This is a genomic window from Pseudomonas prosekii, assembly GCF_900105155.1.
GTDB lineage: Bacteria > Pseudomonadota > Gammaproteobacteria > Pseudomonadales > Pseudomonadaceae > Aquipseudomonas > Aquipseudomonas prosekii.
The window spans coordinates 4,712,844-4,943,055 of record NZ_LT629762.1 but is presented as its reverse complement, the minus strand read 5'-3'; the positions used below and the strand labels follow the sequence as shown (position 1 = coordinate 4,943,055).

209 protein-coding genes (2 of these 209 only partly in view) are annotated in these 230,212 nt (G+C 58.8%); 77 read left to right on the top strand and 132 right to left on the bottom strand.

The features are described from left to right. Together BLU01_RS22530 and BLU01_RS22525 are read right to left on the bottom strand one after the other, a co-directional pair. Positions 1–386, bottom strand: partial view of a substrate-binding periplasmic protein gene (locus BLU01_RS22530; protein WP_178076524.1) — the beginning only. The gene continues 409 nt to the left of window position 1, outside the view; 386 of the gene's 795 nt are visible here — the first part of the coding sequence; it begins with the start codon at positions 384–386; the stop codon falls past the left edge of the window. A gap of 115 nt (positions 387–501) precedes the next feature. Continuing rightward, on the bottom strand, positions 502–1,128 hold the full coding sequence (locus BLU01_RS22525; RefSeq protein WP_092279634.1) for a TetR/AcrR family transcriptional regulator: 627 nt from the start codon (positions 1,126–1,128) through the stop codon (positions 502–504). A 202-nt stretch (positions 1,129–1,330) separates the two neighbouring features. Here BLU01_RS22525 and BLU01_RS22520 point away from each other — a divergent pair, with 202 nt between their 5' ends. The 8 genes from BLU01_RS22520 (at position 1,331) to ppnP (ending at position 10,670) form a co-directional block, all read left to right on the top strand. Beyond that, positions 1,331–3,121, top strand: coding sequence for an acyclic terpene utilization AtuA family protein (locus BLU01_RS22520; RefSeq protein ID WP_167370443.1), 1,791 nt, complete (start codon positions 1,331–1,333; stop codon positions 3,119–3,121). A 12-nt stretch (positions 3,122–3,133) separates the two neighbouring features. Then, entirely contained in the window at positions 3,134–4,033 is a 900-nt protein-coding gene (locus BLU01_RS22515; protein ID WP_092279632.1) for an SDR family oxidoreductase, read from the top strand. 3 nt (positions 4,034–4,036) lie between these two features. Then, on the top strand, positions 4,037–5,653 hold the full coding sequence (gene atuC / locus BLU01_RS22510) for a geranyl-CoA carboxylase subunit beta (protein WP_092279630.1): 1,617 nt from the start codon (positions 4,037–4,039) through the stop codon (positions 5,651–5,653). A gap of 24 nt (positions 5,654–5,677) precedes the next feature. Further along, positions 5,678–6,835, top strand: a complete 1,158-nt coding sequence (gene atuD / locus BLU01_RS22505) for a citronellyl-CoA dehydrogenase (RefSeq protein ID WP_092279628.1) — start codon at positions 5,678–5,680, stop codon at positions 6,833–6,835. Then, positions 6,832–7,629 carry an enoyl-CoA hydratase/isomerase family protein gene (locus BLU01_RS22500; RefSeq protein WP_092279626.1) on the top strand — a complete coding sequence of 266 codons (798 nt, stop codon included), beginning with the start codon at positions 6,832–6,834 and terminating at the stop codon, positions 7,627–7,629. The genes atuD and BLU01_RS22500 overlap by 4 nt, the downstream gene beginning before the upstream one ends. A gap of 110 nt (positions 7,630–7,739) precedes the next feature. Then, on the top strand, positions 7,740–9,701 hold the full coding sequence (locus BLU01_RS22495) for an acetyl/propionyl/methylcrotonyl-CoA carboxylase subunit alpha (RefSeq protein WP_092279624.1): 1,962 nt from the start codon (positions 7,740–7,742) through the stop codon (positions 9,699–9,701). A gap of 71 nt (positions 9,702–9,772) precedes the next feature. Then, entirely contained in the window at positions 9,773–10,324 is a 552-nt protein-coding gene (locus tag BLU01_RS22490) for an exonuclease domain-containing protein (RefSeq protein ID WP_092279622.1), read from the top strand. A gap of 61 nt (positions 10,325–10,385) precedes the next feature. Next, entirely contained in the window at positions 10,386–10,670 is a 285-nt protein-coding gene (gene ppnP / locus BLU01_RS22485; protein WP_092279620.1) for a pyrimidine/purine nucleoside phosphorylase, read from the top strand. 78 nt (positions 10,671–10,748) lie between these two features. Here ppnP and BLU01_RS22480 read toward each other — a convergent pair whose 3' ends face one another. Beyond that, positions 10,749–11,555 (bottom strand): MOSC domain-containing protein, encoded by an 807-nt coding sequence (locus BLU01_RS22480; protein WP_092279618.1) that lies wholly within the window; start codon positions 11,553–11,555, stop codon positions 10,749–10,751. 189 nt (positions 11,556–11,744) lie between these two features. Next, positions 11,745–12,680 (bottom strand): chemotaxis protein CheV, encoded by a 936-nt coding sequence (locus BLU01_RS22475; protein ID WP_092279616.1) that lies wholly within the window; start codon positions 12,678–12,680, stop codon positions 11,745–11,747. Positions 12,681–13,123: 443 nt separating this feature from the next. Between BLU01_RS22475 and BLU01_RS22470 the strand changes: the two genes are divergently transcribed. The 3 genes from BLU01_RS22470 to BLU01_RS22460 all read left to right on the top strand — a co-directional run bounded on the left by BLU01_RS22470 (position 13,124) and on the right by BLU01_RS22460 (position 15,617). Next, on the top strand, positions 13,124–13,594 hold the full coding sequence (locus tag BLU01_RS22470) for a hypothetical protein (RefSeq protein WP_092279614.1): 471 nt from the start codon (positions 13,124–13,126) through the stop codon (positions 13,592–13,594). A gap of 473 nt (positions 13,595–14,067) precedes the next feature. Then, positions 14,068–14,961, top strand: a complete 894-nt coding sequence (locus BLU01_RS22465) for a sensor histidine kinase (RefSeq protein WP_092279612.1) — start codon at positions 14,068–14,070, stop codon at positions 14,959–14,961. Next, positions 14,958–15,617 (top strand): response regulator, encoded by a 660-nt coding sequence (locus tag BLU01_RS22460; protein ID WP_092279610.1) that lies wholly within the window; start codon positions 14,958–14,960, stop codon positions 15,615–15,617. The genes BLU01_RS22465 and BLU01_RS22460 overlap by 4 nt, the downstream gene beginning before the upstream one ends. Here the strand turns inward: BLU01_RS22460 and yegS are convergent. Continuing rightward, positions 15,601–16,518, bottom strand: coding sequence for a lipid kinase YegS (yegS, locus tag BLU01_RS22455; protein WP_092279608.1), 918 nt, complete (start codon positions 16,516–16,518; stop codon positions 15,601–15,603). The two genes, BLU01_RS22460 and yegS, sit on opposite strands and share 17 nt — an antisense overlap. 233 nt (positions 16,519–16,751) lie before the next feature. Here yegS and BLU01_RS22450 point away from each other — a divergent pair, with 233 nt between their 5' ends. Then, positions 16,752–17,021, top strand: coding sequence for a hypothetical protein (locus tag BLU01_RS22450; protein WP_231987100.1), 270 nt, complete (start codon positions 16,752–16,754; stop codon positions 17,019–17,021). 67 nt (positions 17,022–17,088) lie between these two features. On the opposite strand, the gene BLU01_RS22445 is transcribed toward BLU01_RS22450, so the two are convergent. Then, positions 17,089–18,315: a molybdopterin molybdotransferase MoeA gene (locus BLU01_RS22445; RefSeq protein WP_092279604.1), complete on the bottom strand. Its 1,227-nt coding sequence runs from the start codon at positions 18,313–18,315 to the stop codon at positions 17,089–17,091. Further along, a complete protein-coding gene (gene moaB / locus BLU01_RS22440) occupies positions 18,299–18,838 on the bottom strand; it encodes a molybdenum cofactor biosynthesis protein B (protein WP_092279602.1) in 540 nt (179 codons plus the stop codon). The genes BLU01_RS22445 and moaB overlap by 17 nt, the downstream gene beginning before the upstream one ends. 81 nt (positions 18,839–18,919) lie before the next feature. Between moaB and mobA the strand changes: the two genes are divergently transcribed. Continuing rightward, positions 18,920–19,522 (top strand): molybdenum cofactor guanylyltransferase MobA, encoded by a 603-nt coding sequence (gene mobA / locus BLU01_RS22435; protein ID WP_092279600.1) that lies wholly within the window; start codon positions 18,920–18,922, stop codon positions 19,520–19,522. A 77-nt stretch (positions 19,523–19,599) separates the two neighbouring features. Then, on the top strand, positions 19,600–19,821 hold the full coding sequence (locus BLU01_RS22430; RefSeq protein ID WP_092279598.1) for a YgdI/YgdR family lipoprotein: 222 nt from the start codon (positions 19,600–19,602) through the stop codon (positions 19,819–19,821). 79 nt (positions 19,822–19,900) lie between these two features. Here the strand turns inward: BLU01_RS22430 and BLU01_RS22425 are convergent, their stop codons facing one another. The 3 genes from BLU01_RS22425 to BLU01_RS22415 all read right to left on the bottom strand — a co-directional run bounded on the left by BLU01_RS22425 (position 19,901) and on the right by BLU01_RS22415 (position 21,571). Further along, positions 19,901–20,791, bottom strand: a complete 891-nt coding sequence (locus BLU01_RS22425; RefSeq protein ID WP_092279596.1) for a pseudouridine synthase — start codon at positions 20,789–20,791, stop codon at positions 19,901–19,903. A gap of 71 nt (positions 20,792–20,862) precedes the next feature. Then, entirely contained in the window at positions 20,863–21,183 is a 321-nt protein-coding gene (locus tag BLU01_RS22420; RefSeq protein WP_092279594.1) for a transcriptional regulator, read from the bottom strand. Between the two features lie 151 nt (positions 21,184–21,334). Then, the gene (locus BLU01_RS22415) at positions 21,335–21,571 is read right to left on the bottom strand and encodes a glutaredoxin family protein (RefSeq protein ID WP_092279592.1); all 237 of its coding nucleotides are present in this window, start codon (positions 21,569–21,571) and stop codon (positions 21,335–21,337) included. A 212-nt stretch (positions 21,572–21,783) separates the two neighbouring features. On the opposite strand from BLU01_RS22415, the gene BLU01_RS22410 reads away from it, so the two are divergent. Beyond that, positions 21,784–23,496: a cation:proton antiporter gene (locus BLU01_RS22410; RefSeq protein ID WP_092279590.1), complete on the top strand. Its 1,713-nt coding sequence runs from the start codon at positions 21,784–21,786 to the stop codon at positions 23,494–23,496. On the opposite strand, the gene BLU01_RS22405 is transcribed toward BLU01_RS22410, so the two are convergent. Next, on the bottom strand, positions 23,493–24,701 hold the full coding sequence (locus BLU01_RS22405; RefSeq protein ID WP_092279589.1) for an ammonium transporter: 1,209 nt from the start codon (positions 24,699–24,701) through the stop codon (positions 23,493–23,495). The two genes, BLU01_RS22410 and BLU01_RS22405, sit on opposite strands and share 4 nt — an antisense overlap. Before the next feature lie 305 nt (positions 24,702–25,006). Between BLU01_RS22405 and BLU01_RS22400 the strand changes: the two genes are divergently transcribed. The 8 genes from BLU01_RS22400 to BLU01_RS22365 all read left to right on the top strand — a co-directional run bounded on the left by BLU01_RS22400 (position 25,007) and on the right by BLU01_RS22365 (position 36,572). Then, on the top strand, positions 25,007–25,321 hold the full coding sequence (locus BLU01_RS22400; protein WP_092279588.1) for a DUF883 family protein: 315 nt from the start codon (positions 25,007–25,009) through the stop codon (positions 25,319–25,321). A 2-nt stretch (positions 25,322–25,323) separates the two neighbouring features. After that, positions 25,324–25,713, top strand: coding sequence for a phage holin family protein (locus tag BLU01_RS22395; RefSeq protein ID WP_092279587.1), 390 nt, complete (start codon positions 25,324–25,326; stop codon positions 25,711–25,713). Next, positions 25,710–26,051: a hypothetical protein gene (locus BLU01_RS22390; RefSeq protein ID WP_092279584.1), complete on the top strand. Its 342-nt coding sequence runs from the start codon at positions 25,710–25,712 to the stop codon at positions 26,049–26,051. The genes BLU01_RS22395 and BLU01_RS22390 overlap by 4 nt, the downstream gene beginning before the upstream one ends. Before the next feature lie 124 nt (positions 26,052–26,175). Further along, a complete protein-coding gene (locus tag BLU01_RS22385) occupies positions 26,176–27,339 on the top strand; it encodes an EAL domain-containing protein (protein ID WP_092279582.1) in 1,164 nt (387 codons plus the stop codon). A gap of 68 nt (positions 27,340–27,407) precedes the next feature. Next, on the top strand, positions 27,408–28,739 hold the full coding sequence (locus tag BLU01_RS22380) for a deoxyguanosinetriphosphate triphosphohydrolase (protein ID WP_092279580.1): 1,332 nt from the start codon (positions 27,408–27,410) through the stop codon (positions 28,737–28,739). Between the two features lie 544 nt (positions 28,740–29,283). Further along, positions 29,284–29,910 (top strand): response regulator transcription factor, encoded by a 627-nt coding sequence (locus BLU01_RS22375; protein ID WP_092279578.1) that lies wholly within the window; start codon positions 29,284–29,286, stop codon positions 29,908–29,910. Between the two features lie 8 nt (positions 29,911–29,918). Next, positions 29,919–33,587: a transporter substrate-binding domain-containing protein gene (locus BLU01_RS22370; protein WP_092279576.1), complete on the top strand. Its 3,669-nt coding sequence runs from the start codon at positions 29,919–29,921 to the stop codon at positions 33,585–33,587. A gap of 48 nt (positions 33,588–33,635) precedes the next feature. Next, positions 33,636–36,572, top strand: a complete 2,937-nt coding sequence (locus BLU01_RS22365) for an HD domain-containing phosphohydrolase (protein WP_092279574.1) — start codon at positions 33,636–33,638, stop codon at positions 36,570–36,572. A 534-nt stretch (positions 36,573–37,106) separates the two neighbouring features. Here the strand turns inward: BLU01_RS22365 and BLU01_RS22360 are convergent. Both BLU01_RS22360 and BLU01_RS22355 read right to left on the bottom strand, forming a co-directional pair. Then, positions 37,107–37,589, bottom strand: a complete 483-nt coding sequence (locus BLU01_RS22360) for a GAF domain-containing protein (protein WP_092279572.1) — start codon at positions 37,587–37,589, stop codon at positions 37,107–37,109. Further along, entirely contained in the window at positions 37,586–38,476 is an 891-nt protein-coding gene (locus tag BLU01_RS22355; protein ID WP_092281704.1) for an ATP-binding protein, read from the bottom strand. Before BLU01_RS22355 ends, BLU01_RS22360 begins: the two co-directional genes overlap by 4 nt. Positions 38,477–38,642: 166 nt before the next feature. Here BLU01_RS22355 and BLU01_RS22350 point away from each other — a divergent pair, with 166 nt between their 5' ends. After that, entirely contained in the window at positions 38,643–40,964 is a 2,322-nt protein-coding gene (locus BLU01_RS22350) for a hybrid sensor histidine kinase/response regulator (RefSeq protein WP_092279569.1), read from the top strand. Here the strand turns inward: BLU01_RS22350 and BLU01_RS22345 are convergent. From BLU01_RS22345 to msrB, 3 genes are all read right to left on the bottom strand, one after another. Then, positions 40,948–41,409, bottom strand: coding sequence for a MarR family winged helix-turn-helix transcriptional regulator (locus BLU01_RS22345; protein ID WP_092279567.1), 462 nt, complete (start codon positions 41,407–41,409; stop codon positions 40,948–40,950). The genes BLU01_RS22350 and BLU01_RS22345 overlap by 17 nt on opposite strands. Beyond that, positions 41,406–41,891 carry a glutathione peroxidase gene (locus BLU01_RS22340; protein WP_092279565.1) on the bottom strand — a complete coding sequence of 162 codons (486 nt, stop codon included), beginning with the start codon at positions 41,889–41,891 and terminating at the stop codon, positions 41,406–41,408. The genes BLU01_RS22345 and BLU01_RS22340 overlap by 4 nt, the downstream gene beginning before the upstream one ends. Positions 41,892–42,078: 187 nt before the next feature. Beyond that, positions 42,079–42,474: a peptide-methionine (R)-S-oxide reductase MsrB gene (gene msrB, locus BLU01_RS22335; RefSeq protein ID WP_092281702.1), complete on the bottom strand. Its 396-nt coding sequence runs from the start codon at positions 42,472–42,474 to the stop codon at positions 42,079–42,081. 226 nt (positions 42,475–42,700) lie between these two features. Between msrB and BLU01_RS22330 the strand changes: the two genes are divergently transcribed. Beyond that, the gene (locus BLU01_RS22330) at positions 42,701–43,912 is read left to right on the top strand and encodes a pyridoxal phosphate-dependent aminotransferase (protein WP_092281700.1); all 1,212 of its coding nucleotides are present in this window, start codon (positions 42,701–42,703) and stop codon (positions 43,910–43,912) included. A gap of 316 nt (positions 43,913–44,228) precedes the next feature. Next, positions 44,229–45,116 carry a protease HtpX gene (htpX, locus tag BLU01_RS22325; RefSeq protein WP_092279562.1) on the top strand — a complete coding sequence of 296 codons (888 nt, stop codon included), beginning with the start codon at positions 44,229–44,231 and terminating at the stop codon, positions 45,114–45,116. Positions 45,117–45,314: 198 nt separating this feature from the next. On the opposite strand, the gene BLU01_RS22320 is transcribed toward htpX, so the two are convergent. Further along, positions 45,315–45,971: a thiopurine S-methyltransferase gene (locus tag BLU01_RS22320; protein WP_092279560.1), complete on the bottom strand. Its 657-nt coding sequence runs from the start codon at positions 45,969–45,971 to the stop codon at positions 45,315–45,317. A 103-nt stretch (positions 45,972–46,074) separates the two neighbouring features. Between BLU01_RS22320 and BLU01_RS22315 the strand changes: the two genes are divergently transcribed. Beyond that, complete coding sequence (locus tag BLU01_RS22315) at positions 46,075–46,842, top strand: DODA-type extradiol aromatic ring-opening family dioxygenase (RefSeq protein WP_092279558.1); 768 nt, start codon at positions 46,075–46,077, stop codon at positions 46,840–46,842. A 186-nt stretch (positions 46,843–47,028) separates the two neighbouring features. Here the strand turns inward: BLU01_RS22315 and BLU01_RS22310 are convergent, their stop codons facing one another. Further along, positions 47,029–48,702 carry a DEAD/DEAH box helicase gene (locus tag BLU01_RS22310; protein WP_092279556.1) on the bottom strand — a complete coding sequence of 558 codons (1,674 nt, stop codon included), beginning with the start codon at positions 48,700–48,702 and terminating at the stop codon, positions 47,029–47,031. A 433-nt stretch (positions 48,703–49,135) separates the two neighbouring features. Between BLU01_RS22310 and BLU01_RS22300 the strand changes: the two genes are divergently transcribed. Next, entirely contained in the window at positions 49,136–49,927 is a 792-nt protein-coding gene (locus BLU01_RS22300; protein ID WP_092279554.1) for a crotonase/enoyl-CoA hydratase family protein, read from the top strand. A gap of 111 nt (positions 49,928–50,038) precedes the next feature. On the opposite strand, the gene BLU01_RS22295 is transcribed toward BLU01_RS22300, so the two are convergent. Next, entirely contained in the window at positions 50,039–50,794 is a 756-nt protein-coding gene (locus BLU01_RS22295) for a spermidine synthase (protein WP_092279552.1), read from the bottom strand. A 161-nt stretch (positions 50,795–50,955) separates the two neighbouring features. Between BLU01_RS22295 and BLU01_RS22290 the strand changes: the two genes are divergently transcribed. Then, the gene (locus BLU01_RS22290) at positions 50,956–52,302 is read left to right on the top strand and encodes a class II 3-deoxy-7-phosphoheptulonate synthase (protein ID WP_092279550.1); all 1,347 of its coding nucleotides are present in this window, start codon (positions 50,956–50,958) and stop codon (positions 52,300–52,302) included. 89 nt (positions 52,303–52,391) lie between these two features. On the opposite strand, the gene BLU01_RS22285 is transcribed toward BLU01_RS22290, so the two are convergent. Then, positions 52,392–53,636, bottom strand: a complete 1,245-nt coding sequence (locus BLU01_RS22285; protein ID WP_092279548.1) for a winged helix-turn-helix domain-containing protein — start codon at positions 53,634–53,636, stop codon at positions 52,392–52,394. 79 nt (positions 53,637–53,715) lie between these two features. Next, positions 53,716–53,931 (bottom strand): DUF1127 domain-containing protein, encoded by a 216-nt coding sequence (locus BLU01_RS22280; protein ID WP_092281698.1) that lies wholly within the window; start codon positions 53,929–53,931, stop codon positions 53,716–53,718. Positions 53,932–54,027: 96 nt separating this feature from the next. Between BLU01_RS22280 and BLU01_RS22275 the strand changes: the two genes are divergently transcribed. After that, positions 54,028–54,882, top strand: a complete 855-nt coding sequence (locus tag BLU01_RS22275) for a LysR substrate-binding domain-containing protein (protein ID WP_092279546.1) — start codon at positions 54,028–54,030, stop codon at positions 54,880–54,882. Here BLU01_RS22275 and BLU01_RS22270 read toward each other — a convergent pair. After that, positions 54,872–55,621 carry a sulfite exporter TauE/SafE family protein gene (locus BLU01_RS22270; protein WP_092279544.1) on the bottom strand — a complete coding sequence of 250 codons (750 nt, stop codon included), beginning with the start codon at positions 55,619–55,621 and terminating at the stop codon, positions 54,872–54,874. The two genes, BLU01_RS22275 and BLU01_RS22270, sit on opposite strands and share 11 nt — an antisense overlap. A gap of 106 nt (positions 55,622–55,727) precedes the next feature. Between BLU01_RS22270 and BLU01_RS22265 the strand changes: the two genes are divergently transcribed. From BLU01_RS22265 to BLU01_RS22255, 3 genes are all read left to right on the top strand, one after another. After that, positions 55,728–56,684 (top strand): LysR family transcriptional regulator, encoded by a 957-nt coding sequence (locus BLU01_RS22265; protein ID WP_092279541.1) that lies wholly within the window; start codon positions 55,728–55,730, stop codon positions 56,682–56,684. A gap of 69 nt (positions 56,685–56,753) precedes the next feature. Continuing rightward, entirely contained in the window at positions 56,754–57,215 is a 462-nt protein-coding gene (locus BLU01_RS22260) for a MarR family winged helix-turn-helix transcriptional regulator (RefSeq protein ID WP_092281696.1), read from the top strand. A gap of 338 nt (positions 57,216–57,553) precedes the next feature. After that, positions 57,554–57,973 carry an organic hydroperoxide resistance protein gene (locus BLU01_RS22255; RefSeq protein WP_092279539.1) on the top strand — a complete coding sequence of 140 codons (420 nt, stop codon included), beginning with the start codon at positions 57,554–57,556 and terminating at the stop codon, positions 57,971–57,973. 111 nt (positions 57,974–58,084) lie between these two features. On the opposite strand, the gene BLU01_RS22250 is transcribed toward BLU01_RS22255, so the two are convergent. Both BLU01_RS22250 and earP read right to left on the bottom strand, forming a co-directional pair. After that, positions 58,085–58,654 (bottom strand): elongation factor P, encoded by a 570-nt coding sequence (locus BLU01_RS22250; RefSeq protein ID WP_032626910.1) that lies wholly within the window; start codon positions 58,652–58,654, stop codon positions 58,085–58,087. A 48-nt stretch (positions 58,655–58,702) separates the two neighbouring features. Then, on the bottom strand, positions 58,703–59,860 hold the full coding sequence (earP, locus tag BLU01_RS22245; protein WP_092279537.1) for an elongation factor P maturation arginine rhamnosyltransferase EarP: 1,158 nt from the start codon (positions 59,858–59,860) through the stop codon (positions 58,703–58,705). 123 nt (positions 59,861–59,983) lie between these two features. On the opposite strand from earP, the gene BLU01_RS22240 reads away from it, so the two are divergent. Both BLU01_RS22240 and BLU01_RS22235 read left to right on the top strand, forming a co-directional pair. Further along, entirely contained in the window at positions 59,984–60,382 is a 399-nt protein-coding gene (locus BLU01_RS22240) for a hypothetical protein (RefSeq protein ID WP_092279535.1), read from the top strand. A gap of 2 nt (positions 60,383–60,384) precedes the next feature. Further along, positions 60,385–60,867: a GreA/GreB family elongation factor gene (locus BLU01_RS22235; RefSeq protein ID WP_092279533.1), complete on the top strand. Its 483-nt coding sequence runs from the start codon at positions 60,385–60,387 to the stop codon at positions 60,865–60,867. Positions 60,868–60,905: 38 nt separating this feature from the next. On the opposite strand, the gene cysB is transcribed toward BLU01_RS22235, so the two are convergent. From cysB to BLU01_RS22210, 5 genes are all read right to left on the bottom strand, one after another. Beyond that, positions 60,906–61,880 carry an HTH-type transcriptional regulator CysB gene (gene cysB, locus BLU01_RS22230; RefSeq protein WP_092279531.1) on the bottom strand — a complete coding sequence of 325 codons (975 nt, stop codon included), beginning with the start codon at positions 61,878–61,880 and terminating at the stop codon, positions 60,906–60,908. A 113-nt stretch (positions 61,881–61,993) separates the two neighbouring features. Next, on the bottom strand, positions 61,994–62,497 hold the full coding sequence (locus tag BLU01_RS22225; RefSeq protein ID WP_092279528.1) for a universal stress protein: 504 nt from the start codon (positions 62,495–62,497) through the stop codon (positions 61,994–61,996). A gap of 94 nt (positions 62,498–62,591) precedes the next feature. After that, positions 62,592–63,497, bottom strand: a complete 906-nt coding sequence (locus BLU01_RS22220; protein WP_092279526.1) for a 5'-nucleotidase — start codon at positions 63,495–63,497, stop codon at positions 62,592–62,594. A 41-nt stretch (positions 63,498–63,538) separates the two neighbouring features. Next, positions 63,539–64,492, bottom strand: a complete 954-nt coding sequence (locus tag BLU01_RS22215) for a putative 2-dehydropantoate 2-reductase (protein ID WP_092279524.1) — start codon at positions 64,490–64,492, stop codon at positions 63,539–63,541. Then, positions 64,489–64,875 (bottom strand): thioredoxin family protein, encoded by a 387-nt coding sequence (locus BLU01_RS22210; RefSeq protein ID WP_092279522.1) that lies wholly within the window; start codon positions 64,873–64,875, stop codon positions 64,489–64,491. Before BLU01_RS22210 ends, BLU01_RS22215 begins: the two co-directional genes overlap by 4 nt. Here BLU01_RS22210 and BLU01_RS22205 point away from each other — a divergent pair. Both BLU01_RS22205 and BLU01_RS22200 read left to right on the top strand, forming a co-directional pair. Then, entirely contained in the window at positions 64,874–65,317 is a 444-nt protein-coding gene (locus BLU01_RS22205; protein WP_092279520.1) for a PilZ domain-containing protein, read from the top strand. The genes BLU01_RS22210 and BLU01_RS22205 overlap by 2 nt on opposite strands. 128 nt (positions 65,318–65,445) lie before the next feature. Then, positions 65,446–66,522 (top strand): 3-deoxy-7-phosphoheptulonate synthase, encoded by a 1,077-nt coding sequence (locus tag BLU01_RS22200; protein ID WP_092279518.1) that lies wholly within the window; start codon positions 65,446–65,448, stop codon positions 66,520–66,522. Positions 66,523–66,600: 78 nt separating this feature from the next. Here the strand turns inward: BLU01_RS22200 and BLU01_RS22195 are convergent, their stop codons facing one another. Continuing rightward, on the bottom strand, positions 66,601–66,888 hold the full coding sequence (locus BLU01_RS22195) for a GNAT family N-acetyltransferase (protein WP_020800382.1): 288 nt from the start codon (positions 66,886–66,888) through the stop codon (positions 66,601–66,603). A 637-nt stretch (positions 66,889–67,525) separates the two neighbouring features. Between BLU01_RS22195 and oprI the strand changes: the two genes are divergently transcribed. Further along, positions 67,526–67,777: an outer membrane lipoprotei OprI gene (oprI, locus tag BLU01_RS22190; protein ID WP_002553018.1), complete on the top strand. Its 252-nt coding sequence runs from the start codon at positions 67,526–67,528 to the stop codon at positions 67,775–67,777. 136 nt (positions 67,778–67,913) lie between these two features. Here the strand turns inward: oprI and BLU01_RS22185 are convergent, their stop codons facing one another. The 3 genes from BLU01_RS22185 to BLU01_RS22175 all read right to left on the bottom strand — a co-directional run bounded on the left by BLU01_RS22185 (position 67,914) and on the right by BLU01_RS22175 (position 70,183). Further along, on the bottom strand, positions 67,914–68,882 hold the full coding sequence (locus BLU01_RS22185; protein ID WP_092279516.1) for a L,D-transpeptidase family protein: 969 nt from the start codon (positions 68,880–68,882) through the stop codon (positions 67,914–67,916). A gap of 345 nt (positions 68,883–69,227) precedes the next feature. After that, positions 69,228–69,521 carry a hypothetical protein gene (locus BLU01_RS22180; protein ID WP_003226812.1) on the bottom strand — a complete coding sequence of 98 codons (294 nt, stop codon included), beginning with the start codon at positions 69,519–69,521 and terminating at the stop codon, positions 69,228–69,230. Between the two features lie 56 nt (positions 69,522–69,577). Continuing rightward, entirely contained in the window at positions 69,578–70,183 is a 606-nt protein-coding gene (locus BLU01_RS22175) for an arylesterase (protein ID WP_092279514.1), read from the bottom strand. A 10-nt stretch (positions 70,184–70,193) separates the two neighbouring features. Here BLU01_RS22175 and BLU01_RS22170 point away from each other — a divergent pair, with 10 nt between their 5' ends. Both BLU01_RS22170 and BLU01_RS22165 read left to right on the top strand, forming a co-directional pair. After that, positions 70,194–70,877: an ABC transporter ATP-binding protein gene (locus BLU01_RS22170; protein ID WP_092279511.1), complete on the top strand. Its 684-nt coding sequence runs from the start codon at positions 70,194–70,196 to the stop codon at positions 70,875–70,877. Beyond that, positions 70,877–73,381, top strand: coding sequence for an ABC transporter permease (locus tag BLU01_RS22165; protein WP_092279509.1), 2,505 nt, complete (start codon positions 70,877–70,879; stop codon positions 73,379–73,381). The genes BLU01_RS22170 and BLU01_RS22165 overlap by 1 nt, the downstream gene beginning before the upstream one ends. Before the next feature lie 97 nt (positions 73,382–73,478). On the opposite strand, the gene greB is transcribed toward BLU01_RS22165, so the two are convergent. Further along, positions 73,479–73,952 (bottom strand): transcription elongation factor GreB, encoded by a 474-nt coding sequence (greB, locus tag BLU01_RS22160; RefSeq protein WP_092279507.1) that lies wholly within the window; start codon positions 73,950–73,952, stop codon positions 73,479–73,481. Between the two features lie 438 nt (positions 73,953–74,390). Between greB and BLU01_RS22155 the strand changes: the two genes are divergently transcribed. The 5 genes from BLU01_RS22155 to BLU01_RS22135 all read left to right on the top strand — a co-directional run bounded on the left by BLU01_RS22155 (position 74,391) and on the right by BLU01_RS22135 (position 78,120). After that, positions 74,391–74,735, top strand: a complete 345-nt coding sequence (locus BLU01_RS22155; RefSeq protein ID WP_181381742.1) for a metalloregulator ArsR/SmtB family transcription factor — start codon at positions 74,391–74,393, stop codon at positions 74,733–74,735. An 89-nt stretch (positions 74,736–74,824) separates the two neighbouring features. Further along, the gene (locus BLU01_RS22150) at positions 74,825–75,295 is read left to right on the top strand and encodes an arsenate reductase ArsC (protein ID WP_092279503.1); all 471 of its coding nucleotides are present in this window, start codon (positions 74,825–74,827) and stop codon (positions 75,293–75,295) included. Between the two features lie 48 nt (positions 75,296–75,343). Continuing rightward, entirely contained in the window at positions 75,344–76,057 is a 714-nt protein-coding gene (arsH, locus tag BLU01_RS22145) for an arsenical resistance protein ArsH (RefSeq protein ID WP_092279501.1), read from the top strand. Between the two features lie 237 nt (positions 76,058–76,294). Further along, on the top strand, positions 76,295–77,734 hold the full coding sequence (locus BLU01_RS22140) for an ATPase domain-containing protein (protein ID WP_092279499.1): 1,440 nt from the start codon (positions 76,295–76,297) through the stop codon (positions 77,732–77,734). A 23-nt stretch (positions 77,735–77,757) separates the two neighbouring features. Next, the gene (locus tag BLU01_RS22135; protein ID WP_092279497.1) at positions 77,758–78,120 is read left to right on the top strand and encodes a response regulator; all 363 of its coding nucleotides are present in this window, start codon (positions 77,758–77,760) and stop codon (positions 78,118–78,120) included. Between the two features lie 3 nt (positions 78,121–78,123). Here the strand turns inward: BLU01_RS22135 and BLU01_RS22130 are convergent, their stop codons facing one another. From BLU01_RS22130 to BLU01_RS22120, 3 genes are all read right to left on the bottom strand, one after another. After that, complete coding sequence (locus BLU01_RS22130; protein ID WP_092279495.1) at positions 78,124–78,432, bottom strand: aldo-keto reductase family protein; 309 nt, start codon at positions 78,430–78,432, stop codon at positions 78,124–78,126. Positions 78,433–78,680: 248 nt separating this feature from the next. Next, positions 78,681–79,115: a DoxX family protein gene (locus BLU01_RS22125; protein ID WP_092279493.1), complete on the bottom strand. Its 435-nt coding sequence runs from the start codon at positions 79,113–79,115 to the stop codon at positions 78,681–78,683. 103 nt (positions 79,116–79,218) lie between these two features. Then, positions 79,219–80,640 carry an MltF family protein gene (locus tag BLU01_RS22120; protein ID WP_092279491.1) on the bottom strand — a complete coding sequence of 474 codons (1,422 nt, stop codon included), beginning with the start codon at positions 80,638–80,640 and terminating at the stop codon, positions 79,219–79,221. A gap of 234 nt (positions 80,641–80,874) precedes the next feature. Here BLU01_RS22120 and BLU01_RS22115 point away from each other — a divergent pair, with 234 nt between their 5' ends. The 3 genes from BLU01_RS22115 to BLU01_RS22105 all read left to right on the top strand — a co-directional run bounded on the left by BLU01_RS22115 (position 80,875) and on the right by BLU01_RS22105 (position 83,984). Further along, positions 80,875–81,684, top strand: a complete 810-nt coding sequence (locus BLU01_RS22115; protein ID WP_092279489.1) for a TatD family hydrolase — start codon at positions 80,875–80,877, stop codon at positions 81,682–81,684. Positions 81,685–81,891: 207 nt separating this feature from the next. Then, entirely contained in the window at positions 81,892–83,376 is a 1,485-nt protein-coding gene (locus BLU01_RS22110; protein ID WP_092279487.1) for a methyl-accepting chemotaxis protein, read from the top strand. A gap of 245 nt (positions 83,377–83,621) precedes the next feature. Beyond that, positions 83,622–83,984 carry a terminase gene (locus tag BLU01_RS22105; RefSeq protein ID WP_092279485.1) on the top strand — a complete coding sequence of 121 codons (363 nt, stop codon included), beginning with the start codon at positions 83,622–83,624 and terminating at the stop codon, positions 83,982–83,984. Position 83,985: 1 nt separating this feature from the next. Here the strand turns inward: BLU01_RS22105 and BLU01_RS22100 are convergent, their stop codons facing one another. The 3 genes from BLU01_RS22100 to BLU01_RS22090 all read right to left on the bottom strand — a co-directional run bounded on the left by BLU01_RS22100 (position 83,986) and on the right by BLU01_RS22090 (position 86,188). Continuing rightward, complete coding sequence (locus BLU01_RS22100; protein WP_092279483.1) at positions 83,986–84,783, bottom strand: acyl-CoA thioesterase; 798 nt, start codon at positions 84,781–84,783, stop codon at positions 83,986–83,988. A gap of 304 nt (positions 84,784–85,087) precedes the next feature. Next, complete coding sequence (locus BLU01_RS22095; protein WP_092279481.1) at positions 85,088–85,855, bottom strand: CHAD domain-containing protein; 768 nt, start codon at positions 85,853–85,855, stop codon at positions 85,088–85,090. A gap of 54 nt (positions 85,856–85,909) precedes the next feature. After that, on the bottom strand, positions 85,910–86,188 hold the full coding sequence (locus tag BLU01_RS22090) for a hypothetical protein (RefSeq protein WP_027925691.1): 279 nt from the start codon (positions 86,186–86,188) through the stop codon (positions 85,910–85,912). A gap of 237 nt (positions 86,189–86,425) precedes the next feature. Between BLU01_RS22090 and BLU01_RS22085 the strand changes: the two genes are divergently transcribed. After that, positions 86,426–87,472, top strand: coding sequence for a patatin-like phospholipase family protein (locus BLU01_RS22085; protein WP_092279479.1), 1,047 nt, complete (start codon positions 86,426–86,428; stop codon positions 87,470–87,472). Between the two features lie 117 nt (positions 87,473–87,589). Here the strand turns inward: BLU01_RS22085 and BLU01_RS22080 are convergent, their stop codons facing one another. The 6 genes from BLU01_RS22080 to kdpF all read right to left on the bottom strand — a co-directional run bounded on the left by BLU01_RS22080 (position 87,590) and on the right by kdpF (position 95,843). Then, positions 87,590–88,288, bottom strand: a complete 699-nt coding sequence (locus BLU01_RS22080; protein WP_092279477.1) for a response regulator — start codon at positions 88,286–88,288, stop codon at positions 87,590–87,592. A gap of 60 nt (positions 88,289–88,348) precedes the next feature. Beyond that, positions 88,349–91,000, bottom strand: a complete 2,652-nt coding sequence (locus tag BLU01_RS22075) for a sensor histidine kinase (protein ID WP_092279475.1) — start codon at positions 90,998–91,000, stop codon at positions 88,349–88,351. A 141-nt stretch (positions 91,001–91,141) separates the two neighbouring features. Next, the gene (gene kdpC / locus BLU01_RS22070; protein WP_092279473.1) at positions 91,142–91,687 is read right to left on the bottom strand and encodes a potassium-transporting ATPase subunit KdpC; all 546 of its coding nucleotides are present in this window, start codon (positions 91,685–91,687) and stop codon (positions 91,142–91,144) included. A gap of 280 nt (positions 91,688–91,967) precedes the next feature. Then, positions 91,968–94,025, bottom strand: a complete 2,058-nt coding sequence (gene kdpB, locus BLU01_RS22065; protein WP_092279471.1) for a potassium-transporting ATPase subunit KdpB — start codon at positions 94,023–94,025, stop codon at positions 91,968–91,970. A 25-nt stretch (positions 94,026–94,050) separates the two neighbouring features. Next, positions 94,051–95,745 carry a potassium-transporting ATPase subunit KdpA gene (gene kdpA / locus BLU01_RS22060; RefSeq protein WP_092279469.1) on the bottom strand — a complete coding sequence of 565 codons (1,695 nt, stop codon included), beginning with the start codon at positions 95,743–95,745 and terminating at the stop codon, positions 94,051–94,053. A gap of 8 nt (positions 95,746–95,753) precedes the next feature. After that, positions 95,754–95,843, bottom strand: a complete 90-nt coding sequence (gene kdpF / locus BLU01_RS22055; RefSeq protein ID WP_007899818.1) for a K(+)-transporting ATPase subunit F — start codon at positions 95,841–95,843, stop codon at positions 95,754–95,756. Between the two features lie 403 nt (positions 95,844–96,246). Between kdpF and eat the strand changes: the two genes are divergently transcribed. The 3 genes from eat to BLU01_RS22040 all read left to right on the top strand — a co-directional run bounded on the left by eat (position 96,247) and on the right by BLU01_RS22040 (position 98,678). Further along, the gene (gene eat / locus BLU01_RS22050; protein ID WP_092279467.1) at positions 96,247–97,611 is read left to right on the top strand and encodes an ethanolamine permease; all 1,365 of its coding nucleotides are present in this window, start codon (positions 96,247–96,249) and stop codon (positions 97,609–97,611) included. Between the two features lie 136 nt (positions 97,612–97,747). Beyond that, the gene (locus BLU01_RS22045) at positions 97,748–97,915 is read left to right on the top strand and encodes a DUF2897 family protein (RefSeq protein WP_092279465.1); all 168 of its coding nucleotides are present in this window, start codon (positions 97,748–97,750) and stop codon (positions 97,913–97,915) included. Positions 97,916–98,093: 178 nt separating this feature from the next. Then, positions 98,094–98,678 carry a TetR/AcrR family transcriptional regulator gene (locus BLU01_RS22040; RefSeq protein WP_092279463.1) on the top strand — a complete coding sequence of 195 codons (585 nt, stop codon included), beginning with the start codon at positions 98,094–98,096 and terminating at the stop codon, positions 98,676–98,678. Here BLU01_RS22040 and fabF (BLU01_RS22035) read toward each other — a convergent pair. Beyond that, complete coding sequence (fabF, locus tag BLU01_RS22035; protein ID WP_092279461.1) at positions 98,675–99,949, bottom strand: beta-ketoacyl-ACP synthase II; 1,275 nt, start codon at positions 99,947–99,949, stop codon at positions 98,675–98,677. The two genes, BLU01_RS22040 and fabF (BLU01_RS22035), sit on opposite strands and share 4 nt — an antisense overlap. Before the next feature lie 32 nt (positions 99,950–99,981). Beyond that, positions 99,982–100,776, bottom strand: a complete 795-nt coding sequence (locus BLU01_RS22030; protein WP_092279459.1) for an SDR family NAD(P)-dependent oxidoreductase — start codon at positions 100,774–100,776, stop codon at positions 99,982–99,984. Positions 100,777–101,124: 348 nt separating this feature from the next. Between BLU01_RS22030 and tnpB (BLU01_RS22025) the strand changes: the two genes are divergently transcribed. From tnpB (BLU01_RS22025) to BLU01_RS22015, 3 genes are all read left to right on the top strand, one after another. Further along, positions 101,125–101,484: an IS66 family insertion sequence element accessory protein TnpB gene (gene tnpB / locus BLU01_RS22025; protein WP_231987099.1), complete on the top strand. Its 360-nt coding sequence runs from the start codon at positions 101,125–101,127 to the stop codon at positions 101,482–101,484. Between the two features lie 16 nt (positions 101,485–101,500). Beyond that, the gene (gene tnpC / locus BLU01_RS22020; RefSeq protein ID WP_092271806.1) at positions 101,501–103,045 is read left to right on the top strand and encodes an IS66 family transposase; all 1,545 of its coding nucleotides are present in this window, start codon (positions 101,501–101,503) and stop codon (positions 103,043–103,045) included. Positions 103,046–103,781: 736 nt separating this feature from the next. Next, the gene (locus tag BLU01_RS22015; RefSeq protein WP_092279457.1) at positions 103,782–105,062 is read left to right on the top strand and encodes a GNVR domain-containing protein; all 1,281 of its coding nucleotides are present in this window, start codon (positions 103,782–103,784) and stop codon (positions 105,060–105,062) included. Between the two features lie 153 nt (positions 105,063–105,215). On the opposite strand, the gene BLU01_RS22010 is transcribed toward BLU01_RS22015, so the two are convergent. From BLU01_RS22010 to BLU01_RS22000, 3 genes are read right to left on the bottom strand one after another with little or no spacing between them, the layout of a single operon-like run. Next, complete coding sequence (locus BLU01_RS22010) at positions 105,216–106,610, bottom strand: TolC family outer membrane protein (RefSeq protein WP_092279455.1); 1,395 nt, start codon at positions 106,608–106,610, stop codon at positions 105,216–105,218. Further along, on the bottom strand, positions 106,607–107,929 hold the full coding sequence (locus BLU01_RS22005; RefSeq protein WP_092279453.1) for an HlyD family type I secretion periplasmic adaptor subunit: 1,323 nt from the start codon (positions 107,927–107,929) through the stop codon (positions 106,607–106,609). Before BLU01_RS22005 ends, BLU01_RS22010 begins: the two co-directional genes overlap by 4 nt. A 13-nt stretch (positions 107,930–107,942) precedes the next feature. Next, a complete protein-coding gene (locus tag BLU01_RS22000; RefSeq protein WP_092281694.1) occupies positions 107,943–109,685 on the bottom strand; it encodes a type I secretion system permease/ATPase in 1,743 nt (580 codons plus the stop codon). Between the two features lie 285 nt (positions 109,686–109,970). Between BLU01_RS22000 and BLU01_RS21995 the strand changes: the two genes are divergently transcribed. From BLU01_RS21995 to tnpC (BLU01_RS21985), 3 genes are all read left to right on the top strand, one after another. Beyond that, the gene (locus BLU01_RS21995; protein ID WP_092279451.1) at positions 109,971–111,740 is read left to right on the top strand and encodes a calcium-binding protein; all 1,770 of its coding nucleotides are present in this window, start codon (positions 109,971–109,973) and stop codon (positions 111,738–111,740) included. A gap of 85 nt (positions 111,741–111,825) precedes the next feature. Next, positions 111,826–112,185, top strand: coding sequence for an IS66 family insertion sequence element accessory protein TnpB (gene tnpB, locus BLU01_RS21990; RefSeq protein ID WP_231987099.1), 360 nt, complete (start codon positions 111,826–111,828; stop codon positions 112,183–112,185). A 16-nt stretch (positions 112,186–112,201) separates the two neighbouring features. After that, a complete protein-coding gene (gene tnpC / locus BLU01_RS21985) occupies positions 112,202–113,746 on the top strand; it encodes an IS66 family transposase (RefSeq protein WP_092271806.1) in 1,545 nt (514 codons plus the stop codon). A 598-nt stretch (positions 113,747–114,344) separates the two neighbouring features. On the opposite strand, the gene BLU01_RS21980 is transcribed toward tnpC (BLU01_RS21985), so the two are convergent. The 26 genes from BLU01_RS21980 to mtnA form a co-directional block, all read right to left on the bottom strand. Then, positions 114,345–114,680 carry a ComEA family DNA-binding protein gene (locus BLU01_RS21980; protein WP_092279449.1) on the bottom strand — a complete coding sequence of 112 codons (336 nt, stop codon included), beginning with the start codon at positions 114,678–114,680 and terminating at the stop codon, positions 114,345–114,347. Positions 114,681–114,792: 112 nt separating this feature from the next. After that, the gene (locus BLU01_RS21975) at positions 114,793–116,787 is read right to left on the bottom strand and encodes a polysaccharide biosynthesis protein (RefSeq protein WP_092279447.1); all 1,995 of its coding nucleotides are present in this window, start codon (positions 116,785–116,787) and stop codon (positions 114,793–114,795) included. Positions 116,788–116,889: 102 nt separating this feature from the next. Continuing rightward, the gene (locus BLU01_RS21970) at positions 116,890–117,915 is read right to left on the bottom strand and encodes an MraY family glycosyltransferase (RefSeq protein WP_092279445.1); all 1,026 of its coding nucleotides are present in this window, start codon (positions 117,913–117,915) and stop codon (positions 116,890–116,892) included. 65 nt (positions 117,916–117,980) lie between these two features. After that, positions 117,981–118,943, bottom strand: coding sequence for a UDP-glucose 4-epimerase family protein (locus BLU01_RS21965; RefSeq protein ID WP_408003123.1), 963 nt, complete (start codon positions 118,941–118,943; stop codon positions 117,981–117,983). Positions 118,944–118,962: 19 nt separating this feature from the next. Further along, positions 118,963–120,090, bottom strand: a complete 1,128-nt coding sequence (wecB, locus tag BLU01_RS21960) for a non-hydrolyzing UDP-N-acetylglucosamine 2-epimerase (protein ID WP_092279441.1) — start codon at positions 120,088–120,090, stop codon at positions 118,963–118,965. Then, a complete protein-coding gene (locus BLU01_RS21955; RefSeq protein ID WP_092279439.1) occupies positions 120,083–121,093 on the bottom strand; it encodes a nucleoside-diphosphate sugar epimerase/dehydratase in 1,011 nt (336 codons plus the stop codon). The genes wecB and BLU01_RS21955 overlap by 8 nt, the downstream gene beginning before the upstream one ends. Positions 121,094–121,126: 33 nt before the next feature. Beyond that, entirely contained in the window at positions 121,127–121,984 is an 858-nt protein-coding gene (locus BLU01_RS21950; protein WP_092279437.1) for a dTDP-4-dehydrorhamnose reductase family protein, read from the bottom strand. Beyond that, complete coding sequence (locus tag BLU01_RS21945; RefSeq protein WP_092279435.1) at positions 121,981–123,225, bottom strand: glycosyltransferase family 4 protein; 1,245 nt, start codon at positions 123,223–123,225, stop codon at positions 121,981–121,983. Before BLU01_RS21945 ends, BLU01_RS21950 begins: the two co-directional genes overlap by 4 nt. Continuing rightward, on the bottom strand, positions 123,222–124,364 hold the full coding sequence (locus BLU01_RS21940; protein ID WP_092279433.1) for a glycosyltransferase family 4 protein: 1,143 nt from the start codon (positions 124,362–124,364) through the stop codon (positions 123,222–123,224). The genes BLU01_RS21945 and BLU01_RS21940 overlap by 4 nt, the downstream gene beginning before the upstream one ends. A gap of 24 nt (positions 124,365–124,388) precedes the next feature. Next, on the bottom strand, positions 124,389–126,314 hold the full coding sequence (gene asnB, locus BLU01_RS21935; RefSeq protein ID WP_092279431.1) for an asparagine synthase (glutamine-hydrolyzing): 1,926 nt from the start codon (positions 126,312–126,314) through the stop codon (positions 124,389–124,391). A gap of 34 nt (positions 126,315–126,348) precedes the next feature. After that, positions 126,349–127,560: a hypothetical protein gene (locus tag BLU01_RS21930; RefSeq protein WP_092279429.1), complete on the bottom strand. Its 1,212-nt coding sequence runs from the start codon at positions 127,558–127,560 to the stop codon at positions 126,349–126,351. Positions 127,561–127,675: 115 nt separating this feature from the next. Then, on the bottom strand, positions 127,676–128,899 hold the full coding sequence (locus tag BLU01_RS21925; RefSeq protein WP_092279427.1) for an MATE family efflux transporter: 1,224 nt from the start codon (positions 128,897–128,899) through the stop codon (positions 127,676–127,678). Positions 128,900–128,904: 5 nt separating this feature from the next. Then, complete coding sequence (locus BLU01_RS21920) at positions 128,905–129,954, bottom strand: NAD-dependent epimerase/dehydratase family protein (protein WP_092279425.1); 1,050 nt, start codon at positions 129,952–129,954, stop codon at positions 128,905–128,907. A gap of 64 nt (positions 129,955–130,018) precedes the next feature. Beyond that, complete coding sequence (tviB, locus tag BLU01_RS21915; protein WP_092279423.1) at positions 130,019–131,296, bottom strand: Vi polysaccharide biosynthesis UDP-N-acetylglucosamine C-6 dehydrogenase TviB; 1,278 nt, start codon at positions 131,294–131,296, stop codon at positions 130,019–130,021. Positions 131,297–131,674: 378 nt separating this feature from the next. Further along, positions 131,675–132,715 carry an LPS O-antigen chain length determinant protein WzzB gene (locus tag BLU01_RS21910; protein ID WP_092279421.1) on the bottom strand — a complete coding sequence of 347 codons (1,041 nt, stop codon included), beginning with the start codon at positions 132,713–132,715 and terminating at the stop codon, positions 131,675–131,677. A 183-nt stretch (positions 132,716–132,898) separates the two neighbouring features. Continuing rightward, positions 132,899–133,177 (bottom strand): lipopolysaccharide assembly protein LapA domain-containing protein, encoded by a 279-nt coding sequence (locus tag BLU01_RS21905; protein ID WP_092279419.1) that lies wholly within the window; start codon positions 133,175–133,177, stop codon positions 132,899–132,901. Further along, positions 133,152–133,454, bottom strand: coding sequence for an integration host factor subunit beta (gene ihfB, locus BLU01_RS21900; protein ID WP_092279417.1), 303 nt, complete (start codon positions 133,452–133,454; stop codon positions 133,152–133,154). Before ihfB ends, BLU01_RS21905 begins: the two co-directional genes overlap by 26 nt. Positions 133,455–133,601: 147 nt before the next feature. After that, entirely contained in the window at positions 133,602–133,880 is a 279-nt protein-coding gene (locus tag BLU01_RS28105; RefSeq protein WP_092279415.1) for a hypothetical protein, read from the bottom strand. A 190-nt stretch (positions 133,881–134,070) separates the two neighbouring features. Next, on the bottom strand, positions 134,071–135,762 hold the full coding sequence (rpsA, locus tag BLU01_RS21890; RefSeq protein ID WP_008148721.1) for a 30S ribosomal protein S1: 1,692 nt from the start codon (positions 135,760–135,762) through the stop codon (positions 134,071–134,073). A gap of 120 nt (positions 135,763–135,882) precedes the next feature. Then, positions 135,883–136,572: a (d)CMP kinase gene (gene cmk / locus BLU01_RS21885; protein WP_092279413.1), complete on the bottom strand. Its 690-nt coding sequence runs from the start codon at positions 136,570–136,572 to the stop codon at positions 135,883–135,885. Next, the gene (locus tag BLU01_RS21880; protein ID WP_231987178.1) at positions 136,569–138,776 is read right to left on the bottom strand and encodes a bifunctional prephenate dehydrogenase/3-phosphoshikimate 1-carboxyvinyltransferase; all 2,208 of its coding nucleotides are present in this window, start codon (positions 138,774–138,776) and stop codon (positions 136,569–136,571) included. Before BLU01_RS21880 ends, cmk begins: the two co-directional genes overlap by 4 nt. A 28-nt stretch (positions 138,777–138,804) precedes the next feature. Further along, positions 138,805–139,917 (bottom strand): histidinol-phosphate transaminase, encoded by a 1,113-nt coding sequence (gene hisC / locus BLU01_RS21875; RefSeq protein ID WP_092279409.1) that lies wholly within the window; start codon positions 139,915–139,917, stop codon positions 138,805–138,807. Between the two features lie 11 nt (positions 139,918–139,928). Then, positions 139,929–141,023: a prephenate dehydratase gene (pheA, locus tag BLU01_RS21870; protein WP_092279407.1), complete on the bottom strand. Its 1,095-nt coding sequence runs from the start codon at positions 141,021–141,023 to the stop codon at positions 139,929–139,931. After that, positions 141,023–142,108: a 3-phosphoserine/phosphohydroxythreonine transaminase gene (gene serC, locus BLU01_RS21865; RefSeq protein WP_092279405.1), complete on the bottom strand. Its 1,086-nt coding sequence runs from the start codon at positions 142,106–142,108 to the stop codon at positions 141,023–141,025. The genes pheA and serC overlap by 1 nt, the downstream gene beginning before the upstream one ends. 303 nt (positions 142,109–142,411) lie before the next feature. Beyond that, entirely contained in the window at positions 142,412–145,090 is a 2,679-nt protein-coding gene (gene gyrA, locus BLU01_RS21860) for a DNA gyrase subunit A (RefSeq protein ID WP_092279403.1), read from the bottom strand. A gap of 447 nt (positions 145,091–145,537) precedes the next feature. Continuing rightward, positions 145,538–146,614 carry an S-methyl-5-thioribose-1-phosphate isomerase gene (mtnA, locus tag BLU01_RS21855; protein ID WP_092279401.1) on the bottom strand — a complete coding sequence of 359 codons (1,077 nt, stop codon included), beginning with the start codon at positions 146,612–146,614 and terminating at the stop codon, positions 145,538–145,540. A gap of 108 nt (positions 146,615–146,722) precedes the next feature. Here mtnA and BLU01_RS21850 point away from each other — a divergent pair, with 108 nt between their 5' ends. The 5 genes from BLU01_RS21850 (at position 146,723) to BLU01_RS21830 (ending at position 151,591) form a co-directional block, all read left to right on the top strand. Continuing rightward, positions 146,723–148,057 (top strand): TRZ/ATZ family hydrolase, encoded by a 1,335-nt coding sequence (locus BLU01_RS21850; RefSeq protein ID WP_092279398.1) that lies wholly within the window; start codon positions 146,723–146,725, stop codon positions 148,055–148,057. Between the two features lie 59 nt (positions 148,058–148,116). Then, entirely contained in the window at positions 148,117–148,815 is a 699-nt protein-coding gene (gene ubiG, locus BLU01_RS21845) for a bifunctional 2-polyprenyl-6-hydroxyphenol methylase/3-demethylubiquinol 3-O-methyltransferase UbiG (RefSeq protein ID WP_092279395.1), read from the top strand. 4 nt (positions 148,816–148,819) lie between these two features. After that, positions 148,820–149,491, top strand: a complete 672-nt coding sequence (gene mupP, locus BLU01_RS21840; protein WP_092279393.1) for an N-acetylmuramic acid 6-phosphate phosphatase MupP — start codon at positions 148,820–148,822, stop codon at positions 149,489–149,491. 29 nt (positions 149,492–149,520) lie between these two features. After that, entirely contained in the window at positions 149,521–150,261 is a 741-nt protein-coding gene (locus tag BLU01_RS21835; protein WP_092279391.1) for a YciK family oxidoreductase, read from the top strand. Positions 150,262–150,664: 403 nt separating this feature from the next. Continuing rightward, the gene (locus BLU01_RS21830) at positions 150,665–151,591 is read left to right on the top strand and encodes a GGDEF domain-containing protein (RefSeq protein WP_092279389.1); all 927 of its coding nucleotides are present in this window, start codon (positions 150,665–150,667) and stop codon (positions 151,589–151,591) included. Positions 151,592–151,725: 134 nt separating this feature from the next. Here BLU01_RS21830 and BLU01_RS21825 read toward each other — a convergent pair whose 3' ends face one another. Beyond that, on the bottom strand, positions 151,726–152,487 hold the full coding sequence (locus tag BLU01_RS21825; protein ID WP_408003122.1) for a TenA family transcriptional regulator: 762 nt from the start codon (positions 152,485–152,487) through the stop codon (positions 151,726–151,728). A 78-nt stretch (positions 152,488–152,565) separates the two neighbouring features. Continuing rightward, entirely contained in the window at positions 152,566–155,025 is a 2,460-nt protein-coding gene (locus BLU01_RS21820) for an EAL domain-containing protein (protein WP_092279385.1), read from the bottom strand. A gap of 297 nt (positions 155,026–155,322) precedes the next feature. Here BLU01_RS21820 and BLU01_RS21815 point away from each other — a divergent pair, with 297 nt between their 5' ends. Then, a complete protein-coding gene (locus tag BLU01_RS21815; protein WP_092279383.1) occupies positions 155,323–159,963 on the top strand; it encodes a hypothetical protein in 4,641 nt (1,546 codons plus the stop codon). Between the two features lie 29 nt (positions 159,964–159,992). Here BLU01_RS21815 and BLU01_RS21810 read toward each other — a convergent pair whose 3' ends face one another. The 5 genes from BLU01_RS21810 to BLU01_RS21790 all read right to left on the bottom strand — a co-directional run bounded on the left by BLU01_RS21810 (position 159,993) and on the right by BLU01_RS21790 (position 164,420). Next, positions 159,993–161,786, bottom strand: coding sequence for an ABC transporter ATP-binding protein (locus BLU01_RS21810; RefSeq protein WP_167370481.1), 1,794 nt, complete (start codon positions 161,784–161,786; stop codon positions 159,993–159,995). A 28-nt stretch (positions 161,787–161,814) separates the two neighbouring features. Continuing rightward, a complete protein-coding gene (locus BLU01_RS21805; RefSeq protein WP_178076591.1) occupies positions 161,815–162,417 on the bottom strand; it encodes a DsbA family protein in 603 nt (200 codons plus the stop codon). Positions 162,418–162,457: 40 nt separating this feature from the next. Beyond that, positions 162,458–163,399: an oxygen-dependent tRNA uridine(34) hydroxylase TrhO gene (gene trhO, locus BLU01_RS21800; protein WP_092279379.1), complete on the bottom strand. Its 942-nt coding sequence runs from the start codon at positions 163,397–163,399 to the stop codon at positions 162,458–162,460. A 184-nt stretch (positions 163,400–163,583) separates the two neighbouring features. Then, complete coding sequence (locus tag BLU01_RS21795; RefSeq protein ID WP_092279377.1) at positions 163,584–163,883, bottom strand: BolA family protein; 300 nt, start codon at positions 163,881–163,883, stop codon at positions 163,584–163,586. 12 nt (positions 163,884–163,895) lie between these two features. Continuing rightward, positions 163,896–164,420 (bottom strand): DUF2059 domain-containing protein, encoded by a 525-nt coding sequence (locus BLU01_RS21790; protein ID WP_092279375.1) that lies wholly within the window; start codon positions 164,418–164,420, stop codon positions 163,896–163,898. Positions 164,421–164,612: 192 nt separating this feature from the next. Between BLU01_RS21790 and BLU01_RS21785 the strand changes: the two genes are divergently transcribed. Then, the gene (locus BLU01_RS21785; RefSeq protein ID WP_092279373.1) at positions 164,613–166,007 is read left to right on the top strand and encodes a class II fumarate hydratase; all 1,395 of its coding nucleotides are present in this window, start codon (positions 164,613–164,615) and stop codon (positions 166,005–166,007) included. A 125-nt stretch (positions 166,008–166,132) separates the two neighbouring features. Here the strand turns inward: BLU01_RS21785 and BLU01_RS21780 are convergent, their stop codons facing one another. Next, positions 166,133–167,092, bottom strand: coding sequence for a DMT family transporter (locus BLU01_RS21780; protein WP_092281690.1), 960 nt, complete (start codon positions 167,090–167,092; stop codon positions 166,133–166,135). A 200-nt stretch (positions 167,093–167,292) separates the two neighbouring features. Between BLU01_RS21780 and BLU01_RS21775 the strand changes: the two genes are divergently transcribed. Beyond that, the gene (locus tag BLU01_RS21775) at positions 167,293–167,487 is read left to right on the top strand and encodes a DUF6316 family protein (protein ID WP_092279370.1); all 195 of its coding nucleotides are present in this window, start codon (positions 167,293–167,295) and stop codon (positions 167,485–167,487) included. Positions 167,488–167,607: 120 nt separating this feature from the next. Here the strand turns inward: BLU01_RS21775 and BLU01_RS21770 are convergent, their stop codons facing one another. Both BLU01_RS21770 and pap read right to left on the bottom strand, forming a co-directional pair. Then, a complete protein-coding gene (locus BLU01_RS21770) occupies positions 167,608–168,792 on the bottom strand; it encodes a thiolase family protein (protein WP_092279368.1) in 1,185 nt (394 codons plus the stop codon). 112 nt (positions 168,793–168,904) lie between these two features. Continuing rightward, on the bottom strand, positions 168,905–170,419 hold the full coding sequence (gene pap, locus BLU01_RS21765; protein ID WP_092279366.1) for a polyphosphate:AMP phosphotransferase: 1,515 nt from the start codon (positions 170,417–170,419) through the stop codon (positions 168,905–168,907). Positions 170,420–170,987: 568 nt separating this feature from the next. Here pap and mnmC point away from each other — a divergent pair. Beyond that, entirely contained in the window at positions 170,988–172,967 is a 1,980-nt protein-coding gene (mnmC, locus tag BLU01_RS21760) for a bifunctional tRNA (5-methylaminomethyl-2-thiouridine)(34)-methyltransferase MnmD/FAD-dependent 5-carboxymethylaminomethyl-2-thiouridine(34) oxidoreductase MnmC (RefSeq protein ID WP_092279364.1), read from the top strand. A gap of 15 nt (positions 172,968–172,982) precedes the next feature. Here the strand turns inward: mnmC and BLU01_RS21755 are convergent, their stop codons facing one another. Then, positions 172,983–177,812: an NEL-type E3 ubiquitin ligase domain-containing protein gene (locus BLU01_RS21755; protein WP_157720180.1), complete on the bottom strand. Its 4,830-nt coding sequence runs from the start codon at positions 177,810–177,812 to the stop codon at positions 172,983–172,985. Between the two features lie 296 nt (positions 177,813–178,108). On the opposite strand from BLU01_RS21755, the gene BLU01_RS21750 reads away from it, so the two are divergent. The 4 genes from BLU01_RS21750 to BLU01_RS21735 all read left to right on the top strand — a co-directional run bounded on the left by BLU01_RS21750 (position 178,109) and on the right by BLU01_RS21735 (position 183,391). Next, entirely contained in the window at positions 178,109–179,881 is a 1,773-nt protein-coding gene (locus BLU01_RS21750; RefSeq protein WP_092279360.1) for an N-acetylglutaminylglutamine amidotransferase, read from the top strand. 3 nt (positions 179,882–179,884) lie between these two features. After that, on the top strand, positions 179,885–181,633 hold the full coding sequence (gene ngg, locus BLU01_RS21745; RefSeq protein WP_092279358.1) for an N-acetylglutaminylglutamine synthetase: 1,749 nt from the start codon (positions 179,885–179,887) through the stop codon (positions 181,631–181,633). 161 nt (positions 181,634–181,794) lie between these two features. Then, complete coding sequence (locus BLU01_RS21740; protein WP_092279356.1) at positions 181,795–182,985, top strand: osmoprotectant NAGGN system M42 family peptidase; 1,191 nt, start codon at positions 181,795–181,797, stop codon at positions 182,983–182,985. Positions 182,986–183,163: 178 nt separating this feature from the next. Further along, positions 183,164–183,391, top strand: coding sequence for a YheU family protein (locus tag BLU01_RS21735; RefSeq protein ID WP_010461751.1), 228 nt, complete (start codon positions 183,164–183,166; stop codon positions 183,389–183,391). Positions 183,392–183,396: 5 nt separating this feature from the next. On the opposite strand, the gene csrA is transcribed toward BLU01_RS21735, so the two are convergent. From csrA to BLU01_RS21720, 3 genes are all read right to left on the bottom strand, one after another. Then, entirely contained in the window at positions 183,397–183,582 is a 186-nt protein-coding gene (gene csrA, locus BLU01_RS21730) for a carbon storage regulator CsrA (protein ID WP_092279354.1), read from the bottom strand. Between the two features lie 153 nt (positions 183,583–183,735). Next, positions 183,736–184,068 (bottom strand): YnfA family protein, encoded by a 333-nt coding sequence (locus BLU01_RS21725; RefSeq protein ID WP_092279352.1) that lies wholly within the window; start codon positions 184,066–184,068, stop codon positions 183,736–183,738. Positions 184,069–184,132: 64 nt separating this feature from the next. Continuing rightward, positions 184,133–184,948 (bottom strand): SDR family oxidoreductase, encoded by an 816-nt coding sequence (locus BLU01_RS21720; protein WP_092279350.1) that lies wholly within the window; start codon positions 184,946–184,948, stop codon positions 184,133–184,135. Positions 184,949–185,272: 324 nt separating this feature from the next. On the opposite strand from BLU01_RS21720, the gene BLU01_RS21715 reads away from it, so the two are divergent. Further along, positions 185,273–185,431: a DUF3309 family protein gene (locus BLU01_RS21715; protein ID WP_178076589.1), complete on the top strand. Its 159-nt coding sequence runs from the start codon at positions 185,273–185,275 to the stop codon at positions 185,429–185,431. Between the two features lie 65 nt (positions 185,432–185,496). Here BLU01_RS21715 and BLU01_RS21710 read toward each other — a convergent pair whose 3' ends face one another. The 10 genes from BLU01_RS21710 to BLU01_RS21665 all read right to left on the bottom strand — a co-directional run bounded on the left by BLU01_RS21710 (position 185,497) and on the right by BLU01_RS21665 (position 195,072). Beyond that, positions 185,497–187,590 (bottom strand): LTA synthase family protein, encoded by a 2,094-nt coding sequence (locus BLU01_RS21710; RefSeq protein WP_092279348.1) that lies wholly within the window; start codon positions 187,588–187,590, stop codon positions 185,497–185,499. A 433-nt stretch (positions 187,591–188,023) separates the two neighbouring features. Continuing rightward, positions 188,024–188,629, bottom strand: coding sequence for an START domain-containing protein (locus BLU01_RS21705; protein WP_092279346.1), 606 nt, complete (start codon positions 188,627–188,629; stop codon positions 188,024–188,026). Between the two features lie 40 nt (positions 188,630–188,669). Then, a complete protein-coding gene (locus tag BLU01_RS21700; RefSeq protein WP_092279344.1) occupies positions 188,670–188,924 on the bottom strand; it encodes a YkgJ family cysteine cluster protein in 255 nt (84 codons plus the stop codon). Positions 188,925–189,089: 165 nt separating this feature from the next. Continuing rightward, the gene (locus BLU01_RS21695; RefSeq protein ID WP_092279342.1) at positions 189,090–189,569 is read right to left on the bottom strand and encodes a translation initiation factor 2; all 480 of its coding nucleotides are present in this window, start codon (positions 189,567–189,569) and stop codon (positions 189,090–189,092) included. A 90-nt stretch (positions 189,570–189,659) separates the two neighbouring features. Next, positions 189,660–191,099, bottom strand: a complete 1,440-nt coding sequence (locus tag BLU01_RS21690; protein WP_092279340.1) for an aminotransferase-like domain-containing protein — start codon at positions 191,097–191,099, stop codon at positions 189,660–189,662. A 192-nt stretch (positions 191,100–191,291) separates the two neighbouring features. Next, on the bottom strand, positions 191,292–192,110 hold the full coding sequence (locus BLU01_RS21685; RefSeq protein WP_092279338.1) for an OmpA family protein: 819 nt from the start codon (positions 192,108–192,110) through the stop codon (positions 191,292–191,294). Then, the gene (locus BLU01_RS21680) at positions 192,107–192,463 is read right to left on the bottom strand and encodes a DUF4398 domain-containing protein (RefSeq protein WP_092279336.1); all 357 of its coding nucleotides are present in this window, start codon (positions 192,461–192,463) and stop codon (positions 192,107–192,109) included. The genes BLU01_RS21685 and BLU01_RS21680 overlap by 4 nt, the downstream gene beginning before the upstream one ends. Positions 192,464–192,472: 9 nt before the next feature. Further along, the gene (locus BLU01_RS21675; protein WP_092279334.1) at positions 192,473–193,312 is read right to left on the bottom strand and encodes a substrate-binding periplasmic protein; all 840 of its coding nucleotides are present in this window, start codon (positions 193,310–193,312) and stop codon (positions 192,473–192,475) included. An 80-nt stretch (positions 193,313–193,392) separates the two neighbouring features. Then, a complete protein-coding gene (locus BLU01_RS21670) occupies positions 193,393–194,322 on the bottom strand; it encodes an electron transfer flavoprotein subunit alpha/FixB family protein (RefSeq protein WP_092279332.1) in 930 nt (309 codons plus the stop codon). After that, positions 194,323–195,072: an electron transfer flavoprotein subunit beta/FixA family protein gene (locus BLU01_RS21665; protein ID WP_007942046.1), complete on the bottom strand. Its 750-nt coding sequence runs from the start codon at positions 195,070–195,072 to the stop codon at positions 194,323–194,325. 545 nt (positions 195,073–195,617) lie between these two features. Between BLU01_RS21665 and BLU01_RS21660 the strand changes: the two genes are divergently transcribed. Then, positions 195,618–197,282 carry an electron transfer flavoprotein-ubiquinone oxidoreductase gene (locus BLU01_RS21660; protein WP_092279330.1) on the top strand — a complete coding sequence of 555 codons (1,665 nt, stop codon included), beginning with the start codon at positions 195,618–195,620 and terminating at the stop codon, positions 197,280–197,282. A 182-nt stretch (positions 197,283–197,464) separates the two neighbouring features. Here the strand turns inward: BLU01_RS21660 and BLU01_RS21655 are convergent, their stop codons facing one another. Then, positions 197,465–198,355: an AraC family transcriptional regulator gene (locus BLU01_RS21655; RefSeq protein WP_092279328.1), complete on the bottom strand. Its 891-nt coding sequence runs from the start codon at positions 198,353–198,355 to the stop codon at positions 197,465–197,467. Positions 198,356–198,546: 191 nt separating this feature from the next. On the opposite strand from BLU01_RS21655, the gene BLU01_RS21650 reads away from it, so the two are divergent. Then, positions 198,547–199,599 (top strand): NAD(P)-dependent alcohol dehydrogenase, encoded by a 1,053-nt coding sequence (locus BLU01_RS21650; RefSeq protein WP_092279326.1) that lies wholly within the window; start codon positions 198,547–198,549, stop codon positions 199,597–199,599. 15 nt (positions 199,600–199,614) lie between these two features. Here BLU01_RS21650 and BLU01_RS21645 read toward each other — a convergent pair whose 3' ends face one another. From BLU01_RS21645 to BLU01_RS21620, 6 genes are all read right to left on the bottom strand, one after another. Continuing rightward, positions 199,615–200,418, bottom strand: coding sequence for an IclR family transcriptional regulator (locus BLU01_RS21645; protein ID WP_092279324.1), 804 nt, complete (start codon positions 200,416–200,418; stop codon positions 199,615–199,617). A 60-nt stretch (positions 200,419–200,478) separates the two neighbouring features. Next, positions 200,479–201,789, bottom strand: a complete 1,311-nt coding sequence (locus BLU01_RS21640) for an MFS transporter (protein ID WP_092279322.1) — start codon at positions 201,787–201,789, stop codon at positions 200,479–200,481. Positions 201,790–201,963: 174 nt separating this feature from the next. Next, a complete protein-coding gene (dgoD, locus tag BLU01_RS21635; RefSeq protein ID WP_092279320.1) occupies positions 201,964–203,112 on the bottom strand; it encodes a galactonate dehydratase in 1,149 nt (382 codons plus the stop codon). A gap of 61 nt (positions 203,113–203,173) precedes the next feature. Then, positions 203,174–203,794, bottom strand: a complete 621-nt coding sequence (locus BLU01_RS21630; protein WP_092279318.1) for a 2-dehydro-3-deoxy-6-phosphogalactonate aldolase — start codon at positions 203,792–203,794, stop codon at positions 203,174–203,176. A 19-nt stretch (positions 203,795–203,813) separates the two neighbouring features. Beyond that, positions 203,814–204,806 (bottom strand): 2-dehydro-3-deoxygalactonokinase, encoded by a 993-nt coding sequence (locus BLU01_RS21625; protein WP_092279316.1) that lies wholly within the window; start codon positions 204,804–204,806, stop codon positions 203,814–203,816. Between the two features lie 216 nt (positions 204,807–205,022). Further along, positions 205,023–205,502 (bottom strand): GNAT family N-acetyltransferase, encoded by a 480-nt coding sequence (locus BLU01_RS21620; protein WP_092279314.1) that lies wholly within the window; start codon positions 205,500–205,502, stop codon positions 205,023–205,025. Positions 205,503–205,714: 212 nt separating this feature from the next. Here BLU01_RS21620 and BLU01_RS21615 point away from each other — a divergent pair, with 212 nt between their 5' ends. From BLU01_RS21615 to BLU01_RS21605, 3 genes are all read left to right on the top strand, one after another. Next, positions 205,715–206,368, top strand: coding sequence for an HD domain-containing protein (locus tag BLU01_RS21615; protein WP_092279312.1), 654 nt, complete (start codon positions 205,715–205,717; stop codon positions 206,366–206,368). 110 nt (positions 206,369–206,478) lie between these two features. After that, the gene (locus tag BLU01_RS21610; RefSeq protein WP_092279310.1) at positions 206,479–206,814 is read left to right on the top strand and encodes a hypothetical protein; all 336 of its coding nucleotides are present in this window, start codon (positions 206,479–206,481) and stop codon (positions 206,812–206,814) included. Between the two features lie 87 nt (positions 206,815–206,901). After that, complete coding sequence (locus tag BLU01_RS21605; RefSeq protein WP_092279308.1) at positions 206,902–207,156, top strand: hypothetical protein; 255 nt, start codon at positions 206,902–206,904, stop codon at positions 207,154–207,156. 191 nt (positions 207,157–207,347) lie between these two features. On the opposite strand, the gene BLU01_RS21600 is transcribed toward BLU01_RS21605, so the two are convergent. From BLU01_RS21600 to fabG, 24 genes are all read right to left on the bottom strand, one after another. Next, the gene (locus BLU01_RS21600; RefSeq protein ID WP_231987097.1) at positions 207,348–208,331 is read right to left on the bottom strand and encodes a DUF3829 domain-containing protein; all 984 of its coding nucleotides are present in this window, start codon (positions 208,329–208,331) and stop codon (positions 207,348–207,350) included. 274 nt (positions 208,332–208,605) lie between these two features. Continuing rightward, entirely contained in the window at positions 208,606–209,535 is a 930-nt protein-coding gene (locus BLU01_RS21595; RefSeq protein ID WP_092279306.1) for a PfkB family carbohydrate kinase, read from the bottom strand. Continuing rightward, entirely contained in the window at positions 209,528–210,994 is a 1,467-nt protein-coding gene (locus BLU01_RS21590) for a purine-cytosine permease family protein (RefSeq protein ID WP_092279304.1), read from the bottom strand. Before BLU01_RS21590 ends, BLU01_RS21595 begins: the two co-directional genes overlap by 8 nt. 212 nt (positions 210,995–211,206) lie before the next feature. Beyond that, positions 211,207–212,205 (bottom strand): ADP-ribosylglycohydrolase family protein, encoded by a 999-nt coding sequence (locus BLU01_RS21585; RefSeq protein ID WP_092279302.1) that lies wholly within the window; start codon positions 212,203–212,205, stop codon positions 211,207–211,209. Continuing rightward, on the bottom strand, positions 212,202–212,915 hold the full coding sequence (locus BLU01_RS21580; protein ID WP_092279300.1) for a GntR family transcriptional regulator: 714 nt from the start codon (positions 212,913–212,915) through the stop codon (positions 212,202–212,204). Before BLU01_RS21580 ends, BLU01_RS21585 begins: the two co-directional genes overlap by 4 nt. Before the next feature lie 384 nt (positions 212,916–213,299). Continuing rightward, positions 213,300–214,268 carry an L-arabinose ABC transporter permease AraH gene (araH, locus tag BLU01_RS21575; RefSeq protein ID WP_092281686.1) on the bottom strand — a complete coding sequence of 323 codons (969 nt, stop codon included), beginning with the start codon at positions 214,266–214,268 and terminating at the stop codon, positions 213,300–213,302. A gap of 12 nt (positions 214,269–214,280) precedes the next feature. Beyond that, complete coding sequence (araG, locus tag BLU01_RS21570) at positions 214,281–215,831, bottom strand: L-arabinose ABC transporter ATP-binding protein AraG (RefSeq protein WP_092279298.1); 1,551 nt, start codon at positions 215,829–215,831, stop codon at positions 214,281–214,283. A 64-nt stretch (positions 215,832–215,895) separates the two neighbouring features. Continuing rightward, positions 215,896–216,900: a substrate-binding domain-containing protein gene (locus tag BLU01_RS21565; RefSeq protein ID WP_092279296.1), complete on the bottom strand. Its 1,005-nt coding sequence runs from the start codon at positions 216,898–216,900 to the stop codon at positions 215,896–215,898. A 128-nt stretch (positions 216,901–217,028) separates the two neighbouring features. Further along, a complete protein-coding gene (locus tag BLU01_RS21560) occupies positions 217,029–217,847 on the bottom strand; it encodes an SDR family oxidoreductase (protein WP_092279294.1) in 819 nt (272 codons plus the stop codon). A gap of 239 nt (positions 217,848–218,086) precedes the next feature. After that, entirely contained in the window at positions 218,087–218,962 is an 876-nt protein-coding gene (locus BLU01_RS21555) for an SMP-30/gluconolactonase/LRE family protein (protein WP_092279292.1), read from the bottom strand. A 123-nt stretch (positions 218,963–219,085) separates the two neighbouring features. Beyond that, the gene (locus BLU01_RS21550; RefSeq protein ID WP_092279290.1) at positions 219,086–219,802 is read right to left on the bottom strand and encodes a FadR/GntR family transcriptional regulator; all 717 of its coding nucleotides are present in this window, start codon (positions 219,800–219,802) and stop codon (positions 219,086–219,088) included. A 145-nt stretch (positions 219,803–219,947) separates the two neighbouring features. Continuing rightward, complete coding sequence (locus BLU01_RS21545; RefSeq protein WP_092279288.1) at positions 219,948–220,508, bottom strand: DUF1285 domain-containing protein; 561 nt, start codon at positions 220,506–220,508, stop codon at positions 219,948–219,950. 12 nt (positions 220,509–220,520) lie between these two features. Further along, a complete protein-coding gene (locus tag BLU01_RS21540; protein ID WP_092279286.1) occupies positions 220,521–221,126 on the bottom strand; it encodes a DUF4823 domain-containing protein in 606 nt (201 codons plus the stop codon). A gap of 191 nt (positions 221,127–221,317) precedes the next feature. Next, complete coding sequence (locus tag BLU01_RS21535) at positions 221,318–222,286, bottom strand: GTP 3',8-cyclase MoaA (RefSeq protein ID WP_092279284.1); 969 nt, start codon at positions 222,284–222,286, stop codon at positions 221,318–221,320. A gap of 140 nt (positions 222,287–222,426) precedes the next feature. After that, the gene (locus BLU01_RS21530) at positions 222,427–223,065 is read right to left on the bottom strand and encodes a TetR/AcrR family transcriptional regulator (protein ID WP_008152317.1); all 639 of its coding nucleotides are present in this window, start codon (positions 223,063–223,065) and stop codon (positions 222,427–222,429) included. Positions 223,066–223,408: 343 nt separating this feature from the next. Then, positions 223,409–224,194 carry a TatD family hydrolase gene (locus BLU01_RS21525; protein ID WP_092279282.1) on the bottom strand — a complete coding sequence of 262 codons (786 nt, stop codon included), beginning with the start codon at positions 224,192–224,194 and terminating at the stop codon, positions 223,409–223,411. Between the two features lie 14 nt (positions 224,195–224,208). Further along, a complete protein-coding gene (locus BLU01_RS21520; protein WP_092279280.1) occupies positions 224,209–224,565 on the bottom strand; it encodes a PilZ domain-containing protein in 357 nt (118 codons plus the stop codon). A gap of 42 nt (positions 224,566–224,607) precedes the next feature. Then, the gene (locus BLU01_RS21515) at positions 224,608–225,594 is read right to left on the bottom strand and encodes a DNA polymerase III subunit delta' (protein ID WP_092279278.1); all 987 of its coding nucleotides are present in this window, start codon (positions 225,592–225,594) and stop codon (positions 224,608–224,610) included. After that, entirely contained in the window at positions 225,587–226,219 is a 633-nt protein-coding gene (gene tmk, locus BLU01_RS21510) for a dTMP kinase (protein ID WP_092279276.1), read from the bottom strand. The genes BLU01_RS21515 and tmk overlap by 8 nt, the downstream gene beginning before the upstream one ends. Positions 226,220–226,238: 19 nt before the next feature. Continuing rightward, positions 226,239–227,468, bottom strand: a complete 1,230-nt coding sequence (gene mltG / locus BLU01_RS21505) for an endolytic transglycosylase MltG (RefSeq protein WP_092279274.1) — start codon at positions 227,466–227,468, stop codon at positions 226,239–226,241. A gap of 3 nt (positions 227,469–227,471) precedes the next feature. Next, a complete protein-coding gene (pabC, locus tag BLU01_RS21500) occupies positions 227,472–228,287 on the bottom strand; it encodes an aminodeoxychorismate lyase (protein WP_092279272.1) in 816 nt (271 codons plus the stop codon). Further along, a complete protein-coding gene (fabF, locus tag BLU01_RS21495; protein WP_092279270.1) occupies positions 228,287–229,531 on the bottom strand; it encodes a beta-ketoacyl-ACP synthase II in 1,245 nt (414 codons plus the stop codon). The genes pabC and fabF (BLU01_RS21495) overlap by 1 nt, the downstream gene beginning before the upstream one ends. A 108-nt stretch (positions 229,532–229,639) precedes the next feature. After that, a complete protein-coding gene (acpP, locus tag BLU01_RS21490; protein ID WP_003442511.1) occupies positions 229,640–229,876 on the bottom strand; it encodes an acyl carrier protein in 237 nt (78 codons plus the stop codon). A gap of 191 nt (positions 229,877–230,067) precedes the next feature. After that, positions 230,068–230,212: the end of a 3-oxoacyl-ACP reductase FabG gene (gene fabG, locus BLU01_RS21485; RefSeq protein ID WP_092279268.1), read on the bottom strand. 599 nt of this gene lie beyond the right edge of the window; the window shows 145 of its 744 coding nt (coding positions 600–744); its start codon lies beyond the right edge, outside the window — the gene reads right to left on this strand; the stop codon is at positions 230,068–230,070.

The window sequence follows — 230,212 nt, the reverse complement described above, 5'->3', positions numbered from 1 at the left end:
CTTTCGCCACGTTGCGGCTCGCGTTGCGCGACGAAAATCTCGGCGTCTTCCAGGCCCATGTCGACGGTGGTGTGCGGGATGTCTTTCCAGCCCCAGTCCGGGTTCTCGAAAATCGCCATGTCGACCCGCGCCTGCTTGAAATCACCGAAGCGTCGCGGAATGGACGTCGGCACCAGCACAAACTGATAATCGCTTTGCAGCTGATTCAGCGCTTCGACCAATTGCGGCAGCAGACCGGTGTCGGCGCCGGACTCCGGACGCACGGTGTAGGGCGGAAAATGCGCGGCACCGACCCGCACCAGTTGCCCTGCGTGGGCCGGCAACGCCCACAACACCGCAAGTGCCGCCAGCAAAAGCCGCGGCACTGTCCACATTGGCGAAGACATCAAAACAAACCACTCCCCAAAAAAATAACGCATCAATTCATTCAAACTAGGCGGTTTCGCCTACTTAGCCAGTTCCAACCGCTTATTTAACCCGTTAACCGCCGAGACAGACGCGTCACTGCTTCTCTTCAAGCACCAGAATCAACGCCTCATCGGCCAATTGATCGAGGCTCAAACCGCCGCCGGCACGAAACCAGGTGGTGGTCCAGGACAACGCGCCCGTGAGGAAACGCCGGGTGATGAACACGTCGCCGCGAATAAACCCGGCCGCTTTCGCCTCGCCGAGTACTTGCAGCCAGATCTCTTCATAAATATCGCGCAAGGCCAGCACCTGCGCCTGACCCTCTTCGGACAACGAGCGCCATTCATACACCAGCACCGCCATCGCTTCGCCGCTGCCGCCCATGATCGACTGCAATTCGCAGCGAATCAGCGCCAGCACGCGCTCGCGGACGTTGTCGGACTCGGCCAGAGCGGCCTGCATCAACGCGGTGTTGTAGCGAATGGTTTCTTCCATCACCGCGCGGAGGATTTCGTCCTTGCTCTTGAAGTGATGAAAAATGCTCCCCGACTGAATCCCCACCGCGCCAGCCAGATCGCGCACGGTGGTGCGTTCATAACCTTTATTACGGAACAGGTGAGCCGCCACTTGCAGCAATTTGCCGCGAGCGCTGTCCGGGTCGGTCAATCGGCCGTCGTCGACCAATTCGCGCATCACCGTCAGGGCTTTTTGCTCGTCCACCCGTTCTCTCCTACAGTCGATCAATCAAATGCGCCGCTCGCCGCGAAAACAGCGGGATTGCGCGGGCAATTTAAGCTGGCGAGGACGACCAAGCAAGCGCTTGGGAAGAAGATATTTCAGACGTTTACAAACCAAGCGCTTGCTTGGTAGTCTCGAAACCGTTCTGCCGCAGCTGATGATAAAAACTGCCAGGGAGTCGACTGTGTCAAAAACAATTCGCATCGGTTGCGCCAGCGCCTTCTGGGGCGACACCTCGACCGCCGCCGCGCAACTGGTCAACGACGGGCGCCTGGACTATCTGGTGTTCGATTACCTGGCCGAAATTACCATGTCGATCATGGCCGGCGCGCGGATGAAAGACCCGGCGGCCGGTTACGCCAGCGACTTCATCGACGTGCTCACACCTTTATTGCCGCAACTCGCCGAGCAGAAAATCCGCGTGATCAGCAATGCCGGCGGGATCAACCCGCAAGCCTGCGCCGCCGCCCTGCAAGCGGCGTGCGACAAGGCTGGCGTGGCGCTGAAGATCGCCGTGTTGCTCGGCGATGACTTGCAACCGCAGTTCAAACAGCTCGGCAGCCAAGGCATTCGCGAAATGTTCAGCGGCGTGCCGTTGCCGCCGATGTGCGTCTCGACCAACGCCTACCTCGGCGCACCGGGCATCGTCGAAGCGCTGCGTCTGGACGCGGACATCGTGATCACCGGACGAGTGGTCGACAGTGCCGTGGTCAGCGCGGCGCTGGTGCATGAATTCGCCTGGTCGTGGCACGACTACGACAAACTCGCGCAAGCGGCGCTGGCCGGGCACATCATCGAATGCGGCGCGCAGTGCACCGGCGGCAATTTCACCGATTGGCGCGAGGTGCCGGATTACGAGCACATCGGTTTCCCGATCGTCGAAGTCAGCGCCGACAGCCAGTTCATCGTCAGCAAACCCGAAGGCTCGGGCGGGCTGGTCTCACCGCTGACCGTTGGCGAGCAGATGCTCTACGAAATCGGCAACCCGCAAGCGTATCTGCTGCCGGACGTGGTCTGCGATTTCAGCCAGGTCAAACTTCAGCAACAAGGCAAAAACGCGGTGCGGGTGCACGGCGCCACAGGTTTGCCGCCGAGCGATCAATACAAGGTCAGCGCCACCTACCTCGACGGTTTTCGCTGCACCGCCAGTTGCCTGATGGCCGGAATCGATGCCGTCGACAAGGCGCGCCGGGTCAGCGAAGCAATCATCAACAAGACCTCGGAGATTTTCCGCCAGCGCGGTTGGGCGCCGTACAGCGAAGTGAACATCGAACTGCTTGGCAGCGAGGCGACTTATGGCCCGCACGGCCAGCGCTTCGACAGCCGTGAAGTGGTGATCAAACTGGCGGTGCGCCACCCGAGCAAACAGGCGCTGATCGTGTTCTCCCGGGAAATTGCCCAGGCCGCCACCGGCATGGCGCCGGGGCTGACCGGCATTGTCGGCGGACGGCCAACGGTGTATCCGCTGATTCGGCTGTTCTCGTTCCTGATCGACAAAAGCACCTGCGCGCTGACGATTGACCTCGACGGTCAACGCCATCCCTGCGCCCTGCCCACTCTCGATGCGCTCGACCCGGCCGATTTGCCAGTGCCGCTGGAACCCGCGAAACCGAGCGGTCGCGCCGACGCCAGTGTGGCGCTGGTGAAACTCGCGGTGGCGCGCTCCGGCGACAAAGGCAATCACAGCAACATTGGCGTGATGGCGCGCGAGCCGGAGTTTCTGCCGTGGATCGCCGAAGCGCTGACCCCGGAAGTGTTGGTCGATTGGATGCGCCATGTGCTCGATCCGATCCACGGACGGGTTGAACGCTGGTATCTGCCGGGCAGCGACAGTTTGAATTTCCTCCTGGAAAACGCCCTCGGCGGTGGTGGCGTCGCCAGTCTGCGGATTGATCCGCAAGGCAAGGCGTTCGCCCAGCAACTGCTGGAATTCCAGATTCCGGTGCCGCAAAGCATCGCCGACCAGGTCAATTAGGGGAACGCTGCCATGGCTTACGACTCGATTTTCAAAGCCGATCTGTTCGCTGGCCAAACCATTATTGTCACCGGCGGCGGCAGCGGTATCGGCCGTTGCACCGCCCACGAACTCGCGGCCCTCGGCGCCCATGTGCTGCTGGTCGGGCGCAAGCCTGAAAAACTGCAAAAAGTCGCCGCCGAAATCAGCGAGGACGGCGGCAAGGCTGACTGGAAGGCCTGCGACATTCGCGAGGAAGAAGCGGTCAAGCGACTGGTCAGCGAGTTGATTGGCGAACACGGACCGATCCATGGCCTGGTCAACAATGCCGGCGGCCAATACCCCTCGCCGCTCGCCGCGATCAATCAGAAAGGTTTCGAAACCGTGATGCGCACCAATCTGGTCGGCGGTTTCCTGATGGCCCGCGAGGTGTTCAATCAATCGATGAGCAAACACGGCGGATGCATCGTCAACATGCTCGCCGATATGTGGGGCGGCATGCCCGGCATGGGCCATTCCGGCGCATCGCGTTCGGGCATGGACAACCTGACCAAAACCGCCGCGGTCGAATGGGGTTACGCCGGGGTGCGGGTGAATGCGGTGGCGCCGGGCTGGATCGCGTCCAGTGGCATGGACACTTATGAAGGCGCGTTCAAAGCGGTGATCCCGACCCTGCGCGAGCATGTGCCGCTCAAGCGCATCGGCACCGAATCGGAGGTCAGCGCGGCGATTGTGTTTTTGCTCAGCCCGGCGGCGGCGTTTGTCAGCGGCAGCACCTTGCGCATTGATGGCGCGGCGAGCCTGGGCGGTCGGGCGTGGCCGATTCACAAGGCGCAGAACAGCGAATCCTATAACGGCTTCCACCGCGCCTACTTACCTGACGTACTGCAGCCAGAAGTCTTGCAGCCAGACATGCTCAAGGACAAGGAGTAACCCATGCCGGTAATCCAGTCCCAGGTCGACCCGTTCAGCGCACAGTTCGAGCAAAACCGCGCGGCGATGCTGGTGGGCATCGAGCAGGTTCGTCAGCTCGAACAGAACTTGCTGAACAAGGCTGCCGAGGCTAAAGACAAATTCGACAAACGCGGGCAATTGCTGCCGCGTGAGCGCCTGAATCTGTTGCTCGATCCCGGCGCGCCGTTTCTCGAACTGGCGAGTCTGGCCGGCTATAAATTGCATGACGACAAGGACGGCAGCTCGGCCGGTGGCGGCTTGATCGCCGGGATCGGCTACGTATCCGGCGTGCGCGTGCTGGTGGTGGCAAACAACAGCGCGATCAAGGGCGGGACCATTTCCCCCAGCGGTCTGAAAAAATCCCTGCGCCTGCAACAGATCGCCATGGAAAACAAACTGCCGGTCATCACCCTCGCCGAAAGCGGCGGCGCCAACCTCAATTACGCCGCCGAGATTTTCGTCGAAGGCGCGCGCAGTTTCGCCAATCAGGCGCGGATGTCGGCCATGGGGCTGCCGCAGATTACCGTGGTGCACGGCTCGGCCACGGCGGGCGGCGCCTATCAGCCGGGTTTGTCGGATTACGTGGTGGTGGTGCGCGGCAAAGCCAAGCTGTTTCTGGCCGGCCCGCCGCTGCTGAAAGCCGCTACCGGCGAGGTCGCCACCGATGAAGAATTGGGCGGCGCCGAGATGCATGCGCAAACCGCCGGCACCGCCGAATACCTCGCCGAAAACGATGCCGATGGTGTGCGTCAAGTGCGCGAAATAGTCGGCATGTTGCCGTGGAATGAGCAACTGCAATGGTTACCCGAACGGCACTGGCAGGCACCGCTCTATCCCATCGACGAGTTGCTCGGGCTGATCCCGGATGACCCGAAAAAGCCCTACGACGTGCGCGAAATCATTGCGCGGATTGCCGACGCGTCGAACTTCCTCGAATTCAAAGGCGAGTTCGATCAGCAAACCGTCTGCGGCCATTTGCACATAGAAGGTCGCGCCTGCGGTTTTATCGGCAATAACGGCCCGATCACGCCCAAGGGTGCAAGCAAGGCTGCGCAATTTATCCAGCTGTGCGACCAGAGTCAGACGCCGCTGCTGTTTTTCCATAACACCACCGGTTTCATGGTCGGCACCGAGTCGGAACAGCAAGGTGTGATCAAACACGGCGCGAAGATGATTCAAGCGGTGGCCAATGCTCGCGTGCCCAAATTGACCATCGTCGTCGGCGGCTCGTATGGCGCCGGCAACTATGCCATGTGCGGTCGCGGCCTCGACCCGCGCTTCATTTTTGCCTGGCCCAACAGCCGCACGGCGGTCATGGGCGGCGCGCAGGCCGGCAAGGTGTTGCGAATCGTCACCGAAGCCAAGCAGCTCAAGGACGGCCTGGTGCCGGACCCGAAAATGCTCGACATGCTCGAACACGTCACCGCGCAAAAACTCGACAGCCAGTCCACCGCGCTCTACGGCAGCGCCAATTTGTGGGACGACGGTTTGATCGATCCGCGCGACACCCGGACGTTGCTCGGTTACTTGCTGGATATCTGTCACGAAGCCGAAGTGCGACCGCTGCAAACCAACAGTTTCGGCGTCGCCCGGTTCTAGGTCGGCCCAAGGAGAACAATAAAAATGATCTTCACTCAGGAACACCAGGCCCTGCGCCGCACCGTCCGCCAATTCGTCGACCACGAGATCAATCCGCACGTCGAGGAATGGGAAAAGGCCGGACGTTTTCCGATCCACGAGATTTTCCGCAAGGCTGGCGATTTAGGTTTGCTGGGTATCTCCAAACCGGAAAAATTCGGCGGCATGGGCCTCGACTACAGCTATTCAATCGTCGCCGCCGAAGAGTTCGGCACTATTCATTGCGGCGGGATTCCGATGTCGATCGGCGTGCAGACCGACATGTGCACCCCGGCACTGGCACGGTTTGGCTCGGACGAGTTACGCGAAGAGTTTCTGCGCCCGGCGATCAGCGGCGAGCAAGTGGGTTGCATCGGCGTTTCCGAAGTCGGCGCCGGTTCCGACGTCGCCGGGCTGAAAACCACCGCTCGCAAGGACGGCGACGATTACGTGATCAACGGCAGCAAAATGTGGATCACCAACTCGCCAAGCGCCGATTTCATCTGCCTGCTGGCGAACACCTCCGAGGACAAACCGCACGTCAACAAATCGCTGATCATGCTGCCGATGAACACCCCGGGCATCAGCCTCAGCGGCCATCTGGACAAGCTCGGCATGCGCAGTTCGGAAACCGCGCAGGTGTTTTTCGATGACGTGCGCGTACCGCAACGCAACCGCATCGGCCACGAAGGCGCGGGGTTCATGATGCAAATGCTGCAGTTCCAGGAAGAACGCCTGTTCGGCGCGGCGAACATGATCAAAGGCCTCGAATATTGCATCGACAGCACCATCGAATACTGCAAGGAACGCAAAACCTTCGGCAACGCGCTGATCGACAATCAGGTGATTCACTTCCGCCTCGCCGAACTGCAAACCGAAATCGAATGCCTGCGCGCGTTGGTCTATCAAGCCACCGAGCAATACATCAAAGGACAGGACGTCACGCGGCTGGCGTCGATGGCCAAACTCAAGGCCGGCCGACTCGGCCGCGAAGTCAGCGACAGTTGCCTGCAATATTGGGGCGGCATGGGTTTCATGTGGGACAACCCGGTGGCCCGCGCCTACCGCGATGTGCGGCTGGTCTCGATTGGCGGCGGCGCCGACGAAATCATGCTCGGGATCATCTGCAAACTCATGGGCATCCTGCCGGGGAAAAACAAATGAGTAACCTGCCGGATTGCCAGACGCTGCTGCTCGAACTGCACAACGGCGTGCTGCACCTGACCCTCAATCGTCCGCAAAGCCGCAACGCCATGAGCTTGCAGATGGTCGCCGAACTGCGCGCGGTGTTTGCCGCAGTGCGCGAAGACCGCAGCGTTCGCGCCTTGGTCATCGGCGGCGCGGGCGGACACTTTTGCGCCGGCGCCGACATCAAGGACATGGCCAACGCCCGCGCCGAAGGGCCGGACGCTTATCGCGATTTGAACCGCGCGTTCGGTGCGCTGCTGCAAGAGGTGCAACACGCGCCGCAAGTGGTGATTAGCGTGCTGCAAGGTGCGGTGCTCGGCGGCGGATTTGGCCTGGCGTGTGTCAGCGATGTGGCGCTGGCCGATCATCAGGCGCAATTCGGTTTGCCGGAAACCAGCCTCGGTTTGCTGCCGGCGCAGATCGCACCGTTTGTGGTCCAGCGCATCGGCCTGACGCAGGCGCGCCGGTTGGCGCTGACGGCGGCGCGGTTCGATGGCGTTCAGGCAAAACGTCTGGGGCTGGTGCATTTTGTCGAGCATGATCCGCAAGCACTGGCCGAACGTCTCGAAGAGGTGTTGGCGCACGTGTTGTGCTGCGCGCCGGAGGCCAACGCGCTGACCAAAAAACTGTTGCTGGCAAGCGCCGGCGAGCCGGCCGATGCGCTGCTCGATCAAGCGGCGCAGTGGTTCAGCGACGCGGTGAAGGGTGATGAAGGGGTCGAGGGAACCATGGCGTTTGTGCAGAAACGCAAGCCGGGGTGGGCGCCTTAAAAGCTTCGCGGGCAAGCCTCGCTCCTACAGGAAATATATTCCTCTGTAGGAGCGAGGCTTGCCCGCGAAGAAGCCCTGAAATTCACCGCATAAACCAAGGGAAATTCCCCATGCCCGGATTCAACAAAATCCTGATCGCCAACCGCGGTGAAATCGCCTGCCGCATCCAGCGCACCGCCCAGGCTCTGGGCTATCGCACCGTCGCCGTGTTCAGCGATGCCGACGCCGATGCTCTGCACGTGCAAATGGCCGACCAGGCAGTGAACATCGGCGCCGCTCCGGTGCAGCAGTCCTACTTGAATATCCCGGCGATCATCGACGCCGCGCGCCGCAGCGGTGCCGAGGCAATTCACCCCGGTTATGGCTTCCTTTCCGAAAATGCCGGGTTCGCCCTTGCCTGTCAGCAGGCCGGCCTGATTCTTATCGGCCCCAGCCCGCAAGCGATCGAATTGATGGGCAGCAAACGCCTGTCGAAACTTGCCATGCTCGACGCCGGGGTGCCCTGCATCAAAGGCTATCAGGGCGCCGAGCAGGACGACGCTACCCTCAGCCGCGAAGCCGGGCGCATCGGTTATCCGCTGATGATCAAGGCCAGTGCCGGCGGCGGCGGACGCGGCATGCGCCTGGTGCACGAGGCCAGCGAATTGCTCGAACAACTGCGCACCGCGCGCTCGGAAGCACTGAACGGTTTTGGCAGCGCTGAACTGATTCTCGAACAAGCGCTGATCGATCCGCGCCACGTTGAAGTCCAGGTCTTCGGCGACCAGCACGGCAACCTCATTTCCCTCGGTGAACGCGACTGTTCGATCCAGCGCCGCCACCAGAAGGTCATCGAGGAAGCGCCGTGCCCGGTGATGACCGCCGAACTGCGCCACGCCATGGGCGAAGCGGCGCTCAAGGCCGGACGCGCGGTGAATTACGTCGGCGCCGGCACCGTCGAATTCCTCCTCGATGCGCGGGGGCAATTCTACTTTCTGGAAATGAACACACGCCTGCAAGTGGAGCACCCGGTGACCGAACTGATCACCGGCCTCGACCTCGTGGCGTGGCAGTTGCACGTCGCCGAAGGATTGCCCTTGCCGCTGAGTCAGGAGCAGGTGCAACTCACTGGACATGCGATCGAAGTGCGTTTGTATGCCGAAGACCCGGCCCAGGGGTTCCTCCCGCAAACCGGGCACATAAATGCCTGGGAACCGGCACTGCAAAGCGGCGTGCGGATCGACCATGGTTTGCTCGAAGGTCAGCAGGTCAGCGCTTTTTATGACCCGCTGCTCGGCAAACTGATCGCCCATGGCGCGACCCGCGAAGAAGCCCGGCGCAAGTTGTTGCGCGCGGTGCAGGACAGCGTTTTGCTCGGAGTGCAAAGCAATCAGCGGCTGCTCGCCAGCCTGCTGCAACACCCGCAATTCATCAGCGGCGAATTCAGCACCGGGTTTATCCCCACGCACTTTGCCGAGCACCCTTGCCTGCATCCTCATGCTGCAAGCGCCGAAGAATTGGCCCTTGCCACGGCGCTGCTGTACCAGGCCGGCGCGCAACAGCACCCTGCCCCGCGCGCCGGTTGGCGCAACAACGCCAGCGTGCCGCTGCACTATCGCCTCGGCGCCGAAGAGCAAAATTGGACGGTGGAGTTGCACGCCGTCGCCGGCGAGCCGTATAGCTTGCAGGTCGGTGAGCGTGCAGTGGACCTGCAGATCGTTCACAGCGATGGCCGCTGGGCCACCGTCGAGATCGATGGCATGCGCCAACGTCACGCCTATCGTCTCGATGGCCGACAATTGTGGCTGTTCACCCGCCCCGGCAGTTTGCGCCTGGAAGATCGCACGCAATCAGCGGTCAGCAGTCAGGCCAGCGTCAGCTCCGGCACGCTCAAGGCACCGATGGACGGGGCGATTGTCGATGTATTGGTCAGCGAAGGCAGCACGGTCAGCAAAGGCCAGCTGCTGGTGGTGCTGGAAGCCATGAAAATGGAGCATCCGCTGAAATCCGGCATCGACGGCGTGCTCAAACGCTTGCAGGTACGGGTCGGCGATCAGGTAAAAAATCGGCAGATTTTGCTGGAGGTCGAATAACGCGCTAGGCGGATGCGTCGGGTTTGGCTACGCTCAAGCCCAATCAAGACGCGGATACCAGGAACCCTGCAATGCCTCACTGGTTGGTCATTGATCTGGAAGCCACCACCGATGAGGGCGGCTGGCCAGTCACAGAGATGGAAATCATTGAAATCGGCGCCACGCTGGTGGACCGCAAGGGTCGCGAACTGGACCAGTTCCAGCGTTTCGTGCGCCCCACGCGGCGACCGTTGCTGACAGCGTTTTGCCGGGAACTGACGCACATAACCCAAGCCAATATCGACAGCGCGCAGCCGCTGACCGAGGTCTGGGCGGCGTTCGAGCGCTGGCTCGGCCAGCATCTTCCACGCGTGGAGGGCTGGGCCAGTTGGGGTGATTACGACCGGCAACAACTGGTGCAGGAATGGCAACGCCTGCAACTCTCGAGTTTTTTGAGCCAGGTGCCGCACATGAACCTCAAGCAACGTTTCGCCAAGGCGCGGCGCCTGGACCGGCCGCTGGGGCTTAATGGCGCACTGCAACTGGCGGGCATGCAGTTCACCGGGCAGCAGCATCGGGCACTCGAAGATGCGCGTAATACCGCGCGATTATTGCCGCTGGTTCTGCCCCTTCAGGAAAGGTGACGAGTCCCGGGGCCTTGTGCATACTGGCCGGCCCTTTCAAGCCCTTTTCGAGGAATCGCCCATGTTTAAAGTCAACGAGTACTTCGACGGCACCGTCAAGTCGATCGCCTTTGGCACCGCTGAAGGTCCGGCGACCATCGGCGTCATGGCCCCGGGCGAATACGAATTCGGCACTGCCCAACGCGAAATCATGCACGTCGTCACCGGCGCCCTGAGCGTGAAACTGCCGGACAGCACCGACTGGGAAACCTTCGCCGCTGGCAGCCAGTTCAACGTGCCGGCCAACAGCAAGTTTCAATTGAAAGTCGCGATCGACACCGCTTACCTGTGCGAATACCGCGGCTGAACCCACGGGTTTCACAGCGACAAAAAAATGCCCGTGTCTTTGGACACGGGCATTTTTCTATTCCGGGCAGTGATTTGTTTATTCGAGGATGGTCACCGGCATGCCGACTTCCAGGCGACCGTTGCCGTCATTGACCAGGTTCTGCCCGAACATCGCGCCGTCGGCCTGAGCCCGGTACTTTTGCAGCGTCGCCAACGGCTCGCGATCGGTGCTGCGCTCGCCGGTCTGCGGATCAATCGTGGTCAGGATGCAGCGCGAACATGGCTTGACCACGCGGAACTCGACATCGCCGATACGAATGCGCTTCCAGCCGTCCTCGGCGAAAGCGTCGCTGCCCTCGATCACCAGGTTGGGTCGAAAACGCAACATTTCCAGCGGCCGCCCGACCTTGCTCGACAAGTCTTGCAGCGACGCCTGGCCAATCAGCAACAGCGGAAAACCATCAGCGAACGCCACTTGGTCATCGTCTCTGCCGTAACCGGACTGGGTGGTGCGCGCGCGATCCAGCGGAATCTGCACCAGCCGCGTCGGTTTGCCGATGAATTCGCTGACCCAGGCTCCGGCCTCGTCACCGGCATCCGGTACACGCAGGGTGTCTTTGAAAATGGTGATGCCGCGCAGTTCCGCGTCGGCGCTCGGCAGGCCAATGTTGATCGTTGAATGCCCCGGAGCGTTGAGGGTCAAGCCGCCATCGGCACTCCACAGCGCCGACAACTGGCTCATCTGCCCGACCGTGCGCTGGGTCAGAAACCGCCCGCTGGCCTCGTCTACCAGCATCCAGCGTCGATCACCGTCCAAACCCAGCTTATCGAGGCCGATCTGTTGCAGGGCCTCAGCCTTGGCGGATTTCAACGGATAACGGTAAAGCGCGCTCAGACGCAGCATGGCCAGCTCTCGGGTGATCAAAACGCCACCCTATACGAGCTTCATCACTGAATCAAAGACTGAAAACCGCACGCGAGAAAAAATCGTGCAGGAGTGATCTGCTCGCGATGGCGTCGGGACAGTCAACACTGATGCTGAATGTAATAACGCTATCGCGAGCAGGCTCGCTCCTGCAGGGCTGTGTTTTTGTCAGGCGGGTACTTCGTCGAGCATCAGGCGCTGGCGCACCACGTCGACGAGTTTGTCCGGCTGGAATTTGGAGAGGAAGTTGTCGCAGCCGACCTTCTTCACCATCGAGTCGTTGAAGCTGCCGGACAGCGACGTGTGCAACACCACGTAGAGACCGCGCAAACGCGGGTCGTTGCGGATTTCCGTAGTCAGGCGATAACCGTCCATCTCCGGCATTTCCGCGTCAGTGAAGATCATCAGCAACTTGTCAGTCATGACCACGCCGGTGTCGGCCCAAGCCTTGAGCATGTTCAGCGCTTTCAAACCGTCGCTGGCGATGTGCATTTTCACCCCCAACTGGCCGAGGGTGTCGCGCAGTTGCGAGAGCGCCACGTTGGAATCGTCGACCAGTAGCACTTCACGACCGCGCGCGCGTTCCAGCACCGGGTCGTCGAGTTTTTCCTTGGACACCTTGGCGTTGTACGGGACGATTTCGGCGAGGACTTTTTCGACGTCGATGATTTCCACCAACTGCTCATCGACCTTGCTGATCGCGGTCAGGTAATGCTGGCGGCCGGCGCTGGTCGGCGGCGGCAGGATCGCTTCCCAGTTCATGTTGACGATGCGGTCGACGCCGCCGACCAGAAACGCCTGCACCGAACGGTTGTACTCGGTGACGATGATAGTGCTGGTCGGACTCGGCACCAGCGGACGCATGCCGATCGCCTGCGACAGGTCAATCACCGGCAGCGTCTGTCCACGCAGGTTGACCACGCCGCAGACGAACGGGTGACGCTGCGGCATCAGGGTCAACTTCGGCAGTTGCAATACTTCCTGAACCTTGAACACGTTGATCGCGAACAATTGCCGTCCGGCCAAACGGAACATGAGAATTTCCAGGCGATTCTCACCCACCAGTTGCGTGCGTTGGTCTACCGTGTCGAGAATGCCGGCCATCAATGACTCCTGGGCTTGTTCGAATGAATTCACTAAAGAGGGTTATCGGCTGTTATTGCCGGAGCTTGACCCTCTTACAAAATGCCACGCACGGGCATTGATGTCACATTAACATCATGGTTTACTGGCGCCGCAATTTCATCTGCCTCATCCCCTCCCCGGCGCGACCACGGTTTGCACGTTGAGTTCCCCTGTGTAAGGGATTCCCCTAGAAACGATCAGGCCCAACCTGATGTTCGCAATATCCAATAGCCATTAATGTGACGCCATTCTCATTGCATGAACGGAGTCAGGCTTTTGTGTGCGATCGCAGTTCAGTGGCCCTCCACGCTTTCGAATTATCCGGAACACGCAACCGCGTGCCGAATTTCGCTTGCGCGACAGCGGGCGATCATCGCCACACACGACATTCCCTCATCTGACATGACGTGGTGGAGCTAAGCATGCCTTACGACCCTAAAGAAGGCGCTCAACGCGTTTGCGATTTTCTCGTCGAGGCTGGAATGCTGCTGGCCAAGTCCGAAGAATGTTTCAGTCATTTGCAATTGATCAGCAATGACGCGGACGCCATCGACTGCATGCTCAGCACCCTGCTGAAGCTGGCGAACAAGTCTGATGCGCTAGGGCTGCAAGCAATCTCCGAGTTTTCGCTGCACATTCATGGTTTGCTCAACCATGCCCAACAGCACACCGCCCTGCATCAACATGCCCTTGAGGCATTGAAAGACTGCTTGACGCTGCTGGCCTGGCAACTCGAACTGGTCGATCCCGTCACCGGCCAGTTGAGCCTCGATGACAGCGAGCAAAACGCGCTGATCGAAGCCTTCGCCTATCAGGTCGGACAACGGCGCTTTCAAGCTCAGGCACACGCCAAACCGCTGACTCTCGTGGGCTACTCCGGGCGCCAAGCCTGACATTCGCCGCCCAATGACCTCTCCTGTGATTGCGCGAACTTGAAGCATTTGGCGCAATTTCATTCTCGCCAACCACACAGCACACATTTTATTTGTAGGCGCTGTCCGTCAGACCTCAGGTAATACCTGATTGCCTTACATTTGAAGACAACCGTCATCTCTTCGCTTAAACAAAACCCAACTTGTCCAATATGGAACTAACGTCCAACTCAGCGGCATTTTTGACTGTTTGGACATATATACCAACCGCGACCAACGGTATGTTAAGTGGTAGTATGCCGGCGATTAGTTGATTTCAATTAATGGCACATTGACTCCTGGCAGGCGCAGTCCGCGGGTTTCCCGGACGGCATCCCGCCCGGCGTTTTTGCCCGTTGAAGTCTGCGATTTATCCTGACCGTTTTTCCCACAGGGGCCCGTCAGCCAGCGTTGACCGGTCTGCCCGCAGCGAACATTCATTGGCTCCATCCGCTATGTACGCCAGCCTCAAGTCAATCACTACGTGGCCACCCTCCCGCGAAAACGCGCGACGGTTCACGCTCTTGCTGTGTGCCGCTTCAGCATTCGGCAGCTTGCTGGTTTATGGACTTTCCGCGCACTTGCCCCTGCCTTTGTTGTTGCTCAACATCGCTGCGTTGACGTGTGTCTGGGTTGGCCATCGTATATCGCGCAAGTCGATCAAGTTCCAGCCGCAGGAATTGGCCGACAAACTGCTGCAAGTCCAGGAAAACGAGCGGCATCGACTCAGTCGCGAACTGCACGACGATATCGGCCAGTTGCTGACGGCGGCAAAACTGCAAAGTGAATGGCTTAAACGGCGCATGCCCGAAGACCTGCAAGGGCAATGTTCGCTGCTCTGCGAAACCCTTGAAGAAACCCTGAACAAGGTCCGCGACGTTTCCGCCATCCTCAATCCGCGTCAACTGGCCAGCCTCGGTCTGGAAGCCAGCCTTCGCGCGCATCTGCTCAGGACGCTGGCCAACACGTCGGTGCACTGGAGCCTGGAATGCCACCAGCGGCTGACCGGTCTTCCGGAAGAAATGGCCGTGACCGCGTTCCGAATTACTCAGGAAGCGGTGACCAATATACTGCGCCACGCCGAGGCGAAAAATTTGCTGGTGCGTGTGCAACGCTTGCCCAAGGGCCTGACGCTGCTGATCAGCGATGATGGACAAGGCTTTGCGCCAGCGGCCAACCCCGGGCGCGAGGGGCAACGTGGAATGGCCGGGATGTCGGAACGGATCGATCAGTTGGGCGGGACGTTGACCGTGACCAGCGAGCCGGGCAAAGGCACTCAAATCGAAGCACTTCTGCCCTGGGCGCCGCGCGCGCTCGAGCGGGCCAGTACGAATAAGGTTATGCGTTGACTTGTAACTTACTTCTGGTTGATGACCATTCACTGATTCGGGCCGGCGTGCGCGCCTTGGTCCTGGATATTCCCGGTTACGCCGTCGTCGGCGAGGCCAATGACGGCTCGCAACTGCTGGAGATGGTCGAACAGCTGTCGCCGGACATTATCTTGCTGGATATTTCCATGAAGGAAACCGGCGGCCTCGAAGCGTTGCAGCGGCTGAAACTGGTGCGCCCGCAAAGCAAAGTGCTGATCCTTTCGATGCACACCGATCCGAGCCTGATCATGCAGGCGCTGGAGTCGGGCGCGCACGGTTATTTGCTCAAGGACACCACCGCCACCGAGCTCGAACATGCGCTGGAAGCCTTGCGCAATGACGAGCGCTACCTGAGCCCGGCGATTGCCCACACGGTGATCAATCAGGCATTGACGCGCAATCAGAAGCAGCAGCCAGCCGTGCCAGACATGCACAATCTGACGGCACGCCAATTGGAAATCCTTCGCCTGATCGTTCGCGGCAAGTCAACGCGGGAAATCGCCAACGGGTTGGGCCTGAGCATCAAAACCGTCGAGACCCACCGCTCGCAGATCATGAAACGCTTGCAGATCTACGACGTGGCGGGCCTCGTGCTGTTCGCGGTGCGCGAGCAGATCATCAGTCTGGACGACTGATCTGAGTTGATGAGCTGAGCAAAGGCGAATTCGCCGGCAAATGCACGCGCAACGCCGACGGACGTGCCTCGAAACGCAAATTCTCGCCTTCCAGCGGTTCGCCATCGAGGTTGATGTGCAGGCCTTCCGCGACTTTGATCTCGACCCACGGCAAGCGCGCCCGCACGAACATATTGTCGATACCAAAACCATCCGCCAGCAGGTCGCGCAACGTGCCGACCACCTCTTGCGGCGCGGGCAGAATACTGATGTCCAGCAGCCCATCGTCGACTACAGCCTCAGGACACAACACGCGACCGCCGCCGGCCTGACGACCATTGCCGATGCCCAACGCCAGCAGTTCGCCACTCCAGCGGAAATCCGGCCCTTGCAGCTCGCCATAGGCGGCGTGCAACTCGCTGAAACGCGATAAGCCGGTGAACAGGTACGCGGCGCCGCCGAGGATCTTCTTCAGGTCTTCCGAGGTATTGGCCGTGACATTACTGCCAAAACCACCGGTAGCCATGTTGAGGAAAACCTGACCGTCGACGGTGCCCAGATCGATCGCACTCGGCGGGCTGTCCAAGAGCGCCAGCGCTTCGGCCGGTTCCAGGGAAATCCCGGCAGCGCGGGCAAAGTCATTGGCCGTGCCCAGCGGCAGCAGCACCAGACTGGCCTCGCTGGAATGCGCCGCCAATGCTTCGGCGATATCGCGCAACGTGCCGTCGCCACCACCGGCGATGACCTGCGTGTACCCGGCCGCCAACGCTTCGTCCACCAGGCGCGCGGCATCACCGCCCTCCCAGGTCAGCCGCACGGCCAAGTCCCAGCCTTCTTCGCGCTTGGCTACAACCGCCGCGCGCACATCCTCGTTGAGTGCCTGCTTGCCATGCAGAATCAACAGCGCCTTGCGCTCACCCATTGCCATCACTCCCATGATTGGAATCCGTATGAAATATATTGACCTCTGCGCCACGCAAAAAAGTCGGCATAACTTGAATTAATTCAGGGGCGCGGCATGGCAGGTCCTACAAGGCGGTATTTTTTCTTACAAAACCTGACGAATTGGCCTAATTGACCGACCTCGGTGATTGGTACACCTTGGGCGCCAGACGCCTCAGTCTTCACAAAACAACCCACAAGGATGTGCAGCCAATGAGTACCACTGTTTTAAGAAACCAGCAGTCTGAATTCAACAACAGCAATGCAAAACCCAATGGAGCAGCTGATATGGAACCGCGCGTCGTGGAACTGGAGACACACCTCAAGTACATCCGCAGAGATATGGAAGAAGTGCGTGGCGACGTCAAATCGATCAAACACCGACTGGCTTACTCGGCCGGCGCTATCGCAGTCATGCTCGGGCTTGTGGGATGGATCGCCAACAGCCGGTTCGATCACATCCTGACACTTCTGGCCAACTGACCGGCCGAGGTGAAGGGCTCAAGTGACGCAAGGCCCGGCGGCTAAACCGGACCAGCGTCGGCAGACATCAACCCAGCACTTCACTCAATGGAATAAAGTTGACCCAGTCACCTTCAACCAGCGTGCGGTCCTCCAGCACTTCAACCAGGCCCTCGGCCCACGCTGCGCTGCGCAGGACGCCGGAGCTCTGATTGCGATAGATGATGGCTCGTCCGTTTTCGAGGCGACCGCGCAGGTATTCCCTGCGATTGCCAGCCTTGGGCCAGACGAACCCTGCCGGCACCTGAAATTTCAGCGGCTCGACGTCTGCCACGCCCTGACGGCGCAACAGATAAGGCCGGGCCAGCAACGCAAAGGTCACGAGGGTCGATGCCGGGTTGCCCGGCAAACCAATCACTGGCACGCCACGGAAATGTCCGAACGTCAGCGGTTTGCCGGGTTTGATCGCGAGCTTCCACAAGGTCAGTTCGCCCTCCTCGCGCAAGGCAATGCCGAGGAAATCCGCTTCACCCACCGAGACACCACCGGTGGACAGAATCAGGTCGACATCCGCCAGCTCACCCAGACGCTGGCGAGTAATCTCCAGATCATCCACGAGGATGCCGGCATCAATCACTTCACAGCCCAGACGCTGCAACCAACTGCAGAGCAACACACGATTGCTGTTGTAGATTTGTCCGGGGCCCAAGGCTTGGCCGGGCTCGACCAGCTCATCGCCGGTCGACAGCACCGCAACACGGACCTTGCGCACCACCTCCAGCTCGGCGCATCCCAGGGATGCCGCCAAGCCTTGCTCGATGGGTCCCAGACGCGTGCCGGCGGACAAGACCAATTCGCCGACCGTGGTCTCCTGACCTTGCGGACGAATGTTCTGGCCGGGGGACATGGCCTCGGTGAAGCGCACGCGCTCATCTGCGAGAACCTCGGCGTTTTCCTGCATCTCGACGCAGTCGGCGCCAGCAGGCACGGGAGCACCGGTGAAGATTCGGGCGCAGGTGCCGGGTTGCAGCGGTTGCGGCGCCTGACCGGCGAAAATCCGCTGGCTGACCACCAGCGGTTCGCCGCCCCAGTCAGCCGTGCGCAAGGCATACCCGTCCATGGCGCTGTTGGGCCATGGCGGCAGGTCCAGCGTCGAGATCAGATCGTCCGCCAGCACCCGCCCTTCAACCTGCGCCAACGGCAGGCGTTCACGCTCACGAATCGGCGCTGCTTCGGCCATTTCCAGCAACCGCGCCAACGCTACCTCGACCGGCAGCAAACTGCCGGTCTTGCCCGGCTTACCCGCGGGATTCACAGGGAGCCGCCTGTTTCAGATGAGGGACAAAATTGCACGGCCGATGACGCGAATCGAGTTGCTCGGCAAGAATGCCATCCCAACCGGTACGCACAGCATTGGTCGAACCCGGCAGGCAGCAGACCAGCGTGCCATTGGCCAGACCGGCCAATGCGCGCGATTGCACGGTCGACGTGCCGATGTCGGCCACAGAGATCTGCCGGAACAATTCGCCAAAACCATCGACCTGTTTATCCAACAGGCAGCTCACCGCTTCCGGTGTGCTGTCGCGACCGGTAAATCCGGTGCCGCCAGTGATCAGCACGACTTGCACCACGTCGTCGGCAATCCAGGTCGCGACTTGCGCACGAATTTTGTACAGGTCATCTTTGAGCAACACCCGCGCCGCCAGGTTGTGTCCGGCCGCGCTCAGGCGGTCAACGAAGACCTGGCCCGAGGTGTCGGTTTCCAGGGTACGGGTGTCACTGACAGTCAGCACCGCGATGTTCAGCGGCGCGAAAGGTACATCAGCCTTGGCTTTCATAGGCTCGTCCAGTTGTAGGGGAAACAGCCCGGTGTTATATCACAGCGCCCGGTTTTTTCGCCGCCCCCAAGGAGAGCTGCCATGACTTCGAATTCACCCCTGCCGCCCTGCTCGATTCTGCTGCTGGCGGGCGGGCGCGGCCAGCGCATGGGAGGTCAGGACAAGGGGCTGATCGAATGGCATGGCGAACCGTTGATTGCGCATCTGCAACGCAAGACCCGCGGGCTGAGTGACGACCTGATCATCTCCTGTAACCGCAACCAGGAAAAATACGCGCCGTATGCCGATCAATTGGTTGGCGATGACCTGGCTGATTTCCCTGGCCCGCTGGCGGGAATTCGTGCCGGTTTGAAAGCCGCGCGCCATGCTCATTTGCTGGTACTGCCCTGCGATGTGCCGCGGATCGATGCCGTGCTACTGCACGGCATGCGTGAAAACGCCGCAGAACATCCGGACAAACCGCTGATGTTGCGCCACGGCGACCATTGGGAACCGCTGCTTTGCATTATTCCCGTGGCCCTCGCGCCGGCATTCGAAAAAGCCTGGAACGAAGGCGAACGCAGCCCCGGCAGAATCATGCGGCAACTGGGCGCCACAGCCCTGCAATGCCCGGACAACGACCCTCGCCTGGCGAACCTGAACACACCAGACCTGTTAAGTGCACACAACACTGTGTCAGACTGACAAGAGAAGGAACTTGCGTGCATCGCATACGTCTACAAGCTCAGTAATCAAAAGTATTCATTTTCGGAGACACACTCATGACTCAACGGACCCTCGCCACTTTCATGCTCGCACTGGGCCTCGCTACCCTCGCTGGTTGCGCATCGCCAACCGTGCTTACCTTGAATGATGGTCGTGAAATCCAGGCCGTCGACCAGCCGAAATACGACGAAGAGTCGGGCTTCTACGAGTTCGAACAGTTGGACGGCAAGCAAACTCGCATCAACAAGGATCAGGTTCGTACCGTTAAAGAGCTGTAATCTTTGCGGCGACAACCCGATACGAAAAAGCCCGCTGAATGCGGGCTTTTTCATGCCTGAAAGAAAGTGTCGGCAGCCATCACCACTGCAAGGTGATGGCGCTCTCGAAACTGCGTTCCTCACCGGTGACCGGATCAACGAAACGCAATCCCTGAGCCAGCAGTTTCAAAGGATTGGCATGGTCATCCTCGACATCCTTGAGCACCTGCGGATAGAACGGGTCATTGCAAATGCTCGCGCCCAGCGCGGTCATGTGCACCCGCAACTGATGCTTCTTGCCGGTCACCGGGTACAAACCGTAGCGCCAGAGCTCGCCGTTTTTTTCCCTGACCTCGACCGCCGTCTCGGTGTTGCTCACACCTGGACCTTCCTGCATGCGGAAGAACGGCTCGCCATCGACCAGCCGACTCTTGTGGATCAACGGAAACGACAATTCGGGCAATGCCGGAGCAATCGCCTCGTAGCGCTTTTCGATTTGTCTGGTAGGAAACAGTGACTGGTACGCCGAACGGGTCTGAGGATTGGCAGAAAACAACACCAGCCCTGCCGTGTGCCGATCGATGCGATGCAATGGCACCAGATGCGGGTTATCCAACCGATGGATCAAGCGCCGCAGCAAGGTCTGTTCGACGTATTCGCCCGCAGGCGTTACTGGCAGGAAATGCGGTTTATCCGCGACCACCAAGTGCTCATCGGCGTAGAGAATCGTCTCGACCACCGGAATCGGTTTTTCATCCGGCACTTCACGGAAGTAGTGAATGCGCAGGCCTTCCTTGTAGGGCAGATCCAGCGCAATCGGCAGGCCTTGGCCGTCGAGGACACGTCCGCGCGCAATGCGATCCAGCCATTGCTCGCGACCGATGGCGCGGAAGTGCTCGCACAGGCAATCGAGCACGGTCAGCCACGGGCCCGGTGGCAAATAGAGGGTGCTGGCCTGGCTGTGCGCCGCGGAAAAACTTGTAGTGGACATTCGAACGCTCTAACCCTCGATACAGAGCGGCATTATCCAACAGCCGCCAGATCGAACCTAGCGCAGATTCCTTACGCCGGGATCGATTGCGCGCGCGCCGCCGCTTCGGTGAACTCCTTGAGCCAGCGCAATACATCCACCGCTTCCCAGCGACCTGGATCGTACAGTGCGTACAACAAACCTTGATAACCCACGACGTCGAGTTGCCGGTGATAACCCGCGCGCTGGAACAAGGCTTCGATCTCGGCGAAGCAGGTGTTGAAGTGCAGCTTGTTGAAAGGGGTTTTACCCTCGGTAACCAGGCCATCCAGACGCAATTCGGCCACCGCATCGCGCACCACATCGACCGACATCCGGTTCACGCTGTTCTTTAATTGTTCGACATTGACCACGGCTCATCCCTCTGACTAGCGGGATCACCTGGCCGAATCCAAACAAGAGGGACGCAAGGCAGGCAATCCGAATAACTGTACGAACATACAGTAACCGAATAACCCGTTTTGCGCCAACGGGGGAATCCAGCGCCGCGACGGATGGAACCGCCTAGCGCAAAAACGCGACCACTTGCGCGGCATCGAACGGCCAGTCAAGTTCGGCGCCGGTATCCAGACGCCGCAGCACCGGAATACGCAAACCGTAGTCCTCGACCCAGGCCTCGTTTTCCGCGATATCGACCAGCTCCACCATCAATCCGTGCTCGACCAAGGGCATTAATTCTTCTTCGGCAACTTCGCAGAGATGGCAACCCAAGGTGCCGAACAGCTGACATTCAGGAGGCATGACAAATTACCTGGAAAATTAGGCTTTCATTCTAGGCCGCGCATTCGCGCGGAGCCAGTCGCCATAGGGCGTGGAGAGGTCCTGGCGATCAATTTCAAAAGGTTTCGGCAATTCCCTGACTCACATCATTAGCACTGATTGCGCAATCGGCGATGCTCGGCACTTTTTTACCTCTACGCTTGGGTAGCTCAACCCTGTCATCGGAGTTTCAAGTGTTTGCCAACCTGTTGATCATCCTCGCCTCCTCGCTGGTGGTGATTGCCCTGTTTCGCCGTTTGCGTTTGCCGCCGGTGCTGGGCTACCTGTGCGTGGGATTGATGGTCGGGCCGACAGCTTTCAATTGGGTGAACGAAAGTGAAGAACTGCCGGACCTCGCCGAACTCGGCGTGGTGTTCCTGCTGTTCTCGTTGGGGTTGGAGTTTTCGCTGTCGAAGATGCTCGCCCTGCGCCAAGTGGTGTTCGGCCTCGGCAGCTTGCAGGTGCTGCTTTGCGCGACGGCGCTGGGCGGCTCGTTGATCCTCTTCGGCATGGCGGTAACCCCGGCGCTGTTGCTCGGTGCAGGGCTGGCGTTATCGTCGACGGCGATTGTCAGTAAGGAACTGAGCAGCCTTGGCGAGATTTTCAGCAGCCACGGCCAGAATGCGATTGGCGTGTTGCTGTTTCAGGACGTGGTGGCGGTGTTGCTGCTGACTCTGGTTCCGGTGTTCGCCGGTCATGGCGAGCAAGTCTGGTATCTGGCGTTGCCGCTAACCCTGGGCAAAACCGTTCTACTGTTTGTCGGCCTGCTGCTGGCCAGTCGCTGGCTGCTGCCGCGCTTGTTTCAGGAAGTCGCAGCCTCGCGCTCCGCCGAGCTGTTTGTGCTGCTGGCGCTGGTCATCGTGTTGCTGACCGCGTGGCTGACGCACCTGCTCGGACTCTCCCCGGCCCTCGGCGCGTTTCTCGCCGGCATGCTGCTGGGCGAGAGCCACTATCGGCATCAGATCGAGGCCGACATCCGCCCGTTCCGCGACATATTGCTCGGGTTGTTTTTCGTCAGTATCGGCATGTTGATCGACTTGCAGCTGTTTGCCAGCGACGGCCTGCTCATCCTCGGCATGACCCTCGGTCTGCTGATGATCAAGGGTAGCGTCGTCGCGCTGCTGGTGAAATGGCGCGGCAGTGACAGCGAAACCGCTTGGCGCAGTGGTCTGGCATTGGCCCAGGGTGGCGAATTCTGTTTTGCCTTGATGGCGCAAATGCAGCAGAACCAGATGATGCCTGCGGACCTCGGTGGTTTGCTGCTGGCGGCGACGTTCTGCTCGATGCTGGTCACGCCGCTGTTATTGCGCGCCGCACCGACGATCGCCGCACGCCTGCACCGCAAACCCAACGAAGAAGCCAAACTCGATGAAATCACTGCGCTGACTGCAACGCTGCAGGGCCACGTGGTGATTTGTGGTTACGGACGCGTCGGCCAATCCATCGGCCGTTTCCTGCACAACGCGCAACAGACCTACATCGCTTTGGACAACGACCCGGTACGCGTTCAACAAGCCACCGCGGGCGATAGCAGCGTGCATTACGGCGACTCGCGCCGCGGCGAATTGCTCGTCGCTGTCGGTCTGGAGCGCGCGCGGTTGCTGGTTATCGCCGTGGACAATGCTGACATCGCCCTGCTGGTGCTCAAGGAGGCACGCCGCTGCAACCCAAGCGTGCCGATTCTGGTGCGCACCCGCGATGACAGTTATTCGGCCGATTTGAAAGCGGCCGGCGCCACCGAAGTGGTGCCCGAGTTATTGGAGTCGAGCCTGATGCTCGCCTCGCATGCGTTGATCATGCTGGGCCTGCCGGCGCATCAAGTGCAGGAGCGCGTCGATCAGGTCCGGCATGATCGTTATCGCCTGCTGCATAAGTTTTACCCCGGCGCCGAAGATGAAGAAAACTAGTCCTGGCTCACCGCGCCGATCTTGTGCACCGACAAATCCGCGCCGTAATACTCCTCTTCCTGACTCAGGCGCAAACCATGCAATGCCTTGATCGTGCCGTACACCGCAAAACCGCCGGCCAACGCCACGAATACGCCGACCGAGGTGCCGATCAACTGGCTGATCAGGCTGACGCCGCCCAATCCGCCCAACGCCGATTGACCGAAAATGCCGCAGGCAATCCCGCCCCAGACGCCGCACAAACCGTGCAACGGCCAGACGCCGAGAACATCGTCGATACGCCATTTGCCCTGAGCGGCGGTGAAGCACCAGACAAACAATGCCCCGGCGATTACGCCGGTGACCAGTGCGCCGACCGGGTGCATCAGGTCGGAACCGGCGCAGATTGCTACCAGCCCGGCCAGCGGGCCGTTGTGCAAGAAACCGGGGTCATTGCGGCCGACGATCAACGCCGCGACGGTGCCGCCGACCATGGCCATCAGCGAGTTCACCGCCACCAGGCCGCTGACGCCTTGCAGGGTTTGCGCGCTCATCACGTTGAAGCCGAACCAGCCGACAATCAGAATCCACGAGCCCAGCGCCAGGAATGGAATACTCGACGGCGCGAACGCCACCAGTCGCCCGTCGCGATAACGTCCTTGCCGTGGCCCCAGCAACAGCACGGCCGCCAGCGCCAGCCAACCGCCCATGGCGTGCACCACCACCGAGCCGGCGAAGTCATGAAAACTGGCGCCGAAGCGTTCGAGCAACCAGGCTTGCAAACCGTAGTTGCCGTTCCAGATCATGCCTTCGAAAAATGGGTAGATGAACGCAACGATCAGCGCCGTCGCGCACAATTGCGGAACGAAGCGTGCACGCTCGGCGATGCCCCCGGAAATGATCGCCGGGATCGCCGCAGCGAAGGTCAGCAGGAAAAAGAACTTCACCAGTCCATAGCCGTGATCGGCAGTGAGCACCGCCGCCGGTTGCATGAAAGTCACGCCGTAGGAAATCCAGTAGCCTATAAAGAAATAGGCCAAGGTCGAAATGGCAAAGTCGCTGAGGATCTTCGACAAGGCATTGACCTGGTTTTTCTGGCGCACCGTGCCGACTTCCAGAAACGCAAAACCGGCGTGCATGGCCAACACCATGACTGCACCGATCAGAATGAACAACGTATTGGAGCTATGGACCAGCGTGGCCACAGCGCTTTGCAGATTTTCCATGGGGTTGGCAGACCTGAAGGCTAAAAAAGCACCAAAGCAGTTCGCGCGGTCATTCAGTGCACCAAGTTGCGGCCAAGTGCGATCAACGTATTGATTGCAATGAACCGCGTTGGCGCACAAGGTCACAACCTTTGCGCGGGTTTCGATTATTTGAGTTATGGTTTTGCTCAAATCATGCCCAGCAACAGCGCAACGGCGCGGGCTGACGCACCATGGCATAGCAAATGTTGTACCAGTCATTTGTAGTGAACCTTCACGCAAGGCTCATACTCGAACGCATCAGAAGTCACTTACGGAGATTCACCATGGCCAGCATCAAGGCAAAGACTGCTCAAGAAATCCTGATGAACGATTTTCAAACCCTGGTCAGCGATACCGAACGGTTGCTGGAACACACGGCGACCCTGGCCGGCGATCAGGCCGACGAGTTGCGCGAGCAGATCCACGACAGCCTGCTGCGTGCCCGCGAAACCTTGAAAGTGACCGAAGATTCCCTGCGCCTGCGCGGTGAGGCTGCCGTCGCTGCTACCGAAGAATACGTTCAGACCAACCCATGGCAATCGGTCGGGATCGCTGCCGGCGTCGGCTTCCTGATTGGCCTTCTGGCCACGCGGCGCTGATTATGAATATCGGCGAATCCGGCTCGTCCGCGACGGGCACAAGCTCCTCACCGCGGCGCCTCGGTGCCGCTTTTCTAGGGTTGCTGCACAGTCATGTCGAGTTGTTCGGCATCGAATTGCAGGAACAGAAAGCACGCACCGTCAGCCTGCTGCTGTTTGCCGGCCTGGCGCTGGTTTTTGCCTTGCTGCTGCTGGTGGGGCTGTCGACGCTGGTGATGATCATTTTCTGGGACACCTATCGTCTGGCCGCAATCATCGGGCTGTGTGTGTTCTACACGCTGGCGGCGATTTTCTGCGCGATGCGCCTGAAAGCGGCGATCTTCGATGAGTCCTCACCCTTCCACGGCACCCTGGAAGAATTGGCCAATGATCGGGAGCGCCTGCTGCCATGAGCCTGCCTAACCAGCCCCACAACAGTTCGCGTACCGAAATGCGCAAGGCGTTGATCCGTCTGCGCATGGAAATGCACCGCCAGGAAATCCGCCAGGAATCCCGGCAACTGCTGCAACCCCTGCAGCGGGTGCGCGGGATGACGCAAAACTTTCACGAAGGTTTCGGCATCAAGCACGCTCCGCTCTGGGGCATGGCCGCTGTGACTCTGCTCGGTTTCCTGACCGGCAAAGGCGCGAAAAGCGGCGGCGTCAGCAGCGTGACGCGCCTGGTTCGTCTGGGCACCACGCTTGGACCGTTGATCAAACTGGTCATGCAGGGTTCCTCGCGCAAACACTGATTGCCATCATCTGGCTACATTCTTGCAATACCACCTGGATGAACCTCTTTATCGAGAGGTTCAATCCTGCGTGCCTACTCAGCGCCGGGTCCATCCAGACATAACCCCTTACTAAGGAGGCCTCGTGATCGACGGGCAACCGCTCGCCTGCTTTCAGCCGTTCATCGATACCGCCACCGGCCGTATCGCGGGCGTCGAGGCCTTGGGTCGACTGCGTCAGGCCGATGGCCAACTGACTTCGGTGGGGCCGCTGTTCGCCGACCCACGAACCCCGGCCATCGCCCTGCGCCGCCTCGATCGACAGATTCGTGACAACGCCCTGAGCCGTCTGCACGAAGCTCCGCAGGAATGGTTTCTCAGTCTGAACATGTCACCACGCTGGATCAGCCGCTTGCGTCCGGATCAAGCCTTGCCGAGCCTCAAACAACTGGCGCGCAACGGCGTCGATCCGCAGCGCATCGTTTTCGAAATCACCGAACTCGGCGGCAACAGTCAGCGCCTGGCTGAAGTGGTCGCGCGTTATCGCCAGGCGGGTGCGCGAATTGCCATCGACGATTTCGGCGCCGGTTATTCGCAACTTGATCGAGTGTTGGCGCTGCAACCGGACATTCTCAAACTCGACATGCGCTTGTTTCAAGCTGCCGCACTGGGCGGGCCGAGCAGCGAAGTGGTCAAGGCCCTGGCGCAGATGGCCGAGAAAACCGGTTGCTGGATCATTGCCGAAGGCGTGGAAACCGAAGCGCAACTGAATTTCGCCCTCGAGTGTGGCTCTCGTTACGTGCAAGGCTTTTTGTTTGCCCGCGCGCAAACCGATTTCTTTGCCACCGATGCGTTTGTCGAGCAATTCGCGCAACTGCGCCAACGCTACGTGCAACGCAAACTGGTTGAGCGCGGCCAGCTTATGCTTAGGCGCCGGCAGTTGGTCGAGTTGATGGCAATCCTGCAGGACTGGGCGCAGACCCGCGCGCCACTGCACGCGTTGCCGCAACTGGATGCTTTTCCGTGGCTGCTGCGCTTTTACCAGTGCGACCGCCACGGCACGCAACTGACGCCCAACCTCGAGTGGCGCAACAATTGTTGGGAAGCCGACAACCGCTATCTGGGCCATAACTGGTCGTGGCGGCCGTACTTTTATCACCTGCTCGCCGAAGGTTGGGACGAGCGTCGGCTGACGCTTTCCAACACTTATCGCGATGCCACCAGCAACCAGTATTGCCTGACGGCAGGCCAGTTTTTCGACAATGGCGAACGCTTGCTACTGATCGACATCGACGCCGCCGGCCTGTAGTTCCGCTTGCAGCCATCGGGGCGAGACAGGACACTGGGCCATCAGTCACTAGACGGAGACAAACAGCCTTGGATTGGCAAACCCTGCTTACCCGCGAACGCCTCGGAAAGACCCTGCACAGCCCGGAAGAACTCGGCCGCAGCCCCTTTCACAAAGACCACGACCGGATCATTTTCTCCGGCGCGTTCCGCCGCCTCGGCCGCAAGACCCAAGTGCATCCGGTGTCGAGCAACGACCACATCCACACGCGCCTGACCCATTCGCTGGAAGTCAGTTGCGTCGGCCGTTCGTTGGGCATGCGCGTCGGCGAAACCATTCGCGGCGCCCTGCCCGACTGGTGCGACCCGAGCGATTTGGGCATGGTCGTGCAATCGGCCTGCCTGGCGCACGACATCGGCAATCCACCGTTCGGCCACTCCGGCGAAGACGCGATCCGCCACTGGTTCCAGCAAGCCGCCGGGCGTGGCTGGCTCGATGCAATGAGCGAAGTCGAGCGCAACGACTTCCTCAACTTCGAAGGCAATGCCCAGGGCTTCCGGGTGCTCACGCAGCTGGAATATCACCAGTTCGACGGCGGTACGCGGCTGACCTACGCGACCCTCGGCACCTATCTGAAATACCCGTGGACCGCCAAACACGCCGATTCGCTGGGTTACAAAAAGCACAAATTCGGCTGTTACCAGAGCGAACTGCCGCTGCTGGAGCAGATCGCGCACAAGCTCGGCCTGCCGCAACTGGAAGACCAGCGTTGGGCGCGGCATCCGTTGGTGTACCTGATGGAAGCCGCCGATGACATCTGCTACGCGCTGATCGACCTCGAGGACGGTCTGGAGATGGACCTGCTGGAATACGCCGAAGTCGAATCGCTGCTGCTCGACCTGGTAGGCGACGACATTCCGGAAACCTATCGCCTGCTCGGCGCGCAGGATTCGCGTCGGCGCAAACTGGCAATTCTGCGCGGCAAAGCCATCGAGCACCTGACCAATGCCGCCGCCCGCGCCTTCGTCGAGCAGCAAGACGCCTTGCTCGCCGGCACATTGCCGGGTGATCTGGTCGAACACATGCACGGCCCGGCCAAGCGCTGCGTGCTGAATGCCAAGGACATGGCGCGCAAGAAAATCTTCCAGGACAAACGCAAGACGCTGCATGAAATCGGCGCCTACACCACGCTGGAAATTCTCCTGAACGCGTTCTGCGGCGCGGCGCTCGAACAGCACAACGGGCGCACGCCGTCGTTCAAAAGCCGCCGCGTCCTCGACCTGTTGGGCAATAACGCGCCCGATCCGCACGGCCCGCTGCATGCCTCATTCCTGCGGATGATTGATTTCATCGCCGGCATGACCGACAGCTACGCCAGCGAAATGGCTCAGGAAATGACGGGCCGCTCGGTCCACGGGTAAAAAACTGCGGATCAGCCGTGTCAGATATTTCTGACCGGCTGATTGCCGCTGTCAGACCTTCAACCGGTTTTCAACGTTCGTTGAATCGCCCCTCGTTATTGCGCCCGGCAAATGCACCAAATAACTGCCTGCCATCCTCAATCAATAGTGCGAACTGCCTCACATTATTTGATTGCGCCGCCCTCCGAAAACAGTCAAAAGCGCGCCGAAGGCCAACAAAGTAGCCTTATCGGCATACTACGGAAACAATCTGACGCTAGAAACATGTTGACCTTCGCAGCCACATGAGAAGCCATGTAACTTCAGACAATGATGTTGCGCGGTCAAGTACAGTATGTAACTTGCCCTACAGGGCTTATCGTTTTCCGATTACACAATCGGAACTTTTACTTCCCTCATGTAAAACCTAGTTAGCACGTAGCCCCTTTCTTTTTCAATTGTAGGAATTGTCCTATATTGCCGCTATAGACCCGTCAGTTCATGCGCCCCCTCATTTAACTGAGCTAAGGTGCGGCCTTTATTCGCGAACGTATGGGACTTGATTATGAACTCCGTTTTTATTGTCGACGATCACCCCGTCATCCGCCTCGCTGTTCGGATGCTATTGGAACATGAGGGTTATAAGGTCGTTGGTGAAACCGATAATGGAGTCGACGCCATGCAGATGGTTCGTGAATGCATGCCCGATCTGGTCATTCTCGAAATCAGCATTCCCAAACTTGACGGCCTCGAAGTTCTCGCCCGTTTCAACGCCATGAGCACCCCGCTGAAGACTCTGGTACTGACCGCGCAATGCCCGACGCTGTTCGGTATTCGCTGCATGCAATCCGGCGCTTCCGGGTATGTCTGCAAACAGGAAGACTTGAGTGAACTGGTCAGCGCGATCAAAGCTGTGCTGTCGGGTTACAACTATTTCCCCAGTCAGGCCTTGAATCCGGTACGCCCGGACGATGTGCGTTACGCCGAGCTGGAGTTATTCAAACTAGTCAATGATCGCGAGTTGATGGTCCTGCAACTTTTCGCACAAGGACGCACCAACAAGGAAATCGCCAAAGGCATGTTCCTGAGCAACAAAACGGTCAGTACTTACAAAAAACGATTGATGCAAAAACTCAAGGCGAAATCCTTGGTAGCGCTCATCGAGATGGCAAAACGTAACGCCTTAGTGTGAGAGTCAGGATGCCCAGCCGTATAAAGGATTATTTGATTAGATTGGGTGCAGGCTTGTGCCTGAGCACTTGCGCGTTCGCTGCGCATTCGAATTGGAATTCGACTGTCGAGAACTACAGCTTGTTAAGCCGCTCGGCGCACTCCCAACTGGAAGTGCAACTGGAGCCAGCACAACGGCAATGGGCCAACAAAAAGAGCCAACTGATACTGGGCACATCGGCCCCGGATTACCCACCTTTCGACATGACGGTCAGCGGCCGCGACTATGAAGGTTTCACGGCGGACTACGCCGGGATCATCAGCCACGTCATCGACCTGCCGATCAAGGTTCAGCGCTTCGCCACGCGGCATGCCGCCATCACCGCGCTGGAAAACGGTGAGATCGATCTGCTCGGCACCGCCAACGGTTTTGAAGCACACAACCAGAACATCGAGCTGTCGCTGCCCTACGCCGTGGATCAACCGGTGCTGGTGACGCGCGAAGGCGAAACCCGCTCGCTGACCGATGGCCTCGCCGGGCTGCGGCTGAGCATGGTCTACCACTATTTGCCGCTGGCGGAAGTGCAGGCGCTGTACCCGAAGGCGGTCATCAGCGATTACCCGTCTTATCAAAACGCAATCAACGCGGTGGCTTTTGATCAGGCCGACGTCTTTCTCGGCGACACCATTTCCACGCACTACATGATCAACAAGGGTTATCTGAACAACATCCGCATGGCCAACTTCGGTAAACACGAGGCCCACGGTTTCAGCTTCGCGGTAAACAAGGACAATCCGCAGTTGCTGCAAATCGTCAACACGATCCTCAAGGCGATTCCGAGCAGCGAGCGAGAAAACATCGCCAAGCGCTGGAGTGCCGGCAGCGACATCCTGCTCACCGATCAAAACTTGCAACTGACCGATCGCGAACAACGCTGGCTGGCCCAACATCCGGTGGTGCGCGTAGCGGTCAACGAAGCTTTTGCGCCGTTATCGTTTTTCGACAGCGAAGGCAACTTTCGCGGAGTCAGTGCCGACCTGCTGGAACTGATCCGCCTGCGCACTGGTTTGCGTTTCGACATCCAGCGCGGCCGTGGCGACAACGACATGATTGGCCAGGTCAAAGGTCACCACGCCGACCTGATCGCCGCACTGCTGCCCAGTCCGCAACGCGAAACCGAGCTGAATTTCAGCCGCCCCTATCTGGAAAATTCCTTTGTGCTGTTGACGCGCAAATCCGCCGCCAGCCCAAGCAATCTGCAGCAACTGCAAGACCAGCGTGTCGCAATCGCCCAAGGTAATCCGCTGGTGGATTACCTGCGCAACGAATACCCGCGCATCCAGTTGATCGAAACACCCGACACCTTTTACGCAGTGAAAATGCTCGCCGAGGGCCAGGTGCACGGCGCGGCGACTTCACTGGTGATCGCCAATTACTTTATTTCCTCGCGTGTCTTCGAACACAAGCTGCAAATCAGCACCACGATTGGCACCCAACAAGCCGCCTTCTCGCTGGCTACCGCGCGGGACGCCCCGGAGCTCAGCGCCATTCTCGACAAAGCGCTGCTGAGCATTGCCCCCGAAGAACTTGGGGTGATCAACAGTCGCTGGCGTGGCTACTCCGCAGCGTCGGAAAAAACCTGGAACAACTTTCACCGGGCGTTTTATCAAATCGTCGTCGGTGCCGGCGTGTTGCTGCTGATTTTGATGGTGTGGAATGCCTGGATGCGCCGCCAGATCCGCCAGCGCCGGGCCGCCGAGCGCGCGTTGAACGATCAATACGAATTCATGCGTTCGCTGGTCAACGGCACGCCGCACCCGATTTACGTGCGTGATCGCGAAGGGTTGCTGCAAAGCTGCAACGACAGTTATCTGGAAGTATTTCAGGCAAACCGCGAAGAGGTGATTGGCAAAAGCGTGATGCAGGGCAACATGAACAACGCCTTCGAGGCCAGGGAATATCAGGCCGATTACCAGCGAGTGGTGGCCGAAGGCACGCCGTTGATCGTCGACCGCGCGCTGCATATCGGCGGGCAGCGGCTGACGATTTATCACTGGATCATTCCTTACCGTGATTCCAGCGGCGAAGTGCAAGGGATCATCGGTGGCTGGATCGACATCAGCGAACGGCGACAACTGTTCGACAAGTTGCGCGCCGCCAAGGAACAGGCCGATGAAGCCAACCGGGCGAAAAGCACGTTCCTCGCCACCATGAGCCACGAAATCCGCACACCGATGAACGCGGTGATCGGCATGCTCGAACTGACCCTCAAACGCATGGATCGCGAGCACCCGGATCGCTCCTCGATCGACACTGCCTACAGCTCGGCGAAAGATTTGCTGGAATTGATCGGCGACATTCTCGACATCGCGCGGATCGAATCCGGCCATTTGAGCTTGAGCCCGGAGCGGGTCAATCCGGGCGAAACCGTCGCTTCGGTGGTGCGAATTTTCGACGGACTGGCGCGCCAGAAAAACTTGCGCCTGCTGCTGGTGTTCAATCCGCCGCAGCCGCCGGTCGACGTGATGCTCGACCCGCTGCGCTTCAAGCAAATCCTGTCGAATCTGGTCAGCAACGCGATCAAGTTCACCGAACGCGGTGAGGTCAGGATCAGCCTCGAATTGCTCCCCGGCGACCAACCCGACCGAACGCGCCTGCAAGTGCAAGTCCGCGACAGCGGGATCGGCATCAGCGAACAGGATCAGCAACGTCTGTTCGAGCCGTTTGCTCAGGCTGACAACACCGGGCAACTGGCCCGAGGCGGCGCTGGGCTGGGACTGGTGATCAGCCGCAGTCTGTGCGAAATGATGGGCGGCGACCTGCAGCTGAACAGTCAGCCGGGCGCGGGTACGCAGGTCAGCGTGGTGCTCGACCTGCCGACCCTGCCACCCGAGCAAGTCAATGATCGCGTTGAGCCAGTGATTGCGCTCAGCAGTACGCCGCTGAATGTGCTGGTGGTGGACGATCACCCGGCCAATCGTCTGCTCATGTGTCAGCAACTGGAGTACCTGGGACACCGCTTTACCGGTGCCGATGATGGCCAGGCCGGATTGCAATTATGGAAAAACCAGCCGTTCGATCTGGTAGTGGTGGATTGCAACATGCCGATCATGAATGGCTACGACCTGGCGTGCGCGATTCGCCAACACGAACAGCAAGAGGGGCGCCCACCCTGCACCGTGCTGGGGTTTACCGCCAACGCGCAACCGGAAGAAATCCGTCGCTGCAAACAAGCCGGGATGAACGATTGCCTGTTCAAACCGCTGAGCCTGACGGCGTTGAGCCAGTGGGTCGCGGGCATTACACCCGTGCTGCGGGCGCAGCCATTCAACCTGCAAGGACTCGACCTGTTGACCGGCGGCAATCCGCAATTGGCGCAGCGGCTGATGGCCGAATTGCTCAGCAGCAATCGCCTTGATCGTCAGGAATTGCTGGACTTGGGCAGCGTGGCGCCGGCGCGGCTGAACCGCCCGGCATTGCTCGACATGGCCCATAAAATCAAAGGCGCGGCGCGCATTGTTCAGGCCAGCCGCTTGATCGATTGCTGCGAATCCCTGGAAAAAGCCTGCCATGAAGCTGCCTCGGCCGACGAGCTGGTCCGCTGCAACACAGCCATGGACCAGGCGATGCTCGAACTGGAACAGGCATTGCTGCAACAGATAAGCCAAAACGACCCCGGCAGAACGGCTGCGCCTTAACTATGCTTGGACGCTAAGCAGTGAGTTAACCCTATGGAGAGACCTGAAATGCCCAGCCCACTGCGCCAGGATAAACGCCGATTTCCCCTGCACGTGCATATCAGCGTGATGTTCACTTTCCTGTTGCTGCTGACGGGCGTGGTGATGGGCGTTTTCAATTATCGACAGACCACACAGATCATTTTGGCGAGCAGTGAAAAGCTGTTTAATCGCATCGAACAGGATGTGCGCCTCGACCTGCAATCAACCTACGAACCGATCCAGCATTTGCTGAGTTTGCTGGCGGACATGCCGGCGCCCCAAGCGCCGGCACTTGAGCAACGCCTGGCGTTGCTCAAACCGTTCAGCCAGGCGCTGAAAGACAACCCCAACCTCGCCTCACTGCACCTCGGTTACGCCAATGGCGATTTTTTCATGGTGCGGCCGCTGCGCAATGCCGAACTCAAGACCTTGTTCAAGGCCCCGGCCACCGCGGCTTATCAGGTCTGGAGCGTCGAGCGCCGGGGCGCTCAAGTCGTCTCGCAATTTGTTTTTTACGATCAGGCGCTGAACCTCATCAGCCGCCAGGAGATACCCGGTGAAACCTACGACCCGCGCGCCCGTGCCTGGTTTACCAGCGCCCGCGCCGAGCCGGAGCAGATCACCACCGAACCCTACGTATTCTTTTCCACGCACAACGTCGGCACCACCCTGGCCCGGCGCAGCGGTGAGGGTGCGGTGCTGGGCGCCGACCTGACCCTGGCCGAGCTCTCGGCAACCCTGGCCAAACACGTGGTCACACCGAGCACCGAGATTGTGCTGTTCGATGCCCAAGGCAATGCGATCGCCTACCCGGACAGCCGCAAACTGATCATCGACGACAGCACCGCCCATCTGAGTAAAGTCGCCGACCTGAGCCCCAACCTCGGCGCGCTGCTGGCCAACCCGCCGAGCGGAAAACGCCTCAACGTCGATGGCCGGCAGTGGATCGTCGCCCGCAGCCACATTCAGCAAGGAGGTCCGCAGGGGCTGCAATTGGCGCTGTTGGTGCCCGAGGATGAATTGCTCATCGACGCCTATCGCCTTCGCTGGCAAGGTGCGCTGCTGACGTTGGCGACGTTGTTGTTGTGTCTGCCGGTGGGCTGGTTGACCTCGCGGATTCTGGTCAAACCCTTGCGCGAACTGGTGCAGGAAGCCGATGCGATCCGCAGCTTTGATTTCAGCTTTCCGGCCACTCGGCGTTCGCCGGTATTGGAAGTCGATCAGCTCGGCGTGTCGATGGCGCGGATGAAGGACACCCTCGGCAGCTTTTTCCAGATCACCGACAGTTTGTGCGCCGAAACGCGCTTCGCCCCGCTGCTGGAACGGGTGCTCCACGAAACCGTGAAAATCGCCCAGGCCCAGGCTGGCCTGATCTATTTGCGCGAAAGTGACGGTAATCGGATCGAGCCGCAAGGCCTGGTCATCGATGGCACGCCGCGGGCACTGCCAACGTTTGGTGTTGAAGGGTATGAGTTACAGAATCTGGAGAACCCGTCGTGGTTACAGCAGTTGTCGAACGCCGACAACGTGGTGGCCAATCTCGGTTTCGACGAGGCTGGCGATCTGCGCAAAGTCTTGCTGGCGATGGAGTGCCCGCGCGTGCACCTGATCGGCATTCGCCTGCGCAACCGGCATAACGAAACCGTGGGTCTGCTGATCCTGCTGCTGGCCGACAGTGGCAACCCGGGCGACCTGGAAAAACTGCGCCCGGATCGCATTGCGTTTCTGCAAGCGGTATCTGGCGCGGCGGCGGTGAGTATTGAAAGCCAGCGTCTGCAAGCCAGACAAAAGCAACTGCTCGATGCCTTTATTCAATTGCTGGCCGGCGCCATCGACGCCAAGAGCCCTTACACCGGCGGCCATTGCCAACGCGTGCCGGCGCTGACGCTGATGCTCGCCCAGGCTGCGGCGGCCAGTCAGGCCCCGGCGTTCAGCGGCTATCGGCCGACCGAGGATGAATGGGAGGCCTTGCACATCGCCGCGTGGCTGCACGATTGCGGCAAGGTGACCACGCCTGAGTACGTTGTCGACAAGGCGACCAAACTGGAAACCCTCAACGATCGAATCCACGAGATCCGCACACGTTTTGAGGTGCTTAAACGCGATGTCTGGATCAGTTATTGGCAAGCGATTGCCATGGGTGGCGATGAACAGAATCTCGCCGAATTACGCAACGCGCACCTCGCCGGGCTGGACGATGATTTCAGTTTTATCGCCCGCTGCAATCTGGGCAGCGAGGCGATGGCCGAAGCTGATTTGCAGCGGCTGAAACTCATCGCACAACGCACCTGGACGCGCACCCTCGATGATCGGCTGGGGGTTTCGTGGGAAGAGAATCGGCGTCAGGCGCGTAACCCGGCGCCGACGCTGCCGGTCAGTGAAAGGTTGCTGGCGGACAAACCCGAACATCTGCTGGAGCGCGCCGAAAGCGAGCTGATTCCGGCCGACAATCCGTGGGGCTTCAAGCTCGATGTGCCGCAGTACAAATACAATCGCGGCGAGCTGTATAACCTGAGCATTCCACGCGGCACGCTGACTCGCGAAGAGCGCTACATCATCAATCACCACATGGTGCAAACCGTGCTGATGCTCAGTCACCTGCCCTTCCCCAGCCACTTGAGTACCGTCGCCGAAATCGCCTGTGGCCATCACGAAAAAATGGACGGCACCGGTTACCCGAAACGCTTGAAACGCGATGAAATGAGCCTGCCGGCGCGGATGATGGCGATTGCCGATATTTTCGAGGCGCTGACGGCGGCCGATCGCCCGTACAAGAAAGCCAAATCACTCAGCGAAGCGCTGGGCATCATGGCGACAATGTGCCGCGACGCGCACATCGATCCCGAATTGTTCGGGTTGTTTATCAACGAACAGATTTACCAACAGTACGCCGACCAATTCCTCGACCCGACCCAGATCGATGAAGTGGACACGGCAAGCCTGCTGGCCAAGGCGGGATTGTAGGGCTGAGCTGCCTGCGGACCACCGCCCCTGTAGGAGCTGAGCTTGCTCGCGAAAGCGGTGGGTCAGCCGATATCAATGTTGAATGTCAGGCCGCTATCGCGAGCAGGCTCACTCCTACAGGTGATCTACGGTGAACACGGAATCCGCGCCAACCACCACCCCCTGTAAGAGCTGAGCTTGCTCGCGAAAGCGGTGGGTCGGCCGACATCAATGTTGAATGTCAGGCCGCTATCGCGAGCAAGCTCGCTCCCACAGGTAATCTCCGGTGAACACAGCATCCGCGCCCACCCCCAAACCCTGTAGGAGCTGAGCTTGCTCGCGATAGCGGTGGGTCAGCCGACATCAATGTTGAATGTCAGGCCGCTATCGCGAGCAGGCTCACTCCTACAGGTGATCTACGGTGAACACGGAATCTGCGCCCACCACCAACCCCTGTAGGAGCTGAGCTTGCTCGCGAAGCGGTGGGTCAGCCGACACCAATGTTGAATGTCAGGCCGCTATCGCGAGCAGGCTCACTCCTACAGAAGACGTATTTCAGCAGTCGGTCAGGCGCAGGAAGATTGCTGCCAGTTGTTCGATGCCGGTCTGGTCTTCGGCGGTGAAGCGCGCGAGTTTCGGGCTGTCGAGGTCGAGTACGCCGATCAGTCGGCCGTCCTTGACCAGTGGCACTACCAACTCGCTGTTCGACGCGCTGTCACAGGCGATGTGCCCGGGAAACGCGTGCACGTCTTCAACCAGTTGCGTTTGCAGGGTGGCGGCCGCCGCGCCGCAGACGCCGCGTCCGAACGGGATACGCACGCAGGCGATCTGCCCTTGAAACGGGCCGAGCACCAGTTCTTCGTTACGATTGAGGTAAAATCCGGCCCAGTTCAAATCATCGAGCTGGTTGTACAGAAACGCCGAAAACTGCGCTGCGTTGGCGATGAAATCACGTTCATCGGCCAGCAGCGATTCCAGTTGTGCGCAGAGCATGCCGTAGCCGTCGAGGCCCTGGCCGCTTTGTTTCAGATCGATCATGCCTTGTGCTCCAACAGCTTGAGGCCCACCCAATAGCGAGCAAATTGATAGGCGCAACGGCCATTGCGATTGCCCCGGCCAGTGGCCCAGCGGACCGCGAGAATATCCAGTTCTTCGGTGCGCTGCCACGCCAGGCCGGCCTTGTCGGCCAGTTGCCCGATCCAATGCTCGACCACATCAAGGAAGTGTTCCTGGGTAAACGGATAGAACGACAGCCACAAACCAAACCGGTCCGACAACGCGATCTTGTCTTCCACCGCTTCACTGGGGTGCAGCTCGCCATCAACGCGTTTCCAGTTTTCGTTATCGCTTTCCTTTTCCGGCACCAAGTGGCGGCGGTTGGACGTGGCGTACAGCAACACATTGTCCGGCGCCTGTTCCAGCGAACCGTCGAGCACGCTCTTGAGCACGCGGTAATCGCCCTCGCCCGACTCGAACGACAGGTCATCGCAAAACAGCACAAAGCGCTGCGGCAACTTGGCGATCTGCTCGACGATGCGCGGCAGATCGGCGAGGTGATCGCGCTCGATCTCGATCAGGCGCAAACCGGCTTCGGCATGCTCGGCGAGCAAGGCGCGCACCAGCGACGATTTGCCGGTGCCGCGCGAGCCCCAGAGCAGCGCGTGGTTGGCCGGCATGCCGTCGATGAATTGTTGGGTGTTGCGGCCCAGTTGCTCGACCTGGCGGTCAACGCCGATCAGGTCGGTCAGGCGCGTGTCGAGGCTGACCTGCAACGGCAACAGGAAACCGCTGCGACCTTCACGCTGCCAGCGCGCGGCCAGGCAATGGTGCCAGTCGATGGTTTGCCGTGGGGCCGGCAGCAACGGTTCGATACGGGCCAGAACGGCATCGGCGCGTTCAAGAAAAGCATTCAATCGGGAATCCACGTCTTCTCCTCGGGCACGTTTCACAGTAATGATGGCAAAACAGCGACTCAACACAGCATTCAACAACTCGCTCAACCCGACAGGGCTCGAGCGTGGCACCATCGGTTTCCATGCATGATCGACTATGCTTGAGCAGCGAAGGGAAACGGAAGTGGTTCAACACCCCATGGATATCAAGTTCACCCACCGGCTGTCTTACAAACAAGCCCGGCTGACCGTGCTGGTCGGTTTCATCCTGGGCACATTGCTCAGTCTGCTGCAAATAGGCATCGATTATGCCAGCGAAGACGCCTCTATCAACCGCGAAATCCTGTCGTTGCTGGAAATCAGCCATAACCCGGCATCGCGCATCGCCTACAACATCGACGCCGAACTCGCCCAGGAACTGACCATGGGCCTGCTGCGGTCGCCGGCGATCATCAGCGCGCAACTCACCGACAACACCGGAACCGTGCTCGCCAGCGTCAAACGCCAGGGCCTGCAAAGCGGCTATCGGGTGATCAGCGATTTCCTGTTTGGCGCCAATCGGCAGTTTCAGGATCGGCTCTACCTCGACCATTTGCCCGAGGAATCCCTCGGCACATTGAAGCTGGAAGTCGACACTTACTCGTTCGGCAGCCGTTTTCTGCGTCGGGCCGAAGTGACCTTGCTCAACGGTTTCGCGCGCAGCCTGCTCCTCACCGGGATCCTGCTGGCGCTGTTCTACGTGATGCTGACCAAACCATTGGTGCGGGTAATCCGCGAACTCAGCGGTCGCGATCCGCGCAGCGCCGAACCGACGTGGCTCGAATACCCGGCGGGGCATGAAAACGATGAAATCGGCGTGCTGGTGAAAGTCGCCAATCAACAGTTCGAAAACATTGCCACCGAAATCCAGCAGCGGCGCAACGCCGAAAACCGCCTGACCGACTACCTCGCGCAACTGGAAAATATCGTCTCGGCGCGTACCGCCGAGCTTAAAGCGATCAACAGCCGCCTCAGCCAATCCAATCAGGAACTGGAAGTCGCGCGCAGCACCGCGCTGGACATGGCCGAAGCGCGCTCGGCATTCCTCGCAAACATGAGCCATGAAATTCGCACGCCGCTCAACGGTTTGCTGGGGATGATCGCGTTGTCGCTCGACGGCCCACTGAATGCCGAGCAGCAGCAACAACTGTCGATCGCGCATGACTCGGGCAAAGTGCTGGTGGAACTGCTCAACGATATCCTCGACCTGTCGAAATTCGATGCCGGGCAACTGGAGCTTGAGCACATTCCGTTCGACCTCGGCTCGCTGATCGAGGACACCGCCAACCTGCTCTCGCAGAACGCCGCGCCGAGCGTCGAACTGACGTGTCTGATCGATCCGCAATTCCCCGCGCTGGTCAGCGGCGACCCGACACGAGTGCGGCAGATCGTCAGCAACCTGCTGTCCAATGCGCTGAAATTCACCCGGTTTGGCCGGGTCGATGTTCGCCTTTCGATGTTTGAGGATGGTGTGCGCATCGAAGTCTGCGACACCGGCATCGGCATCGCCCAGGACGCGCAGGTGAGAATCTTCCAGCCGTTCACCCAGGCCGGCGCCGGGATTACCCGCCAGTTTGGCGGCACCGGGCTGGGCCTGGCGCTGACCTATAACCTGTGCGAAGCGATGCAGGGGCGGCTGACCATCAGCTCCGAAGCCGGGTTCGGCAGCCAGTTTTGCGCCGACTTGCCGTTACCTTGCCACACCCGCGCGATTGCGCCGCAGCCGCTACACGGCAAAATTGTCGCGATTACGGCGGCGAGCAGCGGCCTGGCGGAATTGTTGAAAGGCTTGTTGCCGTTGTGGGGACTTGATTATCAGCAGCGCTCGATCGAAGACTCGATGCTCGGTCTGGAGCCCGATGTGCTGATCACCGACTGCCCGGAATGCCTGTTCAACCTGCGAGCGACGCTGAAAGCGCCGATTCTGCTGGTCACCGCTTATGGCAGTTTCATGCCCAGCGAAGAGGCCGCCGCGCTCGCGCCATTGCAGCAACAGGCGCGACCACTGGCGCGCAACGCCCTGTATCAAACGCTGCGCCGGGTTTTGCATCCGGACACCACGACCAGCAACGATGCGCGCCTCGAAACCCTGACGCCGCAACGGCGCGGCCGGGTGTTGCTGGTCGAGGACAACCCGGTCAATCAATTGGTCGCCAAAGGCATGCTCGGCAAACTCGGCTGCGAAGTCGTGGTGGCAGCGCATGGCGCCGAAGCGCTGGATCAACTGGAAGTGGGTGAATTCGACTTGGTGCTGATGGACTGCAACATGCCGGTGATGGATGGCTACGAAGCCAGCCGCCACATCCGCCGCAGCGGGCGCTGGCCCGAGTTGCCGATTGTCGCACTGACTGCCAACGCCATGTCCGAAGAACGCGAACGCTGCCGGGTGGCGGGCATGAGCGACTATCTGGCCAAACCGTTTCGCCGCGAAGAACTGGCCGCCCTGCTTGACTTGTGGATACCGACTACCCCAGCGCCTTGATCTGCCCGAGTAATTGGTCGAGCCCGTCGCGCAGTTCGTTCAGGCGATTCAGGTCAACGCCGCTGTCGCACAACAGCCGCGCCTTGAGCGGCCCGACCTGCTCGCGCAGGGCTTTGCCGGTTGGCGTCAGGCTCAAGTGCACTTCGCGCTCGTCCCGCGCCGAACGCTGGCGCTGCACCAGTTGCAGTTGCTCAAGGCGTTTGAGCAACGGCGTCAGCGTCCCGGAATCCAGCGCCAGGCGTTCGCCCAACGCCTTGACGGTCGGCTGCTCGGGCGCTGCTTCCTGCCATTCCCACAACACCAGCATCGCCAGGTATTGCGGATACGTCAGGCCGAGTTGATCAAGCATCGGCTTATAGCCACGAATCACCGCCCGGGAAGCGGCATACAGCTTGAAACACAGCTGGCTGTCGAGTTTCAGCGCATCGGCCGACATCTCGTTCATTTGAGCAGGGCTTCGATCTCGGCGCTCATGTCCTGCGGCTTGGTGGTCGGGGCGAAGCGCTTGACCAACTGGCCATCCTTGCCAATCAGGAACTTGGTGAAATTCCACTTGATGCCTTCGGAGCCGAGCAGGCCTGGGGCGCGTTTCTTCAATTGCACGAACAGCGGATGAGCGTCGGAACCATTGACGTCGATTTTCTTGAACAGCGGAAAGCTCACGCCGTAATTCAGTTCACAGAACTCGGAAATCGCACCTTCGTTGCCCGGTTCCTGTTTGCCGAACTGGTTGCAGGGAAACCCGAGCACCACCAGGCCTTGGTCCTTGTAAGTCTGCCAAAGCTGTTCGAGGCCTTTGTATTGCGGGGTGAAACCGCACTTGCTCGCGGTGTTGACCACCAGCACGGCTTTGCCGGCGAAGTCGGAAAGGGTTTTCTGTTCACCCTTGATGGTGGTCACCGGGATGCTCAGCAGGTTGTCGCTCATGGTTCGAAGCTCCAGACGCAAGAAGAAGCGCTGAACATAGCGAGCAATTGAATTGTGTGCAATTTAAATTATCAAAACCGATCCCCCGTAGGAGCAGAGCTTGCTCGCGAAAGCGGTTTACGATTCAACGTTGATGTTGAATGGACCGACGTCTTCGCGAGCAAGCTCTGCTCCTACAGGTTTTGCGTCAGGTGCGGGGAACCAGGTCCAGGCACACCGAGTTGATGCAATAACGCAGGCCGGTCGGCGGCGGGCCGTCCGGGAACACGTGGCCCAAATGCGCATCGCATTTTCCGCAGACCACTTCGGTGCGGATCATGCCGTGGCTGACGTCACGGATCTCGACCATCGCACTGTCGCCGATCGGCGCGTAGAAACTCGGCCAGCCACACCCGGAATCAAACTTGGTTTTCGAATCGAACAACGGCTCGTTGCAGCAGATGCAGTGGTAAACGCCGTCGATTTTGCTGTCGTTGTACTTGCCGGAAAACGGCCGTTCGGTGCCCTTGAGGCGGCAAACGTTGTACTGCTCCGGATCGAGCATCGACTTCCATTCTTCCAGGGTTTTTTCCAACTTTTCCATCATCACACCTCAGCAGCTGAAAAAGCCCGATCTGTACCTTTTCCACGGATCGGGCGGCACGTATGATTGCGCCTCGTCAAACGCCAGTCTGGCAGCCCGTCCCCGCGCATTCAAACGGATTATGAGTGTCGCCTTCGAAGGCGTCAGGCCTGTGCGCATCACGCAGGATTCCCAGTACGGTTGTACACGCGCCGCCTGGATCGTTCATTTTCGGGAACACATCGCCATGCAGGTCAGCAAATCGAACAAGCTCGCCAACGTCTGCTACGACATTCGCGGCCCAGTGCTCAAGCACGCCAAACGCCTGGAAGAGGAAGGCCATCGCATCCTCAAGCTGAACATCGGCAACCCGGCGCCTTTTGGTTTCGAAGCGCCGGATGAAATCCTCCAGGACGTCATCCGCAACCTGCCGACCGCCCAGGGCTACAGCGATTCCAAAGGCCTGTTCAGCGCACGCAAAGCGGTGATGCAGTACTACCAGCAGAAGCAGGTCGAAGGCGTCGGCATCGAGGACATTTACCTCGGCAACGGCGTTTCCGAGCTGATCGTGATGTCGATGCAGGCGCTGCTCAACAATGGCGACGAAGTGCTGGTGCCGGCGCCCGACTATCCGTTGTGGACCGCTGCCGTCAGCCTGGCGGGCGGTAATCCGGTGCATTACCTGTGCGATGAGGGCGCCGACTGGTTCCCCGACCTGGCCGACATCAAAGCCAAAATCACCCCGAACACCAAGGCCTTGGTGATCATCAACCCGAACAACCCGACCGGTGCGGTGTACTCCAGAGAAGTGTTGCTGGGCATGCTCGAACTGGCGCGCTCGCACAATCTGGTGGTGTTCTCCGACGAGATTTACGACAAGATCCTGTACGACGATGCCGTGCACATCTGCACCGCTTCGCTGGCGCCGGACCTGCTGTGCCTGACCTTCAACGGGCTGTCGAAGTCGTACCGCGTCGCTGGTTTCCGTTCTGGCTGGATCGCCATTTCCGGGCCGAAACACCACGCCCAGAGCTACATCGAAGGCATCGACATGCTGGCCAACATGCGCTTGTGTGCCAACGTCCCGAGTCAGCATGCGATTCAGACTGCGCTCGGTGGTTATCAGAGCATCAATGATCTGGTGTTGCCGCAAGGGCGATTGCTGGAACAGCGCAATCGTACGTGGGAATTGCTCAATGACATCCCCGGCGTGACTTGCGTCAAACCGATGGGCGCGCTGTATGCGTTCCCGCGGATCGACCCGAAAGTCTGCCCGATTCACAACGACGAGAAGTTCGTGCTCGACCTGCTGCTCTCCGAAAAGCTTCTGGTGGTTCAGGGCACGGCGTTCAACTGGCCATGGCCGGATCACTTCCGCGTCGTCACCCTGCCCCGCGTCGACGAGCTGGATCAGGCCATCGGCCGCATCGGCAACTTCCTCAAGACCTATCGTCAGTAAGCTGAAATCCGCCGTGCGACGCCATTTTCTGTCGCACGGTGATTGATTCAGCAACACATCTCTGCCCCCAGCCACCCTTTCTGCTTGTCACCGCTGTCATGTGACGAATTCTGCGTTCGCGCCTAATAAAGACTGGGGTTTGCAGGTCAATCGGTTGACGAACTTTTCCTGCAACTGCGCAGGAAATGTCCTGCACGATGCTGAACCATGGCTGTAGGACACAGTTTGAAATAGTCACCCGGTTGAATAGCACGGTGCAGCACCTTATATACCCCGCAGTACGCTACATCTTTAGCATGAGGAGATTTCTACAACCATGATGCGCATCCTGCTGTTTTTGGCCACTAACCTGGCGGTCGTGCTGATAGCCAGCATCACCCTGAGCCTTTTTGGCTTCAACGGGTTCATGGCGGCCAACGGGGTTGATCTCAACCTCAATCAGCTGCTGATTTTCTGTGCTGTGTTTGGTTTTGCCGGTTCGCTGTTCTCGCTGTTCATCTCCAAGTGGATGGCGAAGATGAGCACCAGCACCCAGATCATCAGCCAGCCGCGCACCCGTCACGAACAATGGCTGCTGCAGACCGTTGAACAACTGTCGCGCGAAGCCGGGATCAAGATGCCCGAGGTCGGGATTTTCCCGGCCTACGAGGCCAACGCGTTCGCCACCGGCTGGAACAAGAACGACGCGCTGGTCGCGGTCAGCCAGGGCTTGCTCGAGCGGTTCTCGCCGGATGAAGTGAAAGCCGTGCTGGCCCACGAAATCGGCCACGTTGCCAACGGTGACATGGTCACCCTGGCGCTGATTCAAGGCGTGGTGAACACCTTCGTGATGTTCTTCGCGCGGATCATCGGCAACTTTGTCGACAAGGTGATTTTCAAGAACGAAGAAGGCCAGGGCATCGCCTATTACGTGGCGACGATTTTCGCCGAACTGGTGCTGGGCATTCTCGCCAGCTCGATCGTCATGTGGTTCTCGCGCAAACGCGAATTCCGCGCCGACGAAGCCGGCGCTCGCCTGGCCGGGACCAACTCGATGATCGGCGCGTTGCAACGCCTGCGGGCCGAACAGGGCTTGCCGGTGCACATGCCGGACACCTTGAGCGCGTTCGGCATCAACGGCGGCATCAAGCAAGGGTTTGCTCGTATGTTCATGAGCCACCCGCCGCTGGAAGAGCGCATTGACGCGCTGCGTCGTCGCGGCTGAGAGGCTTCGCCATAAATGAAAAGGCCCGCATTGAATGCGGGCCTTTTTTTGTCTGGCGGTTCGTGCGGTGCCTGTTCGAACGCTATCGCGAGCAAGCTCGCTCCCATAGTTGACTGGGTGCAATCACAACTGCGTGATCGGCAACGCCCCCTGTAGGAGCGAGCTTGCTCGCGATAGGGCCAGTGAAGTCAGCAAACCTTAATGAGTGGAAACCCGATATATCCGCTCTTCCAACCGCGTAACCCCACTCTCGACAAATTTTACGCTCGCGCCCAGCACATCCTGGTCTTCGAGAATCTTCAATTGCCACGACGCGCTGAACAGTCGCTGCACTTCATCATCGAGCACCGCGAACGGCGGGCCGTCCTTCTGGATCTGGTCGTAGTCGAGGGTGATCAGCAATCCCAGCGAATCCTTCGGCAAAATCCGCGTCAGGTGCTCGGCGTATTGCTCGCGCATCTTCGGCGGCAAGGCGATCAGCGCCGCGCGGTCGTACAACGCGCTGCAATCGGCGACATCGCCGGCGGTCAGCGCGAAGAAGTCACCGCACCAGATTTCGATGGAGCCCGCGCGATAGACGGTGAACGGCCCTTGATCGCTGACGTCCGGGTCAAATTGATGCTCGTGGAAAAAGTCCTCCACGGCTTTTTCCGATAACTCGATGCCCAACACCTCGTGCCCGCATTTGGCCAGCCACAACAGGTCCAGGCTTTTCCCACACAGCGGCACCAATACCCGCGCGCCCTCTTCCAGGCCGAGTTGCGGCCAATACCGTTGCAGATATGGATTCACTTCCGGCAGGTGAAAGCCGATCTGATTCGACGTCCACCGCTTGTGCCAAAACTCCGGCTGCATAATTAATCCCGAAAATTCGATCAAAAGACCCTAAAACTTATATTAGATTTAGATCAATGATCTGACTGAAGATGACGCCATCTTACCCCTCAGGAGCTCTTTCATGTTCCCCAGCCTGTACATATCCCATGGTTCGCCGATGTTGGCACTCGAACCTGGCGCAAGCGGCCCTGCGCTGACGCGCCTCGCAGCGCAGTTGCCCAAGCCCAAAGCCATTGTGATTGTGTCGGCGCATTGGGAAAGCAACGAGTTGCTGGTCAGCGGCAATCCACAACCGGAAACCTGGCACGACTTCGGCGGCTTCCCCAAGGCCTTGTTCGAGGTGCAATACCCGGCGCCGGGCGATCCGCAACTGGCGGCCGAGGTGGTCGAATTGTTGAATGCCAATGACCTGCCGGCGCGCATCGACGCCCGACGACCATTCGATCACGGGGTCTGGGTGCCGTTGTCATTGATGTACCCGCAGGCGGATATTGCGGTGGTGCAAGTCTCACTGCCGACCCGTGGCGGCCCGGCGCTGCAAACCCGTGTCGGGCAGGCGCTGCAGAGTTTGCGCGAGCATGGCGTGCTGCTGATCGGTTCCGGCAGCATCACTCACAATTTGCGCGAGCTGGACTGGCACGCGGGCCCGGAGAGCGTCGAGCCGTGGGCCAAGGTGTTCCGCGACTGGATGATTGAAAAACTCGCGGCGAACGATGAAGCGGCGCTGCACGATTATCGCCAGCAAGCGCCGAATGCCGCGCGCAATCATCCGAGTGACGAGCATTTGCTGCCGCTGTACTTTGCGCGCGGCGCGGGAGGTGAATTCGCGATTGCCCATCAGGGGTACACTATGGGCGCGCTGGGCATGGACATTTATCGCTTTGGCTGACCGGTAGACCGAGGGGCGGCCATCGCGAGCAGGCTCACTCCTGCACTGGAATGCATTGCCCTTGCAGGGGTGAGCCTGCTCGCGATGGGGACACAGGGTCTTCAGCCAAGCACAAACAGCAGGCCAAAAAAAATCCCCGAACCAGTCGGGGATTTTTTATGTTCGATCAATCAGCTCAAGAGCCGATCAATCTTCGCGATAGCGACGCAGCTTCAACTGCTTGCCAGCAACGCGAGTGTCCTTCAGCTTGGTCAGGAGTTTTTCCAGACCATCTTCCGGCAGCTCGACGAGGCTGAAGCTATCACGCACCTGGATGCGACCGATTGCTTCGCGAGCCAGACCACCTTCGTTGAGGATGGCGCCCAGCAGGTTTTTCGCAGCGATACCATCACGCGCGCCCAGCGCGGTACGGCAACGTGCACGACCTTCGGCCAATGCAACCGGAGCACGACGCTCACGATCACCACGGTCCGGACGATCACCGGTACGCTCTGGACGATCGCCACGCGGTGCGTTGTTCGGCACCAGTGGACGTTCTTTCTCGATTGCAGCCAGGGTCAACGCCTGAGCGTTGGTGGCCTTGCGCAGCAGAGCAGCGGCCAGTGCACGCGGGGTGCAACCGATGTCGGCGGTCAGGCGATCAAGCAGATCACCGTGAGTCGATTCGGCATCGGCAACCAGTGGCGACAGGCTGTTGGTCAATTTCTTGATGCGTGCATCGAGAACAGCTTGTGCGTCCGGCAGGCGAACTTCAGCAACTTTCTGCCCGGTTACACGCTCGATCACTTGCAGCATGCGGCGCTCACGTGGAGTCACCAGCAACAATGCACGACCTTCGCGACCGGCACGGCCAGTACGGCCGATACGGTGAACGTAGGATTCCGGATCGTACGGCATATCAACGTTGAACACGTGAGTGATGCGCGGAACGTCCAGACCACGAGCAGCAACGTCGGTCGCCACAACGATGTCCAGACGGCCATCCTTGAGGGATTCGATCACGCGCTCACGCTGGTTCTGAGCAATGTCACCGTTCAGCGCAGCGGCTTTGTAGCCTTTGGCTTCCAGGGCACTGGCCAGGTCCAGGGTCGCTTGCTTGGTGCGCACGAACATGATCAGGGCGTCGAAGTCTTCGACTTCCAGCAGGCTCAATACAGCCGAGGTCTTCTGGTCAGCGTGAACCAACAGGTGAGCCTGTTCGATCGCGGTAACGGTCTGAGTCTTGGTCTGGATTTTCACGTGCTGCGGATCACGCAGGTGACGCTCGGCAATCGCGCGGATCGACTGCGGCAGGGTCGCCGAGAACAATACGGTCTGACGGGTTGCAGGCAACGACTTGAAGATGACTTCCAGGTCGTCCATGAAGCCGAGTTTGAGCATTTCGTCCGCTTCGTCGAGAACCAGGTGGTTCACGGTAGCGAGGACTTTTTCGTCACGACGCAGGTGGTCGCACAGACGGCCCGGAGTGGCGACAACGATCTGTGCGCCATTACGGATTGCTTTCAGTTGTGGGCCCATCGGGGCGCCGCCGTAAACGGCCACAACGGTAACGCCCGGCATTTGCTTAGCGTAGGTTTCGAAAGCGGTTGCTACTTGCAGCGCCAACTCACGGGTTGGCGCCAGGATCAGGGCTTGCGGCTCGCGCTTGGCAGGATCGATGCGATGCAGAATAGGCAGTGCGAACGCGGCGGTTTTACCGGTACCGGTTTGCGCTTGGCCAATCATGTCGTGGCCGGCCATGATGATCGGGATCGATTGCTGCTGAATAGCCGAAGGTTCTTCGTAGCCAGTCGCGATGACGGCTGCAAGAATATTCGGATTAAGATTAAAAGCGGCGAAGCCGCCGGTTTCCTGGGTCATGGGTCTGCCTCTAAGTGCATCCGCAAAGACCCATGCTCCAAAGCTGCGCATGCCGTGTAAGACTCAAGAGTCGCCCTGGCTGCTTTGTCGGCGGGGATTTGCGAAAACGAATGAATGAAAAAGATTCGTCAAGGGAGAGTCCGCTGTGCGGACGTGCAGCCGAAGCTGACTTCGGGGAATTGCGCTACCTAAACGCGGCCCGGTTAAAGGCCGGCGCGCACTATACCGGAATTCGCCCAAAAAGGGAGCATTATTTGTCGGAAAACTGACGGATACACGGTTGTGTCACAGACTTTGCGGATAATCGCGCAAGCGTCTATTTTTCAAAGGCCCGGCCCTGCTGACGATGGCGCTAAAACGATTCACCCGAGGTGTCCCGACCTTTGGTCTTGCCGTACTCACCCGCCCCCCTTCCCGCCCGAGGAAATGCGCCATGAATCAGTCTGTTGCCAGCCGTGTCAGCCGTGAGCGGCGCGGTCATGTCTTGTTGCTGGGCCTCGACCGGGTGGCCAAGCGCAACGCCTTCGACCTCGATCTGCTGAATGCGCTGAGCCTGGCCTACGGCGAATTCGAAGCCGACGCCGAGGCGCGGGTGGCCGTGGTGTTCGCCCACGGCGAGCACTTTACCGCCGGGCTCGACCTGATCAACGCCAGCGCCGCCCTCGCCGAAGGCTGGCAGGCGCCACCCGGCGGCTGCGATCCGTGGGGCGTGTTCGCCGGGCCGAGGGTGAGCAAACCGGTGATCGTCGCCGCGCAAGGTTATTGCCTGACGATTGGCATTGAGCTGATGCTGGCGGCCGACATCAACCTCTGCGCGAGCAATACCCGCTTTGCGCAGATGGAAGTGCAGCGCGGGATTTTCCCGTTCGGCGGCGCCACGCTGCGCCTGCATCAATTGGCGGGCTGGGGCAACGCGATGCGCTGGCTGCTGACCGGCGATGAGTTTGATGCGCATGATGCGCTGCGTTTGGGCCTGGTCCAGGAAGTCATGGCCAGCGAGGACCTGCTGCCGCGCGCCATTGAACTGGCGGAACGCATCGCGCGGCAGGCACCGCTGGGGGTTCAGGCGACATTGATGTCGGCGCGGCAGGCGCGTTATGAAGGGGAAGTCGCGGCGGCGCAAGGGTTGCCGGCGATGGTCAAGAAGTTGCTGGGCAGCGAGGATGCGCGGGAAGGTGTGCGGTCGATGATCGAGAAGCGGCCCGGGGTGTTCAAAGGGGTTTGAGAGTTGTGGCAATGCGGATAATGCTATCGCGGGCAAGCCATGCTCCCACACGTTGCCCATCCCTCTGTGGGAGCATGGCTTGCCCGCGATGACGCCAATACACACACCACACTATGTCGCCGGGCGAATCGCTTTGATCAACGACGACAACGAATACCCCAACCGCGGCGCCAGCCCTTCGGCGCGTTCGATCAGGCCGTCCATGTCCAGCTCCTGATCCAACTCCGACGGCACAATCAGAATCACGTTGCCCTCCTTCACCGGCAGTTCCCAGTAATGGCGGCTATACAATCCGCGAAACAGCGCCGCGCCCAACGGCTTGCCGTCGTCCGTCGCCCACTGATTGATCACCAGCCAGCCACCCGGATTCAGGCGTTTCTGACAGTTTTCCAAAAACCCCCAGGCCAGATGCCCGACACCCGGCCCGACGTCGGTATACAGGTCGACAAAAATCAGGTCCGCCGGCTCAGCCGTTTCCAGCAGGTCCAGCGCATCGCCGACGCGGATGTACAACCGCGGATCATCGTCGAGCCCGAGGTATTCAATGGCCAGGCGCGGCACGTCGGGGCGCAGTTCGATGGCTTCGACGTCTTCCAGTGGCAAGAACTTGAGGCAGGCCTGGGTCAGCGTGCCCGCGCCCAGACCGAGGAACAGCGCGCTGTCCGGCTGCTCGTGGCACAACGCGCCGATCAGCATCGCGCGGGTGTAATCGTATTCCAGCCAGCTCGGATCAGCGGTGAACACACAGCTTTGCTCGATGGCGTCGCCGAATTCGAGAAAACGATAATCGGCCACTTCCAGCACGCGGATCACGCCGAACTCATCCTGTACCTCGGCGAGCAAATGCTCGACGCGCTCCTCAGTCATTTCATCTCCTGATCGTTGCAGGCCCTGCATTCGGGTCAACAGCAACGCAACACGCCGCAACATGAAGCGGCAAAGGCGCGATTGTCGGCGAAGCGACGGGAACAGGTCACGCACTAATTGCTGATAACATGAGCGCCCGTGCGTAAACACTAGAGACCGTGATGAGCCAACCCTGGAGCCCTGACAGCTGGCGTGCCTTGCCGATCCAGCAACAACCCCGTTACCCCGACGCCGCGCATCTGGCGCAGGTCGAGCAAACGTTGGCCAGCTATCCGCCGCTGGTGTTTGCCGGTGAAGCCCGGGAGTTGCGCCGTCAGTTTGCCGAAGTGACTCAGGGCCGCGCGTTTCTGCTGCAGGGCGGCGACTGCGCCGAGAGCTTCGCCGAATTCTCCGCCGCGAAAATCCGCGACACCTTCAAAGTCCTCCTGCAAATGGCCATTGTCATGACGTTTGCCGCCGGTTGCCCGGTGGTCAAAGTCGGGCGCATGGCCGGCCAGTTCGCCAAACCGCGTTCGGCCAACGACGAGACCATCGACGGCGTGACCCTGCCGGCCTACCGTGGCGACATCGTCAACGGCATCGGTTTCGACGAAAAAAGCCGCGTGCCGGACCCGGAACGGCTGCTGCAGTCCTATCACCAGTCCACCGCGACCCTGAACCTGCTGCGCGCCTTTGCCCAGGGCGGTTTCGCCGACCTGCATCAAGTGCATAAATGGAACCTGGATTTCATCGCCAACTCAGCGCTCGCCGAGAAGTACAGCCACCTCGCCGATCGCATCGATGAAACCCTGGCATTCATGCGCGCCTGCGGCATGGACAGCTCGCCGCAATTGCGCGAAACCAGTTTCTTCACTGCCCACGAAGCGCTGCTGCTGAACTACGAAGAAGCGTTCGTGCGCCGCGACAGCCTGACCAACGATTACTACGATTGCTCGGCGCACATGCTGTGGATCGGCGACCGCACCCGTCAGCTCGACGGCGCCCACGTCGAATTCCTGCGCGGCGTGAACAACCCGATCGGGGTCAAAGTCGGCCCGAGCATGAACCCTGAAGACCTGATCCGCCTGATCGACGTGCTCAACCCGGACAACGATCCGGGCCGTTTGAACCTGATTGCGCGGATGGGCGCGAACAAGGTCGGCGATCACTTGCCGCAACTGATTCGCGCTGTCGAGCGTGAAGGCAAGAAAGTGCTCTGGAGCTCGGACCCGATGCACGGCAACACGATCAAGGCCAGCAGCGGCTACAAGACCCGCGACTTTGCGCAGATTCTTGGCGAGGTGAAGCAGTTCTTCCAGGTGCATGAAGCGGAAGGCACCTACGCCGGCGGTATTCACATCGAGATGACCGGGCAGAACGTCACCGAGTGCATCGGCGGCGCGCGGCCGATTACCGAGGATGGCTTGTCGGATCGCTACCACACCCATTGCGACCCACGGATGAATGCCGATCAGTCGCTGGAACTGGCGTTTTTGATTGCTGAGACGTTGAAGCAGGTTCGACGCTAAATCGCGTCGCGCCCTTCGCGGGCAAGCCTCGCTCCTACAGGATTACGCGATCCCTTGTAGGAGCAAGGCTTGCCCGCGAAGGCGTCCGCTCAATCACCGCCAATCTGTGCCAATGCCACCCTTAACCGCGCCGCACTCACTCGCTGACAATTGAGCTGCACCTGCGCCAATCCCAGCCAATCCGCCATCCGCCGCAAATTGACGGCCAACGCCAACATCCCCGCCTCGTCCAGCCCCGGCTCTTCCTCATGCACGGCATGCACCGCCAAGCGCCCCGCTGCCCGTTCTGCACGTAAATCCACGCGCGCGGCGATCCGTTCATTGTGCAAAAACGGCAAGACGTAATAGCCGTAGACCCGCTTGATTTGCGGCGTGTAAATCTCCAGCCGATAGCGAAAATCGAACAAACGCTCGGTGCGGCTGCGCTCCCAGATCAGCGAATCGAACGGCGACAGCAAGGCGCTGGCCTCGACTTTGCGCGGCACGCTCGGCTCCGGCAGGCAGTACGCCGGTTGGCGCCAGCGCTCGACTTCGCACGCCAGTAACACGCCCGCCTCCACCAGCTCTGCCAAACGCGGTCGGGCGTCGCCAGGGTTCAGCCGAAAATAATCGCGCAGGTCCTTTTCCGTGGCCACGCCCAAGGCGTTCGCCGCGTGCAGCAACAAATCTCGCTGCGCCTCGGCTTCGCTGAGTAAAGGTTGCTGCAGGATCGCCGATGGAATCACTCGTTCCGGCAAATCATAAAGTCGTTCAAAACCACGGCGCCCGGCGACCGTTACTTCGCCCGCAGCGAACAGCCATTCCAGCGCATGCTTCTCCGCCGACCAATCCCACCATGGCCCGGCGCGCTCCTGACGCGTCGACAAACTGCCCGCACCCAATGCGCCGAGCTCCTCGACCGACGCCAATACGCGGCGAATGGTGTCCTGCTGTTCCCGGCCAAAACGCGCGAGTTGCTGATAGATATCTTCGCCGCGCGTCGCCCGCGCCATGCGCCAGCGCATCAGCGGGTACATCGACAGCGGCAACAATGACGCTTCATGGCCCCAATATTCGAACAACGTGCGGCGCCGGCCCGTACTCCAGGCAGCCTGGTCGAGCAAGTCGGAAGAATAAGTGCCGAGACGGGAAAACAGAGGAAGGTAGTGCGAGCGCACTAACGCATTGACGGAATCGATCTGCAGGATGCCCAGGCGTTCGATCAGCCGGTTGAGCTGCAGCGCTTTGATCGTCGCTGGCGGCTGGCGCCCGTTGAACCCTTGGGCGGCCAGTGCCAGACGTCGAGCCTGCTTGTTGGAAAAAGACAGTTTGGAAGAGGACAGTATTGCGGGCATGAGCATCTCCTTGTCTGCTCGCAACCTACCTCAATGGAGAAGGGTTTGTGTATCAATCGCCTGATCATTGGTGCGTCGGTCACTTGTGCATCGGATCGTCCCAGAATGGCCGCACTGACTCGTGCTCGACATCCGCACGACTGACGCCAATGTCCTTGAGTGCTTCGTCGCTCAGGCTCGCCAACATCTCGCGTTCGCGGTGAAGTTCGTACCAGCGGCTAAACTTGTGCAGCAAATCGGAAACGGCGTGGATTGAGAATTTTTCGTCCGTTACATGTTCGTGTTGACCTTTCATCATGTCGCCCTCCTTTAGGGATGGCTCAAGTCTCGCGCCGCAGCTAAGATCAATCCAACGAATGTTTCTGATGCAATACATCTCGGAGATTGATGAATGTCGGCGTTCCCCAGTATCGATACCGATGTCCTGCGCACCTTCGTCGCCATCGCCGATTTGGGCGGCTTCACCCGCGCCGGCGAGATGGTCAACCGCACGCAGTCTGCGGTGAGCATGCAGATGAAACGCCTGGAAGAAGACGTGTTGCAGCGCCAGCTGTTCGAGCGCGACGGACGCCAGGTCAAGCTGACCGCCGAGGGCCAGGTGCTGCTCGGCTACGCGCGGCGCATCCTCAAATTGCACAGCGAGGTGTTCAATACCCTGCGCGAGCCGCACATGGTCGGCACGGTGCGCATCGGCACGCCGGACGATTACGTGATGCGTTTTCTGCCGGGGATTCTCTCGCGCTTCGCCAAGTTCTATCCGCTGATCCAGATCGAGGTGCATTGCGAATCGACCCGGCAGCTCTTGCAGCGCCAGGATCTGGACCTGTCGATCGTCACCCGCGAACCCGGCACCGAGATCGGCCAGTTGCTGCGCAGGGAGCGTTTTGTCTGGGCCGAGGCGCAATGTTTCAGCGCCCACGAGCAGACGCCGTTGCCGCTGGCGATGTTCAACAGTGATTGTTTCTGCCGCTTGTGGGCGTGCAATGCGCTGGACGCGATGGGCCGCGATTACCGCATTGCCTACAACAGTTCGAGCCTGTCGGCGTTGATGGCAGTGGTCAGCGCCGGTCTGGCAGTGACCGCGCAACTGGAAAGCCTGATCACCCCGGACATGCGCATCCTCGGTGCCGCCGAAGACCTGCCGCTGCTGCCCGAGGCTTGCATCATGCTCGTGCGCAACCTGCACAATCCGTCGCCGATCACCGAATGCCTGGCCGAGCACATCGTCGAAGGCTTCAAACTTTAAACGCGAGCATCACCGCACAAAGCACCAGAAAACCGCAGAACAGCCCGCGCAGCAGCCGTTCCGGCAAGGCGTGGGCAATTTTCACGCCCCAACTGATGCTCATCAGCCCGCCGATGGCCAACGGCAAACCGATCATCCAATGCACCTGATGATGCACCGCGTAAGTCACCAGCGTGACCCCGGTGCTCGGCAAGGCCAGCGCGAGCGACAAGCCTTGAGCGACCACTTGAGTAGTGCCGAACAGGCTGGTCAGCACCGGCGTCGCCACCACCGCGCCACCGACGCCGAACAATCCGCCCATGGTCCCCGACGCCGCGCCCAGCACGCCGAGCCATGGCCAGGAATATTTCATCTGCGTGGACGCCGGCGCGTTAGCGGTAAACATTCGCACAAGGTTGTAGACGGACAACGCCACCAGAAACGCGACAAATCCTGCGCGCATGGTTTGCGCGTCGATGCCCACCGCCCAGATCGAACCGAGCCAGGCAAAGCAGAATCCCATCGAGGCCAACGGCAACGCGTGACGCAATTCGATCCGGTTGCGCTGGTGATAACGCCACAGCGCCAGCATCACGTTGGGCACGACCATCACCAGCGCCGTGCCTTGGGCGATTTGTTGATCGAGCCCGCACAGCACACCGAGCAACGGAATGGCGATCAGACCACCGCCAATCCCGAACAAACCACCCAAGGTGCCCAGCGCGGCGCCAAAAATCAGATACAGCACAAACTCAATCACAGCCAATTCCTCTCGTCAGGCCTTGCATCCTACGCAGTCGACGCTAGCGGGGAAACGCACAGCAACGCACAATGGCTGTGCCGATATCGCATAAGCGTTGATAAATATGAATCCCAATCAATTGACCGACCAACTCGGGCTGTTTCTCGATGTGCTGGAAACCGGCAGTTTTTCTGCGGCGTCACGGCGTCATCCGCTGACGCCATCGGCGGTGGCGCGGCGCATCGACAGCCTCGAAAGCGCGGTCGGCAGTCAGTTGTTTCTGCGCAGCACTCACGCGGTGCGCGCGACGCCAGCCGGCCTGGCATTTGCCGAGCGCGCGCGGCGGATCGTCGCCGAATTGCGCCTGGCGCGGGCGGAAGCGGTATCGCTGAGCAGCGCGCCTGAAGGGCTGATTCGGGTGGATGCGCCCGCCGCGTTCGGGCGTCGACATCTGGCGCCGGTGATCGCCGATTTCCTGATGCTGTATCCGGGCCTCGACGTGCAATTGCATTTGATCGACAGTTTTGTCGACATGCAGGGTTTGAACCTGGGCAAAGTCGATCTGGTGCTGCGCGCCGGGCAACTGGCCGACACGCGGCTGGTGGCGACACCGCTGGCGAACATGGTGCGCATTGCCTGCGCCAGCCCTGACTATCTGAAACGTCGCGGCGTGCCGACCGATCCGGCGCAGTTGATTGAACACGATGGCCTCGACTGGGACGGCCTCGCCCCGCCCTTCGCCTGGCGTTTCGAGCAAGAAGGTCGGATGCAATTGCATCGCCCGGCGCGCATCCGCATGAGCGCCAATAACGCCGAGGCGCTAGTCTGTGGCGCGCTCGCCGGGCTTGGCATCGCGCATCTGCCGACGTGGCTGGCCAGCGAATATTTGCTGCGCGGCGAACTGCTGCCGCTGTTCTGCGAAAACGGCCTGCCGAAACCGGAGAGCGCCGGCATTTACGCGTTGCGCCTGGAGCAGCAGGCCAGTTCGCGCAGTCGGCTGTTGCTGGAATACCTGAAAACCCGCTTCAGCCCGATTGCGCCGTGGGACTTGGCGCTGCAAGGCACGCTGGCGGGTTACTGACCGAGAATTATCTGGCGCATTAAAGATTCGACCGCTAGATTCATGACGATGACAGATCAAGGCTTTGCGATGACCACCAAACGCGACACCCCGGATACCTGCGACCACCTGCTGCTGGACAATCAGGTCTGCTTCGCCCTGCATTCGACTTCACTGCTGATGACCAAGGTTTACAAGCCATTGCTGCAAGCGCTGGGCCTGACCTATCCGCAGTACCTGGCGATGCTGGTGTTGTGGGAACGGGATGGTCTGACCGTAGGAGAAATCAGCACGCGACTGCTGACCGATCCGGGCTCGTTGACCCCGCTGCTCAAGCGTCTGGAAGTCGAGGGATTACTCAGCCGGACCCGCAGTCGCGAGGATGAACGAGTGGTGATTGTCGAGCTGACCGAGCAAGGCCGGGCGTTGCGCGAGAAGGCCCGAGGGATTCCGCAGTGCATTCTTGGCGCGAGTGGGCAGACGATTCAGCAATTGCAGAAACTGCAGAATGATGTGCAGGAACTGCGCAGCAATCTTCAGGAAAGCCTCTAGCTTTCAGATCATCATACAACCCTTGTGGGAGCGGGCTTGCTCGCGATGGCGGTGCATCAGGCAGTTTTTTGCTGGATGACCTACCGTAATCGCGAGCAAGCTCGCTCCCACATTTGTTTTTGGTGGCTTCACAAAAATATTCATGCCTGAAAAATTCTGGCGCACCGCTCTAACTTGAGGCTCTCCTGCCGAGCGAGTCGTCCAGCGATCTCGATTCAGCACACTTCCTCAAAAATTTATCTTGCGCGCTAAATATTTGCGCAATACATTCACCTCGAACTTACTTAGCGCACAAACAATTAGCGCGAATCATCCAAACCCGGAACGAGGCTCACATCATGCAAACTCTCTACACCGCAATCGCAACTTCCACCGGTGGCCGTGATGGTCGTGCAGTGTCCAGCGACAATATCCTCGACGTCAAACTCGCCACCCCGAAAGAACTCGGCGGTGCTGGTGGTGCGGCGACCAACCCTGAGCAACTGTTCGCCGCCGGTTATTCCGCTTGCTTCATCGGCGCGCTGAAGTTCGTCGCCAGCCAGACCAAGCGCAGCATCCCGAACGACGCCTCGATCACCGCGCATGTCGGCATCGGTCAGATTCCTGGCGGTTTTGGTCTGGACATCGACTTGCATATCAGCCTGCCGGGCCTGGAACAAGCCGATGCGCAGAGCCTGGTCGACGCCGCTCACCAGGTTTGCCCGTACTCCAATGCAACGCGTGGCAACGTTGATGTGCGTCTGCATTTGAGCGTCTGATCAGCGCCAGCAAAAAACCTGCGAGATTGAAGGCTGATCGCGAAACAGCTTTCTTCCAGACACAAAAAAGCCCGACTCAATGGTCGGGCTTTTTCATTCCTGAAGCTGTGCTTATTTAGCACGGCCCTTGTAGGAACCGCCTTCGCGGGTGTCGATTTCGATGCGATCACCGATTTCGATGAAGTCAGCAACCTGCAGCTCAGTACCGTTGCTCAGCTTGGCTGGCTTCATGACTTTGCCGGAAGTGTCGCCGCGAGCGGAACCTTCGGTGTAGTCAACGACGCGCACGATAGTGGTCGGCAGTTCTACGGAAACCAGACGCTCTTCGAAGAAGATCGCTTCGCAAACATCAGTCATGCCTTCTTCAACGAAAGGCAGAACGGCTTCGATGTCTTCAGCGTTCAGCTCGTACATGGTGTAGTCGGTGGTGTCCATGAACGTGTAGGTGTCGCCGCTGATGAAGGACAGGGTCGCTTCTTTGCGGTCGAGGATTACGTCGTCCAGTTTGTCGTCAGCGCTGTAAACGATCTCGGTCTTGTAACCGGTCAGCAGGTTCTTCAGCTTGGTCTTCATGATCGCGCTGTTACGACCGGACTTGGTGAATTCAGCTTTCTGAACCAGCCAAGGATCGTTTTCGAGACGGATCACGGTACCGGGTTTCAGTTCTTTACCAGTTTTCATTGCGAATATCCGAATTTGGATGGGATTTACAAAAATCTAGGTCGCGTATCATATCCAATTTACATAAAACTGTACCAGCGCCGCGGCAAGATCCGCCTGCAAGGCTTGTTCCAGACACCACGCCTCGGCATGATTTTGCAGCTCTGGCCAGTGTTTGCGGGTCGTGAGCCACTGGTCGGTCATGTCCTCGCCGGCGTTCCATGCGCGCCAAAGACTGCTGATTGCCGCGCTCGCAGGCGCTGACAGGCCTTTTGTGTAGAGCGCAAGGAAGGCTTCGAGCTTGTCCAGGTGAATGTCTTCGTCCTGCCGATAGATGTGCCACAGCAGCGGCCGCCCTGCCCATTGCGCGCGAACAAACGAGTCTTCGCCGCGCACCGCGTTGAAGTCGCAGCACCACAGCAGGTGGTCGTACTGGTCCTGACGCACGAATGGCAACACTTGCACGGTCAGGCCATTACGCACATGCACCGCGCCCGCCGCCAGTTCACTGACCCCGAGCCAGCGCTGGACATCGCCGAGAATCCGCCCTTCCGGCACCAGCAAATGCGCAGGCGTGGAATCGCTTGCCAAGGCGTCGAGCCAACTGGCCAATCCGGCATTTTCGTAGGCAAACAGCGAGATCAACTGCGCGTCTGGCGCAGGATCAATGCCTAACCCGTGCAGGAATTGTCGCTGGGCTTCGGGGTCTTGCTGAAACGCCCTGCGCCATTCGAGCAAACCGTTCTCACGCAACAAGCCGCCAGTGCCTTTCTGGAATCCCGGAAAGAAGAAATACTTCTGCACACTTTTGTATTTCACCGACGGCAAACCGTGGCAACCGATGACCCAGTCTTCGGCGCTCAAATAGTCGAGGTTCATCCACAGCGGTGGTTTTTCGCGTGCGGCCATCGCGTCCATGAAGGCGCTGGGCAACTGGCAGGCAAACGCGGCGATGACCACGTCGCCGGCATCGACCGGCTGCCATTCGGTCGGCCATTGACGCACCTCGACACCCTGCTGCCATTGCTGCGCGGCGTCGACATCGATCTGCGGACACAAGCGTTCAAACGCGCGCAAGTCGTCGACCCACAACCGCACATCGACACCGTGCTCGGCGACTAACTGCCGGGCCAGACGCCAGGTCACACCGATGTCGCCGAAGTTGTCGACCACGGTGCAAAAAATATCCCAGCGCCCGCGGTTTTTCATTTGAGGCAGTTCAGGCATTACAACTCCCGTTGGCGAAAACACCGATTGTCCGCATAAATTACCCCGTGCAGAAGAGCCGCCGACGATTAATCTTCGTGCGACAATCGCCAACCATCCGCGATCACCCGCCAGGAGGCAGCCATGCCCTACCGTCCCAACCCGCGCCGTCCGTTGCCGATTCGCCTGAGTGCCGTGCAACTGAGCGGCAGCATTGCCTTGGGCATCTGGCTGGGTTTTCTGGCCATTGCGCTGACCTGTTGGCTGGCCTCGCGCTGGCTCTTTCCCGAGCAATTGGCGCCCGTGGCCCAAGCCGTGCAGCAACTGGCCAAGCCGCCAGCGGTGGTGCAACCGGAGGCTGAAACGCCGATGTTCGAGCAATATCAGCAGAACCTGCGGCAGAACGAGCTGCAGCAAAATCTTGATCAGGCGCGCAGCAATACGCGCAATCTGTCGAACCCCAAATGCCAGTTCTGGCTGCAACAGGACCGCAACGCGCCGAACGAAAAAAGCCGCGCCAACGTCCAGCAATTCTGCGATTGATCATGAACAAGCCTTTCGTCCACCAATTGATTCTCGACAAGCTGCGCATCGATCTCGACATCGCGGAACGCGCGGCGCAAACCGCGTACGAAACCGCGACCCACGAAGAAAACATCGCCGAAAACAAATACGACACGCTCGGTCTGGAGGCGTCGTACCTCGCCGCCGGGCAAGCGAAACGGGTCGAGGAAATCCGTCATTCACTCAATCTGTGTCAGAACCTGATCTTGCGTGCGTATGACGATCAGCGCGGTATCGAAGTCGGCGCCCTGCTGGGTCTCGAAGACGACAAGGGACGCGAGCAATGGCTGTTCCTCGCCCCTGACGCGGCGGGTTTGAAGGTCGATGTGGTCGGGCAACTGGTGACCGTCATCACCCCGCGCTCGCCGCTGGGCAAAAGCCTGCTGGGCAAGATTGAAGGTGATGAGGTGGAGATTCTGGTGGCGGGCGCTCGGCAACAGTTCGCTGTTACCGAGGTGATCTGAAGCTGTTCAGTGGCCTGGCAGTTTAGTGGGCTGGCCGCTTAGTGAACCGGCAGTTCGACGCCGTCGAACAGTTCTTCCAGTTCCTGTTTGTTGTGGCACTGAATGGCTTTGGCCATGACTTCGCGGGTCAGGTGCGGCGCAAACTTCTCGATGAAGTCGCACATGAAACCACGCAGGAATGTGCCGCGACGGAAGCCGATCTTGGTCACGCTGGATTCGAACAGGTCGCTGGCATCGAGCATCACCAGGTCGCTATCGAGTTTGGCGTCCACTGCCATTTTCGCGACGATGCCCACGCCCAGACCCAGGCGCACGTAAGTCTTGATCACGTCGGCGTCAGCAGCGGTGAATACCACTTTCGGCGTCAGGCCACGGTGGCTGAAGGCTTCGTCGAGTTTCGAACGGCCGGTGAAACCGAACACGTAGGTCACAATCGGGTATTCGGCGAGTGCTTCCAGCGTCAATTTCGGCAGTTTGGTCAGCGGGTGGCCCTGCGGCACGACCACGCAACGGTTCCAGCGATAGCACGGCATCATCACCAGATCACCGAACAGTTCCAGCGCTTCGGTGGCGATGGCGAAATCGACGGTGCCGTCCGCAGCCATTTCGGCGATCTGCATCGGCGAACCCTGATGCATGTGCAGGGCAACGTCGGGGTATTGTTTGATGAAATTGCTGATCACTGGCGGCAACGCGTAACGCGCCTGAGTGTGCGTGGTGGCGATCGACAGTGTGCCTTTCTTCTCGTTGGAGAATTCCTGGGCGATCTGCTTGATGCTTTCAACTTTGCGCAGGATCTCGCCGGCGGTGGTGATGATGCGCTCGCCGGCCGGGGTGACGCGGGTCAGGTGCTTGCCGCTGCGGGCGAAAACTTCGACGCCCAATTCGTCTTCCAGCAAACGGATCTGCTTACTGATGCCCGGCTGCGAGGTGTAGAGACTCTGGGCGGTAGCGGAAACGTTGAGGTCGTGGTGCGCCACTTCCCAGATGTAGCGCAATTGTTGAAGCTTCATATGAATCCCTCAAAGCAGGTAGACGCCACGGGCATCAGCGACGGTATATAACTATATTAATGGTTTGAATAATAAATCTAGAACTTTTTTATCAAAACGCCATTATTGGTGTTCTAGCGGTCGCCCTGACGACGACGTTCCACAAGCGGCACCAGATAGACCGGCACCCTCGACAGTTGCACCACCCGCGCGGCCGTGCGGCCCAACGGGGTTTCCGCGCTGGCGCGATGGCTGTGACTTCCTACGATCAGCAAATCCACCGAGAGTTTCTGCGCCTGGTCGAGAATCACCTGCGCCGGATCGCCCTGCACCACCCGTACCGCTTGAATCCGTTCAAGGTCCTGCTCGCCCTCATCCCCCAGCTCTTCACGAAAACTGTCGAGCACCCGCCGCTCGATATTGGCGATCACCGTGCTCAGACCCTGACTGTGAAATTCGTTCAGCGCCTGCTCATCCAGATAACTTTGCAGCACCGACTCGGCGAACAGCCCCATGGGTTCCACGGCGTGCACCACATACAAGTCGGCATTGAATGTTCGCGCCATCGCCAAGGCATGCTGCATCACCAAAGGTGCGTACAGGCCGAGGTCGGTGGCATACAGCATGGAACGAATCATATGACCTCCTTGCGTGCCGACATGGCGGAGATTGATTCAGCTTAGCAGTGCCTTGCCGAGTACGACGGGCCGCGTAACACCTTGACGCGAGGGCTTAAACTTTTTGCTCGTTGCTTATGCCATGTGGCACATGTCCGGTGGCGACCACTTCGCGCGCCAGCTCGCAATGACCGGCCTGATCGTCGAAAAACACGTCGGCGGCGAAGGCTTCGAGGAACGCCGCTTTGGTCAGGCCACCGAGAAACAGCGATTCATCGAGACGAATATCCCATTCGCGCAACGTGCGGATCACCCGCTCATGGGCTGGTGCCGAACGGGCGGTGACCAGCGCCGTGCGGATCGGACAAGACTCATCGGGGAATTCGCGTTGCAACAGATTCAGCGCCGCCAGAAAACCTTTGAACGGGCCGCCGCGCAATGGCTCGCGCGCCGATTCGCGTTCGCTGGCCTGGAACGCTTCCAGCCCGCCGGACTGATAAACCCGCTCCGACTCATCGGAAAACAGCACTGCGTCGCCATCAAAAGCGATGCGCAATTCGTCACTCGCGGCGCGGCTGGCACCGCCCGAGAGAATGGTCGCGGCAGCGAAACCGGCGTCCAGCGCACTGCGCACATCTTCGGCGTGCGTCGAGAGAAACAGGTCGCAACCAAACGCCTTGAGATACGGATAAGGACTGCGCCCACCGACAAACGCCGCGCGGGAAATCGCCAGGCCGTAATGATGAATCGAGTTGAAAACGCGCAAACCGGTGTCGGCGCTGTTGCGCGAGACCAGCACCACTTCGACCCGGGCCCGACCAAGACTGGCGTTCAGTTTCAGCAGTTTTTCCACCAGCGGAAAGGCATCACCCGGCGCGAGAATTTCGTCTTCGTGTTCAATCTGGTACTGCCGATACGCTTCGACACCGCTCGACAAATAGACCTTGTGGCTCTCACTCAAGTCGAACAGTGCGCGCGAAGAAATCGCCAGCACCAACTTGTCATCGATCTCTTTTGCCATGCCTGTTCCCCTGCCCTTTCCTTTAATGTCGCTGCATCGACTCAGACGTTACGTCGATCAATGAAAACCAGCGCCCGGTACAGCGCTTCGATCCGTGGCAATTCACAGCCCGCCGCTTTTGCCGCCGCGAGCGGTCGGGCGTAAATCGCTTCCAGTTCCAGCGGCCGTTTGTGCAGCAAATCGTGGTGCATGCTCGGCCAATAGTCGGGCATTTTTTCGGTCATGCTGAACAGGAAGTCGGCGTAACCGGGCGCGATGTCGTGGCCACAAGCCTTGGCGCCCTGCACCACTTCGCCCATCAGCGACTGGATCAGCGCGCGGCTGTCGGCATCTGCCATCAGCGGCGCGGTGCTGGCGCCGAGTAACACTGACAGACCGTTATAAGGAATGTTCCAGACTAGTTTCTGCCAGCGCGCCTGATGCAGATTGGGCATTGCTTGCGAGTCGATGCCGGCGCTGCGAAACAGTCGGGCGCCCTCCTCGACGATGGCCATGCGCGTTGCCTCATCGTGCGCCGGGCCGCTGTGGTAGCCGACGTTCACCGCGCCGAGGGCTTGATGGGTGATGACGCCAGGGCCTTCACGGTGAACGCAGATCAGGCACAGCCCGCCAAGCAAGTGCAGCGAATCGGGCAACACCTCGCGCAGGCTTTCCTCGACGTCCAGGCCGTTTTGCAGCAACAGGACTTTGGCGCCCGGCGCGGCCGCTTTGGCGATGACCGGCGCGAGACCGGAACTGGTGCTCTTCGCCGCCACCAGCAACCAGTCGCACGGCGGCATGTCTTCAGCGGCTGAATAGGCCTGGACCGGGTTCAGGCTCAGCGCGCCATGCACCGCGCTATTGACCTGCAAGCCTTGCGCGGCGACCGCGGAAAATTCACTGCGAAGCAAAAAGTGCACGTCGAACCCGGCGCGCGCCAGCATCAATCCATAGAAACCGCCGATGGCGCCGGTCCCGATAATGCCGATTCTTGGCTTGGCAACTGCTTGCATCATGGCAATTCCTCTGCAATTCGATTCAACGCCTGCGCCAGCGCTTCATTCAGCTCGGCGACGGTCAGGCGCGACTGTAGCGCGCCAAAAAATTCACCGTCGCGCACCACAAACAGCGCCGGCAATTGAAACACCTCATAACGCTCGACCAGCCCGCCATTGTCGGCGGCGTCGATCCAGCACAAGCGATCGATCGGCAGTTGCAACCTCGGCAATTGCTCGCGGGCATAGCGGCAACTGGCGCAGCCGACACTGGTGAAAATTACCAGCGAAACACCGCTCATCGCCAGCAGCCGTTGGTCGGCGTCGAAATCGGTCAGTTGCATTTCGACCACTATACTGGGGGAAACAATGTCAAATGGGCGACACAGGGAGTCCGTGTTCATGGGACGTTTTCTTCCTCATCCTGTCGATGTGCCCGTGGAGCTGACGCTACTCAAACATGAGTGCATTTCACGGCAACGGCTGCACACTATCAGCCTCGGCGGCATGGCTTGCAATTACCACCGCGCGTGGCGTCATGGCACCGCGCTGGAAGTGCGCATGCCGACCTTGAATCCCGACTTGCGTTATCTGGGCTATGTGGCGTGGTGCCTGCGGCGCAAACGCGGCTATCTGGTGGGCATCGCGTTTGTCGATGAGCAGATGCTGTTCAGCGCGCGAATGGGCGAGCAGGTGTGCCAGATCGAACGTTACTGCCGGCTGCATGAAGCCAACGAAGACTTGCAGGATATTCAGGCGCGCGCGCTCGAATGGGTGCAGGAGCACGCCGACGAGTTCTCCCATGACACGGTTCGCAGGGCTTTTGCTCAGTCTGTGCTGGATTAAACCGGCGTTTGCCCATTGTCTAGCCACGGTGTAACGCGCTAAGGTTCCGCTCCCCGACGCGCTTAATTTGCTGTGCTCCGCCGCGCGGGTTCGCTGGCGGATGGCACCCGTGACCTGACGAGTAAACGATGGCTGATTTACCGATCAACGACCTAAATGTCGCTTCCAACGAAACCCTGATCACTCCGGATCAGCTCAAGCGTGATATCCCTTTGAGCGACGCTGCCCTGCGCACCGTGACCAAGGGCCGCGAAGTCATTCGCAACATTCTTGATGGCACCGACCACCGTCTATTCGTGGTGATCGGGCCTTGCTCGATCCACGACATCAAGGCTGCCCACGAATACGCCGAGCGCCTGAAGACTTTGGCTGCCGAAGTCTCGGATACGCTGTATCTGGTCATGCGTGTGTATTTCGAGAAGCCACGTACCACCGTCGGCTGGAAAGGTCTGATCAACGATCCGTACCTCGACGACTCGTTCAAGATTCAGGATGGTTTGCACATCGGTCGCCAGTTGTTGCTGGACCTGGCCGAGATGGGCTTGCCTACCGCCACCGAAGCGCTGGACCCGATCTCCCCGCAATACCTGCAGGATTTGATCAGCTGGTCGGCGATCGGCGCGCGCACCACCGAATCGCAGACTCACCGTGAAATGGCTTCGGGCCTGTCCTCGGCGGTCGGCTTCAAGAACGGCACCGACGGCGGCCTGACGGTAGCGATCAACGCGCTGCAATCGGTGTCGAGCCCGCACCGTTTCCTCGGCATCAACCAGGAGGGTGGCGTGTCGATCGTCACCACCAAGGGCAATGCCTACGGTCACGTGGTCTTGCGCGGCGGCAACGGCAAGCCGAACTACGATTCGGTCAGCGTCGCGCTCTGCGAGCAAGCGCTGAACAAAGCCAAGATCAAGCCGAACATCATGGTCGATTGCAGCCACGCCAACTCTAACAAGGACCCGGCCCTGCAACCGCTGGTGATGGAGAACGTTGCCAACCAGATCCTCGAAGGCAACCAGTCGATCATCGGCCTGATGGTCGAAAGCCACTTGAACTGGGGCTGTCAGGCGATTCCGAAAGACCTCGCCGATCTGCAATACGGCGTGTCGATCACCGATGCGTGCATCGATTGGGCCGCCACCGAAAACACCTTGCGCAGCATGCATGCCAAGCTCAAGGATGTGCTGCCGAAACGTGATCGCGGCTGATCAACGTCTTCTGGCACGAGATATCGGGCACAAAAAAAACGCCGGGCTGAAAACCCGGCGTTTTTTTATGTCTCGCGTTTACTGGCTCAGTTTCGCCGCGTGCCGCTGGTGGCGTTCCATGTAGCGCTCGACGTAGGAGCACGATGGAATCACCGTGTAGCCCATTTCTTCGGCGTACTGCAGCGCCTGCTCGGTCAATGCCGCCGCAATGCCACGGCCACGCAATGCGTTGGGCACGAAGGTGCGGTAAATATCCAGGGTCTGTTTCCCCAGATCCATATAGGTCAGGTAGGCACGATGACCGTCCACATTGGTCTCGAACTGATGACCAGCCTGGTCATGGTGGATGGACAACGCCTCGCTCATCACTACTCCTCGCGGGTCTTGAATTCTGACCCCTACCTTACCGATGTTTTTCCGGCGAAGGAACATCTACGCCACCCTGTGCCTGAATGGACACCGAGAAGAGCCGCACCGATCTCGCGCAACCTGGGCACTATCAAATAGTAGGCACCATTGGCGAAAATGCTCAAGGTGCGCTCGTCTTGACGTGGGGGTGGCGGGTGCTGCTCCGGGTGATGCAGGGACGGCTCGAGCGGGGATCTTCCCGGGTTCAAGCCTGAACATTGCCGGATATTGAGACTTAAGACGTGCCACCGTTGTTAAAGTCACCTCAACATGCAGAAAGATATGTGAGGTGCTACGCAAAATCCGAACAGAAGTGTAGACGAAAGCATCTAGTCAGACTTTAACAACCAATTGAAATTAGCCTTTGCGCTCAGGGAACTTTTTGCCCGCAGCTCGCTCATCTCGGGGCTTGTAGCTGCATATTTTTTATACAGCGCAGTTAAAAGTTGCTCGAAAAAGAATCAACGCCTACAATTTTTTTGCTTCTTGCTTTACGTCAGTTTACTTACGACAAGTAATGGGTAGTATGTACGCCGGCTATTTCCTCACTCTGAGGAGACAGCTACTTAATAGAAAGTCCTTGAAGGGGAACACGATGAACAACGTTCTGAAATTCTCTGCGCTGGCTCTGGCCGCAGTTCTGGCTACCGGTTGCAGCAGCGTATCGAAAGAAACCGAAGCACGTCTGACCGCTACTGAAGACGCAGCTGCTCGCTCCCAAGCTCGTGCAGACGAAGCTTACCGTAAAGCTGATGAAGCTCTGGCTGCTGCTCAAAAAGCACAACAGACTGCTGACGAAGCTAACGAGCGTGCTCTGCGCATGCTGGACAAAGCTAGCCGCAAGTAATAATCCTTCGGGGTTGTTATCAAGCCGACCCATTTTTGGGTCGGCTTTTTTTATGCCCGGAATTTATCCCCGGCGATAAAAAACCCGCCGACGCGGCCAGCGTCGGCGGGTTGTTTGTCTTCGTGCTGCGCAGGTTTTACTGCAGTTCGACCGGCGCGCTCGACACCATCGGAGCAGCGCCATTCGGCACGGCGATCTCGACGGGCAGGCCATCTTCGGCAGCCACCACGTCACGCACCACATCCCAGTTCATGCGCAAGTTGTTGGTGATGTCTTCACGCTTGAGCATCGCGTTGATCACCGCGGTGTGCTTGTCGACCACCGACGGGTTGCCGTTGTCGTCGAGCGGGGTGTGCGCTTCGAGGTAAACCTTGCCGCCGCTGACGCCAAACTTGTACGGGTCGTTGATGATCCGCACCGACGTACCGACCGGCACCATGCCGGCCATTTCCAGTACGTTGTTGTTGAACATGCGGAAGCAGCCGTGGCTGGTGCGCATGCCGATGCCGAACTTCTTGTTCGAACCGTGAATCAGGTAGCCCGGCGTGCCGAGGTTGAACTTGAACGGGCCCAGCGGGTTGTCAGGACCGGCCGGCACCACATTCGGCAACGGGTCGCCGTCGGCCAAGTGCTCAGCCTTGATCGAGGCTGGAGGGGTCCAGGTCGGGTTCGGTGTTTTTGCAGTGATGGTGGTGTGGGCAATCGGCGAACCCCAGCCCTCACGACCGATCCCCAACGGGAAGGTGTAAACCACGTCCCGGCCTTTCGGGAAGTAGTAGAGGCGGTATTCAGCGAGGTTGATGACGATGCCTTCGCGCGGGCCCGGCGGCAGGATGAAGCGGGTCGGCAGGACGATTTCGGTGCCGGCGCCCGGCAACCAGGCATCGACGCCGGGGTTGGCCGCGACCATTTCCGAATAGCCGAGGTCGTAGGTGGTGCCAAGGTCGGCGAAGGTGTCTTCGTATTTGGCCTTGATCACCTGCACCTGACCGATGATGTCTTCACCGGGCGGTGGCAGAGGCAACTCTAATGCTGAAACCGGACCGGCCACACACAGGGCGGCAAGGGTCAGGCAGCGGGTGACAGCAGGAAAGCGCGGCAACATCCGGAAAATCCTTCGCGTGGTCGACTTGGGGTAAAAAACGGATTGTACACTGGCCTCCCGGAATTCGGGGAGCCCGGCGGCGCGGCAGGCGATGCATGACGTTTTTTCGGCATGCGCGAGTGAAGCCCGCAACCACAGAAACCCTGTGGCGAGCGAGCCACTGTGGCGAGGGGGCAACTGTGGCGAGGGGGCTTGCCCCCGTTCGACTGCGAAGCAGTCGTAATCCGAACACCACATTACTGACCAAGAGTCGCGGCAACTGTTATTGAGGGGCGCTTCGCACCCCGACGGGGGCAAGCCCCCTCGCCACAGGGGTGGGGTGAAACTTTAAGGTTGGATAGACGATTACAGCTCGAAACGCAACTCAGGCCAGATCGGCGACGTGCCGCGCTTCTGCGATTCGAGGATCGCCCGGCACAGCGAGCACAGCCGCTGATCCTGAAACACTCGGCGATCCACGCTCGACCAGCGCGGTTGCGCCGGCAGCAGGCTGCCGCACAACGTCCGATCTGCCGAACCGCCGAGTTCCAGCTGACGCGTCACCAGATGCACCCGCACTTCCTGGCAGGCGAACAGATCCAGCTGTTCGTCAGGCTCGATCAGTTGGTAGGCAAAAAGGGACCAGGCAGGACGCGGCATCGGGGGCTCCAAATCGGGGGCGCCACCTTAGCCGAAACACCGTCACTAGAAAAGCGTCAAAGCAGCGGTTTTAGCGTCGGCCAGACATTTTCCAGCAACTTGTCCTGAGCCGCCGCAGCCGGGTGCAGGCCATCGGCTTGCATCAAGTCCGGGTGACCGCCGACGCCGTCGAGGAAAAACGGTACGAGGGGGATTTTTTTCTCCTCCGCCAGCGTGCCGTAGACCTGCGCGAACTGCTCGGTGTAGCGCTTGCCATAGTTGGGCGGCAATTGCATGCCCAGCAGCAGGACTTTGGCGCCGCTGGCCCGAGAGCTGTCGATCATCGCCGCAAGGTTTTGTTGCAATTGCGTTGGAAGCATCCCGCGCAAGCCGTCGTTGCCCCCCAATTCGAGGATGACCAGCTGCGGTTTATGCTCTGCAAGCAGCGCCGGCAGGCGTGCCTGGCCTCCGGCACTGGTGTCGCCGCTGATCGAGGCATTGATCACTTTATTGTCGAAACCTTCGCGCTTGAGCCGTTGCTCAAGCAGCGATACCCACCCCAAGCGGGTATCCAGTCCGAAACCGGCGCTGATACTATCGCCAACGATCAGGACTGTACCCGCCGCTGCGTTCTGGGCCATGCACATCAAGGCCAGGCCAGCACTCAAAAACCACACTCGCATCGGATTCTCCATGGGCGCAAGCATTCTCACCGCGAAGAACCTCAGCAAAGTGGTTCCCAGCGCGGAAGGTGAACTGACTATCCTGCACGAACTCAGCCTGGAACTGAACAAGGGCGACAGTTTGGCCATCGTCGGCGCCTCCGGTTCCGGTAAATCCACCCTTCTCGGCTTGCTCGCCGGCCTCGACCTGCCGAGCAGTGGCGAAGTCACGCTGGCCGGGCAGGCGCTGAGCAATCTCGATGAAGACCAACGCGCGCGCATTCGTGCCGAACACGTCGGGTTTGTGTTTCAGTCGTTCCAGTTGCTCGACAGCCTGAATGCGCTGGAAAACGTGATGCTGCCGCTGGAGCTCGATGGCCGCAAAGACGCCCGGCAACGCGCCACGCAATTGCTCGAACGCGTCGGCCTCGGCCAGCGCCTGACTCATTCGCCACGCCAACTCTCCGGCGGCGAACAGCAACGCGTGGCGATCGCCCGGGCATTTGCCGCCGAACCCGACGTGCTGTTCGCCGACGAACCGACCGGCAACCTCGACAGCCACACCGGCGAGCGCATCAGCGATCTGTTGTTCGAATTGAACAAGGAACGCGGCACGACGCTGGTGCTGGTCACTCACGACGAACGCCTGGCACATCGTTGCCGGCGCCTGATCCGCCTTGAAGCCGGCCTGCTGGTCGCCCCTCTGGAGCCTTGATGGCACGCCTGCCGCTATTGCGCCTGTTCAGCCTCGCCATCCGCCAACTGCTGCGCGACGCCCGCGCCGGTGAGCTGCGGGTATTATTCTTTGCATTGCTGGTAGCCGTGGCGGCGAGTACCGCCATCGGTTATTTCGGCGCGCGCCTGAATGGCGCGATGCTGCTGCGCGCGACCGAATTTCTCGGCGCCGACCTGTTGCTCGAAGGCAGCTCGCCAGCGCGACCGGAGCAAATCCGCAGCGGCACCGAGCTGGGTCTTGAACATGCTCAGGTGGTGGAATTTTCCAGCGTCATCGCCACCGACAACGGCATTCAACTGTCGAGCATCAAAGCCGCTGACGACGTTTATCCCCTGCGCGGCGAACTGAAAAGCGCCCCGGCGCCCTTCGCTGCCGAAGAATCCGGCGGCGGGCCGAAATCCGGCGAAGCCTGGGTCGAGGCGCGACTGCTGACGGCGCTGGACCTGAAGATCGGCGACAGCATCGACGTCGGCATGAAAACCTTGAAACTGGCGCGTGTGCTGACTTACGAGCCCGACCGCGCCGGCAATTTCTACAGCCTGACCCCACGCGTATTGATCAACCTCAGCGACCTCACGGCGACTGGCGTGGTGCAACCCGGCAGCCGGGTCAGCTACCGCGAGCTCTGGCGCGGCAAAGCTGAGGCGCTGGAAACCTATCGGCAACTGGTCAAACCCGGCCTCGCCCCCAACCAACGCCTGCAGGATGCCCGCGACGGCAACCGACAGATCGGTGGCGCGTTGGGCAAAGCCGAACGCTATTTGAATATGGCCAGTCTGGTCGCGGTGTTGTTGTCCGGCGTCGCGGTTGCGCTGTCGGCAACGCGCTTCGCCACCCGTCGTTTCGACGCCAGCGCCCTGCTGCGATGCCTGGGTTTGTCACGCCGGGAAACCATGGTGCTGTTCAGTTTGCAGTTGACCGTGCTGGGTCTGCTCGCGAGTCTCAGCGGTGCCCTGATCGGTTGGCTGGCACAACTCGGGCTGTTCGCGTTGCTGCACGACTTGCTGCCCACCGACGTGCCACCGGGCGGCTTGCTGCCGGCGGTAGCCGGGATCGGCACCGGGCTGGTGGCACTCGCCGGTTTTGCCCTGCCGCCGCTGGCCGCTCTCGGCCGGGTGCCGCCATTGCGTGTATTGCGCCGCGACATGTTGCCGATTCCGTCCAGCACCTGGATGGTCTACGGCGCAGCACTCGGCGCACTCGGCTTGATCATGTGGCGCCTGAGTCTGGATCTGGTGCTGACTTTTGCCCTGCTCGGCGGTGGCGTAGTCGCTGCTGTGGTCCTCGGCGGTTTGCTGCTGCTGCTACTGAAAAGCCTGCGCCGGATGTTGGCCCGCGCTTCGCTGCCGTGGCGCCTGGGGCTGGGCCAATTGCTGCGCCATCCACTGGCGGCGGCTGGTCAAGCGCTGGCGTTTGGTTTGATTCTGCTGTCGATGGCGTTGATCGCCCTGCTCCGTGGCGAGCTGCTCGACACCTGGCAGAACCAGTTACCGAAAAACGCCCCGAACTACTTCGCATTGAACATCCTGCCGGCGGAGAAGCAAGCCTTTACCGATCGTCTGGTCGAATTGTCGGCGCAGTCGGCGCCGCTGTATCCGGTGGTTCCCGGTCGCTTGATCAGCATCAACGGCGAAGCGGTGCAGGACATCGTCAGCAAGGATTCGGCCGGTGACCGGGCGATCCAGCGTGACTTGAGTCTGACCTGGGCGGCGGACCTGCCGGCCGGCAACAAGCTCACTTCGGGTAGCTGGTGGAGCGACCAGACGCCGGACGAGGTTCCGGGAGTGTCGGTTGAAGGCAAAGTCGCCGAGAGCCTGAAACTCAAACTGGGCGATCACATGGTGTTCACCGTTGGCGGGGTCAATCGCGAAGCGAAAGTCACCAGCCTGCGCGACATCAACTGGGACAATTTCCAGCCGAACTTCTTCATGATCTTCCAGCCCGGCACCTTGAAGGACTTGCCCGCGACGTACCTCACCAGTTTCTATCTGGCGGCCGGTCACGATCAGCAGATTGTCGACCTGTCCCGGGCGTTCCCGGCAGTCACCATTTTGCAGGTCGAAGCTTTGCTGGAGCAGCTGCGCAGCATCCTTGCGCAAGTCACGCTGGCGGTGGAATACGTGTTGTTGTTCGTCCTGGCGGCGGGGATGGCGGTGCTGTTCTCCGGTTTGCAGGCCACCCTGGATGAGCGGATTCGCCAAGGCGCGTTGCTGCGAGCCTTGGGCGCTGAACGCAAACTGCTGGTCAAGGCGCGGCGGATCGAGTTCGGCCTGCTCGGCGCGGTCAGTGGTTTGCTCGCGGCGATCGGTTCGGAAGTGGTGAGTCTGGTGCTTTACCGCTACGCCTTCGACCTGCCGTGGCAGCCGCATCCGTGGCTGCTGGTGTTGCCGTTGATTGGCGCAGTGCTGATCGGTGGCGCCGGTGTGTTCGGCACGCGCCGCGCGCTGAACGCCAGCCCCCTGACAGTCTTGCGCGAGGGCTGACAGGTCCTGGCACGCAGCCCAAAAGTCGGCATGAACCGGCAGCGCGCTTCACCCTGAAAAGTGCAGCGCGGATGCCCGCCGAACTGTTTGCTACGAGCTATTTGACGTATGTCACCTGGTTGATCCACCAGAGAATTTCTCCGGTGGGCGTCTGCACAACCGCCTCATCACCTTCCTGTTTCTTCAACAGTGCGCGCGCCATCGGTGAATCAATCGAAATGTAATCGTTGCGACCATAGATCTCGTCATATCCAACGATTCTGAATTTCTTGATCTCGCCTGCCTCGTTTTCAACCTCCACCCAAGCGCCAAAAAACACATGCCCCTCTTGTTCCGGAGAGTAGTGAACAACCCGAACGTCTTCGAGACGCTTGCGCAGATACCTCACCCGACGGTCAATTTCTCGCAGAAGTTTTTTGTTGTATTGATAGTCGGCATTCTCGCTTCGATCGCCTAAAGACGCCGCCCACGTAACCTTTCTGGTGGTATCAGGGCGTTTTTCTCTCCACAGGTAATCCAGCTCTTGCTTCAGGGCTTCATGGCCCTCAACGGTAATGATGTTCGTACTCACAAATGCCCCGCCTCTCAATCATTCACTGGCGAGCAGCGCTCTGCCGCGTGCAACCAGCCTATGGACGTAGCAATACACGGCGCCGTCGTGTCTATCCAGATAATTATTCTTCCCTCGATAGTTTCCGTTCAAGAGGCGCCCCGCCTAGCCGCTCCGTGCACAGGTTGCCTGGATAGTCATTTCGAAACCCAATCCTTGAACATGCTCGTCCAGCGCTTTGACAACAAACGCCTACCGCAGGGTGAAGTTAATATTCGCTTTACCGAATATTCGCTAAAACGTATATTCGGTTTTTCGTATGCGTCTGGGTCAACTAAGGCTTTGCTATCAAAGCGCTTCAGCGATTGCCATCCGCCATACGCGCCAGGACATCCACAAGCGCATCAAGCTCTCCATTTGCTTTGAGACCGAACATCAGGAGGATCCGTGACAGAGCCCATGAACCCCACCACTTTGTTCAAGTGCCTGGCAGACGACACCCGCGCCAAAATTACGCTGCTCGTCGTCAGTGAAGGCGAGCTCTGCGTGTGCGAGCTGACGGCGGCACTCGACCTGAGTCAGCCCAAGATTTCTCGTCATTTGGCACTGCTGCGCTCTGCCGGTTTGCTGATGGATCGTCGCCAGGGCCAGTGGGTTTACTACCGACTGAATCCCGATATGCCAGCGTGGGTGACTGCGGTGTTGAAAGACGTCGTAGACGCCAATCAGCAATGGCTGGAAACCGAGACGAAACGCCTGTGCTGCATGAACGACCGTCCTGTCAATCAGGCGATGTGCAGCTGATTCACGTCCGAACCGGGTTAATCAAAGGCTGATTGCCAGCCTGCGCGCCTCGGCATTGCGCCTCAATTTCTGAATCAGGGAATCTGCTGATGAAAGTCTTGTTCATGTGCACCCACAACAGCTGCCGCAGCATTCTGTCGGAAGCGCTGTTCAACCACTTGGCGCCGGATGGCGTAGAAGCGGTCAGCTCGGGAAGTTTTCCCAGTGGTCGAGTCAATCAGCGCGCATTACAAACGCTGGAAGCGGCGGGCGTTTCCAGCACGGGGTTGAGCAGCAAGGCGTCGGACGCGTTTGCAGGTTCGCCTCCAGACATTGTCATTACCGTCTGTGATCGGGCTGCAGGTGAAGCATGTCCGATCTTTTTCGGGCCAGCCTTGAAGGCGCATTGGGGCTTGGCCGATCCGTCGCAAGTCACCGGTTCAGACGCCGAGATCAGCGCAGCGTTTGAAGCCACCCTCGGCAAGATTCGCGAACGCGCGAGCGCCTTTTTTGCGCTACCGCTGGAGAACATGAGCGCCGACCGGCTCAAAACTGAACTGGACCGGATCGGTTCGCTTTAAAGATCAACCGAGGCGGCGCCCTGCCCCGGCGCCGCCGCAGGAGTTTATATGCACGACACATTGCCCAACGTACACGCCGACCTGATCGACCATCCTTCGCTGGAGCAACTGGAGCCGCGCACGCCGTCACTCCATAAGCCACGCATTCTGCTGCTGTATGGCTCGACGCGAGAACGCTCTTTCAGCCGCTTGGTGATTCAGGAAGCCGCCCGCCTGCTGGAGGAGTTTGGCGCCGAAAGCAAGATCTTCGACCCCTCGGGTTTGCCGCTGCCGGACGATGCGCCGCAGACCCATCCCAAAGTTGCGGAGTTGCGCGAACTCATGCTTTGGTCTGAAGGCCAGGTGTGGTGTTCCCCTGAGCGCCATGGCGCCATGAGCGCAGTGTTCAAGGCCCAGATCGACTGGGTTCCGCTGGCGATGGGTGCTGTACGACCCACGCAAGGAAAGACCCTGGCCGTGATGCAAGTGTGCGGCGGTTCGCAGTCTTTCAACGTGGTCAACCAACTGCGGATACTGGGTCGGTGGATGCGCATGTTCACCATCCCGAACCAATCGTCGGTGGCCAAGGCGTTCACTGAATTCGATGACGCCGACCGGATGAAGCCGTCCGCCTACTACGACCGACTGGTGGACGTGATGGAAGAACTGGTGAAGTTCACACTGCTGCTGCGCGATCGTCAGGACTATCTGGTTGATCGTTACTCCGAGCGAAAAGAGTCCGCCGAAGAATTGTCCCTGCGTGTCAACCAGCGCTCGATTTAACCGCACATTTTTGGTCCTGCATTTGAATCACTGCAGGATTGGGAGGTCATCTGCAAGGAAGGCTGATTTGAGCAAACCGATAGCGGTACGAAGTCCGAGTAAAAGTCGGCCTGGGACCGGGATTAACTGCTCGATTGGCCATCAATGAGCCAGGCGTGAATGGCTCCAAAACGAAAATGGCGTTAGCATTCCGTCCATTCGGCTTAAACAGCCTGTTTTTCAGATCAGGGTCGCATTGTGGAAAAGCTAAAACGCCTCCAAAGTGGAATAGAAGGGCTCGACGCTCTGCTCAAAGGAGGGCTGGTCGCGGGCGCTTCATACATAATCCAGGGGCGCCCGGGGTCTGGCAAAACGATCCTCGCCAACCAGCTCGGGTTCCATCATGCGAACAATGGCGGCCGGGTTCTGGTCGCCACGCTGCTGGCCGAGTCACACGACCGTCTTTTTCAGTTTCTTTCGACCCTGAGCTTTTTCGACTCGTCCAAAGTTGGCGCCGAAATTCAGTTTGTCAGCGCATTCGACACGCTGGAAAACGAAGGGCTGGATGAGGTTGTGAAACTGCTTCGGCGCGAGATCAGCCGCCAGAAAGCCACAGTCATGGTGGTCGACGGTTTGCTCAATGCGCGCTCCAAAGCCGATTCGCACATCGACACCAAGAAATTCATTTCAGAGTTGCAGGGGCACGCCGCGTTCGCGGGTTGCACAGTGCTGTTTCTCACCAGCTCGCGTCTTGACGACGGCAGCCCTGAGCACACCATGGTTGATGGCGTCATCGAGATGGGCGAAGAGCTCTATGGCACGCGCTCGGTCCGTCGCATTCAATTGCGCAAGACTCGTGGCAGCGGCGCAATGACCGGTCTTCATGAGTGTGAAATTACCGATCAGGGCTTGGTCGTCTACCCTCGCCTGGAAAGTCTTTACAGCCACCCCTCCGCCCCCGACAGCTCCGACTTGACGCGTATTCCCAGTGGCATTGGCTCGCTTGACGGCATTTTGGGTGGCGGCCTGCACAGTTCCAGTGTGACGCTGGTGATCGGCCCGTCAGGGATTGGCAAAACCACGCTGGGCCTCAAATTCCTCGCCGAATCGACGGTGGAAGCTCCGGGCCTGCATTTTGGTTTTTACGAAAGTCCGCAACGGTTACGGCTCAAAGGCCTGTCCTTGGGCATCGACATCAAAGGCATGGAGGACAGCGGCGCACTGACCATCGCCTGGCAGCCGACGACTGAAGGCCTGCTCGACGGACTCGGCGCGCGGCTGCTGAGCATCGTTGAAGAAAAAGGCATCAAGCGCCTGTTCATCGACAGCCTCAGCGGTATGACGCGAGTGTCGACCAATCCGGCGCGCATTACTGATTTCTTCAGCGCGTTGATGAACGAGTTGCGATCCCGCGGTGTGACGGTATTTGCCTCCTGGGAAATGCGCGATTTGTTTGGCTCTGAGGTCACCGCACCCAACTCTGACCTGTCGAGCATCGTCGATAACCTGATGTTGATGCGCTTCTCCGAGAATCACTCTGAACTAAGCAGGACGCTGTCCATTCTTAAAGTACGAGATAGTTCTTATGACCCCTCGCGATTTGAGATTGTCATTGAAGATCACGATGTTTTCCTGAAAAAGGCTTCAAGACATGAGCCACCAGTCCCTACTGAGACATCTGCGGGTTCAAACTCTTAAGCTTTTGCGTGGGTTGAATTAACATGACCACCATCCTGGTCGTCGACGACGAGTACTTGATCGCTGATATTCTCTGCTTCGCGCTGGAGGATGAAGGGTTCATGGTGGTGACCGCCAGCAATGGCCGAAAAGGACTTGAGGTGCTGGACAGAGAAAGGCCAGCCTTGATCATTACCGACTTTATGATGCCGGTCATGGATGGCCTGGAATTCGCCACTGCCGTGCGAGCCCAGCCCTCAGTCAATCATCTGCCAATCATCTTGATGAGCGGCGCTCAGGCGCACATCGGCATGCAGCGCTCGGATTTGTTTGATGTTGTATTGGCGAAGCCCTTCAACATCGACCTGATCATTGCCGAGGTTAAAAAGCTCCTCGGCGCAGATTAGTCGTCAGCGCCGAGTAATCAGCCCCTGGCGGGCAACGCGGGTCAGTTGCTTGATCATTTCCGGCGCGTCGTCGAGGCTCGGCGAATGAATCACCGCCAAATCGAAACTGTCGCTGGCAAAGCGCGCCAGCGATTCACCGTCTTCAACAAACTGGATCAGAAACGCGGCAGGCCCGCCGCTGCGCCGTGGCCAGCCGTCGAGATAACGCAGAAGCGTCGGCTGATGTTTGCCGCCAAGCAGGATTTTTGGATTGCGCTGGGTGAGATGTGCCGTGATCGGCGCGGGGCGTACAACGGGGCTTAGTGCATTCATGGGTCGTGTCTCTGCCTCAAAAGTCTGCATGGCAGGTGAGAGGCAACACCGAACCAGCGCTTTAGCGGTATTTCGAAGCCGTGACGCAAGCTTCTATCGGCAACTGAATGAGTCACCTGGCGCCCCGCAAGTAGCTGTTTAAATCGGCGCATGAGCGGCATCGTAGAGAAACTGACCGAGCAGTGTCAAGAATGACGCCAAACAAAAAAGGCCCGCACAATGCGGGCCTTTTCGTTGAGCCAGAGCGGTCAGCCGGCGATTGCGCGGTCTGCCGAAAGCTTGCCGGCGCCTTCGATCAGCACCGCAATGCTGCCACCGAGCAGAGCCAGGGCGAACTCGTAACCGTTGTTGGCCATGAACAGGCCGTTGCTGATGTGCACGGTGAAGATCGCCACCAGCGACAGGAAGGTAAGGCCGAGTGCCGCAGGACGTACCAGCAAACCGATGATCAACGCCAGGCCAGCGAAGAACTCGGTGCCACCGGCGAGGATCGCCATCAGGTGGCCCGGCGCCAGGCCAAGGCTTTCCATGTACTGCGCGGTGCCGGCGAGGCCGTAGCCACCGAACCAGCCGAGGAGTTTCTGCGAACCGTGGGCAGCGAAGATGATGCCGACGAAGATCCGCAGAACAGTCAGGCCGTAGCCAGCGCGGGTAAACAGAACCTTGTTGATCAGAGTGCTCATGCTGTGTCATCCATTGTGAGTGTGTGTTGGTTGGCCGCCATATTAATCGGCAAATCGAATGTTAAAAGCGCAAACATTCCGCCATAACAATCAGTTTAGTCGATCATTTCCGTGAAGCGACTTTTTGCCCTTGAGGCTCCAACGATTCCCGCTCCCGATCGAACGCAAAGTAATACTTGTTCACGCTATTAACATAGCTGACGGCGCCCATTCCCACCTGCTCCATGGCAATGCGTTCGACCTGAAAGAACCATTGATTGGGGTTCAAGCCGCGCCGCCGGGCCTCGGCGCGCATGCCCTGCACGCGCTCCGGCCCCATGTTGTAAGCCGCGAGCACGAACGCCATGCGCTCGCGCTCGTTGAGTTTGGGGCTGGAAAAGAATTTGCGCCGGATCATCGCCAGGTACTTGGCCCCGGCCTGCACATTGGCGTCGAGGTTCTGAATATTGTTCACGCCGACCCGCTGCGCCGCCGACGGGGTGATCTGCATCAAACCGGTCGGGCCGCTGCCACTGCGCGCCTCGGGTTTCAGCGCCGATTCCTTGAACGCCAGCGCCGCGAGGTTGAGCCAGTCCATGCCTTGCGCATCGGCGTGTTTCTGCAGCACCGGGCGAAGTTTTTCCAGGCGCTGGCGGTCAGCCTTGGCCAATGGATAGTGGACTTGATAGAGCCGCCGATAGATCCGCAAGAATGCCACGTCCTGATCCGAGGGCTTTTTATAGGTGACCAGGAAGCGGTCGATGCTCGCGCGCAGCATCGATGCATCGCGGCGCACGAACCAGTATTCCTCGCCCGGCTCGCTGATCTGCACCTGCCGGTCGAGGCGCAGTTTCGGCAGGATCTTGCCCCAGCGCTCGGCAATCGGCTGCTCGACGATGGTCAGGTGAAAAATCCCGCCCTGAACCATTTCCAGCACGTCCTCGACTGCCAGGCTCGGGTCGACCCACTCGACTTTCACCGGCGCCAGTTTGTGCAGCGCGAGTTTCTGATTGATCTGACTGACCGCATCGCCAGCGGCGCTGCCAGTCGGCAATGCCAGGGTTTTGCCGGACAGTTGCTCCAGACGCGTATAACGGCGCTCGCCTTTGATACCGACCAGAATCAGCGGCACGTTACTGGCAATCGGCGCACTGGAACTGACCGCATGGCCCGCTTGCGCGTCGAGCAATTCGCCGGGCGCGACCAGATCGCCCTCGCCGCGCTGCAACGCGCCGAGCAGTTGATCCTTGGCTTTGGGGATGATTTTGAGGGTGATTTCCTGGCCATCGCGCGCGTGGCCATTGAGGTATTGCTCGAAAGCGCGCAGCCGATGATATTCGACGCCGATGGCCTGGCCCTGGACTTCGCCGGAGCTGTTGCGGCTCTGATTGACCAGGACTTTGAGCACGCGACTGCTGCGGATTTCCGCGAGGTCGCGGACCTTGCTCGCCGGCACGGCTTGCAGCGGGCCAGCCAAACGCGCGAGCGCCGGCATCGGCAGCAGCAACGAACAACACAGCAGTAGCAAAACCGAGGGACGTATCATCCACTCTCCGGAAAGAATACTGGTTGATTTCATGAGGTTTCATGAGATCTAACGACAGAAACAGAGCGCCTGCAGCGCTGGCCACGTACCGAAGATCGGCGCAATGATGGCATTTTCACCATCACAACCTGTCTTGCGGCATCAAGAGTCAGCCTCAACTTCTTGTAGTTCTTGGTTTTTCTTATAAATCTACAGCTCTGATATGCTTTCCGGCCTTTGGTCCGAGGTAGCACCATGCAACTCATCGATATCGGCGTCAACCTGACCAACCCCAGTTTCGACGACAAACACCAGGCTGTACTCGATCGCGCCTACGCTGCGGGGGTCTGCCAATTGGTGCTCACCGGCACCAGCGTCAACGGCAGCGAACAGGCACTGGAGCTGTGCCGTCGACTGGACGAGAGCGGCCAACAGCTGTTCGCCACCGCGGGCATTCACCCGCACAGCGCCAGTGACTGGAACGCCGACAGCGAGCAGCGCCTGCGCGGTTTGCTCAAGGAAGCGCATGTGGTCGCGGTGGGCGAATGCGGACTGGATTTCAATCGCGACTTCTCGCCGCGTCCGCAGCAGGAAAAAGTCCTCGAAGCGCATCTGGCGATGGCCGTCGACCTGCAATTGCCGGTGTTCCTGCATGAGCGCGATGCGAGCCAGCGCTTGCTGGAAATCCTCCGTGATTACCGCGACCAATTGCCGGCCGCCGTGGTGCATTGCTTCACGGGCGAGAAAAAAGCGCTGTTCAGCTACCTCGACCTCGACTTGCACATCGGCATAACCGGCTGGATTTGCGACGAGCGCCGCGGTACGCATCTGCATCCGCTGGTGAAGGAGATCAAGCGTGGGCGCTTAATGCTGGAAAGCGATGCGCCGTATCTGCTGCCGCGCAGCCTGCGGCCGAAACCGAAGAATGGGCGTAACGAGCCGGCGTATCTGACTGAAGTGCTGCGCGAAGTGGCATTGCATCGTGAAGAGAGCGAGGAAGATCTGGCGGCGCATACCACGGCGTGCGCACGAGCGTTCTTCCGGCTCCCCGCAATTCCCCAGTAACCCCAAATCCCCATGTAGGAGTGAGCCTGCTCGCGATAGCGTCCGCACATCAAACATTGATGTGACTGAGCATCCGCTTTCGCGAGCAGGCTCACTCCTACAGGGGAATGCGGCAGTCGTTGACCTGCATCAAAATTCGATTCCCTGCATAGCGGCACAATGCTGGCACCTTGCCAATGCTGTTTCCGCTATCAGAGAAAACCTCCTATGGGTGCCTGGCTTAGCAACATCTCGCTGAAATATAAATTCTGGGCGGTCAATGCGGTCGCCTTCGTGACCACGCTGTTGTTGGTGTTGTACGCCGTTCAGCTCGAACAACAGGCGCGCAGCCACGCCTCTCAAGTGTCCGCGCAAGCGCAGGCGCGACTGCTTGGTGCCTGGCCCGCCGGGCAGCCGCTGCCCAAGATTGATAACGTGCTGATCTTCAGTCGCGGCCAGGCGCCGCGTCTCAACGGGCAGCCGCTGCTGGAACTGACCGACACCGCCAACGGCTGGGCCGCCATCAATCCAATGCCATTGTTCGGCGACAACCCATTGCTGGGCGCCGAAGTGCTCAGCCGCGCCGACGGCCAGCAAGTCGCAGTCATCGCTTACGGCCCGAGCCTCAGCCAGGTGTTCGGCGAGCGCTTCGTCAATTACGCGATGGCGGTGGCGATCCTGATGCTGGCGATGCTGGGCGCCTCGCAATTGCTCATTCGCTTCCTGCTCTGCCAGCTCAACACCTTGAAAGACGTGATGCTGCACGTCGAGAAAACCGGCGACCTGGCGGCCCGTGTGCCGCTGGTCGGCAAGGATGAAGTCGGGCAGATGGCCAATGCGTTCAATGCGATGCAGGCCGGTTATCAGCGCGTGGTCAACACCGTCGCCAACACCGCGCGGCAGCTGGATGTCGGCGCGGCGCGGCTGGCGTCGAGCATGAATGAAGTGCGCCACGGCATGCTCGGCCAGCAAAGCGAAACCGATCAAGCCGCGACCGCAATCAACGAAATGACGGCCACGGTGTACCACATCGCCCAGCACGCCGGCGCCACCCGCGACCTGTCGCAAAGCGCCGATACCCTGGCCGGCAGCGGGCAGGAAGTGGTCAGTCGCGTTCAGAAATCGATTGCCGGGTTGTCCAGCGGCGTGCAGCAGACCGCCGAGATGATTCAACGTCTGGCCGAGGACAGTCAGAAGATCAACGGCGTGGTCGGGGTGATTCACAGCATCGCCGAGCAGACCAACCTGCTGGCGCTGAATGCCGCCATCGAAGCGGCGCGCGCCGGGGAAATGGGTCGCGGGTTTGCGGTAGTTGCCGATGAAGTGCGCAACCTCGCCAAACGCGTGCAGACCTCCACCGACGAGATCACGCTGATGGTGTCCGCGTTGCAGGCAGGCACCCGCGACGCCGTGGATTTCATGCAGGAAAGCTCGTTCAAGGCTGACGATTGCGTGCAGCAGGCGCAGGAGGCCGGCGCGGCGCTGGCGCAAATCACCAGCGCCGTGGCGCAGATGCGCGAGAGCAACACGCAGATCGCCGTGGCGGCCGAACAGCAAAGCCATGTCGCCGAGGAAATGAATCGTTCGGTGGTGAGCATTCGCGACGTCACCGAAAACACCGTGCAGCAGACCGTGGATTCGGCGAATACCAGTAACGAGTTGGCGACGTTGGCCGGGGAATTGAGCAAGGCGATTGGGCAGTTGAAGCTCTAAGGTCCTGAAGCTCTAAGGCCCTGAAGCTCTGAAAGCCTCATCGCGAGCAAGCTCGCCCCCACACAGGATATGTGAACGTCGCAAATCCCCTGTGGGAGCGAGCTTGCTCGCGATGGCGCCCGCTCAGCCAACATCGTTTTGAGCCATCGACCCTATCGCTGTGATAGCCAACCTCGATTCGTCTCCCACCCCTGCCCCGCCTATCCTTCAAACATGTGTCTCAACGTGTATTAAGGAATTTCATCATGGGCAAACGTCATCCCAACCTTCCGGCCTGGCAATGGAAGTCCTACCCGCACAACCATCAGCACCCGACCAATCTGGCCTTGCACCTGATTGCCGTGCCGCTGTTCATCATTGGCTTTCTGCTGATCGTCACCGGGGTGTTCAGCCTGAGCCTGTTGAATATCGTGATTGGCGTCATCGGCGTGATTGCGGCGCTGGGTTTGCAGCGCCACGGCCACAGCCTGGAGGCGCAGGCCTCCGAGCCGTTCGCGGATCACAAAGACGCGATGTCGCGTTTGCTGGTCGAGCAATTCCTGACGTTCCCGAGATTTTTCCTCAGCGGCGGCTGGTGGCGCGCATGGCGCAAACGCCACCGGCGCTGAGTCAGGCGAAAATGGTCACGGTCTGCCGGCTCATGGCGATCAACCGACCGTCCGCGCTCCACAGTTTCGCCGCGACGTGGCCGTAGCCGTCAGCGGCGTGTTCGATTTCCGCGAGGTATTTGCACCAGTCCAGCGTATTCAGCGCCAGCAGCGGCTGGACGAATTCGATGGTCCAGGTCAGCGTGCTGCCCGCCGCCGGTTTGCGCAGGTGCGGCAATAACGCCGGCGGCCAGGCGTCGACCAGCGCCAGAATGTACGCCTCGCTCAGCGCCTCTTCACGTACTTCCCCACGCAACTGCACCCAACCGCCCATCTCGCGTGATGGATTGCCGGTAAACGGACGCCCGCCGACACTCCAGCGCATCGCCAGATGCCGCATGAATTCCGGGGTTACGCCTTTGATATAGGGCAGTTCCTGACATTCGTCCCAGTGCTTCATTGCGGGCGCCGGTTGCGCTGTGACTGCCACTTCGGATTCGCGCGAGGCGCCGAAACTGCCTTGCATCAGCGTCACCACTTGGCCCTTCTGCATCGCCCGGCCCAAGACCTGGCTGACCGCTTTGCCTTCGCGCAACACATCGACTTCAAAACTGACCGGCACGTCCGGCTCGACCGGGCCGACAAAGGTGATCGCCAGCGAGCGCACCGGGCGCTCGGCCGGGACTTTCGCGCGCATGGCTTCGTACTGCAACGCGGCGATCAGGCCACCGAAACTGGCCCGGCCCTGACCCCATTCGGCAGGAATCGACAGCGCCTGCGGCTGGCTGCGGACAGCGTCGAGCAGATCGGAAAAGCGCATGGGAACCTCGGGAGTGCGGGAAAAGGATGAAGGGATGTTAACCAGCCTGCGCGGGCGATACAGCGCTTATTCCGGCCAAATTGACGGACAGATGAGCCGTGCGAGGTTTATCAGAGGTGCAGAAACCTGGCTGCAGGAAAACTGACTGTGGGAGCTGAGCTTGCTCGCGATGGCGTCGTGTCAGCAGCAAAATTACTGACTGACACGACGCCATCGCGAGCAAGCTCAGCTCCCACAGGTTTTGTGGTGGTTGTTGTTGTTGGGTCGACGTTATTGAGTAGTTGTGTCTCGGCTTCAAGGGTTTTCAGGATTTGAAGCAGGCGTCGCTGAGTTTATCCAGCACGCGGTCGGCACGCTGTTCGGCTTTGGCCATGGTGGTTTTCCATTCGGCGACGCAGCTTTGCAAATCACTTTCCTTCTCGGCCAACAGCAGCCATTGCCAGCAATCGTGCCAGTCACCCAGCGCGGCTTGCGCCGATTTCAGGCGCGGCATCGCCGCTTTCGGCAGACGGTCGAGCTCGGGATAAGCCTCGATGCCATAACGCACACGCTTGATCAGCAAGCGCAGACGATGGCGATCGTGGGCCGGGTCGTGCAGCGCTTCGTCGAGTTTTTTCCATTGCTTGGCCAGGCGCTTTTCGATGCGCTGACGCAGGCCTTTGAGCAAACCCTGACGCTGCGCGGCGCGCAGGAATCGCGGAAACGCGTCGAGGATCATCAGCAATTGCGTCACTTCAGCGCTGCTGGCGACGGCAGGATACGCCGCGTCCATCTGCGCCATGCGCCGTTGCGCCGCTTCGGGTTGCTGGTGCGCCAACAGATACGCCGCCAGCACCTCGCGATCACGCAGCGGCGTGGTCAGGTCGCCGACGCCCGAGGCGGCGGCTTCCAGTTGCTCGACGCCGGGCAACCCGCGCAACGGTCGCAACAGACTGCGCAGCCGCCGCACGGTGGTGCGCAAGTCGTGCAGCGCTTCGGGATCGGTGCGGGCAGTCAAACGCGCCTGGCACGCCAGCAAACGAATATCCAGGCTCAGCACCTGAGCCACCAATCGATTGACCAAAGCCGACATCACTTTCTCCCTGAATCGAATGTGCTTAACCGCCCGTTGAACGCACCGTGCCCGTTAACGACCGGCGCGGGATTCGCGAATGTAGAAGCGTGCCTTCTCGGCTTTGCTGGTGCAGCCTTCGTAGGCTTCAAATTGTTGCTGGGTCTTGGCGCCGGTCAACAGCGACAAAGCCTTGGAGTAACTGACGGTGCCGGCGAAACCTTCAGCCTTGGCCAGGTCGAGCTCATGCCAGGCGGCATCGATCTGGCTGCCGCAGCTTTCGCGGTACGCAGTTTTACCAGCACAACCGGCAAGCGCCAGGGCAATCAACGGCACACAGATCCAGGCTTTCATCACTCACACCTCAAGAATAGGAAAACAGTCGTGCAGGTAAGACGGTGGCGCGCGCAAAAAGTGCCTCTGCTTTGCCAAGCCTTGACCTGCCCCGCAAACGACCGCGTTCGCGAGCATACGCATGTGGCGCCATGCAGTGTCGAAAAAACGACGCCGTCACCCCGGGCAACGACCTTGGCGATTGAAGCGTTGCCCCTGATGGGTGCATTGTTGGACCTTGTCAGACGAGGGCGATTCATGAAAAAGCGTGTCGCACTGGTGCTGGGCTCAGGTGGAGCCCGGGGCTATGCCCATATCGGTGTCATTGAGGAGATCGAACGGCGTGGTTACGACATCGCGTGCATTGCCGGGTGCTCGATGGGCGCGGTGGTCGGCGGGATTTATGCCGCCGGCAAACTCAAGGATTATCGCGACTGGATCGAAAGCCTCGACTACCTCGACGTGCTGCGGCTGGTCGATGTCAGCTTCCGTCTGGGGGCGATTCGTGGCGAAAAAGTCTTCGGCCAGATCCGCAAGATCGTCGGCGAAATCAACATTGAAGATTTGCGTATTCCCTACACGGCGGTGGCCACGGACCTGACCAATCAGCAGGAAATCTGGTTTCAGGAAGGTTGCCTGCATCAAGCGATGCGCGCCTCGGCGGCGATCCCCAGTTTGTTCACGCCGGTGATGCAGGGTAATCGGATGCTGGTTGATGGCGGTCTGTTGAATCCGTTGCCGATCGTGCCGGTGGTGTCGAGCCATTGCGATTTGATCATCGCGGTCAATCTCAACTCGACCAACCAGCGGCATTACCAATTGCCGGTGATTCCGCGTCCGCCGGCGTTCAAGTCGCGTTTCAATAACCTGATCAGTTCGCTCGGTTCGAAGATGCCGTTTCGCCGCAAACAGGCTGAACAGTTGCTGTTGCTGGAACAGGAAGCGCTGAAGGCGGAAGCGGCGGATATCAACCCGTGGATCGAGTCGGCCGAACCGCAAGCGCAACAACCGGCAGCGGCTCCGCAAGCCGATGGCGCACCGAAATCCGCGACCGGCTCGTTCATCATCGACAACGTCGGGCCGGCGTCATTGCTGGATTTGATCAACCAGAGTTTCGAGGTGATGCAGACCTCGTTGGCGCAGTACAAGATCGCCGGGTATCCGCCGGACGTGCTGATCAACGTGCCGAAGCGTGTGTGCCGGTTTTTCGAGTTTTACAAAGCGCCGGAGTTGATCGCGCTGGGCCGCGAGATTGCCAGCGATACGATGGACCGTTATGAGAGTGAGCAGAAGCGTGATTCTTGAGATTCTCGGGTGAGTGTCAGGGCCTCTTCGCGGGCAAGCCTCGCTCCTACAGGGTTCGCGTTAACCGTGTGGGAGCGGGGCTTGCCCGCGAACAGGCCGGACTGCCCGCCGAAAAACCTACAGACCACCCTCCCCCAACAACCGATAACCAACCCCTGCCTCGGTCACGATAAACCGTGGTCGGGTCGGATCGTCGGCCAGTTTCTGCCGTAAATGCCCGACCACAATCCGTAAATAATGGCTGTCCTCGGTGTGCGTCGGGCCCCAGATCTCCTTGAGCAATTGCTGCTGGGTAATCACCCGCCCAGGATGCCGCGCCAGTTGCGCCAACACCGCGTATTCCTTGCGGGTGAGCGCGACTTCGGCGCCGTCGAGCAGCACCCGCCGATAGGCCAGGTCCACGGTCAACGGGCCGAACGTCAGCGCCGCTTGCTGTGCTTCGCCGCTCGGTGCCTGGCGCAATAACGCGCGCACGCGTGCGAGAAACTCCTGAATGCCGAACGGTTTGGTCACGTAGTCATTGGCGCCGCCATCCAGCGCCTCGACTTTCTGCCCTTCGCTGGCGCGCACCGACAGCACCAGCACCGGCACGCTCGACCATTCGCGAAACTCGCGCAGCACTTGCTGGCCGTCCATGTCCGGCAGGCCGAGGTCGAGCACCAGCAAGTCCGGTTTGCTTAGCGCCGCTTGCGCCAGGCCTTCATTACCGGTGCCCGCCTCCAGCACTTTGTAGCCTTGGGAAGCGAGGCTGATGCGCAGGAATTTGCGGATCTGCGGTTCGTCGTCGATGACCAAAATGGTCGCGGTCTGGCTCATGGTTTGTGATCGCAGCGTGTGGATGGGCACGGGGATGGTAATGAGAATGTGCGAAAGATATCAGGCTTCACTTTCAAAACCAGGTTGTTCCTGCAGCGGCAAGTGCAGCGTGATGCACGTGCCGCGCCCGTCGAGGCCATCGGCGACGCTGATTCGCCCGCCATGCGCGCCGACCATGCCCTGACAAATCGCCAGTCCGAGCCCGGTGCCCTGGCCGCCGCGATCACCCCGGGCGGCGGTGTAGAACATGTCGAAAATCTTTGCGCGCTCCTCCTCGGGAATTCCCGGGCCTTCATCGCTGACCGAGAAAAACAGCTCTTTTTCGTCAGCCCCGGCGCGCACTTGCAAACGTCCCTGAGGCGGAGAGAAACGTGCGGCGTTTTCGATGACGTTGACCAGCGCTTGCTCGATCAGCGCCGCGTGCACGTACAGCAACGGCAACTCGGCCGGCACTTCGGCGCTGACCTGCAACGGCGCCAGCACCGCGCGCAGGCGATTCAGCGAACTGCCGATGATGTCGGCCGGCGACACCCAATCGCGCGCCAGTTTCAGCGCGCCGTGGCCGAGGCGCGTCATGTCCAGCAGGTTCTGAATGTAACGATCAAGGCGTTCGGCTTCATCGCGGGTGCCTTCGAGCAACTCGCGGCGATCCTCCAAAGGAATCGCTTCGCCGAGCGCCAGCAGGCTGTCGATGCTGCCGCGCATGGCGGTCAGCGGCGTGCGCAGGTCGTGCGACACCGAGGCGAGCAAGGCACTGCGCAATTGTTCGGTTTCGCCATGCAGGCGCGCCGCTTCGAGGTCTTCGGCCAGTTGCGCGCGGGCCAGCGCTTGCGCCAGCGGTTGACTCAGCGCCGTCAACAAACGTCGACGCTGGCCGCTCAAGGTCTGGCCCTCTTTGGCGCACACGCCGAGCAACGCCAACGGCCCGTCCTCGACCGACAACGGCCACCACCACCAACGCCCGAACGGCAATGTGCCGGTGCCGGCGCCCGCCGGTTGATCGTGTTGCCAGGCCCAATCGGCGGCGGCGCGTTCTGCTTCGGAAAACTCCAGCGGACCACCGGTTTCGACTTTCCAGCCACCCTGACCGTCGCGATTGAGCAGGCACAATTGCAGCTCGCTCCAGCCATTGAGGTGCTGCGCGGCGGCGCTGATCACGGCTTGGCGGTCGGTAGCGGCAGTGAGTTTGCGCGACAGGTCGAGCAGCTCTGTGGTTTCTTCCTGAGTGTCGCGCAACGCCTGCAATTGCCGGCGTTGACGCGCCGCGAGGTTGCCGGTCAGCGCGGCCATCAAGAGAAAAAACAGCAAGGTCAGCACGTCTTCTTCGCGCTGAATGCTGAACGAGAAATTCGGCGGAATGAACAGGAAGTCGTAAACCAGGAATGACAGCGCCGCACACGCCAGCGCCGGGCCGAGGCTGCTGCGCACCGCCACAAGCAACACCGCCGCGAGGAACACCAGCGAGATATTCGGCAACGGCAAAACACTCGCCACGGCCCACGCCAAGGCACTGGCCAATACGGTCGCCAGCAACGCCAGAGCGTAGTCGAACCAGACCAATGAACGGATCGAACGCTGACGTGGCTGATGGGTTTCGTGATCGCTGTCGAGCACGTTGATTTCCAGCCCTCGGGCATCGCGCAACAGCCGGGAAGCAAGTCCGCCGCCAAACAACCGTCGGCGCAGACGCTGCCGGGATTGGCCGACCAACACCAGACTGGCGCGACGTTCGGCGGCGTGCTGGATCAGGGTCTTCGCTACTTCGCCGGCGCGCAGCAACACCACTTCGCCGCCCAAACGTTCGGCCAGTTGCTGGGCGCTTTGCAGACGCAGGCGCGATTGCTCGTCGCGCACGCGGCCATTGTCGACGTGCACCAGACTCCACGGCAGATGCCGGCGCTGGGCGACGCGGCTGGCGTGGCGCACCAGGCGTTCGGCCTGCGCATCGCCATCGACACCGACCAGCAACCGTCCGCGCACCGCCGGCGCAGCCTGACCGAGTTGGCGATAACCCTGGGCCAAGTCGTTATCGACCTGCGCCGCAGCGGTTTGCATGGCCATTTCGCGCAGCGCGGTGAGGTTGGTCTGGGTGAAAAAAGCATCGATGGCCGCGCGTGCCTGCTCCGGCACATAGACTTTGCCGTCGCGCAGACGCTCAAGCAATTCGCGCGGCGGCAGGTCGATCAGCAGCAGTTCGTAGGCTTCTTGCAGGACCCAATCGGGCAAGGTTTCGCGGACCTGCACGCCGGTGATTCCGCGCACTTGATCGTTAAGACTTTCCAGGTGCTGGACGTTGACCGTGGTGAACACGTCGATGCCGGCGGCGAGCAATTCCTGGATGTCTTGCCAACGCTTCGCGTGGCGGCTGCCGGGGGCGTTGCTGTGGGCGAGTTCGTCGACCAGCACCAGTTTTGGTTTGGCCGCGAGCAGACCGTCGAGGTCCATTTCTTCGAGCATCACGCCACGGTATTCCGAGCGCAGCAACGGCTGTTGCGGCAAGCCACCGAGCAGCGCTTCGGTTTCGGCGCGGCCGTGGGTTTCAACCACCCCGGCGATGACTTTGACCCCTTGGCGCAGTTGCGTATGGGCAGCTTGCAGCATGGCGTAAGTCTTGCCGACACCGGGCGCGGCGCCGAGGAACACCTTGAGCCGGCCACGGCCATCGCGGGGCAGGTCTGCTAACAGCGCATCGGCGCGGCCGGAATCGCTCATGCTTGAAGGTCTCTTCTTTCAGGTTTTGATGGGGTGAATATTAGGCCGCCATCGCGAGCAAGCTCGCTCCCACAGGGGATTTGTGAACACTGGAGATTCCCTGTGGGAGCGAGCTTGCTCGTGATTGGCGGCGCCACCGGTTTAAAGCTTTTGCAGCGCGATATTCAACGCCAACACATTCACCACCGGTGGCCCCACCAGCGGCTGCTCGATGTGTGCGTCGAGCAACTGTTGAAGGGTCGATACCGGCAGATTGCGCGCCGCCGCAACACGCGCCAGTTGATAGGCAATCGCCGCCGGTGGCAAGTGCGGATCGAGGCCGCTGCCAGAGGTGGTCAGCAGCGCCAGCGGCACCGGTCCTTGCCCGGGCACTTGCAGTTTATTGGCCTCGTCGATGACCCGCGTGGCGAGCGCCGGGTTGCTCGGCGAGAGGTTGCTGGCGCTGCTCGACACCGTGGCAAACGCCCCGGCCGACGGGCGCGGATGGAACCACGCGTCGCCGGTAAAATCCTGGGCAATCAGCGACGAACCGCGCACCTTGCCTTCGGCGTCGCGTACCAGACTGCCGTTGGCCTGATCGGGGAAAGCAATTTGCGCGACGCCGGTAACCACCAAAGGATAGGCGACGCCGGTGATCAGCGTCATGAGTACCAGTAGGCTCAGGGCCGGGCGGATCATTGTGGACATTTCAGAATCCTCGAAATTGAAGAAGTAGTGGGTGTCAGGGAAATCCACCCCTCACCCCAGCCCTCTCCCCACGGGGTAGAGGGGGAAAGGGAGCCGATCTTTATGCCTTTCAAAACCTGAGTTCGACTCGGTCTTTCAGGTCGCTAAATTTCGCAAGACATCCGTGCTGTTCAAAACCTGAGTTCGGCTCGATCTTTCAGGTCGATGCAGCTCCAAGAACACCTCGGTCAGTCCCCTCTCCCCCCGGGGAGAGGGTTAGGGTGAGGGGTCGATCCAAAGGTCAAACCAAATGCAGTGCAGTGAGCAACATGTCGATCGCCTTGATCCCCACAAACGGCACGACAATCCCGCCCAGCCCATAGATCAGCAAATTGCGCCGCAACAACGCCGCAGCACTCGCCGCTTGCACTCGCACGCCACGCAGCGCCAGCGGAATCAGCACGACGATGATCAACGCGTTGAAGGCAATCGCCGAGAGAATCGCGCTCTGCGGACTGCTCAGTTGCATGATGTTGAGCACGCCCAATTGCGGATAGATCGAGGCGAACAGCGCCGGCAGAATCGCGAAGTATTTGGCGATGTCGTTGGCGATCGAAAAAGTCGTCAACGCGCCACGCGTCACCAGCAGCTCTTTGCCGATTTGCACCACGTCGAGCAACTTGGTCGGATCGCTGTCGAGATCGACCATGTTTGCCGCCTCGCGCGCCGCTTGCGTGCCGTCATTCATCGCCATGCCGACGTCAGCCTGGGCCAGCGCCGGCGCGTCGTTGGCGCCGTCGCCGCACATTGCCACCAGACGACCGTCGTTCTGCTCGTGACGAATCCGCGCGAGTTTTTTCTCCGGCGTGGCTTCGGCCAGCACGTCATCGACGCCCGCCTCGGCAGCAATCGCCGCAGCCGTCAGCGGGTTGTCGCCGGTGACCATGACCGTGCGAATCCCCAGTTTGCGCAACTCGGCGAAACGTTCGCGGATGCCCGGCTTGACCACGTCCTTGAGATGGATCGCGCCGAGCAATTTACCGTCGACACACACCAGCAACGGCGTGCCGCCACTCTGCGCAATCTTGTCGACTTCCCGAGCCATGGCCGGGGCCAGGTCCGAACGTTTCTGGCCGATGAACGCCAGCAGCGAATCCACCGCGCCTTTGCGATACACGCGGCCCTGATAATCAACACCAGACAAACGCGTCTCGGCGCTGAACGGCACGCCGGTGAGCAATTCGGCGCCCGGCTCAGGCTGCGGATGCAGGTTGCGCAGGTACTCGACGATCGACTTGCCTTCCGCCGTGTCATCGGCCAGCGACGCAAACAACGCGCCTTCGGCCAGCTCTTTGGCAGTCACGCCGGGTGTTGCATAAACCGCGGTGCAACGGCGGTTGCCGAAGGTGATGGTGCCGGTCTTGTCCAGCAACAGCACGTGCACATCCCCCGCCGCTTCCACGGCGCGCCCGGATTTGGCGATCACGTTGAGGCGCACCAGGCGGTCCATGCCGGCGATACCGATGGCCGACAACAAGCCGCCAATGGTGGTCGGAATCAGCGTGACCAATAACGCTACAAGAAACACCAGCGGCAGGCTGCCGTTGGCGAAATGCGCGAACGGTTGCAGGGTCACGACCACCAACAGAAAGATCAGCGTCAGGCCGATCAGCAGGATATCCAGCGCCACTTCGTTGGGGGTTTTCTGGCGTTTTGCGCCTTCGACCAGAGCGATCATCCGGTCCAGGGTCGATTCGCCGGGGTTGGCGGTGATGCGCACCAGCAGCCAATCGGAGACCAGCCGCGTATTGCCGGTAACGGCCGAACGGTCGCCGCCGGATTCGCGAATCACTGGCGCCGATTCGCCGGTAATCGCCGCCTCGTTGACCGCGGCGATGCCTTCGATGACCTCGCCGTCACCGGGGATCATTTCCCCGGCTTCGACGCGCACCACATCGTCCTTGCGCAGATTGGCCGCCGGCACCACTTGAAACGTGCCATTGGCGGTCTTGCGCCGGGCGCTCAAGCCTTCGCTGCCGGCCTTGAGGCTGTCGGCGCGGGCCTTGCCGCGACCTTCGGCCAAGGCTTCGGCGAAGTTGGCAAACAGCACGGTAAACCACAGCCACAACGCGATTTGCGCAGCGACAAAGGTTGGCACGGTGCTGTCGGGAATAAAGCACAACACGGTGGTCAGCACGGCGGTCAGTTCGACCACCAACATCACCGGCGCCCGTTGCAACTGGCGCGGATCCAGCTTGACGAAGGCTTGCACCAGCGCTGGACGCCAGAGCGCCGAGATCGCGGTTTTCGGTTGTTCCGGCGCCTTGGCGGCGGCCGGTTTGGTTGCGGGCATATTCATCATCAGCTCCTCGAAAAAGCCTGGCTCAGAAGCCCATGCTCAGATGTTCGGCAATAGGACCCAGGGCCAGCGTCGGCAAGAACGTCAGGCCACCCACCAGCAAAATGGTCACGGTCAGCAGCGTCACGAACAGCGCACCATGGGTCGGGAAACTGTTCGGGCCGATTGGCGCGGTTTTCTTCATCGCCAGGCTGCCGGCCAACGCCAGCACTGGAAGGATGTAACCGAAACGACCGATCAGCATGCCCAGGCCCAGCATCAAGTTGTGGAACGCGGTGTTCGCACCGAAACCGCCAAACGCCGAACCGTTATTCGCGCTGGCCGAGGTGTAGGCGTAAAGCAACTGGCTGAAACCGTGGGCGCCGGGGTTGCTGACCGCCGCGACCGGGCCGGGCAAACTGGCGGCAATCGCGCCGAGCACCAGCACGCCGACCGGCATCACCAACAAGGTCACGACCAGTAACTGCACTTCCCGCGCCTGGAGTTTTTTGCCGAGGTATTCCGGCGTGCGGCCGATCATCAGGCCGGCGAGGAATACCGCGATCAACACGTTGAGCAGCATGCCGTAAAGCCCGGCGCCGACGCCGCCGAAGATCACTTCGCCGACCATCATGTTGACCATCGCGACCATGCCGCTCAGCGGGTTGAGGCTGTCGTGCATACCGTTGACCGAACCGTTGGACGCCGCCGTCGTGGTCACCGACCACAACACCGTCGCCGTGGTGCCGAAGCGCGCTTCCTTGCCTTCGAGTGGCGCAGTCTGCTCGACGGCAGCGTTGGCCAGCGATGGATTCGGCTGGTACTCGGCCCACAGCGAGGTGGCGCCGCCGATCAGGAACAGCGCGAGCATGCAGGCGATGATCGCGCGACTCTGACGCAGGTCCTTGACGTAATGGCCGAAGGTGAACACCAGCGCGACCGGGATCAGGATGATCGAACCGACTTCGAACAAGTTGCTCCACGCCGTCGGGTTCTCGAACGGATGCGACGAGTTGACGCCGAAGAAGCCACCGCCGTTGGTGCCCAGTTGCTTGATCGCAATCTGGCTCGCGGCCGGGCCGAGCGGGATCACCTGATCGACGCCTTGCATGGTCACGGCATTGACGTATTGCGCGAAAGTTTGCGGCACGCCCTGCCAGACCAGAAACAGCGCCAGCAACAAGCACAGCGGCAGCAGGCCGTAGAGCGTGGCGCGGGTCATGTCGACCCAGAAGTTGCCGAGGGTTTTTGTCGATTTGCGGCCGATGCCGCGACACAGTGCCACCAACACCGCCAGACCGGTGGCGGCGCTGACGAAGTTCTGCACGGTGAGGCCGGCCATCTGGCTCAGATAACTGAGCGACGCTTCGCCGCTGTAGGCCTGCCAGTTGGTGTTGGTCATGAAACTGACGGCGGTGTTGAACGCGAGCGTCCACTCCTGGCCCGGCAGGTTTTGCGGATTCAGCGGCAAGTAGTCCTGGAATAACAGGATCGCGAACAGCAGCAGGAAGCCTGCGAGGTTGAAGGCGAGCAAGGCCAATGTGTATTTCTGCCAGCTCTGTTCGACCTGCGGATCGACCCCGGCCACGCGATAACAACCGCGCTCGACCGGGCCGAGGACCGGCGACAGCCAGGTGCGCTGGCCTTCCATGACTTTGTAATAGAAGCGACCGAGAAACGGCGCGGGGATCAGCACTAACGCGAAAAACCCGAGGATCAGCCAATAGTCATAACTGTGCATAGCCGCTCCTAGTTCCGGTCCGCGCGCAACAGCGCAACCAGCAGATAAATGAACAGCCCCACTGCCAATAGCAGTGACACCCCGTCCAGAACGCTCATGGAAAATCTCCGTGTAACGGCGTATTGCCGCGTGTCCGGGCATTGTCGGCAGGGAGGCTGTAAAGGAACGAGAGCGAGGGGTGTGGCGGGGCATAAAAAAAGTGTAAAGAGTGGCTTTATGCGGGGGTTACAGGCGTTTTGGGCGGACGCCATCGCGAGCAAGCTCGCTCCCACAGGGATCAGCGTTGTGTCGGCGGATGCATTTCAATAGTGGGAGCGAGCTTGCTCGCGATGGCGGCATAACGGGCGACATTGCCCCCAACTGGCGCACAAATCACGGCCATCCAGCGCCGATCATCCCCGATACGACACCTTTCACCGCATTGCGACGCGCAAATACAAAATGGCACGCCCGCTGCACGCGCCCTCCCCCGAGCTTTCCAAACCATTCCGGGAGCAACGCATGAACACACAACTCAAACCGACACTGGGAACGCTGCATCTGTGGGGCATTGCCGTCGGGCTGGTGATTTCCGGGGAGTATTTCGGCTGGAGTTACGGCTGGGGCGTCGCCGGAACCCTGGGTTTCCTGGTGACTTCCTTTATGGTCGCGACCATGTACACCTGTTTCATCTTCAGTTTCACCGAGCTGACGACGATGATTCCCCACGCCGGCGGTCCCTTTGCCTACAGCCGCCGCGCTTTTGGCGAGAAAGGCGGATTGATCGCCGGGCTGGCAACGCTGATCGAATTCGTCTTCGCCCCCCCAGCGATCGCTCTCGCGATTGGCGCGTACTTGAATGTGCAGTTTCCGGCACTCGACCCGAAACACGCGGCGGTCGGTGCCTACATCGTGTTCATGGGCCTGAACATTCTCGGGGTGAAACTCGCGGCAACCTTCGAGTTGATCGTCTGCGTCCTGGCTGTGGCCGAATTGCTGGTGTTCATGGGCGTGGTGGCGCCGGCCTTCAGCTTCAGCAACTTTGCCCTGAATGGCTGGGCCGGTTCCGACGTGTTCGGCGCGCCGGCGATTGCCGGGATGTTCGCGGCGATCCCGTTTGCGATCTGGTTTTTCCTCGCCATCGAAGGCGCGGCCATGGCCGCCGAAGAAGCCAAGGACCCGAAACGGACGATTCCCAAGGCTTACATCAGCGGCATTCTGACGCTGGTGCTGCTGGCGATGGGCGTGATGTTCTTTGCCGGCGGCGTTGGCGACTGGCGCACCCTGTCGAACATCAACGACCCATTGCCGCAAGCGATGAAAGCCGTGGTCGGCGAAAGCTCCGGTTGGCTGCACATGCTGGTGTGGATCGGCCTGTTCGGACTGGTAGCGAGTTTCCACGGGATCATCCTCGGTTACTCGCGCCAGTTCTTCGCCCTCGCCCGCGCCGGTTACTTGCCGAAATCATTGGCCAAGCTGTCGCGCTTCCAGACGCCGCACCGGGCGATCATCGCCGGCGGGCTGATCGGCATCGCGGCTATTTATAGTGACGGTTTGATCAACCTTGGCGGCATGACGCTGACCGCGGCGATGATCACCATGGCGGTATTCGGCGCCATCGTCATGTACATCATGAGCATGCTCAGCCTGTTCAAACTGCGCAAAACCGAGCCGAACCTGGAACGGACTTTCCGCGCGCCGTGTTATCCGCTGGTGCCGATGATTGCGCTGGTGCTGGCGGTGGTGTGCCTGGTGGCAATGGCGTGGTTCAACACCTTGATCGGGCTGATCTTCGTCGGCTTCATGGCCGTCGGGTTTGTGTACTTCATGCTCACCGCGCAATTGCGCGCCGATGCGCCGGCGGATGCAATGCTGACCGGTTTGTAGCAAGGGGCTGTAACGAGGGATACGCGCGAGACATTACAGGCCTAGAATGGAACCACTGCGAAATTTGATCGCTCAAAGTGGTATGCACGCTCGGTTGGCGAAATCCGCCAATCGGCCTGCCCTCAAGGAGAGCCCTATGCCCTGGTATGCCTGGTTGATTCTGGTCGTTGCAATCGGCTCGATCGTTGGCGGTTTGATGATGTTGCGCGACACCGCCAACAAGGTCGATCTGACCGAAGAGCAACGCAAACGCATCGCTGAACGCAATGCAGTCGCGGACGCCAAGGATGCGCAGGACCGCTGATAAAAAAACCCCACCTTCGCGGTGGGGTTTGTTTTTGCGCTCGCCAGTTCTCCGGCAGACTTCTAAAAAACACGCCGCCCAGCCGAATGGCACGCATCTGCATGCTTTTTTGCGATAGAAGTACAGTCACCATCCAATATTCATTAAGTAAGATGGCGGATTGTCGCGGAGACCCAAAATGCGTTACTCGCAGGACCATAAAGCCCAGACCCACCAACGCATCATCAAGGAAGCGTCTGCACGTTTTCGCCGCGACGGCATCGGGGCGACTGGCCTGCAACCTTTGATGAAAGCGCTGGGCCTGACCCACGGCGGCTTTTATTCGCACTTCAAATCCAAAGATGAGCTGGTGGAAAAAGCCCTGCAAATGGCCCGCGATGAACTCGACGCGCATTGCGCCAAGCTCTTCGCTGAACAACGGCCGCTCGACGCGTTTATCGACAGTTATCTCTCCGAATGGCACCAGACTTCGCCGGATCAAGATTGCCCGCTGCCGACCATGTCCTCAGAACTCGGACTGCGCGGCCAGCCCAGCCCCACCACCGATCAAGTGCTCAATGCCAGACTTGAGCAAGTGCAAAGTACCCTTGAAGGCGAACAGCCGAGCGAACGCAGCATCATCATCATCATCATCATCATCATCATCATCATCATGTCGACGCTGATCGGCGCGCTGATGTTATCGCGCAGTGTCGAGAACGCCGAGCTGGCCCAGCGGATTCTCGACGTGACGCGCGATCACCTGAAACAGAACAACGATTAATCACTCCAACGCTTGAACAGCACGCTGGCATTCACGCCGCCAAAACCGAAGCCGTTCGACAGCGCGTATTCAATCGGCATCGACCGCGCCTGGCCGTGAACGATGTCCACGCCTTCGGCTGCCGGGTCCGGGTTATCGAAATTGAGCGTGGCCGGGACGATTTGATCGCGAATGGCCAACAGGGTGAAGATCGCTTCGATGCCGCCAGCGGCGCCAAGCAAATGACCGGTAGCAGACTTGGTCGACGTCACCGCAATCTTGTTATCCGCGCCGAACAATGACTTGATCGCCGCCAACTCCCCGAGATCCCCGACTGGCGTCGACGTCGCGTGAGCATTGAGGTGTTGCACCTGATCGGCGCTGACCCCGGCTTGCGCCAATGCCAACGACATTGCCCGCCGAGCACCGCTGCCATCTTCAGGCCCGGCCGTCAGGTGATAGGCATCCGCACTGGTGCCGTAGCCGACCAGCTCGGCGATCGGTTTAGCGCCCCTGGCCAATGCATGCTCCAGCGATTCGATCACCAGCAGACCGGCGCCCTCGCCCATCACAAAACCATCGCGATCCTTGTCGAATGGCCGCGAGGCGCGCTCCGGGGTTTCGTTGTAAGCGCTGGACAAGGCCCGCGCGGCAGCAAACCCGGCCAGACTGACACGATCAATCGACGCTTCGGCGCCGCCGCACACGGCAATATCCGCCTCGCCACTGCGGATCAGCCGCGCGGCATCGCCGATCGCCTGAACACCGGCGGCGCAGGCGGTTACCGGCGCGCCGAGCGGACCTTTGAAACCATGCAAGATCGACACGTGGCCCGCCGCCAGATTGACCAGAAACGAGGGAATGGTGAACGGCGACAACCGCCGCGGCCCGCGCGTATCGGTGGTGCGCACCGCATCGGCGATAGCGCCAAAACCACCGACGCCCGAGCCGATAATCGTCGCGGTGCGTTCCTGAGCATTGGCGTCCTGCGCCTGCCAACCCGCCTGTTCCAGCGCCTGACGCGCAGCCTCTATGGCGAACATGATGAAGCGATCCATCTTCTTCTGTTCTTTGGGCGCGATGGCCCGGTCCGGGTCGAAGCCGGCTTCGGCATCATCAGCAATGCTCGGCACTGCGCCGCCGACCTTGGCCGGCAGATCGGCAACCACTGCGTCGGGCAATGCGCGCAGTCCAGAGCGCCCGGCCAACAGGCGCGCCCACACGGCTTCGACGCCAGAACCCAATGGCGACACCAGGCCCATTCCAGTCACAACTATTCGACGATCACTCATACTGCATTCACCTCAAACCGATTCATGACGCCTCACTTGTAACGTGCGGCGGGCTTATCTCGGGACAGGTTCGGCGCCATCACATGACGGGCCGCAACAAAGGCTTGCCACTCGGACGCATCCGGCAACGACGGGATAGTAATCAGTTCGCCCTGGTCCAGACCGGCCAGCGACGCATCCACCATGTCCGCTGCATCCATGATCATTTCCGCCGGGATGCCACTGGCATCAATCCCCGAACGCTGCCAAATCTCAGTGCGCGTCACCCCGGGCAAAACCGCTTGCACCCGCACACCGGTGCCGCTCAGTTCCGCATCCAAAGATTGGGTCAGGCTCAGAACATACGCCTTGCTGGCGCTGTAAGTCGCATTAAACCGTTCCGGAGACAAAGCCACGACCGAGGCAATGTTGATAATCGTGCCGCGCCCCGCTTTGGCAAAACTGGCTGCCGCCGCCGACGCCAAACGCGTGACAGTGGTGACGTTGAGCTGAATCAGTTGCTCAAGTTGCTCCATGTCGGCGTTGGCCAGCAAACCATCGGCCGCGACACCGGCATTGTTGAGCAGCAGGCTGATACTTGAATCGCTACGCAGACGCTGCTCAAGTTTCAATACCTCATCCTTTTGCGTCAGGTCAGCCTTGACCACTTCCACCTGAACGCTGTGCTCGGCGCGCAACTTGCTCGCCGCTGCCTCCACCCGCTGCCCGTCGCGAGCCACCAACAACAAATCAAAACCACGTGCAGCCAACCGCTCGGCGTAAATGGCGCCGATGCCGGAAGAAGCACCGGTGACGAGGGCTGTACCTTTGGACTGAGTGGACGTCATGACTGTGCTCCTGAGGGATGCGATGTGAGTGCCGGGATCGGAACGTTTGCGCACGATCAGTCTTTTATTATAGGCATAACCCAAAGATAATATGATAGCCGTAATTTTTAATGTCGGAGAAACGGCCGACTCGCAGGACTCACCCCGCAAAACTGAGATACACCGGTGGAGTCAGCTTAAATCCATGTCGATCTCAATAACAAAAGAGCTTAGCCACGGTGTTAAAAATTGCGGCGATATGTAGCGTTCGCGCTCCGTTGAAACGTATCCGCTCCATGAACCCCACATTCCAAGCGGATAGCTGACGGCTGATGCTGTCCTCCCGATTTCCATCAGGAGTCCATCACCATGATGCGTCCCAATGCCAGCGTTGAAAAAGTGTACCTCTACCCAAAGCCGGTAGATTTTCGAAAGTCCATTGATGGCCTAGCTGCGCTAGTCGAACTGGATATCAAGGTCGCGGTGTTTGACCCCGTGCTCTTTGTTTTTCTGAATCGCCACCGTAATCGGGTCAAAGTGTTGTACTGGGAGCGTAACGGCTTCTGCCTTTGGCTCAAGCGCCTGGAGTCCGAGCGTTTTAAGACTTCACCCGAAGAGGTGGACGAGGCTATCGTGCTGACCGTCCAAGAACTGAACTGGCTACTGGATGGATTTGATCTCTGGCGCAACCGTCCACACAAGGTTTTAACGCCAAGATTCGTCGCCTGACGGGTATAATCCGGGCATGAATTTGATGCCCGAAGACCTCCCTGACGACCCTGTTCTGCTCAAGCAAATGTTGCTTGAGGCACTCAGTCGTCAGCAGGTAACGGCTGAGGCATACCAGACTCATATCGTCGATCTGAAAGAACAGATCAAGCTGCTGCGCGACCGTTTGTTCGGTCGCAAATCCGAGCAGACCGTTGAACCCAATACCCCTCAACTGGCGTTGTTCAACGAGCCCGAAAGCGAGCCGATGCCTTCAATCGGCGACGCTGACGAAGAAGTTGTTGCTCCGACTTCACGTCGTGGCAAGCGCAAGCCTCTGTCTGCTGATCTGCCGCGCATCGAAGTCATCCACGAACTTCCCGAGCACGAACTGACGTGTGCCTGTGGTTGCCGCAAGCATGTCGTCAGCGAAGAAACTAGCGAGCAGCTGGATATCGTGCCGATGCAAATCCGCGTGATCAAACACATCCGCAAAGTCTACGGGTGTCGTGGTTGTGAAGCGGCGCCGGTCACTGCTGACAAACCGGCTCAGTTGATCGAAAAGAGCATGGCCAGTCCGAGTGTCTTGGCGATGTTGTTGACCACTAAATACGTCGACGGCCTGCCGCTCCACCGATTTGAAACCGTACTTGCCCGTCATGGTGTGGACATCCCTCGCCAAACGTTGGCGCGCTGGGTCATCCAGTGCGGCGAGCACTTGCAACCGTTATTAAATCTGATGCGGGATCGGTTGCTGGAAAGCCCTGTCGTCCACTGTGATGAAACCCGCGTCCAGGTACTTAAAGAACCGGATCGAGACCCAACCAGCCAATCCTGGATGTGGGTGCAAGCCAGCGGGCCGCCGGCTCGAAAAGTCGTGCTGTTTGACTACACCTCCAGCCGTGCGCAGGAAGTGCCGTTGCGCCTGTTGGAAAGTTATCGTGGCTACGTCATGACCGATGATTACGCGGGTTACAACGCCTTGGCATTACAGCCCGGAGTGGAACGTCTGGCGTGCATGGCCCATGTGCGGCGCAAGTTTGTCGATGCTCAAAAGGTACAGCCCAAGGGCAAGGCGGGACGTGCCGATATCGCCCTGACGATGATCAACAAGCTGTACGGCATCGAGCGTGAACTAAAGGGCGTCAGTGACGAGCAACGATTTATCGGCAGACAGGAAAAGAGCCTGCCGATCCTAGCCCAGTTGAAAAGCTGGCTGGATAAAACTCAGTCCCAAGTGACGCCGCAAAGTGTGCTGGGCAAGGCGGTTAACTATCTTGCCAACAATTGGAGCCGGCTGGAGCGTTACGTGGAGGCCGGGTTTTTACCGATCGACAACAATGCGGCGGAACGCGCGATAAAGCCGTTTGTTATCGGTCGCAAGGCGTGGCTGTTCAGCGACACGGCCAAAGGCGCTACTGCCAGTGCTCAGATCTACAGCCTAGTGGAGACCGCCAAGGTCAACGGCCAAGAGCCTTATACGTGGCTACGCCACGTACTGGAGCAGTTACCACATGCGCAGTCGGTGGCAGACTATGAGGCACTGTTGCCGTGGAACTGCTCGCCAGAGATATCACGTTAAACCTGAACCCTAAACGTGGGGTGAGTGGATCGAATCGTATGCTAGGGAAGCCTCGACATCCTTTGGTGTACCGCCAAATCCACCCAGCACGTAATAGACTCGGTACGTTTTTTGGGCCTCCAAAGCCCTGTAAAAATATAAAATCCTACCCCCGGTACAAAAATAATCCTACCCCCGGTACAGGTCCAAAATGGCTCACATGAGCACAGATAGGGCGTGCTTCTGCATTTCCGTGGCATTGAAATGGCATTTAAATACCACAGAAATAGCGCGCATCTTTTGTGCCACCTGAAATACCTGGTCTTGGCATTTTTGTGCCATTGAAATAACCAAACTTTGACATTTTTGTGCCACTAAAATAGCTAAACATTGGCATTTTTATGCCAGCAAAATGGTAGGTGAGCTATTTATGTGCCACAGGTATAGAAATATGGCGCACCGCGTCTGGGATCAGGTGGTGACTTTGAGTGTGGGGTTCATGGAGCGTTTACGTTGAAACCCCTCGCTAATGAAATCCGGACAGAGGAATCGCCCTTAAACTCAACGTTATTGGCCCTGCATGAAGCGCGACCTGCGCAACTCTGAGCATGCATCTGCGACTGCTTCTCACTCTTGCTGTTTGTCAACAAATGTTGGAAAATCGAAAATGTAACCCGGTATTAATTTCTTCTACCTGCAAGACGGTAATTTCCAGGAATTTTTTGGAGCCGCTGTCGATGAATTTTTTGAGCGTTCAATGAACATTCCAGTAACTACAATTGATGAATCCCGACACGAAGTGGTCGAAGTAAAAGAACTTATTAATGGCCTATGGGATCAAAGGGCTATTGTTTTATTGTTTACTGCATTAACTGTTACCGCCGCCATTGCCTATACCGTCTGGGCCACCCCTGAATATGAAGTAGAGACCAGCATCCGGCCTGTCGCAATGGCGGACCTAGACGAACTAAACGAATCCGGGCTTTATAAAATTTTGCCAAAAGATGCGCTGACACGTGTGGGATCGTCAATGCAGTCTTACGATGTCCGGTTGAAATTTTTTAAAGCCAATCCACAGTTCCTTGCCCCCTTGCAAGCACCGGGGCAACCCATCGAAGAAACATTTGAAAAGTTTAATGAAAAAGCATTTTTGATTGACCGAGTTGATCCACAGAAAAGTACCAGCCTCACTGAAACCATTGGACTCAGTCTCAGATACCCTAAAGGGGTCGATGGCGTCGGCATTGTAAGAGAGTTTACTAATTACGTCCTCAAGAGTGAAAAGGAAAAAATTTCTACCAGCCTTAAAACACTTATTGCCAACCGTATCACCCAATTAGATAAAAAACTGGAGTCTAAAAAATCCACTTATGAAGCTGAAAAAGACTCGAAGATCGCTAACCTGCTAGAAAAAGATCGGCTTAAAAAACAGTTACTTCAAGACGAACTTAAAGCGCTTCGTCAGCAACTGCAAAGCCGCAGACAAAACCGTATCAAAGAACTTGACGAGGCCATCGTCATTGCAAAGAAACTCGGAATTGTTAAACCCACTACCCCTTCGGCGCTGGGGGACGGGGATCAGGCTCACCAAGGAAGTATGATCCGCACAGAAGTGAATAATCAGAAAATCCCACTGTATTTCCTGGGACAAGCAGCGCTGGAAGCGGAGCGAGCCACTCTTGAAACTCGCCGTTCCGACGACTTCACTGAGCCGCGCATTGATGAAATTCAAAAAGAACTCAGCCTGCTGACCGTCAACCGCGAAGCTGCACTTCTCAAGGAGCGCGACAGCCCTGAGTTGTTCTTGAAAGACTTTGCCGACATCCGTGGCGAACTGACGCACTTGAAACAAATGAATGTCGACTTTGATCAATTTGATCTGGGACTCGTCGATAAAGATGCGACAGAACCTCAAGGCCCGATTAAACCGAAGAAAGCCCTCATTGTCGGATTTGGTCTGATATTCGGCTTTATACTCGGCATGGGTATCGCTATTCTTCGACGCGCAATACTTTCATTCCACAGCGCTCGTCGGTAACCGGTAAAACAGCATAGATTATCGCTGCAACCCGCAGACCATTAACCTCGGCCTGACTGTCGCTCCTCAAAGTATGTTTTTTGGAGCGACAGCGAGACTTGTCTTGATAAAACTTGCTGTTTGAAAGTTTGTCGCTACTTATTTAGGCTGCGTTCATTGAAACATGTCGGCGCTATCATTACTGCCCAACCAGGCATTGACACTTTCGACACTTTCTTCAGATAACTTCCCTGCCCACCGGCTCATGATAAAAAGATTAGTGATGAAGTCGTATTGCGTCTTGAGCAAATCACGACGCGCCTTGAATTCATTCTGCACGGCGGTCAAAACATCTACAGCGTTAACTACGCCGTACGTGAACGCTTTTTCTGCCGCGATGCGCGATTGTTCGGCCGAGGCCAACGCATTATGGTTAGCGCGTATTTTTTCCGCGCTGGAGTCTGCGGTCAGGTATGAGTTCGTCAGCTCCTTGACAACTTGGCGTCGTGTCGCGACCAATTGCTGCTCTGCCGTGAGCAGATCCTGATACAGCTGCCTTACCCGCGCTGACGTTGAACCACCAATGTAGATCGGTATTTGCACCCCCACCCCGGCGACGAAGCTGTCGGTCTGAGGTGCCAACGAGTTGTTGTAGCCTTCATTGGTCTGTTGCGCGCTCAGGTTCAGATTGACTGTCGGATAATGCCCGCCCTTACCGGCACGCAGGGCAGCCTCTGCTGCCTCCTGAGCACTTTCACTTGCCATGATAGAAGGATTTTCAGTGATCGCCAGGTTCACCCAGCTCTCCAGACTGCCGGCCGATACCTTCAACTCGACATCATTACGCACACGACTCAGTTTCTCGTTGACTGGACGCCCGATGATTTCCGCCAACGCTACGCGACTCAGTCTTGACCGGTTACGCGCATCGACTTCCTGGGCAGCCAGCGAGTCAACCCGGGATTTCAAATCCAGCAGGTCGGTGATCATCGCTAACTGTTTGCTGTATAGCGCACTGACCATGGCCAAGTTCTTCTGGGTGGCCCTGCGTTCGGCCTGCACCAATTCAAGTTCATCATCGGCAGCCAACGCGGCGAAATAACGCTGCGCCAGATCGACGGTGGCTTCTGCCTGCGCTTCCCGGGACTCGGAGTCCGCTTGTTTGGCCTGGCTTTTATAGTGCTGGTAGTTTTCCCAGGCAGCCTTGTTATACAAAGGCTGGGTCAGCCCCACCGTATAGTTGCGACTGTTGTAAGCCTCGTCGACCTGCAAATTAGTCTGCTTGATACGGTTGAAACCTGCATTCGCTGTCACCGAAGGCAGGAGGCTACCAAACGCCTGATTTTCCTGTTCGACACCCGATTGTGCCTTGGAATAAGACGCTATAACCCTGGGATCTTCGAGGCGGGACTCGCGGTACAACTGCATCAAGTCAACCGAGTAATTCTGTTTGCTGACAGAGGCCGTGCGTGGTGCGCTACTTGAGGGCTGGGCAAGCCTGGGGTCGGATGCGTGAGCCGGCAATACCAGCGCGCCCAGCACTACACAGGGAAACAGGAGAACGATCATTCCTCGATCATCGACTGGGCGATAACGTTACGCGCTGGCTGCATCAGATATTGCAGCATGGTGCGCTCGCCTGTGTTGATCAACACGTCCGCCGGCATGCCGGCCAACAACTTGCGATCGCCGAGTTTCTGCGCGCCGGCCTGGGTCACGCTGATCCGGGCCAGATAATATGGCGCACCGGTTTTTTCATTGAGCAAGCGATCGCCCGAAACACTCGTCACCCGACCTTCAATGACCGGTGTCGTTGCGCTGTTGAAAGCACTGAAGTGAATGTTTGCCAATTTACCGATCGCTATCCGGTCGATGTCGTTCGGAGCGACCTGCGCATCGACGACCAGGTCAGAAATAGACGGCACGATATCCAGCAAAGGGGTCGCGGCACGTACAACACCGCCGATGGTGTGAACCGTCATGCCGATCACCATCCCGTCATCCGGGGCACGAATAACCACCCTGCTCAGGCGATCTTCCAGCGCCGCGGCTTTTTCCTGCAAGTCGTAGGCTTTGGTCTGGGTCTCCGCCAATTGTTTGGTGACGTCAGCGCTGAAGTCCTTGTCAACTTGCAGTATCTGCAACTGGGTTTCATTGATCTGCAACTTGGTCTTGATGTTGGTCGAGCGGTGATCTGCCACTTCAGACTTCAGTAAATCCAGTTTGCGCTCCTGTTCGAGCATGCGCTGTTTGTCGACAAAGCCCTGGGCGAGCAACTCGTTCAACTCGGCGATTTCGCCGCTGTAGGATTCCTGCAGATTGCTCTTGGTACCGATCATCGCGTCGGTCCCTTTGATTTGCTGGTTCAACTGACCAATGCGCTCTTGCAGGACCGAGATCTGCCCCAGCCGGGAGCTACGTCGTGCACTGAACACTTGAGTCTCACCCAGGCGGGCTTCAATACTGCGTTGAGTGTCCGAATCTGTAGTGTTCGGGAACGGGATGGTGTGCAGGTTATCGCGCTCCGCCAGCAGCCGCGCTTCCATGGTCTTGGCGGCAATCAACTGGCTGCGAGTCATCTCGTATTCGGAGCGCAACTGAGCATCATCCAGAACGATAATCGGATCGCCTTTCTTCACAATATACCCGTCATGGGCAAGCAGATCCTTGACGATGCCTCCTTCCAGATGTTGCACCGTCTTGCGATAAGTCTGCACGGTCACTACGCCAGGCGCATAAGCTGCGCCATCGAGCGGGGCCAACGCCGCCCAGCCGCCAAACAGGCCAAACGTCACGAACACGATGAAAAAACCTGCCCGGCGTATTGAACCGTCAGATACGGGCAAATCGGCGAAAGTATGGGTGGCAGTGGCGAGCGTGCGGGTCATCGATAGGTTCCTGTCAAACGCTGCTCGAAGCAGCGTCTGCGCCGGCCTTGACGCCGGGCTTGTGTTGGGCGGCCAACGAATGGGCACTGAGTTGTTCGAGAACCTGATCACGCGGGCCATACAGGCTGATCGTGCCGGCGCTCATCACCAGCAAACGGTCAAGTTGGGCCAGAATCGAGGTGCGATGGGCAATGACGAAAACTGTCGCCCCCGTCGATTTTATTTGTTGCAGCGCCAATGCCAGTGCGCGTTCGCCGACTTCATCGAGGTGGGCGTTCGGCTCATCAAGAACAATGAGCCGCGGGCTGCCATAGATGGCGCGGGCCAGGCCGATGCGCTGACGCTGACCACCCGACAGGTTCATGCCCCCTACGCCAATCAGCGTGTCGTAGCCATTGGGTAGCATCAGAATCATTTCGTGAACACCCGCGGTCCTGGCAGCCAGCACCACTTTGTCTGGGTCAACGACACCAAAGCGCGCAATGTTGTCGCTGATACTGCCTTCGAACAATTCGATGTCCTGCGGTAAATAGCCCAGATGAGGTCCCAGTTCGCTTTTATTCCAGTTGGCGATGTCCGCAGCGTCCAGGCGAACCACGCCCTGCAGCGGTCTCCACACCCCCATCAAAGCCTTACCCATTGTGGACTTACCCGAGGCGCTCGGGCCGACGATACCAATCGTCGCACCTGCCGGTGCGCTAAAGCTGATGCCTTTGATGATCGGAGTCTTTGAACCCGGGGGCCCGAGCACGAGGTTCTGCACCGTCAAATGACCTGTCGGCGCGGGCAGTTGCATGCGCTCGGGATCGGTTTTTTGCTGGTCGAGAATGCTGTCAAGGCGCGCATATTGTGCTCGGGCAGCGATGAAGCCTTTCCAACTGCCAATTATCAGATCCAACGGTGCCAGCGCACGGCCCAACAGCACTGAACCGGCGAGCACGAGACCGGGACTGATCTCATGGCTGACCGCCAGATAGGCACCAAGGCCCAGAATCAGCGACTGCACGATCAGACGGAAGGTTTTGGAAATCGACGTGATCATGCCGCTGCGATCGCTCGCTCGCGATTGCAACAACAGCACGTTCTTGTGCCGCAGACTCCAGCGCGAAATAAGGGAGTCCAGCATGCCCATGGATTCGATCACATCAGCATTGCGCAAGTTCTTAGTGGTATGAAGTGTCGCGCCGATGCTTTGAGCATTAACTTCTGCCAGAACCTTGCCCGTTGACTTCTCATTGATACAGGCCAGCGCCAGCAAAATCACCGCACAGCCAATGGCAGCCCAGCCGTACCAAGGGTGAAACAGGAATAGTACCGCGATATAAATCGGTAACCACGGAGCATCAAAAAACGCGAACAGACCGTTACCGGCCATGAATTGGCGCAGCCCGGTCAGGTCATTGAGCGGTTGGGCCGAAGCATCTATGCCTCCGCTGTCCAGTGCCCGCTTGAAGCTGGCTTTGTACACATCCTGGCTGAGCAGCACATCAAGCCTCGTGCTGACCCGAATCATGATCCGCGAGCGAACCCACTCAAGCAGCCCCATCGTTACGAGCAACAGGGTCATGATGATAGTCAGCATGGCCAGCGTCGTCAGGCTCCCGCCCGTGACCACCCGCCCGTAGACCTGGAGCATGTAGAAGGTCGGGACCAACATCAGCGCATTTATGAAAAGACTGAAAAAACCCACTGACATGAAACTGCTCCTGCAGGCTTTCAAGGCTGCTTGCAGGTTGTTTTCGGATGTACTGCGCATCATCTCGGTATTGCCAAAGGGTAATGTTAATAGGTTTTTGGAGGCGCGCGAGTGTACCACTCTGGCATCGCTTGCTGAATCAAATAACCGGCCTTCTGATTGCCTGCAGCGACAGACTCCCAAAGTCGGGCGAGCCAGAGAGGTGGCCGGGGATTGTTACAGGAAAATGAATGCTGGCTCTTTAACATACCCCGAAGAGCTGTAAGATACGCGGAACTCAGGCCATCAGAAAATCCACGGAAGGATTCAAACACAGGGCAAGGCCACCCAAAATCCGGGGAATTCATGTTGACCAATTATTTTGCTTTAATCGCCGATATCATCCGGCAAGAGTCGGCTGCAACCGGCATGCTGCTTCAAGACACCGCACGCGAATTATTGTCGAGTAATACCACTCACTCTGATGGTGACTGGTGGGCCGTTCATGGCAATGACCCTTTTTATGTCGCCGAGCAACTCTACAAGACCATCACGGGTGATCCCACTGCCGAACGCCCGGAACTGTTGTGCGGCAATATCGTCAACGTGTTCAGCGGGCTGTGCGCGGAGTTAGGTTTGCAAAAACGGTCTATTTGGACTTATTCAGACAGTCAGGGTTTCTTTCAAGGCCACACGTACCTTGAGATCTTTAACACCACATCCAACAAGTGGGAAATCCAGGACGCTGATTATAATGTTTACTACACCGATATTCGCACGGGCGAACGTGTCGGTGTCATGGACATGATGAATGCTGATGACGTCGAATACTTTATCCCTAATAACGCGCATGGAAGCGGGTGGGCATCAACCGGCGCGGACCCCCTTCGACAGGCCAATCTTTATGCGGCGCAGATGATTACTTCGGAGAATACGCTCTACACCAGTAATGACAGTTTGAGCGATACCCTGTTGGACAGCATTGCGAATGCGCTCAATGGTGTCTTTAACTACACGGTAGAAAGTATGCCCGGCAACCTCGACATCAAGCACTTTACGGATAGTGATGCCATCACTGCCAACGGCAGAGCCACAATAACCGGGACGTCCGCCGCAGATTTCATTTCGTATGACGGCGTTACAAACCTGCCTATTCTAGCATCTCTCATAGGCGGGGCTGGTGATGACACCCTCGCCCTGCGCCTTTCTGCCGGCCAACTCTACGGCAATGAAGGTAACGACGTATTGATTGGCGGGCAATACACCGATCTCCTGGTGGGCGGGACGGGTGATGATTACTTGTCTGGCGGAGGCGGTGCAGACCAGTATGCTTTCGCGAAGGGTGACGGTTTTAACGACACCATCGAGAGCTTCGGAATCGGAGCCGACCAATTGCTGTTCCTCAGCGTCACCGGTACCGGTGGTACAGGGCGTACGCAAATTTCAGAACGGGAATTCAATTTAAGAGTCGATCAAAAGTTGACTGCTGATGGCGTCTATCTTCGTTATGACACTGATGGAGATGCGCGCTTTGATGGGGGGATGTTGATTGAAGGCCGAACTTCCCTGCTCACGACCAGCGACGCTACTTTTTTGTTCAACGCGGACCCGCTAAAGGGATTCAATACATCAGCAGTCGCTGCGAACCCGGGATCCGGCTACGCAGAAAAAATCACTGGCACCAATACCGCAGACAAGATTATCTACACCGGCACTCTGGGTGCCGAACTCGCCGGCAGTGTTACCGGGCTAAACAGCGGCAACGACATCATCCAGTCTCACTCGGATGCCAGCTGTTCACTGTATGGTCACGATGGTGATGATGTATTGGTTGGTGGTGGTGGCAATGACTTCATTGTCGGCGGAACGGGCAACGATCTTTTGATTGGTGGCAAAGGCCAGGACATCTTTGTATTCAACGCAGGATCAGGCTCGGACACCATCCAGGATTTCAAACAAGGTGAAGATATCCTGTACATCTATGGTTGGACGACAGCCAAGGCAGTCACGCAAACGCTCCAATCGGATGGTCTGGTCGTAACGTTCGACACCGCAGGTGATGGCGGTCACGGTGGCAACATCACGCTGCTCGGGCAGACCACACTGTTGAACGACAGCGATCTGTACTTCGCCTAACGTATCCGCTCCATGAACCCCACATTCCAAGCGGATAGCTGACGGCTGATGCTGTCCTCCCGATTTCCATCAGGAGTCCATCACCATGATGCGTCCCAATGCCAGCGTTGAAAAAGTGTACCTCTACCCAAAGCCGGTAGATTTTCGAAAGTCCATTGATGGCCTAGCTGCGCTAGTCGAACTGGATATCAAGGTCGCGGTGTTTGACCCCGTGCTCTTTGTTTTTCTGAATCGCCACCGTAATCGGGTCAAAGTGTTGTACTGGGAGCGTAACGGCTTCTGCCTTTGGCTCAAGCGCCTGGAGTCCGAGCGTTTTAAGACTTCACCCGAAGAGGTGGACGAGGCTATCGTGCTGACCGTCCAAGAACTGAACTGGCTACTGGATGGATTTGATCTCTGGCGCAACCGTCCACACAAGGTTTTAACGCCAAGATTCGTCGCCTGACGGGTATAATCCGGGCATGAATTTGATGCCCGAAGACCTCCCTGACGACCCTGTTCTGCTCAAGCAAATGTTGCTTGAGGCACTCAGTCGTCAGCAGGTAACGGCTGAGGCATACCAGACTCATATCGTCGATCTGAAAGAACAGATCAAGCTGCTGCGCGACCGTTTGTTCGGTCGCAAATCCGAGCAGACCGTTGAACCCAATACCCCTCAACTGGCGTTGTTCAACGAGCCCGAAAGCGAGCCGATGCCTTCAATCGGCGACGCTGACGAAGAAGTTGTTGCTCCGACTTCACGTCGTGGCAAGCGCAAGCCTCTGTCTGCTGATCTGCCGCGCATCGAAGTCATCCACGAACTTCCCGAGCACGAACTGACGTGTGCCTGTGGTTGCCGCAAGCATGTCGTCAGCGAAGAAACTAGCGAGCAGCTGGATATCGTGCCGATGCAAATCCGCGTGATCAAACACATCCGCAAAGTCTACGGGTGTCGTGGTTGTGAAGCGGCGCCGGTCACTGCTGACAAACCGGCTCAGTTGATCGAAAAGAGCATGGCCAGTCCGAGTGTCTTGGCGATGTTGTTGACCACTAAATACGTCGACGGCCTGCCGCTCCACCGATTTGAAACCGTACTTGCCCGTCATGGTGTGGACATCCCTCGCCAAACGTTGGCGCGCTGGGTCATCCAGTGCGGCGAGCACTTGCAACCGTTATTAAATCTGATGCGGGATCGGTTGCTGGAAAGCCCTGTCGTCCACTGTGATGAAACCCGCGTCCAGGTACTTAAAGAACCGGATCGAGACCCAACCAGCCAATCCTGGATGTGGGTGCAAGCCAGCGGGCCGCCGGCTCGAAAAGTCGTGCTGTTTGACTACACCTCCAGCCGTGCGCAGGAAGTGCCGTTGCGCCTGTTGGAAAGTTATCGTGGCTACGTCATGACCGATGATTACGCGGGTTACAACGCCTTGGCATTACAGCCCGGAGTGGAACGTCTGGCGTGCATGGCCCATGTGCGGCGCAAGTTTGTCGATGCTCAAAAGGTACAGCCCAAGGGCAAGGCGGGACGTGCCGATATCGCCCTGACGATGATCAACAAGCTGTACGGCATCGAGCGTGAACTAAAGGGCGTCAGTGACGAGCAACGATTTATCGGCAGACAGGAAAAGAGCCTGCCGATCCTAGCCCAGTTGAAAAGCTGGCTGGATAAAACTCAGTCCCAAGTGACGCCGCAAAGTGTGCTGGGCAAGGCGGTTAACTATCTTGCCAACAATTGGAGCCGGCTGGAGCGTTACGTGGAGGCCGGGTTTTTACCGATCGACAACAATGCGGCGGAACGCGCGATAAAGCCGTTTGTTATCGGTCGCAAGGCGTGGCTGTTCAGCGACACGGCCAAAGGCGCTACTGCCAGTGCTCAGATCTACAGCCTAGTGGAGACCGCCAAGGTCAACGGCCAAGAGCCTTATACGTGGCTACGCCACGTACTGGAGCAGTTACCACATGCGCAGTCGGTGGCAGACTATGAGGCACTGTTGCCGTGGAACTGCTCGCCAGAGATATCACGTTAAACCTGAACCCTAAACGTGGGGTGAGTGGATCGAATCGTATGCTAGGGAAGCCTCGACATCCTTTGGTGTACCGCCAAATCCACCCAGCACGTAATAGACTCGGTACGTTTTTTGGGCCTCCAAAGCCCTGTAAAAATATAAAATCCTACCCCCGGTACAAAAATAATCCTACCCCCGGTACAGGTCCAAAATGGCTCACATGAGCACAGATAGGGCGTGCTTCTGCATTTCCGTGGCATTGAAATGGCATTTAAATACCACAGAAATAGCGCGCATCTTTTGTGCCACCTGAAATACCTGGTCTTGGCATTTTTGTGCCATTGAAATAACCAAACTTTGACATTTTTGTGCCACTAAAATAGCTAAACATTGGCATTTTTATGCCAGCAAAATGGTAGGTGAGCTATTTATGTGCCACAGGTATAGAAATATGGCGCACCGCGTCTGGGATCAGGTGGTGACTTTGAGTGTGGGGTTCATGGAGCGTTTACCGCCTAACCGCCAGAGTAATGGGATGCAGACCCCAGGGTCTTCCTGCGCGAGACACGTTAAAGAAAAAGGCCGATCACTGATCGGCCTTTATCGTTCAATTACACGCTTAGTTCACTTCAAGCTTTTCGCGATTTCTGTCCAGGATTGCCTTGCCGATCCCCTTCACTTCCAGCAATTCGTCCACAGACGCAAACGCTCCATTACTCTCACGATATGCAACAATTGCCTTGGCCTTCGCCTCACCAACCCCCGCCAACTCACGCTGCAGCGTGGGTGCATCAGCACTGTTAAGATCAACCTTTGCTGATTGCGACTTGGCGACTACATCTTGCACGAGCGGAGCATTGACCGTCTCGGGCTTTGATGCTGGCGCAGCGAAAGCCGCTATGGAGGCGCTGGTAAGAAGGGCAAAAACCAGGGAATAGAAATAGCCTGTACGCATAAGTAAAGCTCCATGACATCGTTTGAGAAAGCAGCTTTTCCGAAGCTGCTCTTTAAACTTAGGCTATATTGCAGAGCTGTCAAAAATGCGTTCGTTACAGGATATGAAACAATCAGGGTTCCAAACGACGCTGCTGATAGATCCAATCGACGATTTCGCCATCGGGGGTATAGCCACTGACAGTGTCGCGCAGCAGTTGACGAACACGCGCATAATCGTCCAGATCAACCGCATTGAGCAATTCGGTCAGCTTGCCCTTCAAAACATCCCAAGGCAGATGATCTTCGTTGGCACTCATGATCATCGGATGCTGAGTGGCCGCCACGTTGTCACCGATCAGCAACTCCTCGTAGAGTTTTTCACCCGGGCGCAGGCCAGTGAACTCAATAGAAATGTCGCCATGCAGGTTTTTTTCCGAGCGCACGCTCAAGCCGGACAAATGGATCATTTTCTCGGCCAGTTCGACAATCTTCACTGGCTCGCCCATGTCCAGGACAAACACGTCGCCGCCCTGCCCCATGGATCCTGCCTGAATCACCAGTTGCGCAGCTTCGGGAATGGTCATGAAGTAGCGAGTGATCTTGGGATGCGTGACAGTGAGCGGGCCGCCTGACTTGATCTGCTTGTGGAACAACGGAATGACCGAGCCGGATGAGCCCAGCACATTACCAAAGCGCACCATCGTGAATCGGGTCTTGTTCACGCGAGAAACGTTGGTCGAGTCGCCGAATAACACGGGCGCCAACTCTCGACTGAGCGCCTGCAGCGTCAACTCGGCAAGGCGCTTGGTGCTGCCCATCACATTGGTAGGACGCACGGCCTTGTCCGTCGAGATCAATACAAAGTTGGCAACGCCCGCTTGAAGTGCAGCTTGAGCCGTATTCAGCGTGCCGATCACGTTGTTGAGCACGCCTTCGGCAATATTATGCTCGACCATTGGCACATGCTTGTAGGCTGCCGCGTGATACACCGTGTCTACATGCCAGGACCTCATGATGTCCAGCAACTTGTCCTGGTTGCGTACTGACCCCAGAATCGGCAGAAGACGAATCGATAATGACTCGCGCGCGATCCGCTGCTCCAATTCGGACAAGATGCTGTATAGATTGAACTCGCTGTGCTCAAACAGTAAAAGCGTTTTGGGGCGTAGCGCCAGAATCTGGCGGCAAAGCTCAGACCCAATGGACCCTCCAGCCCCTGTGACCAGCACTGACTGCCCCGTGATGCAATGCTCCAGCAAGTCAGCCTGGGCCGGGACCGCGTCACGACCGAGCAGGTCAGCAATGTCGACTTCCTGAATGTCATCGACTTTGACCCGACCACTCGCCAGGTCCATAAAACCCGGGACGCTTCGAACATGCAGAGGGAAGCCTTCGAGAAAACCAAGAATCTCGCGACGGCGACCACGGTTGGATGAAGGAATAGCGAGGAGAATCTCCTGAGCGTCCGTGTTGTCGATCATCTGCTGGATATGTTTAGGCTTGTACACCTGCAACCCGGAAATAACCCTGTCTGCGATCCCGCTATCATCATCGATAAAAGCCACCGGGCGCATTACTCGCCCCATCCTTAGGGCGGCAACGAGTTGATTGCCGGCGGCTCCCGCGCCATAAATAGCGACCTTCGGTAAACCATCATCCCTGTTGGTAAACGGGACGTGCTGAGCGGCACTGAACCAGTCACCCAAAAAATACTGGCGCATGGCCAGGCGCAATCCGCCGATCATGATCAAACTCAGCCACCAGTAGTTGAAAATGATCGAACGAGGAACGACGTTTTGGTGATTGCTGTACCAGTAGACCACGACGCCCAGTATCAAGGACGATAACGTGACTGCCTTGATAATGGCGATGAGCGCGTCATTGCCGAAATAACGCATGACCGCGCGGTACATGCCAAACCGAATGAATAGAGGAATTGCCACTACAGGCGCACTGACTAAAAGCCAGAGGTGCTGAGTGAATGGATTGACCATCTCGTCCAATCCCAGACGCACAACAAACGCCATCCACAGAGCAAACCAGACCAGCAAAATATCAGTCAGCACCTGCAGAATGCGTTTATGTCGTCTTGGCAGACTTAACAACTTTGCCCGAATCTTATCCATAACCCCTCTAAACACCTCTCGAAGCTCCTAGCATTGATACAGCAATTGCAGCTTTCGGTATCTCACTTGCGGATGAAGCAACACTCAATAGCCAAGCCACCATCAGGCATTGCCCGCGATTTCCAACTCGCCTGCGTGAAACTTAAAGGCCAGCAACACTAGCGGCAAATAAGCCAACAACAATCCCACCGCGCCATCGAGATATTGCATGACAACCAATATAGCCACCGGCACCAACCACAACATGTTAATGGCGGCTATTGCTACTGTGACCGCGCTATGGCTGCGGAATTTTCGCGAAGCGTACTGATATCCGTGACTGCGGTGAGCTTCATAGACTTTGTCCCCACGCAGCAGGCGCCGAATCAGGGTAAAGGTGGCATCTACAATGAAGACGCCCAGCAAAATCAGCCATGCCCACAGAAAAAGCGGATCAGTCCAGGCGGCATGAAGCGACAGCACCGCCAACACGATTCCCAGAAAACCACTTCCGGCATCGCCCATGAAGATCTTCGCGGGAGGGAAATTCCAGATAAGGAAACCGAGCACGGCCACTGTCATTACAAGCGGGGCGATAGCAAGGCTGGCATCGCCGGCGAGCCAATAGACCAGGCTGGCACCGACACAAGCACAAATCGCCTCGATGCTCGCTAGACCATCAATACCATCCATGAAATTGTAGAGATTCAGCATCCATACCAGATAGAAAGCCCCGAAGACATACCCAAACCACCCCAGACTGAATGTGTGACCGAACACATTGATCGGGGCCATCCCACCTATCCAGAATAATGCCCAGATGGCACCGCCGAAATGGGCAAGCAAACGCCAACGGGCGGCAATATGCCCATGGTCGTCAAGAAAACCGATGATGGCAATCCAGCCGCCGGCGCCAAGCAGCGCCAGGGCCATCGACCAGGAGATTGCATCTGTCCAGGCCAGGATCGGCAGTGCGATCAGGAAGCTCAAGACGATGGCGACACCTCCGCCCCGAGGGGTCGGTACCGAATGAGAACTGCGTGCATTGGGAACATCTATCAAACTGCGTGCCAAGGCATATTTACGTAAGGCACCGGTGCCCAAAAATGAAACACCAACCACTACAGCCAACAACCATATTGTGTTCAAAGTTCAACTTCCTGAAAACAGCCAAAATCAATTCTGCAATTGAACCAGCGCTGTCATTAGCCAGCTTAACGCTGCCTATCCTTGTAATAGTTGGCAGCCGATACAAGCGCCTCATCGACGCCGACCGGAGGAGTCCAGCCCAACAACTCACGAGTTTTGGCTATATCGACCTGCAACGAACCGCACAGCCGCTGCGACAGAGCCCGCTTGCCTAAAAGCTGCGCGCCTCGCTCCAGCAACACGCTCGGCACCGGCAACAAACGGGCAGGTTTACCCAGCGCTTGAGCCATCCGCGTCAACAACTGCGTCGTGGACAAATCTTCCCCGTCACTCACGAGGAACGTCTGATTCGCCGCAGCCGGATGACGGATGCAGGTTACGATCAGATCAGCCAGATTATCCAGTGCAACCAGGCTGCGCCGATTATGGATAGCCCCGAACGGCAGCGGAATGCCCTTGTCGAGCCAGCGCATCATGTTCAAAAAGTTGGCTCTTACACCCGGACCGTAAACGAGCACGGGACGGATGATCACCACTTCCATCCCGGACTCGCCTGCGATTTCACGCAACCCTTGCTCGGCTTCCATTTTCGAAATGCCGTACGGGTCGGCCGGCGCGGGGGTTGCGTCGGCAACATAAGGCTCATTGAGCGGTGTGCCTTCGCCATTCACCTTGATCGAACTGATGAATATGAAGCGACGAATGCCCAGGCCCGCGGCCTGTCGAGCGAGGCTCAGCGTGCCTTCGACATTTACCTTGCGGAACGCCTCCAGTGGATCGGCTTCGGTGTCATTCATGACATGGACACGCGCCGCACCATGAATGACAACGTCCGCCTGATTCAATGCCTGCGACCAATCGGTACCATCCTCGAGTCCGGCTACTTGAACGGTCGAAACGTGCGGCGGGCAGTCAGACAAGGCGTCCCCACGGATGGCTGCCACCGCTTGCAGATCGTCAGAGGCCGCTAACCGCCCCAATACCGCACGACCAACGAAGCCGGTAGCACCTGTCAATAAAACACGCATTTTCAAACCTCGACGCCGCTCAGGATTTCGACCAGACAGTACGATTGATGTAGTCGGTGTAGCTCAATACAACCCGCACTACCTGCTTTGATACCGGACCTGCCTGGTAATCCCGTACGACCGGAATGACGCGCTGAGTACGATCATGCTGACTGGTCACCACCCGCACGGCATCCAGCACACCGTCCACTTTCAGGCCGCTCATGATAAGCGTCCCTTCATCCATTCCCTCTGGACGCTCGTGCGCATTACGGATGGTAATGGCAGGCAGGTTCAGCAGAGAGGCCTCTTCAGTAATGGTGCCGCTATCAGACAAGACGCAAAACGCCGACATCTGCAGCTTGATGTAGTCCAGCAGGCCAAACGGCTTCGAGAAGTAAATCAACGGATGATCCAGCGATTCACCGATGGCTTCCAGACGCTTGCGAGTACGTGGATGCGTGGAAACGATAATCGGGAACTGGTAGTTGTCGGCCAGGGATCGCAGTGTTTTGAGCAGATCGCGAAGGTTTTCCGGCGTGTCGACGTTTTCTTCACGGTGTGCGCTGACGATGAAGAACTTGTCCTGCTCCAGGCCCTCGCGAACCAGTACGTCGGACGTGAGGATTTTCGGCATGTAGTAGTCGAGCACCTCCTCCATGTGCGAACCGGTCTTGATAATGGTCTCAGGACGAATCCCTTCGGCGATCAAGTAACGTCGGGCGTGCTCGGTAAGAACCATATTGATATCACTCAGGTGATCGAGCACCTTGCGATTCAGTTCTTCGGGCACGCGTTGATCAAAACAGCGATTGCCCGCTTCCATGTGGAATACCGGAATCTTGCGGCGCTTGGCGGCAATGATGGCAAGGCAAGTATTGGTATCACCGTAAAGTAGAAGCGCATCAGGCTTCTCGGTCTCAAATACCTCATCCGCTTTGGAAATCACTTCGGCGATGGTCTTTGCCGCCGTATCGCCGGCGGCGCCCAGGAAATAATCAGGCTTGCGAATGTCGAGTTCATCAAAAAATACCTGATTCAACTCGAAGTCATAGTTTTGACCCGAGTGAACCAGTACGTGATTAACTTGCTTATCAAGTTCAGCAATGACGCGGCTCATTTTGATAAGTTCTGGTCGCGTACCGACCAGCGTCATGACCTTAAGCATCAAGCTTCTCCTGAATGTATTCCAGATTCAAAAGAACTTTCTTCACGCCTTCAACATCGAGACGTTCAGTATTGTGCGAGGTGTAATCGTCCAGGTCGGAAATCTCCTGCTCGCCTTCAACAAAGAACTTCTTGTAGTTGAGATCACGATTGTCCGACGGGATGCGATAGTAACGCCCCATGTCTTCGGCCTTGGCCATCTCTTCGCGGGAGATCAGCGACTCGTAGAGTTTTTCACCGTGACGGGTGCCAATGACCTTGACAGCGTTATCGCGGGAGAACAGTTCCTTGAGTGCCTGCGCCAGGTCCGCAACGGTTGATGCCGGTGCTTTCTGAACGAAGATGTCGCCCTGCTCCGCATGCTCGAACGCGTGCAATACAAGGTCAACGGAATCTTCAAGCGACATCAGGAAGCGCGTCATGTTCGGATCGGTGACCGTCAGTGGCTCACCATTCTGCAGTTGATTGATGAACAGCGGAATCACGGAACCGCGCGATGCCATGACGTTACCGTAACGGGTTGCGCAGATTACAGGACCGTTTTCCGGGATCATTCGCGACTTGGCAACCATGAGCTTTTCAGCCATGGCCTTGGAAATACCCATGGCATTGATCGGATAAACAGCCTTGTCGGTACTCAGCACGACAACGCGCTTTACGCCGGATGCGATGGCCGCATTCAGAACGTTTTCGGTGCCCATGACGTTCGTACGCACAGCTTCCATCGGGTAGAACTCGCAGGAAGGCACTTGCTTCAATGCCGCCGCGTGAAAAATGTAATCAACGCCGACCATTGCCTGAGTCAGGCTATCGCGATCGCGCACATCACCGATATAGAACTTTACCTTGTCATTCGACAGGGCAATACGCATGTCTTCCTGCTTTTTCTCATCACGGCTGAATACGCGAATTTCTTTTACATCAGTATCAAGAAAGCGCTTCAACACCGTATGACCAAACGAACCTGTACCGCCCGTGATCATCAAAACTTTATTATCGAACATAGTAACCTTCCCAAACTTGATTGAATTTAATGATCAACGCAGCGCGCGCATCGATTTGACCAATTCCAACCATGAAGGTGGAACGTAACCGGTTGCAGACTGAAACTTTGATGAATTCAGCGAACGATCTATAGCAACATTACTGTCAGCGATGATATCGATTTCCTTTCCGTAGACTTCTGCCACCAGTTTCAGCAGAGACAGCTTGTCAATCGGTGCTACCGATACATGATAAAGGCCTTTGAGCCCTGGATTCGGTATCACGTAGTCGCGAATGACACGCGCCAATTCCACAGTCGGCAGTCCCGAGAAAATAGCCTTTTCGTAGCCTTTGACAGGCCCGTTCTGGGACAGGAACCAATCCACCAGAGAATACTGGCTTCCCAACTCATGACCAATAATGGAGGTCCTAAGGGTGACGGCGTTCGGTTCAGCGCGCAGCTCACCAATATACTTCGACTTACCGTAGAGGTCCTCCCCATCGGAGATATCCTCTTCAGTGTACAAACCCTTGCGGCCGGAAAACACGCAATCTGTACTGATATGAATCAGGCGAGCACCGGACAGTGCGCACAATTTGGCAATGCGATGCGGCAACATGGCATTGATAGGCAACGCTGAAAGGGGATCCTTGGCATCAGCCAGCTGCTTGATCAGTCCGACGCAGTTTATAACGACGTCCGGCTTGACCCGCGCCAGCACAGAAACCAGCGAGTCGTGGTCAAGCACGTCAACGTTACTGATTAGCGAACCATGGCTCTCTTCAGAAAAGTATTTTGCGCCACTCGGGTTGCGCAAAGTGCCCCACACTTCAAAGTGCGGGTTTCCATGGAATTGCCTGAACACCGTGCTACCCAGCATTCCGGTGACACCTAACACAAGAACCTTCATTTCGACATACCTTTCAATTCATTGATCCTGCTACTGAGAATTTCGACCAGGCGCTGGCTTTGCCGCTCCATTTCGAAATGCTCAAGGTAGTACGCTCGCCCTGACTGCCCCAACGATTCCCGTTCATCCGAACTCATGTGGAAAAATTGTTCGATGCTTTTTGCCATACCTTCGGCATCTTGCGCCGGACTCGTCAGACCAGCCCTTGCCTCTTGAATGACGCGAGCCCCCTCGCCATCCAGCGCGGCAATGATCGGCCTCCCTGCTGCCAGGTACGCCTGGACTTTACTGGGGATGGTATAGGAGAACGCCTCATCCTGCTTCAACGTCACCAACAATCCGGCGGCCCGATTGAAAAAATGTGGCATTTCGGTAACTGGAAAACGTCCGGCAAGAATAAGGTTTTCTAATCCGCGGGATTGCTTCTGACTTTCAATCCAGTTCGACATACTGCCGCTGCCGACCAGCACAATCCTGAGCCCGAATAAATGGCGAAGTTTGTCTGCCACGTCAACGAGGGTTTCGACCGACTGCGCAGTCCCCAGGTTTCCAGCGAAAACGAGACAGAAGTGATTATCGAGTTCTTCGAGTAGTGGCGCTGGAATCCGAGGCTCTTCAGTACTAGGCGCGAAATCCTGATAAGAGTTGGGGTAATACACAATTTTGCCAGCATCAGCGTATCGGGCAACCGGTTCACGAAAGGCCCTTGACTGAACGAGCAGCGTATCGACGAATGCGTAGATGCCCTTCACCATCCAGCCCACGACGTGCAACGCTGCCTTGTTCTTTATGAAGCCCGTTGCACTTAAGCTCTCTGGCCATAGATCCTGGACCCATACAGCCAAGTGGCTCTTGAGTTTCCACTTCAGATAGATCGCCGGGATGATCGAGGTAATCGGAGATGGCGCAAATACAAAGATCGCATCAAAACGATCAACTTTGACCGCACCCGGGTAAAACCTCAAACCGTTTACAATGAACGACAAATAATTCAACAGCAGATTTTTTGCGCCTGATGAACCACGAGGTCTAAGCGGTGCGCGACAAACACTGACCGAAGACTCGTAGTTTTCCTCCTGGTATCCAGAAGCACTGTAGCCGTCGAACACAACTCCATCCGGATAATTCGGTTTCCCGGTAAGAACTTTTACGACGTGTCCCTGAGCAGATAAATTCTTGACCAGATCATTAATAATAAAAGATTCTGGCCAAAAATATTGCGACACCACGAGAACTCTCATCTGTCCGCCACCTGTTTTTGGTGCTCGGCCAAGGCCAGCAACTCAAACCACGTTTTCCTTGAGGTGCTTTCCCAGTCAAACTTATCACTCTGCGCGACAGCTGCGACGGATAGCGTCTTCAACAGATCCGGACTTGTTAATGCCTTAGACAGGACTTCCCCTATATCCTTCGAATCAAATGGCGAAAAATAAAGTGCGGCGTCCGCTCCAAATTCCGGCATTGGCATGACATTAGAACAAATCATCGGCCTGCCAGAAGCGAGCGCCTCTAGAAGGATATTTGGGCAATTCTCGCAGGACGAGGCGAAGAGATTCAGATAGGCGTGGTGATACAGCGGAGGAAGGCTCTGATAGGGAATAGCGCCCAAGAGAAGCACCTGTTTTTCAAGGCCCAGCGTCGAAATCAGCGATTTGACGCGTTCTGCTTCCGGCAGGTTAGTTTCACCTACAAGTATCAATGGAAATCGTTGACGAAGCTCCTGAGGCAGTTTGGAAAAGGCGTTAACGACTTCAAAATGATGCTTGTAAACATCAAATCTTGACACATATAAAATGTATTCACCTACGGGCAAAAAATCAGGACGATCCGTGCTACCGCTATGAGTTCTAAATACCGAACCAATTCCGTGAGGTATGGTAACGGCATTTTTAACCTGGGTCAGCGACTCAATCACAGTTCGTGCATAGTTAGAGATAAAGATCGTCAAATCCGCTTTCGACATGCTCCTGAGCATAATGCGATTTAACAACCAATTTCTAAAGCGCTGCAGCCCGATCGGGATACTCTTACGCACGCGCAGATCAAATGGAATCATGTTTCGAAACATCGTCGCAACTTTGCAGCCTGCGGGCGCACGAGTTCCAACGACACCGCCGGGACAAAACAGGATGTCGGCTTTTTCAGCCTTCAAGATGCCGGGCAGCACCCACTTTTCCCAAAGAGCCCTCACAATCGGATTCTCTGTGGGCCAAGCGGGTTCGACTCGACGGATCCTCGGGTGGTCCGGCAACTTGAGTGACGCTGGGGCGAAAACGAGAATCTCAAGATCCTCGTTGACGGGTACGAACTGAAAAAGATTGATCAGATATGTCTGACCTCCACCAAGACGGGCAGAGAGCGCGTTGAAAACTATCTTCATAGAACACCTATTGCTCAATATAAATTAGCGACTATTTTTATCAAGCCAAGACTGGAACATCAGGATATTCCACAAATGAAGACCACGATCATATGTTCCATTCTGGTGCTGGAGCCATGCCGAGCGAATTTTCTGACAATCAAAATAGCCCTCTCTTTTGATTCGCTCTTCAGCCAGCAACTCCTCCGCCCATTCTCTGAGCGGGCCACGCAACCATTGCGCCAGCGGAATGGAGAAACCAGCCTTCGGTCTGTCGAAGAACGATGTAGGCACGTACCGTTTCAACAGCTCACGAAGCGGCCATTTCCCGACCCCATTTTTGATCAATTGGGATGAAGACAAAGAAAATGCCAGTTCCGCGACTCGATGATCGAGTAGCGGTGCTCGGGTTTCGAGACTCGCACTCATCGCACCGCGGTCCACTTTAACCAGCAAATCGTCAGGCAAGTACTGAGAGACGTCCCACCGACGCATTTCCTCAATATAGTCGTCCGCGGATTCCCAAGAGACAGCGCCCTGATCTTGACCGCTAATACCCAACACTACGTTGTCAGTTGGCTGCCACTGGGACATCAAACCGGTGTACATCTGCGCCAGATTTTCAGAGGCCAGCAGTTCGGACATTCTGTAGATTCGCCGGCCATTAACTTTAGTTCGTACGCTGCCCGGCAAAATAGAACAAACGTTGTCCCAACCTTTTGACGAAAGCGACCGAAGTGAATAAGCCATGATTCGGCGCGTTGGCAATGGCAGTTTTTCTATGCGTGCCCACAGTCCGGCAGTAATTTGATAACGGGGATATCCAGCGAAAAGCTCATCGCCGCCGTCTCCGGACAACGCAACCGATACATGCTGCTTTGTCATCCTGGAGACCAGAATAGTAGGGATCTGAGATGAGTCGGCAAAAGGCTCGTCGTATATTTCCGGCAAATGCGGAATGATCGAAACAGCGTCATCTGCGCTCAGGTAAAACTCAGTGTGATTAGTCCCCAAGTGCTTGGCGATAGCCTTCGCGTAAGGAGCCTCATCGAATTCAGGCTCATTGAAGCCAATCGTATAGGTGTTGATGCTTGCAGTGCTTTGCGACTGCATCAGCGAGACGACCAGGCTTGAATCCACACCTCCAGACAGAAATGCGCCGAGCGGAACATCTGCAATCATTTGCGACTTTACAGCGGCCGAAAGTCTTTCACCAACAATGTCGACCACTTCCTTATCGGAAGTATGGAATAACTCATCCCTTAATGCACTGGATTTCGGTAGCGACCAGTATGAAACAGGTGTATGCACGGAAGAAAGAGAGTCAACATTCAAATAATGCGCTGGCTCTAATTTCTTGATGCCTTCATAAATTGATTCGGGGGCAGGAACGTAGCCATACCTGACAAACTTTGCCAGTGCATGCCGATCAATACGGAGGTCGCCGCCGAATGCGGCCTTGACCGCCTTCAATTCGGAAGAGAACACGAAGCGGTTACCGACAATACCGTAATAGAGAGGCTTTTCCCCCATCCGGTCACGGGCCAATGTAATTGTTTTGCTAACCTTATCCCAGACAGCGAAAGCAAACATGCCTACCAAATGTTCGAGCGTTGTCTGTACGCCCCACGCCTCGATGGCAGCCAAAAGCACTTCCGTGTCAGAGTGCCCACGCCAAATACGTGTTGACCCAGACTTAATCAGCTTTTGGCGCAACTCATTAAAATTATAAATTTCGCCATTGAAAACGATAACGAATCGTTCATTATCGGACACCATTGGCTGGCTGCCATGTACCGAAAGTTCCAAAATAGAAAGCCGCCGGTGACCCAGCGAAACTCCATTATCGGCATCTGACCAAACTGCTCCGTCATCGGGCCCGCGATGTATCAGCGCATCCACCATCTTGCCAACGGCAACGGCGCCCTGCTGATCCAATTTCCACCCGACAACTCCCGCAATTCCGCACATACCTACGCTCTCACTCCAGTGAAAATATTTAGACTCACTTCAAAACCCGAACGAGTTTCATCGCGAAGAATAATCCTAATGACATCACATAAAAAACCAACGAATTTAGCAAGTATATTTCGCCATACCAAATCCAGTGCATGACCGATGCTGCACAAAGCATATATAGAAAAATCCGCAAGAAGTCATCATTACGGCAGCGTGAGTCGATCAACCGTAAGAAGCAGACGCTGATGAATCCATTGAGGAAAACACCGAACAAACCAAAGTTCTCGAAAGCAACGCCAGCGACATGAATCCCGCCTAGCCCGGTAATGTAGTACCAGAGGGCCGGGTTATCCACCATGATGGGCTTTTCTATCCCAAAAGCCGAATAGATTGGGGATGGCGCCAGCGAAAGAAACATATCGAGATAAGTTTGACCATACCGCAGATGCTCTCCATCCCAGAAGCTGGTCAATTGCTGAACAAGCGGCAAGATGATTGCGTTCCAGGAGTTAAACAAAAAATACTGAGTGATGTTATCCGACGTTAAATCCACGTCCATGCGACTCATCGAAACAAGCACGCCACTGACCAGGAGAAGCACCATGAACGTAGCAACAAGCAACAACGTTTTCAGCTTGATCAAATGGTTGTAACGGAACATCAAACCCAGGATGTAAGCCACAACCAATACGACAAAGTCCCGATCCCCTGTCATCGCGTTGGCGACACAGTAAGCCATGACCAGCACCGCGGACACGGTCAGCATCCGCCTGGAGGGATAGGCAAATGCGAGGGCGGTTATCGCAATAATTGAAAAAACCACCACCGATTCGATACCCGCGAACATTTGAAGCATCGCATCCGCACTAACGAGTCTGAAGGCAATGAAAAAAACGGACAGTGCAAGAAAGATCATACCACCTAGCTTGAAGTCCATCGGGGCAAAAAAAGTAGCGCGATCCGGTTTCAAATTTCCGGAAGGAACCAATAATGATAGCAAGTAGGCCAGGAGCCCGCCTGACACACCTAGAAACCAGACAAGCGAAAGTCTGAATACCAGCAGGTCATCCAGGTAAAAATCAAAATCCCCAATAGGCCAAAGCGTAATGGTGTCGCCCCACAGGCAGCTTATGAGCCCAAGGAAAGGCACTGAATAACAAACGGCGTACAGCGCAACCAGATATTTTTTTGATATCAGGCACAGGACGCATTGCACTATCAAAATCAGTAAACACATCGAAACCAGAAATATGACCATCAGCCTTAACCAACAAAAACAAAGCAACTGAACCACGAACCAGATTCAACACTGGCACCATTATCACGTACAACCATGAACCTAGCAGCCACGCGACTCACTCTGAACATTTTTTTCATTGGACCAACTTACGCCCACCCATGGTGGCAAGCACAACAATCTGGGCAATTAGGGCAGATACGAAGGACCTGAAAAGATCAATCGCCAGCATATCGCCTTTCAAACCCGAATATATCGTCGACGACAGATAAAAAATCGCGTAGACGCAACTTCCCAGAAATACAATTTTGGTCAAGTTCTTGCTATGCAGAATTTGAGTGACAATGGTGGTCGTTAGACCAATACCCCCCGCCAGCACAGCGTAAGTGAGCAGATTATTCTTGCTGCAAAAACTGTTACCAAGAAAACACAACCAATAGCTTTGCGACAAGATCATGAACAAAGGCAGGCAAATAGAAATCGACACGCCTAACATCAGATACAGTTTACTGGCGTTATTACCGCGCCCCGCCAGCCGTACAATGGCATAAGATGTAAGCGAACTTGGAAGCACTGTAACCAAAATATAAAAAAGGAAAAAGAGATTAAAATAACCAACCTCAGAAACATTTAAACTTGAACTGGCAAATATCATCAAGCAAACGATATGAACAGGCGCCCCCAAAAGCATGCTGCCAGCAATAGCCGGAGCCCCTGAACCAGAGAGCAGAGCCATCATCTTGCGAAAAGAGAAGGCCTCACTCCCACTCGTTTCTTCATGACTGAATCTGGATTTCTTTATCATCCAGAAACCGAAGGCGGGAGCGATCAAGGTGCAGAGCGCAAGTGTCAACACGACGCCCTCTATCTGACCGCCCACCTTCGCAATAGCAACGACCAGCAGTAACCCCAGCAGCCCATGAGCGGCCAACGCAACCACCCACCTTCCTGAGGTATTTAGAGAGAACATCAATCCGGTTATGGTCAGATTGCAGACACAAGCAAAACCGAGGGAAAATACGCCAACCATCAAGTAACCAGTGTTCGCTTCATAAGATGAAGCTGGCGCCGTAAACATTGAGAATACGATGACACAGAGCGCACCCACAACGATGCCGGCCCATGCCATGAGGCTCAAGGAAGTTTTGTAATTTACATTATCTGCATTCAGAACCGCATAGCGACTCAATGCCACGCTTAGGCATTCGCCCGCCACTGTCGCGATCCCTGTAATGATCGCGTAATGGTAGGAGAATACGCCATACAACTCGACCCCTAAAATTCGGGCCAGACTGAACAGCAGCACAAACATACATAGCTTGTTTGCCAGAACAGTGATTGCACAGATCTCTTTAATCACAAGAATTAACTTCTTGCGAAGAACGAAACGTACCAGTACGCCGCTTTCAACATACCCTCACCCACATTGAAAAGAGGCTTATAGCCCAGCAGGTCCTTCGCCTTATCAATGTTAGCCTGCGAATGCCTTACATCGCCGGCCCGGAAATCCCGGTAGACCATCGCGGACGTTGATTTGACATCAACACGGAACAAAGCGTCCTTGATACAAGCAAAAACCTGATTCAATGTTGTTCTGTCGCCTACGGCGACGTTATAAACATTGTTTTTTGCTTCTGGACTGGCGCAGGCAGCCAATATGTTGGCCTGCACCGCATTTTCTACAAAGCAGAAATCCCGACTCGTCTCACCATCACCATTAACGAAAACCTCCTCGTTATTGATCATGGCCGCAGTCCACTTAGGAATAACGGCTGCATAAGCGCCATTAGGATCCTGGCGCTTGCCGAAGACGTTAAAATACCGAAGCCCGATAGTATTGAATCCGTAGGTGCTGGAAAAAACCTCGGCGTACAATTCGTTTACATACTTGGTGACCGCATAAGGAGATAGCGGCTTTCCAATCACGCCTTCCACTTTTGGGAGTGCAGGATGGTCACCGTACGTAGAACTGGAAGCTGCGTAGGTAAAACTCTTCACCTGCGCGTCTTTCGCTGCGACCAGCATATTCAGAAAGCCATCGATATTGGTGCCGTTCGTGGTAATAGGATCATTGATCGACCGAGGGACTGACCCGAGTGCGGCCTGATGCAGAACGTAGTCCACTGGAATATCAGTGGACGCACTAAACGTCATCGCCTTCCTGCAGTCATCAATATTTCTGATATCACCGTTAACCAGTACAAATCGCGCCCACTGTTCAGGGCTCACTACCGATTGAACTTCATCGAGATTACGTTGATGGCCGGTTGCAAAATTATCGAGGCCGACAACCTGCTGATCCAATTGGAGCAGCGTTTCCAGCAGGTTGGAACCAATAAATCCGGCTACACCCGTGATCAACCAAACCTTTGGGGATTGTTGAATTTCAGCTTTGACTTTTTCGAAACGGATCATGTAATTCTCGACTTGGTATTTTTAGTCAGCAGTAACGAATCAGGGTCTTTACAGAACCCGAGGTTCAAAGACGCAGATCTGACTGAGAGGCATCCAGCAGATACTTGAGGTCATAGAGAACGTGTTCAGCTTTACCCAAGCTCCGAATCCTTTCGGCACCCATTGCGGCAAATTCGTTATGCGCCACCGCCAAGATAATGCCGTCGTACGAATTAACCTGTGGCTTGCCGATAGGAGTGATGGAGTACTCGTGCATTGCCTCCGCTCCGTCTACCCAAGGGTCATAGACGTCAACAACGATATTGAATTCAGCAAGCTCGTTCACAATGTCGATAATTTTCGTATTACGCAGATCCGGGCAGTTTTCTTTAAAGGTCAGCCCCATGATCAGGACTCGAGCACCATCAACATGAATTTTACGCTTGAGCATTGCCTTAACTAGTTGCGATACGACGTAAGCCCCCATACTGTCATTCAGGCGACGGCCGGCCAAAATGATTTCCGGGTGATAACCAATAGACTGTGCTTTATGAGTCAAGTAATAAGGGTCCACACCGATGCAGTGCCCACCTACCAACCCTGGACGGAACGGCAGAAAGTTCCACTTCGTCCCTGCGGCTTCCAACACAGCCTCAGTATCAATACCCATTTTATTGAAGATCAATGCCAATTCATTGATGAGCGCGATGTTCAAATCGCGCTGCGTATTTTCAATAACCTTCGCCGCCTCGGCAACCTTGATGCTCTTGGCTTTGTGAGTACCGGCAATGATGATTGTGTTATATAGCGCGTCTACAAGTTCGGCGACTTCTGGGGTGGAACCGGCTGTGACTTTTTTAATGGTAGTAACACGATGCTCTTTATCGCCAGGGTTTATCCGCTCTGGGCTATAACCTGCAAAAAAATCAACATTGAATTTCAGACCGGATACTTTCTCCAGAACTGGAACACAGTCTTCCTCAGTAGCACCAGGATAGACGGTTGATTCATAAATAACGATATCGTCCTTTTTCAGAACCCGACCAATGGACTCACTCGCCTTAATCAAAGGTGTCAAGTCAGGTCTTTTATGTTCATCAATAGGGGTAGGTACAGTAACAATGAATATGTTGCAAGCAGACAACTCATCCAGCGCGGAGCTAAAACTTAATCCTGATGCCGACTGCAATTCTTCGTCAGACACCTCAAGTGTAGCGTCATGGCCAGCTTTCAGCGCTTCAATTCGTCGTTGGCTGATATCGAATCCAACCACTTGCATTTTTTTGCCAAACTCAACCGCCAGCGGCAAGCCCACATAACCGAGACCCACTATGGCCAACTTTACATCTTCGAGTTTAAGCATCGTTTTCCCTTGCCGTTCATCAATATTAAGTCGATCGTAAAACTACTTCACATCTCGCGCTTCAGAAACGAGCATCATAGCTGCGTAAACTGGAAATTATACCGAAAGCTCTGCAGGGAGCCATAATCATTTTCAACAGTCAGGGGCAGATCGCGAGCCCCCTCCACCGCCAAGGTGATCGCTGCCCCACCCAGCCGACAATTTGGATCGTCGTGCGCACACCGAGAGACAAGCTAGAACTGACGACTACGGAAAGCGCTGAAACAGACGCGAGGACTGCCCCCCCCTCCAGGACGACCCAGCAGAAATCAAGACCCGCGCGCCCACCTTTAGGGGCACGGCTTCGAGATCACACAGGGAAAACAAAACTAAAGCCTGTTATTCCGATGTCTCAGCGAAAAATCTGCGGACAAGCACAAAAGCAACACCCAGAATCAGGCCAGAAATAACACCCAATATAAGGATCAGCCTTTTATTCGGCTTGATAGGATTATCTGGCAATTCTACGTCCCCGTCCTGTCGATAGACAGAAACCAGCGCAGCATCAGTTTTCAACCCTGAGAAGAAGTTGTACTTATCCTGGAGATCACGCAATCGATCCGTAAACGGGTCATCCGATTTACGAGCCTGCAAATTCTCGATTTCTGCCTTCAGCGCTTTCGAGCCACGCATATAGGTGAGCTGACCAGACTCGCCGCCAGCAATAACAGATTGATTTACCGTAATCGCAGGAGGCTTCTCAAGACCAATCGCCTTAGCGATCCGCAATGCCTCGCTCAGCTTGACAAGCGAGTCTTCCCTCGCCTTGCGACTAGTCTCTCTGGCGGAACTTATCTGCTGCTCCAGATTACGAGCACGAACCTGGGATTCAATCGCGAGGTTTCTGATCATTTCATTTTTAGCCAGATCACCGGCCTGGGAAACGTATGCTGCAGCCCACTCTTTGGCCTGCTGAGGGTTATTGGTCTGTACGACAACCGAGTATTTGTCAGAGGTTTCCTTCAGTGGAGGAACCACACGAAGCACTTGGGAAAATCTCGCATACAACACGTCTTGAGAGCTTTTACGCTCATCCGCAGACAAACTTGGCACATAGACTTTGTAAAAAAAAGTTCGGCGCAACGACTCTCCCTGCAAACGCCGCGTGTAAATATCGTAGACATCCTTAACAGTATAAGGTGTCAACTCTGACTCTCTCATTCGACCATAATGAAAGTTGGCAATATCGTTCTGACTCGGCGGAGCTACAAATGCCTTCGCCTCGTAGACTGGCGTAGCAAGAAATGCATAGCTCGCAGCAAGAACAGCACCCAGAACCGTAAAACCTATGACAACTAACTTTTGACGTAAAATAGCGCGAATAAACCGCTGTAACTCAAAGCCATCTGGACCATTTTCTTTGTTAGAGTCGACGTGCATATATTGGTAGCCTTTTACCTAAAGAGTCACATTTCATTCCATGAATGTAGACCATTTGAGAGTCTTCAACGAAAATCCCGGCAACTTAAGCCCAAGCCATGCCGAGCATCCCCTACAACGAACGCGCACAGGATACCTTATCACTGCTCCCGACTGACTATCAGAAGCAAAATTTCAATAATATCAACGGGAAGCCTGCCGCCCTCTTCTCCAGGATCTCAAGGCATAAGCAGATACCATCAACCCGCCCACGACCATACCGACCAGGAACGAGACAACGCCCAAAATCGACACTTGTAGCTGAGGGGAAGAAAAACCAAAAAAAGAAACGACGACCAGTTGCTGGTTTTCCAACACAAAAAGCAGACATGCAATCGCTACTAACAATACAAGCCCTGTGATCGCGAGCCGCTTGAAGCTACTCTTATCTCGCCAACTACTCGTCACCGTAATCTTCCTCATCCTCATTAACCCGATCCCGCAGCTCCTTTCCCGGCTTGAAATGCGGAACAAACTTCCCATCCAGGCTGACGGACTGACCGGTTTTCGGATTACGCCCTACCCGCGGTGCGCGGTAGTGCAGGGAGAAGCTGCCAAACCCCCGGATCTCGATACGATCACCGGTGGCCAGGCATTGGGACATTTGTTCAAGCATGGTCTTGATGGCCAGCTCCACATCCTTGGATGAGAGCAGCCCTTGATGGGTGACAATTCGTTCGATCAACTCCGACTTCGTCATATTTTTCCCTTCTTTTTCAAGCAGCTAGATCAGCGCTTCAAAGGTTTTAGCACGCCCGGAGGAATTTGAACAGCCCAGGGTTTGACATATCTCTTGCAGCTTATTCATGCTCATTTTCGGTGCATGCACGCACATTCCGGACACTTGCTACCTGCAGACAACCAGCATTGTGCGAGTGACATATCCGGCAGGATTGAAGCCGAAGGGAAACTCATCTTCATCTTTCGCATCATCGGAACGCGCGACTACTTTGTAACCGCCAGGCTTGCACTCCTTGGCAGCTCGTTTTTCGCACTTCCCCCAACTCGCACCCAACCCTGAACAATCAATCTCTATGCCACTGACTCCGTGGACCGCATGCGTCTTGGCGCTAGTGGCACAACCTGCCACTGCCAACATAGCGATTACGACGATTAACTTGTTCATCCACTTCCTTATGCCGAGCAATCTACCCGACTCTCGTTTGCCGCAGACTTAAGCCTAGCTGCAAATAACCGATTGATCCGATTAAAGAAACAGACAGCACGCGGAGGGCGTTGGTTTCAATTGTGCTCACCAAATCGCAGGCACAAAAAAGGGCGACCGAAGTCGCCCTTTTTCTATGGTCTGACAGAACTTAGTTCTGTTTTTCCATTTGTGCACGCAACAGGTCGCCCAGAGTGGTAGGACCAGCAGCGATGCTATCCGAAGGCTTGTCTTTCAAGCTTTGGATGGCTTCTTTCTCTTCAGCATCGTCTTTCGACTTGATGGAGAGCTGGATTACACGGCTCTTGCGGTCAACGCTGATGATCTTGGCTTCTACTTCCTGGCCTTCTTTCAGAACGTTGCGCGCGTCTTCAACGCGGTCACGGCTGATTTCGGAGGCTTTCAGAGTCGCTTCGATATCGTCGGCCAGAGTGATGATGGCGCCTTTAGCGTCAACTTCTTTCACGATGCCTTTAACGATTGCGCCTTTGTCGTTCTCTTGAACGTACTCGGAGAACGGATCGCTTTCCAGTTGCTTGATACCCAGGGAGATGCGCTCGCGCTCTGGGTCAACCGACAGGATAACGGTGTCCAGCTCATCGCCCTTCTTGAAGCGGCGAACGGCTTCTTCGCCCACTTCGTTCCAGGAGATGTCGGACAGGTGAACCAGACCGTCGATGCCGCCGTCCAGACCAATGAAGATACCGAAATCGGTGATCGACTTGATGGTGCCGGAGATTTTATCGCCCTTGTTGAACTGGCCAGAGAAATCTTCCCATGGGTTAGATTTGCACTGCTTGATGCCGAGGGAGATACGACGACGCTCTTCGTCGATGTCCAGAACCATAACTTCCACTTCGTCACCGACTTGTACGACTTTCGAAGGGTGGATGTTCTTGTTGGTCCAGTCCATTTCAGAAACGTGTACCAGGCCTTCAACGCCTTCTTCCAGCTCAGCGAAGCAGCCGTAGTCGGTCAGGTTGGTTACACGAGCGGTAACGCGAGTGCTTTCTGGGTAACGGGCTTTGATAGCAACCCATGGATCTTCGCCCAGCTGCTTCAGGCCCAGGGAAACACGATTGCGTTCGCGATCGTACTTCAGAACCTTGACATCGATCTCGTCGCCAACGTTGACGATTTCGGAAGGATGCTTGATACGCTTCCAAGCCATGTCGGTAATGTGCAGCAAGCCATCGACGCCACCCAGATCGACGAATGCGCCGTAATCGGTGAGGTTCTTGACGATACCTTTGACTTGTTGACCTTCCTGCAGGGATTCCAGCAGAGCTTCACGCTCAGCGGAGTTCTCGGCTTCGAGGACGCTACGACGGGAAACGACAACGTTGTTGCGTTTCTGGTCGAGTTTGATGACCTTGAATTCCAGCTCTTTGCCTTCCAGGTGCGTGGTGTCGCGCACAGGACGGACGTCAACCAGAGAACCTGGCAGGAACGCACGGATGCCGTTAACGTCGACAGTGAAGCCGCCTTTAACCTTACCGTTGATAACGCCCTTGACCACTTCTTCGGCTGCGAAGGCTGCTTCCAGAACAATCCAGCATTCAGCGCGCTTGGCTTTTTCACGGGACAGCTTGGTTTCACCAAAGCCGTCTTCAACCGAGTCCAGAGCAACGTGAACTTCGTCACCGACGTTGATAGTCAGTTCGCCAGCATCGTTGTAGAACTGCTCAAGCGGGATGAGTGCTTCAGACTTCAGGCCAGCGTGAACGGTTACCCAGCGAGCTTGGTAATCGATATCAACGATAACACCGGTGATGATGGAGCCTGCCTGAAGGTTCAGGGTTTTTAGGCTTTCTTCAAAGAGTTCCGCAAAGCTTTCGCTCATTTTAATTCCTGTTGAATAAGGGCGAAGGATACGCCCAGCTCCACATCCCAGACGACGTGGGTTACGTTCATTTAAAGAAACAACACAGGACTATGACTGGTCCCCTGGGCCGTTTCTTGGTCACCCGGCGATATCGCGAATGGCGATCTCACTCATGATGCGTTCCAGCACCTGATCGATGGATAATTCCGTGGAATCCAGCTGTATGGCGTCAGCCGCCGGTTTGAGCGGGGCTACCGCTCGCTGGGTGTCACGCTCGTCGCGGACACGTATCTCATCTAGCAGACTCGACAGACTAACACCATCGACTTTGCCCTTCAACTGCAAGTATCGACGGCGCGCACGCTCCTCGGCACTGGCAGTGAGGAAAATCTTCAGCGGCGCTTCGGGAAAAACCACCGTGCCCATGTCGCGGCCATCGGCCACCAGACCCGGTGCTTCCTGGAACGCGCGCTGGCGCTGCAGCAGGGCGTCGCGCACCGCCGGCAATGCGGCGACTTGCGAAGCCCATGCGCCGACTTGCTCGTTGCGCAAGTCATCGGTCACATCGTCGCCTTCAAGGATGATCCGCTGCGGATGACCTTCCGTCGCCCCGATGAACTGCACATCCAGATGAGCGGCAAGCAGCTTCAGCGACTCTTCATTGGTCAGGTCGACGCCATGATTACGCGCAGCGAAGGCCAGCAAGCGATACAAGGCACCGGAATCCAGCAGGCACCAGCCCAGGCGCTTGGCCAGAATCCCGGCAATAGTGCCTTTGCCCGAACCGCTGGGCCCGTCGATGGTGATGACCGGTGGCTTGATTTTCACGACTGAGCCTCTTGTGCAACGCGGATACCGACCTGTGCGCACAGCGCAAGGAAATTCGGGAACGAAGTCGCGACGTTGGCACAGTCATGGATGCGGATCGGTGCAGTAGCGCGCAGGGAAGCAACGCTGAAGGCCATCGCGATACGGTGATCGCCGTGCCCGTGCACTTCGCCGCCGCCGATCAGGCCGCCGTCGATGATGATGCCGTCCGGAGTCGGTTCGCACTTGACGCCCAGTGCCAGCAAGCCATCGGCCATGACCTGGATTCGGTCCGACTCCTTGACTCGCAGCTCTTCGGCGCCGCGCAACACGGTACGCCCTTCGGCACAGGCCGCTGCCACGAACAGTACCGGGAACTCGTCGATCGCTAGTGGCACCAGCGCTTCGGGAATCTCGATGCCTTTGAGTTTAGCTGCTCGTACGCGCAGGTCAGCGACCGGTTCGCCGCCGACTTCACGCTGATTTTCCAGGGTGATGTCGGCGCCCATCAGCCGCAGGATATCGATTACGCCAGTGCGGGTCGGGTTGATCCCGACGTGTTCCAGCACCAGCTCCGAGCCTTCGGCAATCGACGCAGCAACAAGGAAGAACGCCGACGACGAGATGTCACCCGGCACTTCAATGTGCGTAGCGGTCAGTTTGTGCCCGGACTCGACCGATGCCGTCGCGCCATCGACGCTCACTGGATAGCCAAAGCCGCGCAGCATGCGCTCGGTGTGGTCGCGAGTCGGTGCAGGCTCGGTGACGGTAGTCTTGCCCTCGGCGTACAGACCGGCGAGCAACAGGCAGGATTTAACCTGAGCACTGGCCATCGGCATGGTGTAGGTCAGGCCTTTGAGCTTGTTGCCGCCGCGAATGATCATGGGTGGACGACCTTCAGCGGCGGTCTCGATCACTGCGCCCATCTCGCGCAGCGGATTGGCCACGCGATTCATCGGGCGCTTGGACAGCGAGGCGTCGCCGGTCAGGGTGCTGTCGAAGTTCTGCGCGGCCAGCAGGCCGGACAACAGACGCATCGAAGTGCCGGAGTTGCCCAGATAAATCGGGCCCGGCGCAGGCTTCAAGCCGTGCAGACCGACGCCGTGAATGGTCACGCGGCCGTGGTGCGGACCTTCGATCACCACACCCATGTCACGGAAGGCCTGCAAGGTTGCCAGGGCATCTTCGCCCTCGAGAAAACCTTCCACTTCGGTGGTGCCCTCGGCGAGGGAGCCGAGCATGATCGAACGGTGGGAAATCGATTTGTCGCCCGGTACGCGAATCCGCCCAGTCAGGCGGCCACCCGGTTGTCCCAGGAAAATCAGGTCGTTGGAGTTCATAGCGTCCACATAAGCCCGGCGGGCCAGGATTTTACTGAAATGTTCGCGGGCAACCCGAGCGCGTGTGAACACGCCCAACAATTGGTGCCCATCCCCTGCATCGACCGCGTCGCGCAAGGCGTCGAGGTCGCTGCGAAATGTATCGAGTGTGCGCAGGACAGCTTCGCGGTTGGCGAGGAAGATGTCGTGCCACATGACCGGGTCGCTCCCGGCGATTCTTGTGAAATCGCGGAAACCGCCCGCAGCGTAACGGAAGATCTCAAGATTTTCATTGCGCTTGGCCAGCGAGTCGACCAAACAGAACGCCAGCAAGTGCGGCAAATGGCTGGTCGCCGCCAGCACTTCGTCGTGGCGCTCGACCTGCATGTGCTCGACATCGGCGCCCAAAACGCGCCACAAGCGGTCGACCACCGCCAGCGCTGCCGGATCGGTCTGATCCAGCGGCGTCAAAATCACTTTATGCCGACGGAACAGCTCGGCGTTGGAAGCTTCCACCCCGCTCTGCTCGGAGCCGGCAATCGGATGACCGGGCACGAAACGCTTCGGCATGCCGCCAAACGCTTCGGTCGCCGCGCGCACCACATTGCCTTTGGCGCTGCCGACATCGGTGAGGATCGCTTGCCCCAGGTCCATGCTGGCCAAACGCACCAGCATTTTCTCCATGGCAAGAATCGGCACGGCGAGCTGGATCACGTCAGCGCCTTGGCACGCGGTGGCCAAGTCTTCTTCGCAGCGATCCACCACACCCAATTCAACCGCGAGTTTGCGCGACTGCGGATCCAGATCGACCCCGACCACTTCGCGGCACACGCCACTTTCACGCAAGCCTTTGGCAAACGAACCGCCGATCAAACCCAGACCGACCACCACCAGGCGACCGATCACCGGTTCAGCGGATTGCTGTGCAACGAAATCAACCACGAGCCAGAACCTTGGTCAGCGCCTCAAGGAAGCGAGTGTTTTCGCTCGGCGTGCCGATGGTGATGCGCAAGTGGTTCGGCATGCCGTAATTGGCCACCGGACGCACGATTACGCCTTCGCGCAGCAAACCTTCGAATACCGGCATCGCAACACGACCGAGATCAACGCAGATAAAGTTGCCCTTCGAGGGAATCCAGCCCAGACCCAGCTCACGGAAACCGGCTTGCAGTCGCTGCATGCCGGCCTCGTTCAAGCGGCGGCTTTCGGCCAGATAGTCAGCGTCCTGCAACGCCGCACATGCAGCGGCCAAGGCCAGGCTGTTGACGTTGAACGGTTGGCGCACGCGGTTCAGCACGTCTGCAACCACTGGCGTCGACAGGCCATAACCGACCCGCAGCGCCGCTAGGCCATAGGCCTTGGAGAAGGTGCGCGAAACCAGCAGATTCGGATAAGCCGCGAGGAAATCGAGGCCATCAGGCAGGTCGCTGCCCTCGGCGTATTCGATGTAAGCCTCATCCAGCACCACCAGCACGTGGGCCGGAACGTCCTGGAGAAATTCATCCAGCGCCTCGGCGCCGAACCAGGTGCCGGTCGGGTTGTTCGGGTTGGCAATGAACACCACGCGCGTGTCGGCGTCGATTGCGGCCAACATCGCCGGCAGATCGTGCCCCCAATCCTTCGCCGGAATAACCCGCGCGTCTGCGCCAACCGCCTGAGTGACGATCGGGTAGACCGCGAACGCATGCTCGCTGAATACGGCGTTCAGGCCCGGCGCCAGGTAGGCGCGCGCGACCAGTTCCAGAATGTCGTTGGAGCCATTGCCCAGCGTCACTTGATCAAGCTCGACGCGGCACTGCTCGGCCAGCAAGGTTTTGAGGGCAAAACCGTTGCCGTCCGGGTAACGCGTCAGCTCGGCCAGTTCGTCGCGAATCGCCGCAAGCGCTTTTGGACTGGCGCCCAACGGGTTTTCGTTGCTCGCCAGTTTGATGATGTTCGCCGGATCGATGTCCAGCTCGCGCGCCAGTTCGTCCACGGGTTTGCCCGGAACGTAAGGCGAAAGTTGTTGCACGCCCGGCTGTGCCAGAGCGAGGAAATCACCACTCATCTTGCTACCCCTTAGAGAACCGCTTTCGGGTAGGAACCCAGAACTTTGAGTGCCACTGCTTCCTGGCTGATCTTTTCCAGCACACCTTTGATCAACGGATCGCGGTGATGGCCGACGAAGTCGATGAAGAACACGTAGGTCCATTTACCGCTGCGCGACGGACGGGTCTCGATCCGTGTCAGGTCGATGCCGTTGTCGTGGAACGGCACCAGCAACTCGTGCAGTGCGCCGGGTTTGTTGCTCATCGAGACGATGATCGAGGTCTTGTCGTCGCCGGTCGGCGGCACTTCCTGACTGCCGATCATCAGGAATCGCGTGGAGTTGTCCGGGCGATCTTCGATTTTCTCGGCCAGACGGGTCAGCCCGTACAGGCCGGCAGCCATGTCGCCGGCAATCGCTGCCGAGTTCCACTCACCCTTGACCCGCTTGGCCGCTTCGGCATTGCTGGAAACCGCGACGCGCTCGACATTCGGGTAATGCGCGTCCAGCCACTTGCGGCACTGGGCCAGCGACTGCGCGTGGGAATAGATGCGGCTGATGCTGTCAGTCTTGGTGTTTTCACCGACCAACAGGTGATGGTGAATCCGCAACTCGACTTCGCCGCAGATGACCATGTCGTGTTCGAGGAAGCTGTCGAGGGTGTGATTGACCGCGCCTTCGGTGGAGTTTTCCACCGGGACCACGCCAAAATTCACCGCACCGGCCGCCACTTCACGGAACACTTCGTCGATCGCCGCCATTGGCTTGCTGATCACCGCGTGGCCGAAATGCTTCATGGCCGCCGCTTGGGTGAACGTGCCTTCCGGGCCGAGGTAAGCCACTTGCAGCGGCTGCTCGAGCGCCAGGCACGAAGACATGATTTCGCGGAACAGCCGCGCCATCTCTTCGTTGCCCAGCGGCCCCTGGTTACGTTCCATTACGCGCTTGAGCACCTGAGCTTCACGCTCGGGACGATAGAACACCGGCACTTCGCCTTCGGCCAGCGAGGCCATCTTTACTCGCGCAACTTCCTGGGCGCAGCGTGCACGTTCGCTGATCAGCTCGAGGACTTTGGTGTCCAGGGCGTCAATGCGCACGCGCAGTGCCTTGAGTTCTTGCTCAGACATTAACCATGTTCCTTCTCGAACTCTGCCATGTACGAAATCAGCGCGTTGACCGCAACGATATCGACGGCGTTATAGATGGAGGCGCGCATGCCGCCCACGGAGCGGTGACCCTTGAGGTTCAGCAGCCCGCGTTCGTCGGCACCGGCGAGGAATGGCTTGTCCAGACGGTCGTCGGCCAGACGGAACGGCACGTTCATCCACGAGCGGTCCGACTTGTTGATCGGGTTGCTGTACAAGCCGCTGGCGTCGATGAAATCGTACAAAGTGCGCTGTTTGACTTCGTTGAGCTTGCCGATGGCTTCAACGCCACCCTGCTCTTTCAGCCATTCGAACACCAGACCGGACAAATACCACGCCAGCGTTGGCGGGGTGTTGTACATCGAGCCGTTATCGGCCGCGACTTTGTAGTTGAGCATGGTCGGGCACAGCGAGCGCGCGCGACCCAGCAGGTCTTCGCGAACGATGTTGACGACGATGCCGCTCGGGCCGATGTTTTTCTGCGCGCCGGCGTAGATCATGCCGAAACGCGAGATGTCCACCGGACGCGAAAGAATGTCAGAAGACATGTCGGCGACCAGCGGAACATCGCCGGTTTCCGGAATCCACTGGAATTCCAGGCCACCAATGGTTTCGTTCGGCGCGTAATGAACGTAAGCCGCGTCTTTCGACAGATTCCATTCGTTCTGACCGGGAATCGCGAAATAGTCGTAAGGCTTGGCAGTCGCGGCGACGTTGACGTGGCCGTAACGGGAGGCTTCTTCGATGGCTTTCTGCGACCAGATACCGGTATCGATATAGTCGGCGGTGCCGCTTTCCGGGAGCAGGTTCAGCGGAATCTGGGCAAATTGCTGACTGGCGCCGCCCTGCAGGAACAGCACTTTGTAGTTCGAAGGGATATTCAGCAGATCACGCAGATCCTGCTCGGCTTTGGTGGCAATGGACACGAACTCATCGCTGCGATGGCTCATTTCCATGACCGACAGGCCTTTGCCGTGCCAATCGAGGAGTTCGCCCTGAGCGCGTTTCAGGACAGCTTCAGGCAGCGCCGCAGGACCGGCACAGAAGTTATAGGCTCTCTTGCTCACATCCAATCTCGCTCTGATTTGGTAGGTCATGCAAACTTGTCAGTCGACACATTCAATGCGGGAGCGGGCTCGACTATGGCGAGGTGGCTTGCCCCCTCTCGATTGCGAAGCAATCGCCAACCGGTCACCACGTTCTTATACAAGATAACGGCGACTGGTTTCAGGGGCGCTTCGCACCTCAACGGGGGGCAAGCCCCCTCGCCACAAAAGCCCGGCACCCACACGGATCTCCATGGGTGTCGATATTTTCATACGGGACAAACAACAAGGGGGCGAATTCTCATCCGCCCCCTGTTTGTCCGCTTATTCCTGCGGTTCTTCGCCGGCAGCGGCGTCGAGCTGCTGGTCCTCGGCAGCGTCGTCGTTCACGACCTCGCCGTCGAACACTGCACCTGCTTCGCCGTCTTCACCGTCGAGGCCTTCACCTTCAAGCTCTTCGCCCTCGACTTCCGATGGCTCCTGAACCCGCTCAAGACCGACCAGCTTTTCGTCGCTGGCAAGTTTGATCAGGGTCACGCCTTGGGTGTTTCGACCCAGGCTGGAGACTTCGTCGACGCGAGTACGAACCAGTGTGCCCTGGTCGGAAATCAGCATGATTTCCTCGCCATCAAGCACCTGAACCGCACCGACCAGACGGCCGTTACGGTCGTTGCTGACCATGGCGATAACGCCCTGACCGCCACGTTTGTACTCAGGGAATTCGGTGATCGCCGTGCGCTTGCCGTAACCACGCGCCGAAGCGGTGAGGATCTGGCTGCCTTCTTCCGGGATCAGCATCGAAATCAGCTTCTGCCCTTCCGGCAGACGCATGCCGCGCACGCCGCGAGCGGTACGGCCCATGGCACGAACGTCGGTTTCCTTGAAGCGCGTAACCTTGCCGCCGTCCGAGAACAGCATGACTTCGCGAGCGCCATCGGTGATGGAAGCGGAAATCAGCACGTCGCCTTCATCCAGCTCCAGCGCGATCAAGCCAACGCTGCGCTGACGGCTGAAGGATTCCAGCGGGGTCTTCTTCACGGTGCCGTTGGCGGTAGCCATGAAGATGAAGTGACCTTCGGTGTATTCGTCGACCGGCAGCATGGTGGTGATGTATTCACCATCGCCCAGCGGCAACAGGTTAACCAGCGGACGACCACGGGCAGCGCGGGACGCTTCCGGGATTTCGTAGGTTTTCAGCCAGTACACTTTGCCTTTGCTGGAGAACAGCAGCAGCGTGGTGTGGCTGTTCGCGACCAGCAGGTGAGCAATGTAGTCCTCATCCTTGACGCCGGTCGCCGATTTGCCTTTACCGCCACGACGCTGAGCCTGGTACGCAGCCAATGGCTGGGTCTTGGCGTAGCCACCGTGGGAGATGGTTACGACGCGCTCTTCTTCCGGGATCATGTCACCCAGGGTCAGGTCGAGACGGGCATCGAGAATTTCGGTGCGGCGCACGTCGCCGTATTCGGCGCGGATCACTTCCAGCTCTTCGCGGATCACTTCCATCAGGCGCACGGCGCTGCTGAGGATGCGGATCAGTTCGCCGATCTGGTTGAGGATCTCTTGATACTCGGCCAGCAGCTTCTCGTGTTCCAGACCGGTCAAGCGGTGCAGACGCAGTTCCAGAATGGCTTGCGCCTGTTCCGGCGACAGGAAGTACTTGCCTTCGCGCAGACCGTATTGCGGGTCCAGGGTCTCCGGACGGCAGGAATCGGCACCGGCGCGCTCAACCATTGCGACTACAGCGGACGATTCCCACGCAGTCTTGATCAGCGCTTCCTTGGCTTCCGACGGCGTCGGCGAAGCTTTGATCAGGGCGATAACCGGGTCGATGTTCGACAGGGCAACCGCTTGACCTTCAAGGATGTGCCCACGTTCGCGGGCTTTGCGCAGTTCGAACACGGTACGGCGGGTAACGACTTCGCGACGGTGGCGAACGAAAGCTTCCAGCAGATCCTTGAGGTTGAGGATCCGCGGACGGCCGTCGATCAGCGCCACGATGTTGATACCGAACACCGCTTGCAGCTGGGTCTGAGCGTAGAGGTTGTTGAGGATCACCTCAGGCACTTCGCCACGACGCAGCTCGATCACAACGCGCATACCGTCCTTGTCGGACTCGTCGCGCAGTTCGGTGATGCCTTCAAGCTTCTTCTCTTTAACCAGCTCGGCGATCTTCTCGATCAGACGCGCCTTGTTGAGCTGGTAAGGGAGTTCGGTGATGACGATCTGCTGGCGACCACCGACTTTGTCGATGTCTTCGATCATCGAGCGGGCACGCATGTAAATGCGCCCGCGACCGGTGCGGTAGGCTTCGATGATGCCGGCGCGACCGTTGATGATCGCGGCGGTCGGGAAGTCCGGACCAGGGATGTATTGCATCAGCTCATCGATGGTCAACTCAGGGTTGTCGATGAGCGCCAGGCAACCATCGATGACTTCACCGAGATTGTGCGGCGGGATGTTGGTCGCCATGCCCACGGCGATACCGCTGGAGCCGTTGACCAACAGGTTGGGAATACGCGTCGGCATGACCGCGGGGATCATTTCGGTGCCGTCGTAGTTCGGCACCCAGTCCACGGTTTCTTTATGCAGGTCAGCCAGCAGCTCGTGCGCCAGCTTGGTCATGCGCACTTCGGTGTATCGCATGGCGGCGGCGTTGTCGCCGTCCACCGAACCGAAGTTGCCCTGACCGTCTACCAGCAGGTAGCGCAGCGAGAATGGCTGCGCCATCCGAACGATGGTGTCGTACACCGCGGTATCACCGTGCGGGTGATACTTACCGATCACGTCACCGACAACACGGGCAGATTTCTTGTACGGCTTGTTGAAGTCGTTGCCCAGCTCGCTCATCGCGAACAGCACACGCCGGTGCACGGGCTTCAAGCCATCGCGCGCATCCGGCAGTGCCCGCCCGACAATTACGCTCATCGCGTAGTCGAGGTAGGACTGCTTCAGCTCGTCTTCGATATTGACCGGGAGGATTTCTTTGGCCAGTTCGCCCATGAGAAGCCTGATTCCTTTTTCTGGTGAAACTTCGTCACATCCATATGGGACGAACGAAGCTCGCCGACGCAGGCTGAGTGCCCGGCGCCGACTTACGACAAATCAACGAGTTATGCCATGGATCTGCGCAGTAAAGACAACCCCGTGGGACTGCCTCGGAAAACGCCGGATGTTATCACAAAGGCCGCCACGCACCTATCCCCCTGATGCGCATGGAGCATAGTAAGTTGACCGGTGACAGGCTCAACGGGGACGAGAGAAGCTTAGAGCCGCGGTGAATGCAGATTCGGGGATAAGATCCAACGTGTTTACTGGCCACAGGACCCCTTCGCGAGCAAGCTCGCTGCCACATTGAATCCCGGTTGAGCCGAACATTGCGGCCACACCTCGATCAACTGTGGGAGCGAGCTTGCTCGCGAAGGCGATTTTAGCTGACAACAAATACCGTCAATGCAGACGCTTGCGGCACATCAATTGGGCCATTTTCGCGGTATCCGGGCGCTCGACGATGCCCTTCTCGGTGACGATTGCATCGATCAGGTCCGCCGGCGTCACGTCGAACACCGGGTTGAACGCCTCGACTTCCGCGCCGACCCGCTGGCCGCCAACGCTGAGCAATTCGCTGCCATCGCGCTCTTCAATCGGGATGTCGTCGCCACTGGCGAGGTTCATGTCGATGGTCGAGCTCGGCGCCACCACCATGAAGCGCACGCCGTGGTGCATGGCGCTGACCGCCAGTTGGTAGGTGCCGATCTTGTTCGCCACATCGCCATTGGCGGTAATGCGGTCGGCGCCGACGATCACCCAAGTGATGCCTTTGGTCTTCATGATATGCGCGGCGGCGGAGTCGGCATTCAGCGTCACCGGGATGCCTTCGTTGGCCAGTTCCCACGCAGTCAGCCGCGAACCTTGCAGCCACGGACGGGTTTCATCGGCGTAGACGCGCTCGACCATGCCTTCGAGGAACGCCCCGCGAATCACCCCCAACGCCGTGCCGAAGCCGCCAGTAGCGAGGGCGCCGGTGTTGCAGTGGGTGAGGATGGCCTGGGCGTTGCCCTGATGTTTGCGGATCAAATCGACGCCGAGTTGCGCCATGGTCAGGTTGGCTTCGCGATCACTTTCATGAATCGCGATGGCTTCCGCTTCCAGCGCTGCCAGCGGGTCGGCATCTTCCTTCAAGCGATCAAGGCGATCACGCATGCGACCGAGCGCCCAGAACAGATTGACCGCGGTCGGACGCGAATCGGCGAGCAACGCGTAATCCTCTTCCCACTCGGCTTGCCAGTCGCCGCCCTCGGCAATCCGCGCGCGCGCCGACAGCACCATGGCGTACGCGGCACTGATGCCGATCGCCGGGGCGCCGCGCACTACCATCGAGCGGATAGCCTCGGCCACGCCGGCGGCGCTGGTGTAGGCAATCCAGGTTTCCTCGAACGGCAGAATCCGCTGATCCAGCAGGTACAGGGCGCCATCACGCCAATCGATGGCCTTCACCTTCTCCGCAGCCAACAGTCGATCGCGCATCCCACACCCCGCACTCATGAACAAAAGCCGCCGATTATAGCGATCCCCCGGCGAAGACGCTCGGGTATACTTCGCCATCCTTTACAAAAGCACTGGAACCGACCCTCGATGCCGAAACCTGCCGTTGCGCTCGACTTATTATTGCTGCCGACCTGGCTGGTACCCGTCGAACCCGCTGGCGTGGTCCTCAAAGAACATGGCTTGGGCATCCGCGACGGTCGCATCGTGTTTATCGGCCCGCGTGCCGAAGCGCTGAAGTGTAACGCCACGCAAGTGCGCGAGTTGCCGGACGTGCTGCTCGCCCCGGGCCTGATCAACGCTCACGGCCACGCCGCGATGACGCTGTTCCGTGGCCTGGCCGACGATCTGCCGTTGATGACCTGGCTGGAAAACCACATCTGGCCGGCGGAAGCCAAGTGGGTCGATGAAGAGTTCGTCCGCGATGGCACCGACCTGGCGATCGCCGAGCAGATCAAGGGCGGCATCACCTGCTTCTCAGACATGTATTTCTTCCCGAAGGTTGCCAGTGAGCGCGTGCACAACAGCGGCATTCGCGCGCAAATCGCCATTCCGATCCTCGATTTTCCGATCCCCGGCGCGGCTTCGGCGGATGAAGCCATTCGTCAGGGCGTCGAGCTGTTCGGCGACCTCAAGCACCACGAGCGCATCAAAATCACTTTCGGCCCTCACGCGCCGTACACCGTGGGCGATGAAAACCTCGAGAAAATCCGGGTGATCGCCGAAGAGCTGGACGCGGCGATTCACATGCACGTCCACGAAACCGCTTTCGAAGTGCAGCAAGCGGTGGAACAGCGCGGTGAGCGTCCGTTGGCCCGCCTCGGTCGCCTGGGCCTGCTCGGGCCGCGCTTTCAGGCGGTTCACATGACCCAGATCAGCGATGAAGACCTGGCCCTGCTGGTAGAAAGCAACACCAATGTGATTCATTGCCCTGAGTCGAACCTGAAACTCGCCAGCGGCTTCTGCCCGGTTGAGCGTCTGTGGCAGGCCGGCGTCAACGTTGCCATCGGCACCGACGGCGCGGCCAGCAACAATGACCTCGACCTGCTGGGCGAAACCCGCACCGCCGCGTTGCTGGCCAAAGCGGTCGCCGGTTCAGCCACCGCGCTCGACGCCCATCGCGCGTTGCGCATGGCGACGCTCAACGGCGCCCGCGCCCTCGGGATCGAGGCTGACGTTGGTTCGCTGGAAATCGGCAAGGCTGCGGACATTGTCGCGTTCGACCTGTCGGGCCTGGCGCAGCAACCGATCTACGACCCGGTTTCGCAGCTTATATACGCCACCGGCCGCGACTGCGTGAAACACCTGTGGGTTGCCGGCAAGCAATTGCTCGACGACAAACGCCTGACGCGCCTGGATGAAGCACAACTCTGCGCCACGGCCAAGGCCTGGGGCCAACGCATCAGCGGCCACACCGAATCGTAAGCACCTCGGTCAAACACCGGGGGCAAACAGGATTTTTCAAGTTTTAGAGGATTTAAACCATGAGCAACGTCGACCACGCCGAAATCGCCAAATTCGAAGCCCTGGCCCATCGCTGGTGGGACCGCGAAAGCGAGTTCAAACCGCTGCACGACATTAACCCGCTGCGGGTCAACTGGATTGACGAACGGGTCAATCTGGCCGGCAAGAAAGTCCTCGACGTCGGTTGCGGCGGCGGCATCCTCAGCGAAGCCATGGCTCAGCGCGGCGCCACGGTCATGGGCATCGACATGGGCGAAGCGCCGCTGGCCGTTGCGCAATTGCATCAACTGGAATCCGGCGTGACCGTCGAATACCGCCAGATCACCGCCGAAGCACTGGCCGAAGAAATGCCCGAGCAGTTCGACGTGGTCACTTGCCTGGAAATGCTCGAGCACGTGCCGGACCCGTCCTCGGTAATCCGCGCCTGCTTCAAGATGGTCAAACCGGGCGGCCAGGTGTTCTTCTCTACGATCAACCGCAACCCCAAGGCCTACCTGTTCGCGATCATCGGCGCTGAATACATCATGAAGTTGTTGCCGCGCGGCACCCACGACTTCAAGAAATTCATCCGCCCTTCCGAGCTTGGTGCCTGGAGCCGCATGGCCGGCCTGACCGTCAAGGACATCATCGGCCTGACGTACAACCCGCTGACCAAACACTACAAACTGGCGCCGGACGTCGACGTCAATTACATGATCCAGACCCTGCGCGAGGAGTAAGCCGATGCGAATCAGAGCAGTCCTTTTCGACATGGACGGCACCCTGCTCGACACCGCGCCGGACTTCATTGCCATCTGCCAGGCAATGCGCGCTGATCGTGGTTTGCCGCCGATGAACGACAAACACATTCGCGACGAGATCTCCGGCGGCGCGAAAGCCATGGTCGCGGTGACGTTTTCGATGGACCCGGAATCGCCGGGTTTCGAGGAATTGCGCCTGGAGTTCCTTGAGCGCTACCTCGTCGGTTGCGCGGTGCATAGCAAGCTGTTCGATGGCATGGGCGAATTGTTGGCCGACATCGAGAAAGCCAATCTGATCTGGGGCGTGGTCACCAACAAGCCGTTGCGTTTTGCCGAACCGATCATGCAGCAACTGGGGTTGGCCGAGCGCTCGGCAGTGCTGATCTGCCCGGACCATGTGAGGAACAGCAAGCCGGATCCGGAGCCGTTGATTCTCGCGTGCAAGATGCTCGACCTCGATCCGGCGAGTGTGTTGTTTGTCGGCGATGACTTGCGTGATATCGAGTCGGGCCGCGATGCCGGGACCAAAACCGCGGCGGTGACATTTGGCTACATCCACCCGGACGATAACCCGCGGCACTGGGGCGCGGACGTGGTGGTCGATCATCCGCTGGAGCTGCGCAAGGTGTTGGACAGCGCGTTGTGCAGCTGTTAAGTCGCTTTCTGATTTGTTGAGGTTTTTTCATGTTTGATTATTCCGCTCGCCCCGAACTGCTCAAGGGCCGGGTCATTCTGGTGACTGGCGCTGGCCGTGGCATCGGCGCCGCTGCTGCGAAGGCCTATGCCGCCCACGGCGCGACCGTGTTGTTGCTGGGCAAGACCGAAGCCAACTTGACTCAGGTCTACGACGAAATCGAAGCGGCTGGCCATGCGCAACCGGCGGTTATCCCGTTCAACCTCGAAACCGCCCTGCCGCATCAATACGATGAGCTGGCAGCGATGATCGAAACCGAGTTCGGCCACCTCGATGGCCTGCTGCACAACGCGTCGATCATTGGTCCGCGCACGCCGATCGAGCAGTTGTCCGGCGAAAACTTCATGCGCGTGATGCACGTCAACGTCAACGCGATGTTCATGCTCACCAGCACGCTGCTGCCGTTGCTCAAATTGTCCCAGGATGCTTCGGTGGTGTTCACCTCCAGCAGCGTCGGGCGCAAGGGCCGCGCGTATTGGGGCGCTTACGGCGTGTCGAAATTCGCCACCGAAGGGCTGATGCAAACGCTCGCCGATGAAGTCGATACCGTCGCGCCCGTGCGATCCAACAGCATCAACCCCGGTGCCACCCGCACCAGCATGCGCGCCCAGGCTTATCCGGGGGAAAATCCGCTGAACAACCCGACGCCCGAGGAGATCATGCCGGTCTACCTGTACCTGATGGGTCCGGACAGCACAGGCATCAATGGCCAGGCGTTCAACGCGCAATAACCCTCGATTCCCCCCGATATACCGTCAGTAACTCCCGCACGTCGCTTTGTGCCGCGGCATTTATCCGTCGCGGCACACGGCAATCGTCGTAACTTTCGCATTTTCCAGTCAAACAATTGCCGCGATTCTTACCGCCCCGTCTAGCTAGGCGTTGTAATCCCATGATTTTGCACGGATTTTATTCGAGTGAACTGAATGGCACGACTTTCGCTCTAATTTGTTCAGACAGACGTGTGAAAGCAGTTGGCAGTGGCGCCAGAATCGATAGGTTACTTATCTTCGATAAAGCGGACTAGACTCGTACCAAATGTCCTACGGGACTGACGGACCAGTATGACGCGCAGCCCAAAGCCGCTCTCACCCAGCCTGTAAGACAGCCTTACTGCTTAGGGGCTCACGCCATATGAAATCTCCATCCCAGACCAACGCAATTGACTTCGATCGTGCGAAATTGCAACGCCTGGGCTTCGGTCAACAGCCTGCGCTTCTGGAACGGCCGGTCAGCCTTGCGCAATTGCGCCAGCAACTGGGTCTGCAATTGCAGACCAGCCTTGAGCCACAACGCATTCTGGGCCTGTTCTTTCGCGAAATTCAGCGCCTCGTGCCGCTGGATGCTTTGAGTTACCGCCACCAGACCAGCGATTTGCGTCTGGAATTCGGTCAGCGCGGTCACCATACCGTCAGCTATAACCTCAGCCACGAAGGCGAGCATTTGGGTGAACTGGTGTTCCGCCGCAATCAGCGTTTCAGCGAGCAGGAACAAGGTCATCTGGAATCGTTGCTGTCGGCGCTGCTGTTCCCTATGCGCAACGCCCTGCTCTACCGCGCGGCGACCCAGAGCGCTCTGCGCGATCCGCTGACCGGCACCGGCAACCGCGTCGCCATGGACCAGACGCTGCAACGCGAAATTGAAATGGCCCGCCGGCATATGCAGCCGTTGTCGTTGCTGATGCTCGATATCGACCACTTCAAACGCGTCAACGACAGCCACGGCCACAGCGCTGGTGATGAAGTGCTCAAAGCCGTCGCAGCCTCGATCAAAAGCCAGTTGCGCAATGTCGACATGGTGTTCCGTTTTGGCGGTGAGGAGTTTTTGATCCTGCTGTCCAACACGCCCCGTGAGGCAGCAGCGATGGTCGGCGAGCGCTTGCGCTTTGCCGCGCAGGCTCAGGAATATCTCGCCGATGGGCAGATGATCGACCTGACCGTCAGCCTCGGTTGCTCAACGTTGCTGCCCGGCGAATCCGCCGAAAGCCTGCTGCGTCGTGCAGACAGCGCGCTGTACGTGGCCAAGCGCGAGGGGCGTAATCGCTTGGCGATGGCGGGCTGAGTCTTCAGCAGCCGCACAAATCAATGTGGGAGCGAGCCCGCTCGCGATGAACGATAACTCGGTATGCCGCTTACACCGAGTTGTCTGCATCGCGAGCAAGCTCGCTCCCACAGTTGTTTGCGGTGACGCTAAGCTCAGCCTTCGACCAGCGCCATTCGCTCACGGCTTACCGACGAACGTTCGGCATGTTCCAGCTGCATGCAGCGTTCAAGGAACAGGAACATGTAGTCGTAGCTCTTGCACACCGCTTGGCGCAATTCCACTTGCAGTGACTTGCTCGGGTTCATCCCGGCCAGGGTGCAGATGATTTCCAGCGCTTCCCACGGGTGGGCATCGTCGTACTGAGCGTGCATCTTCAGCCATTTCATCGCGCGCTTGCGACCCTCTTCCGGGAACGCCGCTGCATAGACGCCACTGGAACAAACCACCGCCGACCACTCGCCGGTCGCGCCTTCGATCGCATAGTTGGTCGCGGCAATCGCCACGATCAGCGAATCCGACGAACTGGTGTGCCAACACCAATGGCTCAACGCGTGCAGTTCCGGGGCAACTTGCTGTGCCTGCAAATCTTCCAGGCTGATCCCGTGAGAACGGCTCCAGTGCACCCAGTAATCGGCGTGGTTGAGTTCGACGCGAATGTTGCGCATCAGCCAGCGCCGCGCCATGTCTTCGCCGGGATGGCGGGCGAAGCGGGTCTTGGTGAGGTTTTGTGCCATATACAACGCGAACTGCTCGACAACTGGCCAGCCACCGATGAGGTACTGACGCATGGTCCTGGCGCTGAGTTTGTTGTCTCGCATGCGCTGATACAGTTCGTGTTCGACTACCCGGCGCTTGCTCTCGCTGCAATCCTCGATGAGTTGCTGTGCCCAGGCTGGGTAACTCGCAGCTTCCATGAGTGGTCCGGTTCGGTTGAATGTATCGATCACTGTTCGGCTCCTTTTGATTGTGATTGTCAGATCAACGAGAGATGTTCAACGGAACGTGCCAGGCGCCTTGAACAACAGCGGTTGCGGTCTGGCCGGACGACTTAGCAAACTGTCGCAGTTAAACAACTGCGGGCGTTCGATTACATACCCTTGAGCGTAATCAACACCGATCTCGAGCAGTGCCTGCTCGATCTGCGGTGTCTCGACAAACTCGGCAATAGTGCGCTTACCCATGACATGGCCGATATGGTTAATCACTTCGACCATTGCCCGGTTAATCGGGTCGTCCAACATGTCCTTAACGAAACTCCCGTCGATCTTCAGGAAGTCTACAGGTAAATGTTTCAAGTAAGCGAATGAAGACATTCCGGCGCAAAAGTCATCCAGTGAAAAGTGGCAGCCTAAACCTTTGAGTTCATTAATAAATCTGATTGCACTCGCCAAATTCGCAATAGCGCTGGTTTCGGTAATTTCAAAACAAATCATTTCAGGAGGAATAGCGTAAGTAACAAACTGTTCACGCAGGAAGTGCAAAAACGCCTCATCTCCGATAGTAATGCCTGACAGATTAATCGCACACATGGCTAACGGCGCCTTATGTTGTTGCGCTATACATTGCGCGATGATCTTGAATACATTCTCGACAACCCAACGATCCAGCGATGTCATCAAACCATAACGTTCAGCGGCAGGAATGAAACTGTCGGGAAGTATCATGCGCCCGGCTTCGTCATGCAGGCGCAAGAGTATTTCTATATGTCCGCCAGCCTTCTCGGTATGCCCCAACGGGGCAATTTCCTGGGCATATAAACAGAAGCGGTTCTCTTCCAGCGCCATGTGCAAGCGCTGCACCCAAGCCATTTCGCCGAAGCGCATCGACAGTTCCGAATCGTCGGCATGGTAGACCTGAACCCGGTTGCGGCCCTTTTCCTTGGCCATGTAACAGGCCATATCGGCGGCGCGCAGCGAGGCTTCGAGGGTGGTCGGGGTTTGCGCCACATGCACCAGGCCGATGCTTACTGTGGTCAGGAATGGCCGGCCCTTCCACACAAAATGCAGGTTTTGCACGGTCTGGCGCAGCACTTCGGCGATTTTCTCCGCGGCTTCCGGCGCGCAGTTTTCCAGCAAAATGCCGAACTCGTCGCCGCCCAGCCGCGCCAAGGTGTCACCTTCGCGCAGATCCGATTGCAGCAATACGCAGATATGCCGCAGCAACTCGTCCCCCGCCGCATGGCCGCTGGTGTCGTTGACCAGCTTGAACTGATCGAGGTCGAGGAACATCAGCGAATGGCGCCCGGTCTGGCGCGTCAGATTGTGCAGCGCCTGCTCCAGGCGATATTCGAATTCGCGACGGTTGGCCAGCCCGGTCAAAGCGTCGTGGGTCGCTTGCCACGACAGATTGGCGATGTATTGCCGCTCCTGCGTCATGTCGTGCAGCACCAGGACCGTGCCGCTGACCTTGCCGGCGTTGCTGATCGGCGCGCCCACCAAGGTCACCGAAACGGTGCTGCCGTCGAGGCGCTGAAGCAGTTTCGAATGCTCGCTGCCGCCGCTGAGCTGGCCGCTCAAAATTCTTTCGATCAACGTGAAGCCGTCAGTCTGGGCATTCTCGTCGAGCAGATTGAACAGCGCCGCCAATGGCAGACCGGTCGCCTGTTCGGCTTTCCAGTGCGTCAGCGCCTCGGCGGCCGGGTTCATGTAGGCAATCGCGCCGTCGACGTCGGTGGTAATCACGCCGTCGCCGATGGATTGCAGGGTGATTTGCGCGCGTTCTTTTTCCAGTTGCAGCGCGTCGGCGAAGGCGTGGCGCTGCTTGAGCAACTTGTGGGTGCGCAGCAACGCCAACACGATCAGCCCCAGCGCTGTGGCCAGGTTGGTCACCAGCAGCAAGCGCAGAATCAACCGCGACCCTTCGCCCAGCGCATCGCTGAAAGCCCGGGCGGCCGGGGTGACGGCGTCATTGATGGCGAATATCTGCGCTTTCCAGCGCTGGATATCGGCGGCGCTGGCCTGGTCATTCAGTACGCGTTGGTGCATTTGCTGCGCGACGTTGTCCAGCTGCACCAGATAGGCATCGCCGACCTTCCAGCGGTCGATGGCTTTTTCCAGGTAACTGAAATGCCGAAAGTTGAGGTACAGCCAGATCACGCTGGCGACGTCGTCAGGATGATTGCCGCCCTTGAGAATGCCGACCCGCGCGGCGTCGAGGTCCGGCGGTTGTTTATCGAGCGCCAGGCGCAGCTCATGCCCACCTTGAGGCACGGTCAGCGCATTCTGGTATTTGAGGTAGATCGCCTCGTCGCGGCTGTCGGCGTAGAGGTTGAGGTAATAGATCGCGTCTTTCTGGCCTTTTGACCACAGGCTTTCACCGGCGACATAGCCGCGAACGGCCGACAGCACATAAAGGCTGACGCCACCCAGCAACGCCTGAAACAGCACAACGGCAATAAACGGCCAGACGATGCCCAACAATCGCGGCGTTCCGAGAGTCCGGTTTGGCTTCATGAGGTCCCTTGCATAGGTACTGCCTGATCATCATCCAGATCCGACCACTGTCGCAAGACTAGGAGGCGTTCGCACTCCTCGCAAGGAAGCCGCTGCTCACGATGTGGTCAGTTCCCCATAAATGACGTTTTTTGAGCGTAGATGGGGCAAAACTTGGTCAACAGCGCTGCGCAGAAATTCCAACTCGATAACGTCTGCCGCGATAACTATGTACCGCCAGCGCCGTCCTCCGATCGTTTGTAATTGCACCTAATCCCGCCGCCGCCCCTCTGACCAACGATCAAGACAAGGACGCTCATGCAAACCATCACTCCCAGTGGCCTGTTCCCGCCCACTTTTCCCACCGAGGCACAACTGCATACCGGCCAGCTGCACGACTACCAACTGATACTGTCCGCGATGAACGAGCCGCCCAGCGTTGTGCACCTCGCCAATCCGCTGATGATCGGGGCCTTTTCACCGCTGCGCCGGGTCAGCGAGGACGGGCTTAACGCGCTGTGGAACCTGCTGCGCGACAGACCCTACATCGACATGTGCAGCCGGAGGCAGATCAAACAGGGTGACCTGAGCGTTACGCTGGAGAACGGCAAATACGTGTACCGAGGCTGGATGGAGGATGGCAGCAAAGTCACTTTGCCATTGACCGAGCAAGCCAGTTGGCAAGTGCTGAAACCGCGAATCGAACGCGCGGCTTCTTTATTGGGCGGGCAGATCAATTCCAATCAAATGGTCAGCCTGGAAAGAATGTGCCGGTTCTATGGTTTCGCGGCATGGACGCCCAGACACCCGCAACAGCACCCCGCCGCGATCCAGCATGTGCAGGAAAAAATCGCCAGCCATCATCTGCGACTCGAAGACGACTTCAATATCCTCGCGCTCAGACGCCGGCCCACTGATAAGGATCGCAGCGCATTTCGCGCGAGCCGGCGCGAGTCTGCCGAGCAGAACACAGTCGATATACAACAGGTGCACACCGAGATTGTCCGCAAGGAAATAATCGAAACCGTGACAGCGTTTATGCCGCCAAGCCATACCTCGCCCCTGACCTGGCTGGCCAATGAAGTACTTGGTGACGCAACGTTGGAGCAAGTTCGGGCCACGCCTACTGTTTACTTGCAAAAGATTTTGCACAACGCCGAAGCGCAACGATTGAGCACACTGCTGTTAATAACCATGGGATGGTACGGGGCCGCTCCCGGTGAAGAGACTTCGCCAATGGTTCGCACACAACTGGTCGCCCAGGCCTTGCAACTATGGCTCAGTGAACCGAGTGATGAAAACTCCTCGGCGATTGCCGGTTATGCCTGGCAGGCGCAGACAAACTGGGGGAAAAGTTATCAGACTATTCGTCACGAATTTGAACAACACCTTATAACCACGCACCGTGCAGCCTGCGGGAAAGAGGCTGTTGTGATTGCGCGATTATTCCTGCGGCAATGGCCTGCCGAGTTTCGTGTGCGGGATATCCCCGATGATCTTTCCTACAGAAGTTCGATCGTCTGGTTCAACTTTGTGACGGGGGTGAACTTGATCAAGTTCATTGATCACCGATTGCTCGAGAGTCTGACGTTCCAGCAACTGGTCAACCTGCCGATTGCGCTGGCAGAAAGTACCACCGAAGACCGAACGGCTGACATTGCCCTGGCCAAACTTCAACCAACACTGGACTGGGCAGAAACCTATGCGGTGATTACCGCCAAACCTCGCGAACAATACACACATAACGATGTTGAAACTGCGCTGGCCCAGTTAGACAAATACACGGATGAAATCGACAAAGCCGTCAAGCAGTTGAACGAAGCACCCGTGCAGCGTCTGAACATTGCACAAAGAGAAATGGAAAAGATCTTCGGCAAAGTGGCGTTCCTCGCGGACGGTCGAAAGCTCGCGAGGAGGATCGGCCTTCACCTTCCTCGTGTGCTGGATGCGCCTTATCTCGAAGGCAAGGATTACAACGTGTATTCCTTCCTCGATGTGTTGGCGTCCGGTTTGTTTGATCGCCACGACACCTGGTTCGTCACCGAGGGCGATGGCGTGACCGTGGGCAAGCAATGGATTCGGATTGACGAACAACGCACGATCAAAACCGAAGCCGCTTGGCCGGCGCCCGGAAAATCCTTCGCAGGCCGTCCACTGGTCATCTCGCCCCGGGCCAGAATGCCGGATGTGAAGGCGCTGTTCGAGACCGAGTTCGCCGATTATTTGCAGCGCACCACCGGCGCCTACCAAACCCTTATCACGAGCCTGATTGCATCCTTGCCCAATGCGGATCGCCTGGCGCTGCAACTGGGCGAAGTCCGGATCTACAGCCTCAGAAAGCAAACCAGCGGGGTCGAGGCCCAGCATGAAACGGCGGAAAAGATTTTGCCGCTGCGGGCTCGCTACGGGCTGATCCTCGAGGCTGACTACGCGAGCCGGATCACTCACTACGAATTGTTGCCCAAGGCTGGCGTGATTCGGTGCCTCGGCCAATTGACACCTGAATGGTTGACTGGCGGATTGACAACCGAGCGTTGGTCGCTGAGAAAGTCGCTGAATGTTTCCGTTGAAGTTCGCCGTCACACCGACCTGCCTTTCGACTGGCAGGCGCATGCCACCGGAACTGTTCCCACGCCCAACGCGCGTTGCCAGGCAATCATTGAACCATTAGGCGCAACGCTCGCCGCCGCCACGGCCACCGAAATAAACCCGCTGCGCGTCGCACAGACACTGACCTCGCCGCGCATCGTCGATATCAGTCATGCCATCGCCTCCCAACTGTTATTCATCGACCCGAAAACCCTGCGCGACGCCGCTTACGGACAGACCGAGCCCGAACGCAAGGCCGACTGGTACAAAAAAGCAATCGAACTGGCGAAGTCCCTGGTGCCTTTCTGGGGCAGCCTCGACGACCTGGCCTCAAACGACAAGACGCGCTGGATCGAGGGCGCTTTCGGCCTGTTCGCCGACACACTCTCGTTCGTATTGCCGGTCGGCAAATACGCATCCGGTTCGGTGCGCCTGATTACCCGCACCGGCCAGCGGGCACTCCGGGCGCCATTGCCCTCGTTCAAGTTGCTGACGATGGAACTGATGATTTCGCTGGCGGACAATTTCAATCCGCTGGACGGCCCGGTTTCATTGCTGGCCGGTCTGGGCCATGTCTTGAACAAAACCAGCCGGGCCGGGCGACGCACATTCTTGCAGTTGCTGGGGCGCGCAGGTCGCTACGACCTGGTCCGCAGCCATCCGCAAATTACCGACGTTGGCCATTGGAAACCGCGGGCCGAAGGCGATCAACTGGTGCGCGTGAAAGGCATTGACGACGTGCCTGCGCGCAATCTGGCGGTTTCTGGCAAATCCGACTACCGACTGGTCGATCCGCTGTCGTCAAAACCCTACGGGCCGACGTTAGCCACCAAATCCGGCGAGCTGTCGCCGGGGCGGTCGTATTACAGTGCGCTGCACATGACCGACAGCCACGCCGTGGTCGATGTACCGAGCAGCGTCCGTGTGCGCGAACTGCTTGAGGTCGATGGCAGGACCACGCTGCTGATCGACGAAGCGCCCTACCGTCTCGACGACGATAAGCTGCATCGCGCCGACCTGATCGACGATCAAGGGCTAAAAAGACACCCCTGCCAGTTGCGTCGAGCCCCGGATTCAGGCGTCTGCGAGACCCGCTACGTCACGCGTGACCCGGCACCGACGCTGGCGGTTGGCGACTACGACGAAAGCAGAGCTTGGGCACTGTGGTTTGGCGACGTCATCTATACCCCGGCGACTGATCGCCCACCAATGCTGGCCTCGACTATCGCCCGGCACGCCACGCTCCAGGCCACGCTGGAGTTTCAGCAAGCGATGTTTGGCCGGGTGATGGTCAGCTTGCCAGTGCCGGGTCAGCCGCTGGTGGATAACCTGCGGGTCGGGGCGATTGTGGTCGAGGCCAGCGACAGCTCCAGGCACTACATTTTCACTCGCCTGAATGCTGGCGACTTTTATGTCGCCGAGCGCATCAAGGGGCAAATGCCCCATGAACTGTTGACGCTGAAGAAAGCCGAAACACTGTCCGCCGAGCTCCGCGATGAGCTGAAACAGGTCTACACCGGTTCGCTGAACGCCAACAACGTCGCGCGTATCCACGGCGTTGACGCGGTAGACCGGGCGCTGAAAACCATGGACGAGATTGCGATTCCCATCGGCGGCCATGCCAATCCACCCGACACCCTCAAATGGCTCTCGGTGCAGACCAGCCCGGGCGAAGCGGTGTTGTTCGACCATTCCACGCGCATGATCGTCAGCACCCTGCCGGAAGGCGCGACGTCGTGGTCACGCAGCAGAGAGGCGCCGGAGGTTTTCCGCCAGCGCACCGCAGAGATTTTCGACACGCTGTTTGTCAGGGAAACCATTCAGGTGAGGGCCAACAGCGACTTGAAAATCAACGCGGTCATGCAGGAGTTCCAGAAAACCCTTCCTTACAGACTACGTAGCGTGCGCGCCAGAAACATTGCTTATGCCGAAGTGGTAACGGCATCCGGCGCCCGCGAGGTGTACGTCAGTGTGTCCGGTGCGCAAGGGTTGACCGGTTATCTGCCGCTGTTCCGGCCGCCCTTTCATTCAGACCAGATGACCATTAACGGCACCACTTATTTCAACATTGATGCCGGCCAGACGTTGGTTCGCACCGCGTTGGATCTGACACCCGAAGGCAAGCTGCTGGCGGTGCCGCTGACGATCAACAACATCGAGACGTATCACCCGCAGATGACCGCGCGCCCGACCTCGCTGGACAGCGAAGCCAAGTTGATCAGCGTGATTCGCGAAAAATACCCGGAGCGCGCCATGATCAAATCCGTGAGCATCGCCACCACCATGCCGCCGTGTGGCAGTTGTTCGGTGGTGATCAAGGAGTTTGGCTACGACGGCGGGCAGAATGCGTTGGAGGTGCTGTGGAAGTGATGCCGCGCAAGTGACGCCGTGGCATCGACCTACTGGCGCTGCAAATGCCCGTAAAGCTTGGCGTACAAACCACCGTCGGCGATCAATTGCTGGTGATCGCCGTCCTCGGCCACGCGCCCGCCGTCGAACACTAGTACCCGGTCCGCCTGCTTAACCGCCGACAAGCGATGGGCAATGATCAACGTGGTGCGGCCATGGAGAAAACGCGCCAACGCTTCATGCAGGTTGTACTCGGTGGCGGCGTCCAGCGCGGACGTGGCTTCGTCGAGAATCACCACTTTCGGCTGGGCCAACACCATCCGCGCAATCGCCAGCCGTTGGCGCTGACCACCGGACAAGCGCACCCCGGAACGGCCGACGACACTGTCCAGCCCTTGCGGCAAGGCGCGCACGGTGGCGTCCAACTGGGCGATTTCCAGTGCTTGCCAGCAGGCTTCATCGCTGCGTTCGCGGCCCATGGTCAGGTTGGCGCGCACGGTGTCGTTGAACAGCGCCGGATGCTGCAACACCACGGCGACGTTCTCGCGCACCGTGGCCAAACCGATTTCTTCCTGGGTCGAACCGCCGAAACGAATGGTCCCGGCCAGCGGCGTGTACAAGCCCAGGAGCAATTGCACCAAGGTACTTTTGCCGCCGCCACTGGCGCCGACAATTGCGACTTTTTCACCGGGCGCAATGCTCAGGTGCATCTGGTCTAGAACCAAATCGTCGCCATAGCTGAAACTCAAACCCTGAATGTCGATGCCGACGGTTTCGCGCCCCTGAAACGGGTCAATGCCGCCGGGGTATTGCGGCTCATCGGCACGCGCGAGCAGTTCGTTGATCCGCGACAGCGCGCCGCCAGCGGCATAAAACGCGTATTGCAGATTCAGCAACTGCTCGACCGGGCCGATCATGAACCACAGATAGCTGAACACCGCGAGCATCTGGCCGATCGACAGGTCGGAAAACAGCACGGTGAGCATCGCTGCCGCGCGAAAGATATCGATGCCGAACTGGAACAGCAGGCCACTGGCGCGGTTCGACGCGTCGGTTTTCCACTGCGAGGTCACCGCGTAATCGCGCACTTCGCGGGCACGCTGGCCGAGGCGCCCGAGGAAAAACCCCTGACGGTTGCCGGCGCGCACTTCCTGAATCGAATCGAGGGTTTCGGTGAGGGCCTGGGTGAAACGCGAAGTGCTGTCGTTCTCGAGTTTCTTCAGGTGTTTGACGCGTTTGCCCAACTGCACCGTGGCGTAGATCACCAACGGGTTGAACAGCATGATCAGCAGCGCCAGTTTCCAGTGCATCCACATCAGAATGCTCGCGGTGCCGACCAGCGTCAGCATCGCCACGAGGAAACGACTGAGGGTTTCGCCGACAAATTTGTCCAACGTGTCGAGGTCGGTAACCAGGTGCGTGGTCACCGTGCCGCTGCCGAGGCTTTCGTATTCGCCGAGGGAAATTCGCTTTAGTCGCTCGATCAGGCGCACGCGGATGCGGTAGACGATGTCCTTGGCCAGCCCGGCAAACAGTTTTGCCTGCACCACGTTGAACAGCAACGCGCCGCAGCGCAGGACGAAGGTCACCAGCAACATCAAACCGATGTAACCGGCGGCTTTCTGCCAGGCGTCGGGCAAGGCGTGGTTCATGACTTTCAGCGCCGAATCACCGTGACCGAGCAGCACCTCGTCTACCAGCAACGGCAGTAGCAGCGGGATCGGCACGCTGCACAAAGTCGCCAGCACGGCGACACCGTTGGCGATCCACAAGGCTTTTTTGTGCTGCAAGGCCAGTCGGCGAATTTCCGCCCAGCTCAGTCGATCGACATGCTTGGGCGCCAGCGCATCATCGGGCAAGCCATTAGGCACATCAGGCACAGGCGGCGCGCTCCAGCCAGCGGCCGAGCAGCGGCGACAGTTCGCTCAAGGGTTGATAGCCGTTGGTCAGCAACGCCAGTTGGCCATCGCGCTCGGCGAGCAAGGTCGGGAAACCGGCGATGCCCAAGTCCTGCACCCAGGTGAAATCGGCGGCGGTGGCGGCGTGTTGGTCGGCGCGGTCGAACGCGGCGGCGAATTCGATGCGCGGTACGCCAGCCTGTTCGGCCAATTCCACCAGCACACTGGCGTGGGTGACGTCGCGACCTTCGGCGTAAAAAGCGTGCTGGATCAGCCCCAGCAGTTTCCACGCGCAATCGGGCGCCAGACTGCGCGCAGTCACCACGGCGCGGCACGCCGGTTCGGTGTCGTAGACAAATCCGTCGGGCAATGCGCCCTCGCGTTTGAACGGCTGGCCTGTGGCCTCGGTGACCGCTTGCCAGTGCTCAAGAATGTAGCGCCGAGTGGTCGGCTCCAGCGCCGAGCCGCTGCCGGTGCGCAAACCGCCGACCACCAAGTGCAATTCCACCCCTGCTGCCTGCGCCTGTTCGACCAGCGCTTCGGCCACCGGCGCGAAGCCCCAGCACCATGAACACATCGGGTCCATCACGTAGAGCAGGCGGCGGGCAGACATGGATTCAAGCCTCGGAAGGGGTTTGCTTGTAGTTGTAACCGATCGGGTGCGGCAGGTTGCGTGCCTTGGCCAGTTCGATCTGCTTCTGCCGGTCGATGGCGCTGCGACGTGTTTTCTCGCTCAGCTTATCCCAGCAATGCGGGCAACTGATGCCAGCCACATAGTGCTCGGATGCGCGGTCTTCGGCGCTGATCGGCGTACGACAGGCATGACATTGATCGTAGTCGCCTTCGCTCAGGTCATGGCGCACGGTCACGCGGTTGTCGAACACAAAGCAGTCGCCCTGCCATTTGGTTTCTTCCTGCGGCACTTCTTCGAGGTACTTGAGGATGCCGCCCTTGAGGTGATAAACCTCGTCGAAACCCTGGCTGAGCATGTAGCTCGAAGCCTTTTCGCAACGAATGCCGCCGGTGCAGAACATCGCGACTTTCTTGTGCACGGCCGGGTCGAAGTGTTCTTTGATGTAGTCGGGGAATTCGCGAAAACTGGTGGTTTTCGGATCGATGGCGCCTTCGAAGGTGCCGATCGCCACTTCGTAGTCGTTGCGGGTGTCGATCAACAGGACTTCCGGATCGCTGATCAAGGCGTTCCAGTTTTGCGGATCGACATAGGTGCCGACGGCTTTGTTCGGGTCCACGCCTTCGACGCCGAGGGTGACGATTTCTTTCTTAAGTTTGACTTTGGTGCGGTAGAACGGCTGGTCTTCGCAGTACGACTCTTTGTGGTCAATGTCGTCCATGCGTGGGTCGTTCTTGAGCCAGGCCATCAGCCCGTCAATGCCTTCGCGGCTGCCGGAAACGGTGCCGTTGATGCCTTCTTCGGCGATCAGCAAGGTGCCTTTGATGCCGTTGTCGACCATCGCTTGCAGCAATGGCTCGCGCATCTCGACGTAGTTTTCCAAAGTGACGAACTTATACAGTGCCGCCACGACAATCTGTTGTGTCATGGGTGATTCTCCAGGTGGCTACCCTCGTAAGGGGTGAACCGGATGCGAAAAAAAACGCGCCGGGTAAGCGGCGCGTTGGGCAGTCTAACAAAAATAAACGCTTCTGTAGGAGCGAGGCTTGCCCGCGAAGGCGATCTTGAGGACGCCTTCGCGGGCAAGCCTCGCTCCTACAAAGGGCAGGTCATCAGTGTTTGCTGCCGCCGGCACAGGTCGGTGAGGCCGGGGCCGTTTCGATCTGTGCCCATTCTTCCGGCGTGTAGGTATGCAGCGCCAACGCATGAAATTCGCCCATCAGTTCGCCCAGCGTTCCATAGACTTTCTGGTGCCGCTTGACGCGATTGAGGCCTTCGAACTGCTGGCTGACGACCACCGCTTTGAAGTGCGTCTGCAACCCGCGACTGTGCATGTGGCTTTCATCGAGCACTTGCAGGTGCTCGGGCTGCAGCAGCCCGAGCGTCGATTCGATGCGTTGTTGCATGGTCATACCGAACTCCGCTTAAGGCTTTTTCTTGGCTGGAGCGGCGGCGCCTTTAGGCTCCAGCTCGGCAGTCATGTCGGCCAGCAGTTTGTTGACCACAGGGACCGCGCTTTCAAGCTTGGCCTGGGTCATCTGCGCCGATTGCTGAGTCAGCTGCGGCATTTTTTCGAGGACTTTCTTGCCCAGTGGCGACTGGTAGAAAGCAACCAGATCCTTGAGCTCGGACTCGCTGAAGTTGGTGGTGTACAGCTTGACCATGTCCGGCTTCAGCTTGTTCCAGCCAATGGCTTGGTCAAGAGCGGCGTTGGCCTTGGCCTGATAGGTTTCCAGCAGGGCTTTTTTCGACGCCGGGGCTTTGGTCTGCTCAAAGCGCTGAGCGAACATTTGCTGCACTTGCATGTACACCGGAGTGCCCAATTTGTCAGCGTGCGCCAGGGTCAGGAAAGCTTCGGCACTGGCGTTGTGGCTGGCGGTATCGGCAAAAACCTGGCCGCTGGCGCAAACCAGTGCAACCGCGGTACAGATGGCACGAAGACGAGTCATCGAGTTTCCTTTTCTAGCAGGCGAGGTAAAACCCCAAGGGCGACCATTCTGCGCCTAAAAAACGCCATGGCTCAACCCCCGAGCCTTACAGGGCTTGATTTGTAAGGCCCAGCGGTCAGAAAACAGACTGATGGAACCACAAGCGCCGAACACGGCCTAAACTGCGCAATCAGACCTACAGGAGTGTGACCGATGAGCCGTATCGAAACCGACAGCCTTGGTGAAGTTGACGTCCCCGAGGAGGCCTACTGGGGCGCACAGACTCAACGTTCGCTGGTCAACTTCGCCATCGGTGAGGAACGCATGCCCCTGCCGGTGCTGCACGCCCTGGCCCTGATCAAGAAAGCCGCCGCGCGCGTCAACGACCGCAATGGCGACCTGCCCGCCGACATCGCCCGGCTGATCGAACAAGCCGCCGACGAAGTGCTCGACGGCAGCCACGACGACCAATTCCCGCTCGTGGTCTGGCAGACCGGCAGCGGCACGCAAAGCAACATGAACGTCAACGAAGTGATCGCCGGTCGTGCCAACGAACTGGCTGGCAATCCGCGTGGCGGCAAGTCGCCGGTGCATCCGAACGACCACGTCAACCGTTCGCAAAGCTCCAACGACTGTTTCCCGACCGCAATGCACATCGCCACCGTGCAAGCGGTGCAGCACAGCTTGCTGCCGGCGATCAGCGAATTGTCCGGTGGCCTCGCCGAGCTGTCGGCGCGCCACATGAAACTGGTGAAGACCGGGCGCACGCACATGATGGACGCGACGCCGATCACCTTCGGCCAGGAGATTTCGGCATTTATTGCGCAACTGGATTACGCCGAACGGGCGATCCGCAGCGCCTTGCCGCAAGTCTGTGAATTGGCTCAGGGTGGCACCGCAGTCGGCACCGGGCTGAATTCGCCGCACGGTTTTGGCGAGGCTATTGCTGCCGAACTGGCCGCGTTGTCGGGCCTGCCATTCGTGACCGCGCCGAACAAGTTCGCCGCCCTCGCCGGCCACGAGCCGCTGACGACGTTGTCCGGCGCGCTGAAAACCCTCGCCGTGACCCTGATGAAAATTGCCAACGACTTGCGTCTGCTCGGTTCCGGGCCGCGCGCCGGTTTTGCCGAGGTGAAACTGCCGGCGAATGAGCCGGGCAGTTCGATCATGCCCGGCAAGGTCAACCCGACGCAGTGCGAAGCGCTGTCGATGCTGGCGTGTCAGGTGCTGGGCAATGACGTGACAATCGGTTTTGCCGCGAGTCAGGGTCATCTGCAATTGAACGTGTTCAAACCGGTGATCATCCACAACCTGCTGCAGTCGATTCGGCTGCTGGCCGATGGTTGCAGCAACTTCCAGCAACATTGCATCGCCGGTCTGGAACCGGATGCCGGGAAAATGGCTGAGCATCTGGAGCAGGGTTTGATGCTGGTGACGGCGTTGAATCCGCACATCGGCTATGACAAGTCGGCGGAAATCGCCAAGAAGGCTTACAGCGAAGGTCTGACCTTGCGTGAAGCGGCGTTGCAGTTGGGTTATCTGACTGACGAGCAGTTTGATGCGTGGGTGCGGCCGGAGAATATGCTCGAAGCGGGCGCCAAGGGCTGAGATTTGCGGTGACTGTCACGCCGCCATCGCGAGCAAGCTCGCTCCCACAGGTGACCGCGAACTCTCAGGAGAATGCGTCCAAATGTGGGAGCGAGCTTGCTCGCGATTGGCGACACTGAAAATCTTCAGCCGACCACAACTCGGGCTTTCCGAGCCTTGAGCCCCGCAATCAATGAAGGCCCCAGCGCGACCAGCGCCGAACCGAGCACCACCAACACTGCCCCGCCATATCCCAGGCCATTGATGGTCTCGGCATGCACGTATTCCGGCCAGGCCCACGCCGCGATGGCCACCGCGACAAACGTCACCAACGGCGTAATCGCCAACGTCGCACTGACCCGCGACGCCTCCCAATGCGCCAGCGCTTCGGCGAATGCGCCATAGGCGATCAAGGTGTTCATGCAGCACGCCAGCAGCAACCAACCCTGCAACGGGCTCAGGCTCAGCGCTTCGAGCGGGTGTACCCACGGCGTCAGCAGCAGCGCGCAGAACAGGTAAATCACCATCATGACCTGCAACGAATTCCACACCGTCAGCAATTGTTTCTGCCCCAACGCGTAGAAGGTCCAAACCGTGGACGCGAGCAAAACCAGCAACACGCCAGCGGTGTAATCGGTCAGGGAGGTGAGCAATTCTGCGAGACGCTGATTGAAGAACAACCCGAAACCGATCAGCAGCACCAGCAGGCCGATCCCCTGCCCTACGCTGAAACGCTCCTTGAACACGAACAGGCTGGCGATCAGCAACATGATCGGGCCCATTTGCACCACCAGTTGCGCCGTGCCGGGGCTCAGCAGGTTGAGGCCCATCAGGTACAACACGTAATTGCCGACCAGCCCGAGCACCGCCATCAGCACCAGCCAGCCACCCTTGGGGCCGAGCACTTTGCGGCTCGGCAAACGCCTGGTGGCGGCGAGGTATACGAACAGGCAACCGCCAGAAACAGTTAAACGAAACCAGGTCACCGTCACCGGGTCCATCACTTGCAGCACTTGTTTGAGCTTGATCGGCAAAATGCCCCACAGCAACGCTGTCAGTAACGCGAGGAACAATCCATAAACCCAGCGACCCGATGAAATGTGCATGCTGCCCCCGACGCCCATTAGCAAGAGACGCCATTCTAGGCGCAGCCTCGGGCGCAACACAGGGACAGTTACGCGCTGACGCAAATGAAACTGTGCAGGTCGCAAGGTCAGATGCCGTCGATCAGGTCGTCGGGCGGCACAAAGCCTTCAGACCTAAGCTGATTGGATCCGCCCACAACACAAGCCCACAGGAGATGGCCATGTACGGCATGCGCGCCCAGGACAACGCCCCCGCCACGCACTTTCGCAGCGACCGCTTGTGTCGGGTGAACGGGGAGTTGTATTTCAGCACTCGGGAAAACACCCTTGAAGGGCCGTTCGAGAATGCTGAAGTGGCGGCGAAAGGGATTCAGGCTTATATCGAGCGGATGCAGCTTCAGAGTCAAAACAGATAAACCTGTGGCGAGGGGGCTTGCCCCCGTTGAGGCGCGAAGCTCCCCCAAAAAAGAGAGACTGCTGCGCAGTCCAACGGGGGCAAGCCCCCTCGCCACAACGCGCAGTGCAAAACTCGCGGTTTAGCGAACCACCTCAAACAACCCCGTAGCCCCCATCCCGCCGCCCACGCACATGGTCACCACGCCATAACGCAGATTGCGCCGTTGCAGTTCACGCACCAAGTGCCCGACTTGCCGCGATCCGGTCATGCCGAACGGGTGGCCGATGGAAATCGAGCCACCGTTGACGTTGTATTTGGCGTTGTCGATTTCCAGGCGATTGCGGCTGTACAGGCATTGCGACGCAAACGCTTCGTTGAGTTCCCACAAGTCGATATCAGCCACCTGCAAGCCTTTGGCCTTCAGCAGTTTTGGCACCGAGAACACCGGGCCGATGCCCATCTCGTCCGGCGCGCAACCGGCGACGGTGAAACCGCGGAAGAACGCTTTCGGTTTCAAGCCCAATTCCAGGGCTTTCTCCAGGCTCATCACCAGCGTCATCGAGGCGCCGTCGGACAATTGCGACGAGTTGCCCGCCGTCACCGAACCGTCTTCGGCGAACACCGGTTTCAGGCCGGCGAGGCTTTGCAGCGTGGTGTCCGGGCGGTTGCAGTCGTCGCGATCAACAATGCCGTCGAGGATCTGCACCTGGCCAGTCGCCTTGTCTTCGACCCGATACTTGACCGCCATCGGGACGATTTCATCGTCAAACAAGCCGTCGGCCTGCGCCTGCGCGGTTCGCTGCTGGCTCTGCAGCGCATACAAATCTTGCTCTTCGCGGCTGACGTTGTAACGCCGGGCGACGATTTCGGCGGTCTGGCCCATCGGGAAATAAATGCCCGGCACCTGCTCTTGCAGCAACGGGTTGATCAGGTTGTCGGTGTTGACGCTTTTCATCGTCAGGCTGATCGACTCGACGCCGCCGGCAACGATGATGTCGCTGCAACCGGAGGCAATCTGGTTCGCAGCAATCGCGATGGCTTGCAGGCCCGAGGAGCAGAAACGGTTGAGGGTCATGCCGGCGGTGCCGATGCCCAGACGCGACAGCACCGCGACGTTACGGCCAATGTTGTAGCCCTGCGCGCCTTCGTTGGAGCCGGCGCCGACGATGCAATCCTCGACGCTCGCAGGGTCGATGTCGTTGCGCGTGAGCAGCGCATTGACGCAATGGGCCGCCATGTCGTCCGGACGGGTCTGGTTGAACTTGCCGCGAAAGGATTTGGCCAGGCCGGTCCGCACGCTGTCGACGATCACCACTTCACGCATGGCATACCTCATTGTGTTGAATTGTTGTTGTCGGTTGAAAGTGGACCGAGCATAAGTCCACCGCATGACCCACCGCGACAATCATTCACCCCGCGTATGCGCAACCATCGACCTACTTCTTGTGCTTCTTGCGCTTTTTATCAGCCTTGTCGAACGCGCCTTCCAGCGCCTGGTTGATCGTGCGCAACACTTTGACCCGCGCCCAGCGTTTGTCATTGGCTTCAACCAGAGTCCATGGCGAGACTTCGGTACTGGTACGATCGACCATGTCGCCGACAGCCGCGCGATAGGCGTCCCATTTGTCGCGGTTGCGCCAGTCGTCTTCGGTGATCTTGAAGCGCTTGAAGGGGATTTCTTCGCGCGCCTGGAAACGCTCAAGCTGGGTTTGCTTGTCGATGGCCAGCCAGAACTTGACCACGATCACATTGGAATCGCCGATCTGCTCTTCAAAATCGTTGATCTCGCTGTAGGCGCGCAGCCAGTCCGCCGGCGGGCAGAAGCCTTCGACGCGCTCGACCAGCACCCGGCCGTACCACGAACGGTCGAACACGGTGAATTTGCCCTTGGCCGGAATATGGCGCCAGAAACGCCACAGGTACGGTTGCGCGCGTTCTTCTTCAGTGGGCGCGGCAATCGGCACGATGCTGTATTGGCGCGGATCGAGCGCCGCCGCGACTCGCCGAATCGCCCCGCCCTTGCCCGCCGCATCATTGCCTTCAAACACCGCGATCAGCGCGTGCTGGCGCATGCGCTTGTCGCGCATCAGCCCGGAGAAGCGCGCCTGTTCGGTAATCAGCTGTTCTTCGTAATCGTCCTTGTCCAGACGCAGGGTCATGTCGAGGCTGTCGAGCAGATTCAGTTGATCGACATGAATCGGTAACGGCGCCGCGTTGACCTTTTCCGGGTGAATCTTGGCCCGTTTGAGCGCGTTTTGCAGGCCTTCGAGCAGAATCTGCCCGACCACCAGGCTGCGGTAATTGGCATCAACCCCTTCGATCACATGCCACGGCGCGTAGTCGCGACTGGTGCGGCGCAATACGCGCTCGCCGTATTTGACGAATTTGTCGTAGGTCTGCGACTGCTGCCAGTCCAGCGGGCTAATGCGCCAACTGTGCAGCGGGTCGTCGGCGAGGGCTTTGAGCCGCGCCTTCATTTGTTTTTTCGAGAGGTGGAACCAGAACTTGAAGATCAACGCGCCTTCGTCGCAGAGCATTTTCTCGAAACGCTCGGACTGGTTGATCGCCTGGTCGAGCACCGCGTTCTTGAACAAACCATGGACTCGGCCCTGGAGCATCTGGCTGTACCAGTTGCCGAAGAAAATCCCCATGCGGCCCTTGGCCGGCAGCATGCGCCAATAACGCCAGGCCGGTGGCCGCGCCAGTTCTTCGTCGGTTTGCTGGTCGAACGTGCGGACTTCGATCAGGCGCGGGTCCATCCATTCGTTGAGTAGTTTGACCGTTTCGCCCTTGCCGGCGCCCTCGATGCCATTGATCAGGATGATCACCGGGAAGCGTTGCTGCTGCAGCAGTTCGAACTGCGCCTCAAGCAAGGCTTCGCGCAGGGCCGGCAATTCGGCTTCGTAGGTTTCTTTGTCGATGGCGTGACCGATTTCGGCAGATTCGAACATGAGCGGCTCCGTTCCGGGAATGAGCAAGACTAGCGGATTGGGCTGATGATCAGCGGAGAAATTCCATGTGGTGTGCGCATTACTGCTGTGGTTGTGCCGGGATTGCAGGTTTGATTGTGGCTGCCGGGCTGCCGGGCTGTTGTGGCTGCCAGGCAGTTGTGGCTGTCGGGATGTTGTGGCGAGGGGGCTTGCCCCCGTTCGGCTGCGCAGCAGTCGTAAAAACGACGCACGCGGTCTATCTGGGAAAACAGGTTGTCTGGATTGGGGCCGCTGCGCGACCCAACGGGGGCAAGCCCCCTCGCCACAAAAGCTCCATTGCTACAAAAGCACCCTTGCCAGAGGAAGCTCCATTGCTACAAAAGCTCCATTGCCATAGAAGCTCCACTGCCACAAAAGCTCCATTGCCACAAAAGCACCTTTGCCAGAGGAAGCTCTTTTGCCACAGCGCCCTTGCCACAATGGTCTGGCGGCAGATTTTCCCTGAAGCAGTGTCTCCGGCACTTGCCATGGATCAAGCACAGCCGCGCTGATCGGCTAGAATGCCGGCCTTGTCGTTGCCGAGCCTGTCATGAATCCTCAATTGCCCAACGCCCAGCTCGACTGGGACGACCAGGGACGCCCGTATTCGCGGGTGTTCGATGATGTGTATTTTTCCGACCTGTCAGGTCTGGAAGAAACTCGCTATGTGTTCATCGAACAGAACCGTTTGCAGGAACGTTTCGCCGCGTTGCCCGCCGACGGGCGTCTGGTGATTGGCGAAACCGGCTTCGGCACCGGGCTGAATTTCCTGTGTGCCTGGCAATTGTTTGACCAGCACGCCGTGGCTGGCGCGCGGCTGCATTTTGTCAGCGTGGAAAAGTACCCGCTGACCGCTGCGGACCTGCAACGGGCACTGGCGTTATGGCCGCAACTGAAATCGTTCGCCGATCAATTGTTGGCGCAATACGTGGCGATCCATCAAGGCTTTCAACGGCTGGTGCTGGACAACGGCCGCGTGACCCTGACGCTGTTGATCGGCGATGCGCTGGAGATGTTGCCGCAACTCGATGGGCAAGTTGACGCGTGGTTTCTCGACGGTTTTGCCCCGGCGAAAAATCCCGACATGTGGACCGCCGAGCTGTTTGCCGAACTGGCGCGCCTGGCCGCGCCCGATTCGACCATCAGCACCTTCACCAGCACCGGTTGGGTCCGACGCTTGCTCAACGCGGCCGGGTTCAAGATGAAGCGCACGCCGGGCATCGGCCATAAATGGGAAATCCTGCGTGGAGTGTTTCTCGGTTGGCCAGCCGAAGTCGCCGTACCGCTCGCGGCGAAACCGTGGTTCGCCCGCCCTCCTCTGCGCAACAGCGAGCGTCGCGCATTGGTGATCGGCGCCGGCCTGGCAGGTTGCGCGACGGCGGCCAGCCTTGCGGCGCGGGGTTGGCAGGTAAGTTTGCTGGAGCGCCATGCCGCAATTGCGCAAGAAGCTTCAGGCAATCCGCAAGGCGTGCTGTACCTGAAACTGTCGGCGCACGGCACCGCGCTGTCGCAACTGATCGTCAGCGGTTTCGGCCATACCCGTCGGGTGCTTGAGCATCTGCATCGCGGCGTCGATTGGGACGGTTGCGGGGTGTTGCAACTGGCGTTCAATGCCAAGGAAGCCGAGCGTCAGGCGCAACTGGCGGCGGCGTTTCCTGCCGATTTGCTGCACCTGCTCGATCAGCCGCAAGCCGCAGCACGGGCCGGAATCGCATTGGCCCACGGTGGCTTGTTCTATCCCGAAGGTGGCTGGGTGCATCCGCCGGCGTTGTGCCAGTGGCAAGCGGCGCAACCGAATGTCCACGTGCTGCCCCATAACGAGGTGCTGGCCTTACGCAAAGTCGATGACCAGTGGCAGGCGTGGGACGGCGACACCTTGCTCGCCAGCGCACCGACCGTGGTGTTGGCCGGTGCCGCCGAAATCAAGCGATTCGAGCAAAGCGCCGACCTGCCGCTCAAACGCATTCGCGGGCAGATCACCCGGCTGGCGCAAACCGCCGAGAGCCAGAGCCTGGCCACGGTGGTCTGCGCCGAAGGTTACGTAGCGCCGGCGCGTCTTGGCGAACATACCCTCGGCGCCAGTTTCGATTTCACCAGCGATGACCTGACCCCGACCACCGCCGAACACCTCGGCAATCTGCAATTGCTCGAAGAAATCTCCAGCGATCTGGTCAGCCGACTGCACGCAGGCGAACTCGACGCCGAGCAACTGCGAGGTCGCGCGGCGTTTCGTTGCACCAGTCCCGACTACCTGCCGATTGTCGGGCCATTGGCGGACGGTCAAGCGTTCAACCAGGCTTACGCCGCACTGAGCAAGGACGCCCGGCAAGTGCCCGACGTCCCGTGCCCATGGCTCGACGGTTTGTACGTCAACAGCGGTCATGGCTCACGCGGTCTGATCACCGCGCCGCTGTCCGGCGAATTGCTCGCGGCGTGGCTGGACAACGAACCGTTGCCGCTGCCGCGCGCCGTCGCCGAAGCCTGTCACCCGAATCGTTTTGCCCTGCGCCGGTTGATTCGCGGGAGCTGATTGGCGACAGTTGATTTACGGCTCGGCGATGGCGCACAGACCCAGTTCGACGCGTTTTATCGCTTCGTCGGTCAAGCGGTGCATGAGCGTCGTCTCCGCGAATGCGCGCTCCTGATTGATCGTCTCGATCTGGCTGAGATAGTCAGCACCCTTCAGACTCGAGGCTTTCTCGAAAACCGCACTCAAGCGCGTCTGGAACGGTGCATTGAGCGCCGAGAAATCTTTGGGGGAATGCGCCTTCAAGTAGTCCGCCCAAAAATATTGCCTGGCCAGAGAGGTGCGCAACGCGGGCGAAAGCTCAGCGGCGATGATCCGGGTTTTTGCCGCCGCAAGATCCGCAGACTTGACGTTGCCCAGCGCGGCATAACGCATGTATCGGGGCTGACCCGGCAACTGCAGCGCGTCCGCCAGCCCGGTCCGGTAAGCGAGGTTGATCTCCAGCGGGTCCATGGTTGGATGGCTGACCTTATGTTCCTGGGCAATCGCGTCCAACTGCTCCATTCGAAACAATATGCGCCCCAGCTTCAACAAGGGTTCAGCCGATGTAGCGGCGTTGGCGGACTGGCGCACGACTTTGTCCACCTCAACTGCCACCTCCAGATTGCTGAAGTTGATGGCCGCCGTGTCCGTGCAATTGATCGGGTTGGCCGCCTGATTGAGCACTTGATCGCGCAGCACCGCGTCGCCGTATGCCGCCTCCAGCACTGACCAGACCCGGCGATTCATGTCCTCTCGAACATGTTCACTGTCGGCGGTATTGCCCAGTTCGGCGAGCAACTGGAACAGCCCTTCGGACTGCGGATCATCCCTGAATGCATTCCAGATCTCGCCGCGCCGGGTGTAAGTGACGACGGTTTCATCGGGCAGCCACAGAGCCTTGGCGCCGCGCTCGGTCATGCGCCCGATATCATCATCGAAGTAACCCATGCCGACCCCGGTGTTATCGCAATAGGTCCGCAGCTTGAGGCGGCTGGCGTCGTCCAGCGTGTTGGTTCTCAGGTTGATGGTTTTGCTGAAACGCGTGGGGACCTCGAACAGCCAGTCGGGCAGCGTTTTGATGTTGTTCTCGCGCAAGTCGACAAAGCTTAGATTGGGCAATCGGATCAGGCCTTTGGGCAGTTCTGTCGCGCCGGTTTCGCGCAACCCCAGCACGCGCAAATCGAACATGTTGCTGACATCGGGTGTAGCGCCGAGGCGGTTCTTGCTCAAATTCAGCGCTTCGAGCGAGCGCATTGCTGCCAGTTTGGCCAATGTCGCTTCGGACAAACTCAAGCGGTTGTTGGCCAGGCTCACGCGTACCAGTTTCGGCATCAGCGCCAACTCGTCAGGCAGCCTGGTTATTTTGTTGGCGTCCAGCTCCAATGATTCAAGCGATTTGAACGACTTGAGGAATTGGCCGATCTCGTCGCCCTGCTCCATGGCTCTGAGTGACAGACGTTGCACATGCCCGAAATCAATCTCCGTCGGCAACGTCGGCAGTTGGCCGACGCGCATACCGTCCAGACTCAGCCCGGGAACGCCACGGCCACGCTCGTCGCGCAGCAGCGACAACTGGCGCCAACTGTTCTCGATCGCATCGGCCACTTGTCGACGGCTTTGCCGGTACTCATTGAGGGCGCCGGGCAACTTGCGCATCTCGGCGTCATCGTTGCGCCAGGTCTTGAGTAACCCACGCAGCGTCTCCAGTTGGCCCTGGCGCTGCTTGATCGCAATGGACCGCGTCAGGTGATCGGTGCCCAGGCTGTCGAGCAGCGTTTTGACCTGGGCGTCGGTCATCAGCGGATAAAGCTTTTTGACTTTACGCATCAACGCCCGCGGATAGCTCGATGCCAGTGCCGACGGATGCGCTTGAACACACGACAGCGGCGCCGCAGCCTCCGCCAGTGGTTCTCCCGCCAATAGACGCGAAGCTGTCGGGCGGTCGTTCAACGCCTGGGACAGCAACTTGCCGCGCAACACCTTGGCTTGTTCCGCCAATGGAATGCCCAACCCGATTGCCTCACGTTGCGCAGGATCGAGGGCTTCGACGATGGTTTGATACAAGGCATCCGGGCCTTTGTTGGCGGCCGCCAGTGGCTTCGCATCGCTGCCAAAAGCCTGATAGCCGGACGCCGATTTGACCAGGGTGACTTTCGCAGCGCTGTTGGGATGACCCACACCTTGCACGACTTCGCCGGTAAGCGTGCCTTCGCGTATTTCCAGTAACAGTTCGCGGTCCCAGCCGCTCAAGCGCCCTAGTAACGCAAGCGCCAGTCTGGCCGAATCATTACTGGCGATTTGCGGCAGATAAACACCGCTGATGGCCCTGTCCAATCGCACATCTGCCAGCGCATTGCGGGCGTTTTCGGCGATGCCCATGGGCACCCGCCGGGTGGCGCGAAGACGCAGACGCTCGACGCTGCTGGCCTGATCAAGCACTTCCTGCGTTATCTCGACCGGAAGTTGGGCGAACGATTTTCGGACCAGTTCCACGTCACTTCCAGCGCTGACGTTCTGCAGCTCATACAGCCGATTGAACAGCGGCAAGCGATCCTGCTTCAACGCGCTGGCGAGTTGTTTCGCCAATGCATCCGTTTGCTTCTCGGCGCTGGCGTTGGCGCCGATCAAGCCGTCAACCTCGCGCTGAGGCAAGCTGGCCACGACCGTCTCGAACAAGTGCCCTTGCGCCAGATCCAGTTCGGTGACTTCAATGGCCAAATCTTCATCCGTGCCAAGCGAGCCCTTTGGGTAAACCGCGGTGACTTCCTGCTCGCTCCCCAGCACTTTGATATAGCGGCCGCTCGGCCAGCCGGGCATCGCTGGCAAAGCATTCAGATGTTCCGGCACATGGATCGCAGTGTGCGGATCACCGTTCTCCAGCGCCGCAATACAGCTACTTATGCGCTGGTCCAGATGAAAACGTTCAATGGTGTCTTTCAACCGGGCATTCAATACCAGGCCTTCGTCGTTGAGGTAGTGCAGGTCGGAAATGGAAGTCCCAGTGACGTTGCGAATCTCTTCCACCCGCGAGTTTTGCAGCGCCGCCAGACGCGAATCGAGACGTTTGAGCGCATAGCTGCCTTCTCGCCATTGATCCGGCTGTTCGAAGGACAACCGCCAGCCGCGCTCGCCGTTGTATTGCAGGGTCGGCGAAAACGCGTTGGCACGCAGCGGGTGGCGCACTCGCCATTGTTTGATAGCGGCGTCGTACCGAATCCGATAGGCGCTGTTATCGATGCGAATGTAAGGTTCGCCCGCGACCTGATAAACCCCCTGCACATCGGCGGTTGCCCCTCGCAGCAGGCTCAACGGGCGCTTGTAGGGGCGCAGGTCGGACTTCCACAGACGCGGTTGTTGCGCGCTGTTGGTCATCGATTCGAACTGGCTGAAAAACTCCGGGTGCTCACGCACGGTTTTCTTGATAAGTGCGCCAGCGACTTTACCGCCAGCGGCAAGAGCGCCCGTCAGCGCAATGTTTTCGGTGATGCTCAGCAGGTGCGATAGCGCTTGCTGCTTGTCGCCATTCTCCCAATCCTCAACGCCGTCATACACTTCGCCGAGCAATTGGCCGACGGTTACGCCGATCATCAACTGGCCCAGCACCGGGACAAAAAACGCTGCGATATTGAGCACCGTCAAGCCCATCTCAAGGAAGTTCTGCAGGCGTTTCTCGCGCACTTCCTGATCGACATCCGCCGTTGGCACGGCCAATTCCCGCGCATCGATCTGCATCTTGCCCAACGTGCTCTGAATCAGGAACTGCGATAACGGCACATGAATGGGCAACGCCTTGAACGTCGCCAGATCGCTCGACTGTGCTGCCGCTTTGAAAAACTCGAGTTTGCTGTCTTCCTGGATGCCCTGGGCGAAGTAGGTCTTGTAGCCTCGCACCTTCAGCTTGAGGCCCAGATAGACCTTGAATTCGGCAAAGGTGTTGTATTCATAGAACGGCCGGCCGGGTTCATTGGGCATGTAAACGATGCACCACTCGTCCGGGTAGGTTTCCACCGACCGTTTGGAAAACACCACGACGCCCCATACGCACTCGGCGAACAGCTCCATGCCCTGAATGATCAGCGGCTCGTCGCCATGGGTGATTATCTGGATGCCCTCCACCGCACTGGTGCCGCTGTTGGTGCCGAGCGCCAGCAGGGTTTTACAGGCGGCCTCGGTAATGTGCTGCTTCATCAACGCCAGGTAGGCATCGACCCTGAGTTTGGTGATCTTCAGCCATTTGAGGTCGTTGACTAACCCGACCGGGGTCGTCGACAGATTGAACACCTCGTTGATGTGTTCCTGATAGCGCTTGCCCAGATCGAGTTCTCGGCACAGCGTGGCAAAGGTCTGCGGGGTGAAATTCGGCAAGCCCTGCGGCGACGAAGCGACATCCAGGGTGCTGCCGACCGGGAAGCCATCCATGACCGTTTCATCAGCGGTGAAATTCTGCATCGCCGCTTGCAGCAGGCTGTGCCGGACCGAAGGGATCAGCACCTCGCCGCCCACTCCGGTGGGCGTGCCTTCACAGCCACAGTCAAATCCCGGAAGCACCAAGGCATCACTGCGAACGTCGAATATCACCGGCCACCTTTTGTTCAGTGCCGCCGCCAAATGCGTCGCGCAAAAGCTGTCCAGCGGTTGCAGATTGAGCATCAGCGCTTCGAATTTCTGCTGATACGCCAGCAACTCGCGGGCTTGTGCCTCCAATCCAGCGAGCACTGGCGACGACGCCGTGAGCAGCCAGGTGGGGATGCCTTTGGTCAGGGTCTCGGCGATGTCCAGATCACCGGTGTCATCGAGTAAAACGGTGAGCGTGGCAAGTTGATTGGGCGCTTGGTGCACCGGCGGCGGGGTGTCTGAGGTCAGCATCGGCAATATCCTTATTGCGAGTCGTGAACCCATAACCTAGCGGCTCTGCGCCAGGAACAAAAACGCAAATACCGGACAGGTTCGGTACTGCTTCGAGCAGTTATTCCCATGCGTTCTATATCTATGTACCGCACCTTGCCTGCGCAGTTATGCATGCCGCGCGCAACACCCCAGTTCCGTTACTTATAACCGATCGATCTAAAACTCCCGCGAATCCGCCGGGTCAGTTTCTGAGTACCCGCTGTTTTGACGCGGAATTGACGACCCTCCCCAACGGAAAAACCGGTAAGGACTTTATGTGTGGATTAGCTGGCGAGTTACGCTTTGATCATCAACCTGCGGACCTTGCAGCCGTTGAACGCATCACCCATCATCTGGCCCCGCGCGGCCCTGACGCATGGGGCTTTCACAGCCAAGGGCCGATTGCCCTGGGCCATCGTCGCCTGAAAATCATGGACCTGTCGGACGGCTCGGCGCAGCCGATGATCGACAGCCAACTGGGCTTGTCCCTGGCCTTTAACGGCGCGATTTATAACTTCCCGGAACTGCGCGCCGAACTTGAAGCGCTCGGTTATGCCTTCTACTCCGGCGGCGACACCGAAGTGCTGCTCAAGGGGTACCACGCCTGGGGCGAGGCGATGCTGCCCAAGCTCAACGGCATGTTTGCGTTCGCCATTTGGGAACGCGACGCCAAGCGCCTGTTCATTGCCCGCGACCGTCTCGGCGTGAAGCCGCTGTACCTGTCGCGCACCGGCCAGCGCCTGCGTTTCGCCTCGGCACTGCCAGCGTTGCTGAAGGGTGGCGATATCAGCCCGATGCTCGACCCGGTGGCCCTCAACCATTACCTGAATTTTCACGCGGTGGTCCCGGCGCCACGCACCTTGATCGCCGGCATCGAAAAACTGCCGCCAGCGACCTGGATGCGCATTGAAGCTGATGGCACTACCGAACAGAAAACCTGGTGGACCCTGCCCTACGGCCCTCACGCCGACGAGATGAACCTGACGCTCGAAGACTGGCGTGACCGTGTTCTCGACAGCACCCGCGACGCGGTGGCGATTCGTCAACGTGCGGCCGTCGATGTCGGCGTGTTGCTGTCCGGCGGCGTCGATTCGAGCATGTTGGTCGGTCTGTTGCGTGAAGTCGGCGTGGAAAATCTCTCGACGTTTTCCATCGGTTTCCAGGATGCCGGCGGCGAGCGCGGCGACGAATTCCAGTATTCGGACCTGATCGCCAAGCATTACGGCACCCAGCATCACCAATTGCGCATCGACGAAAAAGAAATCATCGAACAACTGCCGGCAGCGTTCCGCGCGATGAGCGAGCCGATGGTCAGCCATGACTGCATCGCCTTCTATCTGCTGTCCCGCGAAGTGGCCAAACATTGCAAAGTGGTGCAGAGCGGCCAGGGCGCCGACGAACTGTTCGCCGGTTATCACTGGTACCCGCAAGTCGATGGCGCGGCCGACCCCTACGCGGCGTACCGCGATGCGTTTTTCGACCGCAGCTACGAAGACTACGCCGCCACCGTGCAGCCGAAATGGCTGACCGCGAATGACGCTGCAGGCGACTTCGTCAAGGAACACTTCGCCCAGCCCGGCGCCGATGCGGCGGTGGACAAAGCGTTGCGTCTGGACAGCACGATCATGCTGGTCGACGACCCGGTCAAACGTGTCGACAACATGACCATGGCCTGGGGCCTGGAAGCACGCACGCCGTTTCTCGACTATCGACTGGTTGAATTGTCGGCGCGTGTGCCGGGCAAATTCAAACTGCCGGACGGCGGGAAACAAGTGCTGAAGGAAGCCGCGCGACTGGTCATCCCGAGCGAAGTGATCGACCGTAAAAAAGGTTACTTCCCGGTGCCCGGCCTCAAGCATTTGCAGGGCGACACGCTGAATTGGGTACGCGAACTGCTGCTCGATCCAAGTCAGGATCGCGGCTTGTTCAACCCGGCCATGCTTGACCGCCTGCTGACCGATCCGCAAGGGCAGTTGACCCCGCTGCGCGGCTCCAAGCTGTGGCAATTGGCGGCGCTGAACCTGTGGCTCAGCGAACAAGGAATCTGATCGATGAAACCCCACGCCACGGCTTATAGCCAACGCTTGTTGCGCGGTCAGACACCTTCTTACGAACGCTTGCAGGCACGCCTGGCCGAGGATGGCAGCGAGCTCAACGCGGCGCCGATCGCTGTGCATTGCGGTTGGGGCCGGTTGCTGATCGGGCACACGTTCCCCGACCCGGCGAGCATCGCCCGCGAATTGCTCAACGAGCAGCCCGGCGAGCGCGACATTGCTTTGTATGTGGCGGCGCCCCAGCAAGTGTTGGGGCTGGAACCGGCGCAGTTGTTTCTTGATCCTTCGGACACCTTGCGTCTGTGGTTCAGCGACTATCGCCAGTCGACCCGAGTGTTTCGCGGTTTTCGCATTCGCCGCGCTCAAAGCGAGGCGGATTGGCAGGCGATCAACCTGCTGTATCAGGCGCGCGGCATGTTGCCGATCGACCCGACATTACTCACCCCGCGTCATCAGGGCGGCCCGGTGTATTGGCTGGCCGAGGACGAGGACAGCGGCGCGATCATCGGCAGCGTCATGGGCCTCAACCATCACAAGGCCTACAACGACCCGGAAAACGGCAGCAGCCTTTGGTGCCTGGCGGTGGACCCGCATTGCTCGCGCCCTGGCGTCGGCGAAGTGCTGGTGCGGCACTTGGTCGAGCACTTCATGAGCCGCGGTTTGAGTTACCTCGATCTGTCGGTGTTGCACGATAACCGTCAGGCGAAAAGCCTGTACGCCAAGCTCGGTTTTCGCAACCTCTCGACCTTCGCGATCAAGCGCAAGAACGGCATCAATCAGCCGTTGTTCCTTGGCCCGGGGCCGGAAGCGGAATTTAATCCTTACGCGCGGATCATCGTCGAGGAAGCGCATCGGCGCGGCATCGACGTGCAGGTCGATGACGCCGACGCCGGGATGTTCACCCTCAGCCACGGTGGCCGCCGAGTGCGTTGCCGCGAATCGCTGAGCGACCTGACCAGCGCCATCAGCATGAGTCTGTGCCAAGACAAAAGCCTGACGCACAAAGTGCTGAAAGCTGCCGGACTGAATCTGCCGTCGCAGCAATTGGCCGGCAATGGCGATGACAATCTGGCGTTTCTCGATGAACACGAACGTGTTGTGGTGAAACCGCTGGATGGCGAGCAGGGCCACGGCGTGGCGGTGGATTTGCGGACTATCGATGACGTGCAGCAAGCCATCGAAACCGCGCGCCAGTTCGATTCGCGGGTGTTGCTCGAAAGCTTCCACGAAGGCCTCGATCTGCGCATCGTGGTGATTGGTTTTGAAGTGGTTGCGGCGGCGATTCGGCGTCCGGCCGAGGTGGTCGGCGACGGCCAGCATTCGGTCCGCGCGTTGATTGAAGCGCAGAGCCGCCGACGGCAGGCTGCCACCAGCGGTGAAAGCAAGATTCCGCTGGACCACGAAACCGAGCGCACCTTGCAGGCTGCCGGGTACGACTACGACAGTATTCTGCCGGCCGGTGAGCACCTTTTCGTACGGCGCACGGCGAATCTTCATACCGGCGGCGTGCTGGAAGATGTCACGGCGATTCTGCACCCGACGTTGGTGGATGCTGCCGTGCGCGCGGCGCGAGCGCTGGATATCCCGATGGTCGGGCTCGACTTGATGGTGCCCGCGGCGGACCAGCCGGAGTACGTGTTTATTGAAGCCAATGAGCGCGCCGGGCTGGCCAACCATGAACCGCAACCGACGGCAGAGAAGTTTGTCGATTTGTTGTTTCCGCACAGTCAGCCGGCTGTTTCCTAGTTCTTTGGCGTTTGGGCGGGCCTCTTCGCGGGCAAGCCTCGCTCCCATATTGGAACGCGTACAACCAATGGGAGCGAGCTTGCTCGCGACGGTGGCCTGACTGGCGCTACACATTCCCCTTCATCGAAACCATCGATGTACGTAACTCATCAGGAGTTTCCATGACCAGCAAAATTCCCGAACCGGATCTCAACTACCTGCAAAAAGTCCTGCTGGAGATGCTCGCTATCCCCAGCCCGACTGGGTTTACCGACACCATCGTGCGCTACGTCGCCGAGCGGCTTGAAGAGCTGGGTGTGCCGTTCGAAATGACTCGGCGCGGGACGATCCGCGCCACCCTCAAAGGTAAGAAAAGCAGCCCCGACCGCGCAGTTTCCGCGCACTTGGACACCATCGGTGCCGCCGTGCGCGCAGTCAAAGACAACGGGCGCCTGACCCTGGCGCCGGTTGGTTGCTGGTCCAGCCGTTTTGCCGAGGGCAGCCGCGTCAGCCTGTTCACCGATAACGGCGTGATTCGTGGCAGCGTGTTGCCGCTGATGGCCTCCGGGCACGCGTTCAATACTGCCGTGGATGAAATGCCGATCAGTTGGGATCACGTCGAGTTGCGCCTCGACGCCTACTGCGCGACCCGTGCCGATTGCGATTCGCTGGGGATCAGCGTCGGCGATTTTGTCGCGTTCGATCCGCTGCCTGAGTTCACCGAAAGCGGTCACATCAGCGCCCGTCACCTCGACGACAAGGCCGGCGTTGCGGCGCTGCTGGCAGCAATGAAAGCGATCATCGACAGCGGCGAAGAGCTGATGATCGACTGCCATCCGTTGTTCACCATCACCGAAGAAACCGGCAGCGGCGCGGCGGCGGCATTGCCGTGGGACGTCAGCGAATTTGTCGGCATCGACATCGCGCCCGTGGCGCCGGGGCAACATTCCAGCGAACACGCGGTGAGCGTGGCGATGCAGGATTCCGGCGGGCCGTATGACTATCACCTGTCGCGGCATCTGCTGCGCCTGGCCAGTGAAAACGAACTGCCGGTGCGCCGCGACCTGTTCCGTTATTACTTCAGCGATGCGCATTCGGCAGTGACTGCCGGGCATGACATCCGCACCGCGCTGCTGGCGTTTGGCTGCGACGCCACTCACGGTTATGAGCGCACGCACATCGACAGTTTGGCGGCGCTCAGCCGTTTGCTCGGCGCGTACATTTTGAGCCCGCCGGTATTTGCCAGCGATGCGCAACCGGCCAAGGGTTCGCTGGACCGCTTCAGTCACCAGATCGAACACGACACGCAGATGGAAAGCGATACGCGCGTGCCGTCGGTGGACAGTCTGGTGGGGCAGCGCAACGATAGTTGAGTGATGTGTTGTCAGTGAGATTGCCTCCGCGGGCAAGCCTCGCTCCTACAAGGAACGCAAAACCTGTAGGAGCGAGACTTGCCCGCGAAGGCGTCAAACCAGACAACACAGCATCCACTGACTAGCCGCAAATCCGCATTCGCCGTAGCATCGCGACATTGTTTTTACCGAGGTGCCTATGCTGATCCCCTACGACCAACTTGAAGTCGACACCCTCACCCGCCTGATCGAAGACTTCGTCACGCGCGACGGCACCGACAATGGCGATGACACGCCGCTGGAAACCCGCGTGTTACGTGTGCGCCAGGCGTTGACCAAAGGTCAGGCGCTGATCGTTTTCGACCCCGACAGCGAGCAATGCCAATTGATGCTCAAGCACGACGTGCCCAAGCACCTGTTCGACTGAAGCACTCAACGCGCCTTGTTTTTCGCCAATTTGGCCTGAATGCGTTCGTACACTTCCGCGCGATGCACATTGACGTTCTGCGGCGCTTCGATACCGAAGCGCACATGGCCGCCATTGACCGCGAGAATGCGCACGGATATATCGTCACCGATGGAAATCAACTCACCTACAACACGACTGAGAACAAGCATGGCCTTCGTCCTTTAAGGGTTACTGGACTTTGAAGATGCCCGCCGCTTGCTCGCGGTTCAATGCGCCGCCAGATAATCAGTCATGCCCTACAGCGCGCAATGAACGCGCCTACAGACTTCTCTTACAAAATGCTGGATTACAGCGCTAATCCCTCAGGACGCCGAGAATTTCGGGCCAAACAGAATGATGCTCGCGCCGATCACGCACAGCGCCACGCCGAGCCAGTCCGAGCCGAGCGGCCGCACGCGCTCGACCACCGCCAGCCAGCCAATCGAAGCAATGATGTAGATGCCGCCGTAAGCCGCATAGGCGCGGCCGGCGTAAGTGGATTCGATGCGCGTCAGCAGCAGCGCGAACAGGGTCAGGCTGAGCAGCGCCGGGATCACCCACCAGGCACTTTTGCCTTGGCGCAGCCACATCCAGAATGCAAAGCAACCGGCGATTTCGAACAGCGCGGCGAGGAAAAACCACAGGTAATTGAGCATGCAGGCGTCTCGTGAGGATGACCGTTGGCGGCCACCCTAACGAGGCTGTTGCCGACGGGCAAGGTCAGCCTGCGGTTTGCCGGGCCTTGGCGCGCATTTTGTCGGCCATGACGGTCATTTCGTTGTAGAGCAATTGCGGATTCTTCTGCTTGATTGCCCACGCCATGCGCCCTTGTTCGTGCGGCAGAATCATGAATTCGCCGGCAGCGACCTGGGTGTAGATGTAGTCGGCAATGTCAGTGGCGGTGATCGGCGAACTTTCCAGCAACTTGCCAACCTGGGCTTTCATCGCCGGGGTCGGGCCACGAAAAGAATCCAGCAAGTTGGTCTGGAAGAACGACGGGCACACTACGTGCACCCCGACTTCCTGTTGCGCCAGTTCGATCAGCAGGCTTTCGGACAATGCCACGACACCCGCCTTGGCGACGTTGTAGTTGCTCATCGCCGGACCTTGCATCAGCGCCGCCATCGAGGCGATGTTGATGATCTTGCCTTTGCTTTTTTCCAGCAGCGGCAGGAACGCTTTGCAACCCTTGACCACGCCCATCAGGTTGATTGCGATCTGCCAGTCCCAGTCTTCCAGCGACAGTTCGCTGAAGAACCCGCCCGACGCCACGCCGGCATTGTTGACGATGATGTCGATGCCGCCGAGTTTCTCTTCGCAGGCCTGGGCGAACGCGGTCAGTTGGCTGTAATCGCGCACGTCGCAACGTTGCACGAAGCCGTCACCACCGGCCTCGCGCACCAGCTTCAGGGTTTCCTGAAGCCCCGGTTCGCTGACATCCGACAAGGCCAGTTGCCAGCCTTCGCGGGCCCAGCGCAGCGCGATTTCGCGACCCAGGCCCGAGCCTGCGCCAGTGATCATCATGCGATTTTGCATAGCAAACAGCCTTGTTGTTCTGGGGAAGATGCGCCGAGTGTAGCGAAGGACCGTGGCCGACCCACGCTCCATCAGATTGCTGAATGGTCCGCGCAAACCGTGGCGCGGATCGGGATTGCGTAACGGCCTTCGCGGGCAAGCCTTGCTCCCACTAAATCAACTAGCGCGCTGCACAAACGAAATAACCCATGAATCTAAAAAAGATTAAAAAACATGGAATTTTCTTTCAGGCGCATGAGTCGGAGTTTGTAAGCAGTTCGGATTAATTGCATTCCGGCTGACCGTTACAACGTTAGGTCAATCCAGAACACTTCGAACAAGGAAATAGACATGGGCACAATTCTTATCGTAATCCTGATCCTGTTGCTGATCGGTGGTTTGCCAGTGTTCCCACACTCAAGAAGTTGGGGTTACGGTCCATCGGGTATCCTCGGCGTAGTGTTGGTGGTGCTGTTGATTCTGCTCTTGCTCGGCAAGATATAAAGCGTCAGCCCCGACCCAAAAAAAGAGGCCCTTGAAAAAGGGCCTCTTTTTTATTGCGTCACCGTTTAGTCCGGTTTGCCGTTAACCACACCAGCGGTGTTGTCGATCAGGCTCTTGGTCGCGGTTTGCAGGAACGACTCGAGTTTCTGCTTGAGTGCCGCTTCGTCCGGCGCATCGGGAATTACCGCGCCTTTCGGATTGGCGCCCAACTCGTAGCTGTACAACTTCGGCGGCATTTCCTTGGGCAATACCAGCACCCGATCGGCCGTCAGCAACGCCACGGTCTGATCACTGCCCGAAGGCTTGATCACGCCGAAACCCTTGTCGCCTTCCGGCAGGTTCAGCAGGTCACGGCCCCAGCATTGATGAATCACGTCGCCGCCGATGCGACCCATGATGGTCGGCACCACGTCGATCTGCGTGCCCACCGTGTGGTCACGCTCACCGAACTTCTGCTGCACGCCCGGCCCGATCAACAGCATCGGAACGTTGAAGCGGCCGAGGTCCATTTCAGTGATTTGCTCTTCGTTGCCGAAGCCATGGTCGCCCACTACGACGAACAGGGTTTCGTTGAAGTAAGGCTCTTTACGCGCCTTCTCGAAGAACTGACCCAGCGTCCAGTCGGAGTAACGCATGGCGGTCAAGTGTTCGTTCATGCTGCCACGGTCGGTCACACGCTCGACCGGCAACGGCGTCGGCAAGGCGTATGGCGTGTGGTTGGACAGGGTTTGCAGCAAGGCATAGAACGGCTTTTTATCCTTGCCATCGCGCGCTTTCAATTCTTCGAGGCCACGGTTGAACATGTCCTGGTCGGACACGCCCCACGTCGGATCGGAGAACACCGGATCCACAAAGTCGTTGCGGCCGATGAAGTTGGTCATGCCCTGATTGCTGAAGAAGCCCGACTGGTTGTCCCAGGCAAAGTCGCCGTTGTAGACATACACGTCGTCATAATCACGCGCGCTGAGCAGTTGCGGCAGGCCGGACAACTTGTGGCTGCCTTCCGGGGTTTGCATCAGGTATTCGAAACCCGGCAAGTTGGGGAAACAGGCCATCGTCGCAAACATGCCCTGGTGGGTGTGCGTGCCGTTGGAGAAGAAGCGGTCGAACAACAAGCCTTCCTTGCTCAACTTGTCGAATGCCGGAGTGATGTTGCCCGGACGACCCAACGCGCCCACCGAGTGACCGGCGAAGCTTTCCATCAGGATCACTACGACGTTTTTGATCGGCAACGTCTTGTCGGCGTTCGGCGTGAAGTTGCGGCGCACGGCGGCGATGTCTTCATCGACCAGTTTGTCGCTCGGGGTCAGCAACATGTCACGCACGGTCTGTTGGGCCAGTGGCTGTGGCAGCGTGGCTTTCCAGATGTTGTCGCGATCTTCGGACATCCGCGACTTCGCCGCAGCGATCAGCGACAGCGTGCCGTTGAGGCCCAGTTGGTTGGCGAAGTTGGAATCGGTGGTGTAAACGTCACCCCAACGCATTGGCGGGCCCTGACGCAGCGTGCCGCGCGCGGCGACCACGCAGATCAGCAGGCAGACCACGAACACCCCGACGCGCGCGTACAACGGCGCAATCTGCCGCGTGCCGACGCTGCCGCCGCTGAATGGACCGCGCGGCCGAGTGGCGCGGTCGGCGCCCTTGAACGCGAGGGTCAGCAGCAACGTGCCCACGGCCCACGCCAGCAAGTAGCGCACGACCGGGAAACCGTACCAGAGCATGCTCGCCACAGTTTTCGGGTCTTCGCGTACGTATTGGAAGACCAGGCCGTTGAGGCGCTGGTGGAACTCGCGGTAGAAGTCCATTTCCATCAGGCCGAGGAACAGCGCGATGCTCGACGCCAGGGTCAGCCAGAAACGGAAGAACCCGCGAGCCGCCATTGCGCGGGCGCTGAACAAGGCCAGCAGCAGCGGAATGCTCAGGTAGACCACCAGGCGCAGGTCGAAACGCAGGCCGTTGGCGAAGGCTTCGACGAAGGTCGAAGCGGGTGTGTCGAGGATCATCGCGCGGTTGTAAACCAGCAGCGCGAGGCGCAGCAGGCTGAACATGACCATCATGACCAAGGCACACAGGAGCGTGTAGGCCAGATGCGATTTGACGGTCGGTTGCAGCAGGCGACTAGAAGCTCGCTGCTGATTCAGGGCGTCCGGGTTTGCCATGTCGTTTTAGGACCCATTGGAAGTTTAAGTTGCAAAAAATACAGCTGCGCCCTGCCCTCTGTTGGCCACTACCTGGCCCCGGGGCTCGCGCGGTGCGCAAATGTTGCACGATCACTGACGCCATTGCCATTGATTACTGTTCGGCAAATTGACGCGGGCGAATTGTCTTGGAGGCATTGTGAAAATTTCGTACAACGCATATCTGGAAACACAATAAAGAATGGGCTGGGCGGTGTCTGTTGATGGGCAACGTCTGTGGGGTTGGGGTTGGGGTTGGGGTTGGGGTTGCTCGCGATCGCGGTGTATCAGCCGAGATCTTTATCGAGTAATACACCGTGATCGCGAGCAAGCTCGCTCCTGCAGGGTTTTGGGTTGTTCAGTCGGAATAAAAACGCCCCGATTGTGTCGGGGCGTTTTTTGAAGAGCGGCGCGGTTATTTCTCGGCGCGTTCTTTCAGGGCTTTCAGGGTATTGAACGGGGCATCGACCACGAACTTGTTGGCGACCATCGACGGCACGCTGCCGCCCGGATTGGTGTGCACCTGATACGTCACTTCGACTTGATCGCCTTTAGGCACGAACTTCCAGAAGCCGTCGACTTCCTGGACGCGGACAAAACCTTTTTCGTCAGGAATGTACTTCGGCGCGCCTTCAAGTTTGCGGGTCAGGCTGCCGTCAGCACCTTCAACGGTGGTGACGTGCAATACCGAATCACGCGGGGTGACCGGCCACGGCGTATTGAATTGGGTGTAAGTCCAGCTCTGATCGCCTTCGTGCTTGAGCAACTTCTGCGCCTTGCACTCGTGAATCCACGAACAGGCGCCCGCCACGTCTTCCTGCAACGCGCGCAACTTGGCGATGGTGGTCTTCATCAACGTCACGCCCTGATAGGCCTTGAAATCGGAACCCGCCACTTCACTCAGGGAAACCTTGATGCCGTCCTGGTCTTTCGCGACTTTCCAGTCTTCAGCCTGCGCAGCCGAAGTGGCCAGCGCTACCGTCAAACCACACAGCACAGCTATACGATGCAGCGAACCCATAGTGTTATTCCTTATTGTTGAAGTTCCATTCTTGAACACATCACGCGGCGGTCATTTGCTCCCACCAGCCGAGCAGGCGGATCGCTTCTTCGCTGCTGCTGCCGCAAACCTCAGCGTCAGCCGAGAAAGCCGAGCACACCGCCGGGCGTTCAGCCTGGCCGAAAATGTTGCACAGGTTTTCGACAGACAGTTGCACGCAACGTTCTCCCGCAGGTTTGCCTTGCGGCATTCCGGGAATCGGTGAACTGATGGAAGGGGCAATGCAACAGGCGCCACAGCCTTCGCGGCATTTCATGACGACAACAACCTCGCAACGGGTGATGTGTAAAAGGGACGGGACACAGAGTAACCGCTAAAACGACTGTTTCAAATTGCTACACGCGCCGTTTGTGCACTCAAGCGAACGTGACCGAGCAGTCTCCGACGAAGTGTCTGGTCTGCGGCCTGGCGGTGGCGATGTTTAACGCTTGAACTCGAATTCGAGTGCCGCGCCATCCACGTCCCGGCGCTCTTCGTTGCGCAATTGCAGCTGCATTTCATTGCTGATCAAACGGCCATTTAGCTGGAAGTCACTGGACTTGTCGCCGAACATTTGCGGCAACACACCGTCATGTTTCGGCAACGGCACAGTGCCGGCGGGCTTGAGGTCTTCGACCATGTGTTGCGGCAGGCTCAGGTCAAGATCGGCGGGCGGCAACTTGGTGGTCTTGACCACTTCACGCGCAGATTTGGACTTGGAAGCAATCGGCGCACGCTTTTTCACCGGCGCGGCTTTCTTCTTGGCTGGGGCGGCTTTTTTTGCCACGACAGGTTTCTTCGGCGCTTCCTGAGTGCTGCTGGCAGCGGGCTTATCCTGCACGGCAGCCGCCGTCGCAGCCAGCGGAACCGCAGTCGTCACGAGGAAAATCGACAGCCAGGCAACAGAAAAAATCGTTTTCATGGACCCAACGGCACTAACGGCAGAGGGCCATATGCTCGCTCGTTGAGCGCCACATGACAAGCGCGGACAGCTATTGAGCTGTCCGTTTGATCAAAAACCGCTGGCCGTTTCCTGACACAGTTGCGTTGCGAGCAAGCCCAAAGTCATCAATGCACGCTCGGCCTCGCGGTTCCACGCGGTGCCGCAATTGAGGCGGATGCAGTGATTAAATTGCTCGGTGTTACTGAAGATCAGCCCCGGTGCAATGCTGATGCCTTGTTGCAACGCACGCACGTGCAGTTCCTGAGTATTGACCCGCCCCGGCAGGCTCACCCACAAAATAAAGCCGCCGGTAGGTCGGCTCATTTGCGTGCCTTCAGGGAAGTATTGCTGCACCGCCAATTGGAACGCGCTGAGGTTTTTCCGGTATTCCTGGCGGATGTAGCGCAAATGTCGGTCGTATCCACCGTTCTCCAGATACGCGGCGATACCCATTTGCGTGACGCTGCACGCCGAATGAGTGCTGAAAGTCTGCAAGCGCTGGATCTCTTGCTGGTACTTGCCGGCAATCATCCAGCCGATGCGCACGCCCGGCGACAGGGTTTTCGAGAAGCTTGAGCAATAGATCACCCGATCCAGCCGGTCGTAAGCTTTGAGCGCTTTGGTGCGGCCCTGCTCGAACATCAGTTCGCCGTAGATATCGTCTTCAACGATCTGGATGTCGAAGTCCGACGCCAGCCGCAGCAATTGTTTCTGGCGTTCCTCGGGCATGGTTCCGCCCAGTGGATTGCTCAGGCGCGTGGTCAGCACCAACGCTTTGATCGACCATTGATTGGCCGCCAGTTGCAAGGCTTCCAGGCTCATGCCGGTGGCGGGATCGCTGGGGATTTCGATGACTTTGAGGCCGAGCAGGTCGGCCAGTTGCAGCAAACCGTAATAGGTCGGCGACTCGGCAGCGATCAAATCGCCAGGCCGGGTCAGCACGCGCAATGACATCTGCAAAGCATCGACGCAGCCGTGGGTGATCACCACTTCCGACGGATCGACCACCACGCCAGCGTCGCGCATGCGAATCGCCACTTGCCGACGCAATGGCTCAAAACCTGGGCTGAACATGTAACTGAAGGCGCGCGGGCTATGGAATCGAGTGACTTTGGCCAACTGCTGATGCAGCGCGCGGACCGGCAAGTAATCGACACTCGGCACCGCCGCGCCCAGCGGAAACACGCCTTCGCGGCGCGATTCGACCAGCACTTGCTGAATGATGCTACTGCGCGTGACCAGCCCGGGACGTTCGACCCGTGCGATGTCCGGGGTCGGCGCGGTCAGGGCCGGCGTCTGGTGAACGTAGTAACCGGATTGCGGCCGAGCGCGAATCAGCCCCTGATCTTCGAGGTTGGCGTAAGCCTGCAACACCGTCGCGTGGCTGACGTTGAGCTGCGAACTCATCTTGCGCACCGAAGGCACGCGCTCCCCCGGTTGATAGACACCACGGCGGATGTCCTCGGCCAGTTGCTGAGCAATACGTTGGTAGAGCAAGAGATTGGTCATGACGCAGCACTCGATTTCACGGGCATTTTATTCTTGTGCGAAACAATACCGGAACAGTTTAGAAGTGTACGGGGACAGTTGCCACAATAGACGACGGTACAGTGCAGTGTCAGCAAAATCTGTACTGCTTTGCGAAGCGATTCACAGGCATAAAAAAACCCGGCGTGGTGCCGGGTTTCATTGGACATTGCCTTAGCGGGCAGCGCCGAGCTGGCCTTTTTCGTCGGAGAAGACAATTTCCACTCGACGATTCTGCGCACGACCTCGTTCGGAGGCGTTCGCGTCTACCGGGTATTCATCGCCATAACCTTCGACCTGAATGCGTTTGTCGTCGATGCCCAGGTCCATCAACACATCAGCCACCGACTGCGCACGGTCGCGCGACAGTTTGAGGTTTTCCTGTTTGCCGCCGGTGCTGTCGGTGTAGCCCTCGATGCGCACCACGCGTTTCGGGTTGAGCTGCAGGAACTGCACAATCTTCAACACCACACGGTTGGCCGAACTCTTCAACTCCGCTTCGCCGGTATCGAACAGCACGTCGCCCAGCGTCATCACCAGACCGCGTTCGGTCTGGGTAGTCGCCAGCGCGACGATCTGTTCTTCGAGCCATTTGCCCTGTTGCTGCACGCTGAGCAGTTTGGACTCGCGCAACGCCAGTTGCAGGCGTTGGCGCTCCAGTTCGAGCTTGGCGGCTTGTTCTTCGTTGAGCACCTGATTGGTGTGCTCGCGGGCAATTTCGCTGTAGCGCCGACTCAGGTAGGCGTAATGCACCACATCCGAACCGCTGCCCCAATAGCTGGACAGACGATCGGCGCGGGCCAGGGATTCGCCGGCGCGGATCACGTCTTTCGGCGCGATGCGCAGCACATTCGAGTCTTCCTTGACCTTCTGGAAATCGACGCTGGCCTCTTGAATGGCCGACTCGCTGTGTTGCCCGGCGCAGCCGTACAGGCTGACGCAACCGACGATGATCAGGCCGCCGATGGCGGTTTTTCCGATGACGAGGCTCATTTGGCATCTCCCAGTTGCTTGCGCAGGCGAGTGATGCGGGTATTGAGGACGTTCAACTGCTCCTGGCTCTTGAGGGTCAGGACCCGGGCTTCGGCGAGGCGCGCATCCAGTTCGGCCTGCTCGGCGCGCATGCGGGCGTGCTTGTAGGACTGGTCGGTCATGTCGCCTTGAGCGCGGGCAAACTTGTCTTCGGCCAGTTTCATCTCCGGCACGTCTTCGGCGGTGGCGCCAACGGCCTTGGCTTGTACCAGTGCCTGCTCGGTCAGGCGAATCTGTTCATTCGGCGCCGGATCGGCTGCACAACCCGCCAGAGCCAGAACGGCCAGGGCAGCGAAAAGAGGTCGAATACTCACTAAAAATCCCTACTTTTTTTGGGGTACTGGCGGGGTGCTCGGGGGTTGCTGCTGTTGCTGCGCTTTCCAACGCTCGATATTGCGTTGCAGCGCGGTCTCCGCCAGACCGGACGCGGGCAATTCTGTCATCTTTTTCGCCAGCTGTCCGCGCAACCACGGATCGTTGCAAGCCGAGTTATGCGAAACCGCGAGGTACAGGCCCGGTCGATCGACGGGTTGCTCAAACGCCAGCAAGTCGTTGCCCATGCCCAATGCCTGCGCGGCCGCCATCCCCGAGTAGCGCCCGGCGAGGACAAATTCCACCTCGCCAAGGAGCAATTTCTGAAAAGCCTGGGTAAGGTTTGGAGTACGCGTGAGGGTCAATTGCTGCTCGGCGAAAGTGCCGAATCCGCCGGTCATTCGAGACTTTTCCGACATCGCGCCGGGGTGTCCCTGCAGGTCTTTGGCTTCGCTGTAGACCAGCGTCGAGCCTTTTCGCGTCCACACCAGGTAGTCGTTTTCCAGCAGCGGCGGATGGATGTAGTCCAGGCTTTCCAGTTCGCTGAGGGTCAACGGTGCGTCGATGAGCATGTCCATGCGCCCACTGCGCACCTCGTCCAACGCCTGCGAGCGTTTGCCGGCGTAGAGCAGGTCAACCTTGATGCCCAGCTCCGCCGCCACTTGCTGCAGCAAATCGGCATTGGCGCCGATCAGTTTTTTCGGATTCTGCGGGTCTTGCCACAGGTACGGCGGCGCATCCGGGCTGCCGGTGACGACGAGGCGCTCGCACTTGCCGGCCGCGCTCGCGAACGCCGGCACCAGCGTCAGGCCCAGCAATAAAGACCAGCCATACAGGCGGCGCAGATCCATGGCGAAGCTCTCCCACTCAAATCCGAATCAAAAAAAAGCCCGACCATAAGGTCGGGCTCTTTATAAGTGAAGCCGCTGGATTAGACCAGCTTCTCCAGCTCGGGGATTGCTTCGAACAGGTCAGCGACCAGGCCGTAATCGGCCACCTGGAAGATCGGCGCTTCTTCGTCCTTGTTGATCGCAACGATCACTTTGGAGTCTTTCATGCCGGCCAGGTGCTGGATCGCGCCGGAGATACCGACCGCGATGTACAGCTGTGGCGCAACGATTTTGCCGGTCTGGCCGACCTGCATATCGTTGGGTACAAAACCTGCGTCGACTGCCGCGCGGGAAGCGCCAACAGCAGCGCCCAGCTTGTCGGCCAGAGCGTACAGGTGTTTGAAGTTGTCGCCGTTCTGCATGCCGCGACCGCCGGAAACGACGATTTTGGCAGCGGTCAGTTCCGGACGATCGGACTTGGCCAGTTCTTCGCCAACGAAGCTCGAGATCGCAGCATCATGAGCAGCGCCCACGGCTTCAACAGCCGCCGAACCACCCTCGGCGGCAACCGGGTCGAAACCGGTCGCGCGCACGGTGATCACTTTGATCGCAGCGGTCGATTGCACGGTAGCGATGGCGTTACCGGCGTAGATCGGGCGCTTGAAGGTGTCAGCGCTTTCGACCGAGATGATCTCGGAGATCTGGTCAACATCCAGCTGAGCGGCAACGCGCGGCAGGATGTTTTTGCCGTTGGAAGTCGCGGCAGCCAGGATGTGGCTGTAGCCCTTGCCCAACTCTGCAACCAGTGGAGCAACATTTTCCGGCAGCTGATGCGCGTAAGCGGCATTGTCAGCGTTCAGGACTTTGCTCACGCCAGCGATTTTCGCAGCGGCTTCAGCCACGGCGCCAGCGCCCTGACCGGCTACCAGCACGTGGATGTCGCCGCCGATTTTGGCAGCAGCAGCCACGGTGTTCAGCGTGGCCGGAGCCAGCACTTTGTTGTCGTGTTCAGCAATAACCAAGATAGTCATTTAGATTACCTTCGCTTCGTTCTTGAGTTTTTCAACCAGTTCAGCCACCGACTTGACCTTGATACCCGCGCTGCGTGCAGCAGGCGCTTCGACTTTCACGGTCTTGTTGGTGGAGGCGGTGGAAACGCCCAAAGCGTCCGGAGTCAGCACTTCGAGAGGCTTCTTCTTGGCTTTCATGATGTTTGGCAGGGACGCATAACGCGGCTCGTTCAAACGCAGGTCGGTGGTGACGATGGCCGGCAGTTTCAGGGAAACTGTCTGCGCGCCGCCGTCGATTTCGCGAGTTACGGCAACGCTGTCGCCCGACACTTCGACTTTCGAGGCGAAAGTGCCTTGGCCGTAGCCGCTCAATGCAGCGAGCATCTGGCCAGTCTGGTTGTTGTCGCTGTCGATCGCTTGTTTGCCAAGGATCACCAGCTGTGGCTGTTCCTTGTCGACAACGGCTTTCAACAGTTTGGCAACGGCCAGGGAAGTCAGATCTTCAGCGGATTCGACGAGGATGGCGCGGTCGGCACCCAGAGCCAGCGCGGTGCGCAGTTGCTCTTGAGCGGTGGACGGGCCGATGGAGACGACGACGATTTCAGTCGCAACACCTTTCTCTTTCAGGCGTACGGCTTCTTCCACTGCGATTTCGCAGAACGGGTTCATCGACATCTTCACGTTGGCGAGGTCGACGCCGGAATTGTCCGCCTTGACGCGAACCTTGACGTTGTAATCAACAACGCGTTTGACAGCTACAAGAACCTTCATGGATTCCTCGTTACTCTCCGGTGAAAAGAAAGTCGCCTAGGCGAACCTGGCGGTTGATGCTCGTGGGCGCAAGGGCACCTCTAAAAACGCTGGCATCCGAACGGGGTGACACGGCTCGCGTTGTTGATGACCGTTCGTCAGTGGTGACTGACGAGTCATTCAATCTTGCGGCGTGTAAACTGCGCGCCAAATCATCGTTGCGCATCACCTTGTACTGCCATCGCCCTGTCTTTAGAGGTGCTCTTGAAGCCAACAGTCAGCCTACGGCGAGCGCAAAACCGCCCGTATCTTGACCGGAACGCCTATTCCGGTCAATACGGCAAAATGGCCAGTCATAAGCCGCGTGACTTTGATTTCTCTGGCTTGGAGCCGATTCAAACAAACGTTTGTATTGGACGCTAGGAGTGGTGTAGATATAATGCGCCACCTAGAGAGAAAGGTGGTTCATCGATTGTCCTTTTCCAGCCTTGCGCCGGAGTTCCTGGATACGACGCCAAACCTCCAATTAGAAAAAAAACTGTTGAGCCTTGAGTAGGAGATAGCCTGTGGAACGCGAATACATGGAATTCGACGTGGTCATCGTCGGTGCCGGCCCCGCTGGTCTTTCCGCCGCCTGCCGCTTGAAGCAGAAGGCCGCCGAAGCCGGTAAGGAAATCAGCGTCTGCGTGGTCGAAAAAGGCTCCGAAGTCGGTGCTCACATCCTGTCTGGTGCGGTGTTCGAACCGCGCGCCCTGAACGAATTGTTCCCGGACTGGAAAGAACTTGGCGCACCGCTGAACACGCCAGTCACCCGCGACGACATCTTCGTTCTGAAGAACGCCGACAGCGCGCAGAAAATCCCCGACCTCTTTGTGCCCAAGACCATGCACAACGAAGGCAACTACATCATCTCCCTGGGCAACCTGTGCCGCTGGCTCGCTCAGCAGGCCGAGAACCTCGGCGTGGAAATCTACCCAGGCTTCGCTGCGCAGGAAGCCCTGTTCGACGAGAACGGCGTGGTTCGCGGGATCATCACTGGCGACCTCGGCGTTGACCGCGAGGGTCATCCGAAAGAAGGCCTGTACACCCCGGGCATGGAACTGCGTGGCAAGTACACGTTGTTCGCCGAGGGTTGCCGTGGCCACATCGGCAAGCAGCTGATCAAGCGCTTCAACCTCGACAGCGACGCCGACGCCCAGCACTACGGCATCGGCCTGAAAGAAATCTGGGAAATCGATCCGGCCAAGCATCAGCCAGGCCTGGTGGTGCACACCGCCGGCTGGCCGCTGGACATCATGGGTTCCGAGAACACCGGTGGCTCCTTCCTTTATCACCTGGAAAACAATCAGGTGGTCGTCGGCCTGATCGTCGATCTGTCCTACAGCAACACTTACCTGTCGCCGTTCGACGAATTCCAGCGCCTCAAGCATCACCCGGTGCTCAAGCAATATCTGGAAGGTGGCAAGCGCATCAGCTACGGCGCTCGCGCAATCTGCAAGGGCGGCCTGAATTCGCTGCCGAAAATGGTCTTCAAGGGCGGCGCGCTGATCGGTTGCGATCTGGGCACGCTGAACTTTGCCAAGATCAAGGGCAGCCACACCGCGATGAAGTCCGGCATGCTCGCCGCGGAATCGGTTGCCGAGGCGCTGTTCGCCGAGAAGGATGGCACCGAAGAGCTGACCACTTACGTCGACGCGTTCAAGAAGAGCTGGCTCTACGACGAATTGTTCGCCAGCCGCAACTTCGGCCCGGCGATCCACAAGTTCGGCGCGATTGTCGGCGGTGGTTTCAACTGGCTCGACCAGAACATCTTCGGCGGCAAACTGCCGTTCACCTTGCACGACGACAAGCCGGATTACGCGTGCCTCAAGCTCGCCGCCGACTGCAAGAAGATCGACTACCCGAAACCGGACGGCAAACTCAGCTTCGACAAACTCAGCTCGGTGTTCATCTCCGGTACCAACCATGAAGAAGAACAACCTTGCCACTTGAAGCTGACCGACCCGAGCATCCCGATCAGCAAGAACCTGCCGCTGTACGATGAGCCCGCCCAGCGTTACTGCCCGGCCGGCGTGTACGAAGTGGTGACCAAGGAAGACGGCGAGAAGCGCTTCCAGATCAACGCCCAGAACTGTGTTCACTGCAAGACCTGCGACATCAAGGACCCTGCACAGAACATCACTTGGGTAGCACCGGAAGGCTCCGGCGGCCCGACTTACCCGAACATGTAAGCGCGACGCCCTAACATCAAGGCTCCCGGAATGGGGGCCTTTTTGTTGTGTGCGGTTCACTCCACGCCGCAATCCCCCTGTAGGAGTGAGCCTGCTCGCGATAGCAATCCATCATTCAATATCAATGCAGGCTGACCCACCGCGATCGCGAGCAGGCTCACTCCTACAGGGTTAACGATCCATCAGGCAGCGCGCTCATCGCCGGGGCTGCGCTCAAAGTAGCGCTTATATTCGCGACTGAATTGCGACGTACTCTGATACCCGACCCGATGCGCAACCTGCGCCACGCCCAAGCCCTCCGACAGCAATAACTGCTGCGCTTTCAGCAAGCGCAATCGCTTCAGGTACTGCACCGGCGACAACAACGTGCTGCGCTTGAAATGCTCGTGAAACGTCGACGCACTCATGTTCGCGCAACTGGCCAGCGTCTCGACATTCAACGGCTCGGTGAAATGCCCGTGCAAATGGTTGAGCGACGCCGCGATCCGCGCGAACTGCCCCTGCTGCTCCACCAGCGCCCGTAGCACATCGGCCTGCGGACCGCGCAACGCGACGAACAACAACTCACGCAGCCGCGCCTGGCCCATGATCCGGGATTCCAGAGGATCGTGCAGGCAGCGCAACAACCGCTCCGCGCAACCGCGCATCTCATCATCGAGCACCGCCGAGGTCATCGACTCCAGCGTCTGCACCGCAATATTGCGCCCCGGCAGCAAGCCCATCGCCAGCACCAATTCGCCGAGCAGCACGCGGTCAATCGCGATTGAAAGGCCCAGCATCGGCCCTTCGGCGGCGGCAAAGGTTTCGCACTCGAACGGCACCGGCAACGCCTGAATCAGGTAATGCCCGGCGCCATATTCGAGCGTGCGCGGGCCCAGGTAGGCCAATTTGCTGCCCTGAACGATGATCACCAGGCTCGGCTCGTAGATTTGCGGGCCACGCGCGACGTCGCAACTGGCGCGCAATACCTGCACGCCAGGCAACAACGTCGGCGCGAAGCCGTCGCGGGTGGTCAGCGGCTGCAGCAGTGAAACCAACGTGGCGTTGGCGTCGAGATGGCGGGTCAACAGCATGGGCAAGTCTTCACACAAAAGTTGCAGATTTCGGGATGAAAGCATCATCGCAGGTCTGTCGCGTTATGCGACCAATCAAAGGCGCATGCCGGAGGATTAGGCATGACACCCGGAGGAATCGTCATGGCTGATAACCGCCTCGCCCCGCAAAATGGCACGCCTCAACTGTCACTGCTTTTGCGAGGTTCTGCATGTACACCGCTATCGGATACGCCGCCCAGTCGGCTACCACTCCCCTCGCCCCGGTCAAATTCGAACGCCGCAGCCCTCGGGCCGACGACGTTGCCATCGACATTCTGTACTGCGGCGTCTGCCACTCCGACATTCACCAGGCGCGCAACGAGTGGGGCATTGCCGTTTACCCACTGATGCCCGGCCACGAGATCGTAGGCAAAGTTACCGCCGTCGGTGCGAACGTGACCAAACACAAAATCGGCGACTTGGTTGGCGTCGGTTGCATGGTCGATTCCTGCCGCAGTTGCGAAGCCTGCCAGGCTGATCTCGAGCAATACTGCCTCGAAGGTCCGACCATGACTTACGCCACGCCGGACCGCGTCGATGGCAGCAACACCATGGGCGGTTACTCCGACAGCATCGTCGTCAGCGAGCATTTCGTGGTGCGCATCCCGGAAAAACTCGACTTGGCCAGCGCCGCGCCGATCCTCTGCGCCGGCATCACCACCTACTCGCCGCTCAAGCACTACGGCGTCAAGGCTGGCGACAAAGTCGGGATTCTCGGCATGGGCGGCCTCGGCCACATGGGCATCAAGTTCGCCAAAGCGATGGGCGCCGAAGTCACCCTGTTCACCCGTTCGGCGAGCAAGGCTGAGGAAGGTCGTCGCCAGGGCGCGGACCACGTGATCGTGTCCACCGATGCTGAACAGATGAAGGCTGCCGCCGGACATTTCGACTTCCTGCTGGATACCATTCCGGTGCAGCACGACCTCAATCCGTACCTCGATACCCTGCGTTTCGACGGCGTGCACATTCTGGTTGGCTTGATCGAACCGGTTGATCCACCGGTCCACGCCGGCAAACTGGTGATGAGCCGCCGCGTACTTGCCGGTTCGTTGATCGGTGGCGTCGCCGAAACCCAGGAAGTGCTGGATTTCTGCGCCGAACACGGCATCACCTGCGACATCGAAATGCTCGACATCCATCAGATCAACGAAGCGTTCACCCGCATGATTGCCGGTGACGTGAAGTACCGCTTCGTGATCGACATGGCGACACTCAAGGTCTGATCAAACTTTAGCGCCTCAGACTTTCAAACCAAGCTCCGCTGATAGCCGAGCTGTGACCCCTTTGATCAGGGGAATCAGCTCGGCCATTTTTTCCAGCGGCATGTACGGCACGGTGCTGGCGATGCTGATCCCGGCAACAATGCGCTTGCTGGCATCACGAATCGGCGCTGCAACACAGCGGATCGACGGCTCGTTGTCCTCCAGGTCGAACGCGTAACCGCCCGCCACGTACTCAACCATGCGCTGCTGAAACTGCTCCCAGGATTGCTCGGGGTGCAGCGGCCAGAACTGATTTTTCCCACCCGCCGGCAAGCTCACGTCGTACAGACGTTTCCAGTCTTGCTGCGAATCATCGAGCATCAACGCCTTGCCAATGCCGGTGCGCGCCAACGGCATGCGATGGCCAACCCGCGAACGCATTTCCGGGCCATTGCGCCCCGGATTCTTGTGCAGGTACAGCACCTCGTCGCCCTCGCGAATCGCCAGGTGCACGGTGTCGCCAGTCAACGCCGACAACTCATCCAGATACGGCCCGGCCAACGTCACCAGCGGCAATTCCTCGCGCGCCTGGAAACCCAGTTCGATCAACTTCGGCCCCAGCAGATAACCGATTTGCGGCACTACCCGCAGGTAACGTTCGTCCACCAGGCAACTGGCGAGGCGATGCGTGGTGCTGCGCGTGGTGCCGATCAGCCGGGCAATTTCCTTGAGATCGCGCGCGCCACTGGCCACGGCCTGGACCACACCCAGACCACGAAGCAGAGTCTGGGTGCCGGTCGGCGCGGCGTCCTTGGCGATTTTTGGGGCGTCTTCCTGCATATCCAGCCTTTACCGTTGAGCGAGGGAACGGGCGGCATTATGGTCGCCCGATGGCGGCGACTACAACTCGATACGCTCGACCTTGCCCACCAGCAGCACGTAGGAAAGTGCACCGATCAATGCGAGCACCGCGATGTAGGTGATCGCCGGGGCAAACGAATCGCCGGTCGCGAGGAACCCGATGACAATCGGCGTGGTGATCGCCGACAGGTTGCCGATGAAGTTGAACACCCCGCCGGTCAAGCCGAGCAAGCGCGCCGGGGCCAATGTCGAGACCAGCGACCAAGTGATCGAAGCCAGGCCGTTACCGAAGAACGCCAACGCGAGGAAGGCAATCACCAGCGGCGTCGATTCGACGAAGTTGGCGCCGATGATCGAGGTCGAAATCAGCAGCCCGCCAATGATCGGCAACTTGCGCGCGAACCCGACGCTGTAGCCGCGACGAATCAAAAAGTCGGAAAAGAACCCGGAACACAGCACACCGACGAATGCCGCGAGAAACGGCAACGAGGCCAGCAGGCCGGACTTGATGAAGTCCATGCCACGATATTTCACCAAGTAGGTCGGGAACCATGTGAGGAAAAACCACAACGTCGAATTGAGGCAGAACTGGCCGAGGTAAATGCCCCAGAGTTTGCGTTTGCTGAGGACGATGCCGAGGTCGATCCAGCTGAATTTTGCCTTGGCTTTTGCGGTGTCAGCCTGGATGTCGACCAAGCCGCCGCCCTCGCGGATCAAGTCGATTTCAGCGTCGTTGGCGCCTTTGAAATCCCGCGGTTCGCGATACACCGCGTACCAGATCACCGCCCAGATAATGCCGACCACGCCGGTGCTGACGAACACCATGTGCCAGCCGAATTCATGCTGTAACCAGGCCAATACCGGCGTCAGGAACGCCAGCCCGACAAACTGCCCGGAGGTGTAGAAACCGATGGCCGTGGCGCGCTCGCGCTCGGGGAACCAGGTGGTGACTACGCGGCTGTTGATCGGATACGCCGGGGCTTCCAGCGCGCCGACCGCCATGCGCAGCACGAACAACGCGATGAAACTGCCGGCGAAACCGAGCATCACCGTGGCAATCGACCAGAGCAGCAAGGCGACGCTGTAGAGAATCCGTGGTGGCACGCGATCCACCAGCCAGCCGCCGGGGATTTGCATGGCGGCGTAGGTCCAGCCGAATGCGGAGAAGATCAGACCGACGTGGATCGGGTCGATGCCCAGCTCGCTGGTCAGCGCCGGGGCGGCAATCGACAGGTTGCTGCGGTCGAGGTAGTTGATCACTACGGTGATAAACAGCAGCACCATGATGAAAAAACGCTTGCGGCTGGGCGTCACCAACGACGCCTGCCCGGTGAGGGTTTGCGGTTGCATGAGGGATGCCTCTTCTTATGTTTATTGAGGTCAATGGGGCGCAATACTTCCTGTAGGAGCGAGGCTTGCCCGCGAAGGCGTCAGCACTAACGCCTAGGAAAGTCAGGTAGACCGAGGAGTCAACTTCGCGGGCAAGCCTCGCTCCTACAGGGGTGGTGTTGGGTCAGACAGAACTCACCACTCGGCAAAGCTGCCATCGGCATGGCGCCAGATCGGGTTGCGCCAGCGGTGGCCGACGGCTGCACGTTCGATCACGTATTCCTCGTTGATCTCGATGCCCAAACCCGGTCCGTTGGGAATCTTCACGAAGCCTTTGTCGTAATCGAACACCCGCGGATCTTTCACGTAATCGAGCAGGTCATTGCTCTCGTTGTAGTGAATGCCCAGGCTCTGTTCTTGAATGAACGCGTTGTAGCAAACCGCGTCCAGTTGCAGGCACGCCGCCAGCGCAATCGGGCCCAGCGGGCAGTGCAGCGCCAGCGCCACGTCGTAGGCTTCGGCCATGTTGGCAATCTTGCGGGTTTCGGTGATGCCGCCAGCGTGCGACGCATCGGGCTGGATGATGTCGACGTAACCTTCGCTCAGCACACGCTTGAAATCCCAGCGCGAGAACAACCGCTCGCCCAAGGCAATCGGCGTGCTGGTCAGCGGCGCCAGTTCTTTCAGCGCTTCGTAGTTTTCGCTGAGCACCGGCTCTTCGATGAACATCAATTTGTACGGGTCGAGTTCCTTCATCAGCACCTTGGCCATGGGTTTGTGCACCCGGCCATGGAAGTCGACGCCGATGCCGACGTTCGGCCCGACCGCGTCACGCACGGCAGCGACGTTGGCCAACGCGAGGTCGACTTTCTCGAAGGAATCAAGGAATTGCAGCTCTTCGGTGCCGTTCATTTTCACCGCAGTGAAACCACGCTCGACCGCTTCCTTGGCCGCGCGCGCCGTGTCGGCTGGGCGGTCGCCGCCAATCCACGAATACACGCGAATCTTGTCGCGCACCTGGCCCCCGAGCAGGTCGCTGACCGATACACCCAACGCCTTGCCCTTGATGTCCCACAACGCCTGATCGATGCCGGCCAGTGCGCTCATGTGGATCGCGCCGCCACGGTAGAAACCGCCGCGATAGAGCACAGTCCAGATGTCTTCGATGTTGCGTGGGTCTTTGCCGATCAGGTAGTCGGACAATTCCTCGACGGCAGCCGCGACGGTGTGGGCGCGGCCCTCGACCACGGGCTCGCCCCAACCGATCACGCCTTCGTCGGTTTCGATCTTGAGGAAGCACCAGCGCGGCGGGACGATGAAGGTCGTGAGTTTGGTGATTTTCATCTCTGCTCTCTTTTGTAAATGCAGCTTTTATTAGAGGTAGCGCGCTCGGCGCCAAAACTTCTCAGCTCAGGGCTTTCCATGCCGCGACGTAGGCCTTGGCATTGGCCGCCACTTGCTCGGCGGTCATGCCCGGTTTGAACAATCCTGATCCGAGGCCGAAGCCTTTGACCCCGGCGTCGATAAACACCTGCATGTTGTCCGGCGTGATGCCGCCAACCGGCGCCAGAATGGTCCCGGCCGGCAGCACCGCGAGCCAGGCCTTCACAACGGCGGGGCCCATTTGTTCGGCGGGGAACATCTTCAACACGTCCGCACCTTCGGCCAACGCGGCGAAGGCTTCGGTCGGCGTCGCCACACCCGGCGACAGGAACAGCCCGGCAGCTTTCGCCGCGCGCAACACCTTGGGATCGCTGTGCGGCATGACGATCACTTGGCCGCCCGCCGCTTTCACTTGCTCGACTTGCTCCGGCGTCAGCACCGTGCCCGCGCCGATCAGGCAATCGGCGGGCAATGTACTGCGCAGGATGCGGATACTTTCGTACGGCTCAGGGGAATTGAGCGGCACTTCAATGACGCGAAATCCGGCGGCATACAGGACCTCGCCGATAGCGGCCGCTTCTTCAGGGCGCAGGCCGCGCAAAATTGCGATCAGGCCGTTTTGCGCCAGGGCTTGCTTGAGCATCTCAGACCTCCAGTCAGGTTTAACGCGATGGGGTGTTTTTGATCAGTCCGGCCGCGACCGCCAACTGCCACAACCCCCGTTCGGTGGCTTGTTCGGCCAGCGTCACGCGGGCGAAACCACAGGCATCGAGGGCACGGCTGTAGCGAGCACAGAGTTGGGAGTTGCCAATCAGGATGATCGACGGCAGATGCACGCTGTTGCGCCGGCGCCGTTGCACGTTGGCCAGCGCCGACAGTTCATGGCCGATCAACAGCCCGGACAGGTAATCCGCTTGCGCGGTGGCACTGAGTTCACCGGTCAGGCCCAGGCTGCGCGCGCTGAACAGCGTCGACAAAGGGCCGATCTCGCCGTCCGCCGACAACGCCACTTGCACGCCGCGATCAAACGCAACGCCGTCGAACGAGGCGCCCTGTTGCTGGGTGCGCCCGAGAATGCTGTGTTCGCTGAGCACGGCAAAGATTTCGCCGGTCATGAACGTGTCGAAATGCACGATGCAGCCGTCGGCGACTTCCACCCATTTCGAGTGACTGCCCGGCAGGCCGATCAACAAGTCGTTGCCCGCCTCGACCGGCAAGCTCTGCAACACACCGAGGACCTGGGTTTCTTCGCCGCGCATCACATTCGGCAGACGCGAACGCTGAATCACGCCCGGCACGATGTGCACATCGATACCGCGAAGACTGCGAACCGTTTGTAGGGAATTTCCGAGATTGGCGACGTTCGCCGGCGTGTCGCCGTAGGCCGCTTCACGCCAACCCTGGGCGCTGCCGACCATGCCACAGGCAATCACCGGCAAATCGGCTTGAGCGTCGAGCCAATCACCGCAAGCCTCGTCGAAGGCCAGTTCAAAACCGTCAGCGCATTGCCGACCGTTGATGATTCGCGGCGTGCGTGGCAACTGCATGATCCCGGACGACAGCGACCGCTGTTCCAGCACCTGGCCACCCGCACCGAGTTTGTAAGCACGTAATGAGGTTGTCCCCCAATCGAGCGCGATCAATTGCGCCAGCATCGCTTCACCTGTTCTGTTTATTGGCAGTGAGTGAGCCGGACTATAAACCCTCTAAGGATGAAATCTCAATATGTAATTAACGCTCCCATATAGTGGGACGAAGGCAAAAAAATCGCAGCGCGGTGTATCTCCTCAGGAATGTGCAGATCCTCAGGAATGACCGAACGCTGCGACTGGGTAACCGTGCATCGCCAACCTTGGGTAGATTCGCGCAGATTAACCCTCGGCAAACTCGCGCAACACCGCGCCATCCATCCGATACCGCACCCACTCTTCCTGCGGTTGCGCACCGAGGGATTTGTAGAACTCGATCGCCGGTTTGTTCCAGTCCAGCACGCTCCACTCGAAGCGCCCGCAGTCATTGGCGCAGGCGATTTTTGCGAGGTGGCGCAGCAGAGTCTTGCCGGCGCCGCCGCCACGTTGCTCGGGGGTGATGTAGAGGTCTTCGAGGTACAGGCAGTTGCTGCCGAGCCAGGTCGAGTAACTGAAGAAAAACACCGCGAAGCCGATTGGCATGCCATCGCGCAGGCAGATCAGCCCGTGGGCGGTGGCGCCTTCGCTGAACAGGCTGCGCTGGATGTCGGCGACGCTGGCGATGACTTCGTGGCGGGCACGTTCGTAGTCGGCCAGCTCAGTGATGAAACCGAGAATTTGCGGTGCATCGCTGGGGGTCGCCGGGCGGATTTCGATCGTCATGGACGTGCCTTGTCTGCAGAGGAAAACGCCATATTAAGTCGCCGATCAAGCTGTGGCGAGGGAGCTGGCTGCCGTCAGTTGCGCAGCAGCCGTATGATGGGCAGCGCCGTGGCCAGTGAAATACCACGTTGCATAAAACCGGTCGCCTTGTGCGACTCAGCGCGAGCAAGCTCGCTCGCTGTCAATGCGCTTTCAATTCCGGAAAGGATTTCATGACTGACACCGCTTTCGCCCCACTGCAATCGCTTGCCGACACGCTGCTGCCCCACGCGCTGGAACCCGGCGAGGACGGCGCACATGACTTGTCGCACTTGCAGCGCGTGTGGCACAACGTGCGCCTTATTCAGGCGCAGGAAGGTGGGGATTTGCCGGTGATGCTCGCCGCGACGTTGCTGCATGACTGCGTGGCGGTCGAGAAGAATTCGCCGCTGCGCTCCCAGGCTTCCCGGCTGGCGGCGGAGAAAGCCAGCGCCCTGCTCACCTCGCTGGATTGGCCAGCCGCCGAGGTCAGCGCGGTCAACCATGCCATCGAAGCGCACAGCTTTTCCGCCAACATCACGCCGACCACCCTCGAAGCAAAAATCGTCCAGGATGCCGACCGCCTCGACTCACTCGGCATGCTTGGCGTGGCCAGAACGTTCTACACCGCCGGGCGCATGGGCAGCGCGCTGTACGACCCCTTCGACCCCGAGGCCAAGGCAAGGGACTACGACGACAAGCGCTTTTGCCTCGATCATTTCCAGACAAAACTGCTGCACCTGGCGGACGGTTTCCAGACGCCCACCGGGCAACATCTGGCGCAGCTTCGGCACCAGCGACTCAAGGGTTTCATGGAGTTGTTCAAGGAAGAAATCGGCGTTGCCTGAGGCTGTTTTCAGCGCGCGCCCAACCTACCGTTCGTCGCTCATCAGGCACCAATCGAAAACCGCGGCGGACCAATATCAGGTAAGGACTCGAATAATTAGGAGACGACACCATGATCATGTCCAGGCTGACTACTCTCGCTCTCGCTGCTCTGCTGTCCACCGGCGCGTTCGCCGCCACCGCTACTTCCGGCACCGGCCCGACCGACCCGGTCGAGAAACCCAAGGCTCCTGCGCTGCAAACTGCGCCAGGCTTGAACACTGACGGCTCCGGCGTTGACAGCAGCATGCCACCTGCCACGGGCACCGACCCGCGTCTGAAAGGCAACGACACTGGCCGCCAGGGCGGAGCAGGCATGCCGGAGACCGGTGCATCCGATAATGCCGGCACCGGCACCAGCTCGAAAACCACCACCGGTGGTTCGGGCTCGGAAGGTGCGGGCAAATAGTTCGCCGACGCGAGCGCCGCAACACTTGATTCACATCCACACCCTGTTTTATAGCCACACCCTATCCACATCCATGAAGAGGTATCCATGAACGTTGATAAAAACCTGGAAAAAGAAGTATTGACCCGCCTGCTGCACGCTCACCCAAGTGGTTTGGGCAAGGAGGTTCTGGACAATTACCGGGGGGAAAAAGTCGTGGCCAGCGCCCTCGCCGCCCTGCAGGATCGCGGGCTGATCCACCACGGCCATGTCACGTGCAATGAGGCCGGCGAACATTCGCTGAACCTGCCGATCAAGTTGAGTGCTGCGGGCGTCGAAGCGGCGCGCAAGCTGGACAGCTAAATCGCTTGATCCAGAATCGCAGTCCCGCGGGGCTGCGATTTTTTTGTAGGTTTTGATGGCCCCTTCGCGGGCAAGCCTCGCTCCTACAGAGATCGTGCGACATGCGGATTGCATAACGCACAACCCCTGTAGCAGCGAGGCTTGCCCGCGAAGGCGTCAGGCCTGACAGCTCGTAACTAAAGGTTTAACCCTCAGCACAGCGGGTAATTAAACCGGTCGATCACTTTCGAATACTTACCGTTGTAGCGCATCGCCGCATCACGAATAGTCGAATGCGTCATGCGCGCCATCTGGGTTTCTTCGCCCTTGTACTTGCCATCCTTGACGTCTTTGATCAGCGAACGCGACTGGCCGATGAAATCGTTGATTTCCATCATGCCGCCGCTGCAGCTCTTGCCGGACTTGGCCGACTGCTCGGTGATTTTCTTGTTCCAGCCGTCAGCGGTTTCAGCCACTTGCGCCAGGGACTTCTCGAAAGCCTCCAGAGCCTTGGCGTCGTTCGGTGCGGCGAACAACTCGCTGGCATCGGAGCTGTTGACCTTGCCGTAGTAGATCATCCCGGCGCGGTAGTACTCGGCGCTGTCCTTCGGCGCTTTTTCGAACGCTTCCTTGGTCAGTGCCTGATCACGATCGCCCAAGCCTTTGTAGAACGCCTGTTCCTTCTCCGCGACCACGGTCAGCGCCGCCAGGTAATCCTTGCTCAACGCACGCGCCTTGTCGCCGTTGTCAGCCAGGTAGCCCTTGGAGTCGGCGTAGTTGTTCAGCTCATGGCTCAACGGCGACAAGGTTTTCAGCGCAGCGGAGAAGTCTTTGGCAGCGGCATCGATTTCCACAATCGGGGTGTCGATGGCCAGCGCGGTATCGAGGTTTTTCGCCGAGCGATCAACCCAGATGTCGTTCTCGATTCGCATCGACGTCGGCGCTTCCTTGCCTTCCAGCAGCGGCATTTGCCCGGTCAGGTAGTTTTCCTGCGCTTCGGAGAACGACGTGGTCAGGCTGTTAGCCACTTCGACGTACAGATTGTACTTTTCGATTTGCAGCTGCTCGGCGGCGCTTTGGCCAGGCTCGGCACTGGCGGTCGCTTCGGGCTTTTTATCTCCGCAACCGGCAAGCAACACCGAAGCGGCGACCAGCGTCGCGGCAAACATCATCCGGAAATTCACTTTCTGTTCCATAAAAACTTCTCTTCCATAAAAAAACGCGGCGGGCCATGCATGGCTTGCCGGGGTGGTATTTAGGGGCTAAAGGGGGGCTTACGGGGGAGGATTGCAACGGGGACTCGCTCCTTGAGTGTAAGAAATGGCCTGACAGGTTGTCAGACGCGTCCCCATCCTGGGGGCGCGTATTGTGCGAATTTTCCTACGGGATAGCAAATGGCCTCGATCCAGATCTGGCCCACGCGCACCGCAAATCCCTGTAGGAGCAAGGCTTGCCCGCGAAGGCGTGCGCTCAGTCGGCGCCCGCCTCGCGGATCAGCGCATCCACCTCAACCGAACCCGGCGCCGTCGCCGGCCCCCAGCGCGTCACGGCCAGCGCCGCAGCCGCATTCGCCCGGCGTGCCGCTTCGAGCGCCGGCAGACCTTGCGCCAATCCGGCGACAAACACCCCGGCGTGCGCATCCCCGGCGCCATTGCTGTCCACCGCTTCAACCTTGAACCCTGGCACATGCTGACGTTCGCCACTTTGACTGATCCAGCAACCCTGCGGCCCATCGCGCACTACCATCAACACTTCGGCCGGCAGATGCTGCGCCAGGCGCGTCAATGCTTCGGCAATGTCCGATGCGCCGGTAAAACGCAGGGCCTCGACAGTGTTGCTGGTCCACAGATCAATGCGCGGCAGCAGCGCATTCATCAGCGGCTCATCTGGCGAAGCCACCAGCGGGCCCGGATCAAAAATCACCTTGATCGCCTTCGGCAAGCTCAGCACCCAATCGACCAACGCCTGCGCCTTGCCGACGTGCAGCAAGCTATAGCCGCTGACATACACGTAATCCCCCGCCTCGGCGGCAACACCGGCCAGATCCTCAGCGTTCAGCTCGCCCTCGGCGCCGATGTAGGAAATGAAACTGCGTTCCGCCGACGCATCAGTGACCGCGACGCACAGACCGGTGTCGCGCTCGGCTTTCGCGGCGATGCCGATCTGAATGCCTTCAGCCTGCATCGCCTCGCGCGCCAGATCGCCAAAACGCCCGGTGCCATGCCGGCCGAGGTAGACCACCGGCAAACCATTACGCTGCGCGGCGGCCATCACATTAAAACCGCCACCGGCCTCGAAACTGGCGGATTGCGCCAACACATCGCCGCCGGCCTGGGGCAATTTATCCACGGCCATGACCAGATCGATGATGACCTGGCCGGTGTGCAACAGTTTAGGCATGAGCATTCTCGTTCAGTGCAGCGCGACGATCCCTGGCCCCGCCGAGTACAAAATAGATCCCGCCGGCGACCAAAAACGTCACCACCCAGCCGAGGCCGTTATGCCCCAGCCACGAGTCGGACAGGACGCCGCGGAACCAGATATTTTCAGCGGTGGTGCCAATGGTGGTGAAACTGAAACCCAGCACAATTGCCACCGCCCACGCGCCGAACGCCCGCCACTCGACGCCGCCGCGATACCAATAAGCGCTGCTCGGGCTGACGTCCAGCAAGTCGGTCGGGCTGTAGTAATGACGGTGAATCAGGTCAACGACGAAGATCCCGACCCACGCGGTGATCGGCACCGCCAGCAGGGAAATGAAGGTAATGAACGGGCCGTAGAAGCTGTCGGCGATCAGCATGAAGTAAATCGAACCGGCGAAAATCGCGACGATATCGACCACCACCGCGTACACGCGCGGCACCTTCAAGCCAAGGGTCAGCGTGGTCAGGCCGGCCGAGTACACCGACAGGTTGTTCGACAGCAGCAACCCGCCGAACGCGGTGATCAGGTACGGCACGGCCATCCAGGTCGGCAGCATGTCGCGGATCGCGATGATCGGGTCAGTGGCTTGCGCCAAGTCGCTGTTGCCGACCGACAGTAAACCGCCGAGGGTGATCAGCAACACCAGCGGAATCCCCGCGCCGAACGCCGCCGAAGCGACCAGGCGCATGGCTTTGACGCTTTTATGCTGGTAGCGCGACATGTCTGCGCCAGCATTCGCCCAACCGATGCCAGTGCCGGCGGCCATGGTGCCGACGCCGATGATCATCGCGCTCAGTGGCGCCGGGGTGGCGTTGAACACCGCGCTCCAGTCGATGGTCGCGCAGAGAAAACCACCGACCAGAATGTTCAGCGCGCCGAACACGTAAGTCGCCCACTTCTGGATCACCAGCAGCGTCGCGTGGCCGAGGCCGGAGACGGACAAGGTCAGCAACACGAAGATCGCGATGAAGATCAGCGTCAGCACCGGCGCGCTTTTCGCCTGTACCGGCGAGCCGAACAGGATCGAGCACAGCGACAGCAACACGAACGCGGCGGTGGTGGTGTTGACGGTTTCCCAACCGAGGCGCGACATCAGCGAAACCACGGTCGGGCCGATGTTGCCGCGCACGCCGAAGATAGCGCGCGATAGGGTCAGGCTCGGCGCGCGGCCACGTCGGCCAGCGATGGAGATGATCCCGACCACGGTGAACGAGCCGGCGGCGCCGAGGATCGCGACGATGATCGCCTGCCAGATCGCCAAGCCGCGAAACGCGACCAGGGTGGCGCCCAGCGGCAAGCCGAGAATCGAGATGTTGGCGGCAAACCAGACCCAGAACAGTTGCAGCGGATGCCCGTTGCACTCACTTTCGGGCACCGGTTCGATGCCGCGGGTTTCCAGTTGCCCGGCGCTTTGCCCGGCGTTGGTTGAACTCATGAAGGATGCTCCTGTTGCCATTTTTGTGGTTGTAGGCATTTTCGAAGACGCGATGACATCCCGGCCGTCCGGGCCGAATGGGTGCGTTCCGTTGCGGGTGAAAATTCAGGTAGGCGGTGCGGCTATCGCGAGCAGGCTCACTCCTACAGGGGATTTGTGTCGTTTGCAGATCCAGTGTGGGAGCGAGCTTGCTCGCGATGAGGCCCGCCCAGTCAACGCAAGGCCAACAGCCCCTGCACCAACGGTTGCAGCTCCAGGCCATTGACGCTTTTGACCTTGTCGATCAACGCCACCGGCCAGCTCTCCAGACCCAGGCAGGCCCCGAGCATGGCGCCGAGAATCGCTGCGATGGTGTCCGTGTCGCCGCCCAGGCTGGCGGCCATGCACAGCGCTTCAAACGCATTCATTTCCCCGATCGCCACTTGCTGCGCCAGCGCGAACGAGACCACCACCGATTCCTGCGAAGCCACCGAAGTGCCGATCACGTCGTAGAGCAAATCGGCGAGCAAGGCTTTGTCGCTGTCGATGCTGATGGTCCGCGCCCAACTGATCCGCGAGGCAATTTTGCCGCCCGCGACCCAGTGCCCGTGGCTTTCCGCTTGTTGGGCGATTTGCATGCCCAGGTTCAACGCCTCGCCGAGGTCCATGCCGTTGACGCCGGCCGACACCACCGCCGCCACCGCCGCCGCGCTGGAAATCCCCAGCGTGGTGTTGTGCGTGACTTGGCAGGCCTGTACCACGGCTTGAATGAAGCGTTGCGGATCGGCGACATCCGCCGCGATGCCGACCGGGGTAATGCGCATCGCCGCGCCGTTGGTGGTGCCGTAGCGCCCGGATTCTTCCGGCGAATGGCCGGCGAGAATCATCTCGATTGCGCGTTTGGTCGAAGGCCCGAGCAGATCCTGCGAGCCCTTGGCCTGCATCTCGGCCTCCCATTCGATCAGGCGTTGCGCGAGCACAGCCGGTTCGATCCGGCCCTCGCCTTCGATCAGCAACTGACCGACCAGGATCGCCTGTTCGGTGTCATCGGTGATCGAGCCTTTGGGCATATTGGCGGCGATCGGTTGGTCGGGGCCGGCATCTTCCAGGTCGGTGATTTCGCCGAACCGCGCCTGGATCTCGGCACGGCTCAGCGATTGCGTGGGCATGCCGAGGGCGTCGCCCAACGCCAAACCATAGAAAGCGCCCAAGGCACGATTGAGCGCAGTCATTTTGATTCTCCAAATTGCAGGTGCAGGCGGAAGTGCACCGGGTCGAGCAAGCTTTCGACCTGTTCCATGAACCGGCCCTGACGGTCATACGTGGTGCGCAGGGCTTTGAGAAATACTGTGCCGGGCGCGCGACCGAGCAGTTCGGCGTCGTCGGCGCTCAGCGGTTCGGCGCCGATCCACTGATCGCCGCGTTCGCCGATGTAGCCGTAGGCGGCCAGGGTAATGGTCAGTGAGTTGTCGATCAGGCCGACGCGCGGCAGGCTTTCCAGGGTGCCGGTGGCGGGAATCAACGAGCGTTCGAGCGACACCAGCGTGCCATCATTGGCGCGGCGCCGGCGGTCGAGGGTGATGAATTTTTCGGTGCCGAAGCGCGGCAGCAAGTCAGGACGATCGACCGCTTCGAGCCGCAGCACTTCGGTGTTGACCAGCGCCCCGCTGTCCGCCAGCGCTTGCGCCCAACCGCTGTGCTGATCGAGCACCACGCCATCGAAAGTGACGATCGAGCCGACCCCGCTTTGCGTGGCGATGTAATTGCGCCGTTTCAGTTCGGCCAGCGCTTCACGCAGCGTGCCTCGGCTCACCTGGAATTCTTGAGCCAATTGATGCTCGCCGGGCAACAGGAAACCGTCCTCCATGAGGCCGCTTTCGATGCGCCGGATAAGCTCGTCGACCACCCGTTGTTTCTTGTCAAATCGGACCTGTCTAATCATGTACAAGGTGATAACCGAAACAGGGCCGGACGAGCAAGAGATATTTCAGAGAGGTGACAGGAGGTGGCTTTCAATCTGCGGGGAGTCAGGTAAATCCACCCCTCACCCCAACCCTCTCCCCAAGGGGTAGAGGGGGCTGACCGAGGTGTTTGATGGATTTACTGCGACCTGAAAGTTCGAGCCGAATTCAGGATTTGAAAGCGATGAAGATCTGCTCCCTTCCCCCTCTCCCCAAGGGGTAGAGGGGGCTGACCGAGGTATTTGAAGGATTTACTGCGACCTGAAAGTCCGAGTCGAATTCAAGATTTGAAAGCGATGAAGATCTGCTCCCTTTCCCCCTCTCCCCTATGGGGAGAGGGTTGGGGTGAGGGGTGGCTCTTGATCTCAGCGTTGTTTCAGTCGGTCAATCACCACCGCCAGCAACAGAATCGAACCGCGAATCACGTACTGATAAAACGTATCGATGTTCTTCAGGTTCATCGCGTTTTCGATAATCGCCAGAATGAGCACCCCGGCAATCACGTGCCGAATCATCCCGATCCCGCCGCTCAGCGACACGCCGCCCAGCACGCAAGCCGAGATCACCGTCAGCTCAAAACCCTGGCCGATCATCGGCTGCCCGGAAGTCATGCGCGACGCGAGGATCACCCCGGCCAGCGCACCGATCAAACCGTGCACGGCGAAGATGATGATCTTGGTGCGGTCGACATTGACCCCGGCCAGCAGCGCCGCTTCCTGATTGCCGCCGATGGCCATGGTGTTGCGCCCGTAAGTCGTGTAGTTCAGCAACCAGCCGAAAAACAGAAAGCAGACGATGGTGATCAGGATTGGAACCGGCACGCCGAACAACTGGCCGTTGCCGAACACGAAGAACTGCTCCTGCGACACGCCGACTGCTTTGCCGTTGGCAAAAATATAGGCCAGGCCGCGGACGATCTGCATCGTCGCCAACGTCGTGATCAGCGCGTTCACGCGCAATTTGGCGATGACGATGCCGTTGATCAACCCGACGATCAGGCCCATCAACAGCGCAGCCCCGACGCCAAGGAACACGCTGTCGGTGTCACGCATCACCACCGCCGCGACCACGCCGGCGCAGGCAATCACCGAACCCACCGACAAGTCGAAATGCCCGGACGCCAGGCAATACAACATGGTGCACGCGGCGATGCCGGTGGTGGAAATCGCCAGGCCCAGACCGCGCATGTTCAGCGGCGAAAGGAAGTTATCGATCAGCAACGTACAGGCCACGAAGATGCCGATGGCCGCCAGCAGCATGACCCAATCGTCGAGGAAACGGCGCATGTCCAGGGGTTTACGCTCGGTTGGCAGCGCGTTGTTTTGGGTTGTCATCATAGTCACCTCTCAGTTCGCCACGCCGTCAGCGCGTTGGCGCGGCAAAGCCAGTTGCAGCAGGTTGGATTCATTGGCCTCGTCGCGGGACAGTTCGCCGCGCATCGCGCCTTCGCACAGCACCAGGATGCGGTCGGAAATGCCCATGACTTCCATCAAGTCGCTGGACACCACAATCACCGCGATGCCGCTGGCGGCGAGGTTGTGGATGATCTGGTAAATCTCGGCTTTGGCGCCGATATCGATGCCGCGCGTGGGTTCGTCGAGCAGCAGGACTTTCATCGGCATCGACAACCAGCGACCGAGAATGGCCTTCTGCTGATTGCCGCCGGACAGGTACATGATTTTCTGCGCCGCGCTCGGTGTTTTCACTTTCAGCGCGGCGATCTGCTTGTCGGCGTTGCCCTTTTCCCACAAGCCGCGCAACAGGCAACCGAAGGTCGAATGCGCGCCGCGCGCACTGATGTTGATGTTCTCGGCGACGCTGGAGAGCGGCATGATGCCCTCCTTCTTGCGATCTTCCGGGCACAGCAGAATTCCCGCGGCAATCGCATCGCGAGGCGAGCGCAACTTCAGTTCGTGGCCGCGCAATTCCAGGCGTCCGCCAGTGTTGCGGGTCAGGCCGCTGAGCATGCGAAACAGCTCGGTGCGCCCTGCCCCGACCAAACCGAACAACCCGAGAATCTCGCCTTTGTGCACCTCGAAACTCACCGGCTCACGCAGGCCTGGGCCGAGTAGACCTTCGACTTTCAGCGCCACGGCGCCGCGTTGGCGCGGGCGGTAATCGTAGATGTCCTGAATGTCGCGACCGACCATGCAGGTGACCAACTGGTCGTGGGTCAGCTCGCTCATGTTGTCGAACGTGCGCACGAAACGGCCGTCCTTGAACACCGTCACCGCGTTGCAGATGCGGAACACTTCTTCCATGCGATGCGAGACGTAAAGCACCACTTTGCCCTCATCGCGCAGACGCCCGATGATCGCCATCAAACGATCAATCTCACGCGCCGAGAGGCTGCTGGTCGGTTCGTCGAACGCGATCACATGCGCGCCACGCGACAACGCCTTGGCGATTTCGACCAATTGGCGCTGGCCGAGCGACAGGCGCCCGACCTTCTCTTGCGGATCGATTTCGTCGGCCAGACCTTTCAGGCAATTCAACGCTTGCTGGCGCAGTGTGCCGCGATTGATCAGGCCGAAACTGGCGGGCAGATGGCCGAGAAATAGGTTCTCGGCGACCGTCATTTCCGGCACCAGATGCAGCTCCTGGTGAATCACCGCGACGCCGCTGGCGATGCTGTCGGCGGTGGACTTGAAGGCCATCGTCTGTTCGCCGACCTGCAGGTTGCCGCTGCTCGGGATGTACGCACCGCCGAGGATTTTCAACAATGTCGATTTGCCGGCGCCGTTTTCGCCCATCAAGGCATGCACTTGCCCCGGATGCGCGACGAAGCTGATGCCGTCGAGCGCCTTCACCCCGGGAAAAGTCTTGCCGATCCCGTTGAAGCGCAAGCTGCCGCCGATGTGTTCTTGTTGTTCTTGTCGTTGTGTTTGCGCTTGCATAACCACCTCATCACACAAATCAGGCAGCCCCGTCGCCAGGGCCGCCGATGAAATCAACCGGCCTTCAGTTCCACAGGCCGATTTTTTCCAATTCCTGCTTGAAGTTGTCGCGAGTGATCAGCGTCACGTCGTCCATGGCGGTGTATTTCGGCGGCTCTTTGCCGGTGGTGACCCACTCGTACATCATCACGGCGGTGTTGTAGCCCTCGATGTGCGGGCTCGGCAGCATCGAGCCGAAGAAGCCGCTGTTAGGCTTTTTCAGTTCGCCGATGGCGTCAGTGCCATTGATGCCGATGCCGATCACGTTGGCCGCCGTGAACCCGGCGCTTTCGGTGGCGCGCACGCCGCCCAGCACGGTGTTGTCGTTCATGCCGCCGATGATCAGGTTTTTCGCCGCGCCCGGCAGTTTCACCAACGCCGAGTTGGTGGCGTCCATGCTGCCCGGTACGTCGAGGGTTTTCTGCGCGGCGTAGAGAATGTGGTCTTTCGGGAAGCCTGCGTCTTCGAGGGCTTTGACCGAACCGTCGGTGCGTTTTTTGCCGGTGTCGAGTTCGTTGAAGGTGTTGATGACGGCGTAGGTTTCTTTCCAGTCCCAGTTGCGTTTTTTCGCTTCGGTGACCATCGCCGCGCCCTGCTTCTGGCCGACTTCGAATGCGGCCATGCCGAGGTATGGCACGTCTTCCATGAATTTGCCGCTGGCATCGACAAAGCGGTCATCGACGGCGATCACTTTCAAGCCGTTGGCTTTGGCCTTGGCAACGATCGCCGGGCCGAGGCCGACGTCTGGCGGGCAGATGACGAAGCCTTTGGCGCCGTTGGCCGCGAGGCTGTCGATGGCGGAGAGGGTTTTTTCGCCATCAGGCACGGCGATCTTGATCACGGTGAAGCCCTTGTCCTTGCCGGCCTTTTCGGCGAAGGCCCATTCGGTCTGGAACCAGGGCTCTTCAGCCTGTTTGACCAGAAACCCGATCTTCACTTCTTCGGCCGCCAGCAGCGTACTGCTCAGGCTGACCGCGGTAACCGCCAGAGCGGCACAGCACAGGGAACGGATCCCACGACGACGATTCATAAGCTGACTCCTTGTTATTTTTTTTGAGCGTTATTTGAAAATCGGTACAGCGGTCAAAACATGTAGCAAATAGTCATATCGTATGATGATTGGATTTCAGACGGAGCTTTGCGCCTGATCGCGTCTGTTCAGTCGTGATACATGACCGAACGACCACCATCGATGGTGATGCACGAGGCATTGATGAACGGCGCTTCATCGCTGGCCAGGAACACCGCTGTCATCGCCACTTCCATCGGTTGCCCGATACGCCGTGGCGGGTGCAAATCAAAGGCGCGCTGACGCTCGGCGTGCGGGTCGGCGAAACCGTTCCAGTAATCGACATTGAGTTGGGTTTCGATGTAGCCCGGCGCGATGGCGTTGACGCGAATGCCCTGCGGCGCGTATTCGATGCCGAGCGCGCGGGTCAGGCCGAGCAAGCCGTGTTTGGCCACCGGGTACGGGAAGCAGCCGGGAATGATGTGGCTGGAATGGGTCGAGGCAATATTGATAATGCTGCCGACGCCCTGCTCGATCATTTGTGGCAGCACGGCTTTGCAGCCAAACCAGGCGCCGTCGAGATCGATGGCGAAGCAGCGACGCCAATCCTCCTCGGTCATTTGCAACGGATCGCGGAACACGTTGACCCCGGCGCAGTTGACCAGCACGTCGATGCGCCCGTGACGCTCGACGGCCAGCCTGGCCATGGCGTGCAAGTCTGGCTGGCTGGACACGTCAGCGCTGATCGCCTGCACGTCAAAACCCTGCTGGCACCAATGCGCGGCGACCTGCTCGACTTTGTCGGCCTGAATATCGCTGATGATCAGCCTGGCTTGCTGCGACGCGAAGGCGCCGACGATGGCTTCGCCGATGCCTTGAGCGGCGCCGGTAAGCAGCACGACTTTATCTTTCAGCCGTTCGCCCCGCAGCGGTGCTGGCACCGGCGGCAAGCTGAGCGCCTCAGCCATGGTGGACGACTGCCGTTTGCAGGCACGACAAATTTTGCACGCACGACAAAACGCGGACATCTAACGATGCCCGGTCGCAAAACTGTTCTGAAAATCGCTGCATCACTTCACCTGTTTTGTTTTTTTAAGTGTGAGTGCGTGTAACTGATTTGAAGTAGAGCTGGTCAACAATGGAGCCGACTATAAACCCGACCGCCAAATAATCTCAATATATAATTTTACATCCCATATTTTGGGATTTAGCCAGCAAACCTCGTACAGACTTTTCCCGGTACATCGACGCGCAGCGCTAACAGCGCGCCATCCAGAGGATGATCGAGCGGGCTGGCAGCGCTGGTGACGTACAGGGTTTGCAGGTCTTCGCCGCCAAAAACGCAACTGGTCGGGCGGCTGACCGGCAATTCGATCACCCGATCAACCAGCCCTTGCGGACTGATCCTCAGCAGGCAACTGCCGTCCCACCGCGCATTCCACAGATAACCTTGTGCATCCATCGCCGAACCGTCCGGGCCGCCGCGCTCGTGCGTGCCGAACCAGTGCCGGCCCGGTTCGAGGCTGCCATCGCTGCGAATGAAATGCTGATACAGCGTGGCGTCGAGGCTGTCGGCGAAGTGCAGCCGGGTTTCGTCGTCGCTCCACAACAAGGTGTTGGGAATGCCCAAGCCGCGCAGCAACGGCGTGACCCGCGCATCGCGGTCGATGCGGAACAGGCCGCCGGAGCGGCGTTCGATCGGCAAGTCTTCACCGTTCTCGCCGATGTTGTTTTGCATGGTCCCGAGCCAGAGCCGGCCTTGTGCGTCGCAACGGGCTTCGTTGGGGCGATTGCCGGGTTGCGGGTCGGCGACGCAGAGCAAGGTCAGGCGCGGTTCGAGGCCCGGGGAATCAAGGTCGAGGCGATAGACGCCGCTGCTCAGGGTCACCAGCGCATCGCCGCTTTCGCACGGGATGAACGCGGACACGTGCTCGGGCATTTGCCAGATCTGCACGTTGGCGCCGATCAGGCGCAAGGCTTGCTTGCCGGCGATGTCGACCCAGTACAGCGCCTGCGTCGGCACATCCCAGAACGGGCCTTCGCCGAGCTGGGCGCGGTGTTCGGTAACGGCAGTCCAACTCATGGAAATTCCTTCGCTGTTCATGTGGGAGCGGGCTTGCTCGCGATGGCGGTGTAACAGGCAAATTTGATATTGAATGTCACGGCCCAATCGCGAGCAAGCTCGCTCCCACAAGGTTCTTTGGTGTCAGCTGGCCTTTTTGTCGGCCATGACTTGCGGGTAGAAACGTTTGATCGCCAAATCTGCGTTGTCGATCAGGGTCATGCAGGCCCACACACCCCGCGCGGCATCCCGGGCGGCGATGGCGTCGGCCATGTCTTTATGGATAGGTAATGTGCGACGCAGTTCATCCGGATCGGCGGCGGAAACTTCAAACGACACCGCCAGCAGCGCGCCGAGGGCCGGGACCATTTGTTCGATGAATTGGTTGTGGCTGGCGGCGAGGATGCACTCGTGGAAGAGCTGGTCGGCGCGGTTGTAATCGGCGTCGCTGTCGACCGCCCGCTCCAGCGCGTTGTAGGCCTGAAGGATGGCTTGGACTTGTTCGACCGTGGCGCGCTCGCAGGCCCAGCGCACTGCCATTGGTTCGATGGTGCGGCGCAGGTCGAGCAAGTCGTCGACGAAGTTTTCCGGCAGGCCACTGCGCGACAGCCAGCCAACCACTTGCGGATCAAACAGGTTCCAGCGGCGCACCGGCAGCACCCGCGTGCCGACCTTCGGCCCGACTTCGAGCAGGCCTTTGGCGACCAGGGTTTTGATCGCTTCACGAATGACCGTGCGGCTGACCCCGAGCTGCTCGCCGAGGTCGGCCTCAACCTTGATGGTTTCGCCGGGCTTCACTTGGCCGGCCGCAATCCAGCAGCCTAGCCAATCGACCGTCGACGCGTGAAAGCTGCTGGACATGAAAACCTCAATGAGGAGACGGCCAAAAGCCGTTCGCGATGGAGGCTTACGCTAATCATCATACGATTGAGTGTCAAATTGAATTTTTAGCCCGACGCAAAAACAGTGTGGCAGCGAGCTTGCTCGCTCCCACATGTGGATTCACTCAGGGTTCGAGACCGATAGGGAAGAATTCGCCGCCACTCCACACGCCCAACCAGCGCTGGCCGTCGATTTCACGGCTTACCGCCAATTCGACCAACTGGTAGAAAACATTGCGGTGGATCAGCGCTTCGAGGTTGCTGCGCACATGCACGTAAGGCGCGGGCTCTTGGGTCAGCGGATCAGTCACCACGCGGATCGGGTGTTCAACGCCCGCCTCGGTGGTTTCGTCGACGTTGGTGGTGAAGCGCAACACCTGCGCTTCGCCCTCGCCTTCGACCTCGACGGCAATCGCCACAAACGGCGCGTCGTCGACTTTGATCCCGACTTTCTCGACCGGGGTGATCAGGAAATAATCATCGCCGTCGCGGCGAATGATGGTGGAGAACAGTTTGACCATCGGCTTGCGCCCGATCGGCGTGCCCAGGTAATACCAGGTGCCGTCGCGGGCGATGCGCATGTCGATGTCGCCGCAGAAGTCGGGGTTCCACAAGTGCACCGGCGGCAGGCCTTTGGTCTTGGGGATTTGCCCCAGCAGGTCGTTGGCTTTTTGCGGTTCACTCATGGCGTACTCCTTTTAGTGATCGCTGAGCCCCAACAGGCTGCGAGCGTATTGCTCCAGCGGCGGGCCCAGCAGGTCTTCTGGCTTGGTGTCGTGGAACGTCAGTAAACCGCCACGACTTTTGATGCGTGCAGTATCAATCAAATACTGGGTGCTGGTCTCGATCAACATGATCTGAATGATCCCGCTGTCGATGCCGAGGCGATCCACGGCTTCCTGGTCGAGCCATTCGTCCGAGTTGCCGATGCGGTCGTCAGCCTTGGCGAAGCGCGTGTACAGCAGGTAATGCGCGCCGACTGCGCGAGCTTCGCCCATCGCGGCGTCGAGGCCCTCGGGGGCACGCGCGCGGCGGACCATCGGGAAATATTCGATAAAACCGTTGAAGGCTTCTTCGGCGACCACGTTAGGTCGCGGGTAGGCGCTGCCCGGCGGCGCGAAAGCACCTTGGGCGATGTAAATGAACGAGTCCGGCTGAATGCGGAAGTTGTTCGCGCGCTGGCTGTTGCTGTGGTCCAGCAGCCCCGCGTCGCTCATGTGATAGCGAACACCTTCGCCCATGTCGCTGACATTCATGCAGCCACCAAGCGCCAAAACGGCCAGCAGCAAAACCAGGCTACGCATCCTATCCTCCAGAAGCCGGTGACGGAAAACCGGCGAATGGCGGTTGAATGCAGCTTCCGCGCCAGCTCGCCGGACTGCATTGATTCAGTGGTTTTTTAAATGACCGGAAGCTTGCTTTCGCGGGCAAGCCTCGCTCCTACAGGGGTGTGCATTTAACCTGTAGGAGCGAGGCTTGCCCGCGAATGGGCCTGTCAGCCGCCGATGATTTTCATGATGGTTGCGCCACCGGAGAATGCCACTTCCTGCTTGTCGCCCAAGGCTTTCACCAGCAAACGCTGCAACGCTGGCAGCGCTTGATGACGCGGTTTGTCCAGCAGATCGCCGACGTAGTGGCGATTGCTCGACGACAAGCAACCATGCAGCCAACCGGTGGACGACAGGCGCAACCGCGAACACGTGCGGCAGAACGGCACGCTTTCGTTGGCGATCACCCCGAAAAAACCATGCCCCGGAATCTCGTAGCGCACCGCTGTGGCATCGACCGGCGCATTGGCTTGCAGGTATTCATGCCGCTCGCCAATCAGGCTGAGCAGTTGCTGAAGGCTGACGAACTGTTGCAGGAAAGCATTGTTGTCGGTGGCCAAGTGGCCCATGCGCATCAGCTCGATAAAACGCAGCTCGTAGCCACGTTCCAGGCAGTAATCGAGCAACGGCATCACCTGATCGAGGTTCTGCCCGCGCAACGGCACCATGTTGACCTTGATCTTCATCCCGACGGCCGCAGCTTGCTGCATGCCATCGAGCACCGTCGCCAGATCGCCACCGCGCGCAATGCTGCGAAATGCGTTGGCGTCCAGCGTATCGAGGGAAACGTTGATGCGGCGGATCCCGGCATCGACCAGCAGCGGCAGTTTTTTTGCCAGCAGTTGACCATTGGTGGTCAGGCTGATGTCCTCAAGGCCCATCTTGCCGACGGCGGTCATGAACGCTTCGAGTTTGGGACTGACCAGCGGCTCGCCGCCAGTGATGCGCAAGCGCTCGATGCCAGCGGCTTCGATCAGATACGCGACGCCGCGCGCCATGGCCTCGGCCGACAGCTCATCCTGCGCAGCCACCAACCGCTTGCCGTTGGGCACGCAGTAGGTACAGGCGTAGTTGCAGGCTGAGGTCAGGCTGATCCGCAAATTGCGAAAACGCCTGCCTTGACGGTCAACGATCATGGATCACTCCGGCATGAGAAGATTCGGGACTGCTGAAACTTGACTCACAAATCAAGTTTTAGCAATCCCCAAGCCTGAGTATATTCCTGCGGTACTGCGCCTTGTAACGAAATATTGGCGCAATCAGCCGGCTGAATGGCTCAGCTGCTTGGCGTGTCGGTGTCACGCTTGCGCTTGTTGCCCATGCGCACGCCGATGTCCATCAGGAACTGGAAGAAGCCTTCCTGATCTTCCAGCACGTTGCTCCAGAACGGCGAGTGATACAGCGCAACCGCGCCGTGCACCAGCGCCCAGGACGCGCAGTAATGGAAATACGGCGGCACGTCTTCGAGCTTGCCTTCGCTGATTCGGCCCTTGATCAGCAGGGTCAGGCGTTCGAAGTTCGAGGCACGGATCTTGTGCAGCTCCTCGACCATCTCCGGCACCTGATTGCCCTTGACCACTTTTTCTTCGAGGCGATCGAACAGGCGATAACGTTGCGGATCGCGCATGCGGAATTCGAAGTAGGCCCGCGACAGCGCTTCCTTGTCCTTGTCGACGTCGGCCGAATGCAGCAGCTCGTTCAAATCGCGCTCGTAATCGAGCATCAGGCGCAGATAGATTTCGGCCTTGGATTTGAAGTGCTTGTAGATCGTGCCTTTGCCGATACCGACGGCATCAGCAATCATCTCGACGGTGACGCTGTCTTCACCCTGATCGAGGAACAGCTTGAGCGCGGTATCGAGAATTTCTTGCTCGCGGCGACGAAACTCACGGACCTTACGAGGTTCTTTATGCATAAGAAAAAGGTCTGTAGGGGTCAAAATTCGAAGCCGCGTATTATGCCTAACTTGCGCCAAAATGCACGGATCATCCGACCATATCTGTGTTTCTTGATGATTTCGCGCAGGCTCGGCCGTTGATGAGAACTCTTCCGAAGCGCGCGTATTCCAAATTTGTTTAAAAACCACGGCGGCTAAACTGGCGCCAGCTCAATACTGATCAATACTTGAACTGTCGGCGAGGCATCTCCCCCAAGTGCAGCGCCGATATTGGTACCAACGGACCGCGTACCTTTGTTTTACTCCTAATGGTCTTAACCCGGATTCACCCCCCAGAACCCGGGTTTTTTTTGTCTGCGATTCAGCCTTTCACATGCGCCAGCGGAAACAGCCGCTTGAAGTTTTCGGTGGTCTGTTCGGCAAATCGCTCGTAAGTCTCACCGCGCAGCATTGCGAGAAACTCTGCCACTTCCCGCACATATTGCGGCAGGTTCGGTTTGCCCCGATGCGGGATCGGCGCCAGGTACGGCGAGTCGGTTTCCACCAGCAAACGGTCGGCCGGCACTTTGCTGGCGACGTCGCGCAAGGCGTCGGCATTGCGGAAGGTGACAATCCCGGACAGGGAAATGTAATAACCCATGTCCAGCGCAGCCTTGGCCATGTCCCAGTCTTCGGTGAAGCAATGCAACACGCCGGCCTGCGGCAGAGCCGCTTCGCGCAACAGGCTCAAGGTATCGGCGCGGGCGCCACGGGTGTGGATGATCACCGGTTTGCCGGTCTGCTGCGCGGCTTGCAGGTGCAGACGGAAGGATTCCTGCTGCAACTCCGCCGCTTCCGGCTCGTAGTGATAATCAAGGCCGGTTTCGCCGATCGCCACTACACGCGGGTGGTTGAGTTCTTGCAGCAGCCAGTCGAGCGCAGGCGCGGCGCCGGGCTGCACGTCCAGCGGGTGCACGCCGACCGAGCAATAAACGTCGTCATAACGCTCGGCCAGGGCTTTGACGTCGGCGGCGTTGTCGACGCTGACGCCGATGCACAAAAAGTGCCCTACCCCGCGTTCACGGGCCGCATCCAGCGCAGCATCAAGGGAACCGTCGTGGGCGGCGAGGTCGAGGCGGTCAAGGTGACAATGGGAATCTACGAGCATAAAAGGGCGGCAACTTACATCGTATGAGTGGGACGGTCGGATTTGAGGGCCCCGGCCAGATGAGTTTCGATTCGACTGCGAGCGGTGTTGTCACCGTCGTTGAACTGCACGCCAACGCCGGCGGCGCGGTTGCCCTGGGCACCTTTGGGGGTGATCCAGGCGACTTTGCCGGCGACCGGAATCTTTTCCGCTTCGTCCATCAGGTTCAGCAACATGAACACCTCGTCGCCCAACTTGTAGCTTTTGTTGGTCGGGATGAACAGGCCGCCGTTCTTGATAAACGGCATGTAGGCGGCGTACAGCACCGACTTGTCCTTGATGGTCAGGGACAGGATGCCGTTGCGCGGTCCGGTATTGAGCGGTTCATTCATGCTGACCTCCACTGCTGATTCTCAGAGTCTAGTCACTTGCAATCACTTCTGACCGGGCAAAGACACCCATTGCACCAACAGCGCTTCCAGCAGCAACGCCGGGTTGAGGTTGGCTTTGCTCATGACTTTCTGCCGCTGGGCCAGAATCCAGTCCTGAATCGCCAGCACTTTGTTTTGTCCGGACTTCTGCGCCAGGTATTGAATGACCTTGCGCATATCGGTCAGGCCGAGGCCCTGCTCATCCTGGGTCAATTGATAACGCAGGATCAAGCTCGACCAATCGCAGAACCAATCGAACAACAGCAATTGCGGAATGCTTTTCCATTCCTCGGCCAATTGGCTCGGCGATTTCTGCTGCTTGAGCAACTGCTTCACGCCTTCGACCACCAGCCCGCGCTGTTCGCGCACGCCCTGTTTGTGCAGCTTCAGCGCGGCCAGCGGCGAACCGGCGGCCAGGGTCAGCAGTTCGACGCGTTCTTCCGGCGAGCAGTCCGGCAGCGCGGTGGCGAGCCATGCCAGGCTCATCGCCTCGCTCGGCAGCGGACAGGCTTGCTGCTGACAGCGACTCTTGATCGTCGGCAGCAGACGGCTGGTCTGGTGACTCACCAGCAGCAACACGGTATCGCCGGACGGCTCTTCAAGACTTTTCAGCAAGGCGTTGGCGGCGTTGACGTTCATCGACTCGACCGGCTCGATCAACACCACTTTGCGCCCGCCCATCTGCGCGGTCTGCACTACAAAACCAACCAGATCACGCACCTGGTCGACTTTGATCGCCTTGTCCGCCTCTTCCGGTTCGAGGATGTAATTGTCCGGGTGACTGCCGGCCTTGAGCAGCAGGCAGGATTTGCACTCGCCGCAGGCATTCGCGGCACTCGGACGCTGACACAGCAAATGCGCCATCAGCCGCTCAGCCAAGGCGCGTTTGCCGATCCCGGCCGGGCCGTGCAGCAAATAAGCGTGCGCGTGCTGCTTGCGTCCGGCCATTTGCTGCCAGAGCTCGTCCTGCCACGGATAGGCCTCAGCCACGGGTCAGCTCCAGCAAACGTGGGAGCAGCGCATCCAGCGACTGCTGGACTTGCGGCAACGCTTGCGCGGCATCGACCAGTACATAACGTGCCGGATCGGCTTCAGCGCGCTTGAGGAAGGCACTGCGCACTGCATCGAAAAACGCTCGACCTTCGAGTTCGAAGCGATCCAGCCGACCGCGTGCGCTGGCACGGGCGAGGCCGACTTCTACCGGCAGATCGAAAATCAGCGTCAGGTCCGGGCGCAAGTCGCCCTGGACGAAGGTTTCCAGGGTGGCGATGCGCTCCAGAGACAAACCGCGACCGCCGCCCTGGTAGGCGTAAGTCGAGTCGGTGAAACGATCGCACAACACCACCGCGCCGCGTGCCAGCGCCGGGCGAATCACCTCGGCCAGATGCTGGGCGCGGGCGGCAAATACCAGCAACAGTTCGGTGTCGGCGTTCATCACTTCGTCGACCGGCGCCAGCAGCACTTCACGAATGCGCTCGGCCAGCGGCGTGCCGCCTGGCTCGCGGGTCAGCAACACTTCGATACCAGCGGCGCGCAGGCGCTCGGCGAGGTATTCGCGGTTGGTGCTTTTGCCGGCGCCTTCCGGGCCTTCCAGGGTAATAAACAAGCCAGTCACAGGCAGTCCTTAGTCAGAGTCATTGCGTGCTTTGCGAAGCCGAGGCAGCCGGTTCCGGCGCAGATTCTTGCGCGGGTTCTGCCGAATTCACTGTGGGCGGGGTCGCAGGCTCAGGCGTCGGTTCCTGCGCCGGAACCTGCGGCGCACTTTCCGGCGCGGTGTTGGGCGACGCTGCAGGAATCGGCGTCTCGGCATCCGGCGTCACCGGCGCGCTCGCCGGGGCCGGGCTGGAGCGGTAATCGGCGCGACGCTTGATTTGAAACTCGCGGACCGCCGAGTTGTGCGCGTCCAGATCATCGGAGAACACGTGGCTGCCGTCACCGCGCGCGACAAAATACAAGCTGTTGCCAGCCACCGGATTCAGTGCGGCATGAATCGCCTCGCGGCCAACCATCGCAATCGGTGTCGGCGGCAAACCGGAAATCATGTAGGTGTTGTACGGCGTCGCTTCCTTGAGATGAGCGCGGGTCAGCTTGCCGTTGTAGCGGTCGCCGAGGCCGTAGATCACCGTCGGATCGGTCTGCAGCAACATGCCCATGGCCATCCGTCGCACGAACACCCCGGCAATCTGCCCGCGTTCTTGCGGCACGCCGGTTTCCTTCTCGACCAGCGACGCCATGATCAGCGCTTGATACGGCTCGGTGTACGGCACGTCGGCGGCGCGTTTTTCCCATTCCTTGGCGAGCACTTCGTCGAGGCGCTCATAGGCTTTGTTCAGCAGCTCGGCGTCGGTCATGCCGCGCACGAAACTGTAAGTGTCGGGGAAGAAGCGGCCCTCGGGGAAAATCCCGCTGTGACCGAGCTTGTCCATCACTTGCGTATCGTTCAGGCCGTTGAGGGTTTGCTTGAGTTTGTCGTCCTTGGCCAGGGCGGCGCGGACTTGGTGGAAGTTCCAGCCTTCAACCAGTGTCACGCTGTACTGCACGACTTCACCGCGCTTCCACAGATCGATCAGACCATCGACGGTCATCCCCGGCAACATGCGGTATTCGCCACTGTGGATCGGCGTTGCGGCCAGATTGAAGCGCCAATAGACGCGCAACCAGAAAGCGTCCTTGATGACGCCATCGGCTTCGAGTCGATAGAAGGTGCGGGTCGGTGTCGTGCCTTTGGGCACTTCCAGCAGTTCTTCCTGGGTGATGTTCAGCGGTTGTTGCAGCGCCGAATTGATTTTCCAGGCCGAAGCGCCAGCCAGCAGCCCTGCCAGAACCAGTCCGGTTTCCAGCAGCAGCAGAAATTTACGTCTCACGTATCAAACATCCAGTAGCGCGCGGGCAATGGTTTGGAGTTTACGGGTGAGCGGGCCAACCGGCCAGCTCAGTGCTGCATAGGCGCGCACCGGCCAAATGCCATACACGCTGTTGCAGACGAACACTTCATCGGCCCATTGCAGCTGATCGAGGCTGATGTCCGTGGTTTGCGTGGGGATCGCCAATGACTCAGCCTGAAACAATAATTCGGCGCGCATCACCCCGGCCACGCCGCAACGCTTGAGATCGGCGGTGATCAGTACGCCGTCACGCACCAGGAACAGATTGCTGAAGACGCCTTCGATGACGCGCCCGGCTTGATCGAGCATCAAGCCTTCGGCATGTTCGGCATCTTGCCATTCGGCACGGGCGATGACTTGCTCCAGGCGATTCAAATGTTTGAGCCCGGCAAGCAAGGGTTGTTGGGAAAGTCGTGTGGTGCAGGGAAACAGGCGAACGCCCTGCTCGGCATGCGCTGCCGGGTAAACAGCGGGAGGGTTGCCTTGCAGAATGCGTCGGGCCTGCGCCGATGGGTCTGGGGCGTAGCCGCGCAAACCGTCGCCACGGGTGAGGATGAGCTTGAGCACACCCGCGCCCATGGCACCGGCATACGTCAGCAGCTCGTGGCGGATCAACGCCTGATCGGCATTGATTGCCAGACGAGCGCAGCCCTCGGCCAGACGCGCCAAATGGCGCTCCAGCAGCACTGGCTGCCCACCGCGCACGGCAATGGTCTCGAACAGACCATCACCGTAAGCCAGGCCGCGATCCTTCAGCGACAGAGCGTCAGCCGGTTGACCGTCGACCCAGCAGTCCATCAGCCAGCGAACCGGCGGAACACCAGCGAGCCGTTGGTCCCGCCAAACCCGAAGGAGTTGGACAGCACCACGTCGATGTCCATGTTGCGCGCAGTGTGCGGCACAAAATCGAGGTCGCAGCCTTCGTCCGGCTCATCGAGGTTGATGGTCGGCGGCGCCACTTGGCTGTTGATCGCCAGCACGCTGAAGATCGCCTCGACCGCGCCCGCCGCACCCAACAGGTGACCGGTCATGGACTTGGTCGAACTGACCGCCAGGTTGTAGGCGTGATCGCCGAACACCGTCTTGATCGCACAGGCTTCAGCAAGGTCGCCGGCCGAAGTCGAGGTGCCGTGGGCGTTGATGTACTGGACTTGATCGCTATTGATCTTGGCATCGCGCAGGGCGTTGGTGATGCAACGCGCAGCGCCTGCACCGTCGGCCGGTGGCGAGGTCATGTGGAACGCGTCGCCACTGGTGCCAAAACCGATCAGCTCGGCGTAGATGGTCGCGCCACGCGCCTTGGCGTGCTCCAGCTCTTCGAGCACCAGCGCACCGGCGCCGTCGGACAGCACGAAGCCATCACGGCCCTTGTCCCACGGACGGCTGGCACGGGTCGGCTCATCGTTGCGGGTCGACAGTGCGCGGGAGGCACCAAAGCCGCCCATGCCCAGACCGCACGCGGCCATCTCGGCACCGCCGGCAATCATCACGTCGGCTTCGTCGTACATGATGTTGCGCGCCGCCATGCCGATGCAGTGCGTACCGGTGGTACATGCGGTGGCGATGGCGTAGTTAGGCCCCTGTGCACCCAAATGAATGGACAGGAAACCGGAAATCATATTGATGATCGAGCCAGGCACGAAGAATGGTGAAATTCGACGCGGGCCGGACTCATGCAGCGTGCGGCTGGTTTCTTCGATATTGGTCAAACCGCCAATACCCGAACCCATGGCCACGCCGATGCGCTCGCGGTTGGCGTCAGTGACTTCCAGACCGGCGTTACGCACAGCCTGAAACCCTGCGGCCAGACCGTATTGAATGAACAGGTCGAGCTTGCGCGCTTCCTTGACCGAGAGGTATTCCTCGACATTGAAGCCCTTTACCGAGCCGCCAAAACGGGTGGAATAGGCAGAAAGGTCGGTGTGTTCGATCAGACCAATGCCACTGCGGCCAGCCAGAATGCCCTGCCAGCTGCTCGGCACATCCGTGCCCAGTGGCGACAACATACCCATACCGGTGACTACGACGCGTCTACGCGACACAGCACTCTCCTTTTTCTAATGACGACTTTGCATGAGGCCTAAAGAAAAAACCGCACGCCGTGATGGCAGTGCGGTTTTTCCATGACAGCAAGCAACGATTACAAGCTATTAAGCCTGGTGGTTAGTAACGTAATCGATTGCGGCTTGTACAGTAGTGATCTTCTCAGCTTCTTCGTCAGGGATTTCGGTCTCGAATTCCTCTTCCAGAGCCATCACCAGCTCAACGGTGTCAAGGGAGTCGGCACCCAGGTCTTCAACGAAGGAAGCAGTGTTGACCACTTCTTCTTCTTTAACGCCCAGTTGCTCAGCAACGATTTTCTTGACGCGCTCTTCGATGGTGCTCATACCTTGTTTTCACTCCTAATGGACAAATTCAGGCAGCTGGCCAGTGGGTAAGTGTATAGAAAGACTTTTCGGTTTTTCAACTGAAAGCTTCACTCCTCAAACCCTGCAGCCCTCTGCCTATAAATAGATTGCAGCTTTATAACGGATTTTAGACAGCTCGTATGACATTTTTTTGAAGCAACCCGTCACATTTAACTCATGTACATCCCGCCGTTCACCGGGATTGTAGCCCCAGTAACGTAAGCCGCACCGTCGGACGCAAGAAAAGCGACCACAGACGCGATCTCTTGTGCTTGCCCCAGACGGCCCAGCGGAATCTGTGTCGCCAAGGATTCA

What these genes read in the sequence shown, in the direction of transcription:
- BLU01_RS22515 (WP_092279632.1), top strand. Translation starts at nt 3,134, where the DNA reads ATGGCTTACGACTCGATTTTCAAAGCCGATCTGTTCGCTGGCCAAACC.
- atuC (WP_092279630.1), top strand. Translation starts at nt 4,037, where the DNA reads ATGCCGGTAATCCAGTCCCAGGTCGACCCGTTCAGCGCACAGTTCGAG.
- atuD (WP_092279628.1), top strand. Translation starts at nt 5,678, where the DNA reads ATGATCTTCACTCAGGAACACCAGGCCCTGCGCCGCACCGTCCGCCAA.
- BLU01_RS22500 (WP_092279626.1), top strand. Translation starts at nt 6,832, where the DNA reads ATGAGTAACCTGCCGGATTGCCAGACGCTGCTGCTCGAACTGCACAAC.
- BLU01_RS22495 (WP_092279624.1), top strand. Translation starts at nt 7,740, where the DNA reads ATGCCCGGATTCAACAAAATCCTGATCGCCAACCGCGGTGAAATCGCC.
- BLU01_RS22490 (WP_092279622.1), top strand. Translation starts at nt 9,773, where the DNA reads ATGCCTCACTGGTTGGTCATTGATCTGGAAGCCACCACCGATGAGGGC.
- ppnP (WP_092279620.1), top strand. Translation starts at nt 10,386, where the DNA reads ATGTTTAAAGTCAACGAGTACTTCGACGGCACCGTCAAGTCGATCGCC.
- BLU01_RS22480 (WP_092279618.1), bottom strand. Translation starts at nt 11,555, where the DNA reads ATGCTGCGTCTGAGCGCGCTTTACCGTTATCCGTTGAAATCCGCCAAG.
- BLU01_RS22475 (WP_092279616.1), bottom strand. Translation starts at nt 12,680, where the DNA reads ATGGCCGGCATTCTCGACACGGTAGACCAACGCACGCAACTGGTGGGT.
- BLU01_RS22470 (WP_092279614.1), top strand. Translation starts at nt 13,124, where the DNA reads ATGCCTTACGACCCTAAAGAAGGCGCTCAACGCGTTTGCGATTTTCTC.
- BLU01_RS22465 (WP_092279612.1), top strand. Translation starts at nt 14,068, where the DNA reads ATGTACGCCAGCCTCAAGTCAATCACTACGTGGCCACCCTCCCGCGAA.
- yegS (WP_092279608.1), bottom strand. Translation starts at nt 16,518, where the DNA reads ATGGGTGAGCGCAAGGCGCTGTTGATTCTGCATGGCAAGCAGGCACTC.
- BLU01_RS22450 (WP_231987100.1), top strand. Translation starts at nt 16,752, where the DNA reads ATGAGTACCACTGTTTTAAGAAACCAGCAGTCTGAATTCAACAACAGC.
- moaB (WP_092279602.1), bottom strand. Translation starts at nt 18,838, where the DNA reads ATGAAAGCCAAGGCTGATGTACCTTTCGCGCCGCTGAACATCGCGGTG.
- mobA (WP_092279600.1), top strand. Translation starts at nt 18,920, where the DNA reads ATGACTTCGAATTCACCCCTGCCGCCCTGCTCGATTCTGCTGCTGGCG.
- BLU01_RS22430 (WP_092279598.1), top strand. Translation starts at nt 19,600, where the DNA reads ATGACTCAACGGACCCTCGCCACTTTCATGCTCGCACTGGGCCTCGCT.
- BLU01_RS22425 (WP_092279596.1), bottom strand. Translation starts at nt 20,791, where the DNA reads ATGTCCACTACAAGTTTTTCCGCGGCGCACAGCCAGGCCAGCACCCTC.
- BLU01_RS22415 (WP_092279592.1), bottom strand. Translation starts at nt 21,571, where the DNA reads ATGCCTCCTGAATGTCAGCTGTTCGGCACCTTGGGTTGCCATCTCTGC.
- BLU01_RS22405 (WP_092279589.1), bottom strand. Translation starts at nt 24,701, where the DNA reads ATGGAAAATCTGCAAAGCGCTGTGGCCACGCTGGTCCATAGCTCCAAT.
- BLU01_RS22400 (WP_092279588.1), top strand. Translation starts at nt 25,007, where the DNA reads ATGGCCAGCATCAAGGCAAAGACTGCTCAAGAAATCCTGATGAACGAT.
- BLU01_RS22395 (WP_092279587.1), top strand. Translation starts at nt 25,324, where the DNA reads ATGAATATCGGCGAATCCGGCTCGTCCGCGACGGGCACAAGCTCCTCA.
- BLU01_RS22390 (WP_092279584.1), top strand. Translation starts at nt 25,710, where the DNA reads ATGAGCCTGCCTAACCAGCCCCACAACAGTTCGCGTACCGAAATGCGC.
- BLU01_RS22375 (WP_092279578.1), top strand. Translation starts at nt 29,284, where the DNA reads ATGAACTCCGTTTTTATTGTCGACGATCACCCCGTCATCCGCCTCGCT.
- BLU01_RS22370 (WP_092279576.1), top strand. Translation starts at nt 29,919, where the DNA reads ATGCCCAGCCGTATAAAGGATTATTTGATTAGATTGGGTGCAGGCTTG.
- BLU01_RS22365 (WP_092279574.1), top strand. Translation starts at nt 33,636, where the DNA reads ATGCCCAGCCCACTGCGCCAGGATAAACGCCGATTTCCCCTGCACGTG.
- BLU01_RS22360 (WP_092279572.1), bottom strand. Translation starts at nt 37,589, where the DNA reads ATGATCGATCTGAAACAAAGCGGCCAGGGCCTCGACGGCTACGGCATG.
- BLU01_RS22350 (WP_092279569.1), top strand. Translation starts at nt 38,643, where the DNA reads ATGGATATCAAGTTCACCCACCGGCTGTCTTACAAACAAGCCCGGCTG.
- BLU01_RS22345 (WP_092279567.1), bottom strand. Translation starts at nt 41,409, where the DNA reads ATGAACGAGATGTCGGCCGATGCGCTGAAACTCGACAGCCAGCTGTGT.
- BLU01_RS22340 (WP_092279565.1), bottom strand. Translation starts at nt 41,891, where the DNA reads ATGAGCGACAACCTGCTGAGCATCCCGGTGACCACCATCAAGGGTGAA.
- msrB (WP_092281702.1), bottom strand. Translation starts at nt 42,474, where the DNA reads ATGGAAAAGTTGGAAAAAACCCTGGAAGAATGGAAGTCGATGCTCGAT.
- BLU01_RS22330 (WP_092281700.1), top strand. Translation starts at nt 42,701, where the DNA reads ATGCAGGTCAGCAAATCGAACAAGCTCGCCAACGTCTGCTACGACATT.
- htpX (WP_092279562.1), top strand. Translation starts at nt 44,229, where the DNA reads ATGATGCGCATCCTGCTGTTTTTGGCCACTAACCTGGCGGTCGTGCTG.
- BLU01_RS22320 (WP_092279560.1), bottom strand. Translation starts at nt 45,971, where the DNA reads ATGCAGCCGGAGTTTTGGCACAAGCGGTGGACGTCGAATCAGATCGGC.
- BLU01_RS22315 (WP_092279558.1), top strand. Translation starts at nt 46,075, where the DNA reads ATGTTCCCCAGCCTGTACATATCCCATGGTTCGCCGATGTTGGCACTC.
- BLU01_RS22310 (WP_092279556.1), bottom strand. Translation starts at nt 48,702, where the DNA reads ATGACCCAGGAAACCGGCGGCTTCGCCGCTTTTAATCTTAATCCGAAT.
- BLU01_RS22300 (WP_092279554.1), top strand. Translation starts at nt 49,136, where the DNA reads ATGAATCAGTCTGTTGCCAGCCGTGTCAGCCGTGAGCGGCGCGGTCAT.
- BLU01_RS22295 (WP_092279552.1), bottom strand. Translation starts at nt 50,794, where the DNA reads ATGACTGAGGAGCGCGTCGAGCATTTGCTCGCCGAGGTACAGGATGAG.
- BLU01_RS22290 (WP_092279550.1), top strand. Translation starts at nt 50,956, where the DNA reads ATGAGCCAACCCTGGAGCCCTGACAGCTGGCGTGCCTTGCCGATCCAG.
- BLU01_RS22285 (WP_092279548.1), bottom strand. Translation starts at nt 53,636, where the DNA reads ATGCCCGCAATACTGTCCTCTTCCAAACTGTCTTTTTCCAACAAGCAG.
- BLU01_RS22280 (WP_092281698.1), bottom strand. Translation starts at nt 53,931, where the DNA reads ATGAAAGGTCAACACGAACATGTAACGGACGAAAAATTCTCAATCCAC.
- BLU01_RS22275 (WP_092279546.1), top strand. Translation starts at nt 54,028, where the DNA reads ATGTCGGCGTTCCCCAGTATCGATACCGATGTCCTGCGCACCTTCGTC.
- BLU01_RS22265 (WP_092279541.1), top strand. Translation starts at nt 55,728, where the DNA reads ATGAATCCCAATCAATTGACCGACCAACTCGGGCTGTTTCTCGATGTG.
- BLU01_RS22260 (WP_092281696.1), top strand. Translation starts at nt 56,754, where the DNA reads ATGACCACCAAACGCGACACCCCGGATACCTGCGACCACCTGCTGCTG.
- BLU01_RS22255 (WP_092279539.1), top strand. Translation starts at nt 57,554, where the DNA reads ATGCAAACTCTCTACACCGCAATCGCAACTTCCACCGGTGGCCGTGAT.
- BLU01_RS22250 (WP_032626910.1), bottom strand. Translation starts at nt 58,654, where the DNA reads ATGAAAACTGGTAAAGAACTGAAACCCGGTACCGTGATCCGTCTCGAA.
- earP (WP_092279537.1), bottom strand. Translation starts at nt 59,860, where the DNA reads ATGCCTGAACTGCCTCAAATGAAAAACCGCGGGCGCTGGGATATTTTT.
- BLU01_RS22240 (WP_092279535.1), top strand. Translation starts at nt 59,984, where the DNA reads ATGCCCTACCGTCCCAACCCGCGCCGTCCGTTGCCGATTCGCCTGAGT.
- BLU01_RS22235 (WP_092279533.1), top strand. Translation starts at nt 60,385, where the DNA reads ATGAACAAGCCTTTCGTCCACCAATTGATTCTCGACAAGCTGCGCATC.
- cysB (WP_092279531.1), bottom strand. Translation starts at nt 61,880, where the DNA reads ATGAAGCTTCAACAATTGCGCTACATCTGGGAAGTGGCGCACCACGAC.
- BLU01_RS22225 (WP_092279528.1), bottom strand. Translation starts at nt 62,497, where the DNA reads ATGATTCGTTCCATGCTGTATGCCACCGACCTCGGCCTGTACGCACCT.
- BLU01_RS22220 (WP_092279526.1), bottom strand. Translation starts at nt 63,497, where the DNA reads ATGGCAAAAGAGATCGATGACAAGTTGGTGCTGGCGATTTCTTCGCGC.
- BLU01_RS22215 (WP_092279524.1), bottom strand. Translation starts at nt 64,492, where the DNA reads ATGATGCAAGCAGTTGCCAAGCCAAGAATCGGCATTATCGGGACCGGC.
- BLU01_RS22205 (WP_092279520.1), top strand. Translation starts at nt 64,874, where the DNA reads ATGGGACGTTTTCTTCCTCATCCTGTCGATGTGCCCGTGGAGCTGACG.
- BLU01_RS22210 (WP_092279522.1), bottom strand. Translation starts at nt 64,875, where the DNA reads ATGAACACGGACTCCCTGTGTCGCCCATTTGACATTGTTTCCCCCAGT.
- BLU01_RS22200 (WP_092279518.1), top strand. Translation starts at nt 65,446, where the DNA reads ATGGCTGATTTACCGATCAACGACCTAAATGTCGCTTCCAACGAAACC.
- BLU01_RS22195 (WP_020800382.1), bottom strand. Translation starts at nt 66,888, where the DNA reads ATGAGCGAGGCGTTGTCCATCCACCATGACCAGGCTGGTCATCAGTTC.
- oprI (WP_002553018.1), top strand. Translation starts at nt 67,526, where the DNA reads ATGAACAACGTTCTGAAATTCTCTGCGCTGGCTCTGGCCGCAGTTCTG.
- BLU01_RS22185 (WP_092279516.1), bottom strand. Translation starts at nt 68,882, where the DNA reads ATGTTGCCGCGCTTTCCTGCTGTCACCCGCTGCCTGACCCTTGCCGCC.
- BLU01_RS22180 (WP_003226812.1), bottom strand. Translation starts at nt 69,521, where the DNA reads ATGCCGCGTCCTGCCTGGTCCCTTTTTGCCTACCAACTGATCGAGCCT.
- BLU01_RS22175 (WP_092279514.1), bottom strand. Translation starts at nt 70,183, where the DNA reads ATGCGAGTGTGGTTTTTGAGTGCTGGCCTGGCCTTGATGTGCATGGCC.
- BLU01_RS22170 (WP_092279511.1), top strand. Translation starts at nt 70,194, where the DNA reads ATGGGCGCAAGCATTCTCACCGCGAAGAACCTCAGCAAAGTGGTTCCC.
- BLU01_RS22165 (WP_092279509.1), top strand. Translation starts at nt 70,877, where the DNA reads ATGGCACGCCTGCCGCTATTGCGCCTGTTCAGCCTCGCCATCCGCCAA.
- BLU01_RS22155 (WP_181381742.1), top strand. Translation starts at nt 74,391, where the DNA reads ATGAACCCCACCACTTTGTTCAAGTGCCTGGCAGACGACACCCGCGCC.
- BLU01_RS22150 (WP_092279503.1), top strand. Translation starts at nt 74,825, where the DNA reads ATGAAAGTCTTGTTCATGTGCACCCACAACAGCTGCCGCAGCATTCTG.
- arsH (WP_092279501.1), top strand. Translation starts at nt 75,344, where the DNA reads ATGCACGACACATTGCCCAACGTACACGCCGACCTGATCGACCATCCT.
- BLU01_RS22135 (WP_092279497.1), top strand. Translation starts at nt 77,758, where the DNA reads ATGACCACCATCCTGGTCGTCGACGACGAGTACTTGATCGCTGATATT.
- BLU01_RS22130 (WP_092279495.1), bottom strand. Translation starts at nt 78,432, where the DNA reads ATGAATGCACTAAGCCCCGTTGTACGCCCCGCGCCGATCACGGCACAT.
- BLU01_RS22125 (WP_092279493.1), bottom strand. Translation starts at nt 79,115, where the DNA reads ATGAGCACTCTGATCAACAAGGTTCTGTTTACCCGCGCTGGCTACGGC.
- BLU01_RS22120 (WP_092279491.1), bottom strand. Translation starts at nt 80,640, where the DNA reads ATGATACGTCCCTCGGTTTTGCTACTGCTGTGTTGTTCGTTGCTGCTG.
- BLU01_RS22115 (WP_092279489.1), top strand. Translation starts at nt 80,875, where the DNA reads ATGCAACTCATCGATATCGGCGTCAACCTGACCAACCCCAGTTTCGAC.
- BLU01_RS22110 (WP_092279487.1), top strand. Translation starts at nt 81,892, where the DNA reads ATGGGTGCCTGGCTTAGCAACATCTCGCTGAAATATAAATTCTGGGCG.
- BLU01_RS22105 (WP_092279485.1), top strand. Translation starts at nt 83,622, where the DNA reads ATGGGCAAACGTCATCCCAACCTTCCGGCCTGGCAATGGAAGTCCTAC.
- BLU01_RS22100 (WP_092279483.1), bottom strand. Translation starts at nt 84,783, where the DNA reads ATGCGCTTTTCCGATCTGCTCGACGCTGTCCGCAGCCAGCCGCAGGCG.
- BLU01_RS22095 (WP_092279481.1), bottom strand. Translation starts at nt 85,855, where the DNA reads ATGTCGGCTTTGGTCAATCGATTGGTGGCTCAGGTGCTGAGCCTGGAT.
- BLU01_RS22090 (WP_027925691.1), bottom strand. Translation starts at nt 86,188, where the DNA reads ATGAAAGCCTGGATCTGTGTGCCGTTGATTGCCCTGGCGCTTGCCGGT.
- BLU01_RS22085 (WP_092279479.1), top strand. Translation starts at nt 86,426, where the DNA reads ATGAAAAAGCGTGTCGCACTGGTGCTGGGCTCAGGTGGAGCCCGGGGC.
- BLU01_RS22080 (WP_092279477.1), bottom strand. Translation starts at nt 88,288, where the DNA reads ATGAGCCAGACCGCGACCATTTTGGTCATCGACGACGAACCGCAGATC.
- BLU01_RS22075 (WP_092279475.1), bottom strand. Translation starts at nt 91,000, where the DNA reads ATGAGCGATTCCGGCCGCGCCGATGCGCTGTTAGCAGACCTGCCCCGC.
- kdpC (WP_092279473.1), bottom strand. Translation starts at nt 91,687, where the DNA reads ATGTCCACAATGATCCGCCCGGCCCTGAGCCTACTGGTACTCATGACG.
- kdpB (WP_092279471.1), bottom strand. Translation starts at nt 94,025, where the DNA reads ATGAATATGCCCGCAACCAAACCGGCCGCCGCCAAGGCGCCGGAACAA.
- kdpA (WP_092279469.1), bottom strand. Translation starts at nt 95,745, where the DNA reads ATGCACAGTTATGACTATTGGCTGATCCTCGGGTTTTTCGCGTTAGTG.
- kdpF (WP_007899818.1), bottom strand. Translation starts at nt 95,843, where the DNA reads ATGAGCGTTCTGGACGGGGTGTCACTGCTATTGGCAGTGGGGCTGTTC.
- eat (WP_092279467.1), top strand. Translation starts at nt 96,247, where the DNA reads ATGAACACACAACTCAAACCGACACTGGGAACGCTGCATCTGTGGGGC.
- BLU01_RS22045 (WP_092279465.1), top strand. Translation starts at nt 97,748, where the DNA reads ATGCCCTGGTATGCCTGGTTGATTCTGGTCGTTGCAATCGGCTCGATC.
- BLU01_RS22040 (WP_092279463.1), top strand. Translation starts at nt 98,094, where the DNA reads ATGCGTTACTCGCAGGACCATAAAGCCCAGACCCACCAACGCATCATC.
- fabF (WP_092279461.1), bottom strand. Translation starts at nt 99,949, where the DNA reads ATGAGTGATCGTCGAATAGTTGTGACTGGAATGGGCCTGGTGTCGCCA.
- BLU01_RS22030 (WP_092279459.1), bottom strand. Translation starts at nt 100,776, where the DNA reads ATGACGTCCACTCAGTCCAAAGGTACAGCCCTCGTCACCGGTGCTTCT.
- tnpB (WP_231987099.1), top strand. Translation starts at nt 101,125, where the DNA reads ATGATGCGTCCCAATGCCAGCGTTGAAAAAGTGTACCTCTACCCAAAG.
- tnpC (WP_092271806.1), top strand. Translation starts at nt 101,501, where the DNA reads ATGAATTTGATGCCCGAAGACCTCCCTGACGACCCTGTTCTGCTCAAG.
- BLU01_RS22015 (WP_092279457.1), top strand. Translation starts at nt 103,782, where the DNA reads ATGAACATTCCAGTAACTACAATTGATGAATCCCGACACGAAGTGGTC.
- BLU01_RS22010 (WP_092279455.1), bottom strand. Translation starts at nt 106,610, where the DNA reads ATGATCGTTCTCCTGTTTCCCTGTGTAGTGCTGGGCGCGCTGGTATTG.
- BLU01_RS22005 (WP_092279453.1), bottom strand. Translation starts at nt 107,929, where the DNA reads ATGACCCGCACGCTCGCCACTGCCACCCATACTTTCGCCGATTTGCCC.
- BLU01_RS22000 (WP_092281694.1), bottom strand. Translation starts at nt 109,685, where the DNA reads ATGCGCAGTACATCCGAAAACAACCTGCAAGCAGCCTTGAAAGCCTGC.
- BLU01_RS21995 (WP_092279451.1), top strand. Translation starts at nt 109,971, where the DNA reads ATGTTGACCAATTATTTTGCTTTAATCGCCGATATCATCCGGCAAGAG.
- tnpB (WP_231987099.1), top strand. Translation starts at nt 111,826, where the DNA reads ATGATGCGTCCCAATGCCAGCGTTGAAAAAGTGTACCTCTACCCAAAG.
- tnpC (WP_092271806.1), top strand. Translation starts at nt 112,202, where the DNA reads ATGAATTTGATGCCCGAAGACCTCCCTGACGACCCTGTTCTGCTCAAG.
- BLU01_RS21980 (WP_092279449.1), bottom strand. Translation starts at nt 114,680, where the DNA reads ATGCGTACAGGCTATTTCTATTCCCTGGTTTTTGCCCTTCTTACCAGC.
- BLU01_RS21975 (WP_092279447.1), bottom strand. Translation starts at nt 116,787, where the DNA reads ATGGATAAGATTCGGGCAAAGTTGTTAAGTCTGCCAAGACGACATAAA.
- BLU01_RS21965 (WP_408003123.1), bottom strand. Translation starts at nt 118,943, where the DNA reads ATGCGTGTTTTATTGACAGGTGCTACCGGCTTCGTTGGTCGTGCGGTA.
- wecB (WP_092279441.1), bottom strand. Translation starts at nt 120,090, where the DNA reads ATGCTTAAGGTCATGACGCTGGTCGGTACGCGACCAGAACTTATCAAA.
- BLU01_RS21955 (WP_092279439.1), bottom strand. Translation starts at nt 121,093, where the DNA reads ATGTTCGATAATAAAGTTTTGATGATCACGGGCGGTACAGGTTCGTTT.
- BLU01_RS21950 (WP_092279437.1), bottom strand. Translation starts at nt 121,984, where the DNA reads ATGAAGGTTCTTGTGTTAGGTGTCACCGGAATGCTGGGTAGCACGGTG.
- BLU01_RS21945 (WP_092279435.1), bottom strand. Translation starts at nt 123,225, where the DNA reads ATGAGAGTTCTCGTGGTGTCGCAATATTTTTGGCCAGAATCTTTTATT.
- BLU01_RS21940 (WP_092279433.1), bottom strand. Translation starts at nt 124,364, where the DNA reads ATGAAGATAGTTTTCAACGCGCTCTCTGCCCGTCTTGGTGGAGGTCAG.
- asnB (WP_092279431.1), bottom strand. Translation starts at nt 126,314, where the DNA reads ATGTGCGGAATTGCGGGAGTTGTCGGGTGGAAATTGGATCAGCAGGGC.
- BLU01_RS21930 (WP_092279429.1), bottom strand. Translation starts at nt 127,560, where the DNA reads ATGGTCATATTTCTGGTTTCGATGTGTTTACTGATTTTGATAGTGCAA.
- BLU01_RS21920 (WP_092279425.1), bottom strand. Translation starts at nt 129,954, where the DNA reads ATGATCCGTTTCGAAAAAGTCAAAGCTGAAATTCAACAATCCCCAAAG.
- tviB (WP_092279423.1), bottom strand. Translation starts at nt 131,296, where the DNA reads ATGCTTAAACTCGAAGATGTAAAGTTGGCCATAGTGGGTCTCGGTTAT.
- BLU01_RS21910 (WP_092279421.1), bottom strand. Translation starts at nt 132,715, where the DNA reads ATGCACGTCGACTCTAACAAAGAAAATGGTCCAGATGGCTTTGAGTTA.
- BLU01_RS21905 (WP_092279419.1), bottom strand. Translation starts at nt 133,177, where the DNA reads ATGAGGAAGATTACGGTGACGAGTAGTTGGCGAGATAAGAGTAGCTTC.
- ihfB (WP_092279417.1), bottom strand. Translation starts at nt 133,454, where the DNA reads ATGACGAAGTCGGAGTTGATCGAACGAATTGTCACCCATCAAGGGCTG.
- BLU01_RS28105 (WP_092279415.1), bottom strand. Translation starts at nt 133,880, where the DNA reads ATGAACAAGTTAATCGTCGTAATCGCTATGTTGGCAGTGGCAGGTTGT.
- rpsA (WP_008148721.1), bottom strand. Translation starts at nt 135,762, where the DNA reads ATGAGCGAAAGCTTTGCGGAACTCTTTGAAGAAAGCCTAAAAACCCTG.
- hisC (WP_092279409.1), bottom strand. Translation starts at nt 139,917, where the DNA reads ATGAGTGGTGATTTCCTCGCTCTGGCACAGCCGGGCGTGCAACAACTT.
- pheA (WP_092279407.1), bottom strand. Translation starts at nt 141,023, where the DNA reads ATGTCTGAGCAAGAACTCAAGGCACTGCGCGTGCGCATTGACGCCCTG.
- gyrA (WP_092279403.1), bottom strand. Translation starts at nt 145,090, where the DNA reads ATGGGCGAACTGGCCAAAGAAATCCTCCCGGTCAATATCGAAGACGAG.
- mtnA (WP_092279401.1), bottom strand. Translation starts at nt 146,614, where the DNA reads ATGCGCGATCGACTGTTGGCTGCGGAGAAGGTGAAGGCCATCGATTGG.
- BLU01_RS21850 (WP_092279398.1), top strand. Translation starts at nt 146,723, where the DNA reads ATGCCGAAACCTGCCGTTGCGCTCGACTTATTATTGCTGCCGACCTGG.
- ubiG (WP_092279395.1), top strand. Translation starts at nt 148,117, where the DNA reads ATGAGCAACGTCGACCACGCCGAAATCGCCAAATTCGAAGCCCTGGCC.
- mupP (WP_092279393.1), top strand. Translation starts at nt 148,820, where the DNA reads ATGCGAATCAGAGCAGTCCTTTTCGACATGGACGGCACCCTGCTCGAC.
- BLU01_RS21835 (WP_092279391.1), top strand. Translation starts at nt 149,521, where the DNA reads ATGTTTGATTATTCCGCTCGCCCCGAACTGCTCAAGGGCCGGGTCATT.
- BLU01_RS21830 (WP_092279389.1), top strand. Translation starts at nt 150,665, where the DNA reads ATGAAATCTCCATCCCAGACCAACGCAATTGACTTCGATCGTGCGAAA.
- BLU01_RS21825 (WP_408003122.1), bottom strand. Translation starts at nt 152,487, where the DNA reads ATGGAAGCTGCGAGTTACCCAGCCTGGGCACAGCAACTCATCGAGGAT.
- BLU01_RS21820 (WP_092279385.1), bottom strand. Translation starts at nt 155,025, where the DNA reads ATGAAGCCAAACCGGACTCTCGGAACGCCGCGATTGTTGGGCATCGTC.
- BLU01_RS21815 (WP_092279383.1), top strand. Translation starts at nt 155,323, where the DNA reads ATGCAAACCATCACTCCCAGTGGCCTGTTCCCGCCCACTTTTCCCACC.
- BLU01_RS21805 (WP_178076591.1), bottom strand. Translation starts at nt 162,417, where the DNA reads ATGTGTTCATGGTGCTGGGGCTTCGCGCCGGTGGCCGAAGCGCTGGTC.
- trhO (WP_092279379.1), bottom strand. Translation starts at nt 163,399, where the DNA reads ATGACACAACAGATTGTCGTGGCGGCACTGTATAAGTTCGTCACTTTG.
- BLU01_RS21795 (WP_092279377.1), bottom strand. Translation starts at nt 163,883, where the DNA reads ATGACCATGCAACAACGCATCGAATCGACGCTCGGGCTGCTGCAGCCC.
- BLU01_RS21790 (WP_092279375.1), bottom strand. Translation starts at nt 164,420, where the DNA reads ATGACTCGTCTTCGTGCCATCTGTACCGCGGTTGCACTGGTTTGCGCC.
- BLU01_RS21785 (WP_092279373.1), top strand. Translation starts at nt 164,613, where the DNA reads ATGAGCCGTATCGAAACCGACAGCCTTGGTGAAGTTGACGTCCCCGAG.
- BLU01_RS21780 (WP_092281690.1), bottom strand. Translation starts at nt 167,092, where the DNA reads ATGCACATTTCATCGGGTCGCTGGGTTTATGGATTGTTCCTCGCGTTA.
- BLU01_RS21775 (WP_092279370.1), top strand. Translation starts at nt 167,293, where the DNA reads ATGTACGGCATGCGCGCCCAGGACAACGCCCCCGCCACGCACTTTCGC.
- BLU01_RS21770 (WP_092279368.1), bottom strand. Translation starts at nt 168,792, where the DNA reads ATGCGTGAAGTGGTGATCGTCGACAGCGTGCGGACCGGCCTGGCCAAA.
- pap (WP_092279366.1), bottom strand. Translation starts at nt 170,419, where the DNA reads ATGTTCGAATCTGCCGAAATCGGTCACGCCATCGACAAAGAAACCTAC.
- mnmC (WP_092279364.1), top strand. Translation starts at nt 170,988, where the DNA reads ATGAATCCTCAATTGCCCAACGCCCAGCTCGACTGGGACGACCAGGGA.
- BLU01_RS21755 (WP_157720180.1), bottom strand. Translation starts at nt 177,812, where the DNA reads ATGCTGACCTCAGACACCCCGCCGCCGGTGCACCAAGCGCCCAATCAA.
- BLU01_RS21750 (WP_092279360.1), top strand. Translation starts at nt 178,109, where the DNA reads ATGTGTGGATTAGCTGGCGAGTTACGCTTTGATCATCAACCTGCGGAC.
- ngg (WP_092279358.1), top strand. Translation starts at nt 179,885, where the DNA reads ATGAAACCCCACGCCACGGCTTATAGCCAACGCTTGTTGCGCGGTCAG.
- BLU01_RS21740 (WP_092279356.1), top strand. Translation starts at nt 181,795, where the DNA reads ATGACCAGCAAAATTCCCGAACCGGATCTCAACTACCTGCAAAAAGTC.
- BLU01_RS21735 (WP_010461751.1), top strand. Translation starts at nt 183,164, where the DNA reads ATGCTGATCCCCTACGACCAACTTGAAGTCGACACCCTCACCCGCCTG.
- csrA (WP_092279354.1), bottom strand. Translation starts at nt 183,582, where the DNA reads ATGCTTGTTCTCAGTCGTGTTGTAGGTGAGTTGATTTCCATCGGTGAC.
- BLU01_RS21725 (WP_092279352.1), bottom strand. Translation starts at nt 184,068, where the DNA reads ATGCTCAATTACCTGTGGTTTTTCCTCGCCGCGCTGTTCGAAATCGCC.
- BLU01_RS21720 (WP_092279350.1), bottom strand. Translation starts at nt 184,948, where the DNA reads ATGCAAAATCGCATGATGATCACTGGCGCAGGCTCGGGCCTGGGTCGC.
- BLU01_RS21710 (WP_092279348.1), bottom strand. Translation starts at nt 187,590, where the DNA reads ATGGCAAACCCGGACGCCCTGAATCAGCAGCGAGCTTCTAGTCGCCTG.
- BLU01_RS21705 (WP_092279346.1), bottom strand. Translation starts at nt 188,629, where the DNA reads ATGGGTTCGCTGCATCGTATAGCTGTGCTGTGTGGTTTGACGGTAGCG.
- BLU01_RS21700 (WP_092279344.1), bottom strand. Translation starts at nt 188,924, where the DNA reads ATGAAATGCCGCGAAGGCTGTGGCGCCTGTTGCATTGCCCCTTCCATC.
- BLU01_RS21695 (WP_092279342.1), bottom strand. Translation starts at nt 189,569, where the DNA reads ATGAAAACGATTTTTTCTGTTGCCTGGCTGTCGATTTTCCTCGTGACG.
- BLU01_RS21690 (WP_092279340.1), bottom strand. Translation starts at nt 191,099, where the DNA reads ATGACCAATCTCTTGCTCTACCAACGTATTGCTCAGCAACTGGCCGAG.
- BLU01_RS21685 (WP_092279338.1), bottom strand. Translation starts at nt 192,110, where the DNA reads ATGAGCCTCGTCATCGGAAAAACCGCCATCGGCGGCCTGATCATCGTC.
- BLU01_RS21675 (WP_092279334.1), bottom strand. Translation starts at nt 193,312, where the DNA reads ATGGATCTGCGCCGCCTGTATGGCTGGTCTTTATTGCTGGGCCTGACG.
- BLU01_RS21670 (WP_092279332.1), bottom strand. Translation starts at nt 194,322, where the DNA reads ATGACTATCTTGGTTATTGCTGAACACGACAACAAAGTGCTGGCTCCG.
- BLU01_RS21665 (WP_007942046.1), bottom strand. Translation starts at nt 195,072, where the DNA reads ATGAAGGTTCTTGTAGCTGTCAAACGCGTTGTTGATTACAACGTCAAG.
- BLU01_RS21655 (WP_092279328.1), bottom strand. Translation starts at nt 198,355, where the DNA reads ATGCTGTTGACCCGCCATCTCGACGCCAACGCCACGTTGGTTTCACTG.
- BLU01_RS21650 (WP_092279326.1), top strand. Translation starts at nt 198,547, where the DNA reads ATGTACACCGCTATCGGATACGCCGCCCAGTCGGCTACCACTCCCCTC.
- BLU01_RS21645 (WP_092279324.1), bottom strand. Translation starts at nt 200,418, where the DNA reads ATGCAGGAAGACGCCCCAAAAATCGCCAAGGACGCCGCGCCGACCGGC.
- BLU01_RS21640 (WP_092279322.1), bottom strand. Translation starts at nt 201,789, where the DNA reads ATGCAACCGCAAACCCTCACCGGGCAGGCGTCGTTGGTGACGCCCAGC.
- dgoD (WP_092279320.1), bottom strand. Translation starts at nt 203,112, where the DNA reads ATGAAAATCACCAAACTCACGACCTTCATCGTCCCGCCGCGCTGGTGC.
- BLU01_RS21630 (WP_092279318.1), bottom strand. Translation starts at nt 203,794, where the DNA reads ATGCTCAAGCAAGCCCTGGCGCAAAACGGCCTGATCGCAATTTTGCGC.
- BLU01_RS21625 (WP_092279316.1), bottom strand. Translation starts at nt 204,806, where the DNA reads ATGCTGGCGCAATTGATCGCGCTCGATTGGGGGACAACCTCATTACGT.
- BLU01_RS21620 (WP_092279314.1), bottom strand. Translation starts at nt 205,502, where the DNA reads ATGACGATCGAAATCCGCCCGGCGACCCCCAGCGATGCACCGCAAATT.
- BLU01_RS21615 (WP_092279312.1), top strand. Translation starts at nt 205,715, where the DNA reads ATGACTGACACCGCTTTCGCCCCACTGCAATCGCTTGCCGACACGCTG.
- BLU01_RS21610 (WP_092279310.1), top strand. Translation starts at nt 206,479, where the DNA reads ATGATCATGTCCAGGCTGACTACTCTCGCTCTCGCTGCTCTGCTGTCC.
- BLU01_RS21605 (WP_092279308.1), top strand. Translation starts at nt 206,902, where the DNA reads ATGAACGTTGATAAAAACCTGGAAAAAGAAGTATTGACCCGCCTGCTG.
- BLU01_RS21600 (WP_231987097.1), bottom strand. Translation starts at nt 208,331, where the DNA reads ATGGAACAGAAAGTGAATTTCCGGATGATGTTTGCCGCGACGCTGGTC.
- BLU01_RS21595 (WP_092279306.1), bottom strand. Translation starts at nt 209,535, where the DNA reads ATGCCTAAACTGTTGCACACCGGCCAGGTCATCATCGATCTGGTCATG.
- BLU01_RS21590 (WP_092279304.1), bottom strand. Translation starts at nt 210,994, where the DNA reads ATGAGTTCAACCAACGCCGGGCAAAGCGCCGGGCAACTGGAAACCCGC.
- BLU01_RS21585 (WP_092279302.1), bottom strand. Translation starts at nt 212,205, where the DNA reads ATGACTGCGCTCAATCGTGCCTTGGGCGCTTTCTATGGTTTGGCGTTG.
- BLU01_RS21580 (WP_092279300.1), bottom strand. Translation starts at nt 212,915, where the DNA reads ATGATTAGACAGGTCCGATTTGACAAGAAACAACGGGTGGTCGACGAG.
- araH (WP_092281686.1), bottom strand. Translation starts at nt 214,268, where the DNA reads ATGACAACCCAAAACAACGCGCTGCCAACCGAGCGTAAACCCCTGGAC.
- araG (WP_092279298.1), bottom strand. Translation starts at nt 215,831, where the DNA reads ATGCAAGCGCAAACACAACGACAAGAACAACAAGAACACATCGGCGGC.
- BLU01_RS21565 (WP_092279296.1), bottom strand. Translation starts at nt 216,900, where the DNA reads ATGAATCGTCGTCGTGGGATCCGTTCCCTGTGCTGTGCCGCTCTGGCG.
- BLU01_RS21560 (WP_092279294.1), bottom strand. Translation starts at nt 217,847, where the DNA reads ATGGCTGAGGCGCTCAGCTTGCCGCCGGTGCCAGCACCGCTGCGGGGC.
- BLU01_RS21555 (WP_092279292.1), bottom strand. Translation starts at nt 218,962, where the DNA reads ATGAGTTGGACTGCCGTTACCGAACACCGCGCCCAGCTCGGCGAAGGC.
- BLU01_RS21550 (WP_092279290.1), bottom strand. Translation starts at nt 219,802, where the DNA reads ATGTCCAGCAGCTTTCACGCGTCGACGGTCGATTGGCTAGGCTGCTGG.
- BLU01_RS21545 (WP_092279288.1), bottom strand. Translation starts at nt 220,508, where the DNA reads ATGAGTGAACCGCAAAAAGCCAACGACCTGCTGGGGCAAATCCCCAAG.
- BLU01_RS21540 (WP_092279286.1), bottom strand. Translation starts at nt 221,126, where the DNA reads ATGCGTAGCCTGGTTTTGCTGCTGGCCGTTTTGGCGCTTGGTGGCTGC.
- BLU01_RS21535 (WP_092279284.1), bottom strand. Translation starts at nt 222,286, where the DNA reads ATGATCGTTGACCGTCAAGGCAGGCGTTTTCGCAATTTGCGGATCAGC.
- BLU01_RS21530 (WP_008152317.1), bottom strand. Translation starts at nt 223,065, where the DNA reads ATGCATAAAGAACCTCGTAAGGTCCGTGAGTTTCGTCGCCGCGAGCAA.
- BLU01_RS21525 (WP_092279282.1), bottom strand. Translation starts at nt 224,194, where the DNA reads ATGCTCGTAGATTCCCATTGTCACCTTGACCGCCTCGACCTCGCCGCC.
- BLU01_RS21520 (WP_092279280.1), bottom strand. Translation starts at nt 224,565, where the DNA reads ATGAATGAACCGCTCAATACCGGACCGCGCAACGGCATCCTGTCCCTG.
- pabC (WP_092279272.1), bottom strand. Translation starts at nt 228,287, where the DNA reads ATGGACTGCTGGGTCGACGGTCAACCGGCTGACGCTCTGTCGCTGAAG.
- acpP (WP_003442511.1), bottom strand. Translation starts at nt 229,876, where the DNA reads ATGAGCACCATCGAAGAGCGCGTCAAGAAAATCGTTGCTGAGCAACTG.